This window comes from Planotetraspora mira (assembly GCF_016863275.1).
GTDB classification, from domain to species: Bacteria; Actinomycetota; Actinomycetes; order Streptosporangiales; family Streptosporangiaceae; genus Planotetraspora; species Planotetraspora mira.
The window spans coordinates 1-192,303 of sequence record NZ_BOOO01000038.1; the positions used below are offsets into that span (position 1 = coordinate 1).

The window sequence follows — 192,303 nt, forward strand, 5'->3', positions numbered from 1 at the left end:
GGCCACCAACCCCCACGACGACACCCCCGGCTCGGACACCGAGAAGCAAGGGTCGGAGACATCCGCTCCGCGGCCGGCCCCAGGCGGAGCATCGCCGTCGCCCGGTGCATCCGACCCGGAGTCGACAGGGGAGGCGCAACCCGCGTCAAAAGGCGCATCGTCGCCGGAGAAGGCCTCACCGGACGCATCGGAGGAGGCCTCACGTGACGACTGGCCGACCGCGGGCGAACTCTCAGCCCGGGTGGAAGGCAACACAGAGAACGGCAACCGGGAAAAGGCCCGCCGAGACGCCCCTGGCGCGGAAGACGGCACCTCCGAAGAACCCGACGGCGCCGAATTCGAGCAAGTGGAATCCGAGCGCGGAGAATTCAGGGGAGAAAACGGCACGGGTCCGGTCAATAGTGAATCCGATGGAGAGCGCCGCAAAGAATCCGGCTGCCGGGAGTCCAGCCCCAACACGTCGAGGGCCGAGGCGCCGTCGGACGGCCAGGACCCAGCCCGGGCCACCACCTCAGCCCACCAATCAGGGCCACAGGGCCTTTCCTCTGCCACGTTCACCATCTCCTCGAACAGATGTATGAATCATGGCATGGCCCTCAGCGAATTCGCTATTGTTTTCGAATCAGATTTTCAAGAACTTGCATCGCGATATATCCGGACATTCGACTCGGCCTATTGGCGGTTTCACACAAAGACGCCTTGCCCAACGGGCCCAATACAGGCCACTCGCGCAGACTCCGTGAATATGAATAGATCGACCATCGCCGCACATATGGCCAGCGCCGTCGACCCGACAAGAACGGGCACCCGCCAGAGCTCCGCGAGCCCCGACAGGTGCCAGTCCTCAACGCCCGCCCCCATCACCCCTACACGGGCTGCAGAGAGGCCGCTGCTCAATCAACGGTGCGCGGCACCCCTTCGGCGCAGGAGACGTTCGCCAGCGGTCGCTTGTCGAGCACGTCACGGGCCTTCTCCCTGGCCAGGTTCCACCCGTTCCAGGGATCCGGCCCAGTCAGGTCGTTGGCGGCCACCACATCGCGGAGCACGCAGCTACGGATGGGCTCCGGCAAACGATCCAGAGTCGGTACGGCTTCCGCCCCCAGATCTCCCAGATAGTCGTGATCGAGCCGGTAGACGCCCCGGACGGTCAACTGCGTCTCGGCGACCCGGACATCGGGGTTCCACACCGCGAACGCCAGCAGGCAGATCCCGGTCACCATGACGAGCGTGCGAGGCAACCATGCCGTTCCCCGGTTCGAGAGCCACACCGCTCCCGCGATCAGAACCAGCACGAACACAGCGGCGAGCCACCAGATCGTCGCCCCGACCGAGGCGCGCAGGCGGGTCCAGCCGTACGCGCCGGTGTAAAGACCGAGGCGATGCAGCGCGGAGGCGAGGATGACCAGGGTGAACGCGCACAGCAAGCCCAGCAGTACGGCGAGCAGTCGCTGGTCCTTGCGGCCCTTCGGCCCGAACAGGCCCACCGCGACCACGACGATCCCGAGCACGAAGACACTGACCGTCACGAGCTCGAAGAATCCCGACCTGGCGTACTCCGCGTACGTCAGCCCGGCCGTGGACAACACCCTGCGGTTGCCGCCGAACAACACGGTGAGCTGCACGGCCACGAAGGACGCGAACAGCAGATCGAGCCCGACCAGGGGGATGACCCAGACCGCCCGGCTGACGGATATTCGCAGGTCGGGGCCCGTCGGCTCGGCCACCGGACGCAGGGCCACCAGCACGGCCGCCGCCGCACCCACCGCGAACACGAAGAACAGGAAGATCCGGACCGGCAGGCTCGACGCCCAGTCGGGCGCCTGGAGCACCTGGCTCGCGAACGCGGAGAAGACCGCGTCGGCGGACACGAACAGCACACCGAAGACGAGGAGCAGCACCAGGGTGATTCCGATGCTCACCAGGAGCGGGACCACCCGTCTGTGCTTGACCAGCCGCTTGGCGGGCGCCTCCAGGAACCAGGGCAGCGGAAAGACCGCGAGGACGACCGACAGCCCGCCTCGAAGCGCACTCAGCCACCCTGCCCCCGCACCGGAGATGCCGAGCGCCGCGATGCAGAACGCCGCCGACAACAACGGCCATACGAGCCAGTCCGCGTCGCGGAACAGGGCTACCGACACCAACGCGTACGCCATGATCCCGAACGCCACGGTCCACGGCGTGATGCGCCGGCGACCTGTGGCGATGAGCGCCGGGAAGACGCCCGCTCCCAACGCGACGGCCGTGATCACCAGCCCCAGCCCCGTCGCCGCGTACGGCAGGGCAAGCGCGGCGACGAGGCCTACGGCGCCGGCGGCCAGGAGCAGCCACCGCGGCGCGTCAGGCAGCTGCGGCCGTGGGAACAAGGGGGGCGGCACGTAGGCGGGCGGCGGCGCGTTACGCGCGCCTCCCTGTGGCGGCGGACCGTATCCGGGCGGTGGTGGCCCGTGGTGCACTCCCCCGTGAGCGGGCGATCCATATCGGGGCGGCGGGTACGGCGCTCCTCCGTACGGATATGGCCCATACCCAGGTGACAAGTGGCGCGCGTCCTGTGCCGCCGCGGCCAGATCCGCGGCCTTGTCACCCCTCGGCTCAGCGGCACTCGGCTCGGCGGCACTCGGCACAGCGGCACTCGGCTCGGCGCGACGCAAGGCGGCGTCATGCAGGTCGGCATCCGTCGGCGCGGCGCCCCCTGACGCGTCTCTCCGCTCGGTTCCTCCCGGCCCGGCATCCCCCGACTCGCCGCCGCTCAGCTTGGCGGCACTCAGCTTGGCGTCACCCGGTTCGGTCGGCGTGGGCTCGCGGGTCCCCGCGCCGATAATCTCCGCGGTCACGCCGGTTTCCGGCTCGCCCGCCCCGGCCGTGACCGTTTCACCAACCCGGCCGGCATGCGCGCCGGCCGCCACCCCGGCCACCTCGCCGCTCTCTACGGCGGTAGCCGCGGTGGGCGCGGTGGGCACAGCTCGGCCCGTAATCCCGGTCCCCGCCCCTATCCCCGTCCCCGTCCCCGTCCCCGTCCCCGTTCTTGTCTCCGTCCCGGACCCGGTACCCCTCCCCGCCCCGGCGCCGCCCGGTAACGCGTCAGAATCGACCGCGTCGCCGTTCTCCGCGTCCTTCCCCGCGTCCTTCTCCCCGTTCTTCTCCGTCCCTTTCTCGCCGCCCGTCATCCCGGTCTTGGCCCCGCTCTCGATCTCGCCTGTCGGTGCGTCCGGCATCTCGCCCTCCATGTCTCCCCCCGCCCGTGCCTCGCGACCGGTGGCACCGGTCGCATGCGGTTCCGCCGTCCCCGTCGCGGCCCTCGCCTGAAGCCCCTCTGTCGGCACTCTCGCCGTCACACCGGTCTGCGCGACGGCCGCCACCACACGACTCCCACCCGGTGCTTGTGCCGGCCCCTCTGTCGGCACAAGCGTCGGCTCAGGCCCGGTCCCGAGCCCGGTCCCAGGTCCCGTCCCAGATCCGGGCTCAGATCTCGACTCAGATCTCGATTCGAAGCCCCACGTGGGCCTTCCCTTCGTCCCGTTCCCCCTGCCGTGGTCTCTGCCGGTGTCTCTACCGGGTTCCGGCGTCGCCGACGGCACGCCCACGAACCGGCCGGGAAGCACGACGACCATGCGACAGCCGCGCCCCCGGCGCTGCGGATCGGAAACCTGCGGATCGGAAACCTGAGAATCCGCAACCTGCGGTTCAGAGACCTGTGGACCGGAAACCGGTGAACCGGAATTCTGCGCATCAGAAACCCGCGCATCGGAAGCCGGTGAATCGGACCGCTGAGAATCGGACACCGCCCCGGCATCGCGGCCGGACTCCCCATCCGAATCCGGCTCGGCCGCGCGGATCGCGCCGCCATGAAGCTCGACGATCTCCTTGGTTATCGCGAGACCCAACCCCGCGCCTCCCGCGTCGGCCGCACGTCCGGCGTCCAGCCGGGAGAACCGCTCGAAGATCCGTGTGCGCTCCCCATCCGGGATGCCGGGCCCGCGGTCGATGACGCTGATCTCCAGATCGCTCCCCGACGACCGCGCCTCGAGCCGCACCGTCTCGCCTGGCGGGCTGTGCCGTACGGCGTTGTCGAGCAGGTTGGCCAGCACCTGGGCGAGCAGCGCGGGGTCGGCGAGGACGGCCGTTCCGTGCGGCACGTCGCTCTCGACCGTCACCCCTTCGCGCGCGAGACCGACCTCGTCCGCGGCCTGCCGGCACAACGACGCGAGGTCGAACACCTCCGCCTCCATCGGGCGGGCGCCCGAGTCGAGCCGGGAGAGATCGAGCAGTTGGGCGACCAGGCGCCCCAACCTCTGTGTCTGGGCGAGCGCCGTGCCGAGCGTGTCGATGTCAGGCTCGGACACCCCGTCGACGACGTTCTCCAGCACGGCCTGCAGCCCCGTGATCGGTGTCCGCAACTCGTGGCTGACGTTGGCCACCAGCTCACGCCGCTGCCTGTCCACCTCCCCGAGGTCGGCGGCCATCGCGTTGAACGCCCTGGCCAGCTCGCCCACCTCGTCCCGGGAGGTGGCCGACACCCGCATGCCGTACCTGCCCTTGGCGACCGTCTGCGCGGCGGCGGCCATCTCCCGCAGCGGCCTGGTCATCCCCATGGCGAGCAACTGCACCATGATCAGCGCGAGTACGGCGGCGATCGCGATGCGCACGCCGCGCGACAGCCCGGCGTTGATCCCGACCTCGTTGACGACGAAGGCCGTCACCACGGCGAGCACGATCACGATGCCGAGCTTCACCTTGATCCGGCCGAGAAAATCGAGGGGCCGCATGCCCCCACCTCCATCCCAGCGGGCGGTCATGGACGTACGAGCGCGTAGCCGACCCCGTGGACGGTACGGACGACGTCGGGGCCGAGCTTCCTCCGGAGCGCCCGGACATGGCTGTCCACGGTCCGTGTCGCGGCCCCCTCGGAGAATCCCCAGATGTCGGACAGCAGGCGCTCGCGCTCGAAGACCTGGCCCGGACGCTCCGCGAGCCGTCTGAGCAGGTCGAACTCGGTCCTGGTCAGCTGCGCCTCGACCCCTCTGACGAAGACCCTCCGTTCGGCGCTGTCGATCTCGACCTCGCCGACCCGGATGACGGCGTCCTCATGGGCGAGCATGCTGGCCCGCTCGACCCGGCGCAGCAGGGCGTCGATCCTGGCCACCAGTTCCCGCATGCTGAACGGCTTGGTCATGTAGTCGTCCGCGCCCACGCCCAGGCCGACGAGCACGTCGGTCTCCTCGCCAAGCGCGGTCAGCATGAGGACCGGCACCGGACGGGCCGCCTGCATCCGGCGGCAGACCTCCAGCCCGTTCAGCCCGGGCAGCAGCCGGTCGAGGACGACGACGTCGGGTTCCGCCTGCGCGTAGGCCGCGAGCGCCTCCTCCCCGTCGCTCGCGACGCGCACGTCGAAGCCTTCCGCGACCAACCGGATCCGTACGGCTCTCGCGATCGTCTCGTCGTCCTCGACCACGAGGACGCGACGCTGCTGGGGGATGGTCATGGCGAAAGCGTAGGACGCCACTGTGCACGAACTCCCTGCTGAAATGTGAAGATCCTGTGCAATCACTTCAGCCGACCTCTGGCGAGCCGATGGTTTCGGTCCCTAGTTACGGGTAGTCCGAATATGACCTGAAGGGGGCACGGATGGACCGCCAGACCACACCCGAGTTGATGCACGAGAACGATGTCATCGACTTGCTGATCCACCAGCACGGGCTCATCAGGAATCTGTTCGACGAGGTCGGCAGGAGTCAGGGGAAGGAGCGCCAGGAGGCGTTCAGCCGACTTGTCCGGCTGCTGGCCGTACATGAGACGGCGGAGGAGGAGATCGTTCATCCTTATGCGCGGCGCAAACTGATCGGCGGGGACACGATCGTGGACAACCGCCTGCACGAGGAGGAAGAGGCGAAGGAGATGCTCAGCCGCCTCGACGACATGGACGTGACGAAGCCGGAGTTCGCAGAGGAGCTGGAACGGCTCCGCGCGGCCGTCTTCGCACACGCGGCGGCCGAGGAGCGTTACGAGTTCTCCGAGCTCAAAGCCGCGACCACGGAGGCCGAGCGCCGGGCGATGGCCCTTGGCGTCAAGGCCGCCGAGGCCGTGGCCCCCACCCACCCGCACCCGGGCACCGAGTCGGCGATGAAGAACCTGATGCTCGGCGGGCCCGTCGCGATCATGGATCGTGTGCGAGACGTGATCCGTAAGGCGATGGGAAAGCCCGAGTCGGGCGAGAGCTGATCAGGACCGTCGGTGACCCGGCGGATACCAGGTCCGGCCCTGCGGAATCCGCAGGAACAGGTAGGAAGCGGACGTCGTGCCTGTGGAGCGGCCTGGTGCACACCGCACATGCGAGGACGGGCGCGAGCGCGGCGCCGCAGGGCCGGTGGGTGATCGTGAGCCCGGAGCCCGGCGGCGCCGTGAACTCTCGCTGGGCCCAGTGGACCAGGAACGCGAAGACCTCGAAGAAGGCCAGCCCCTTCTCGGTCAGCCGGTAGTCCCCGTCCGCCTGGCGAAGGACGCCCCGATCCACGAAACGGCGGAGCCGGTCGGTGAGCACCGACGGCGCTATCCCCAGCTCCGACTGGAACTCGACGAAGCGCCGTGTGCCGAGGAGCGCCGCCGCCAGGATCGCCGTGCTCCAGCGGTCACCGAGGATCTCCATCGATTCGGGGCGGTAGCCGAGCGTGTCGGTGCCCGAGTCCGCCCGCGACGCCCTGCGGCGCCTGCGCGGCGGCCCGATGCCGGCGAAGGTGGCGTGCGGCCCCCGCACCGTCTCGGTGTCCCGGGCGCTCATCGGCTCGCCACACTGCCCGCACGCCAGGTACGGCCTGGCCTCCCCGCCACAGGACTCATGGATCAGTGAGGGACACATCCCGCCGGTCCAGTCGCGCTCCCAGGAGTGGATCGCCATGAGCAGCGACCACGTACCGAGCCCCCGGGACGTGAGCCGGTATTCGTGCCGGGTCCGGCCCTCCCGATGGGCGACCGGCGTGAGCACGTCGTGACCGACCAGTTCCCTCAGCCGGGAGGCGAGGACGGAGTCGGCGATGGGCAGCATGTCGCGCCAGCCCGCGAACGTCCTGACACGGAGCATGAAGGCCCGCTGCAGGATCAGGAGCACCCACCGGTCGCCCAGGATCGCGAGAGCCTGCCCGATCGCGCTCCGCCCGCGCTCCGGGTCCTCTTCCACGATTCGGGTCCTCTTTCGCTCAGCGTGCCGTCCGGCTTCGCGCGCGGATTCCGCCTGGCTTGACGCCCGGCTTGATGCTCGGATTCCGTACGGCTCACGCTCGGATTCCGCGCGGCTCACGCTCGGATTCACGCTCGACGGCGTACAAGCCCCAGCCTGCCCGAGAGTGGGGCTTTCCGCGCGGGCGCCGGCCCAGCAGGCCGCTTCCCCCGTGGGTCCGGCCGGCGGCTGGAACTCGGGCGCGCTCCCGGACGTTCACGTTGCGACGAACTCCGGCAGCGGGGGGCTGCTGGACGCTCCGATAACGAAAGGCCCCACGATGTCGCCACTCGGCAAGTACTACGTTGGCGCGGGAATTGTGGCTGTGCTCGCCATCCTGCTTCCGCTGCCGTCTCTCCTGACCTGGCTGGTCGTCATCGTCGCCCTGGGCGCGCCGGTCGCGGGCTACTTCATGCTCGACGAGTCGCAGCGCGCCCGGCTGCGCAGGGTCCGCCGCCGCGGCATCGGCCGCTGACCCGGCGAACGTCGCCGAGGCGTCACAGCAAGACCGGTCGAAGCAAGACCGGTCGAAGCAAGAACAGCCACAGTTAGACCGGTCGAAGCAGGAACAGCTACAGCAAGACCCGGTCAACGCAAGAACGCCCGCGGTCCGGTGACCGCGGGCGAACAGCCGTGCTCGAGGAGACTCGACGAGTACGGCCGCGCTCTCCGCGTCAGGCGGTGGCGGTGATCAGCTTGCGGACGCGCTCGGTGACGCTGCGCTCCAGGACGAACGACAGGAACGGGATCGTCCCCGCGAGCAACACGAGCAACAGGTAGCCGATGGGCCAGCGGACCTTGAGCGCCAGGTTGAGTGCGCCCACCAGATAGATCATGTAAAGAAAGCCGTGGATCGGGCCGACGACGGCCACCATGGCGTCGTCGTCGAAGCCGTACTTGACGACCATGCCGACACAGAGCACGAGCAGCATCACGCCGACGACGTACGCCATGACACGGTAGAACTTGAGCGCGGATTCCACGTCGATCATTACCTCTGCTGGGAAACGGTCCTCACACGATATCCGTGCCCCCGGCCGGTCCGTCCGGCGGCGTGACCCGGAGCGGCCGGAAAGCCTCGGGCCTTGGTGGAATCCCCGGCATCCCCGGCATCCCCGGCATCACAGCCTGACGCCGTCACGGCCGAAAGGGGCTTACGAGCCGTCGGCCACCGGAGCGGCGGACCTGTGCCCCTCCGGCCGTCCGCTCCGTACGGCGTCCCGCACGAAGTGGAACCACATGAAGACGGCGAAGAGCGCGAAGATCCACCACTGGGCCGCGTAGGCCAGGTTGCGCCACGAGAAGCCGACGCCCTCCGTCGGCGGCGGCACCACGACCGCGCTGACACCCGCGGGCGGGGCCGGAGCGGTCGCGACGACGAATCCGTCCCGCAGACGCGTATCGGGCCAGACGTTGACGAGCTCGGCCGTCGAGACGGTCGCCACCTGGCCGTCGGGGAGCGGGCCACTGCGCTCCACCGCGTCCGTCTGCTCCGAGGGACGCAGTCGTCCTGCCACGGTCACCGGGCCCGCCGGCACGGCCGCCGCCGGATCGCCCGCCGACGGCACCCAGCCGCGGATGATCGGGATGGTCGTGCCGTCCGCCAGCCTCAGCGGCGTCAGCAGCCAGTATCCGGCGCCGCGCGCGGCCCTGCCGCCGACGGCGTCTACGTCGGGATGACGATCGGCGACGAGAAGCTGGCCACCGGCGTCGAATGTCCCCGTGGCCGTCACCCGGTGGTTCGCGACCTCGCCGGTCACGTGCCTGCCCACCTCGGCGAGCTTCGTGACGGTCACCGGCGCGGGATCGGGGGCGAGCTTGGGCGCGCCGGACGACTCGAAGACGCCGAGCTGCCATCGCCCCAGGAAGGTGAAGGAGATCAGCACCCCGATCACCAGCAGGTGCAGGGCCACCAGCCGGGGGGCGAACAGGGTACGGAGCATGACTCACACGCTATCCGCCGATGCGGGCGCCCCCGCACGTGGAGGTCCGCCGATTCCCGGCTCTGCGCCTCGATGGTGCGCCTCACTCGCATGCGAACGCAAATCCGACAATTCAGCATCCCGGACGTCCCAAGTGTCGCTAGAGTTTTCGCCATGTCAGAACCTCAGATGGACCCGGCGGGGAACACGCAGGCTTTCCGGGCCTTCGCGCAGAATCAGGACGCCGAGGCGACGCAGAAGCAGCCCTCACGCCTGCCGATCTTCATCGCCGTCGGCGTTGCGGTCGTCGTGGTGCTCGCCGTGGTGATCTACCTGGCAAGCTGACATCCCTTTTACTCGCCGCCGACGACCGCGCCCGTCGGCGGCTTGTTCATGCCCGGCTCGTTCACTGATCAGGTCTGGACCCGCCGACCCTCGGTGACTACTTTGGTCGATGAGTTCGTCAACTGGACTCAAAAGCCGCCCGTCGCCGGGGAGACCACATGCCACGTCCGGCCATCACGATCATCGGCTCGGGTTTCGCGGGCCTCTGCATGGCGATCAAGCTCAAAGAGGCCGGCTGGCACGACTTCGTGATTTTGGAGAAGGCGGACGACCTCGGCGGGACCTGGCGGGAGAACACCTATCCCGGATGCGCCTGCGACGTCCCCTCCCCCCTCTACTCCTTCTCCTTCGAACTCAACCCCGGCTGGTCGAGGCTGTTCTCCCCCCGCGAGGAGATCTGGGACTACCTCCGCACATGCGTCGACAGGTACGGCCTCGCCCCGCACATCCGGTACGGCAAGGCCGTCAGCATGCTGGAGTTCGACGACGAGCGGCAGAGGTGGCGGGTCTCGACGGCCGACGGAGAGTCCTTCGAGACCAACGCCGTCGTGTCGGGCATCGGCGCCCTGCACATCCCCTCGTTCCCCGAGATCCCCGGACGTGAGCGGTTCGCCGGTCCGGCCTTCCACTCGGCCGAGTGGGACCACTCCGTCGATCTGAACGGCAAGCGGGTGGCCGTCATCGGCACGGGCGCCTCGGCCGTCCAGTTCGTTCCGGTCGTCGCGGAGCAGGCCGCCCGGCTCCACGTCTTCCAGCGCACTCCCCCGTGGGTCCAGCCCAAGCCCGACCTCGCCGTGTCCGACCGCATGCGGCGGGCGCTGCGTGTTCCGGGGGCCGCGAGAGCCGTACGGAACTCGATCTACTGGCTGCTCGAGACCCGCGCCCTGGGCTTCACGGTGGATCCCGCCCTGATGAAGGTCCAGCAGCGGGTGGCCGAGCGGCATCTGGCCCGCCAGGTCGCCGACCCGGGGCTGCGCGCCAAGCTGACGCCCGACTACACGATCGGCTGCAAGCGCATCCTGCTGTCCAGCGACTACTATCCCGCCCTGACCAGGGACAACGTGGAGCTCGTCACCGACGGCATCAGGGAGATCAAAGAGCGGTCGGTCATCGACGCCACCGGAGCCGAGCACGAGGTGGACGTGATCGTCTACGGCACCGGGTTCAAGGTCGTCGACGCTCTCAACGACCAGCGGATCGTCGGCAGGAACGGCCTGAAGATCCAGGACGCCTGGCGGGACGGGGTCGAGGCCTACCTCGGCGTCAGCACCGCCGGTTTCCCCAACCTGTTCTTCCTCCTCGGGCCCAACACCGGTCTCGGCCACACCTCGGTCGTTTTCATGATCGAAGCCCAGGTCCGGTACGTCATGGACTGCCTGCGCCTGCTCTCCCGGACCGGAGCGAGGGCTCTGGACGTCCGGGAGGAGGCGCAGCGGACCTACAACGAACGGCTCCAGCGACGGCTCGACCGCCTCGTCTGGCACAAAGGCGGCTGCACGAGCTGGTATCTCGACGAGCACGGCAGGAACCGGGCAACCTGGCCGGGCTTCACCTTCGAGTACTGGGCGAGGACCCGGAAGGTGAAGCCCGAGGTCTACGAGCTCATCGGTCCTTCCCGGGCGAGGGGCTGAGCACCAGCGCGCTGCCCCCTCCCCGCCGCAGCGGCTCGGCCACCGCCTGGACCTTGCCGTGACCGAGGAACTCCAGACCGGTCGCCGCGCCGATCTCCCCCACCGGCGGACCGGGGACCAGGGAGAACGAGTGGCCGAGCGCGGTGAGCTGCGGGCCGTACCGGTCGATGAACGCCTGCTCGGCCTGCGTGGTCGGCGTGTTCCGCTGCGAGGCCCTGGGTGCGGCGATCGCCTGCGGCATGGTCATCCCGAAGTCGAACCGGTTGAGGAGGATCTGCAGCACGGTCGTGATGATCGTCGCTCCGCCCGGTGAGCCCACGGCCAGCAGCGGCCTGCCGTCCTTCAGCACGATCGTGGGGGCCATCGACGAGCGCGGCCGCTTGCCGGGCGCCGGAAGGTTGGGGTCGCCCGGCGCGGGGCCGAAGGTGAAGTCGGTCATCTCGTTGTTCAGCAGGATCCCGCGGCCCGGCACCACGATCCCGGCGCCGCCGGTCTGCTCGATCGTGATGTTGTAGGCGGCCACGTTCCCCCAGCGGTCGGTCACGACGAGGTGGGTCGTCTCCGGGCCTTCGGCCTTGTCCGGAGCGGCGGCGGGGCCGGTGGGCCCGGCGCCGGAGCAGCGTGCGTATGCGCCGTCGGGCGAGCCGGGCAGGGCGGGGTTCGCCATGGCCGTGGCGCCGATCAGGCAGGCCCGCTCCTTGGCGAAGGCGTCGGACAGCAGGCCGTCGAGCGGCACGTCCACGTACGCCGGGTCTCCCACGTAGGCGTTGCGGTCGGCGAAGGACAGACGCGAGGCCTCCAGGTATTCGTGCAACCCCACGCGCCGGCCGAGGCTCGGCACCGCTTCGAGGATGTTGAGCGCCTCCGCCACCGTCGAGCCGCCGGACGAGGGGGGCGCCATGCCGTACACGTCGAGGCCTCTGTAGGAGACCTTGGTGGGCCGTCGTTCGAGCGCGCGGTAGGCCTTCAGGTCGGCCAGCTCCATCAGGCCCTGCCTGACGACGCGGGTCGAGCCGGGGGTGACGGGCGGTTTCTTGACCGTCGCGACGATCTCGGCGCCGAGGCCCCCGCCGTACACCCAGGACGGGCCGCGCTTGGCCAGCTCGGTGTAGGTCCTGGCGAGGTCGGGGTTGCGGAAGACGGACCCGACCGGCGGCGGCTGTCCCCCGGGCAGGTAGAGGGCGGACGTGGTGGTGAAGTCGGCGAAACGGGCCGCGTTCTGCACGGTCTGGTCGTAGAACGTCTGGTCCACGACGAAGCCGTCCCTGGCCGTCTCGATCGCCGGGCGCAGCGCCTGGCCGAGGGACAGCGTGCCGAACCGGCGCAGCGCGAGATCCCACTGCGCGACGCTTCCGGGAACACCGACGGAAAGGCCGCTGGTGACGGCGTCCGCGAAGGGGATGCCCTCGAAGACGGACGAGGTCATCGCCTTCGGCGCGGTCTCCCTGCCGTCGATCGTGGTGACCCTCTTCGTCTTGGCGTCGTAGTAGACGATGAAGCCGCCGCCCGCGAGGCCGGCCGAGTACGGCTCGGTCACTCCGAGCGTGGCGGCCCCCGTGACGGCGGCGTCCATGGCGTTGCCGCCCTGTCTGAGCACGCCGAGCGCGGCCTTGCTGGCGTCCAGGTCCACGGTGGCGACGGCACCGCCGTACCCCTCGGCGACCGGCTTCTTGACGTCCTGCCAGGAGGTGGTCGTCTTCGGGGAGTGACGATTCCCCTCGGCCTGGGCGGGCGGCGCCACCAGGCCGATCAGCATGACCAGCCCCAGCGGGGCGACGACTGCGCTCCTCATGTGCGACCTCCACGACGTGGGCGATCACTCCAGCATGACTGACGGCGTCAGATGCTGTACGGAAATGTCCGCATCCGGACGTGGGCCCCGGCTACTCCTCCCGTCGTACGAGCCGGTGCCGCACGGGGAGGATGTGCTGGTCAACCGGATGGCCTAGCGTGCGTGATGTGTGTTCCGAGTCTCCGTGGCCCCGAAGGGTCGATCTCGCCCTGGCCGCCGTCGTCGGCGTGATCCAGGTCGGCGGGACGGCGGCCGCCCAGCACTGGCAGGTCTCGGTCGCCGATCTGGGCCGGGTCTCGCTGGACTGGCGGGGATACGCGCTGCTGCTCGTCGGTCCCCTGGCGATCACCGTCCGCCGCCGCCTCGTGGTGCCGGCGATGGTGGTCACCCTCGTCGCGACCTGCGTCTACCTCCTCTTCGACTTCTCCTACGGGCCGGTCTTCCTCAGCCCGGTCATCACCTTGTTCTCCGCGGTCGTGTCCGGGCGCCGGCGGGCCGCCTGGCTGGGAGCGGCCGCCTTCTTCCTGTTCATTGTGGTGTACGCCGGCTGGCTCATCCCGAACCCCCGCGGCTGGTTCCACGACACCGCGTTCGCGGCGTTCCTGCTGCTCACGATGACGGTCTCGGAGTTCGTCCGGATCCGGAGGGAGCGCCTCGCCGAGCGTGAGCGCGTGGCGCGGGAGGAGTCGAGGCGCCAGGCCAGCGAGGAGCGGCTGACCATGGCGCAGGAACTCCACGACGTGCTCGCGCACAACATCTCGCTGATCCACGTGCAGGCGGCCACCGCCCTGCACCTGCTCGACGAACATCCCGAGCAGGCACGCACGGCGCTCACCACGATCAAACAGGCGTCCAAGGACGTCCTCACCGAGATGCGCGGCGTCCTGAGCCTGCTCAGGGAGGGCGCGCCCCGCTCGCCGACGGCCGGGATGGATCGCCTGGACGAACTGGCCGAACGCAGCGGCCTCCCGGTCACGGTGGAGATCACCGGATCCGTCCGGCGGCTCCCCGCGGGGACCGACCGGGCCGGTTACCGGATCGTCCAGGAGTCACTGACGAACGTCTCCCGGCACGCCCCCGGCGCCAGCGTGACCGTCCGCGTCTCGTACGGTCCGGGCGAGTTCGGCATCGTCGTGGAGGACGACGGTGCTGGAGCGGCTCCCGCGATCTCCGGCCTCGGCAGCGGGAACGGCATCCCCGGCATGCGTGAGCGGGCCGCGGCGCTCGGCGGGTCGCTGAACGCCGCGCCCCTGCCCGGTGGGGGTTTCCGCGTGGAGGCCGTCCTTCCCCTGCCCGACGACCCGGCGATGGAGTCCACGTGATCAAGGTGCTGCTGGCGGACGACCAGGCTCTCGTACGGGCCGGCTTCCGTGCCCTGCTGGACGCGCAGGAGGGCATGACCGTCGTCGGTGAGGCCCCCGACGGGGCGGAGGCCGTGCGGCTGGCCCGGGAACTGCGGCCGGACGTGGTGCTGATGGACATCCGCATGCCGGGCATGGACGGTCTCACGGCGACCCGCCGCATCGGCGAGGACGCCGAGCTCGACGCCACGAAGATCATCATGTTGACCACGTTCGAGCTGGACGAGTACGTCTTCGAGGCCCTCCGAGGCGGGGCCAGCGGCTTCCTGGTCAAGGACACCGAGCCCGCCGAGCTGATCCAGGCCGTCCGGGTGGTGGCGTCGGGCGACGCGCTGCTGTCCCCCGGTGTCACCCGCCGGCTCATCGCGGAGTACGCCTCCAGGGCGAAGGAGCCCGGAGTCGGCCGCCGCCTCGACGTGCTCACCGATCGGGAGCGGGAGGTCCTGTCGCTGGTCGGCACCGGTATGACCAACGACGAGGTCGCGGGCACGCTCTTCATGTCGCCCGCCACGGCCAAGACCCACGTCAGCCGGGCGATGACCAAGCTCCACGCCCGGGACAGGGCCCAACTGGTCGTCATCGCCTACGAGTCCGGCCTGGTCAAGCCCGGCTGGCTCTGACTCGCGGGCGCCGGGGTGAGCGAAGTGTTACTGGTCGCCCTCGGACCGCCACGTTACGTTGCGGGAAAGCCCTGGTTCGAGGAGGACCGCGTGAAGTCCATCGCACGATTCTGCGGCAATTGCAGCTGTGGCTGCCCCGAGCTCTTCGTAGATCTATCGGCGCCGGCCGAGCGGCAGGTCGTGATCACCGACGACTTCGGGCAGCGGGTCGAGATGAGCCTCGACCAGTTCGGCTCGATCGTGGAGGCCGCGAAGTCAGGCACTCTCGACGACCTGGCCCTCGTCCACTGAGGGCCGTCCACGCCTGTCATCACAGGAGATGTCCAGCGGGCCCGCCGGGGCCCGTTGACAAAGGACTTCTTAATTACGCTCCGTAGCCACAACATCACGTGCCACCCTGACTCCCATGACAACACTGGGAGCTATGAAGGCAGCGGTCTCGTGGCCTGACGTCCCGGTCCCGCGCAGCCCGGAGCCCGCGGATCCCTTCGAGGCGAAGCTGCTCTCGACGGCCCGGGCGGGCGACCCGGATGCCGCGCACCGTCTCGGCCGCCTCTACGCCGAGCGCGGCGACCGGTCCGCCGCCCGGCACTGGTGGGAGCGGGCCGCCCGGATGGGCAACGTCGACAGCACGTTCAACCTGGGCCTGTGGCACCAGCGGCACGGCACGACGGAAGAGGCCGTGGGCTGGTTCGAACTGGCCGCCACGACCGGCGACGCCGAGGCCGCGATCTACCTGGCCACGCTGCTCCTGGAGCGCCGCGGCGACGTCGCGGGCGCCCGGAGCTGGTTCGAGCGGGCCGCCGCGGACGGCTCGTGCGTGGCGGCCCGGCGGCTGGCACTGCTCTGCGAGGACATGGGAGACACCCTCGGCTCACGCGACTGGCACCGCAGGGCGGCGATCGAGGGCGAGCTGGAGTCGGCCTACGACCTGGGCTTCCTCGGCTACTCGGCGGGCGACGAGAGCGAGGCCCGCCACTGGTGGGAGTACGCGGGACGTGCGGGTCACGCCGACGCGGCCTACCACCTCGGCCTGCTCCTGCACGCCGCCCGCGACCCCGAGGCCGCCGAGACGCTCTACCGGCTCGCCGCCTGGCAGAACCACCCCCGCGCGGCCTTCGCGCTCGGCGGCCTCTCGCTGGCCAAGCGCGATCTCCGTACGGCACGGGCCTGGTTCGAGCGGGCGGCGCACGCCGGTCGCGTCGACGGCCAGCGCATGGCGGGTTTCGTGTGCGTCGAGCTGGACGACCGTCCGGCGGCCGCCCACTGGTTCGCGCAGGCGGCGGCCGCGGGCGACGCGGAGGCGGCCTACAACTACGGCCTCCTGCTGGTCGCCGAGCACCAGGATCTGGACGGCGGCCGGCACTGGCTGGCCGAGGCCGCGACCGCCGGTCACCACAGGGCGGCCGCGGAGCTGCGCACGCTCCAGACCGTGACCGGCGGGCCCGACAGGCCGGATGACCGGCCGTACGAGGCGCAGGCCGCGAGCTGGGACCACCCGACGGAGCCCGAGCTGACCGCCCGGGCCGAGCTCGCGGTGGCCGCGGGCCGCCGCAGAGGCGACGCGGTGGCCGACACCGCGGATCTGATCGAGATCCTCGGCACGTGGGATCTCATCACGCGCGGGCTGGCCGAGCGGCACGACCCGGTCATGTGGCTGACCGAGACGAGTGGCCTGCACGCTCCCGCCGTCGAGCACCTCTGCTCGGTCCGGGCGACCCTGCTGAAGCCGGGCACGGCTCCGTGGCCGGCTCCGACCGAGGTCGAGCACGTCCTGATGACGGCCCGCGACCTGCGCAGGCGCCTCGGCCTGCGCTAGGTCGTGTCTGCGGGTTCAGACGGGCTCCGGCGGGTGCCGGGGCGGTTCAGGCGGCGAGGACGTCGGCGACCGGGGTGAACCCGACGCCGTGCGCGACGGCCACGGGCTCGTTCGTGAGCACACCCGCGTGGGTGTTGAGCCCGAGCTGGAGCGCGGCGTCGGCGCGCAGCGCCTCCCGCCACCCCCGGTCCGCCAGCTTGACGGCGTAGGGCAGCGTCGCGTTGGTCAGGGCGAAGGTGGAGGTGTTGGCCACCGAGCCCGGCATGTTGGCCACGCAGTAGAAGATCGAGTTGTGCACCGTGAAGGTGGGCTCGGCGTGCGTGGTCGGCCGCGAGTCCTCGAAGCAGCCGCCCTGGTCGATCGCGATGTCGACGAGCACCGAGCCCGGCTTCATGCGTGAAACCAGCTCGTTGGAGACCAGGGTCGGCGCCTTCGCGCCCGGGATGAGGACCGCGCCGATGACCAGGTCGGCCGCGAGCACGGCCTGCTCGAGGGCGTAGGCGGTGGACACGAGCGTCTTCAGGCGGCCCTGGTAGATCGCGTCGATGAACCGCAGCCGGTCGATGTTGACATCGAGGATCGTCACGTCGGCGCCCATGCCGACGGCGATCTGGGCCGCGTTGAGGCCGGAGACGCCGCCGCCGATGACGACGACCTTGGCCGGAGCCACTCCGGGGACGCCGCCCGGCAGGACACCGCGTCCGCCGTTGAAGCGCATCAGGTTGTACGCGCCGACCTGGGGCGCCAGACGGCCGGCGACCTCCGACATCGGGGCGAGGAGCGGCAGGGTGTTGCCCACCTGCACGGTCTCGTAGGCGATCGCGGTGGTCCCGGCCGACAGCAGCGCGTCGGTGCAGGGCCGCGAGGCGGCCAGGTGGAGATAGGTGAACAGCACGAGGTCGTCACGGAGCCTGCCGTACTCCTCGGCGATGGGCTCCTTGACCTTGAGCACCATCTCGGACTCGCCCCAGACCGCGTCGGCCGTGTCGAGGATCTTGGCACCGACCGCGAGGTACTCCTCGTCCGTGATGTGCGACCCGAGACCCGCGCCACGCTGAACGTGGACGTCGTGTCCGTGACGGACGAGTTCGTGTACACCCGCGGGGGTGGCGGCGACACGGTACTCGTGGTTCTTGACCTCGGCAGGCACGCCGATCTTCATGGGATGAGTCCTTTCAGCATTCTCGGTACGACCCGGCGCCGCCGGAGGCGCCGGCCCGTACCACGTGGATTGTCAGAGACGGGCCCAGGCCTCGGTGAGGACGGACCGGAGGATCGACTCGATTTCGTCGAACTCCTTGGGGCCGCAGATGAGCGGCGGCGCGAGCTGCACCACGGGGTCACCGCGGTCGTCGGCCCGGCAGTACAGACCGGCGTCGAACAGGGCCTTGGACAGGAACCCGCGGAGCAGCCGCTCACACTCCTCGTCGTTGAAGGTCTGCTTGGTCGACTTGTCCTTGACGAGCTCGATTCCGTAGAAGTAGCCCGCCCCCCGGACGTCGCCGACGATCGGCAGGTCGAGGAGCTTCTCAAGCGTGGCGCGGAACACCGGCTCGTTGGTCGTGACGTGGCCGAGCAGGTCCTCACGCTCGAAGATGTCGAGGTTGGCCAGGGCCACGGCGGAGGCCACGGGGTGGCCGCCGAAGGTGTAGCCGTGGGCGAACGTCTCGTCCCCGTGCCGGAACGGCTCGAACAGCCGCTCGGACGCGATCATCGCACCGATGGGCGCGTACCCGCTGGTCAGGCCCTTGGCGCAGGTGATGATGTCGGGAACGTAGTCGAACTTGTAACCGCCGAACATCGTGCCGAGGCGGCCGAAGGCGCAGATGACCTCGTCGGAGACGAGCAGCACGTCGTTCTCGTCGCAGATCTCACGCAGCCGCTGGAAGTATCCGGGCGGCGGGGGGAAACATCCTCCGGCGTTCTGCACCGGCTCGACGAAGACGGCGGCGACGGTGTTCGCGCCCTCCATCTCGATGGCCTTGCCGACCTGGTCGGCGGCCCAGCGGCCGAACGCCTCGGGGTCCTTGTCGAAGCCGGGGAAGCCCGAGATCTCGTCGGCGCGGTAGAGGTTGGTGTTGGGGACCTTCAACGCGCCGGGGACCAGCGGCTCGAAGGCCTCCTTGAGGCTGGGGATGCCGGTCAGGGACAGGGCTCCGTGCGGGGTGCCGTGGTAGGCGATCGAACGGCTGATCACCTTGGTCTTGAGGGGCTTGCCCTGGGTCTTGAAGTACTGCTTGGCGAGCTTCCAGGCCGACTCGACGGCCTCGCCTCCGCCGGTCGTGAAGAAGACCCGGTTCAGGTCGCCTGGGGTGAGCTCCGCGATTCTGGCCGCCAACTCGGCGGCCTTGGGATGGGCGTACGACCAGAGCGGGAAGAAGGCCAGCTCCTTGGCCTGCTTGGCGGCCGCCTCCGCGATCTCCTCGCGGCCGTGGCCCACCTGGACGACGAACAGGCCGGCGAGACCGTCGAGGTACCGCTTGCCGTGGATGTCGTAGATGTAGGCGCCCTCGCCCTTCACGATCATCGGCACTTCCGTGCCTTCATGGGAACTGTGCCGGGTGAAATGCATCCACAGGTTGTCTTGTGCGGCTTTGAGAACGTCCGGGCGCGTCATCGCAACCTTCCCTCAGGCGATAGGTGCTCTGCACAGTCTGCATGCCGTTTACGGAGTTTGCCAAGTGATTACGTGGTTGCAGTATCCAGGAAGTTCGGAATCCGCGATATCGACATGTAACCACAACGAAATCCGTGAGCCTCGATTTTCCCCGTCGCCCGGCCGCGCGGGCGGGGAGCGTCACGGGATGTGGTGCAATGGGCTCACCCAACGGCCCAGCGCGCCTCAAACCACCTACATTCGGGAGAAAACGCCGTGACACCTGCGGAGATCGAAAAGGCCGTCGAGGCGGGAATGCCGCAGGCGATCGAGGACCTCACGAAGCTCGTGTCGATCCCGTCCGTCGCGTTCCCCGGGCACCCGGAGGCCCCGGTCCACGAGGCGGCCGCGGCCGTCGCGGACCTGCTGCGCTCGGTCGGTCTCCCGCACGTCGAGTTGATCCCCGTCGAGGGCAGCTTCCCCGCCGTCTACGCCACCGCTCCCGCGCCTCCCGGCGCTCCGACCGTGCTGCTGTACGCGCACTACGACGTGCAGCCCTCCGGTGACCTCGCCCTGTGGCGGACCCCGCCGTTCGAGCCGACCCTGATCGGCGACGCGATGTACGGCAGGGGCGCCGCCGACGACAAGGGCGGCCTCATCGCCCACATCGCGGCGCTGCGCGTCTTCCAGGGCAGCTTCCCCGTCGGCCTGAAGGTCATCATCGAGGGCCAGGAGGAGTACGCCGGCGAACGGCTCGAGGCGCTCGTCGAGTCCGACCCCGAACTCGTGCGCGCCGACGCGATGGTCATCGGCGACGTCGGCAACCCGAAGGTGGGCGACCCCGCGCTGACGACCATGCTGCGCGGCATGGCCGCCTTCACGGTCGAGGTCCGGTCGCTCGGCGACGCCGTACACAGCGGATCGTTCGGCGGCGCGGCCCCGGACGCCCTGTCGGCGCTGATGCGCATGCTGACCTCGATGCACGACGACAACGGCGACGTCCGGGTACCGGGCCTGGGCCGGGGGACCTTCCCCGGCGAGAGCTCCTCCGAGAAGGAGTTCCGCGCGACGGCCGGCGTTCTCGACGGCGTCTCCCTGGTCGGCTCCGGGTCGATCGCCGACCGGGTCTGGGCGTCCTACGCCATCACCGTGACGGGGCTCGACGTGCCCAGCGTGTCCGGTGCGATCAACGCGGTGCAGGCGGTGGCCCGGGCTCGCGTCACGATCCGGATCCCCCCGTCAGGTGACTCCGCGACGGCGCTGAAGGACGTGACCGCGTTCCTCGAGGAGGTCGCCCCCTGGGGCGTCCAGGTGTCGTTCGCCGACGTGGTCACCGGCTCGGGCTTCCGCGCCGCCGAGGGCGGACCCGCTCGGGCGGCGATCGAGAAGGCGATGGAACAGGCCTTCGGCCGCCCGCCGCGCGAGGTCGGCCAGGGCGGGTCGATCCCGCTGGTCGCGAAGCTGGCCACGCTCCACCCGCAGGCGGAGATCCTGCTCTACGGGGTCGAGGACGAGGACGCCTCCATCCACGCGCCGAACGAGCGCGTGGTCCTCGACGAACTCCGCCGGATCATCACCGCCGAAGCCCTCTTCCTCGCCACCTACACCCACCCATAACCCCGCCACCCTCGGCCGTGATCATGCACAGGTTCGGCCAGAGGGTGCCCCACCTGCGCCACCTTCTGCCGTGATCATGCATGGATTCGGTAGAACAACCCCTGACCTGCGGCGACGCTTGTCGTGATCATGCACGGATTCCGGGAAACACACCCCCACCAGCGTGAACGCAGTTTGTGATCATGCACGGTTTCGTCAGGCATGCCGCTGACCAGGCGATTCACATCCCGTGATCATGCACGACTCCAGGGTCGCCGCACGCGACTCGCGCATGATCACGGCGGGCATTCGGGCCGGTGAGGGACGGCTTCCCCGAACTTGCGCATGATCACGGCTGAGGGTGCCGCAGGTGGGGCACCCTCCGGCCGAACCTGTGCATGATCACGGCGGGCGGATCAGCAGGTCGGCGGGCATCTTTCCGAACCTGTGCATGATCACGCGGAAGGGGGCGGCGCGGGTGGCGGGTCTCCGGCTCGGGTACGGCGCCGCCGAACGGATGATCGCGCGTTAGCCGGACGAGATGATCGGAAACTAACGTGGATCGCTATACGTCGGGAAAGATGCCGGCAATCTCGTTCTCCGATGCTCGTCCAGTGGAGGAAGCGTGTACCCCCCAGCGCAGAAGCGCCGCCGCGGCTTCGCTCCGTTCATCATCGCGATCATCATCGCGGGCGCCCTCATCGTCGGACTGCGCGTGCTCTTCGGAGGGACGGACGACGGCTCGGCGAGCACGCAGGGCTCATCGGGCTCGCAAGGATCGCAAGGTTCGTCGGGCGCCCAAGCGGCGGCCTGCGGCGACGACGGCGTCAAGCTGAACGTCGTGGCCTCGAGCGAGAAGGCGGAGGTCCTCCGTACGATCGCCGCTTCCTACAACGGCCGCGAGGTCGGCGGCCGCTGCGTCGACGTGGTCGTGACCTCCAAGGCGTCAGGCGACGCGATGCAGGCGCTCGCGCGCGGCTGGGACACCCGTAGGGACGGCCCGAAGCCGGACGTGTGGACTCCCGCGAGCGCGGGCTGGGTCAGCCTCCTCCAGCAGCGGATGCCCGCCGCGGCGGACAGGACCGCTCCCGTCCCCGCACAGAACCCCACCATCGCGACGTCACCCCTGGTCATCGCCATGCCAAAGCCGATGGCCCAGGCGATCGGCTGGCCGTCGAAGAAGGTCGGCTGGACGCAGATCCTCGATCTGGCCAACGACCCGAAGGGCTGGGCGAAGTACGGCCACCCCGAATGGGGTCCCTTCCGTCTCGGCAAGACGAACCCGAACTACTCCACCTCCGGGCTGAACGCCACGATCGGCGCCTATTTCGCCGCGACGGGGTTGTCGGGGGACCTGTCGAAGCAGGACGTGGCGAACGCGAAGACGCGGAAGTTCGTCAGCGGCGTGGAACGGTCGATCGTCCACTACGGCGACATCTCGCTGACGTTCCTGTCGAACCTCCAGCACGCGGACGACTCCGGTACGGCCATGTCGTACATCTCGGCCGTGACCATCGAGGAGAAGTCGGTCTGGGACTACAACCAGGGCAACCCGACGGGCGACCCGAAGACCCTCGGACGGCACGCCAAGCCCAAGGTCCCGCTCGTGGCGATCTATCCCTCGGAGGGCACGCTCTTCTCGGACCATCCGTACGCCGAACTGACCGGACTCGACCCGGCCAAGAAGGCCGCGGCGGACGACTTCCTCAAATACCTTCGTTCGGACGGCCAGCGCGAGTTCGCGAAGTACGCCTTCCGCTCGTTCGACGGGAAGGCCGGCGGCCTCATCACCGCGGCGAACGGGCTCGACCCCAAGCAGCCCGCCACCACGCTGAGCGTGCCGGCTCCCGACGTGCTGGACGGGATCCTCAAGAGCTGGGGCGAGTTGCGCAAGCCGGCCAACGTCCTGGTGGTCATCGACACGTCCGGCTCCATGGGGGCGGAGGTCCCCGGCACCGGGAAGAGCAAGCTCGACCTGGCCAAGCAGGCCGCAATCAACGCCCTCTCCCAGTTCGGGCCGAACGACAAGGTCGGCCTGTGGATGTTCTCCCTCCGCCAGGACGGCAACAAGGACTACCGCCAACTGGTCCCGGTGAAGAAGATCGCCAAAGACGAGCTGACAAGCCGTATCGGCGACCTCATCCCCAACGGCGGCACCGGCCTGTACGACACCGCGCTGGCGTCCTACCAGGACGTGATGAAGCGGCAGAGCGACGACACGATCAACGCCGTCGTCCTGCTCACCGACGGCAAGAACGAGGACAACGACTCGATCTCCCTCGACGACCTCCTCCCCGACCTGGGCACGGAGGCGGGGCAGGACACCGTCCGCCTGTTCACGATCGCGTACGGCGCGGACGCCGACCTGGACGTCCTCAAGCAGATCTCGCAGACCACCAACGCCGCGGCCTACGACTCCCGTGAACCGGGGAGCATCGATCAGGTGTTCACCGCCGTGCTCTCCAACTTCTGAGCCAGGAGCCCTCCCTTGTCCCGCTTCACTGACGAACTGCGCGACCCCTGGGGACTGCTCATGGGCGCCACCGCGGGCGGTGTGGCCTGGGCCGTCAACGTGCCCCCCGTCGCCGCCGGCGGCGTCGGCGTGGTTGTTTGGCTGGCCAAGTCGTTCGCGTCGGCGTGGCAGGCCGCCGGAGGCGAGAGCCGTACCGAGCCGGTGCAGTTGCCGGTCACCAAGGGCAGTCCAGAGGAGGCGTGGTTGCGGCGCGCCGAGCGGGCGGCGAACGGCTTCGGCGACCTGACGGCCTCGATGCGGGGCCGGCTTCTCCTCGACCGGATCGCGGCCATGCGTCCCCAGGTGGACGACACGGTCGCGACGTTGCGGCGGCTGGCCGGGCAGGCGTCGGTGACCGGCTCGGCTCTCGCCCGTTTCGACCCCGGCTTCCTGCAGGCAGAGCGCGCACGGCTCGAGCGGGCGCGCGCGTCGGCGTCTGCCGACCTGGCGGGCGACCTGGACCGGTCGATCGCGTCACTGGAGTCGCAGCAGCAGGTCCACGACCGGTTGTCGGCGACGCGGGCACAGGTGCTGGCCAGGCTCGAGTCCGGCGCGATCAACCTCGAGGGCCTGGTCGCCCGGGCGGTCGAGGTGTCGGCGATGACCGCGACGTCCTCGGCGGCCGACAGCGGAACCCGTGACCTGGACGACCTCGTCTCCGAACTGGAGCTCACCCGGCAGAGCCTGCACGAGGTCGAGCAGGCCACCCGCGAGGATCTCGGTCAGACCCCCTGACCTGGGCGTCTCAGGAGGCCAGCAGGCGGTCGAGCTCGGCGGGCCCGGCGTTGCCCCCCGTGCAGACGACGGCCACCTCGCGACCGGCGAACTCCTCGCGCACGAACAACAGGCCGGCGAGCGCGGCCGCGCCGGCCCCCTCCGCCAGCGTGTGGGCCTCGGTGAGGAGCATCCGCTGGGCGCGCCGGATGTCGTCGTCGCCGACCAGCAGGAAGTCGGCCAGTCCGTCCCGCATGACGGCCTGGGGCGTCGCGAAGGCGGAACCGGTCGCCAGGCCGTCCACCACGGTCTCGCACGGCCGGGTCACGAGCTCTTTCGACGCCCAGGAGTCGTGGGCGGCCGGCGCCGAGGCCGACTGCACGGCGATCACCCGGCAGCGGGGCGCGAGCGCGGCGGCGACCAGGCAGGCGGCGGCCGCTCCCGTGCCGCTGCCGACGGGCACGAAGACGGCGTCGAGGCGGGGCCGTGCGGACAGGACCTCGAGGTAGAGCGTGGCGACTCCCGCGATGATGTCCGGCTCGTCGGCCGGGCTGATCAGGCGTCTTCCCTGGTCATCGGCCAGCGCGCGGGCGTGGTCCGCCGCCTCGACCATGGTGGCGCCCGCGACGGTGACCGTGGCGCCGAGTGCCTGGACGGCGGCGACCTTGGCCGGGTTGGGGTTCTCCGGCATCACGATCGAGCAGGCGACGCCGTACAGCCGGGCGGCGTAGGCCACCGACTGCGCGTGGTTGCCGGTGGAGTACGCGACGACTCCCCGCGACCGGTCGGGCATCCGGGCCAGCAGGTTGATCCCTCCGCGCACCTTGAAGGCGCCGGTGGGCTGAACGTTCTCATGCTTGACGTGGACCCGTGCCCCCACGGTCGAGTCGAGGACGGGATAGGACCACATGGGCGTCTCTGGCAGGTGCCCGGCGATCAGCCGCCGGGCTTCCAGCACGTCGCGGAACTCTGTCACGTACCCCAGGGTGGCGGTCGATCGTGGCATAGGTCCAACTGAAGTCATCTCGTCCATCGATAGATGGCATTGATAGGTTTCGCGGCATGCTCGACGTCGTACGGCTACGGGTGCTGCTCGCCGTGTCGAGGACCGGTTCTGTGACCGCAGCGGCCAGGGAACTCCACTACGCCCAGCCCTCGGTCAGCCACCACCTCGCCCGGTTGGAGGCGGAGACCGGGGCGAAGCTCGTCCAGCGAGTGGGCCGCGGCATCCGGCTGACCGAGGCCGGCCGCCTGCTTGCGGAACGGGCCGCCGAGATCCTCGGACGGCTCGACTCCGCCTCGGCCGAACTCGCGGCCCATGTCGGGCTGCGCGCCGGCCGGGTGCGGCTGGCCGCCTTCCCTTCGGCACTCGGCACCTTCGTCCCCGAGGCGGCCGTACGGCTCGCCCGCGATCACCCGGGCCTGGACCTGCGGCTGGCCGAGGCCGAACCGCCTGAGGCGTTGCGCATGTTGCGGGCCGGCGACGTGGACGTGGCGGTGGTCTTCCAGTACGGCCCTGCCGGCGGGGCCGAGGGGGCCGGGCTTCGGATGACGCCCCTTCTCGACGAGCCGAGCCTGCTCGTGGCGCCCGGCTCCGGGCCGCTCGCGACGGCGCTGCGGGACCACGCGGAGTCGCGGTGGATCGCGGGCTGCGATCGGTGCCGTGCTCACCTGCTCGATCTGTGCGCCCTCGCCGGATTCGAGCCCCGCATCTCGTTCACCACGGACGACTACGTCGCGGTCCAGGCCATGGTGGCCGCAGGCCTGGGTGTGGCCGTCCTGCCGAGGCTGGCGTTGTCGGCGCACCGTCATCCAGGCGTCCAGGTGACCGAACTGCCCGGGTCGACGCGGCGGGTGTTCGCGGCGACGTACGGGGAGCCGCCCGATCCTCCCGCCGTCGCCGCTCTGCTGGCCGCCCTCACGTGAAAATCGGGATGCCGGGACCGGCGGTCACTTCGTACCATCGCGACCATGCCACCGATTACGACGCTCGCCCTGTTCGCGGCCGCGACCCTCGCTCTGCTCCTGGTACCGGGACCCGCAGTGGTCTACATCGTGACCCGCAGCGTCGCCCAAGGCCGGGCGGCAGGGCTCGTCTCGGTGCTCGGGGTCCACGCCGGCTCGGTGGTGCACGTGACCGCCGCGGCGCTCGGCATCAGCGCGCTGCTCGCCGCGTCGGCGACGGCGTTCGCGATCGTGAAATACCTGGGTGCGGCCTATCTGGTCTACCTCGGCATCCGCAAGCTGATCAAACGCTCCGCTGCGGAGGAGCCCTTCGAGATGCGGCGGGCGTCCCGGTCTCGGCTGTTCGGGGAGGGGTTCGTCGTCAACGTGCTCAACCCCAAGACGGCGATCTTCTTTCTGGCCTTCCTGCCGCAGTTCGCCGACCCGTCGCGAGGACCTCTGGCGCCGCAGATCGTGCTGCTCGGGCTCATCTGGATCGTGCTCGGGATGGCGAGCGACGGCAGTTACGCCCTCCTGTCGTCGGCTCTGGCGGGGCGGCTGCGCCGGTCGGCCCGGGCCCGGCGGCGCCTGGACGTGGGCAGCGGCGTGGTCTACCTGGGTCTGGGAGCCGTCGCCGCCCTCACCTCCGAATCCGCGTGATCATGCACAGGTTCGGCGAGACACCCTCTGACCTGCCCCTCCCTCGGGCGTGATCATGCACAGGTTCGGAGATTGCCGGCCTGACCAGCGTGAACACCGGGCGTGATCATGCATACATTCGCCGATCGGCTGGATGAGCTGGGCCGATTCGGTTCGTGATCACGCACAGGCTCGCTCAAACCCGCGCCCAACTGGCCGTACGCACTTCGTGATCATGCAATTCGGCACTGCATGATCACGAGCGGCAAAACCCCTGGTCGGCCCGCGTTTCCACGAATCCGCGCATGATCACGAACTGAGAACCCGCTGGCCAGAGACCATGCCACCGAACCCGTGCATGATCACGGCCGGTGGTCGCGCTGGCCAGCGGGCATGCGCACGAACCTGTGCATGATCACGCCGGGGTGGGGGGTGGGGTGGCGGCGGATTGGGCGATCTGCTTGGCCCATCGGTAGTCGGCCTTGCCGGCCGGCGACCGGAGCACTTCCTCCACGAACGCATACGTACGCGGCACCTTGTACCCCGACAACCTCTCCCGGCAGTGAGTGTCCAGTTCCTCCCATGCGGGAGCGGTCCCCTCGTACGGCTGGACCACGGCCGCCACACGGGAGCCCCAACGATCGTCCGGGATCCCGGTGACGACGGCGTCGAACACCGACGGATGCCCCTTCAGGACCGCCTCCACCTCCTCGGGGAAGACCTTCTCCCCGCCGGTGTTGATGCACTGCGAGCCCCGGCCGAAGATCTGGATCGTCCCGTCTTCCTCCACCATGGCCATGTCGCCCGACAGCAGCCATTTGATGCCCTCGCCGTCCGTCACGAACGTCCGCTCGGTCTTGTCCGGGTCGTTGTAGTACCCGAAGGCGATGCGCCCCGACCTCGCGACCATTCCCATGACTCCCGAGCCCGGCTCGACGGGCCTGAGCTTCTCGTCCAGTACGGCGATGCCCGCATCGGCCTTGGGCTGGTACTTCAGACCGGCCTCCGGAGTCGACCCCGCGACTCCCGACGCGGTGTAACCGGACTCCGTCGACCCGAAGCTGTCCATGATCATCGACTGCGGCAGCAACTCCTGCAGCCGCGCACGGACCGTGCCGCTGAGGATCGCCCCCGTCGAGCTCACGGCGGCGAGAGAGGACAGGTCGTACGCCCCGGTGGCGATCTCCTCGGCCAGCGGACGGGCCATCGCGTCGCCGGTGATGTTGATGCTGACGACCTTCTCGCGCTCGATCGCCCGCAACACGGCGACCGGGTCGAACTTGCGGACGTAGACCATGGTGGAGCCCATGCACCAGCACAGGAACGTCCCCATCTGCGCCGCGCCGTGCATCAGCGGCGGCGCGGCCATCATGACGATCGGGTTGGCGTTGCGCGCCTGCTCGATGACCGACTCCGGCGTCTCCAGCGGCGCGCCGTACGGGTTGCCCCCGCCGAACGCCATGAACAGGTCCTCGACCCGCCACATCACGCCCTTGGGCATGCCGGTGGTCCCGCCGGTGTAGATGATGTAAACGTCCTCGCCGGTCCGCGGCTCGAATCCTCTCGTCGCCGGCTGGCCTGCCAGCGCCTCGCCGTACGGCACGGCCTCCGAGATGGCGGAGTCGCCGCCGACGGCGATGAGGTGACGCAGCGCGGGGGCTTCGGGAGCGGCGGCGGCGACCCGGCCGTCGAACTCGACGTCGAACAGCAACGCCACGATGTCGGAGTCGCGGTAGAGGTAGACCAGTTCCGCCTCGACATAGCGGTAGTTCACGTTCACGGGCACGGCCCGGATCTTCAGCGCCGCGAGCAGCGCGGTGATGTACTCCAGCCCGTTGTAGAGCTGGATCCCGACGTGTTGCCCGCGCCGTACACCCTTGGCGGCCAGGTGATGGGCGAGGCGGTTGGCCTGTGCGTCGAGTTCGGCGTACGTCATACGGGTGTCGCCGCAGACGACGGCCACCCGGTCCCCGATCGCGTCCGCGAACCCTTCGAAAAGGTCGGCGTGATTGAACTCCATACGAGGGACCTCTCTCCCGGGGCCTGGCCGATCAGGGTTTTTGCGCTCCGACGATCCACATGGCGAAGAATTGCGCCCCTCCGCCGTAGGCGTGGCCGAGGGCCGTACGGGCGCCGTCGACCTGATGCTCACCAGCCATGCCTCTGACCTGCTGCGCCGCCTCCGCGAACCGGATCAGGCCGGAGGCGCCGATGGGGTTGGAGGACAGCACGCCGCCTGAGGCGTTCCACGGGATGTCGCCGTCGAGGGCCGTGCTGCCGGACTCGGTGAGCTTCCATCCCTCGCCTTCGGGGGCGAAGCCGAGGTTCTCCAGCCACATCGGCTCGTACCACGAGAAGGGCACGTAGACCTCGGCGACGTCGATCTCCCTGCGCGGATCGGTGATGCCGGCCTGGCGGTAGACGTCGGCCGCGCAGTCCTTGCCGGCCTGGGGGCTCACCGTGTCGCGATCGGCCCGGGCCATCGGCTCGGACCGCATGGCGGTGCCGTGCACCCAGGCGGGCGTCCCGGTCACCTTGTCCTCGGAGGCGAGCACCATCGCGCAGGCGCCGTCCGACGACGGGCAGGTCTCCAGATAGCGGATCGGCTCCCACAACATCGGGGTCGACTCGACCATCTGCCGGTTGATGCCGGGGATCCGCAGGTGGGCGTAGGGATTCTTCAGGGCGTTCTGCCGGTCCTTGACCGCGACCAGTGTGCCGATGTGGTCGGGCGCGGCCGATCTGCGCATGTACTCGCGGATGTGCGGCGCGAAGTACCCGCCCGCGCCGACGACCAGCGAGGCGTTGAACGGCAGGTGCGTGGACAGGGCCCAGGTCGCGTTCGACTCCGACTGCTTCTCGAAGGCGACGACGAGCACCCGGTCGTGCACGCCGCCCTGGATGAGCGAGGCCCCGACCAGCGCCGTCGACCCGCCGACCGATCCCGCGGTGTGCACGCGCGTCATCGGCTTGCCCGCCGCGCCCAGGGCGTCCGCGAGGTACGCCTCGGGCATCATCACGCCCTCGAACAGGTCGGGGGCCTTGCCGATCACGACGGCGTCGATGTCCTTGAACGTGAGGCCCGCGTCCTCCAGCGCGCGGAGGGCGGCCTCTCTGACCAGACCGGCGATGGAGACGTCACGCCGCTTGGTCTGGTATCGCGTCTGGCCGACGCCGATGACGGCACAGCGGTTACCCACGACAGCACCTCGATTGCATGATCACGATCGACGACTTCCCAGCTCAGGGCGTGAATTCACGAACTTGCGCATGATCACGCCAGGGGTTTTCGCAGGTGGGACGGCCTGATCACGAACCTGTGCATGATCACGGCGGAGGGTGGGGGGCTTGGGGGGCTTGGGAGGCATGGGGGGTCAGGCCTCCAGGACGGTGACGAGGTTGTGCTGGAGGCAGGGGCCCGACGTGGCGTGGGCGACGGTACGGCCCGCGCCGCCGTCGAGGATCCGCGACGCGGCCTCGCCGATGCGGATCAGACCCGTCGCCATGACGGGGTTGGCCGCCAGCGGCCCGCCCGAGGGGTTGACCACGGTCTCCGCCGGCAACTCGAGCGCCTCGCGGAGGATGAGCTCCTCGTGGCTGAACTGTGCGTGCAACTCCGCGACGTCGACCGGCCCCTTGCCGACCCCCGCCGCCCGGCCGGCGGCCTCCGCGGACGGCGACCGCGTGAGGTCACGCATGCCGAGGTAGTGGGGCTCGATCCGGTGGGCGATGCCCGTGATCCAGGCGGGGCGCTCCGCCAGTTCTCGCGCGAGGTCGCCCGCGGCCAGCACGATCGCGGCGGCGCCGTCGGTGATCGGCGCCACGTCGTACGGCCTGAGCGGCTCGACCTCGAACTCCTCCCCGGAGGGGTCGTCGAGGTCGAGGGCGCGGGGATTGTTCCGGCCGTCCGCGCGGCTGCGCCGTACGATCTCGTCGAGCTCGGCTCGGCCCGCGCCGTACGCGTTCGCCTGCAGGGCGGCGAAGGAGACCTGGTCCAGACCGAGCGGCGCCAGATAGTACGGGTCGAGCTGCAGGGTCATGATCGCCCGGAGGTCGCCCATGGACGACTTGCCGAAGCCGTAGACCAGCGCCGTGTCCACGTCCCCATGCTGGAGCCGCACCCAGGCCTCGTACAGGGCCCACGCCGCGTCCATCTCGACGTGGCTCTCCGAGATCGGCGGCCAGGCGCCGAGGGCGTCCAGCGCGGAGACGAAGGAGAACGGCGCGCCGGCCAGGTAGTCGCAGCTTCCCGAGCAGGTGAACCCGAACCTCGACAGGCCGGACCGTTCCTTGACCTCCTGGATCACCGGGTGGATCAGCTCGAAGTCGGTCAGTCCCTCGTCGTGGTCGGTGTGCTCGGTCTGGGCGAAGGCGATGACCGCCACCTCACGCATACGGCTCCTCCCCTCACAGCTCGACGTCCGGCTCGCCCGTGGGGGCGAACCAGCGGATGTTGGCCATCGACAACGTGCGTTCCTCCGGCGGCGCCCAGACGGCCTTGACGCGCATGCCCTGGCGCACCTCGTGTGCGGGCACGTCGCCCACGAGTGCGATCATCGGGACGTCCGCCCCGTCGAGCAGGATGTACGCCGACACGAACGGCACCTGGGGCGCCCGCGGGTCGGGCAGGTTGTTGATCGCGAAGGTGGTCACGGTGCCGGTGTCGGGCAGCTCGACCTCTTCGGAGATCGCCGAGCCGCACTCGGGGCACGATGTCCGGAAGGGCACGTAGACCTTGTCGCAGTGCGTGCAGCGCCCGGCCAGGAAGACGCCGTCGCGGACACCTTCCAGGAATCGGCTGAGCGACCGGCCGGGCCGGACGCGGTACTCCATGCGGATGTGCGCGACCATCGCGGTCACTTCAGGAACAAAGCACGAAATATCGGTTATGTGGCCGACGCGGTCCGCCTCCGGCTTCCAGCGGGGACGGACGCGCAACCCCGGGCGCATCGCCTTGGCGGCGTCGGCGCCGACCGCGTGGACCAGCGCCGTGTCCGCGCCGTCCAGCTTGATCAGCGCCCAGGCGAACGGCCGGTCCAGCGGATGGCCCTTCCTCGGCGACTCGACCCAGGCCCAGCTCATCACGGTTCCGGCCGGGCCGACCTCGACATAGTCGCCGGTCACCGGCTCCCCCGTCTCCGGTTCGTATTCCAGCGGCGGCACGAGCACCCGGCCCTCGGCGGTGCGCACGCCGACGATGCGGCCGTCGCGCAGCTCCGTCAGGAAGCGCCCGATCACCGGCCCCGTCGTCCGCGTGTATCCACCCGGGAACTCGAGTGCGTGCTCGGCGACCAGCGGTTCAGATGGCACGGTCACGGCCCTCCCAGTACGGGTCACGGAGTTTGCGCTTGAGGAGCTTGCCGTTCGGCTCGCGCGGCATGTCCTCGATGAAGTCGACGGTCTTGGGCCACTTCATCCGCGACAGCCGGCCTTCGAGCGTCGCGAGGATCTCCGCGGCGAGCTCGGGTCCGGGGTCGTTGCCGGGCATGGGCTCGATGACCGCCTTGATCTGCTCACCCCACTCGTCGTCGGGGATGCCGAAGACGGCGACGTCGGCGACCTTGGGATGGACCATCAGCTCGTTCTCGATCTCGGCCGGGTAGATGTTGGTGCCGCCCGAGATGATCATGTCGGCCTTGCGGTCGCACAGGAACAGGTAGCCCTCGTCGTTGAGATAGCCGATGTCCCCGACGGTGAAGTAGTCCCTGAGCCTGTTCGCGGCGGTCTTCTCGGGATCGCCCTTGTACTCGAAGCGGCCGGCGCCCATCTTCATGTAGATCGTGCCGGGGGTCCCCACGGGAACGGCCTCGTGGTCGTCGTCCACGATGAGCAGTTCACTGATCGGCCAGGACGTGCCGACCGTGCCCGGGTGCTTCTTCCAGCCGTCCGGAGTGGCGAGGGTGCCGCCGCCTTCGGTGGCCGCGTAGTACTCGTAGACGCAGTCGCCCCACCACTCGAACATCGCCCACTTGACCGGGACGGGGCAGGGCGCCGCCGCGTGGATCATCCAGCGCAACGTGGACAGGTCGTACTTCGACTTGACCTCGTCGGGCAGCGCGAGCAGTCGCTTGAAGTGGGTGGGGACCATGTGCGAGTTGGTCACGCCGTACCTGGCGCACAGCCGCAGCGTCTCCTCCGGATCCCACTTGTCCATGTAGACCAGCGTGTGGCCCATGTGCAGGGCCGATCCGCCGAACTGCGTCACGGCGGTGTGGTAGTTCGGCGAGGTGACCAGGTGCGCGTTGGGCGGACCGGGGGTGATGCCGAACAACGCCAGCAGCCCCGTCATGAGCTCCGCCGAGTCGTCCGGATCCAGCCCGGTCAGGGCCCGTCTGACCCCCTTGGGCCGGCCCGTCGTGCCCGACGTGTAGTGCATCGTGGCGCCGGCCGTGCGGTCCTCGGGGGCGGAGTCCGGCTGCCCCTCGGTGAGGTCCGCGACCGGCCTGAAGCCGTCGATCGCCCCGAAGGAGAACCGGCGCTCGGGCTCGACCTCCTCCGCGGCCCTGACGGCCTCCACGGCGTACCGCTCGTGGGCGAAGAAGGCCTTCGCCTCGCTGTCGGCCAGGATGTAGGCGATCTCCGGCCCCGTCAGGTGCCAGTTGATCGGCGTGTAGTACCAGCCCGCCTGCAACGCCGCCAGATAGAGCGTGAGCCCGTCCACACCGTTGGGCATCAGACCGCAGATCCCGTCTCCGGCCTTCAGGCCGAGCGCACGGAGGCCGTGGACGAGCCGGTTGGCCCGGGAGAGCAACTCCCCGCCCGTGTACTCGACGCCGTCGGGATCTATCGCGGCGATCCAACCAGGATCCGCCTGCGCAAGCCTCCAGAAACCCAGCGAGCCCATCGGAACTCCCTTGCCCGGTGTCGTCTGACTTCCCCCGGATCGCCGCAGTGAAGCACGTTCTTGTTCTATCGACAAGCCCTGGCATTACTGGGGGGTTACGAACAAGAATCTGTTCTAGTTCGTAGTTCGCAGACTAACCCGGCCCGACCCTGCCGAGCAATCGCTTGATCAATTTTGGAGAGTCTCCATGGAGCTCCTGTCAATCAGTACGCCGCACTGCCGCGTCGAGCGCGACGGCCACGTCGTCGTCGTCACGATGGACCGCCCGGAGGCCAGGAACGCCCTCTCCATGGACATGCTGGTCGGGCTCGCCGACGCGTGGGCCTACATCTCCGCCGAGCCGGATGTGCGCGTGGGCATCCTGACGGGTGCGAACGGGACGTTCTGCGCGGGAGCCGACCTCAAGGCCATGGGCACCCCGTCCGGTGACCCCCGGGTTCTCCAGCGCGCCCAGGAGATCCCCGACGTCCACTGGAAGGGCCTGCTGCGCGACAGCGGCGCCCTGCCCACCAAACCGATCATCTGCGCGGTGGAGGGCTATGCGGTGGCGGGCGGCACGGAGTTGCTCGTCGGCACCGACCTGCGGATCGTGGCCGAGTCGGCGACCCTCGGCCTGTTCGAGGCCCGGCGGGCGCTGTTCCCGATGGGAGGCAGCGCCGTACGGCTGCCGCGTCAGATCCCCTACGCGTTCGCGATGGACGTCCTGCTGACCGGCCGGGCCATCAGCGCGCAGGAGGCGCTGTCGATGGGGATGGTCAACCGGGTCGTGCCGGACGGCCAGGCGCTCGCGGCCGCCCGCGAGATGGCCGACCAGGTCGCGGCCTGCGGCCCGCTCGCCGTGCAGGCGATCCTCCGGACCTACCGCGAGACCCTCGGCATGGCGGAGGAGGAGGCTCTCAAGGTGTCGGACACCATCGGCTGGCCGGTCATCGGCTCGCAGGACGCCAAGGAGGGATCGCTCGCGTTCCGCGAGAAGCGCCCCGCCGTCTACCGCGGCGAGTAGGGCCGCACGGCCCGCGCCGGGTCCGCCGCCCTACCCCCGGTCCACGGCCGCGGCGAGTAGGGCGTCACGCCCTGCCCTGGATCAGCGCCCGCGTGCCCGTCGTGCGCCAGCGCTCTCCCGTCGCGTCCAGGCCGGCCGACACCTCCTGGGCGACGCCCACGAGGACGTCGGACTTGAGGGTGCGCAGGGCGACCACCGGCCCGGGAAAGTACGCGGTGACCCCCTCGAACGGGGTGTCCGACGGCCACACCCTGTCGCCGACCAGCCTGCGGTAGTTGAGGTCGCCCTTGGTGATGGTCAGCGACGCGGCGGCGAAGTCGTCCCGCAGGCTGTCCGGCATGTCGCTGTAGGGCAGCGGAGCACACGCGAAGGGGTGGGTGCGCAGAACGAGACGCCCCGACCTCAGGGCCTGCCGGAGACGCACCCCGGCCTTGCCCGCCTCGCCCGGCGCTCCGGACAGGCGCCGCAGACCGGCGAGGACGTCCGCGGGCGTGGCGTCGGACACGAAGTACGGCTGCGGCTTGACGTGCAGGACGACCTCGGTGGCCAGTCTCCGGGCGAGAAGATGGTCGATCAGGGCCAGGTCGGGCAGCAACTCGCGGCCGGCGTTGTCCGCGACGACGCAGATCGTGCCGGGAGGACCGTCGTGGACCAGCGACCACAACAACTCGCCGTCGTCCACGACGAGGTCGGCCGCCTTGTCCTCTCCGAGTTCCCCGGTGATCTGGAAGGTGAGGTCGGCGCGGTTCCCCCACAGGGACGCCAGGAGCAGCGCCGTCTCCTTCTCCCGCTGGGGCAGCGCGGCGACCCGGTCCATGCTCGCGAGTTCCTCGTCGACGATCGACCCCGTGAGCTCGGCCTGCTTGAACGGCTCGAAGGGGTCGACGCCCCGCCACGGTCCTTCCGCGAAGTAACCCGTGGCCTCGAGCAGCCTGCGGTAGAAGAAACTCTCCGCCCAGAGGAACGGCGCGTCCGTCCACCGCCCGCGAAGGTAGGCGCGCCCCCACGTCAGCCAGGTCGCGAAGTCGTGGGCCGAGGCGTCGAGGGGCTGCATCTTGTCGGCGATGGCCTCCTCGAGCAGCCGGTCGAGCGCCTCGAGCCGATCCGGTGAGTACGGCAGGGCATCCCTGACCTGCCGGACGAGAGCCGGATGCCGGTCGCGGAAGACGCCCAGTGCGTACGCCCCTGGCACGTTGCCCAGGATCGGCGGCGCGTTCACGGCCGCCCCCTGCCGGGTCCGCTCCGCGTCACCGGACGGCGCCGGTGTCCTGTCGTCCATCTCCACAGCTCCCCAGTCCGGCGCCCAACGGTCCGCCTGCATTCCATCATCACGGGAGCCGCGGGACCGGCACCGCCCTCACCGGGGGCGGCAAGCGGAGATCACGACGGCTCCACGGGGGCCGGTTCTCCTACGGCGATGGCCTTCACGCAGGTTCCTCCGGTCACCGTGAGCGGCAGTGACCGGACGGCGGAGCGCACGGGGAAGTACACGACGCCGTCCCCCCGCTTCAACGGCAGGGTCAGCCGCCGCCCGTCCACCGTCGCGCTCGCCGTCGTGTCGGCGAATGCCGCGTACCCCAGGCCGGCGACCGTCAGCGGCCCGCCGTCCGTGCTCAGCGGCAGGTCGACCACGTCGCCGATCGTGGGGAAGCACGGCAGACCGGCGGGAGGGCCGAGCAGACCACCACCCTTGATCGTCATCTTGACCAGATCGCCCTTGTCGTCGAAGACACGGGGCTCTGTGGCCGGCTTGGGGGCGCGCATGCTGTCGACGGCCCACTGCGGGGCCACGGGCGCGAGCACGCGCGAGGTGAGGTCGGTGAGGCCGGTCGCCGGGATCGGCATCTCCATCGGCACGTCCGTCGGGTAGACGGCCGTGCCGGCGGGCGCGGCCGCGAGGGCACGGGCCGCGTTGCCGATGTACGCCCGCTGTTCCGTGGTGTCGATCAGCTTGCCGAACGAGCCGGCCGACAGGATCGACAGGGCGGCCATCGCCCCCGCGAGCACGCCGGCCGTCGCCTTGACGGCGGGCCCGGACGGCGGCCTGATCAGATAGGTCCTGTTCCCGTTCCCGGGAAGGTCCCGTACGGGCAGGAACGCGAGGGCGAGACACACGGCGAGCACGGGGGCCGCGTCCGCGACGTACCGCAGCTCCCACCCGGACCACGCGGTGGCCCGGCCCAGCCAGGTGAACAGCGCGTCGGCGACCAGCAACCAGGTCAGCAGGACGAGCCAGGCCCGCCACGCCCCCCGGCGGAAGACCAGGCTCGCGGCGACCGCCAGTGCCCACACGAGCCAGGCGAAGCCGAGGAGCAGGGCCGGCGGCGCGGCGTTCGCGAAGTGGCCCGCGCCCGGCTGCCAGCCGGCGGGGCCGCCGACCGCCCCGGTGAGGAACGTCTCGCCGATCACCCGCCCGATGTACGGCAGCAGCCCGATGCCGCGCTCGACGCCCACCGGCACGTACGAGCTGGCCGTGGCGCCCGTGACGAGGTAGAACGCGCCGTATCCCGCGAGCAGGAGGCCGTGCAGGACGAGCAGGAGGCGCTGCCGCAGGAGCAGCCGGAGCGCGTCGCGGAGGCCGCGGACCCCGGGGACCACAAGAGGCGCCGCGAACAACGTCACCACGACGAGCAGCAGCGGGATGACGGCCGCCTTGATGAAGAAGAGCAGGCCGAAGGCCGTCCAGGCCACGGTCCGCAGGCCCGACCTGAGTGTCCCCTCGCGCAGGTGACGGACGTGGGCGTACAGCGCGGCGGCCACGGCGAGCTGGAGGGTGACGCTGAGCATGGCCGCCGAGTACCAGGCGACCGAGGGCACCGTCAGCGGCGAGAACAGGTAGAACGCCAGCGGCACCAGGATGGCCGGCCTGTCACCGAACAGCAGGCGCAACGTGCGCAGGACGTACACGTAGGCGCCGACCTGCATGAGGAGCACGACGGACCAGGTCAGGACCCAGTTGTATCCGGCCGCCCAGGTGAGGATCCACGTCAGGAACAGCCCTCCCGGCATGAGCTGGCCGTACACCGGCTGGGTCAGGTAGGACCAGCCGGGCGGCCCCTCCGTGGCGAGGGCGACGAAGCGGAAGTCGTCGACGCTGTACCAGGTGGCCCGCAACGCGACCACCTGGCAGACGACGGACAGGGCGATCATCGCCCAGGCCGCGCCCGCGACCTTCTTCCCGTGCCGCCACGTCGGCGGCGAGATTCTCGGTGACACCGTGCCTCAGCCTTCCGTGGCCGGCAGGGCGACGCCGACGAACCCACTCGTGACGCAGAGATCCTGCGTCGTGGTGATGCGCATCTCGGTGTCCTTCGCGCGCGTCATGAAGTACATGTTGTGGTGGCCGGGTGGAAGGGTCACCGCGACCCTCGTCGCCCCCACCAGAACGGTCGCCGGTCCGCCCGCCGCGCGGAGATAGGAGAAACCGGCGAGGGCGTAGTCGCCCTTGGTCTCGATCGGGAGCGTGAGGGTACTGCCCATCCGCGGGAAGCATTCGCCGCCGCTCGGCTGCACCTGCCCGCCGTAGGGCCTCAGCTCGGTCAGGTTCCCGTCGCGGTCCAGCACCCTGGGGTCGGCCGACGGTTGCGGGTCACGCATCATCGCGCGGACGGCGGGCGGTGCGAGGGGGCCGAGCACGTGCGAGCTGAGGTTGGCCTCCCCGAATCCGTAGAACACCACGTCGTCGGGCAGCGCCTGCGGATACAGCTGAGTGCCCGGCGGCAGGGTCGCGAGAGTCCGCTCGGCCGTCGCCAGGTAGTTCCGGTCACGATCCGCCCTCGCCTCGAAGCCCGTCGTGTAGCGCTCGACGGAGATGAACGACAGGAGCAGGCAGGCGCCCACGAACACGCCGCCGGCGGCCGCGGCCCTGCCCGCGGGGAACACCCTCCTGTACGGCTCCCGCTCACCCTGCACCGGAAGCGTGGCGAGGGCGAGACACAACGCGAGCGCGAGCGCGGCGTCGGCCAGATAACGCGGTTCGAGGGCCTGCGAGGCGTACTGCCCACGCCCCAGCACGACCGGCACGAAGTCGACGACGACCAGATAGACGATCAGCCCGGCCCACGCCCACCATGCGGACCTGCGGCACCGCAGGGTCACCACGAACAGCGCGGCGAAGGCCAGCCACGACGACAGCAGCAGCAACTCCGAGGGAGCGGCCCAGCCGCCGAACCAGTCGATCGGGCCGCCCAGGGCGAGCGTGGGGAAGACCTTGCCCAGCAGCGTCCCGGCGAAGGCCGCGGTGTCCGCGAAGGAGGGCAGCCCGACGGGCTGATCCGACGTGTCGAGTCCGAGCGCGAAGAAGACGGCGCAGGCCGCGAGGACGACGGCGTAGACCAGCCAGGCCCGCAGATGGCGGACCAGGGCCGTCCGCACGCCGCCGAAGTATCCCGCCGTCACCACGAAGGCCAGCAGGGGGAAGGCGCCGGCGGCCTTGAGGAAGAACGACCCCAGGGCCACGAGGAACCAGCAGGCGGCGGCCACGACGTGACGCGTGCGCCCGCTGCGCAGGTAGAGGACGTGCGAGGTGAGCGCGAGCGCGAGGGCGAGTTGGAGGGGGACGGCCTCGAGCCCGGCCGCCCACCACAGCAGCGCGGGCACCGTGAGCGGCGTGAAGAGGTACAGCCCGAACGGGACCAGGATCGCCGGACGCGGTCCGAACAGGACCCGGAGCAGGCGGTAGACCGCGAAGGACGCGGCGACCTGCAGGACGAGCAGCGCCGAGGCGGCGAGGACCCAGTTGTACACGTCGGCGCGGGAGACGGCCCAGACGACGGCGAACCCGACGGGAAGCAGCTTCGGGCCGTACAGCGACGTGAGGTAGTCCCAGCCGAAGGGGTGCTCCATCGCCCTGACGACGTAGGCGTAGTCGTCGCCCCAGAAGTAGCTCCGGCCGAGCAGCACGCCCTTCCACACCAGTTGGATCGCGACGAGTGTGAAAGCGACGACGCTCAGCGCGTGACGCCGGAGGAAGCCCGCGCCCATCCATGAGGGGAGCGCGAGCTCCACGACGACGTCTCCCCCGCTCGCGGCCTGCTTCGAGGTCGCCACGTGTCTCCCGCCCGTTTCACCGAATAATCGTCCAAAGACGATTTAGTCGACTTCGGCACTCGCGGGCGAGCACACGGGGATAACGTTTGGCCTCGCACGCCTCAGGGGGTGAGCCGGAGCCTTCAGTCCGTCGTCATGCGGTCGAGTCGCTCCATCGCCTCGATGTACTCCTCGACCATCTCGAAGACGACCTGCCTGGCCGGCTTGACCTGGTTCATCGCGCCGATGATCTGCCCCGCGGGGAAGGTGGCGAGCTCGGCCGCGGTGGAGTTGCCGATCCGGCGCAGCGCGGGCGACACCAGCATGTACTGCAGCGGCATCGGCAGCGTCCCCGGCGACTCGGCGGACTCCCAGGCGTCGGTCCACTCGTTCTTGAGCAGCCGTGCGGGCTTGCCCGTCCAGCTCCGCGACCGGACCGTGTCACGCGAGGTGGCCTCCAGGATGCGCTGCTTGGCCATCTCCGGAGTGTCCGCCTCCTCGACGGTGAGCCAGATGGACCCGGTCCACACGCCCTCTGCCCCGAGCGCCATCCCCGCGGCCATCTGGCGGCCGCCGCCGATGCCGCCCGCGGCCAGGACGGGCACGTCGACCGCGTCGACGACCTGGGGGATCAGCACCATCGTGGAGATCTCCCCGGTGTGGCCGCCCGCCTCGGTGCCCTGCGCCACGATGACGTCCACGCCGACCTCGACCTGCTTGATCGCGTGACGCGGAGTGGAGGCGAGCGCGGCCACCTTGACGCCCTTCGCGTGCGCGAGTTCGACCACGTCGGCCGGCGGCGGGCCGAGGGCGTTGGCCAGCAGCGCGATGGGGTGTTTCAGGGCCACCTCGACCTGCGGCCGCGCGGTCGCGTCCGTCCAGCCGAGCAGCACCTTCCCCGGGTCGCCCCCGGCCAGTTGCGGCACGTCGTGCTTGGCGAGCAGGTCCTCGACGAAGGCCCGGTGCTCCGGCGTGATCATTCCCTGCAATCGGGCGACCAGGTCGGCCGGAGAGTCGAGGCCGAGGTCGGATCCGGCGTAGGAGGCCGGCATGACCACGTCCACGCCGTACGGCCGGCCGCCGACGTGCTCGTCGATCCAGGCGAGCTCAACCTCGAGCTCTTCCGGCGTGTAGGCGAGGGCGCCGAGGACTCCCATGCCGCCGGCGCGGCTGACCGCGGCGACGACGTCCCGGCAATGACTGAAAGCGAAGATCGGTAACTCGATGCCGAACATGTCGGTGACGCGGGTCCGCATGCCTCGACTGTACGACCGGACACCACGAAACTGCAACGTGTTCTACAACGGTGATTCCTCAGAGTCCTACCACCCGGTAACCACGGGGCGAGAGCATGATGATCAGATAACAGGAACACGTTTCAAACAATGCCCCGGACCTGCGGCTCATCTCTACGCACAACCGCCTCGGCACAATGGGTAAATCCTCGACGAATATGAGTCAGATTTCGTGACATAACAGGATTGCGGCCATACCACCGGGGTCGTAGTTTCCCGGTATGGATCTGGAGCTGCGCCACCTCAAGATCGTGCGAGCGGTCGCCGAGTCCGGCAGCGTCACCAAGGCCGCCACGCGGCTCGGACTGGCCCAGCCGTCCCTGACCGCGCAACTCAAACGGATCGAGCGCACGCTCGGAGGCCCCCTGTTCGAGCGTGACCGCAACGGCGCCAGACCGACGCCGCTCGGCGAGATGGTGTTGTCGCGTGCGCGGGTCCTGCTGCCCGCCGTCCGCGAACTCCAGGAGGACGCGGTGCGGTTCGCCAACAAGTCCGAGGACATCCCCGGATATCGCATCGGGGCCACCCACGGGCCGATACTCGGCGGGCTCGTCGAGCGCCTCACCACCGCCCATCCCGCCACCCCCGTGACCACCCGCACGTCGTGGTCGGCGCAGGAGCTGACCTCGCTCGTGAGCTCGGGCAGGCTCGACTTCGCACTGGTCGGGACCTGCGGCGACAGCCCGCCGCCGCAGGCCGAGGCGATGAGCTGGAGCACGGTGGCCGCCGACCCCGTCTTCGTCCTGCTGCCCGAGGACCATCCGCTCGCGGAAGAAAAGGAACTGGAGTTGTCGCGGCTCGCCGGCGAGTGCTGGGCGGTCGCGCCGGGCGACGGGTGTTTCGCCGACTGCTTCGCCGGCGCCTGCGCGCGGGCGGGCTTCGTCCCCCTGTCCATCTACGAGACCGACGTCGCCACCTGCCTGCACCTGGTGGGCGTGGGAAAGGCCGTCGCACTGTGCCAGGCGACCTTCCAGCTGACGGCTGGTCTCGTGATGATGCCGCTGGTCGGGACACCGTTGCGCTGGCGTCATCTGCTCGGCTGGCACGACGACTCCATCGCGGCGCGAGTGTCGTCGTCCGTCGTCCACCACGCGCGGGCCGCGCACGCCGACACCGTACGGCGAAGCCACCGATACGCCGACTGGCTCGTCGCCCATCCCCAGTTCAGGGCCATTCCATAATTCGGCGGTAGGGGTCATCTGATAGATCCACACACGGCATCGGCTCGGTTACTTTGGCGGCACCCCCCAACCACCCAAGGAGAGCCAATGCTCCGCAGACGCACGGTCATCGCCGGATGCGCTCTGGTCATCGGCGCCATCACCGCGATGGCGTCACCCGCGGCCGCCGCACCTGCCCCTGGCGCCGCCCCCGGAACGTCCGCTACCGCCGTCAAACCGCCGCCCGGCATGCTCGACGCCATGAAGCGCGACCTCAACCTCAGCTCCGAGCAGGCCGAGTCCCGGCTGCTCAACGAGGCCCACGCCGGTGCGGTCGAGCCCCGGATCCGCAAGAATCTCAAGGACACGTTCGCCGGCTCGTGGGTGGCGGGAGACACCGCCTCGACGCTCGTGGTCGCCACGACGGACGCCTCCGGCGCCGCGGCCGTCACCGCGTCGGGCGCCCAGGTCAGGGTGGTCGACCACAGCCTCGACGCGCTCAACGCCGCCAAGGAGACCCTGGACCGGAACGCCGCCGCCGCGCCCAGGACCGCGCCCGTCTGGTACGTCGACGTCCGGAGCAACCGCGTCGTCGTCCTGTCCTCCCAGCCCGCGCAGGCCGACGCCTTCGTCGCCGCCAGCGGCGTGGACAAGTCGCTCGTCCGGATCGAGATGTCCAACGAGCAGCCCCGCACGTACTACAACGTGCGCGGCGGCGACGCGTACTACATCAACAGTTCCTCCCGCTGCTCCGTCGGCTTCGCCATCACCCGCGGCACCACCAACGGTTTCGTGAGCGCCGGTCACTGCGGACGCGCGGGGAACACCACGACCGGTTACAACCAGGTCGCCCAGGGCACCTTCCAGGGCTCGTCCTTCCCGGGCAACGACTACTCCTGGGTCGCCGTCAACAGCAACTGGACGCCCGTCCCCTACGTCAACAACGGCAGCGGCGGCAACGTCACGGTCAGCGGCTCCACCGTCGCCGTCGTGGGCGCCTCCATCTGCCGCTCCGGTTCCACCACCGGCTGGCACTGCGGCACCGTCCAGCAACTCAACACCAGCGTGACCTACTCCCAGGGCACCGTCTCCGGCGTCACCCGCACCAACGTCTGCGCCGAGCCCGGCGACTCCGGCGGCTCCTTCATCTCCGGCAGCCAGGCCCAAGGCGTCACCTCCGGCGGCTCGGGCAACTGCACCTCCGGCGGCACGACCTACTTCCAGCCCGTCAACGAGATCCTCTCGACCTACGGCCTGACCCTCGTGACGTCCGGCGGCGGCACCCCGCCCACAGGCGCCTGCACCGGTTACCAGTCGACCTACACCGGCAGCCTGACCAGCGGCGCCAGCGCCTACCAGCCGAACAACTCCTACTACACGACGACCGTGACCGGCGTCCATCGCGGCTGCCTCGACGGTCCCAGCGGCGTCGACTTCGACCTCTACCTGCAGAAGTGGAGCGGCACCGCATGGGTCAACGTCGCCCAGGGCACCTCGTCAGGCCCTGACGAGACCGTCACCTACACCGGCACCGCCGGCCAGTACCGCTACCGCGTCCACGCCTACAGCGGCTCCGGCACCTACTCCCTGGGTGTCACCAGGCCGTAACAGCAGGGCCGTGAACAGCAGGCCGTGAACACCGGGCCGTAACCGCCTGGTGGTGACGACTCGCGATGCACGACAGGCGCCGCCGTACATGTGTACGGCGGCGCCTCCGTGTTCCGGAGATCATCGGCAGGTAGATTCGGCACCGCTCCCCCTGACCCGTGAAACGGCGACAGACGAGGAGAGCCCATGCTCCGCAGGCGTACGGCGGCCAGAGGATCCACTCTGGCGATCGGTGTCCTGGCCATCGGCGTCCTGATCATCGCACCCGCCGTCGCGGACCCCGCGCCGGAGACGGCGGACGCCCTCCCCTCCCAGGCGATGCTCGACGCGATCCAGCACGACCTCGGCCTCAGCGCGGAGCAGGCCAGGACCCGCCTGCTCAACGAGTCGCGCGCGAGCGCGTCCGAGGTGGTCCTGCGCGGCAGGCTCGGCGACAGCTACGCCGGCTCGTGGGTCACCGGACCGGCGTCCGAGACGTTCGTCGTGGCCACGACGGACGCCTCAAAGAGCGAGACCATCACCGCGTCGGGCGCGCGGCCCGAAGTCGTCCGTCACAGCCTCGCCGAACTGACCGCGTCCGAGGAGGCTCTGAACCGGCACTCCTCGACCGCTCCCGGGAGCACTCCCATCTGGTACGTCGACGTCCGGAACAACCAGGTCGTCGTCCTGTCCTCCGAGCCCTCGGAGGCCGACGCCTTCGTCGCCAGAAGCGGCGCCGACACCTCGCTCGTCCACGTGGAACGTTCGGACGAACGACCGAGGACCTACCTGGACCTGCGCGGGGGCGACGCCTACTACATCGGCGGCTCGGCGCGCTGCTCGGTCGGCTTCTCCGTGGTCCGCGGCGGCACCAACGGTTTCGTGAGCGCCGGCCACTGCGCCGACGCGGGGAACTCGACGACCGGCTACAACCAGGCCGCCCAGGGCACCTTCCAAGGGTCGTCGTTCCCCGGTGACGACTACTCCTGGGTCGCCGTCAACGGCGACTGGACGCCACGGCCCTGGGTCCGCGACGGCGGCGGCGACATCATCGTCAAAGGGGCCGCCGCCTCCGTCGTCGGCGCCTCTGTGTGCCGTTCCGGCTCCACCACCGGCTGGCACTGCGGCACCATCGAGCAGCGCGACGCCAGCGTGACCTACTCCCAGGGCACCGTCTCCGGCGTCACCCGCACCAACGTCTGCGCCGAGCCCGGCGACTCCGGCGGCTCCTTCATCTCCGGCAGCCAGGCCCAAGGCGTCACCTCCGGCGGCTCCGGCGACTGCACCTCCGGCGGCACGACCTACTTCCAGCCCGTCAACGAGATCCTCTCGGCCTACGGCCTCTCGCTCATGACCGGCTAGCTGCATTGACCCGCGGGGGCGTCGACGCGGATGGTCAGCGCGGCAGGCGGCGCCACACCGCCTGAGGCAGCACGCGCATGACGGCGAACACCGGCCGCAGCCTTCCGGGCACCCACACCGTCCGCCGGCCGGACCTGAGCCCCTCGATCACCGCGTCCGCCACGGTGTCCACCGTCACGGACATCGGGGCCGGACTCATGCCCTCGGTCATGCGCCCGATGACGAACCCGGGCCGGACGACGACCACCCGGGCGCCGGATCCGTGGAGCGAGTCGGCGAGACCCTGGGCGAAACCGTCCAGCCCGGCCTTGGCCGAGCCGTACACGAAGTTGGCCTTGCGGACGCGCACGCCGGCGACGGACGACAAGACCACGAGCGTTCCATGCCCCTGCTCGCGTAGCCGCCGCGCGGCGGCGAGGCCGATCGAGACGTGCCCGCCGAAGTTGACCGCGACGTCCCGCGCCGCCGCCACGGGGTCGGCGTCGTACACCGCCTGGCGGCCGAGCACGCCGAAGGCGGGGATCACGACGTCGAGGTCCCCCAGTCGCGCGGCGGCGTCCTCAATCAGCGCGGCGTGCGTCTCGGGACGCGCGGCGTCGAAGTCGGCCAGGTGAACCTCGGCACCCATCTTCCGCAGCCGATCCACTGGCGCGGTGCCGCCGCGCGCGGCCAGCATGACGCGCCGCGCACCATCTCTGACCAGACGCTCGACGATCGCGAGGCCGATCTCGCTGCGTCCGCCGAGAAGCAGGACGGTGTCCACGGAACCCAGGGCGTTCTTCATGGTCTCCCCCTCACAGGCACAACCTTCTCGCGAGGTCGGAGCGGAACACGCCCTCCGGGTCGGCCCGGTCGCGGATCGCCCGCCACTCCTCCAGGCGGGGATAGGTCCCGGCCATCATGGACGCCGGCATCCGGGAGTCCTTGGCCAGGTACAGCCTGCCCCCGGCGGCGGCCACCCACTCGTCGAACACGGTGAGCATCCCGGCCAGCCCGCGCTGTCCCACCGGGATGTCGAGTGCGAGCGTCCAGCCCGGCATGGGGAAGGACAACATCCCCGGCGTCCCCGGCCCGAATCTCTTGAGCACGGTCAGGAAGGACACCACACCCGCGTTGGAGAGGCGCTCCACCACACGGCGCAGCGTTTCCTCGGCTCCGAACGGCACGACGAACTGGTACTGGACGAACCCGCGGGAGCCGTACATGCGGTTCCAGTGCGCGACCCCGTCCAGCGGGTGGAAGAACGGCGCGATCCCCTGGACGAGCCCGCGCCTGGCGGCGGGCGCCTTGCCGTACCAGGTGGCGTTGAACGCGCCCACCGTCGCCCGGTTGAGCAGGCCGCCCGGCACCCACGGCGGCGCGGCGAGCCGGGGCCGCGGCGCGAACGCGAGCGGGTCGCGCCGCATGCGGACGGGGAGTTCGTCCCTGCGAGCGTGGTCGCCCCGCGTGAGCACACTGCGGCCCATGCGGCCGCCGCGGGCGAGCAGGTCGATCCAGGCGACCGTGTAGCGGTACCGGTCGTCGGTCGCGGCCATCACCTCGAGCGTCTCGTCGAGGTCGCGGGTGCGCTCGACGTCGACCCGCATGCGTGAGGTCTCCACGGGAACGCATGCGAACGTCGCCTCGACGACGACTCCGGTCAGCCCCATGCCGCCGACCGTGGCCCAGAAGAGCTCGTCGTCCGGGGTCAGCACCCGCAGTGTCCCGTCAGCGGTGAGCAGGGTGAGCGAGCGCACGTGGGCGCCGAAGGAGGAGTCCACGTGGTGGTTCTTGCCGTGGACGTCGGCCGCGACGGCTCCGCCCACGGTGACGTGGCGCGTGCCCGGTGTCACCGGGACGAACCAGCCGCGCGGGACGAGTTCCGTCATCAGATCGTGCAGGCTCATGCCCGCCGACGCCGTCACCAGCCCGGTCGCCGGGTCGTGGTCCCACGACGGGGCGAGGGCCGTGCAGTCGAGCACCACCCCTCCCGAGTTCTGGGCGGCGTCGCCGTACGACCGGCCGAGCCCGCGCGCGACGACGCCGCGCCCGGTCGCCGCACGCACGAGAGCGGCGACCTCCTCCACCGACTGGGGGCGCGACAGGCGGGCGGGTGTGGGAGCCGTGCGCCCCCACCCCGTCAGGAGCGTCATGTCAGGAGAGTTCACGTCAGGATGGTCACGTCAGGTAGACGCCGACGGCGAGAGACAGCAGCAACAGCCCGATGAAGACCTGCAGCGGACGATCCCGCAGGGCCAGCTCCTCTGGTTCCTCACCCACTCCGCGGTCCACGAGCAGGGCGTGCCGCAGCACGACGAGGACGAACGGGACGATGCTCACGGCATAGGGCGCGCGGGCGGCGCCCTCATGCTCCTGCAAGGCCCACAGGCAGTAGGTGACGATCATCGCGCCCGACGCCATGACCCGGACGTGCCCGAGGTAGGCGACCGTGTACGTCACCAGAGTCGCCCGGGTGCCGTTCCCACCCTGGGCGCGCAGCTCGGCCTCCCTCTTGCCTGCCACGAGCAGGAGCGACCCCAGGGAGATGACGACGAGGAACCAGCTCGTCACGGGCACGGCCACCGCGACCGCGCCCGCGTAGGCCCGGATCACGTGGCAGCCGGCGACGGCGACGAGGTCGACCACCGGCTGCCGCTTGAGCCAGAGCGTGTAGGAGAACGTCAGCGCGATGTAGGCGGCGACCACGGCGGCGAGCCGCCAGCCGTCGGCCCAGCCGGCCAGGAGGCCGAGGACGATCAGGACCGTGCCGGTGACGCGCGCGAGCCGTACGGACACGGCGCCGGAGGCGATCGGCCGCAGCCGCTTGCGCGGGTGACGCCGGTCGGCGTCCGCGTCGGCGGCGTCGTTGAACATGTACGTGCCGCTCGCCGTCATGCAGAACGCGGCGAAGGCGATGAGCGAGCCGCGCAGCCCCTCACCCGTCGTGAGCACCCCCGCGGCCGCCGGGGCGGCGAAGACGAGCGCGTTCTTGAGCCACTGGCGGGGACGGCAGGCGCGGAACAGCGCGGCCGCCACCGAGTGGGTGGCGGGTCCGCTCGCCGGTGGTACGTCGTCCACCGGCGAGCGGAGTGCCGGGCCTTCCGTGCTCATGGCTGCCGTCCCGCTCGGGTCACGGCCCGTCTCAGTCCGCGCGTCCGTGTCTCACTCCGCGTCGGCCGCGGACGCCGTCGCCGGCTCGTCCTTGGAGGCCGCGGCGGAGGGAGCGCGCAGGAGCACGAATCCCGCCACGGCGAGGATGAGCCCGATGATGAGCGACAGCAACGGCGCGGTCGTCTTGATGAGCGTGATCTGGTCCATGCTGTCTCTGGCGGTGCGGACCAGTTCGCCGATGGTCTGCGGCGTGAACTGCGCGGTGGCGATCAGGGCGGGCATCCGCTCGACCCCGTCGGCCGTCTTGAGCACCTCGTGACGCTGCTGCTCCTGCTTGACCGGCGCGCCCGTCGTGGGCTCCACCCAGAACGTCACGACGCCGTCGTAGACGCGGTTGACCTGGACGTCGCCCGGGTCGGTCATGCCCAGCACCGACGCGGGCGCGGTGAGCGTCTGGGTGACCGTGGGCGGGATCTTCTGCTGGAACTTGTAGACCTTGAGCCCGTCGACGGTGTCCTCGCCGACGAACGCCGCGTCCCAGGCCTTGCGGGTGGAGGTGTCGAACACCTTGTAGGTCTTCTTCTCCACACCGAAGGGGAACAGGAAGATCTGGCCGTCCAACTGGACCGGCTGCTTGTCCACGCTCACGCCGCAGCAGTTGACCCCGGCGCCGTTGTACTTGTTGAACGCGCTGCGGAACTCCGACAGCGAGATCGACGGCCTGCTGTTGGTCACGTCGTTGACGGCGGTGAACTGGTCCCAGACGACGTGGTCGTCCTTGGACTCCGCCACGTCGCCCCGAGTCGTGACGGTGATGTCGAGGGTGCCGGTGAGGACCTTCAGATCCTGCTGGCTGAAGTACTGGGCGTTGTCCGCGGAGAGCTTCGAGACGGAGTACTGGTCGGACGGAGCCTCGATGAGCTTGCCCGCCACCTGGAATCTCAACAGCGGAGCCAGAACGACAAGGAACGCCCCGACGGCTAGCAGAACAACTCCGGTGGCGCGGCGCATTCGCTCCTCCTGGGGCATCCCGCAAAGGGGGGTGAGAGACTTTGAAATTGTGAGGTTTTGTACTGAAACATGTTTCTATTCCGCGTTATGTTAGTCGCGCACGTGACCCACGTCACCAGGGATGCGGAAAAGTGACCGAAACAGGTTCTAGCGAGATACCGGCGAGTTCCCCGCGAGCGGAGAACCCCCGCCCCGTCTCCCCCGACCTGCCGGCCACCGGTGGGCGTCAGGCGTCCCTCGACGGACTGCGCGCCATCGCCGCCTTCGGAGTGCTCCTCTTCCACGTGTCGATCGAGACCGGGACCGCGCTCCGCGAGGGTTTCCTCGGCGGCGTCCTCGCCCGCGGCGAGGTGGGAGTGCCGATCTTCTTCACCCTGTCCGGCCTGCTGCTGTACCGGCCGTGGGCGCGGGCGGTGCTGGAGGACTCCCCCGAGCCCGACACCAGGGTCTACCTCTGGAAGCGCCTGCTCCGGATCATGCCGGCGTACTGGCTGGTCGTCGTCGTGGCCCTGCTGTTGTGGGGGGGCGCCCACCGCGGCGACCTGTGGACGTGGACCGAGATGTTGTTCCTGCTGCACAACTACGACATCGACCACTGGTGGTACGGACTGGGACCGCAGGGCCTCGGCCAGATGTGGAGCCTGTCGGTCGAGGTCGCGTTCTACCTCACCCTGCCGATCATGGCCGCGGCCCTGCGCGCCTTCGCGACACGGGGCGGCGCGTCGGTCGCCACCCGCGCCAGGCGACTGCTCATCGGCCTCGCCGTGTTCGGCGGCCTGTCCTACATCTACACGATCTTCGAGTTCCACCCCGACTACCGGCCCTGGATGAACATCTGGCTGCCTCGATCGTGGACGTTCTTCGTCCCCGGCATGATGCTCGCGGTCGTCTCCGTCTGGGCGCGGACCGGAGCCGAGGCGCCACGACGCTTCGGCCGGGCCGTCCACGCCTCCACGGGCTCGTTGTGGCTGATCGCGGCCTTGGCGTACGTGATCGCGGCCACGCCGGTGACCGGCGCCCGGTTCGTCGGCATCGACGGGATGTGGACCGGCCTGTTCGAGCAGATCCTCTACACGACCGTGGCGTTCTGCCTCGTGGCCCCCGCCGCCCTCGGGCCGGAGCGGGGCGGCCTCAGCGCGTCGGTGCTGGGCGGCCGCACGATGAGCTACCTGGGCCGGGTGTCCTACAGCGTCTTCCTGTGGCAGTTCGTGGTGCTCTACCTGTGGCGGGACTTCACGGGTCAGGCGACGTGGACGGGCGACCTGATCCTCAACTTCGTGCCGGTGGCCGGGCTCACCCTCCTGATGGCCCACCTGACCTACCGGTACGTCGAGGAGCCCGCACGCCGTCTGATCCGCTACGTGGCCCCCCGGCCGCATCCGGCGAAGGAGGCCGCCCTCCAGCCGGCTCCCTAGCCGATCGGCGTCGGCCGGCGCCCCTCCAGCGGGGCGGACAGCGCGGCCCTGACCGAGCGGGTCACCTCGTCGGCCAGCACCTCCTCACGGTCATCGAGCAGCGCCCGCATGGTCTGCTCCGCGACGTCCTCCGGAGCGATCTTCGGGGCCGTCGTCCACGCACTGAGGTCGGTGTCGACGTAGCCGGAATGCACGCCGACCACCAGCGTCCCCTGCTCGGTCAGCGCGAGACGCAGCGCGTTGGTCAGCGACCACTGCGCCGACTTCGACGCCGCGTATCCGGGCGCGCCGGGCATCGCCATCCACGAGGCGACGGAGAGCATGTTGACCAGTGCTCCGCCCCCGTTGCGGGCGAGCACCGGGGCGAACGCCCGGGAGACCGCCCAGGTGCCGAGGTAGTTGACCTCCATCTCGTGCCGCGCGCCGTCGAACGATCCGTCGAGCAGTCCCGTGTCGGCGGCGACGCCCGCGTTGTTGATCACGATCCGGGCGTCGCCTGCGATCTCCGCCGCGGCCGCGACCTGGGCCGGGTCGGTGACGTCGAGCCGCATCGGGGTCAGACCCTCGTCCTTCACGGCGCCCGGGTCCCGGGATCCGGCGTAGACCTTCGCCGCACCGTGCTCGAGCAGGGCCCGGGCGAAGGCCCGGCCGATCCCGCGGTTCGCACCGGTGACCAGGGCGACTGTTCCCTCGATCTGCATGGTCGTTCTCCGTTCGTGGATTCTCAGCAGTAGACCGATCGTTCGATTCACTATAGATAGACCGAGTGGTCTATAGTCAAATCGTGGACACGACGAACACCACGAAGGCCCCCCGGAGCGAAGGCCCACGCGAGCGGCTGCTGCGCGCGGCCGACGAGCTGACCTACCGCGAGGGGATGCATGTCGGCGTCGACGCCATCCTCACCGCGGCCGACGTCGCCCGCCGCTCGCTCTACCAGCATTTCGGCGGCAAGGATGGCCTCGTCACGGAGATGCTCGCGAAGACCTCCGAACGCACCGAGCAGCTCTACGCCGACGCCCTGGCCGCCGGCGGAGACGATCCGCGCGAGCGGCTGCGGTCTCTCTTCGCCGTCCTCGAGAAGATCCCGGACGCGCCCGGATACCGAGGTTGCCCCTTCGTCAACGCCGATCTCACGCTCGCCGACCCGGCACACCCGGCACACGACGTGATCCGCGCTCACAAGCGCCGCCTGCGCGCGCTGCTGGAAGGGGAACTGCGCGCCGCCGGGCACCCCGACCCGGCCATGGCGGGCGTCCAGCTGCAATTGCTGATCGACGGCGCCGCCGCCGTCGCGGCCTCCCGTCCCGATGAACGGCCCGCCGCGGCCGCGCGGCCGCTCGTCGAACTCGTGATCTCCCAGGCGACCCCGGCGGGCTAGAACCCCGGGCTTCGTCAGGGGCCGGGGACGACCGCGCCGAACGCGACGGCCTTCAGGCACAGGCCGTCGGGCGCGGTCACCCGCATCCCCCGCCCCACGCCGGGATGGGGGAAGTACACCAGCCGGTTCTGCGCACTCGCGGGCAGGTCGACGCGCCGGGAGACGGCGCCGAGCGACACCTCGACCGTGACGGGCCGCTCGCTGGTGTACGAGAGCGCCCCTACCGCCTCGGGGCCGCCCTGCGACTCGACGGGGAACGTGACGGCCCCGTCCTTCGGCGGATAACACCCCTCCTTGAGGAAGTCGAAGTAGCCGAAGAGCTTCGCCACTCCCACGAGCCTGCCGCTGTCGTCGATGACGTACGGCTTGTCCGTCGGCCTCGGGTCGCGCATGCTCGCCCGCAGTACGTCGCCGGCGAGTGGCGCGAGCACATGCGAGGTGAGCCTCCGTTCGCCGTTCCACGGCAACACCGCGTAGTCCGGCACCGGCCGCGGATAGATCTGCGCTCCCGCGGGGGCCGACGCGAGCGAGGCCCGAGCGGTGTCCAGGTAGGCGCGGATCCGGTCGCCTACCACGAGCGTCCTGCCGTACGACGTGATGGACGCGATCGACATGCCGACGACGACGAACGTCGCGAGCGCCGCGGCCAGCGGCATGATCTCGGGGTACGGCCGGCGCAACGCGCGCTCCTCGCCCCGGAGCGGCAGGAAGGCCAGCGCGAGGCAGATCGCCACGATGAGGGCCGCGTCGGCGACGTAGCGGGTCTCCGTGCCCACCAGCGCGGTGTACCTGCCGCGTGCGAGCACGGTCGGGGCGGCGTCGGCCACGACGACGAAGGCCGCCGCGATCAGCCAGGCCCGCCAGGCGTGCCTGCGGTAGAGGCACGTGAGCGCGACCACGACGGCGATCGTGAGCCACGCCGAGACGACCATCGGCGAGGACGGGTCGGCGAGCCCGCCGGTCCCGGCCAGACCTCCCCAGTTGAGCGGCCCCCCGACGACGCCGGTGGGGAACGTCTTGCCGAGCATCCATCCCAGCAGCCCGGCCGTGACGTCCGTCTTGGGCACCCCCGCCCCCTCGTCGCCGGCCGTCCCCTGCTGTGCGAGATAGACCACGGCGTAGGCCGCCAGGAGTCCCGCGTAGGCCAGCCAGATCCGTGGGCGCGCCCGCAGTTCCCGCACCATCGACCTCACCCACCCGCCGCCGGGGCCGAGGTAGGCGGTGGTGACGGCGAACGTCACGAACGGCAGGAAGACGCCCTTGGTCGAGAAGGCCATGCCCAACACGGCCCAGGCCAGCCCCCGCCAGGCGAAGCGCATGTCCCCGGTCTGGACGTACCTCACATGGGCGGCCAGCGAGAAGACGATCGCCACCTGCAGCGGGACGGCGTTGAGCGCCGCCGACCACCAGCTCAGCGCCGGCACGGTGAGCGGAGCGAAGACGTAGACGGCCAGCGGGATCAAGATCCCCGTCCGCCCGCCGAAGAGCCGGCGCAGCAGCACCAGCATCCCGACCGACGCCGCGGCCTGCAGCGCCAACATGACCGAGCAGACCAGGAACCAGTTATAGGCCGCCGCCCGCGACACCACCCAGACCAGCAGGAGGGCGCCCGGCATGAGGTGCCCCTTGTGCACCCGCATGAGGTAGTCCCAGGTGAGGCCGTGCTCGTGGGCGTCTCCGACGAAGAGGAAGTCGTCCTCGATGAAGTAGGACCGGGACAGGACGTGGGCCTTGAAGACCAGCGACACGATGATCAGCGCGAGGGCCGCCAGCGTCGCCGGGCCGAGCCGCGGTGCGGCGAGGCGGATCCGGATCGTTCCCGGCTGACGCGCGTCCTCGATCTCGGTTTCCGTCACGGTCGTCCCTCCACCGCTTCGCGGGTGCAACGTGTTCTATATACCGTGTTAGGCTCCGCCGGATGGAGACCCACGAGGCGTTCCGCGCGGACCTCGCGCGGTCGGTCCGGCTGCTCGGCGCCTTCCGCCTGGAGCAGAGCGATCCGAGCTTCTTCTACGGCCTGCTGGCCAGGGACACGGTGGCCCAGCTGTCCACCTACACCGACCTGGACGGCGCCCTGGTGGCCGATATCGGCGGCGGGCCCGGGTATTTCGCGGAGGCGCTGCGCGCCGCCGGAGCCCGCACGGTCTGCGTGGACTGCGACGCCGGCGAGATGCGCGCGCGTGACGGCGCCATGCCGGAAGGCGCCGTCCTGGGCAGCGCGCTGGAGATCCCGCTGCGGACCGGCTCCGTCGACGTGTGCTTCTCCTCCAACGTGCTGGAGCACGTGCCCGACCCTCTGGCCATGGCCGACGAGATCGTCAGGGTGACCCGCCCCGGCGGGCTCGTCTACCTGTCGTACACGTCGTGGTTGTCGCCCTGGGGCGGCCACGAGACCTCGCCGTGGCACTACTTCGGCGGCCACCGCGCGGCCCGCCGCTACGAACGCCGGTACGGCAAGCCGCCCAAGAACGTCTACGGCGAGAGCATGTACGCCGTGTCGGTGTCGCGGATGCTGGGATGGGCCCGACGCCAGCCGAGGGCCGAGGTGCTCGACGCGATCCCTCGCTACCATCCTCGCTGGGCGCGGCATGTGCTGCTCCTACCGGGGATTCGCGAGGTCGCGACGTGGAACCTGCTGCTCGTCCTGCGCAGGCGCTGAGCCGCGGCGAGACCGACGCCGCGGCCTCGAGGCCCAGATCCCCCCGGCGATCAGCAGCACCCCGGCGCCGGCCGCGCCGATCGGCGCGATGGTGCGGAGCCACCTGCTCCACGAGGCGTACGCCGCGGCCTCGGCCTCGTTGACGGCGATCTCGTCGTCGGGGGTTCGCAGGTCGGCCGCCAGCGCGACCAGCCGCTCCACCCCGTCGGCCGTGCGGAGGGTCTCCCGCCGCTTCTCCTCGAACTTGACGGGCACACCGCTCACCGGCTCCACCCAGACCGTCCGCTCGGTCTGGGCCCACCTGGTCACGGTGAAGCTTTTGTCGCCCGGCAGTCCGAGAGACTTGCCGGGGATGCGGGTCGCGACGTCCTCGATCTTCGTCGCCGGCACGCTCTGCCTGTACCGGTAGGTGGTGACCCCCTCCACCGTCTCCTGTCCGTCGAACACCATCGGCAGGGTCCGCTTCACCTGGGGGTCGAAATACTCGTAGTCCCGCTTCTGCGCGCCGAACGGCCAGCGGAACGCGAGGCCCGCCTGGCGGACCGCGGGATCGTCGTCGACGTACTCTCCGCAGCAGTTCACGATCGCGCCCGTACGCCGGTCGAAGGCGACCCGGCGCTCGTGGTAGTCGAGGCGGTCGCCGTCCGCGGTGTCGAGAGAGCTCGACTCGAGCCAGACGGCGCGCTGGTCGTCACCCGCGCCCGTGTCCCCGTTCAACGCCCGCGTGAGGACGACGTCCCCGACGCGCGACCGCATGGCGGCGGTGTCGAAGTAGGTGGCCGCCTCGGCGTACATGTGGCTGAGCGACGAGTGCTCGAGCGGCACCCGGATGACCTTGTCGTACACGAAGCCGTGCAGCAGCGGGACGAGCGTGAGCAGGAACGCGCCCGCGCCGGCGAGGGCGAGCCCGGCGGCGCGACGCAGGGACATGCGATCCCGTGGAGAGGCCGCCTGGCCCGTGGCGGCGTTCATGACGCCGCCACGGCGTCGCCGACGGCCACGTCCCCGAAACAGATCTGCACGCTCGGGGACATGCCGGACACCAGCACCTTCGACAGGTTCGCGGGGGCGGTGAACAGCACCCGGCCCAGTCCCGGCCCGATCGACACGTCGTATCCCTTGTCACCGATGTAGAGGACGACGTGGGCGCTCACGGCCGAGGCGTAGCCGAGGCGGACTATCGAGCCCTCCCGCGTGACCGTGGGCAGCGGGATCTCCACTGCGGCTCCGGCCACCGGATGGCAGCCACCGGGTGCGAGGGCCCGCTCCCCCGAGCCCTCGGCCGGGCGAAGCCGTCCCTGATCGTCGAAGACCAGAGCGCTGGTGGACGGCGCCGGATGACGCATGCGCTCGCGTTGTGCGGGGGTCGCCAGCGGGCCGAGCACGTGGGAGGTCATGGCGTAGGCGCCGTACGACGCCGAGACCACGTCGGCCGGGGCGCGGCGGTCGAGGATGACGGCGTCGGGAGGGGCCGACCGCAGCGCGGCCGCGGCGGTGGTGAGGTAGGCGTGCGTCCTGTCGTTGCCCAGATAGCCGGAGAAGACGCTCACCGACGCGAGCGAGCCGACGAGGAAGCCGCCGACGAGCAGCCCGCCCGCGCCGGCCACCAGGTCTCTCGGCGGCCTCGCGCGATAGGGCGAGTCCTCCCCCACGAGCGGCAGGAAGGCCAACGCGGCGGCGAGCGCCAGCACGGGGGCCGCGTCGACGACGTACCGCGTCTCCATGCCCTGGAACGCGCCGAGGATGTGGACGCGCCCGTAGTACGTCGGCACCACGTCGGCGACGACCAGGTATCCGAGCAGCAGCCCCCAGGCGCGCAGGGCGCGCCGCCGGTAGACGGCGGTGACCACCAGGATGGCCGCGGCGACGAGCGCCGAGAGGGCGACGAGCAGGCCGGGAGGGCTGGCGACCGCACGGTCCGGGCCGGAGAACCACCGCCAGGGACCACCCAGCGTGGTGCCGAGGAAGGTGTCGAGCAGCAGCCTCCTGATGAACCCGAGCCCCTCGGTCAACGTCGGCCATCCGCTCAGGCCGGGCGTGTTCCGCGCCGCCACGAGATAACCGGCGACGTACGTCACGACGACGACGGCGTAGGCCGCCCACAGGCCCGCGTGCCTGCGGAGCACGCCCCGCATGCCCGTGCCGCCTGAGAAGTAGGCGAGCGTCAGCGCGAACAGCAGCACCGGCAGCGCCGCCGCCTTCAGGAACGAGCACAGCGCGACGACGATCCACGCCGTCGCGGCCACCGCGTGCACGAAGCGGCCGTCGCGCAGGTAGAGGACGTGAGCGGTGACCGCCATGGGGATCGCGAGCAGCAGCGGCGCGAGGTTGAGCGCTGCCGACCACCACGTGAGGGCGGGCACCGTGAAGGGCGCGAACAGATAGACCACGAGCGGGACCAGGATCGCCCGCCTGCGCCCGAACAGCACGACCAGCATCCGGAACACGGCGAGGCCTGAGAGCGTGAACAGGACCAGCGTGCTCCCCGCCGCCAGGCCCCAGCCGTACGGCGCGACCCGGGTGACGAACCAGGCCAGCGCGAATCCCACCGGCATGAACTGCCCGTAGTGCACGCGGGTGAGGTAGTCCCACGAAAGGGGGTTCTCCGCCGCCCGCGCGATGTACTCGAAGTCGTCCTCCTTGAAGGAGGCCAGGCTCACGACTTCGGCCCGCCACCACAACTGGAGCACGAGCAGGAGGACGGCGGCCAGAGTGACGCCGTTGCGCCGGGCGAACGCGCCCCAGGCCGAGAGTTGCGCCACCGTCTCCGAGGGGAGCGTGATGCGGATCCGCGGTGGCCCTGGCCGCGGTGTGACATCCGAGATCACCTTGGTCACGTCACTCCAGAGAGGTGGGCGTCCCTGCCTGCCGGAGGCGACGCCTGCGGTGCCTCGCCGTCCGGACCGGCGATCCGGGGCGCCGGAGCCCTGGACGGGTCGTCGGGCACGTTGGCGAACAGCCGGGCGAGGAGCGGGAGGCAGAGCAGTTGCGGCACAAGGTCGCTCAGCGGCTGTCCCCAGGCCGTGTTCTCCGCGGAGAGCAGAGCGGTCCCGGCCGCCAGACTCAGCCCGGCGAGGGCGAGCGACGCCAGCGCGGCGGGCGCGGACGAGAGCGCGCGCGACACCGCCACGACGGCGGTCCCCCGCCGGGCGTGCTCGCCCGCCGAGACCCGCCGGAACAACACGGTCGCGGCGAACAGCGCGGTCAGCACGGCGAGGCCCGTCAGGCCGCCGATCCAGAACCCGTAGACCGGCACGAACGGCCACAGCCACTTGACCCGCATCCCGCGGGGGCCGATCACGGGGTGGACGGCACGGCGCCGCGCGGGAACCACGGCGGCGGCCACCACGAGCAGCACGAGCACCACCCCGACCGCCAGGCCGGCGCGGTAGACGCCGTCCGGCCGATAGCTCATGGTCACGGTCCCGTTCGTGCCCGCGGGCAGGATCCACGCCTGACGCCAGCCGTCGAGCCGCGCCGGCGTCAGTTCGCGCCCGGCGACGGAGGCCTGCCATCCGTCGTTGAAGTTCTCGTTGACGACCAGGTAGCTGGCCGCGGTCGCGTCGACCTCGACCCGGCGCTCCCAGCCCGTCCACTCCTGGACGTCCACCGAGCGGGTCACCGTCGGCGGCGCCGCCTCGGCCCCAGGCCGGCGGATGACGGCCGTCCTGATCCGGTACGGGTCCTGCGGCGACGCGGACAGGCGCGTCTCCCCGGCCAGCACGTTGAAGGGCTCGCATGCCTCGTAGGTGAGTGGCCTTCCGGCGAGGACGTCGGCGAGCGTCCCGCCGACGATCTTGGTGTGCACCGGCGCGCCGTCGACCGACAGCGTGGGACCGAACCCGCACGGCAGCCGGAGCGGGTACCCGCTGAGCGCTCCCAGGGGCCGCACGCCGGGGATAGTGACGTCGTTCACCTCGATCGGCCGCGAACTGGACGCGGTGAACGCGATCGAGAGCTTCCCGGTCTTCATCGGCGGGAACTCGATCCAGCCGTCGCGGCCGACCCAGCCCTCACGCGTGCCGCCGTCGCCCCGCAGCGTCAGCCGTACCGGAGGGGGGCCGATGGAGGAGTCGGGGAACACGACCTTGATCCGGGAAAGGGTGACCGGACGGGCCAGCTTGACGTCGAGGGTCGGCGTCCGGTCGAGCGGGTCGGCGTACCAGACCGTCTTGGGATTCGCGTCGAAGGCGGATCTGGCGATCGTCGCCGGGTCGCCGGTGTACGTCGAGGACGAGGTGACGATCAGGGGCTCACCCGGCAGCGAGGTGACCCGCTCGATCTCGGAGCGGTCGGTGAGCACGGCCTGCCCGCTGAGGGTCCGCTCACCCGAGCCCTGGGAGATGTAGGCCCGGTTGAAGCCGTAGGCGTCCTCGCCCTGGACGGCGAGCCCGGTGGAACAGGCCCAGACGTACGAGCCGCGCATGCAGGCGGGCACGTCCCCGTTCCTGCTGAAGGAGACGACCGCCTCGCCGCGGGGATCGCCGGGCGCCTGCGGAACGACGATGGTCCGGCCGGGCGTCACTCCGGGGATCGTGAGCTCGGTGATCCCGACCCGGCTGCCCAGCTTCATCTTGGGCTCGTAGGCCAGCTTCGTGATCCGGATGCGCACGCGCGTGGTCGGCCCCGGCGGCACGGCGAGGCGTTGCGGCTCGGCGGTCGCCGTGACGGCCTGACGCCGGGTTCCCGCGTCGGTCTCGACCTCGACCTCCGAGGGCGGCGGCCCGATGTACGACTGGTCCAGGGCGAGCGTCACATAGGGGACGTCCGTGGCCTTGGTGAGCGTGACCTCGAGCCACTCGCCCAGCGGGCCGTTCCACCCGGCCGACCGCCAGCCGGTCCGCCTGTCTCCGTCGAGGGCCGCGAAGGGCTGGCGTCCGGGATCGCGCGAGCCCGGTATGGCGGTGGCGTCGGCCTCCGACGAGGACGCCCGAACACCGGCTATCTCCAGGAACCGCGCGGTCGACTGGAAGGGTTCCCAGGCGGGATCGGTGAGATCGGGTCCCGACGTGGTCTCGCCGGGTGTCAGGGTGGCGCCCGAGACCTCTCTCAGGTCGCTCAGCTGGACGTCGGTCTTCCTGAGCGTGTCGGTGACGACCGTGTCGTACGCGGGGATCGCCGAGGCGCCGGGATCGTCGCCGAGCACGACGGGCCGGTCATCGGGCAGGAGGCCCTGCTCCGCCAGGTCGAGCACGGCCTCGGGGGCTCCTCCCACGCGGAGCGCCCCCTTCACGGGCACCGTGCCGACCAGGGGGGCCGGGTCGCCGACCCGGTAGATCTCCAGGGCGCTGTAGGGCTGGTCGAGCCAGCCCGAGGCGACGCTGCCGTGCGCGTCGCCCACGCCCGGGCCGAACTGCTTGACCAGAGTGATCCCGGGTGAGTCCTCGATCGCCTGGTGGACGCGCGCGGGCCAGGCCGTGCCTATGGTGCGGCGGTCGAGGTCGTTGCGCACGACCAGATAGCCGACCCCGATCCGGCGCAGCGTGTCGGTGAGCCCGGCCGAGCCCTGCCCCGACGCGAAGCGGTCGTCTATGGCCGCCAGCAGCCGGCTGGAGCCCGCGGACCCCCAGGGGACGATGGTGTGCGTCGCCCAGCGTGCCGTGAGCAGCGGCTGCATGGGTTCGTCCAGCGGGCGCCCCCACTGGTACTCGCCGCGCTTGGAGCCGGGAACGGCCAGGACCATCTGGTCACCGGCGTTCTCGTCCAGCCACGTGGTCGCCTGCTTCCAGTAGGCGGGGATCTCCGTGAAGGATCCCGAGGGCGCGAGCCCCTCCGCGACGATCGGCACGCAGGTCGCGGCGACCATCGCGACACCCGCCGCCGCCAGCGGCAGGCGGGCGGGCGGCTTCACCAGGGCGAGCAGCCCGGCGAGCCCGAGCACCACGGGCAGCCGGATCAGCGCGTCGAACTTGTGGAGGTTGCGGAACACCGCGAGAGGCCCGTCGAGCGTCTGCACGACGGCGTCGTTCAGCGGGCCCGCGATGGCGCTCGCGTGACCGGCCGCCACGATCGCCACCCCCACGAGCAGGGTGATGACCAGGAATGCGCGCTCCGGCAGGCTCCGGAGGGCGAGACCGGCCAGCCCCAGTCCCGCGAGCAGGACGGTGACCACGATCAGCCACGGGCTGAAGGCCTGCTGGTAGGCCCCCGCCATCCACGGCTGGCCGTCCACGGACAGGAAGGCCAGCCAGCTGGAGGTGCCGCGCAGGACGTTGGTCAGCGACGTGACCCCGGTCGTCGCGGTGGCGTTCTCGATGAACGGGAGGAAGGAGAAGACGTAGCGGCCGAGGACGAGCAGCGGAACCGCCCACCAGAACGACACCGCCGCGATCAGGACGCACCACCAGGCCGTCAGGCGGCGGCGCAGCGGCCCGCGGGCCCGGGTCAGCAGATAGACGGCGGGGGCGATGAGCACGGCGATCTCCGCCGTGGCGTTGACGCCGCCGCAGAGCAGGAACGCGAGCGCCGACAACGCGGCGGCCCTGCGCGGGCCCGTCACTCCTTGCGTGCCCCGGACCAGCGGAAGCATGATCCACGGCATCATCGCGCTGGGCAGGAACTCGGAGGAGTTGATGCCGATCAGCGCCTGCGCGTGCGGAGCCAGCGCGTACGCGAGACCGGCGAGGATGCGTGTGTTCGGCGTGCCGACGCGCAGGGCACGGGCGAGTTGCACCACTCCGAGGAAGGCGGCACAGAGCACGAACGACATCCACAGCCGCTGGACGTTCCACGCGGGCATGTCGAGCTTGAGCCACAACGCGTAGAAGGGCCCCATGGGGAACAGGTAGCCGTAGGCCTGGTTCTGCAGGTGGCCGAAGTAGTCGTTGTCCCACAGGTGCAGTGCCCGGCCGAGGAAGCGCAGCGGATCGACCGCCATGTCGAGCTTGGTCTCGGCGATGATCTTCTCGGTGGCCGTGTTGAACGCGATCGCACCGAGGAGCAGGCATCCGGCGACAAGCCGCAGCCTGTGCCTGAACCGTTCGCCGTAGGAATCGGCCTCTGCGGGAGCCAGCTGGCCGATCCAGTTGGCAACCGTCACTGAGCCACTCCGCGGGAGGGGGGACCAGAGCCGCTTTTCTCTAGCTCTGTGGCAATTAGTTCCGTCATGCTAGCGCCGGTCTTCCCCCACGTGAACTCACGCGCCCACATCCGGCATGCGACCCCCATCCGCGCGCGCGTACGGGGGTCGCCGAGCTCCTTCAGCGCGAGCCGGACGACGTCGGCGAGGCTCTCCCCGTCACGGACCAGCCAGCCGGTGACGCCGTGCCGTACCGAGTCGCGCAGGCCCGCGACGTCGTAGGCCACGGTGGGCACGCCGAGCGCCGCCGCTTCGATGACCGTCAGCCCCCAGCCCTCGAACTCGGACGCGGTGACGTTGAGGCGGGCCCCGCTGAGCACGGCGTTCTTGTCCGCCTCGGAGAGGAAGCCGCGCAGGTGCACCCGTCCGGCCACGTCGGGCTCGTTCGCACGGGCCGCGAGCGGGCCGAACTCGGGACCCCGCCCGACGACGTGGACGTGCAAGCCCGGCCAGTCCCCCGCCAGGTCGGCGGCGAGCGCGACCACCCGTTCCACGCGTTTGTGCCCGACCAGCCGGCCGAGGTAGACGACGGCCGGGTCCCCCGGCACCGCGTCACGCGCGATCGGCCGGGCCACCGGGCTGCCGTTCGGGACGATCTCGATCGGCGCGAGCCAGCGCAGCCGCTCGCGCAACTCGGTGGCCGACGACTCCGACACCGTGACGGTGAGGCAGCGCCGATAGATCAGCCGGGCGACCGGCCCCTCGACGAAGCATCCGATCCGCGCGATCCGCCGGGAGAAGAACGCGTAGAACTGACGGTCGTGCACATGGTGGATGAGGGAGATGACCCGCGTCCTGCGCGACACCACTACGGGGGCGAAGAACGGGATGCCGTTCATGCAGTCGACCACCAGGTCGAACCGCCTGCGCCGCAGCAGCAGCCACAGCGGGACGAGCAGGTGGACGAGGTAGCGGTTGCCCATCCTCCGCAACTCGACGCCGTCGCGGCGCTCGGCGCGCGGCTGTCCGGGCTCCCTGCTCGTCACGAAATGCACTCGGGCGCCCTGCCCGACCAGGTGGACCGAAACCTGCCAGGCGTACTCCTCGGCGCCGCCGGCGACCGACTGGCCCGGCTCCCGGAAGTTCAGCAGGGCCACGCGCACGCCGCGCAGAGCCGGTGCGGACGCGGGTTGCCCGGCGGTCAGCTGCGGCCTGTCGCGGTCCGTGAGAGACGAGACGCGCCCGGCGGGGTTGGTGTTCGCCCTCTGTGCGACCACGACCACTCCTTCGGGTGACACCGCGCGGGGCGAGCCAGTCGCGGTCGCGGGCTGAAAGGACGCTGACAAAGGACGGGGGACCGGGACAGGACAGAGACGGGCCCGGATCCGGGCATGGCGGGATGGGGACCCGGCGTGGCCGGGCCGCCCATCGGAAATCCATCGGCCGTCCGCGCCGCTCCCGCGGCTGCGACGTCCGGTACGGCGGGCCGCCGCGCGTCAAGGAAGGCCGCTCCTCGATGAAGGAGGGCCCTCAGAGAAGGAAGGCCCGACGCCTCACCTGTCGCCGTAGTTGTAGAGAGGCTTGTTCGGCGGCGCCGGGGCAGGTGAAGCCACGTTGACCACCGCCACCGAGGCGAGGCCGGCGAGCACGGCTCCGACCACCAAAGCGGCTAGTACTTTCAACACGAGTGCTTCTCCCTCCACGTGCGGAATCCGCAGTGGGCCGAGACTAGAACGTGATCCAGGTCATAATCCATAGCATTCGTCAAACCGTGATAAAAAACGTTACTCACGGGTATAGCGCGAAAAAGCAGTGGGAAGCGGCTCACAGTCGTATCAGCAGCAGTTCAGCGTCCCGCCAGACGGGAATCGCTCCAGGTAGCCGGGACAGGAACGCGTTCTGATTTCGGCTTTCCACCAGGACATAACGCACTCCCTCATCGGCGAACGCCGCGGTGAGCGGACCGCTCCCGGAGACCAGGGCCCCGACTCTGCGGTTCAGCGGATCCTCCGAGGCCACCCGGATGCGTCCTCCGCCGGGGACGCCCACCACCAACGCGTCGTCCCACACGACCCGTCGCGCGAACGACTTGGTCGCCGGGTCGAGCACCACCCGGCCCTCGTTCCAGCCGAACGCCCGGTAGGCCCCCCAGGGCAGCGACACCAGCGCGCCCGGAGCAGGGTCGTGGTTCACGATGGCCTGGACGGCCCGCCACCCGTCCGGGTACTCGGCCGATCCGAGCCTCCCGAAGGCCCCCAGGGCGAAGGTCGGCAGGGCGAGCACGGGCACGGCGGCCGCCGCGAACGCGATCCGGCCGAAGGCGGCCCGGTCCAGCCACGTCACCGCGGCGGCGAACCCGACGGCGAGCGCCAGGGCCAGCGGGGCGATGTACAACTGGCCGTCGCGGAACGGCCCGAAACCGGCCCACACGCCCATCAGACTCTGGAGGACACGAGGGGCGAACGCTCCCGTGCACGCGATGACCAACCCGGCCGCCGCCGCTACCGCGAGACCTCGGACGTACGACTCGTCTCCCTGAAGCCGGCCGCGCAGGGCCTGCCGTACGAACCCGGTGAGGGCCACGGCGGACAGGACGAGACGCACGGCGGCCGTCCCCCAGGAGCCCTGGCCGGGGACGCCGGCCTCGGCGTTCCAGATGCCGCCGAGACAGAGCAGGCTGCCCAGCGTCCCGAACGGCCCGTCGGCCCTCGGCGCGAACGCCGCGACCCCGGCCGGGTCGGCGATCGCGTCGGAGCGCAGGGCAGGAACCAGCCAGGGCAGGCTGAGCACCGCCATCGTGGCCGCGCTCGCGACAATCCCGCGGACGCGGGCCCGCCACCCGTCCGCGGAGCGGAACGCCGCCACCGGCAGTACGGCCACAGCGGTGACGAGCATGGCCTGGAAGCCCCCCACGGCGGCCGGGAGCAGCGCGGCGGCCAGACGGAGGACTCCGCCCCGCGCCGCCGCCCGTACGGCCCAGGGCAGGCCCGCGAAGCCGAGGAGCAGCGCCCACTGCCCGAGCAGCAGACGCTGGGCGAGGTAGGCGTTCCAGGCGTAGAACGCGGCGGCCGCGAGGCGGGCGGCCGTCCTGTCCGAGGGGACCAGCGCCGCCGCTCCCGATGCGGCCAGCACGAAGATCCCCAGCAGGACGGCCTTCTGGACGATCTGCCCGGGGACGACCGCCGACAACAACGCCACGACCTGGTCGCTCGGCACGGCCCTGGGGAACCCGCCCGTGTGGGACCCCCACACGGGGTCGGGGACGAACACCATGTCGTAGCGCAGCGTGAAGCCCGGCCCGAGCGCCGGCCCCAACGCGAGCACGCCGAGGACGAGCCCCAGTGCGGCCGGTGCGAAGCGCACGAATCTGGAGGGTGGCCGCATGCGGTACAGGCTAGGGCTCATCCCCTCAGAACAGCTCATGTCGAGGTACCACGGCGGTCACGCGGCCGGAAGGGGGAAGACCTACCGCGTGACCGCCGAGACTATTTGCCGGGCTCGGGGTCGCGCGGCAGGCCCAGCATGCGTTCGCCGATGATGTTGAGCTGCACCTCGGTCGTTCCGCCGTAGATCGTCATCGCCCGGGTGGCGAGGACGGCGCGGTTCCAGTAGCCCCCGTCACCGAGCTTCCAGTCGGCCGCGACGACCGCCCCGGAGCCGAGCAGGTCCACGGCCGTCTCCGACACGTGCTGCGCGTGTGAGGTGGACAGCAGCTTGCGCACCGACGCGTCGGCGCCGGGCTCCGCGCCCGCGAGTTGCTTGAGCGTCACGCGCAGGGACAGCGCGTTGATCGAGTGCCCCTCGCACACCACGTCGGCCAGTTGCCGCCGCTCCACCGGCGTCAACTCCCGCCCGAGCCTGCCCACCAGACCGACGAGGTCGGGCACCGAGGCGCCGGTCCCGCCCGAACCGGCCGACAGCGACACGCGCTCGTTCGACAGCGTGTTGCGCGCCACCTTCCAGCCTTCGTCGACGTTGCCGACCACGAGGTCGTCGGGCACGAAGACGTCGTCGAGGAATACCTCGTTGAACAGGTTCTCCCCCGTCATCTCGGTCAGCGGCCGGACGGTGACGCCAGGCCCCTTCATGTCGACGAGGAAGTAGGTGATGCCGTCGTGCTTGGGCTTGGAACTGTCCGAGCGGGCGATGCAGATGCCCCATTCGGCCACGTGGGCGACCGACGTCCAGATCTTCTGGCCGTTGAGCTTCCAGCCGCCCTCGACCTTCTCGGCCTTCATCTGCAGCGAGGCCAGGTCGGAGCCCGCGCCCGGCTCGGAGAAGAGCTGGCACCAGATCGTCTCGCCGCTCAGCGTCTTGGGCAGGAACCGCTCCTGCTGCTCCGGCGTGCCGTAGGAGACGAGGGAGGGGACCACCCACGCACCGATGATCATCTGAGGCAGCTTGATCTTGGCCGCCCTGATCTCCTGGTGGATGAGCACCTGCTCCAGCGGCGTCGCCTCGCGGCCCCACGGCCTCGGCAGGTGCGACATGACGAACCCGGCGCCGGCCAGCGCCCGCTTCTGCTCCGCGCCCTCGAGCGCCGCGATCTCGGCCAGTTCGGCGCGGATGGAGGCCCGCTGCGACTCGGACTCCGCGGGCAGGTCGATCTCCATCTCGCGCGTCACACCGTCCAGCGCGAGTGAGGCGACGGTCTCGGCCCACTCCGCCGATGACCCGAGCAGCGCCCGGATCGTGAGCGCCCGCCGGTAGTAGAGGTGCGCCTCGTGCTCGAAGGTGTAGCCGATACCGCCGAAGATCTGGATGGCGTCCTTGGCGCACTGCACCGCCGCGTCGGGAGCCGTCACTCCGGCGATCGCCGCCGCGTAGGCGAGTTCGTCCCCGGTCGCCCTGGTGGCGTCCCAGACGGTCGCCCTCGCCTGCTCCAGCGCGACGAGCATCCGGGAGAGCTTGTGCTTGATGCCCTGGAACTGTCCGATCGGCCGGCCGAACTGCACCCGGACCTTGGCGTAGTCGGCCGCGGCCGCCACGCACCAGGCCGCGACGCCGATCGCGTCCGCGCCGAGGACGATCGCCGCGAGGTTGAGGACATCGGGGCCCTCGAGCCCGTCGAGGACCCTCTCCTCCGGTACGGCCAGTCCCTCGACCTCCACCTTCGCGACACCGCGGGTGAGGTCGAGCGGCTTCACCGGGGTGATCGTCGCCTGGTCGGCGTCGATCGCCACCCACTCCTCGCCGAGGTCCGTCGAGACCGGCAGGACGAGCACGTCGGCGAGAGCCGCGCCGAGGACGGGCTCTGCGGCACCGCTGATCGTCAGCACGCCGCCTTCGCGCACGCCCGTCAGGGAGCCTCCAAGTGCGACCGCGCCCGTCAGCGACCCGTCAGCGAGACCGGGCAGCAGCTTGGCGTGCGCCTTGCCGCTGGACGCGAGGATCGCGGCGCTCGCCAGCACGGTCGGCACCAGCGGCCCGGGGGCCACGCGCTCGGACAGTGCCTCGATCACGACGGCGGCCTCGAGCAGGCCGTAGCCGGAGCCGCCGTGCTCCTCGGGAATGTGCAGTCCGAGCAGACCCTGGTCGGCGAGACCCGACCAGAAGGCCGGCCGTTCCTCGGCGCCCGAGCCATTGAGATCTCCGACGGAACTGCGGACCACCTCGACGGGGATGTTCCGCTCGGCCCATCCCGCCACCGACTCGCGGAGCGCCTCATGCTCCTCGCTCAGCCCGATCGCCATGTGATTCCTCCACCACTAGACCCGTATAGAACCATATTCTAGAAGAAGGTTCGCGGGCTAGATCGGGCGGATGCTCTGCGCGAGAGTATTCAGGTCACGGAGCAGGGCCTTGTCGGTGTCCGGCACGGTCGCGAACAACATGGCCGGCTTCTGCTTGCCGGCTGCTCCCACCACGACCACGATCGCCCGGGACGAGTGCTTCTCGCCGTCGATCAGGTAAGTGATCTTGTAGCCCAGCAGCCAGCCGACGCCGTGTGCCGCCGGCTGCGAGGCGGTCCACACGAGCCTGCTGCCCTCCGGCTGGCGGCGCAGCGTCCACTTGGCCGCCTTCTCGGCGTAGTACCGGTAGTCGGACAGATCGTCGAGCCGCTTCGGCACAGCGCCGGGAAGGGGACTCGAGGCGATCATCGCCTGCGCCGACCCCTCGAGGCCGGACCGCTGCACGAACGAGAACGGCGCCGGGGTGGCCGTCTGCCAGGGCGGGCCGAACTTCGCGTAGCCGATGCCGGATTTCTGGTCGGCGACCGAGGACACCACCGTCGTGGCCTGCCCGGCGAAGGTCGCGAGTTCCATGCTGCTCGTCGGAAGCGTGGGCACCGCCGACGCCGGCGACTTCGGCGTCACACTCGGTTCGGCACTCTCCGACGGGCTGACCTGGGCCTTCGCCTGGTAGAGCCGGTCGACTCCGGCAGGCTCCCTGCGGAAGAAGACGAAGACGAGGAGGCTCACCACCGCCATCGTCACCACGATCGCGATGACCGCGTAGCGGCCCACCGGCTCCTCACCGGCTTCCCCGGCACTGTGGCGGCCGCCTCGGGAGGCGTTGCCGGGGCCGTGCGCGGAACCGCGACCGCCGGGCCCGTCGACGGGGCCGGTCCCGCGACCCCCCGGGGCTGCGGGGTTCCCGCCCGGGCCGGAGAGACGGCGGCCGGCGACCATGCGGTCCTGAGCGGGGCCGGACCTGCGGGAGCCTCTGGGCCGCGCACTCTGGCCGAGCCCGTCGGGCCCCACCCGCGGAATGGGCGTCGTGGGGGCGTCGTAGGAACGGACGAAGCGCTCCCCGGACCTGTCACGTCCGGCCGGGTTCGCACCATCCTCAGCCATGCAGGCAGATTACGACACAAATGATGGCCTTCGCGGGTACTCGCATCACGCTTCAGCCGCGTTCCCGATGGTCCCCGATTCCCCTCGCAATGGAACGGCCCAGGTCACCGCCACGGCGACCCCGGGCGCGTTGCGTGGATACGCGTCGCCGGCATCGATAGACAAGAAGCATGGATTTCTCACGGGGGGCCACCCGCGTCGCGGCGGCGCTGGCGATGGTCGCGATCTCCTCCTGCGGGGGTGTCACCGACAGCCTGGGAACGGCTCCCGCCGCACGGTCGACGACCGCGTCCGTGCCGCCTTCCGGCGCTCCCGAGGCGGTCGCGCTCGAGAGCGCCCTCGAGCAGGTGATCAAGAAGGTCCTCCCGTCCATCGTGCAGATCACCACGGCGCAGGGCCTCGGGTCCGGGATCGTGTACGACACGAAGGGTCACATCGTGACCAACGCCCATGTCGTCGGGACGGCCCGGGAGTTCCAGGTCACCCTCGCGGGCGGTGGCCAGCCGAGGAAGGCCACCCTCGTCAACACCTTCCGCGCCGGCGACCTGGCGATGATCAGGGTCGAGGACGCCCGCGGGCTCACCCCCGCCGCCTTCGGCCGATCGTCGCAACTCCAGGTCGGTCAGATCGTGCTCGCCATGGGCAATCCCCTGGGCTTCTCCGGCAGCGTGACCCAGGGCATCGTGTCCGCCCTCGGCCGCACGGTGTCCGGCCAAGGGCCGCACGGGACGCCCGGGGCGACGATCACCAACGCGATCCAGACGTCGGCCCCCATCAACCCGGGCAACAGTGGCGGGGCGCTCGTCGACCTGTCCGGTCAGGTCATCGGCATCCCGACGCTGTCGGCCGTCGATCCCGAGCAGGGCGCGGCGCCCGGCATCGGCTTCGCCATCCCCAGCGACACGGCCACGGACGTCGCGGGACAGATCATCCGGTACGGCCGGGTCGTCAACAGCCGCCGTGCAGCACTGGGCGTCCGCGTGGGCACGGCCGTCGACACCGAGGGGAACCCGATCGGGGCCGTGGTGGGCGCGGTCACACCGGGCAGCGGCGCGACCAAGGCGGGCATCAAGCCCGGTGACGTGATCGTCAGTATCGGCGGCATCCCCACTCCGACGTCGAACGCCCTCTCCCAGGTGCTCGCCACCCAGAAGCCGGGCAACCGGGTCAAGGTCCAGCTCTTCCATCCCAGCGGCCAGACCACCACGGTCACGGTCGCGCTCAGCGAACTGCCGTCCAGCGGCTAGCGCTACCCGGCAGGAACGGACAAAACTAACAAAATAGTGCGAGAAACGATGATTTAGCTTGGTGGCGGCCGGGATCCCCTTGTTACCGTCATGCCGTGCTCACCCCTGAAACCACCGAGTTCATCGCCGGGCTGCCCAAGGCCGAGCTCCACGTCCACCACGTCGGCGCCGCCTCCCCGCGGATCGTCGCCGAGCTGGCCGCGCGCCACGAAGGGTCGACATCCGTTCCCGCCGACCCCGCGCTGCTGGAGACGTTCTACGACTTCCGCGACTTCGCACACTTCGTCGAGATCTATGTGGCCGTCGTGGACCTCATCAGGGAGCCGGACGACCTGTGGGCCCTGATCCACGGGGTCGGCCGCGACCTGGCCGGTCAGCGGGTGCGCTACGCCGAGCTGACCGTCACGCCCTACACGCACCTGCTGCGCGGCTTCGCGGACGCCGAGTTCTGCGAGATCATCGAGGACGCGCGCCGCCGCGTCGAGGCCGACTTCGGCACGACCCTGCGCTGGTGCTTCGACATCCCCAGCGAGTACGGCGTCGCCGGCGCCGACCGGACCTTGTCCGTCGCCCTCGACCAGCGGCCCGAGGGGCTGGTCTCCTTCGGTCTCGGCGGACCGGAGATCGGCGTGCCGCGTGGCATGTTCGCCTCTCACTTCGCCGCCGCCAGGGCGGCCGGCCTGCACTCCGTGCCGCACGCCGGAGAGAGCACCGGCGCGGAGACGGTCTGGGACGCCATCCGCGACCTGGGCGCCGAGCGGATCGGCCACGGTGTGCACAGCGTGGAGGACCCCGCCCTGCTGGAGCACCTGGCGACCCACGGCATCACGCTGGAGGTCTGCCCGACCTCCAACATCCGCACCCGCGTCGTCCCCACCATGGCCGACCATCCCCTGCCCGAGCTGGTCAAGGCGGGCGTGCCCGTCACGATCAACTCCGACGATCCGCCGATGTTCGGCACGACCCTCAACCAGGAGTACGCGGTCGCCGCCGAGTTGCTCGATCTCGATCGGGACGGGATCGCCGGCCTGGCGCGGTCGGCCGTCCGGGCCTCCTTCCTCGCACCCGAGGGGAAGTCCGCCCTCCTCGCCGAGATCGACGCGTACGCGGGTTAGCGAAGGGATCAGAACTCGTCGGCGCCGGTCACCTGGACGATGGGGAAGACGTGGCGGGACGCGGCGCAGATGGTCTCCAGGACATGGATCGGCACGTCGTCGGCCGAGTAGCCGGCACGCACGATCTGCACGACCCACTCCCCCGGCTCGAGATCCAGGACGGCGGCCTCCACCTCCGTGGGAGGCCGCGCGGTCAACTGCTCCTCGGCCCGGCCGAAGCGGTGCCCCAGTGCCTCGATCCCCGCCTGCAGGCTCGGCCGTACGAAGCCCGGCTCGCAGAGCGGGGTCCCGCCGAAGACGTCCATCCGGAAGTAACTCGTCGCGACCCGGACCGGCACGTCGTCGGCCAGCATCATCTTGCGCCGAGCCAGGATCTCGGCTCCGGGTTCGACGCGCAGGGCCAGGGCGATGTGCTCGGAGGCCGGCTCCGGTCCCACGTACAACATGCGCCGGTCGGCCCGGATGCCCTGCCGCCCGGCCTCGGTCATGAACAGCGACGCCGAGCCGCGCACCGCCGGTTCGGTGGGCAGGGAACGCCGGACGACGACACGCGGTCGGTCCTTTCCCCAGTCGCCGGGAGTCGTCCCGCCTCGCACCCGTTCGTTCACAGCCGCCCGGTCTCCTTCCACCCGTTCACCACCACAGCGACTCTAACCAGCGGCAGGGGGCGGCCTCGCGCGAGGCCATGAGACCCCGGAAACGATCAAAGGGCGGCCGATCCGGCGATGTCGCCGAACCGACCGCCCTCAGGCGATCCGTACGTCCAGAAGGACGTACACGTGGAGGTGGCGGGAATCGAACCCGCGTCCTTCAACACCAAGACAAGGCTTCTCCGGGCGCAGCCTGTTGCGATTTTCTCAGCCCCGGCGATCTCACAGGCGAGTCGCCGACGGGCTCAGTCACTGTTTGTTTTCCCGCTCGACCCCGTGACCGGGTCGGTCGGTTGAGCCTCCTAGCGATGTCAGTTCCGGGCCGGAGGCCCTCCCGGGCTGACAGAGGTCACTCGCTGCTTAGGCGGCGAGAGCCAGGGAACCCTGGCTAGCCTCAGTGCGCATGTTATTGGCACTTATTGGTTTGCGGTCACAGTGTTAACGAGGTTATGTCCGCAGTCCTCGGCCCGCTTCCCTTGACTTGCAATGCCGAAGTCGAAACCGGTCACCCCCTGTTGAGTTGTCAATCCCCAGCTCAAGGAGCCAGGAATGGAACCCTACATTCTCAACGTTCGCGGCGCGAACCGAATTCCAGCCGGTACGGCGAAGCCCCCGGGAACGCGGCATAGCACGCGCCCCCGGGGGCCGACCGGCAGGGTCGAGCCGGTCCGGACGGAAGGGCTCCCCCCGAGATGGAGCCCTGATCTCATCACGGTGACCGGGACCGCAACCCCCCAAGCGGTGCCCAGTCACCTAGAAAGACGCAACGAGCACCCTCGATGGTTGCTTCTGAGGCGGAAGTTTTTTCAGGTCTGTGAATTGATCTGCGCGTTGCTCTGCATCTGCAGGTAGCGGAAGAAGTCCCCGGCGATGCCGGCGGACGTCGTCGCGTCGGCGCTGTGGGAGAGCACGGCCACGGCCACGTCGCCCTGCCAGCCGACGAACCACGACAGGTTGGTGCGCTTCTTCTTCACCACCTGGGTCACCTCGGACGCCACACCATGCACAGCTTCACCTCGGGCCGCGGCGCCGCGGGCCGTGCCACGCGTGACGCCCACCCGCATCAGGGCGCGCAGCGTCGCGACCCTGGCGGGGTCGAGCACCTGCGGCGCCGGCGGGACCGTCGGGGGCGCCTCGGCCGAGGCGTCCGGCGTGGAGGGTGAGGTGACGAGTACGGGGGGCCGCCAGGTGCCGGAGTCGACCGCCGCGGCGACCAGCGCCATCGACAGGGGGCTCACCCGGACGCTCTGGCCGGCGATCATCTTGGCCACGGCGGCATCGGTCGCCGCCTCCGGAATGGACCCGGTGAAGGTCTTGAGCGGGAGGCCCCAGTCTCCGCCGATGCCGAACTTCGACGCGCTCTCGGCGATCGCGGCCCCGTCGACCCGCCTGGCCAGGGAGGCCAGCGCGGTCACACACCCCTGGGCGAAGTCTCCCGAGAAGGTGGGGGTCTCGGCTCCGAGCAGTCCGGGCTGGGTGAACCGCGCGCCGCCGACCGTTCGGTCAGCGCTGCAGGGCAGCCGTTGCGACGGTTTGAGGCCGCCCTTGAGGAGCGCGTCGGAGGCGACGATGGAGAACGCCGTTCCTGGCGGATACTTCCCCGCGAGGGCGTCCTTCTCCTGGTTGAGCTGGTTCGTGGACACCGCGAGGACCTCGCCCGTGGTCGCGTTGACGGCGACGAGCGCGGCCGGCCTGGAGCCGGCCACTGCGCCGTCGCCGGCGTGCTGGACACGGCTGTCGATCGTGGTCCTGACGGAGTCGTTCTTCCGCCCGGGCCAGGCCTTGAGCTCCTTGACCTGCTTTGACGTGGCGCTGTCCAGGATGACGACGCGGGTCTCCGTCGAACCGGTCAGCTGGTCCTGATAGGCCTTCTGGAGCCCGTCCCTGCCCACGGTGTCGCCCGCCCGCTGCGGCCCGCCGAGCTGCTGCTCGGCCTCCGGCGTGATCGCCGCGACGCGCCCCACTATCTGGACGGGCGACTTCGGGGCGACCGGCGGGTGGTCCACCTGCATGTCGAGGTCCTTGATCGCCGCCAGCTTGGCCTGGATGCTGGCGTACTTGGTGCCGCCGAAGGTGGCGAGCGGTACGAATTCCTGCGGCGGCGAGGAGAGGATCCGGCTCAGCAGGCGGTCCTGGGCGAAGCCGGTGACCTTCGAGAGCTGGTCGCACAGCCGGCCCGGGTCCTTGACCTTCGCGGGGTAGACCCCGGCCACGTAGAGCTTCGTCTCCTCCTGCAGCGGGTTGCCCTGGTTGTCGAGGACGGGCTTACGGCCTTCGGGCACCGTCGCCACGGCGAGGCGCTGCCCCGCGTGGAGATCCGGATGGATGATGCTCGGCGACCAGCGGACCTTCCATTCGCCACCCACCAGGTGCATCGGCAGAGCGCCGTCGTACTCCCACAGGGGGTTGTTCTCCCCCAGGTCGACCTGGGCGCGGAACTCGGCCTTGGCGTCGTCGCCGGTGCGCTGGATGCCGGTCAACGAGAACCGGATCGAGGCGGCGTCGAGCTGAACCTCGAAGTTCTGCAGGGCGCTCCGCACGGTCGCCGGATCGCCGTCGACCCGCTTCGCGGCGTCGACGTAGTCGCCCGTCTGCCATCCGACCAGGAAACCCCGGACGGCCTCGTGCGGTGACGGCTCCTCGAAACATCCGGTGAGCATCGGCGCCACCAGGCCGATCGCCAGCGCGGCGCGCAGGACTCTCGCGTGCACGGACACGGCCTAGCGGCCCCCTCGGCGACGGACCGCGGTGGACATGGCGCGGGCCATGTCCCGGTTCGCCTGCTTCTCCATCAGGGTCTGCCGCTTGTCGTAGTCCTTCTTACCCCGGGCGACGCCGATCTCGATCTTGGCCTTCCCGTCCTTGAAGTACATCGCGAGCGGGATCAGGGTCAGGCCACGTTCCTTGAGCGTTGCGCTGATCTTGCTGATCTCCTTGCCGTGAAGCAGCAGCTTGCGCGTGCGTCGTGAGGCATGGTTGGTCCACGTGCCCTGGCTGTACTCCGGGATGTACACGTTGATCAGCCACGCCTCGCCGTTCTCCACCGAGGCGTAGCCGTCGGTGAGGTTGGCCTTGCCCGCGCGGAGCGATTTCACCTCGGTGCCGGTCAGGACCAGACCGGCCTCGTAGGTGTCCTCGATGAAGTACTCGTGCCGGGCACGCTTGTTCTGGGCGATCAGTTTTCGCCCGATCTCACGTGGCATACAGGGAGCCTACCGTTGACGCGGGGGGCGGAAACGACGTGCGCGTACGCTCGGGAGACCGCCCACCGGTCACACGCGCAGGTAGCGACGGAGCGTGACGAACGAGGCGAGCACACAGATCACCACGCCGACGGCCATGGTGAACGTGATCACACCCGCGACCGTGTTCCATCCGAGAGGGATGGCCATATAGGTCTGGATGCCCTCGAACAACAAGATCTTGGTGACGATCAGCAGGACCGCGGCGAACACGCCGCCGATGAGGCCCGCGATCACACCCTCCATCACGAACGGCAACTGGATGTAGATGTTCGAGGCGCCGACCAGCCGCATGATGCCGGTCTCCCGGCGTCGGTTGTACGCCGACAACCGGACCGTGTTGCCGATCAGCAGTGTCGCCGCGAACACCATCAGGATCGCCACACCCAGGGCCATGTTCCTCAGCTTGCCCAGGAACCCGAAGTAGGTGTCGAGGATCTCGCGCTGGTTGACGATGTTGGACACGCCCGCCTGTCCCGTGATGCTCTCGGTGACGGCGGTGGCGTTGTTGGGGTCCTTGAGCTTGACGCGGAAGGACTCCGGCAGGTCGTCGGGCTGAACGACCGACAGCAGCAGGCTGTTGCCCTGCTGTGCCTGGAAGTTCTTGTACGCCTGCGCCTGGTCCTCGAAGTCGACCCGCTCGACCTCGGGCATGCCCCCGATCGTCTGCTTCAGGGCCGCCTTCTGCTCGTCGGTGAGCGGGGGCTTGTTCTTGCAGGACGGGAAGACGTCGTCCTTCTTGCACAAGAAGACCGACAGCTCGACCTTGTCGGTCCAGTAGCTGGTCATGGACGAGACCTGAGAGTTGATCATCAGTCCGATGCCGAGCAGTGCCATGCCGACCGCGACGGTCACGATGACGGCGATCGTCATCGTGAGGTTACGGCGAAGGCCGATCCAGACCTCGGAGAAGATGAAGTTGGCCCGCATGCTCCCAGTTACTCCTAATACGCCTGACCGTAGACGCCACGCGACTGGTCACGGACGATCTTTCCGTCCTCCAGCTCGACCACGCGCTTGCGCATGGAGTCGACGATGGCGGCATCGTGTGTGGCCATGAGGACGGTGGTGCCGGTCCTGTTGATGCGGTCGAGCACCTTCATGATGCCGATGCTCGTCGCGGGGTCGATGTTTCCAGTGGGCTCGTCCGCCAGAAGGATCATGGGCCGGTTGACGAAGGCGCGCGCCATGGCGACACGCTGCTGCTCGCCGCCGGAGAGCTCATCAGGCATGCGATGCGCCTTGCCCTCCAGCCCGACCAGTTCGATGACCTCCGGCACCACCTTGCGGATGAACCGCCGCGGCTTGCCGATGACCTCCAGCGCGAACGCCACGTTCTCGTAGACGTTCTTGTTGGGCAGCAACCGGAAGTCCTGGAAGACACATCCGATGCGGCGCCGCAGGTGGGGAACCTTGAAGTTGGACAGCCGGGAGAGGTCCTTGCCGGCGACATGGATCGCCCCGGAGTTGGGCCGCTCCTCCTTGAGGACCAGGCGAAGGAAGGTGGACTTCCCTGATCCGGAGGGACCGACCAGGAACACGAACTCGCCTTTGTCGACGTCCACGCTCACGTGGTCGAGGGCAGGCCGGTTTTGGTTCGTGTAGACCTTGGTGACATTATCGAAATGGATCACAGGCGCATCACGGCAAGCCAGTCTAGGGGGCGGGGACATCCAGCGCGGAGGGCGACCGTAAGTTTCGATCGACGTTCCGGTTGGCCGTACCTCAGTGTAGGGGTAACACTGGCATGGAACGTCCATAACGGAAACAAAACGATTAGGCCTTGGGTCATGGGATGGTAAGGGTGCTATGAGCTGCGAACATCTGATCTGCGCGGCCTGCGCGGGCCCTGTGGTAGAGGGCCGGTGCCCTGTCTGCCGCGAAGGACGCGCCAAACTTCACCATCACGGGTTCATGGGGCTTTCGCCCGTGCTCATCGCACTGGCCATACTGCTCGCCGTCGCTCTGCTGGCCCTGTCCCACATCAGCGGGTACTAGACCGCTCAGTGCGCCTCCTGGCGGCGCATCCACCGGATCTCGCCCTCGATGAACTCGTCGAGGTCGCCGTCCAGGACGGCGGTCGGGTTCCCCGCCTCGACCCCGGAGCGCAGGTCCTTGACGATCTGGTAGGGGTGCAGCACGTAGTTGCGGATCTGAGTGCCCCAGGACGTGGTGGACTCGCCGCGCAGCTCGTTCATCGCGGCCGCCTCCTCCTGGCGTTTGCGCTCCAGCAGCTTCGCGGACAGAACGGTCATCGCGGAGGCCCTGTTCTGCAACTGGGACCGCTCGTTCTGGCAGGACACCACGATGCCGGTCGGCAGGTGGGTGATCCGGACGGCGGAGTCGGTGGTGTTCACGCCCTGGCCGCCGGGCCCTGACGACCGGTAGACGTCGATGCGCAGGTCGTCTTCGTTGATGTCGATGTGGTCGGTCTGTTCCACGACCGGGACCACGTCCACGCCGGCGAAGGAGGTCTGGCGGCGGCCCTGGTTGTCGAACGGACTGATCCGGACCAGACGGTGGGTCCCGTGCTCACCCCGGAGCGTGCCGTACGCGTAGGGCGTCTTGATCACGAATGTGGCCGACTTGATGCCGGCCTCCTCGGCGTAGGAGGTGTCGTAGACCTCGGTCGAGTATCCGTGGCGCTCGGCCCACCGCAGGTACATGCGCAGGAGCATCTGCGCCCAGTCGGCCGCGTCGACGCCGCCCGCCTGGGAGTTGATCGTGACGAGCGCCTCCCGCGAGTCGTACTCGCCCGCCAGCAGGGTACGCACCTCGAGCGCGCCGACGTCGGACTTGAGCGAGCCCAGTTCCTTCTCCGCCTCCGCGAGCGCGTCCTCGTCGCCCTCCTCGGCCGCCAGTTCGAACAGGATCGGCAGATCCTCCAGGCGGCGGGCCAGGCCCTCGACGCGATTGATCTCGCTCTGCAGATGGGACAGCTTGCTGGTCACCTTCTGCGCCTGATCGGGGTCGTTCCACAGATCAGGCGCGGCAGCCTGCGCCTCCAGGTCGGCGACCTGCTTGCGCAGGGCATCGAGGTCGAGCACGTCCTGGATGCCCCGAAGGGTGCCGGTAAGCTCGCTGATCTCTTCGGCTGGATCGATGACTGCCACGTCTCCAAAGGGTACGCGAACGGGAGACCCTGTCGGGTCTCGCACCTCGGCTAGCATGTGGATCCTTGTACTAGGAGGCAGGCGTGAACGGGGTCGTCCGGAGTGCGCTCGTCGTGGCGCTCCTCGCCGGTACGGCTGCGGCCTGCAGCGGCCCGGCGCCGGCCGCGCCGTCCGCGAGCCCTGCCGCCGCCACGTCGAGCGCTCCCGTGCCGAGTCCCAGCCACAGCCCCGAGCCTCAGGCCGTGACGGTCCCGGAGGCCGAGAAGGCGTTCAGCGGGTTCCTCGCCACCGACGAGGTCCTCAGGGCGGCGGGCGCGGACAGATGGACGCTCTCGCTCGCCCGTGACGGCCAGCGCCCCATCTCCGCGGCCCAGGTTCACTCCTACGGCGCCAAGCCGCCCCATTACACCTGGGCGCATCCCGCCGTCTTCGTGCCCCGGCAGAGCGCCGGAGCGGGCCTCCAGTGGTTCGCCGCGACGGCCGAGCGCCGGAACTCGACGGGCGACGTCCGCACGGCCGTGTTCGCCTTCACCCGGCCCAACGCGGCCTCCCGCTGGCAGAACAGCTTCGAGTCCCTGGTCTACCCCGGCGACCAGCCGCCGAAGATCTCCGTGGACGCTGAGGGCTATGCGACGTCACTCGCCTCCCGTGACCAGAGCGTCGCGATCAGTCCCAACCTGATGGGCCCCCTGCACGCCACGGTCGCCGAGGAGGGACAGGACGGTTACGCCTCGGGCCTCATCGCGCCGGGCCCGCAGACGACCGGATTCTCCGCCGTGATCAAGGCCGACAAGCAGAAGGCGTTGAAGAACGGCCTGAACTACAACTCCCTCTTCGCGATAGCGGCGACCTACCCGAGCTTCGCCCTGCGCACGGGCGACGGAGGCGCGCTGATGTTCTACACGCTGATCCGCACCTCCACGTGGACGCCGGAACTCGAGTTCGCCAAGGGGCGCCCGGTGCCCATCCCCCCGGCGGCCCGGTGGACGCTGCAGAACCCGGCCATCTGGGACGAGAGGCGGATCGAGGAGACGCAGCAGTACGTGAGCGCGGTGCCGCCCAAGACGTCCACCGCGCCCGCTCGTGTCATCGCCTACGACAGCTTCGTCACCAGGGCCTCCGCCACCTGATCTCGGGTCTCACGACTCGGCGTGTGGCAGGTTGCTCGTCGCGACCAGGGTTCGTACGGCCCGCAGCGCCACGGAAAGTGTCGCGAGGTCGAACGTGTCGCTCTCCCAGATCTCCGACAACGTCTGCCTGGCCCGCTCGACGGCCGCGTTGTTCGCCTCCGACCAGCTGGCCAGCCGTTCCTCCGGGGACAGGCCGGGCTTGCTGTGGATCAGCACGTCACGGGTGAGCGTGGCGTGTGCCGCGTACAGGTCGTCCCGCAGCGCGGACCGGGCCATCGAGTTCCACCTGCTGTCGCGCGGCAGGTGGATGACCCGCTCCCTGAGCCGCGCGAGCTGGAGCCGGTCGGCCAGGTCGAAGTAGACCTCGGCGACCTCGTTCACCGGCCTCCCGGTGAACGAGGAGATCTCCACCAGGTCGAACGTGGAGTAGGCGGGCACCATCGAGGCCACGCGCTCGGCCAGGTCGTCCGGCACGCCGCGGGCCACGAAGGAGTCCCTCCTCTCCTCGTACGCCACCAGGTCGGGCCCGGTGAGGAGCTTCGGCAGGTGGGGAAGCAGGCCGTTGGAGCCCTCGATGAACGCCTTGGCCGTGGACGCGAGGTCGAGAGGCGGCCGGCGGTTGCCGAGCAGCCACCGGGTCCCGCGCTCGGACAGCTTCCGGCTCTCGAAGAGCATCGCGAGCTGCGTGGCGGTGTCGACCTTGTTGTCCAGCGCCTCCACCTGACGGCGGAATGCGGCCAGGTCGAACACCTCGCGGGTCACCAGATACGCCCGGACGACGTCGGCCGTCGAGGCGCCGGTCTCCTCCCCGAAGCGGAACACGAAGCTGGTCCCGCCCGCGTTGACCACGTCGTTCACGACGCGGGTGGTGATGATCTCCCGGCGCAGCGGGTGGGAGTCCATGTAGGAGCGCAGGCGTTGCCGCAGGGCGGAGGGGAAGTAGGACACGAGCCACGACGCGAGGTACGGATCGTCGGGGATGTCCGAGGCGAGCAACTCGGCGTCCACCACGTGCTTGGTGTAGGCGAGCAACACCGCGAACTCCGGCGCGGTGAGCCCCAGCCCGGACTGGCGGCGCTCGGCCAGCGTCTTGTCCGACGGGAGGAACTCCAACTGCCGGTCGACCAGTCCTGCCCTCTCCAGGCGCCGCAGATAGCGGGCGTGGATGTGCAACATCGAGGACGCCTGGGCGCGCGAGGCGGCCAGCACCACGTTCTGCGCGTAGTTGTCGTCGAGCACCAGCTCGCCCACCTCGTCGGTCATCTCGAGGAAGAGCTGGTTGCGCTGCTTGTCGGTCAGCTCGCCGTCGCGCACGACCTGGTTCAGCAGGATCTTGATGTTGACCTCGTGGTCGGAGGTGTCCACCCCGGCCGAGTTGTCGATGAAGTCGGTGTTGACCAGGCCGCCGCCCAGCGCGAACTCGATCCTCGCCAGCTGGGTGAGACCGAGGTTGCCGCCCTCGCCCACGACCTTGCAGCGCAGGTCCGCGCCGTTGATCCGGAGACCGTCGTTGGCCTTGTCCCCCACGTCGGCGTGGGTCTCGGACGTGGCCTTGACGTAGGTGCCGATGCCGCCGTTCCAGAGCAGGTCCACAGGGGCCTTAAGGATGGCGCTGATGAGGTCGTTGGGGGCGAGCGCGGTGACGCCGCCCGGGATGCCGAGCGCGGCGCGCATCTGCGCCGACACGGGAATGGACTTGGCGGTCCGCGGCCACACGCCGCCGCCGGCGGAGATGAGCGCGCGGTCGTAGTCGGCCCAGGAGCTGCGCGGCAACGCGAAGAGCCGGCTGCGCTCGGCGAAGCCGCGGGCGGCGTCGGGCGAGGGGTCGACGAACACGTGCCGGTGGTCGAACGCCGCGACCAGCCTGATGTGCTCCGACAACAACATGCCGTTGCCGAAGACGTCGCCCGACATGTCGCCGATGCCGACGACCGTGAAGTCGGTCGCCTGGACGTCGACGCCGATCGTGCGGAAGTGGTATCGCACCGACTCCCAGGCGCCCTTGGCGGTGATGCCCATGGCCTTGTGGTCGTAGCCGACCGAGCCGCCGGAGGCGAACGCGTCCCCGAGCCAGAAGGCGTATTCCTTGGACACCTCGTTGGCGATGTCGGAGAACGTCGCCGTGCCCTTGTCGGCGGCGACCACCAGGTAGGTGTCGTCGCCGTCGTGCCGTACGACGTCGGGCGGGGGCACGACCTCACCGGCGACCAGGTTGTCGGTCAGGTCGAGAAGGCCGGAGATGAACTGGCGGTAGCAGGCGATGCCCTCGGCGAGCTGCTCGTCACGCCCGCCCGCCGGTGGGCGCTTCACCACGAACCCGCCCTTGGAGCCGGTGGGCACGATGACGGTGTTCTTCACGGTCTGGGCCTTGACCAGGCCGAGGACCTCCGTGCGGAAGTCCTCCATCCGGTCGGACCAGCGCAGACCGCCGCGGGCGACCTTGCCGAAGCGCAGGTGCACGCCCTCGACCCTGGGCGAGTAGACGAAGATCTCGTACTTCGGGCGCGGCAGCGGCAGCACGCTGATCGCCTGCGGGTCGAACTTCAGCGCGATGTACGGCTTGCGCCGGCCGGAGACGAAGTGGCTGCCCCCGGCTCCGGCGTCCCTGCCCTCACTGCCGGCGGCCTGGAAGATGTTGGTCCGCAGAGTGGCGGTGATCATCTCCAGGTAGGCCCGGAGGATGCGGTCCTCGTCGAGTGAGGCCACCTCGTCGAGCGAGGCGAGGATCTCCTCGGTGAGCGCGTCGCACACCTCTGTTCTGGCGTCGTCGGGCCGTCTCGGGTCGAGCCGCGCCTCGAAGAGCCTGACCAGCAGCCGTGCCAGCCGTACGTTGCCGAGCAGCACGCGTTCTATGTAGCTCTGGCTGAACATGGTGCCGGCCTGCCGGAGGTACTTGGCGTACGCCCGCAGGATCTCGGCCTGTTCCCAGGTGAGGCCGCCGGCCAGCACGAGCGCGTTGAAGCCGTCGTTCTCCACGTCGCCGCGCCACAACGCGCCGAACGCGTCCTGGAACAGCTGCTTGAAGTCGTCGCGGTCCACGTCGTCCGCCGGTGTGTACCGCAGGCCGAAGTCGTAGATCCAGGCGTCCTGGGAGTCCTTGTCGTGGTCCCTGTCCACCTCGTACGGGCGCTCGTCGACCACCTCGACGCCCATCCGCTGGAGCAGCGGCAACACGTGGGACAACGAGATGGGCGCGCCCATCCGGTAGAGCTTGAAGCGCCGCTCGCCCTCTGCCGCGCCGTACGGCTCGTAGAGGTTCATGCCGATCTCGGACGGGTCCGCGGCGAGCTGCTCCAGCCGCCGGAGGTCGGCCACGGCCGTGCGCGGCGGGAAGTCGGCCTTGTATCCCTCGGGGAAGGCCGTGCTGTAGCGGCGGATCAGCGCGGGCGCCTCCTCCTCCGAGCACAGCTCGTTGATGGCGACGGCCAGGTCGTCCTCCCAGGAGCGGGTGACGGCCGCGAGGCGCGTCTCCAGGTCCTCGACGTCGACCGGGAGATCGCCGAGGGGCTTGCCGCGCTCTCCCCGGATGACCACGTGCAGCCGGGCCAGCGCCGACTCGCCGATCATGGCGCTGTAGTCGAGCGTGGTGCCGCCGAGCGCCTTGAGCAGGAGCTGCTGCATGGCCAGCCGGACCTTGGTCGTGTAGCGGTCGCGCGGCAGGAAGATCAGGCAGGAGATGTACCGGCCGTAGTCGTCACGGCGGAGGAAGAGCTTGACCTGCTTGCGCTCGCGCAGTCGGAGCACGCCGAGCGCGATGGGCAGCAGCTCGTCCACGGAGATCTGGAAGAGCTCGGCACGCGGGTAGGTCTCCAGGATCTCGATGAGGTCCTTGCCGTCGTGGCTGTCCGGGGGGAGCCCCGCCCGGTCGAGGACCTCGCCGAGCTTGCGCCGGAGCACGGGGACCCTGGAGATCGACTCGTTGTACGCCACGTGGGTGAACAGCCCGAGGAACCGGCGCTCGCCGGTCACCTCGCCGTCCGGGGAGAAGAACTTGACGCCGATGTAGTCGAGGTACTGCGGGCGGTAGACGGTCGCGCGGCTGTTGGCCTTCGTGACGATCAGGACCTGCTTCTCCCTCGCCTTCGCCCGCATCGCGGGCGGCATGGCGGCGAAGCTGTCCGATCCGGCCTTGTCGGCCCGCAGGATGCCGAGCCCGGTGCCGGGGATGGCCCGCAGGCTCTCCCCTCCCTCGGTCTCGACCAGGCGGTACTCCCGGGTGCCGAGGAACGTGAAGTGGCCGTCGGCCAGCCAGCGGAGCAGCTCCTGGCTGTCCTCCACCCCGGCGGGGTCGAGCGGGGGCGGATCGGCCGACAGCTCGTCCGCCGTGTGCACGGCCAGCGCCCGCATCTTGGCGAAGTCCTCGACGGCGCAGCGCACGTCGAGCAGGACCCGCTGCAGGTCGCCTTCCAGCTGCTTGAGCTCGGCGGCGTCGGTCTGGCGGTCGATCTCGATGTGCATCCACGACTCGCGGAGCAGCTGGCCGGTGACCTCCTTGTGACCGGCGACGTCCTCCTGGCCGGCTCCGGCCACCAGCGCGCCGGTCACGTCACGGCGCACCTGCATCTGCGGGTGGACGATCAGATGGGTGCCGAGCTCGTGCCTGTCGATCTCACTCGTCACCGAGTCGAGGAGGAACGGCATGTCGTCGGTGACGATCTGCACCACGGAGTGGCCGGGGTCCCAGCCGTTCTCCTCCAGCGTGGGCGTGTAGACCCGGACCACCGCCCGCCCCTGCGGCCGGTGCTCGGCCAGGTGGCGGTGGGCCACTGCCGGCCCGAACACGTCCACGGGATCTCGGTCGGCAAGATCCTCGACGGCGGTATGGAGGTAGTACCGCCGGAGGAAGGCGAGCACCTCCTCGCCGTCACCCGGCGCACCGGGCGCGTGGGCGCACCTCTCAGCTGCGGTACGGAGAAGCTCGTCCAGCGCTTCCTGAGAATTTTGCGCCATATCGAGCGGCATGTCGCTACTCACCCCTTTGTGAGCTTTTAGGTTTAAAGCCAGGCCCTTAATTCCCACAGGAGGGGAAAGAACTGCATTCGTGTGCGTCCGCGGAGGTACGGCGCTCCGGACGAGCCGCCCGTACCGGATTTGGTGCCGATCTGGCGCTCGACCATCTGAACGTGGCGCATCCGCCAGTGAGCAGTGGTCTCGTCGTGCGTCAGCAGATCTTCGGCGAGTTCCCACAGATCGTCGTACGATCCGCGATCCCTCGCCACGGCCAGCAGGGAGTCCATGATCTCCTCATCGGAGACAGCGAGGCCACGCTGGGAAAGTGCGGTGAGGTAAGCATCCCACAGCGTGGGTTCGGCCAGCCGCCGCCTGAGCCTGGCGAGTTCCGCGTCGTCGGCGTCCCGGAGCCGGCCGAGATAGGCCTCGTCCTTCGCCCCGGAGAGGAACTCGAGCTCACGGAACTGGACCGACTGGAACCCGCTGGCCGGTGCGAGAACCGACCGGAACTCCAGGAAGTCCTGCGGCGTCATGGTCTCCAGCACCTGGACCTGTTCGACGAGGACCCGCTCCACCGCGTGGACCCGGCGGAACAGGTGCCTGGCGCGCCACAGCGCGCCCTCGATCATCGCGTCCCTGATGCGCTCCAACTCGTGCAGGAGCAGCTTGAACCACAGTTCGTAGACCTGGTGGATCGTGATGAAGAGCAGTTCGTCGCTCGCGCCCGACTGGGGCGCCTGCTGGGCGAGAAGATCTTTCAGGCGGAGGTAGTCGCCATAGGAGAGGCGAGCGCCCTCCTCGCCGAAACTCCGTGGAGGAGGCGAAGCGTTCGCGGCCCGGGCCTGCCTATCCGGCAACGCAGCCATGCACCACTCCTCTGGCGGCACAGCATCTCCCTGTCCCCATTGACAGAAAGCGTGGCACCACCGCACCCGATATCACCCGAAAAGGCCCCATACGTCAACTTAACGTACAGGCGACTCAGGGGCGGGTCCGCTCGGGGGACACGGAGTCAGCCTTGACCGCGTCGAGCATACCGGGAACGTCGTGGCTCTCCAGCAACTCCGACTGGCACTGAGCACAGCCGTCGAGGTGGCGCTCGAACGCCTCCACGTCGTCGTCATCGAGCACTCCAAGGGCATAGGCGGCCACATCGAAGTGTTCCGACGACGCGGACATCAGCTGGCCACCCCCCTTTCCTTCAGTGCCGAACGCAGAGCGCGCAGGGCATAGAAGAGCCTCGATTTCACGGTACCCGGCGGGATCCCCAGAATCTCCGCCGCTTCGCTTACCGTACGGTCCCGTAAGTATGTCTCTTCGATAACTTCCCGGTGCTGGGCCGACAGTCCGCGTAGTGCGTCGGCGACCACGATGGCCGCCAGTGTGCGGTCGGAACCGTCCGGGACGGCGATGGTGTCCTCTTCCGGAGCCTCCACCTCTCTGGGGCGGACGCCCCTGCGACGGCGCCCGTCGATCACGATGCGGCGGGCCACGGTCAAAAGCCAGGCCCACAGAAGGCCGGGTTCCCAGGTCAGCTTCGCGGAGTTACGCCAGGCGCGAACAAGCGTCTCCTGGACCACGTCCTCGGCCCATTGCAGATCGTTTCCGGTCGTCTTCCGCACTTGACGCAGCAGCGGACCACCGAACTCCTGGTACAGCTCCCTGATCAGATGATCGTCCCGATCAGGGTCGCCGTAGGAGTCCTGACGCACGAACCGGCTGTCGAGTTGTCGACGCACGGGCACATGTTTGCATCAGTTTTCCTCGCCCGTACTCGACTCTGCTAACTCCAGTCATTTCTGACTATTTCCTGAACCGCCTGACACACCTCCGCGTACCTCCCACCGAAGGTCACGAAAGGAGGCACGATGCGGTTCCGGTTTGGGGAACTCCTGGTGTTCGGCGTCTTCCTCTTCGCCGCGGCCATCGCCGTGGTCGTGGTCGTCCCCCGAGGTGAGGCGGCCCAGGCTGGATGGACTCAGACGCAGTGGGGGCCCCTCAGCCCGGCCGACCGCGACCTGCTGGTGCGGGTCCGGTGGGCAGGACTCTGGGAGATCCCCGCCGGCCGATGGGCCCAGGATCGCTCGAACAGCGACAAGGTCAAGGACGTCGGCATGCACCTGGTGACCGACCACACCAAGCTCGACGCCGAGGTGCGCGCCCTGGCCGACAAGCTCGGCGTCCTGTTGCCCAACGAGCCCAACCCCGATCAGCAGGGGTGGCTCGACGAGATGTCGGGAGCCAGAGGGCCCGAGTTCGACCGGATCTTCGTCGACCGGCTCAGAAACGCCCACGGCAAGGTCTTCGCGGTCGTCGCCGCCGTACGCGCGGGCACCCGCAACGACCTGATCCGCGAATTCGCCACGACGGCGAACAACGTCGTCATGAAGCACATGTCCCTACTGGAGAGCACAGGCCTCGTGGATTACTCCACGCTTCCCGCCCCCACGGTCTAGTCAGGTTCAGGAGTTATCAAACATGCGAAAACGGCTGATGCTTGCGAGTGCCGGCCTCCTACTGAGCAGCGCGCTCGTCGGGCTCGACGTGCCGGCGGCCTCCGCTCACTGCGATCCCACCGTGCAGGGACACGACGAGTGTGCGGACGTCGGCCCCTTCCTGGAGGATTTCGTCGACATCCGGAAGGTCCCCCGCGGGAACACCGGCGTCGTCGCGGGACGCGGGTCATTCGTCTCCCGCTGCGGCCGCAACGAGAACGGGCACCACAACTCGGACAACCACATCGTCGCCCCCGGCGTGTCGAACGGCGCGCACCACATCCACGACTACGTGGGCAACCTGACCACCAACGGATTCTCCACAGACGAGAGCCTCTCCGCGGGCGGCACCACCTGCCGCCTGGGTGACAAGTCCACCTACTTCTGGCCCGTTCTGCGGAGCAGGACCGGGGCGACGGCGATCAAGAGCCGCGCGGAAGCGGAGGCGGACGCCGACGCGGACGCGGATTCCGAGGCGCCGGCCTCCGAACCCCCCGCGTCCGAACCCCCCGCGTCCCAGGCGCCGGCTTCCGAGGCTCCGATTGACCCCGCGGTTTCCGAGACCCCGGCTTCCGAGGCGCCGGCTTCCGAGACTCCCGCTTCCGAGACTCCGACGGACGCGGCGACGTCGCCGGGCGCACAGGCGGATCCCGCCACCCCCGCCCCCGAGGACACGGCTCCGGCCCCCAGCGCGTCGGCTCCCGCTCCTGCGGACCCGGGGCACGGCGCGGAGGGGAACGTCGGGACGATCCTCCTGCCGAAGGTCGTGACGCTGCAGTTCCGCGGCAACCGGTTCAACCGGGTCGTGGCCATGCCCCGGTTCCTCCGGCTGATCACCGGTGACGCCAAGTCCGGCACCAACGGCCCCGCGAACGCGCGTGCCCAGTGGACCTGTTCGGGATTCACCAACCGCACCACCACCAAATACCCCATCTGCCCCAGAGGCAGCATGGTGCTGCGGATCCTGGACTTCCCGAGCTGCTGGGACGGCGCGAACATCGACAGCGCCAACCACAGGACGCACGTCACCTTCCCCGCCGCCAACGGGCGGTGCGCGGCCGGGACCAAGGCGATCCCCCAACTGCGCATGACACTCGGCTACTCGGTGCCGCGTGGCGCGTCCTTCGCCGTCGACAGCTTCCCCGAACAGCTGCACAACCCGATAACCGACCACGCCGACTTCGAGAACGTGATGCCGGCACGCCTGATGAACACGGTCGTCAACTGCATCAACCGCGGCCCCCGCTGCTGATCGCGCCGTCCCGGAGACCCAGGACGTGCCGTTCCCCGTCCGAACTCCCGCGGTCCACCCCGCGTGAGGACGGGGAGCGGCACCCTTCCGCGTCCTGAGCCTCGCACCCCCCGCGGCGATCTCCTCGCTCGCGCCGAGATCGCCGGAACACCGATCACAGTTTCATCCGACGGAGGAATCCTTGCCCCACCGACGGGCTCCACGGCACACCCGGCCAGACGAAGGTCTGGATCTCAACAGACCGGGTGTGCGCATCGGCCTAGGCGCCGCGGTCACCGTGGTGATGACCGGTGCGCTCTTCGCCGCCTACAACGGGATCGGCACGCCGCTGCTGGATGCGGCACAGACCTTTCTCACCTACTACGCGGGCGTCATCTCCCTGGTCGCCCTCACCACGACCGTCGCGCTCGGGCTCGCCGCCAGCGACCGCGTGGTGTTGCCGATCCCCCAGCGCGTCCGCGCCCAGCTCGTGCACCGGGCCGCCGCCCTGGTCGGCGTCGGCTTCCTGGTCACCCACATCGGCATGAAGATCGCCGCTGGGCTCGTTCCCGCGTACGGCTCGGTCGTGCCCACCACCTCGCTGTACGTGGGCATGGGCGCCCTGGCGTCCGACCTGATGATCGTCATCGTCGCGACGGGCGTGATGCGCGGCCGGTTCGCCCAGGCCGAGCGTCCCTGGACGTGGCGCGTCCTGCACGACCTCGCCTACCTGGCGTGGCCGCTGTCCATCCTCCACGGGCTCATGGCCGGCCGGACCCCCGCCGCCTGGGTGAGCTGGAGCTACGTGCTCTGCCTCGTCGCCGTCGGGTCGGCCCTGCTGATCCGGGTCATGGCCACCTTCCGGCCCGCCTTCGAGGCCGGCGTGGTCGACGCCGTCGACATGACGCAGACGCAGCCGATGCCGCGTGCCGTACCCAAGTCGTCCCCGGAGAGGACTCCGCAGACGATGCCGGAGCCGGTTCCCCTGCTCGGCCGCACCGGAACGGACGCGACGCCCATCGGACGGGCGGCGCGCAGATCACAGGACACCAAACTCCGGAGGATCGTGTGATTCCCTATCGCGTGTCCCAGATCAGGCGGCTCGGCCCCGCGCGGCTCACGGCCGGGCTCGACCAGCACCGCAGACTCGACCTCGACGCCCATCGCTCCATCCACGGCGAGCTCGGCACCGAGTCCGTCGACACGCTCATCTCGATGGCGGAGGACGTCGACCTGCGGGGGCGCGGCGGCGCGGCCTTCCCGTTCGCGCGCAAGCTGCGCGCGGTCGCCGCGCGGGCCCGCGACTCCGAGACCGTCGTCCTGGTCAACGGCGCCGAGGGCGAGCCCGCCAGTGTGAAGGACAAGATGCTGCTCACCCGGGCGCCTCACCTCGTCCTCGAGGGCGCACTGCTGGCGGCCGGCGCGCTCAACGCGCGGCAGGTCGTGGTCGCGGTGGCCTCGGGCGACATGGCGGAGGCCTCCATGACGGCCGCCGTCGCCGAGCGGGGCGCCGAGGACTCCGTCCGCGTCGCCGCCATCCCGGAGCGGTTCATCTCGGGCGAGGGCGGCGCCCTGGTCAAGGCCGTGAACGGTCAGGCGGGCATCCCGCCGGGGCGCAAGGCCCGCTCCTCCGACAGCGGCGTGGACGGCCTGCCGACGCTGCTGTCCAACACCGAGACCTTCGCCCAGCTCGCCGTCCTCGGGGAACTGGGCGCGGAGGTGTACGGCTCGGTGGGAACCGTACAGGAACCGGGGACCACCCTCCTGACCGTCGGCGGCTCGGCCGTCTTCCCGGCCGTCGTCGAGGTCACGCCGGGCGTGCCGCTGGCCTCCGTGCTCGACCTGTGCGAGGCGGCCGTCGGCGACGGCGTTCTGGTCGGCGGGTACCACGGGGCCTGGTTGTCGGCCGCCCAGGCCTACGGGGCGGTCGTGTCCCGCCGCGGCATCTCGCAGGCCGGTGGATCTCTGGGCGCGGGAATCGTGGTGCCGCTCGGCGGCGAGACCTGTCCCCTCGGGGAGGTGCTGCGGGTCGCCAACTACCTGGCCGCGCAGTCGTCGGGTCAGTGCGGGCCCTGCCGGCTCGGCCTGCCCGACCTGGCCCGCGCCATGGCCGAACTGTCGGGCGGTTCGTCGCACGGCATCGAGCTCGTACGGCGGGCCGCGTCAGCCGTACGAGGCCGGGGGGCGTGCTTCCACCCCGACGGCTCGGCCCGGTTCGTCATGTCGGCGCTCGAGGCGTTCGCCGACGACGTGGAGGAGCACCGGATCCACGGGACCTGTGGGCGGCCGGTGCTCGAGATGCTGCCTCTGCCGGCCTCCGAATCTCTCGAGGCCAAGTTGGTGGTCGACTGGACCCGCTGCCAGGCCCATGGGCTCTGCGCGCACGTCGCCCCCGAGCTGGTCAAGCTCGACCAGCACGGCTTCCCTGCCGTCGAGGAGGGCGGCGTCCCCCCGTGGCTGCGTGCCGAAGCCCGCCGAGCCGTGGAGATGTGCCCCGCCCTAGCCCTCCGCTTCCCCAACGCCCCTCCGGCGTGATCATGCACACATTCGTGAAATGCCCCGCCCACCTGCGCCGCTTCCAGCCGTGATCATGCACAGATTCGGAGAATGCCCCTTCCACCTGCGGATTCACTTTTCGTGATCATGCACAGGTTCGGCGCGACCGCCGACGACCTGTGCTTTTCTGCTGCGTGATCATGCACACTCGGGGCTACCACATGATCACGAAAGGCGTTTCCCCAGCTCGTACGGCACGCACCCGAATCCGTGCATGATCACGAAAACAGTCCGCACAGCTCAAGGGCCCTGATCCCGAACCTGTGCATGATCACGAAAAGGATTTGGGCAGGCCAGGAGGCCTGATCACGAACCTGTGCATGATCACGCGGGGGCTGCAGGATCACGCGGGGGGCACGGGGGGGTGGAAGTGGCGGAGGACCTCTGGGTTGGCCATGGCGTCGGGGTTGGCGGCCTGCTCGACGGGTGTGCCGAGGAGGATCTTCCGTACCGGGATCTCCAGCTTCTTGCCGGACAACGTCCGGGGGATGCCGGGGACCTCATGGATCTCGTCGGGCACGTGCCGCGGGGACAGCTCGCTTCGCAGCGCCCCCTTGAGCCGGCTCACGAGATCGTCGGAGAACGTGCCGCCCACCGCCAGCGTGACGTAAAGCAGGAGGCGGCCCTCCTGTCCGAGCCGTCCGGTGTCGATCACCAGGCTGTCGGCGATCTCCTCGAACCGCTCGACGACCCGGTAGAACTCGCTGGTGCCCATCCGGACTCCACCCCGGTTGAGGGTCGAGTCGGACCGCCCGTAGATCACGCAACTCCCATCGGAGTTGAGCTTGATCCAGTCGCCGTGCCGCCAGACTCCGGGGTAGTCGGCGAAATAGGACTCGCGGTAGCGGACACCGGACGGGTCGTTCCAGAACATGACCGGCATCGACGGCATGGGCTGCGTCACCACGAGTTCGCCCACCTCGCCGACCACGGACACGCCGGACGGGTCGAACGACTCCACCATCGCGCCGAGACACCGGCACGGGATGACCCCCGCCCTGACCGGAAGCGACGGCACCCCGCCCACGAACCCCGTGCAGACGTCCGTGCCCCCGGAGAACGACCCGAGCTGCACATCGGCCTTGACGTCGGAGTAGACCCACGCGAAGCCCTCCGGCGGCAGCGGCGATCCGGTCGAGCCGATCCCCCGCAGCCGTGAAAGGCCCGTGGGCCTCAGCCCCGCCTTCATCGAGGCGACGATGTACGGCGCGCCCGTGCCGAAGTAGGTGACCCCCTCCTCGTCCGCCACCCTCCACAGGGCGTCGGGCCCGGGATGGGCCGCGCTGCCGTCGTAGAGGACGACGGTGGCGCCCACGAGAAGGCCGCCGATGAGGTAGTTCCACATCATCCAGCCGGTCGTGGTGTACCAGAAGAACACATCCCCGTCGCCGAGGTCCTGGTGGAAGGAGAGCGACTTCAGGTGTTCGAGCACGATTCCGCCGTGCCCGTGCACGATGGGCTTGGGCAGGCCGGTCGTGCCCGAGGAGTACAGCACCCACAGCGGGTGCCCGAACGGGACCGGCTCGAACACGAGCTCGCCGGCCTCGTCGTGGAGGTCGTTCCAGCTCAGGCCGCCTTCAGACGCGGGGGCATCGGTGTCCAGGTAGGGGATCCACACGGTCGCCGCGAGGGTGGGCAGCTTGGCCGCGATCTCGCGGACGACGCCCGAGCGGTCGAAGGCCTTGCCGCCGTACCGGTATCCGTCGACCGCGATGAGCACCTTGGGCTCGATCTGGGTGAACCGGTCGATGACGCTCGGCGCGCCGAAGTCCGGCGAGCACGAGGACCAGACGGCCCCGAGCGAGGCGGTGGCCAGGAAGGCGATCAGCGCCTCGGGGATGTTGGGGACGTACGCCGCCACCCGGTCGCCACGCCCCACCCCGAGCCGGACCAGACCGGCGCGCACCCGGCCGACCTCTTCGCGCAACTGCCCGAGCGTGTACGTCTGCCGATTCCCCGCTTCATCGCGAAAAATCACAGCAAGGTGGTCGGAGTCGCCACGCAACGCGTTGGCGGCGTAATTGATCGTGGCTCCGGTGAACCATCGGACGTCCGGCATCGTCCCACTGATGACGGGCCCGTCACCACGCTCCCCCACGACGCCGAAGTAGTCCCACACCGACGTCCAGAAGTCGGCCGGATGGTCGACCGACCACTGCCAGACGTCGTCGTACGTCCCGGACCGCCCGAGCCAGTCCGCGTAGCGGGTCACCCGAGCGTCGCGGACGATCTCCGGCGTCGGTTCCCAGAGCAGAGCGCCTTCCTCAACCATGCGTCCATCCTTACGAGGCGGACGGCGTATGTCACCGTCACCGCCCACATAGAAACCACCTGTCATATGTGTGCGCGCAGGTGGTCGATCGCGACCCGCGCGGCGGATCCGATCGCGGCGTCCGCCCGGGGCTGGTTCTGGGCCGTTCCGAACGAGCGGGTGAAGACCGCGACGGCGTACCGGCCTCCGTCGGGGTGCCCGACGACACCGATCTCGCCGCGGAGTGTGGGCGGCGTCCCGGTCTCTGACCGCCACGTCGTCGAGCGGACACCCCGAAGCAAGCCGGTGCGGCCACGCTTCCCGGACGTGCTCAGCCGGCCTTGCGGTCGGCGGGGCTGGTGAGCCGCGCGACGGCGGCCACGACCTCCGAGGCGTTCGTCAGGTCGGGGAGCACGATGTCGGCGCCGGCCTCGTGCAACTCGGCCGCCATGGAACGGCCCGAGGCGACGGCGATCACCGCGGCCCCGCCGATCCTGGCCGCCTGCACGTCGCGGGTCGAGTCGCCGATCAGCACGGTGTTCTGCGCGGTGAAGGGCGCGCCGTACTTGGTCTTGGCCCTTCCCTGCGCCACCTGGAGGAGGGTCGCCTTGGGGTAGACCTCCTCGCCGTAGCCGCCCACCTCGAAGTCGACCCACTTGTTCAGGCCGAAGGCCGTCAGCTTGTGGACGGCGTTGCCCTTGATGGTCCCGGTCAGCACGGACTGGACGGCGCCGTCGAGCCGGGACACGGCGGTGAGCGCGTCCTTGGCGCCGGGCATCATCCGGCCCTCCTTCGCCAGCCGCTTGTGCTTGGCGGCGAAGCTGACGGCGAGCGCGTCGAGGAACTTGGGCAGGTGCTGATCCTCGACCACGATGCCGTTGATGGCCAGCGTCTCGAAAATGATCTCGGAGTCCGGGCGGCCCATCGCCGGAGCGAGCTTGACCAGCGGTCGGCCGGTCACCATCCGGAACGCGTCCGCGTAGGCCTCGCGGGTGACGATGGTCGCGTCGACGAGAGTGAGATCGACGTTCCAGAGGACGAGACGGTTGATAATGGCCTCCGTGGGGGGTTCGGCATGGCTCGTGCCCAAGGGTACGGCTATCACCCGGTCATGAGGACCTGTCATACCGAGGTTGTAGCCGCCCGGCCGGTTCTCACACTCCCTGGTCACGCACGAGGTCACCCTGTGAGTCACCTGGTGGGTCGCAGAGGACGGGCGAGAGCCGTCCGCGGACCGCTCCTCGGTCAGACGACCCTGCCGAGGGCGTCGGCCAGCGAGTCGACGACCGGGAAGCCCAGGGCCTCCAGCTCCGACCGTCTGGTCATGCCACCGGTGTAGAGGATCGCCTGCGCGCCGACGTGCTGGGCCGCGTGCCCGTCGTCGACGCTGTCACCGATGACCACCACGGTCTCCGGGTCGAGGCCGAGGGCCCGCAGGTGGGCGACCATGTGCTCGGCCTTGGTGCCACCCGAGGCGGAGCGCAGCCCGTCGACCCGGGCGAAGTGCCCGCCGATGCCGAACTCGCCGACCTTGGGGACCAGCCGGTCATGGGCCCACATGGACAGCAGCGACTGCGTCCGGCCGGAGCCCTCCCACTCCCGGAGGCAGGACTGCGCGTCCTTCGCCAGCTCACAGGCCAGCATGAGCTGGTGGTAGTGCTCGTGGAACGCGACGTCGAGCCGCTCCCACTCGCCCTCGTCGAGCGGACGGCCGAGCATGCGCTCGTAGGCCACCCAGATCGGCCGGGTGTAGACCTCGCGGAAGGAGTCCGCGTCGAAGGGGGCCAGCCCGTAGGGGAGGAAGACCTCGTTGGTGGCCCCGACCACCGCGTCTATGTCGTGGAACAGCGTGCCGTTCCAGTCCCAAACTATGTGTCTCATATCGCTCTAGAGCTTAAGGGCGACCTGTGACAAGTCCGTGAACGTTCCAGGTCAACTCAGCAAGTCGGGGATTTCCTGCGTGGCGTACCACATCAGTTCGTGGTCCTCCGCGCCGTCCACGGCGAACTGCGCGTCGTCGTCCCCGCCGTCGGCGGCGGGCAGCGCGGCGATGGCCGCCTCGACGTCGGCGGCGGCGGACAGGTCGTCGACGTGGATGGACGCGAGCTCGGCGATCGGGACCGACTTCAGCAGGCGCACCCGCGCGCGTTCCTCCAGGTCGGTGCCCATGTTCACGGCGCTGTCGGGAATCTCGGCGGCGACGACGACCCGCCGCGCGGCCACCTCGACGCCGTCCGCGCGATCGGCGGCGAGCATCCGCAGGGAGGCGCGGGCGGCCTCGGTCAGCGCGACGTACTCGAGTTCCTCCGTGTCACCCGAGGCGTACCACTCGACGAGTGCCGGGGTCACGGCATAGCCGGTCAGCGGGGCCGGTCCCAGCTCTCCCGCGGCGACCACCCGGGCCAGTGCGGGGAGCGTGCACGGCAGGTACACGCGCATGTGTTTGTCTACTTCCTCCCGGCTCACGCCCGGAACGGCAGGCTGAAAAGCTGCTCCATCTCGCTGATCGTCGTGACGGCCTCACGGTGATGGACGCCGACGATGCCCAGAGCACGGGCGGCCTCGATGTTGGCCTCGATGTCGTCGATGAACACGCACTGCTGCGGCTCCAGGGCGACCAACTCGAGCGCGTGGTGGAAGATGCGCGGCTCCGGCTTGCGCATGCCGACCTCACCCGAGATGACCACGGCGTCGAAAAGCTCGTCCCAGTCGTCGCGGGGATAGTCGTTGGCCCACGAGTTCGACAACAGGCAGGTGGTGAGCCCGGCCGCGCGGGCCCGCCGCACCATCTCGTTCATCTCCTCGACCGGCTGGAACCCGGCGAACATGCGGGTGAGCAGCCCGTCGGCCTCCGGGGGCACGCCGTCCAGCGTCAGCAGCCGGGCGGCCAGGTCCCGTTCGAACTCGGCGGCCGAGACCTCCCCGCGCTCCAGCGCGTGGATCGGGTTCTCCGCGCCGCCGTCCGCGCCCGTGTCGTACGCGTGCATGACGAGGTCGCGCATGACGTCGCGGTAGTGCACCGAGTCGATCCGGTCGGCCTCGAGCCAGTGGACGATGGAGTCGCCCAGGCTCGTGGTGAGGACACCACCCCAGTCGATCAGAACGCCCTTGAGCACGGCACCTCCCGTTGACACGCGTAACAGGATATGCGGGTCGCCGCCGGGAGCGAACCGTTCAGGCCGCGGACCGCGTGGCCGCCTTGAGCCGCTTGGCGACCTGGAGATGCTCGCTCGACTTCAGCGCACCGGGATCGGTCTCGATCGGGCCGAACACGCCGCGCGCCTTCTTCAGCCGAAGGATGCGCAGAACCGACTCGTCGAGCCGCTGCTCGGTGATGCGCCCTGTATCGACGGCCTTGAGCAGCGCCTTGTACGCCGTGGGGTAGTCGGGCGGCATCAGCAGCACGTCGGCGCCGGCGAGGATCGAGCGCACGGCCACCTCGGCGTCGCCGTACTTCTTCCTGACGCCCGCCATGTCGAGCGCGTCGGTGGTGACCACTCCGTCGAAGCCCAGCTTGTCGCGCAGGAGCCCGGTGAGGATCTTGTGCGAGAGGGTCGCGGGGTCTCCTGAGGGGTCGAGCTTCGGCATCACGACGTGGGCGGTCATGATCGCGTCGACGCCCTGCTTGATCGCCTCGCGGAACGGCGGCGCGTCCAGCTTCTCCCACTGCGCCATCGAGTGCTTGATCACGGGAAGCCCGGTGTGGCTGTCGACCGAGGTGTCTCCATGGCCGGGGAAGTGCTTGGCGACGGTGGCGACGCCCGCGTCGTGGAACCCGTCCACGGCCGCCCCGACCATCGCGGCCACCTTCTGCGGGTCGGACCCGTAGGCCCGGGGACCGATCACCGGATTGTGCGGATTGATGTTGACGTCGGCGACCGGCGCGAAGTCGACGGAGATGCCGAGCGCCTTGAGTTCCTCACCGGTCACCCGTGCGGAGTCGCGCGCGTTGCCGGGATCGCCGGTCGAGCCGATGGCCAGGGCTCCCGGCAGTTCGGTGATCAGCGGGGACAGCCGGGACACGATGCCGTTCTCCTGGTCGACGCCGATCATGAGTGGCGTGTCCGAGGCCTTGCGCAGCCCGGTGGTGAGCGCGGCGACCTGTTTCGCGTCGGAGACGTTGTCCGCCCAGTTGAACAAGATCACACCACCCGGGCGGTACTTCTCGACGACCTCCGCCGGGGTGTCCACGCCATACCTGGCCCGGTTCTCCTTGCGGGCGGAGTCGGCCCGCCCGCCGTATACGACGGCCACCAGCAACTGCCCGATCTTGTCCTCGTCCGTCATCGCGGCCACCGTCGCCTCGAGGTCACCCGGTGACGGCGACGGCGGGGCGCTCACGACCGGGGACCGCGTGAGTGAGGGCGAGGGCACGGCGGGAGACCCGACCGGCGCGGCGGGCGATGACGACGCGGTGGCCCCGAGTCCGGCCGAGCATCCGGTCATCAGGAGAGCCGCCAGACCAACCGCACCAGACCGCAGTTTTAGCATGTCTTTACGTTATCGGCGCTCTCCCGCCAACCGTGCGCGAACGCACATCGGTGACCCCACACGCGGTCGCGGTCGCGACGCTCAGAGCGACAGCGACCCGAGTTCCGGAAGCTCCGCCCGGGCGGCCGTCCTCGCACCTGCGGGCGACGTGGACGACCGGGCGGCCTCGGCGGCCAGCCGGCACTGCTCACGCGTGTGCCGTGCCAGCGCGGCACGCACCAACCCGAGCGCGGGCGCCGACATGGACAGCGAGGTCACCCCCATGCCCACGAGCACGCAGGCGAGGATCGGGTCGGCCGCGGCCTCTCCGCAGACCCCGCATCCCTTGCCCGCGGCCGTGGCCGCCGACGCGGCCATGCCGATGAGGTCGAGCACGGCGGGATGCCACGGATCCTGGAGCGTGGCGACCTCACTGACCTGCCGGTCAGCGGCGAGCGCGTACTGCGTGAGATCGTTCGTCCCGATCGAGAAGAAGTCGACCTCCTCGATCAGGTCGGCGGCCCTGATCGCCGCCGACGGCACCTCGATCATGATCCCCGCGTTCTCCAGCCCCGCCGTACGGCAGGCCTCGGCGAACCACGCGGCCTCCTCGACGGTCGCCACCATCGGGGCCATGATCTCCGCCTTGGCCGCGGTGCCCGCCGCCGCACGGGCGAGAGCGCCGAGCTGAACGGCCATGATGTCCGGATACCGCCGGAACAAGCGGATGCCGCGCTCGCCGAGTGCCGGGTTCGGCTCCTCGCCGGGAGGCGGCAGGAAGGCCAGCGGCTTGTCGGCACCGGCGTCGAGGGTCCTGACCACGACGCGCCCTCCGGGGAACGCGTCGAAAACGGCCCGGTAGGCCTCCTCCTGCTCCTCGGGCGTGGGCGCGGTCTCCCTGTCCAGGAAGAGGAACTCCGTGCGGTAGAGGCCCACTCCCTCGGCCCCCGCCGCCAGCGCGGCCTCGAGGTCGCGCGGGCCGCCGATGTTGGCGAGCAGGGGCACGGCATGGCCGTCCGCGGTCGCGCCGGGTCCGGAGACCGCCGAAAGGACGGCGCGCCTGGCCTCATCGGCGTTCCGCGCCGCGGTGACCTCGTCCTCGTCCGGCGAGAGCCGTACGTGCCCGGACGAGCCGTCGACGAGCACGGCCGCGCCCTGCGCGATGCTGGTCGCACCGGCGCACCCGACGACCGCCGGCACGCCCATCGAACGGGCGAGGATCGCGGTGTGGCTCGTCGGGCCGCCCTGCTCGGTCACGAACGCGGCGACGACGTCCTTGGAGAGCAGAGCCGTGTCCGCGGGGGCCAGGTCCTTGGCGACCAGCACGAACGGCACGGCGGCGCTGGTGGGGACACCGGGCATCGGCAGCCCGGTGAGCAGGGCGATCGCCCGGTCGCGGATGTCGTCGAGGTCGGCGACCCGCTCGCCGAGGTATCCGCCCGCCGCCGAGAGCAGATCCCGATATTTCCCGAAAGCTTCGAAGACGGCCCTGGGCGCGGCGACGCCCTGGTCGATCAGCTGACCCACCTCCACGGCGAGCCCCGGGTCGCGGGCCATCATGGCCTGCGCGCCGAGCACCTCCTCGGCCTCGCCGCCTGCCCGGGCGCCTCTCGACTCCAGGTCGGCGGCCACATCGTCCAGGGCCCGTTCGGCCCGATCCCGCTCAGCCGGCGCGTCACCGTCGTGCCGCGATCCTGCGGCGGGCTCGGGGATGTCTCCCACCACGAGATAGGCGGGGCCGTACCCGGAGCCCGGGCTGACGCCCGTGCCCGTGAGCAGCAGGGGAGCCTGCTCCTGGGACTCCGGGTGGGTGCTCCCGGTCTCGCGCCGGTCCATGGGGATCAGGAGGCCGCGGCGATCTCGGCGAGCCGGTCGAGCACCTCGTCGGCGCCCTCCCCCTCAGCCGAGATGACGATGGACTCGCCCTGCCTGACGTCCAGTGCCAGGACGGACAGGATGCTCTTCGCACTCACCGGCTGGCCGCCGGCCTTCGCGACGGTGACGTCGAACGGCGCCTTCGCCGCGGTCTGCACGAACGTCGCCGCCGGGCGGGCGTGCAAACCCACCTCGGACTCGACACTGACCTTGCGCTCGGCCACGATTTCCTCCTTCAAATGAACCTAATAACGCGGTCTAGACCACCTTATTCCTGTCAAGGGCCAATCAATACCCGACAGATCGCTGATTACCAGATCCGCGTGCGACAGTTCATCGAGACGGTGTGTGGTGGCCACCCCCACGCACGCCATGCCGGCCGCCCGGGCCGCGGCTATCCCCGCCAGCGAGTCCTCGAACGCGACGCACTCGTCGGGCTTGACCTCGAGCCGGGAGGCGGCCTCCAGGAAGCCGGAGGGGTCCGGCTTGCCCACCACGACGTCCTCGGCGGACACGATGGTCTGGACCAGGTCGGCGATCCCCACCTGGGCGAGCCGTTCTCGGGCCCACGCTCGGCCCGCCGACGTGACGAGTCCGATCGCCGAGCCGTGGGCGGCCACCCGGCGCACCAGTTCCGCGGCGCCGGGCACGGGAACGATGTCCGGCAGGCCCGGACGGTCGTGATAGGAGTGCACCTCGTCCAGCAGGGCGCGGACGTCTCCGTCAGGGAAGAACTCGGGGAGCACGTCGGCGCCCCTGCGGCCCATGAACCGCCGCAGCAGCGCCGGGTCGTGTTCCACACCGTGGTTGTCCAGCAACATCGCCCACATGGCGAGGCTGCGGCGCTCGGTGTCGATCAGCGTGCCGTCCAGATCGAACAGGGCCGCCCGCATCACGACCACTGGAAGAGCTCGTCGCCGACGACGATCCGCCCGGAGGCCACGTCACTGATCGACTCGGCCGAGGCGTCCAGCGCCACGACGGGGCAGATGGGAGAGCGGCCACCCGCCTCGATCTCGGCCGGGTTCCAGCCCACGACGGGCTGTCCCGCCTCGACGTGGTCGCCCTCGGCGGCGAGCAGGCGGAAGCCCTCGCCCCTGAGCTGCACCGTGTCGATGCCGAGATGGACCAGGACCCCCCTGCCGTCGGCCCCGACCACCACGTAGGCGTGCGGGTGCAGCTTGACGATCGTCCCGGTGATCGGAGCCACCGCCTGACCCGGTGCCCGCTCGGGATCGATCGCCGTCCCCGGACCCACCATGGCCTGGGAGAACACAGGGTCGGGGACGGCCGCCAGTCCAACGGCCGAGCCCGACATCGGCGCGAGAACAGTCGTCAAGGTGAAGCGCCCTTCCTCCGGCGCGCGACGGCCGGCCCGCCAAGAGCCCGATCGCCGCGACGCGGGCCCGCCCGTGCACGCGAGCCCGGGCGGCCGGCCCGAGCCCGCGTCCACGGCGAGCTCAGCCGATGATGTCCTCGATGTCGCTGGCGATGGTGTCCGCCTCGGGGCCCACCACGACCTGGACGACGTTGCCCGCGGCCATCACGCCGTGTGCGCCGGCCGCCTTGAGGGCCGCCTGGTCGACCTTCGAGGCGTCGTGCACCTCGGTGCGCAGCCGCGTGATGCACGGCTCGATCTCGATGATGTTGTCGGCGCCACCGAGTCCGGCGACGATCGCCTCGGCGTCTGCGGCCATGGGGGTTCTCCGTTCAGTCGGTCTGGGTGACCTTGTTCAGACCACGGGGTGCATCCGGGTCGATACCGAGCCTGCGCGCGAGCGCCTCGGTCAGCAACTGTCCCGGAACGATGAGTCCCAGCGGGGCCACCCACTCCGGCAGATCGGGGCCGTTCAGCGCGGCGGTGGACGCGGCGGCCAGTTCGGTGCCGCCACCGACGCCGAAGGCCGAGGCGCCCGCGCCCGTGACGCGCTGGGCGAGGGCGACCGTGCCCGCGAGCGTCGGGCCCTCGCCCGCCGCCACCAGGATCGCCGGGGTGTCCTCGTCGACGACCGCGATCGGGCCGTGCAGCAGGTCGGCGTAGGACAGGCCCATGGCGTGCAGGTAGCACGCCTCCTTGAGCTTGAGCGCGAGCTCCAACGCCGTCGAGAAGGCCAGGCCACGGCCCGAGACGACCACCCCCGGCTTGTCGGCGAGCCCGTCGACGACGGCCTGCAGATCACCGGGGTCGGAGATCAGCTTCTCCACCGCGTCGGGAACTCGCCGCAGGTCGTCCGGGTCGACGTCGGCTCCGAGGCCCAGGGCCAGCACGGCCAGTGCGGCGAGTTGGGTGGTGTAGGTCTTGGTGGCGGGAACCGCCTTCTCCTCACCCGCCAGCGTGCACAGCGCGAGGTCGGCGACCTGGGCCAGCGGCGAGTTCTCGCCGCCGTTGGTGATGGCGACGGTCTTCGCCCCGCAGGCCTTCGCCCACTCGATGGTCTCGACGATCTCCTCGGTGCGGCCGGACTGGGAAAGCCCCACGGCCAGCACGCCCTCGAGATCGAGCTTGCGGCGGTAGGTCGTGGCGATGGAGGGAGCTCCGAGCGCCGACAACCGGCCCGCCCGGGCCTCGATCAGGTACCGGCCGTAGACCGCGGCGTTGTCCGAGGTGCCGCGCGCGACGAACAACGTCTGACGGGTGTCCTGCGCCAGCGCCTGGACCTCAGCGGTGCGGGGCAGCAGGGCGTCGATCGTCGCCCGCAACGCCGCCGGCTGCTCGGCGATCTCGCTGCGCATCTTCGTCGTCATCCGGTGCTCATCCTCGTTGGCGAATGGGGCCGTTATCGATCCGACGCCGGCCCGTTCATTGACACATATTTCCGGCCTATGGTCTAGTCCGGACTAGACCAGTAAGAACCTTAACTTATTTCACATGATCAGAACGAGAGGGGAGGGATCAGTGGCGCAGATCGATCCGGACAGCCCGGTGCCGAAGTACTTCCAGCTGAGAGAGATCGTGCTCGACCTCATCGAAAGCAACGAGCTGCCGATCGGCGCGGCGATCCCCTCAGAACGAGAGCTCTGCCAGCGTTTCGGCCTGTCGCGCATGACGGTACGGCAGGCCGTCGACCACCTGGTGTCGGAGGGCCGCCTGCACCGGGTCCCCGGCAAGGGCACGTTCGTCGCACGTCCGAAGATCGAACTCGCACTCCAGCTCACCTCCTTCAGTGACGACATGCGGGCACGCGGCATGGAGCCGGGCTCCCGCGACCTGGACCGACGTGTGGTCCGGGCCAGCGCGCATCTGGCACGGGAACTCGGCATACAGCCGGGAGACTCCGTGCACTTCATCGAGCGGTTGCGCACGGCGGACGGGGAACCGCTGAGCATCGAACGCGCCCACATCCCGGTCGTGCTCGCACCCGATCTCGATGACTACGACCTGTCCGGCCGATCCCTGTACGCCCTGCTCGAGTCCCGCTACGGACTCGTGCTGGACGCCGGGGAGCTCACCATCGACGGCGGTATCGCCGATCCGAGTGACGCCGACCTGCTCAAACTGCCCCGCGGAGGGGCCGTGCTGCTTCTGCAGCGCCGGTCCTACGCCGGCGGGGTATGCGCCGAACTCGGGGTCTCCACCTACCGTGCCGACCGCTACCAGCTACGGACTCTCCTCGAGATCCCCACCCGACGCTCTTAGCGGTCTCCTCCCGCACCCCCACTCCTGGAGGAAACCATGTCATCCTCGTCCGCAGACGCGGGCCTGCCCGCCGCCCCAGCGCGCCAGTCCCCCGTGATGGCCGTCCTGTCCCGCATCGGCCGCTCGCTCATGCTCCCGATCGCGTCCCTGGCGGCCGCGTCGCTGTTCCTGCGCGCCGGTCAGGGCGACCTGCTCGGCCGTACGGACAACAAGACGCTCGACACGATCGCCGATCTGGTGGGCGGCGCGGGCGCCGCGCTCTTCGACGCGCTGCCGCTGCTGTTCGCCGTCGGTGTGGCCGTCGGCTTCGCCCGCAGGTCCGACGGCTCGACCGCGGTCGCCGCCGTGGTCGGCTACCTCGTCTGGGACCGGGTCACGCACCTGATGTTCTTCGACGTCTCCTCGGCCGACTCCGCGGTCCACGCGCAGGTGTCTCAGAAGGTCGTGGGCGCGGACGGCAACGCCACCGAAGTGATCAACCTCGCCTCGGCCAACCCCACCCGTGTACTGGGTGGCATCCTCATCGGCCTCACGGCGGCTCTCCTGTGGCAGAGGTTCTACCGCATCAAGCTGCCGGCCTGGCTCGCCTTCTTCGGCGGCCGGCGATTCGTGCCGATCATCACCGCTGCCGCCGCGCTCGTCCTCGCCGTCATCTTCGGCCTGATCTGGCAGCCCATCGGTGAGGGCCTCAGCAGCTTCGGCGACTGGCTGGCCGACAACTCCACGGCCGGCGCCGGCATCTACGGCGTGGTCAACCGGGCGCTGATCCCCTTCGGCCTGCACCACTTCGTCAACTCGATCGTCTGGTTCACCGTGCCCGATTGCACCGTGGGCGCGACCCAGGCCGCGGGCGACCTGAACTGCTACTTCGCCGGCCAGGACGGCGCGGGCGCGTTCATGGCGGGCTTCTTCCCGGTCATGATGTTCGGCCTGCCCGCTGCGGCCCTCGCCATGTGGCGCACCGCCCTCCCCCACCGCCGTGCGGCGGTCGGCTCCATCATGATCTCGGCGGCGCTGATCTCCTTCGTCACCGGCATCACCGAGCCGATCGAGTTCGCGTTCATCTTCGTCGCCCCCGTGCTGTTCGCGGCGCACGCTCTGCTCACCGGCATCTCGATGGCGGTGGTCGCGGCGCTCGACGGCAGGCTGGGCTTCGGCTTCTCGGCGGGCGCCATCGACGCCGGGTTGAACGCGTCGAAGGACAACACCCACAACTTCCTGCTGATCATGGTGATCGGCGTCATCTACTTCTTCGTCTACTACGGGGTGTTCACCTTCTTGATCAAGAAGCTGAACCTCAAGACCCCCGGCCGCGAGCCGGAGCCCGACGTGGACGCCGGAGAGACCGCCGAGACCGCTCCCAGTCGCACCTGACCCACCCTCGCAGTACCCCGCACCTCCCTCTCGGGGCACGTATCGGGGAAAGGGGCGCCCGGCGATCCTGGGCGCCCCTTCTGCGTTTCACCGTAGTTCGGGTTGGTCTCACCGTGGTTCCGGTCGCCGGTAAACGCCCGGTCCCGGGATCCGTAACGGCCGGGCACCGCCCGCCTCATCACCCAACCCGCAGGAATCTTCTCCCGTGAACGACCCCATAGCGACCTCTTGATCGGCAAAGTTGGCGGCCACTGTATCAGCGCGGCGGACCGGAATCTCTATTAGTCGTCAGGTCAGACGACGACAAGGGAGTCCCCCGATGCCCAAGCCGATCCCCCTGCCGAGGCTCGCCTCAGTCCCCCCGGCGGACCCTCCGTACGACGACGAGCGCGGCCCGTACGCGGGCCCTCCGGCCACGTACGGCTCGCTCGCCCTGGCCCGCGAGCCCCATGTGCACGGGGAGCACCCGGAGGACGGGGAGCACGGCACGGCCGGCGCACGTGGCGGGCTCATCGTCGCCCCGAGGGGATCGGCGCCGGACGAGCGGCGCCTGCGCGGCCTGGGCCAGGCGATGGCCGAGATCCTCTCCGGGCGCCGGCCGCCGGAGGCGGTCCAGAACCGGCTGTCGGAGCGGGCCTACCGCGGGCTGGTCAGAGCCGGGAAGATGATCGACACTCAGCGGCCGCCGATGGTCGGGCTGCCCCACGTGCAGCAGCCCGTCGAGGGGGTCGTCGAGATGTGCGTGCTCGTCCATTGCGGGGAGCGCAGCCGTGTGCTGGCCCTACGCCTCGAGCGCTTCGGCGTGCAGTGGCTGGTCACCGACTTCGAGACCGCCTGAAGCCCTCCCGGGAGTCGTGGAGACCGTCCGGGAACGACGAACCCCCGCCGGGACCTGCCCGGCGGGGGTTCGTCGCAGTGCGTCAGGCCTGGGCGTTCCGGGGATCGCCGTGGCAGCGCTTGAACTTCTTGCCCGAACCGCAGGGGCAGGGCGCGTTGCGCTCGACGTTGCCGTACGCCGCACGCTGCTCCGGCGTGGAGCGGACGCGGCTGACCTCCACCTCGCCGCTCTCACCCGGTGCGGAGTAGACCATCTCCGCGGGGCGGGCGGGTCCGCGCAGGGCCTGGGCGATGATGGCCCCGGCCTCGGTGACCGCCACGTCCTCCTCGGCGTTCTCCTCCACGATCGGGTTCGACCGCACCTGCACCTCGAGGTTGAACAGGAAGCCGACCGACTCCTCCTTGATGCCGTCGAGCATCGCGGAGAACATCTCGAAGCCCTCACGCTGGTACTCGATCAGCGGGTCCTTCTGGGCATAGGCGCGCATGCCGATGCCCTCCTGGAGGTAGTCCATCTCGTAGAGGTGCTCGCGCCACTTCCGGTCCAGGACGTGGAGGATGACCTGCCGCTCGAGGTCGCGAAGGGGCTCGGAGCCGATCTCCTCCTCACGCCGGCCGTAGGACGCCAGCGCGTCCTCCCGGATCTTCTCGGCGAGGAAGTCGGCGGTCAGGTCCTCGCGCTCGCCGCCCGCCTCCTGAACGAGCCCGTCGACGGTCACCGAGATCGGGTAGAGCTTCCTGAAGGCGTCCCAGAGCTTGTCGAGGTCCCACTCCTCCGCGAACCCCTCACCGGTCGCCGCCTTGACGTAGTCGTCGGTCACGTCGGTGACGAACGTGCGCATCTGGTCGTGGAGGTCTGCGCCCTCCAGCACGCGGACGCGCTCGCCGTAGATCACCTTGCGCTGGCGGTTCATCACCTCGTCGTACTTGAGGAGGTTCTTGCGGATCTCGAAGTTCTGCTGCTCGACCTGGTGCTGGGCGGAGGCGATGGCCTTCGACACGATGCCGGACTCGATCGGGACGTCGTCCGGGATGTTGAGCCGTGTCATGATCATCTCGACCCGGGCCGAGTTGAACAGGCGCATCAGGTCGTCCTCGAGGGACAGGTAGAACCGGGACTCGCCCGGGTCGCCCTGCCGGCCGGAACGGCCGCGCAACTGGTTGTCGATACGGCGCGACTCGTGCCGCTCGGTGCCCAGGACGTAGAGACCGCCGGCGGCGACGACCTCCTCGTGCTCGGCCTTGACGTCGTCCTTGGCCTTCTCCAGAGCCTCGGGCCAGGCCTTCTCGTACTCCTCGGGAGTCTCGGAGGGCGACAGGCCGCGCTGCTGCAACTCGAGGTCGGCGCGGAACTCGGGGTTGCCTCCGAGCATGATGTCGGTGCCGCGGCCCGCCATGTTGGTGGCCACCGTCACGGCGTGCTTGCGGCCCGCCTCGGCGATGATCGCGGCCTCACGCGCGTGGTTCTTCGCGTTGAGCACCTCGTGCGGCACGCCCTGGCGCTTGAGCATCCGGGAGAGCTTCTCCGACTTCTCCACGCTCGTCGTGCCGACCAGGACCGGCTGGCCGTTCTCGTACCGCTCCTTGATGTCGTCGACGCAAGCCTGGAACTTGGCGTCCTCGCTCTTGTAGACCACGTCCGCCTGGTCCTTGCGGATCATCGGCCGGTTGGTCGGGATCGGGACGACGCCCAGCTTGTACGTCTGGTGGAACTCGTTGGCCTCCGTCGCCGCCGTACCGGTCATGCCGGAGAGCTTGGAGTAGAGGCGGAAGTAGTTCTGCAGCGTGATCGTGGCGAGAGTCTGGTTCTCGTCCTTGATGTGCACGCCTTCCTTGGCCTCGATGGCCTGGTGCATGCCCTCGTTGTACCGGCGGCCGTGCAGCACGCGGCCGGTGAACTCGTCGACGATGAGCACTTCGCCGTCGACGACGATGTAGTCCTTGTCCTTCTTGAACAGTTCCTTCGCCTTGATGGCGTTGTTGAGGAACTGCACGAGATGGGTGTGCTCGGGCTTGTACAGGTTGTCGATGCCGAGGACGTCCTCGACGCGGTCGACACCGGACTCCAGGACGCCGACCGTGCGCTTCTTCTCGTCGACGACGTAGTCGCCGCTGCCCTCCTCGCCGTCCTTGCCCTCGACGCCGCGCCGCAGCCTCGGGACGATCTTGGCGAACTCGGTGTACCACTTGCCCGACTGCTCGCCGGGACCCGAGATGATCAGCGGCGTGCGCGCCTCGTCGATGAGGATCGAGTCGACCTCGTCCACGACCGCGAAGTTGTGCCCGCGCTGGACGCACTCCTCCTGCTGCTGGGCCATGTTGTCGCGGAGGTAGTCGAAGCCGAACTCGTTGTTCGTCCCGTAGGTGATGTCCGCGTTGTACTGCCTGCGCCGCTCGTCGGGCGCCATGTTGGCGAGGATCACGCCGACCTCGAGGCCCAGGAAGCGGTGGACGCGGCCCATGGTCTCCGCGTCACGCTTGGCCAGGTAGTCGTTGACCGTGATGACGTGGACGCCCTTTCCGGACAGGGCGTTGAGATAGGCGGGCAACGTACAGGTCAGGGTCTTGCCCTCACCGGTGCGCATCTCGGCGATGTTGCCGAGATGCAGGTTGGCGCCACCCATGATCTGCACGTCGAAGTGCCGCTGGCCGAGAACCCGGCGGGCGGCCTCGCGCACCGTGGCGAAGGCCTCCGGCATCAGGTCGTCGAGCGACTCCCCGTCCGCGTGACGCTGTTTGTACTCTGCCGTGAGCGCCCGCAGCTCCGCGTCCGACATACTCGTGAAGTCGTCTTCAATGGAGTTGACCTGCTCGGCGACGCGCTTGAGCTTACGCAGCGTCTTGCCTTCGCCCGCGCGAAGGATCTTGTCAAGAATTGCAGGCACTTTCGTGAGCTCCTCGCAGGTCTACCTCGGGGATCGGCCGGGGTGTGAGGACGAGATACTTCCCCGTTGCCATCGTAGGCCGTTCCATCACCAGACACAGCCACCGGCAACCGGACGGAGCGGCGCGTCATCGGTCGCTTGTTTTCAACGGAAAAACGGCATCTCAGGTTCCCCCAATGTGCGGACCGAGACGTTCATCAGGTAGAAATCGGGTATGGCAGAGAGCGCACATCAAGGCAGCCACGGCGGAAGCGCCAAGTCCTGGCTGGCGGTCACCGTGATCCTGATCGGCTTCACGGTCGGCGGGGTGGCCCTCACCATCGGTCCCGACTGGTTCCTCTTCTGGGTCGGCGTGGGAATCGTCGCGATCGGCGGGCTGCTCGCCCTGGCGTTCGACATCTTCTCCGACGTGATCGTCGACGCGCCCCGCGACATGCCGGCGCTGGAGCACCACTCGCCCTTCGAGCAACGGCACTGATCACCCGTCTCAAACGGCCGAAACCGCTGTAGGCGTTTTGTCGGTCACACCATCTAGCATCTCCAGGTGTGACCGACCTGACCGCCGACGAGGCCCGCCGCATCATCCTGCGAGCCCAGGGCTTCCTCGGCGCCGGCTCGCGGACAGGCGGGGTGCCCGCCATGCTCCGGCGGGTGGGCGCCGTCCAGCTTGACACCATCTCCGTGCTCGCCCGCTCGCACGAGCTGATCGCCTACGCGAGGCTCGGCGCCGTCGGCCGATCCGCGATCGAGCGGGCCTACTGGCACAACCCGGCGCGGGCCTTCGAATACTGGTGCCACGCCGCCTGCATCCTCCCGCTGGAGGACTGGCCCCTGTACGGCTTCCGCCGCCGGGCCTACCGTGATCGCCGGTTCCGCTGGCACGAGGTGCCGCCCATCGTCGACAAGGTCCTCGAGCAGGTCCGCGCCGACGGCCCCCTCACCACCGGCGACATCGGCGGCGCTCGGATCGACCCGCGCGCCTCGGGCGCGACGGAGCCGGCCGGGTGGTGGGACTGGTCCGACACCAAGATCGCCATTGAGTTCCTGCTGGACATCGGCGAGGTCGTCTGCACCCGGCGGGTCGGCTGGCGACGGGTCTACGACCTGGCCGAACGGGTGATCCCCGAAGAGCTTCTCGCCGACGACCTGCCCGACGCGGAGGGTGTGACGGGCCTCACCCGGATCGCCGGGCGCGCCCTCGGCGTGGCGACCCGGGCCGACCTCGTCGACTTCACCCGGGTCAAGGGCAAGTACGCCGCGCTGCTGGACGACGCCCTCCTGAGCGGGGCCGCCGGCCTCGTGCCCGTGCACGTCGCGGGGTGGCCCTTACCGCGGGCCGGGCGTGGCGCGCCGACCTCGACCGCCGTCCCGAACGCCTGGGCCGACCCCGCCGCGCTGGAGTCCGAACCGCGGGGCCGCCACCGCACGACGCTGCTGTCCCCGTTCGACTCGCTCGTCTGGGAGCGTGCGCGCGCCGAGCGGATCTTCGGGCTGAACCACCGCCTGGAGGCCTACGTGCCGAAGGACAAGCGGATCCACGGCTACTTCGCGATGCCGGTGCTCGCCGGCGGCCGGATCATCGGCCGGGTCGACCCGGCGCGGGAGGGGACCACCCTGATCGCCCGCCAGGTGGGATTCGAGCCAGGTGGCAGCCCCGCCAAGACCGTCGCCGCGATGAGCGACGCCCTCTGGGAGGCGGCGAGCTGGGTGGGGTGCACGGACGTGCGAGTCGAGCGGGTGAGCTCACCCGCTCTCGAGGCGCCCCTGCGCGCCGAGCTGGCTAGGTGATCTCCAGGAGACGCTCGCGCACGGCGTAGACGACCGCCTCCATGCGGGAGTGGAGCTGGAGCTTCTCGAGGATGTTGCGGACGTGGTTCTTCACCGTGTTCTCGGAGATGAACAGGTCCTTGGCGATCTCCCGGTTGTTCATGCCCTTGGCGACCAGCCGGAGGACCTCCATCTCCCGGTCGGTCAGCCGGGGCACCGGCAGCTGCGGCGGCCGCTCCGCCTCCTTGCGGCTCATGTTCGCGAACTCGCTGATCAGCTTGGCCGCCATCGCCGGGTTGATCAGCGACTGCCCCTCGTGCACGCCGCGAACCGCGTCGGGCACCTCGTCGATCTGGACATCCTTGAGCAGGTAACCGGTGGCGCCCGCCTTGATCGCCTCGAAGAGGTCCTCCTCCTCGTCGCTGACCGTGAGCATGATGATCCGCGTGCTCGGCACGGACTCCTTGATGCTCCGGGTCGCCCCGATCCCGTCCTGCCGCGGCATGCGGACATCCATCAGGACGACGTCAGGCAGGAGACGATCGGCCATGCCGACCGCCTCCTGCCCGTCGCTCGCCTCGCCGACCACCTCGATGTCCGGCTCCGCGGCCAGGGCCAGCTCCAGGCTGCGACGGATCAGCGCATGATCGTCAACGATCATCACGCGGATCGGCTCACGACCGGATGCTCTGGCCGCCTCGTCGGGTCGGGTCACGGAACCTCCTTGCGGGGGCCAAGGACGCTGGATCGCCATCATTACACGGGTTTCGCGCTCAGTGCTGATCTTCGTCATGCCGGATGCGCAGATCCGTGGATTCCGCACGGGTGGTCTACGGGCGACGACTAGCTCTCGATGAGCCTCAGCACGCCGTAGTCGTAGCCTCGCCGCCGGTAGACGACGCTGGGCTGGCCGCCTTCCTTGTCGCGGAACAGATAGAAGTCATGGCCGACGAGTTCCATCTCCAGGAGCGCCTGCTCGATCGTCATGGGATCGGCCTCGTGGAACTTCTCACGGACGACGAGCGGCCCGTCGCCGTCCATCTCGATGGGAACGACCGCCTCGGCGGGGCTGCGCCGCTCCTGCGCGTACTCGACTCGGGCCGGCGGCTCCGTTCGACTGAGCGCCTCGGCCGCTTCCAGTCCCCCTTCGCCCATGAAGGCCGTGATCTCGGCCAGCGACGGCGGGCAGTTCTTGCCATGGTGGATCTTGCGCCGGTCGCCGAGCCTGCGGAGGCGCTCGACCAGCTTCCCGAGCGCGATGTCCAGTGCGGCGAATCGGTCATCCGCATCCGCTTCCGCGCGGATTGCCGGACCACGCGAGTGGATGGTCAGCTCCACCCGTTCTCTTTGTCCACTGACGCGGTTGCCGGCCTCCTTGGAGACCTCGACATCCACGCGTATCAGCTTGTTGTTCAGTCGCTCGATCCTGGCCAGCTTGGTAGTCGCATGATCGCGGAATCGGTCACTCACTTGCGTGTGCCGTCCCTTGACGATGATGTCCACACAAAGCCCCCCTTCGCATATCGACTGTGGCTCTGCGGCACCCGTCCGTCCGACCTGGTCTTCGTCCCCACATCCGCCTGCTGAGGGGTTCGCAGCTCAGTTGCCACTACTGCCCTTCTCCTCTTGCGGGGGACATCTGGACCCCCGGGAAGGCAGGACTTACCTCTAAGCCGCACCGTGATCAGTCGACCAAGAGTCGCCTTACGTGGACCGTTTCGCCTGCGGCTGGCATCGGCTAGCCAGACCGATCCCCTGACGGGGAGAGGCCCGGTGCAACCACGGACCCGGACGGGTGCCATGTCTGCACGCTAGTCCCTAGCGGCCCGAATGTCAGCCAGGAGATCCGCGAAACGATCACTGCCCGTGATGTCGCTGCGCGCCGACGCACCGCCGGAGACGATCACGGGATCGTGGAATCCCCGCGCGCGGCGCGCTCCGTCATCCAGGTGAGCTGGCCGGACCTCCGGGGCGGGTCACACAGGTATGTCCTGGCGGTCAGCATGAGAATTGGCCAACCTTTACTCTCCGTTACAAAGAGAGACTTGACGGTCCCGGCGTGTCGCGGTTCGCTCCGGCCGTAAGCCGTCGGGCGGCATGTCGGACGCCATGGGGTGAACGCATGACGTCCGGCGGACGGATCAGCGTCGGGGCGCCGCCGTACGACCGGTTCCTGACGGCCGATTGGAGGTCGCCGACCGCCGGGAGGTCGCCGCGACCGTGATCGCCAGAGCGGCGGGAGCGCCGGCGGCGCTGAGCACCCGCGCGGCCTCGGCCAGCGTCGCGCCCGTCGTGACGATGTCGTCGACCAGTAGGACGCGGGCGTGCCCGAGCGGGCCGAGGCCGCCGCCCACGACGCCGAAGGCTCCCGACAGGTTCCGGGCGCGCTGGGCGGACCCGAGCCCGGCCTGGTCGGCCACCCGCCTCTCCTGCCTCAGCACCGGTGTCACGGTCGCCCGGAGGCCACTTTCACGGAGACGGGCCGCGGCCGCGGAGGCGAGCGCCCGTACAGGGTCGTGCCCGCGCCTACGTGAGGCCGCTCGCGCACTGGGGACCGGAACCAGTGCCATCGGGCCCCTCCCCCCGCCGACGGCCGCCAGGGCCGCTACGGCCACGGCGGCGAGGCTCGTCCCCAGCACCGGCGCGAGAGCCGTACGGCCGCGCTCCTTGTAGGCGAGCACCATGCGCCGGGCCGCGCCGTCGTAGCCCGTCGCCGACCAGCACGGCGGCAGACCGGGCGGCGCCGGCTCAGGAGAGCGGGCGGCGGGAGCCCTGACAAGCTCAGCGATGCACGAACGGCACGCCGTGGACCCCGCTTCGCCGCAACCGGCGCAGCGGGCGGGAAGGATCAGGTCGACGAGCGCCGCGAGCACGGGGTCACCCTGCCAGCCGCCACCGACAGACTCGGCGCGGCCCCGCGGACGGCCACGGCCACCGGCCTGGGCTCAGCCGAGGGGATAGACCGGATCGGTGGCGCCGTTCTTCGCGATGACGCCCCAGGCCTTCTTGTCGACGTTGTAGGTCCGGACCTCGCCATCGGAGCCGGCCAGCACGTGGTCAGGCGGCGCACCGACGATGGACCCGATCTCGGCCTGCGCGTCCAGCTTGATCGCGGCGTCGGGGACCTCCATGCCCTCCATGACCGACCACGTGGACAACTCCTGGCCGCCCTTCCCCTTGGAGAGCACGAGCAGGCTCGCCGCGTCCTGCCAGGCGATGTCCACGATGTCCTGGTCGGTGCGGGCATCGAGCCTCTGGACGTTGGTGATCGTGGCCTCGCCTCCGGACCTGACGATCGTCCCGATCTCGACTGCTTCGCCGTTGGCGTCCTGTGTGATCGCCGCGACGCGGGCGCCGTCGCGGGACACGCGAAGCGCCAGGACGCGGCTTTCCGCCAGTCCCTTGCCGATGACGGTGACGCGACCGGCCTGGCCCGAGATCGCCCGCCAGATCTGCGTCTCGTGGTCGCCGACCCGTTCCGCCGTCCAGACGGCGCCGTATCGGTCCCATGAGGGCGGAGTCAGATCCTCGGTCTTGCCCTCGATCCATCGTTGCCACTGACCGCCGACCGCGGTGCTGGTCACCCAGATCCCCTCGTCGCCGACGAGCGCGGCGACCTGGGGCGGGGAGTCCACGGACACCGCCGGCTTGTCGAAGCTCGCACCCTGCGCGCCCGCCGCCCCGCCCACCGGTTCGCCGCCCTTCTCCTTCGCCCGGAACAGCTTCCCGTCCTGCATGTAGTACTGCTGCGGCTGGGACGGCAGGACATTGGGGTCGAACCGCGAGTAGTCCCGGGGGTTGAACCGAAGGGGTGTTCCCCGGAAAGGCTCCCCGTCGACCCGGATCTCGACGGTCCTGCCCGTGACCAGGTCGCCCAGCGTCCACGTGAGCTGTGCCTTCATCGCCTCGATGCGGTCATCGGGGACCGACTCCACCGGGGACGTGAAGTCGACCACGACCGTGTCCCCCTCGACGGTGATCTGATTGAGATCGGTCCCGTCGGGGAAGGCGCTGGTGACGGAGTCCCTTATCGAGGCCGTCGGACCGGCGAGCAGCCTGCGGACCAGCGTCTCCGGCACGCCGGTGCCGGGGTTGATCGGCACCCACACACGGTCGACGACGAGCCCCACCGCCTGGGTGGCAGGAGGGTAGTAGAGGTCGACCTGCCGGTAGTCGCGCTTGAGGTCGTCGGTCGACAGCAGTCGGGCGTCGGGCGGCGCCTCGATCCGCCACTGCGCACCGCTCGCCCTGGCCAGGGTGAACTGCTGGGCGACCACCCCCGAGGCCGGCGTGTACCGCCCCTCGGAGTCGATGGTGGCCACCGCCGTGCCCTTGAGGGTGACCGTCGTGTCCTTGGCGTCCTTGAGGTCCTGGCCCGACAGGCCCTCCGGCACGAGCTTGGTCTCGAAGACCGTCGTCTGCCGCCAGGGGTTCCACTTCTGGGCGGCCGTTTCCGTGAGGTACTGCCGCGCGACGGCGAGCGTCGGGTCGTCGAAACTGGCCATCGCGGCCTGGAAGCCCTTGACGATGTCCTCAGGAGAGGCGTCCTTGCGGGGCGGCGTCGCGATCATGCGGACGTACGGCTGGTTGAGCGTGTCCCTGCTGTTGTCCTCTTCCGCGGCACGTGGGCTGCCGGTCGTGGGCACGACGGCGCACGCGTTGGCCGCGGCGACCACGACGAGGGCCATCGCCGCGAAGGCCGTGCCCCGGCCGCGCCGCCCTCGGGATCGGGTGCCGTCAGTCCACATCGAAACCGCCCGCGTCGGCGTTCTCGAGCGACCGCGCGCCGACCTCCGCGACCGCCGGGGACATGACCGGGGTGACATGACCGCGCCACGCGCGCCGGATCTCGACCTCGGGCGGCACCAGCGGGAGCGGGGAGCCGCGCAGGTCGGAACCCGCCAGCCGCGGCAGCGACAACCGGAACTGCGTCCCCTCCCCCGGCGACCCCCAGGCCTGGAGCCATCCGCCGTGCAACATCGCGTCCTCACGGGAGATCGCCAGACCGAGTCCGGTGCCGCCGATCGTGCGCGCACGTGACGGGTCGCCCCGCCAGAAGCGGTCGAAGACCAGGTTCTCCTCTCCCGGTTTCAGCCCGACGCCGTGATCGCGTACGGCCACGGCCACCGCGTCCCGGTCGGCTCCGAGAGTGACGACGATGTCCCTGCCCTCGCCGTGCTCGATGGCGTTGAACAGCAGGTTGCGCAGGATGCGCTCCACCCTGCGGCTGTCCACCTCGGCCATGCAGTGCTCACTGGGAAGCCTGAGCTCGAACCTGGTGGCCTGCCGCTCGGCGAGCGCCTCGGAGTCGCCGACCGCGCGCAGGACGACGTCGCGCATGTCGACGGACTCGACGTCGAGGGTGGCCGCGCCCGCGTCGTACCTGCTGATCTCGAGCAGGTCGGCGAGCATCGACTCGAAACGCTCGAGTTGGTTCTGCATGAGCTCGGCCGACCGGGCGGCCGCCGGATCGAAGTCCTCCCTGCTCTCGTAGAGCAGGTCGGCGGCCATCCGCACGGTGGTCAACGGGGTGCGCAGTTCGTGGGACACGTCGGAGACGAACTGCCGCTGGACCTGGGACAACTCCTCGAGCTGATGGATCTTCACGGCCAGGTTGGACGCCATCTCGTTGAAGGACGTGGCCAGCCGCGCGAGGTCGTCTTCTCCCCGGACCTTGAGCCGCTCCTCCAGCCGTCCGGCCGCGAGGCGCTCCGCCGCCTGGCGGGCGAGCCGTACCGGGGTGACCACCTGGCGGGTGACCAGGTAGGCGATCGCGGCGAGGAGCATGACGAGCGCGACACCCACGCCGATCAACACCCGCTGCACCGCGAGCAGCGTCGTCTCCTCCGCGCCGAGCGGGAACAGGTGGTAGATCTCGTAGGTGCCGTTGACCCTGCCCCCGATGGCGAGGCCGCTCTCGGGTGACTTCGTCCCCAGGTAGCGCAGGGTCACCGGCTGGGTGAAGAGGACGCCCTCCTCGCTCGCCTGGACCTTGGCCCGCAACCTCGCGGGGATGCTCCCGTAATCGATCTTCCCTGAGGCCCGGCCGTCGCCGATGCCGCCCTCGTTGAAGACGACCACGTCGTAGCGGCCGCCGGATCTCTCCGTGAGGGCCGAGACGGCGGCGTCGACCGGATTGGCGACCTGGCCGCCCGACCCGCCCTCCGGAGACGCGTCGGCCACCTCGGCGGACTGGGGAGCCAGGTATCCGCTCGCCGTGGCGATGTTGGCCCTCGACTCCTCCACCGCCGCCAGTTCGCGGCTCTTGAGGACAGACGTCGCGATCGACTGCATGAGGAACACGCCGAGCACCGCCACCACGGCCATCGAGATGACCAGCGTGCTCGTGACCACCCTCAACTGGAGCGAGCGTCGCCAGACGCGCCGCACCCTCCCGGCGGCACGCCGGGCGCGCCTGCGGACCCCCCGCGCTATCTGGCGCAGGGTCCTGCGGCGAGGCTTCTTCTTCGCCGGGGCCGGGGCGGGCATCGTCGGAGCCCGGGCGTCAGGCCGGTCCGGCCTTGTAGCCCACGCCGCGGACCGTCACCACGATCTCCGGGTGCTCGGGGTCCTTCTCGATCTTGGCGCGGAGCCGCTGGACGTGCACGTTGACCAGCCGGGTGTCGGCGGCGTGCCGGTAGCCCCAGACCTGCTCCAGGAGCACCTCGCGGGTGAACACCTGGCGCGGCTTGCGAGCCAGCGCGACCAGGAGGTCGAACTCGAGCGGCGTGAGGTTGATCGTCTCGTCGGCCCGCTTCACCGAGTGGCCGGCGACGTCGATGGTGATGTCGCCGATCTGGAGGATCTCGGGCGTCGGCTCGTCCGTACGGCGGAGCCGAGCGCGGACACGGGCGACGAGTTCCTTGGGCTTGAACGGCTTGACGATGTAGTCGTCGGCGCCCGACTCCAGACCGAGCACCACATCGATGGTGTCGCTCTTGGCGGTCAGCATGACGATCGGCACACCCGACTCGGCGCGGATCCTGCGGCACACGTCGATGCCGTCGGCGCCGGGCAGCATGAGGTCGAGGAGCACCAGGTCGGGCCTGGTGTCGCGGAACGCGTCAAGCGCCTTGTCGCCGTCCGCGACGAACGACGGCTCGAACCCCTCCCCGCGCAAGACGATGCCGAGCATCTCGGCGAGAGCGGCGTCGTCGTCGACGACCAGCACACGACCTTTCATGGCCCCTCATTCGTTCTGCACTACCGGGAGATTTGGGCGTTTGTCACGGGTTCATCCGAAGGTTACCGGTGGCTGCCACTTACGTGTTACACGACCATGACAAAGGATGCAGTTTAAGGGGCCGGGGAAGAACGCGCGATGATCTGACCAGATGCGGCCACAACCGCGGGGAACGCTTCAGGGATGACACGTTCCAAGTTTGCGCATGAATATGCCGTTTCTGCTATCCCCACGGCCTGCTGATCGCAGTCTGACCACGGAGTTCCGCTCGGCTGGGAGCGCTCACGCGATCACCGCGCCATTAGTCCGTACATCGTGCCAGGATTGGGACATGACAGACGGCCCTGGCCCCACCCCCGATGTGCCATCAGGCTGGGCTGCCGAGCAGCCGCCACCGTACGGACGGTCGGAGGGGGCCTGGACCGCTCCGGGAGCCTCCGGCGCACCCGATTCCCAGGGGCAGCCTCCGGCGCAGCCCGCCCCGCCTCCCCCCGGCCAGCAGTACGGGGGTCAGCCGTACGCGGGCCAGCAATACGGCGGCCAACCGTATGGCGGCCAGCCGCCCGGGCAGCAATACGGCCAGCAGTACGGCGGCCAGCAGGGTTACGGGCCGTACCCGACGGGGGCATACGGCGCCTACCCGCCTGCTCCGTACGGCTATCGCCCGCAGGCGCCCCGGCCGGGCATCATCCCGCTGCGCCCGCTCGGCCTCGGAGACATCCTCGACGGCACGATCAAGCTGATCCGGTCGAACCCCCGGACCACGCTCGGCCTGTCGGCCATCGTGGCGGCGATCACGACGATCCCGCTCGCGATCGGGCAGGCGTTCTATTTCCAGTCGATCGGTGACGTCTTCTCCGACCCTGAGTCGTTCGAGGGCGAACTCCCCCTCGGGGGCCTCGTGGCCCAGTACATCGGGACGCTCGCGTCCGCGGCCCTGGGCTTCGTCGCCACGATCATCCTCACCGGAATCCTGACGCGGGTGCTCGGGCGCGCGGTCTTCGGCGGCCGCATCACGGCGGGGGAGGCCTGGCGGTCGGTGCGCCCCCGGTTCTGGGCCCTGTTCGGGCTGGTGTTCCTGCAGGGGCTCATCCTCATCGCCCCCTTGCTGATCCTTGTCACGTTGATCGTCGTGCTGGTCGCCTCCGGCACCTTCGGCGACCTCAACAGCGACATGAACGTAGGCGGGCTGATCGGTCTCGTCCTGCTGTCCATCCTCGCCTGGGCGATCTACTTCGCGTTCTTCAACACCAAGTTCTCGCTGTCGGCTCCCGCCCTCGTGCTCGAACGGCGCGGGGTCATCGACTCCATGCGCCGCTCGTGGTGGCTGGTGAAGGGCGGCTTCTGGCGGGTCCTCGGCATCCTGCTCATCACGTCGATCCTCACCGGGCTCCTCAGCGGCATCCTGTCCGTGCCCTTCTCCCTGGGCTCCTCGCTGATCGGCATCACCGGGGCGAGCGGGGGCGCCGCGGTCCTCGCCGGCATTCTGATCTTCGCCGGGAACGTGCTGACCGCGATGATCACTTATCCGATCGCAGCGGGCGTGCACGGACTTCTCTACGCCGACAGGCGGATGCGCGCAGAGGCGTTCGACCTCGTGCTGCAGACGGCCGCCGGGCGGAACCAGGAACAGGGCTGGATCCACGAGAGCGTCGACGACTACTGGCATCCCTCCTACGCGGCGGAGTCCGGCGCCCAGTACGGCGCTCAATACGGTCAGCAGTACGGCGGCGCGCCTTACGCCGGCGTGCCGTATGGCACGGGAGCCGCGCATCCCTACGCCGCCCCGGGAACGGCGTCGTACGAGGCCCCGGGCACGACGCCCTACGGGACTCCGGGGACGGCGCCGTACGAGACTCCGGGAGCAGCGCCCTATGGGACGACGGCCACCCCTTCCTCCGGAGCTCCCGAGGCATCGCAGCAGGGGACTGCGGAGACCCCTCCACACGAGCCGCAGCCGTGACCCTCTTCCTGTCGCCGTCCCTCGCACCGCTCGGGGCCCCCGTCGACATCGGGCGTGACCAGGCGCAGCAGGAGGCGGCGCGGGAGCTGCTCAAGTCGGGCTACCAGCACGAGTCCCTGTTCGATCGGATAGGCCGTGTCGTCCAGCAGTTCCTCGACGATCTCCTGGGCGCCGGCGGAAACGCAGGCGGCAGCGCGATCTCGCTCATCCTCATCGTGGTCATCCTCGTGATCCTCGGCGCCCTGCTGGTGTGGGCCCTGCGCCGCACATCACGCGGCAGCCGTACGGGCGTCGTCGTCTTCGGCGGGAAGGAGCGGACGGCCGCGGAGCACCGGGCGGAGGCCGAACGGCTGGCGTCGGCGGGCGACTGGACCCGGGCCGTCCAGGAACGTCTCCGGGCGATCGCCCGGGGGCTCGAAGAGCGCGCCATCGTCAGCCCGCTGCCCGGCCGTACCGCCCTCGAACTGGCGCAGACCGCAGGACAGGCGCTGCCTTCGCACGCCTCCGACCTGCGGTCGGCCGCCCGGCTCTTCGACGACGTGACCTACGGCGAGGTGGCGGGGACGCCCGAGGCCTACGCCGTTCTCAAGGATCTCGACGAGCGCCTGATGGCCGCCCGCGTCGCGCTGGAGGCCTCCGCATGACGCTCCAGACGACCGAACGGTCGTACTCCGTCTCGCCCACGGCCCGAAGCATCTGGAAGCGGGGGCGCGCGATCGTCCTGGTCGCCGCCATCGTCGTGGTGGCGGCGGTCGTCCCGGTGCTGCTGCCGTCCGGGTCGACCGGTGGCGGCAGCGCGCTCGACCCCGGCGACTCCTCCCTCGCCGGCAGCAAGGCCCTGGCCCAGGTGCTGGGCGCGCACGGAGTCTCCGTCCAGCGCGTGGACGACGTCGCGACGGCGCTGGCCGGGCTCGGCACGGACGGCCAGATTCTCATCACTGAGGCGACGGACCTGACGGCGAGCGAGGCCGGCCGGATCGCCGCCGCTCCGGCCGACAGGCTGATCGTCGGGCAGGTGCCGTACCTCGACGTGCTGGCGCCCGGTCTCATCAGCGAGGTCGGCGGCACCTCCTCACGGTCGCGACCGCCGTCGTGCGGGCTGCGCGAGGCGAACGCGGCGGGCAGCGCCTACATGGGCGGCACCTCGTTCACCGGCCCGCCCGGATCGACGGGGTGCTACCCGTCGGACGGCAAGCCGACTCTCGTCCGCTACACCGCCGGCGGCCGTACGGTGACCGTCGTGGGCGACGGCCAGTTCATGACGAACCTCAGGCTGGCCGAGGACGGGAACGCCGCCCTCGCCGTCAACCTCGCGGGCACGAAGTCGCGGCTCATCTGGCTGGTGCCTCCGGCCGAACCCGACCAGATCTCCCAGTCGTCCGGCCCGGACGGGTCCGACGGTTCTGACGGGGCCGGTTCCGAGCCGAAGAGCCTCGGCGAGCTGATCCCTTCGGGAGTGGGCTGGGCGGTCGTCGAACTCGTCTTCGCGCTGGGCGTGGTCGCCCTGTGGCGTGGACGGCGGCTCGGCCCTGTCGTCGCCGAGCGCCTTCCGGTGGTCGTGCGGGCGGCCGAGACCGTGGAAGGCCGGGGACGCCTGTACCGGGCACGCCGCGCACGGGACCGGGCGGCCCTCGCGCTCCGCGCCGCCACGATCGACCGCATCACCCCGCGCCTCGGGCTTCCCCGCACGGCGACACCCGACGAGATCGTCACAGCGGTGTCCGCGCGAACCGGAGAGGATCCGGAGCAGGTACGGCCGGCTCTGTTCGGCGGCGCTCCCGCCGACGACGCCGGGCTCGTCGCCCTGGCCGGATACCTCGACACACTCGAAAGGCAGGTACAAGACTCGTGACGACACCTGGATCCGGGGCCTTCGGAGCCGGAGCCCCGCAGGCCTCCACGCCGGGGGCCGACGCGGCGCGGGAGGCGCTCGCCACGTTGCGAGCCGAGGTCGGCAAGGCCGTGGTGGGGCAGGACGCCATCGTCACCGGCCTCGTGATCGCCCTGCTGTGCCGTGGGCACGTGCTGCTCGAAGGCGTCCCCGGTGTGGCCAAGACGCTCATGGTCCGCGCCCTGTCCGCGACGCTGTCGCTCGACTTCAAGCGGGTGCAGTTCACCCCCGACCTGATGCCGGGCGACGTGACCGGCTCGCTGGTCTACGACGCCAAGTCGTCGGAGTTCGAGTTCCGCGAGGGGCCGGTCTTCACGAACCTGCTGCTCGCCGACGAGATCAATCGCACGCCGCCGAAGACCCAGGCCGCTCTGCTCGAGGCCATGGAGGAGCGCCAGATCAGCGTCGAGGGCTCGGCCCGCATGCTCCCCGACCCGTTCATCGTGGCGGCGACCCAGAACCCCATCGAGTACGAGGGCACCTACCAGCTCCCCGAAGCCCAGCTGGACCGGTTCCTGCTCAAGCTGACTGTCCCGCTGCCTCCCCGGGAGCAGGAGATAGCGGTGCTCGAACGGCACGCTCTCGGCTTCGACCCGCGCGACCTGACGCACCTCAAGCCGGTCGCCTCAGCGGCCGATCTGGAGGCCGGCCGGGAGGCCGTCAAGCAGGTGCACGTGGCTCCGGAGGTGCTCGGGTACATCGTCGACCTGGCCAGGGCGACACGTCAGTCGCCGTCGTTGCAGCTCGGCGTGTCACCTCGAGGCGCGACGGCCCTGCTGGCGGCCGCTCGGGCGTGGGGTTGGCTGTCCGGCCGTTCGTACGTCACCCCTGACGACGTGAAGGCCCTGGCCCGGCCGGCTCTGCGGCACCGCGTTCAGTTGCGCCCGGAGGCGGAGCTCGAGGGCGCCACCCCCGACGGCGTCCTGGACGGCATCCTGGCCTCGGTCCCCGTCCCCCGCTGACCCACCCCTCCGGCGTGATCATGCACAGGTTCGTGGACAGGCCGGCTGACCTGGCATTACTCCGGGCGTGATCATGCGCAAGTTCGCGATCAAGTGGGCTGACCTGGGAAGATGGAGTTCGTGATCATGCACTGTGGGGCGGGAGCCGTACGAGCGGGAGCCGTACGAGAAGGAGGGGCGGCACCATGGCGCTGACAGGACGTGCGGGGTTGCTCGCGGCCCTCGGCGCCCTTGTGGTGCTCTTCGCGCCGCGGCCGGGGCTCGCGGTGCTGGGCATCGTGCTGCTCCTCGCCTTCCTGGTCGTGGTCGACCTGATCTTCGCGGGCGGAGTGCGCCCCCTGCGCTTCAGCCGCGAGGGCGAGCGGCTCGTACGGCTCGGCCAGTCGGTCACCGTCGGCCTGATCGTGGAGAACCCCGGCACGCGCCGGGTCCGCGGGGTGTTGCGCGACGCCTGGCCGCCCTCGGCGGGAGCCACGCCGCGGCGACTCGACATCGACGTGCCGAGAGGCGAGCGCCGGCGTCTCACCGTCACACTCACGCCGACCAGGAGGGGCGACCGTGAGGCGGTCACGGTGACGGTCCGCTCGCTGGGGCCCCTCGGCCTGGCCGGGCGGCAGGGAAGGCATCGGGTTCCGTGGTCGGTGCGGGTGCTGCCGCCGTTCCTGAGCCGCAGGCATCTGCCCGCCAAGCTGGCCCGCCTGCGGGAGCTGGACGGTCAGCACCCCGCGCTGGTGCGGGGTCAGGGCACCGAGTTCGACTCGCTGCGGGAGTACGTGGTCGGCGACGATGTGCGGTCCATCGACTGGCGGGCCAGCGCGCGGCGCAACGACGTCGTCGTGCGCACCTGGCGCCCGGAACGTGACCGCCGGGTCCTCATCGTGCTCGACACCGGCCGAACCTCGGCGGGCCGGGTGGGCACGGCTCCGATCCCGTCGGCGCCTGAACAGGCCGAACCCGCCGGGGGCGACCGATCGGACCAGGGCGACGGCGGGCGGCGTCCGCCTCCCGGATGGCCCCGGCTGGACTGGTCGATGGACGCCGCGTTGCTGCTGGCCGCCCTCGCCGCCCGTGCCGGCGATCGCGTCGACTTCCTCGCCTACGACCGCGTGGTCCGTGCCTGGCTGTCGGGCGCGGCGCGTACGGAACTGCTGTCGTCCCTGGTCAACGTCATGGCGCCGATCGAGGCCGAGCTCGTCGAGGCGGACTCGCCCGGCATGGTGGCCGCCGTCCTCGCCCGGGCGAAGCGGCGTTGCCTGGTGGTGCTGCTGACCGACCTCAACGCGACCGCCATGGAAGAGGGCCTCCTGCCCCTGCTCCCGCAGTTGTCCTCGCGGCACCTGGTGCTCGTGGCCGCCGTCGCCGATCCGCGCGTCGCGGCCATGGCCTCGGGACGGGGTACGTCGGAGCAGGTCTACGACGCGGCGGCGGCCGAGCAACTGCGGGGCGAGAGGCGGCGGATCACGTCTCTGCTGCGCCGTCACGGCGTCGAGGTCGTGGACGCCCTCCCTGAGGACGTCGCCCCCGCGCTGGCGGACGCCTACCTCGCACTGAAGGCGGCGGGCCGTCTCTGACAGTCAGCCGGTGGGGGCAAGGTCCGGGGCGAGCTCGATGTCGCCCGTCTCGTCCTGCCGTACGGCCCGGCGTCCGAAGACGATCACATAGGCGAGGAAGAGGGTCTCGGCGAGCGCGCCGATGCCGATGCGCGCCCATGTGGGCAGGCCGGACGGAGTGACGCCGGCCTCGATGAGGCCGGAGACGAAGAGCACGACGACCAGGCCCAGCGCGACGCTCATCACGGCCCGCCCCTGCTCGGCCAGGGCCTCCCCGCGCCGGCGCGGCCCGGGGTCGATGACCGTCCAGCCGAGGCGCATCCCGACCCCGGCGGCGAGGAAGACGGCGGTGAGCTCCAGCAGCCCGTGCGGGAGGATCAGCCCCCAGAAGATGTCGGCCTTGCCGTTCGCCGCCATCAGACCGCCGAGGAGGCCGCCGTTCGCCGCGTTCTGGAACAGGATGTAGGGAATCGGCAGGCCCAGCAGGACCGCGGAGGCGATGACCTGCATGCTCACGTACGCGTTGTTGATCCACACCTGCCCGGCGAACGACGCGGCCGGATTCTCCGAGTAGTAGTCGGCGAAGTCGTGGTCGACCAGTTGCCTGATGTCCTCGGGGGTCCCGATCGCGGCCTGGACGTCGGGGTTCTTGGCTATCCAGACCCCGATGACCCACGCGACCACCAGCGAGGCGAGCGACGCCCCCAGCCACCACCTGCGCGCCCGGTAGGCGACCACGGGGAAGGACACCGTGAAGAACCGGACGACCTCGCGCCAGGCCGGGCTGTGCGCCCCCGTGACGGCCGAGCGGGCCCGGGCGACCAGCGTGGACAGGCGGCCGACCAGGATGGCGTCCCTGGAACCGGACCGGACGATGGACAGGTGCGTCGCGGCCCGCTGGTACAACTCGACCAGTTCGTCGACCTCCGCGCCGTTCAGCGAGCGACGCCGCCGGACCAGGTCCTCAAGCCGGTCCCAGGTCGGCTTGCTGGCCGCGACAAACGCATCGATGTCCACAGATCAAACCCTATCGACCGCCGCACAGTAGGGTGCGAGTGTGTCAGAAGTCGTGACGGGTGAGGCCGTCGTCGTCGAGGTGCGGATCGCCCAGCTGCCCAGCCGCGCAGCGGCCTTCATCATCGACTGGCTCGTGCAGGTGGCCGCCCTGATCGTGATCTCGCTGCTGCTGGCCAACGCGACCATCATCACCGATGGCGCGCTCGCCGCAGGCCTGGGCATCCTGTTCTCCGCGCTCGTCCTGGTCGGCTATCCGGTGATCTTCGAGACGGTCAGCAGAGGACGGAGTCTGGGCAAGCTCGCGCTCGGGCTCAGGGTCGTCAGCGAGGACGGCGGACCCGAGCGCTTCCGCCAGGCCCTTTTCCGCGGGCTGGCCGGTCTGGTGGAGTTCTGGGCGCTGTCCGGCGCTCCCGCGCTCATCACCTCGCTGATCAACCAGAAGGGCAAGCGACTCGGCGACGTCTTCGCGGGCACGATCGTCATCGGCGAGCGCTCGCCGCGACAGGCCCCGCCGCCCCCGATGCCGCTGCAACTCGCCGGATGGGCCTCCTCGCTGCAGCTCTCGCAACTCCAGGACGAGCTGGCCAACACCGCCCGGCAGTACCTCTCCCGCTGGCACCAGCTGTCCCCGAACGTGCAACACGACATGGGGATGCGAATCGCGGGCCAGGTGAGCGCGTGCGTCGCGCCGCCGCCCCCGCCCGGCGTCCCGCCGTACGCCTACCTCGCCGCCGTGCTCGCCGAGCGCCGCCGCCGGGAGGAACTGCGGCTCGCGCAGACCCGGGGTCCCGCCTCGCCGTACGGCCGGGCTTCTCAGTGGAATCAAGGGGCCTCGCAGCCGGCCACACCGCCGTACGACGGAGCGCCCGGGTCACCCGCGTTCCCGTACGGCACGGCGCCGGCGCACCCGTCGGACGTGGCACCTCGGAGCCCCGGCCAGGAGACTCCTGCTTCCGTCCCGAACCCGCCCGCGGAGCCGGCCGGTCCGACACCGGGAGGATTCGTCCCCCCGACATGAGGTGTAGACCCAGGCCAGAGGGGCATGGGTCCGGAATGCAGGTCATGGGGCCATGCCTGCTAATGGGGTTGAGGTGAGGCACGACCAGGTGCGGAGGAGAGGCCGCACGGGTCGTGCCCACCTTTCTTTTCAGCTCTTTTGTGCGTCTTTTCAGCTCTTTTGTGAGCTCAGGAGCCGACCCGCCAGGAGTGGAGATAGTCCTCCTGCTCGGCGGTGAGCGCGTCGATCGCGATCCCCGCCGCTCCCAGTTTCAGCCTCGCCACCTGGAAGTCGACCTCCGCCGGAACGTCGTAGACGCCGGGCGTGAGCCGTACGGCCTCCTGGGCGAGCCATGCGACGGCGAGGGCCTGGGCGGAGAAGGACATGTCCATCACGGCGGCCGGGTGCCCCTCGGCGGCGCTCAGGTTGACCAGGCGGCCCTCGGCGAGGAGGAGCAACCGCCTGCCGTTCTCCAGGACGTACTCATCAGTGTTCGGGCGGATCCCGAAATGCACGGCCTGCGCCATCTCTTCCAGGGCGCGGACGTCGATCTCGACGTCGAAATGACCGGCGTTGGCGAGAATCGCGCCGTCCTTCATGGCGGCCAGGTGCTCGGCGCGGATCACGTCGCGGTTGCCGGTGACGGTGACGAACACGTCGCCGATCTCCGCGGCCCGCCACATCGGCTGCACGTCGTATCCCTGGAGCGCCGCGTCGAGGGCCTTCACCGGGTCGATCTCGGTGACGACGACCCGTGCGCCCAGGCCCTTGGCCCGCTCCGCGACCCCCCGGCCGCAGAAACCGAAACCCGCGACGACGACCGTGCGCCCGGCCAGCAGGATGTTCGTGGCCCGCATGATGCCGTCGAGGGTGGACTGGCCGGTGCCGTACCTGTTGTCGAACATCCGCTTGGTGCGGGTGTCGTTGACCGCGACCATGGGGAACCTGAGGGCACCCTCGGCCGCCATCTGGCGCAGCCGGATGATGCCCGTCGTGGTCTCCTCGCAGCCGCCGATGACCTCGTCGAGCAGTTCGACTCGTTCGGTGTGCAGGATGTTGACCAGGTCGCAGCCGTCGTCGAGCACGATGTTCGGCGCGATGTCGAGCGCCCGATGGATGTGCCGGTAGTAGGTGTCCCTGTCCACTCCGGCCCGGGCATGTACGGCGATGCCGTACGTGGACAGCGCCGCGGCCACGTCGTCCTGGGTGGACAACGGGTTGGAGGCGGCCAGCGCGATCTCGGCGCCACCCGCCTTGAGCGCGCCCATGACCACTGCGGTCTCCGCGGTCACGTGCAGGCAGGCGGCGATGCGCAGTCCGTCCAGCGGCCTGTCCTGGGCGAACCCCGCCCCGATGGCCTCGAGGACGGGCATGGACCTGGCGGCCCAGCCGATCCGCCGCTCCCCCGCCTCCGCCATCCCGCCGTGATCATGCACAGATTCCTCGATTCCCGCCGCCACCTGCGCCAACCTCGCGCGTGATCATGCACAGGTTCGCCGTTACCCGCATCGACCTGACCCTTCGCTGAGCGTGATCATGCACAGATTCGGAAGCGACTATCCTGACCTGCGAAAATGCGTTTTGTGATCATGCACCGTACGGTCACACCTTTGCGCGCGACCGTACGGCACTGCATGATCACGAACCTCGTCGTCCCAGCTCATGCACCACTTTCACGAAGGTGTGCATGATCACGATCGACGTCGCCGCTGCTCAGCGGCCATTCGACCGAATGTGTGCATGATCACGCACAGGAGCGTCGCAGCTCAGCGAGCATGCGCACGAACCTGTGCATGATCACGCCCGTGTGGATGGGGCTCAGTAGCGGTAGTGGTCGGGCTTGTAGGGGCCCTCGACGTGCACGCCGATGTACTCGGCCTGCTTCTTCGTCAGCTTGGTCAGCTTGACTCCGAGCGCGTCGAGGTGGAGGCGGGCGACCTTCTCGTCCAGGTGCTTCGGCAGCACGTAGACGCCCACCGGGTACTCCTCGGTCTTCGTGAAGAGCTCGATCTGGGCGATCACCTGGTTGGTGAACGAGTTCGACATCACGAACGACGGGTGGCCGGTGGCGCAGCCCAGGTTCATCAGACGGCCCTCGGCCAGCACGAGGATGGAGTGCCCGTCAGGGAAGACCCACTCGTCGACCTGCGGCTTGATGTTGTTCTTCACGATGCCGGGGATGCGGCCCAGCCCGGCCATGTCGATCTCGTTGTCGAAGTGCCCGATGTTGGACACGATCGCCTGGTGCTTCATCTGCGACATGTGCTCGGCCGTGATGATGCCGAAGTTGCCGGTCGTCGTGACGAAGATGTCCGCGATGCCGACGACGTCCTCCAGGGTGGTGACCTGGAAGCCGTCCATGGCCGCCTGCAGGGCGCAGATGGGGTCGATCTCGGTCACGATCACGCGGGCGCCCTGGCCGCGCAGCGCGTCGGCGCAGCCCTTGCCCACGTCGCCGTAGCCGCAGATCACCGCGACCTTGCCGCCGATCAGCACGTCGGTGGCCCGGTTGAGACCGTCGATCACCGAGTGGCGGCAGCCGTACTTGTTGTCGAACTTGGACTTCGTCACCGAGTCGTTGACGTTGATCGCCGGGAAGAGCAGCTGGCCCGACTTGTGCATCTCATAGAGCCGGTGCACGCCGGTGGTGGTCTCCTCGGTGACGCCCTTGATCTCCTGGGCGATGGCGCTCCAGCGCTTCTCGTCCGTGACCGTACGGCGGAGCGTGTCGAGGATGATCGCCCACTCCTCCGGGTCGTCCTCGCCGGCGACCGGTACGGCCCCCGCCTTCTCGAACTCGGCGCCCTTGTGGACGAGGAGCGTGGCGTCGCCGCCGTCGTCGAGGATCATGTTCGGGCCGGAGCCGTCGGGCCACGCGAGCGCCTGCTCGGTGCACCACCAGTACTCCTCCAGCGTCTCGCCCTTCCACGCGAAGACCGGCACACCGGAGGGGTTGTCGGCGGTGCCCTCGGGCCCGACGACGACCGCGGCCGCGGCGTGGTCCTGCGTGGAGAAGATGTTGCAACTCACCCAGCGGACGTCCGCTCCGAGCGCGACCAGCGTCTCGATCAGCACGGCCGTCTGGATCGTCATGTGCAGCGAGCCCATGATCTTCGCGCCCCTGAGCGGCTGCGAGGCGGCGTACTCCCTACGGGTCGCCATCAGGCCCGGCATCTCGTGCTCGGCGAGGCGGATCTCCTTGCGGCCGAAGTCCGCAAGTGCAAGGTCGGCGACCTTGAAGTCCATTTTCGTGTCCCTCCATTGTCCGTCGCAGCGAGTCTAGGCCGCGTGTACGGCACGGCGCACGCCAGGAAGGCCGAACCTGACACGAGAATGTAAGAATCAGCCGCAAGGGGCTGCCAAAGGGCCTCCGGACTGTCTAGCGTGAGCGCAGACGAGGCGCGAAAGGGGCAGGGATGCGGATAACGGAAGCCGCGCGACGGCTGGGTGTGTCGCCGCGGATGTTGCGCTATCGCGAGTCCCTCGGTCTCCTGCCGCCCGTGCGTGACCGGGGGTCGCACCGCAGGTTCGGCCCGGACGAGCTCGCCGCCGTCAGCCAGGCCATGGATCTGGAACGCCGCTTCGACATCTCCCCCGCCGAGCTGGCGTTCGCGCTCAGGGCGATGTCCGAGCCGGCGGTGGCCCAGGCCGTACGCGACCTCGGCGTCAGGATCGGCCGCATCCAGGCGCCGCGCCGGGCCCTCGACTTCGAGAAGGAGAAGGCCCTGCGGCTTCTGCGGCCCAGATGACCTCGGTGGCACCAGTGGCCCGGGTGGCCCCTGTGGCCCCTGTGGCCCCACTCGGGTGACCCCGAGGTCGCTCTCTGGAGTGACGACACCTCAGGGAGATCGGCGGACAATCCTCGGTGTGAACCTGACGTCACGAATCGACCAGGTCGAACGGAACATCACCTCGTTCGATCTCCGCACCGCCCTGAGCTCCCCCATTGATCTCGTGATCGGCGTCACCCTGGCCGTCTTCGGGCTCCTGGGCGCAAGGTACGCATCCGGGACCTTGGACATGGCAGGCATCGTCCTGGCGACCGGACCGCAGGTCATGCGCCGCGCCTACCCGTGGCTGACCGTCGTCCTCACCTTCCTCGGCGCCGTCCTCATCGCGATGTTCCCGCAGATGCCCGCCGCCTGGGTGCTCCCCGTGGCCATATCGGCGGCGCTGTCCTTCTACACGGTCCAGCGCCACCTGAGCCGGCGGGCGGCCTGGCTCCTCGCGGGGGTCATCGGGGTGCCCCTCCTCGTCGCCGCCGGCGGCGTCCTGCTGTTGCATCCCTACCTTCTCCCGATCGCGGCCGCGGCCGTCGGCGGGGCGGTCCTGCTGGCAGGGCTGACCATGCTGGCCGACGTACGGCGGAGCCAGACAGAGGTCAAGGAGGTGCGCGCGGACAACCTGGAGACGCTGCGGGAGCAGGCGGCCATGGCCGAGCGGGCGCGGATCGCCAGGGAGATGCACGACATCGTCGCCCATTCCATCTCCATGGTCGCGGTCCAGGCCGAGACCGCGCCGTACACCATCACGAACATGAGTGACGAGGCCAAGCAGGAGTTCGCGGAGATCGCCACCGCGGCCCGCGGGACGCTGACCGAGATGCGGCGGCTGCTCGGCGTGCTCCGCGCGGACGTCCCTCCGGAGACGGCACCGCAGCCGGGGCTGGCACAGCTGCCCGAACTGCTCGAACATCACGGCGGTGACGTGGACCTCGACATCCTCGGAGAGGAGAAGGAACTCCCGCAGGCCGTGGACGTGTCGGCCTACCGGATCATCCAGGAATCCCTGACCAACGCCAGAACACACGCTCCGGGGGCCCGGGTCTCCATCGAGATCGCCTACCGGCCCACGCTGCTCGCCCTCAGGATCGCCGACGACGGCCCCGGCCCCTCAGCGCGGGAAGACGCCGCGGACGGCCCGCGCGAGACGCCTGGGCACGGGCTGATCGGCATGCGGGAACGGGCCGTGGCCCTGGGCGGCTGGTTCGTCGCCGGACCGGCCCCGGCCGGAGGCTTCCTCATCCAGGCAGGGCTTCCGCTCGAATGATCAAGGTTCTCGTGGCCGACGACCAGCCGGTGGTGCTCAGGGGGTTCACCGCCGTGCTCGCCGCGCAGCCGGACATCGCCGTCGTCGGAGCCGCCGCCGACGGCGGAGAGGCGGTACGGCTCGCGCGTGCCGAGCGCCCGGACGTCGCCCTGCTCGACATTCGCATGCCGGTCATGAACGGCATCGAGGTCGCCCGGGCCGTCACCGAACTGGGCGCCAAAGCGCTCATGATCACAACCTTCGACCTGGACGAGTACGTCTACGAAGCGCTCCTCGCAGGGGCGAGCGGCTTCCTTCTCAAGGACATCCGGGCCGACGATCTGGCGGACTCGGTGCGAGTCGTCGCGCGTGGGGACGCGCTGCTCGCACCACAGGTGACCAGGCGCCTGATCGCCGAGTTCAGCGCGCGGCGGCGGGCCGCGGCGGCGACTCTGCTCACGCCCCGGGAGTCGGAGGTCCTCCAACTGATCGCCCGCGGGTTGTCCAACTCCGAGATCGCGGCCGAACTGGTCGTGACCGAGCACACGGTGAAGACCCATGTGGCGCGCCTGTTGGCCAAACTCGGCCTCCGCGACCGAACCCAGGCCGTGATCCACGCCTACGAGACCGGGCTCGTCCGGGCCGGAGACCGCGACCCCGGCTGACCCCGGCCGCCCCCGGCGGGTCAGGGCGCGACGACCAGCCGCAGGCCCTCGGCCTGGAGGGAGTCCGCCGTGACATAGGGCTGCTCGCTCACGATGTCGGTCATGGTCAGCGGAAGGTCCAGCCTCGGCACCAGCTTCAGCGCCCTGACCAGCACATTGGGATGCTCGGCCGTGAACTCCTGGCGCAGGCCGAGGAGCGTGCCGGTCATCTTGGTCGTGTAGATGTCGACGTTCCCGACGAAGGTGAAGGTGCTCCCCGTCAGGGTGGCGCGCCCCATCGTCTGCCGCGGCCCGGACAACACGGCCCGGTCCATGGTGAACCACAACATCTTGACCATGCCGGTCGCGGTGGGAAGTTCCACGACGCCGTGGAACTTCATCCCCGTCATGGTCAGCGACGGCGCGCTCACCGACGCCGCCTCCGTCGCCGCCACCGGCGTCGCGGGAGCGCTGATCGCGCCGGTCGCCTGCGGGGCGATTCCGGACATCAGGACCAGCGGCAGTACGGCGATCGCCAGCGCCCTGCCGCCAGGGCCCGCCTTCCCGCCGGGTCCTGCACCTGAACCACCGTCATCGCCGGATGGGGGCTCCCGGCCCGGAGTCGCGGATCCCCCGACTCCGGGCGGGTCTCCGGCTGAATCACGGGCTGGATCATCGGCCGACGCGTCCTTGACCCGCCCGATCCACACGCCCGACGCGCCGCCGGCGGGCTCGTCAGGAGAGGCGGGAAGCGCGTTCGCGAGTTCGTCGCCGCTGACGACGCGCCGCCGCGTGAAGGTCAGGCCTGCCGTCGGCGGTGGGGCCGCCTGCGGGTCGGCCGGACCGGCTGCGGCGGGCTCGGGGGTCCACGCCGCCGCGAGCGCCCCTCCGACGAGGCCCAGCAGCATGCCGACGAGGAATCCGCCCAGGTTGGCGTAGACGAAGGACGCGAGCGAGACGAGCACGGCCACCACGCCCAGAAAGATCCGCTGGCCGGGCTGCCACCACAGCAGCAGGCCGACGGCGATCAGCACCAGCGCGATCAGATAGCTGGCCCCGACCGTGCCCGACTGGATGACCAGGGGCAACGCCTGCGAGGCGAACGGGATGCTCAGCAGTTCCACCCCGCCGAGGATGGTCAGCAGGCCGCCCCAGAAGGGCCGGGTCCTGCGCCACGGCGTCGGATCGCTCACGGACGCCTGCCGGGACGGCCGGACGACGACTCCCCGGGCGGAGGCGTCAGGAGCGGAGACACCCGGAAGACGGGCGCCGAGGGTGAGAACGGCGACGGCATCAGAAGCACTCGTGCTTACCGGGCTCGACGGTCAGCTTGAGGCCGGGCAACTTGAAGGTCGCCGCGTTGACGGCCCACGAGACCTGCTTGAAGCCGGTGATCGAGACGGCGCTGGCCTGCTGCCCGAACATCCCCGAGGGACCCGCCCCGCCGGAGACCGCGTCGAGGGTCCCGGCGTCCCTGCCCACCTGGATGCGCGTGAAGACGGCGTTACCCTGCAACTGGGACGCATCGACGATCATGTTCTCCGCGACCACGGGGTTCTTGCCCGTCCCCGCGGTCAGCTTGATGGTCACCGCGCCCACTGGCGAGTCGACCAGCACGGTCTGGCACATGTTCGTGAGCGTGGCGTGCCGGATGCCCGACACCGCGACCGGGATCTTCCGGCCCTTCTTGTTCTGGACCAGGCTGCCGTACTGGACGAACCCCTGCCCCTGGAGCTTGTCGGCGGAGACCTTGAACGTGTCGCCCGAGACCACGAACGACGCTCCGATCGCGCCTTCCGCGGTGGCTCCGACGAGCACCGACGCGATCGCGATCGCGGGCACGAAGACCAGCGCGAAGCGCTTCCACCGCACACGTCCCTGCTCGACCATGGGCACCTCCCGCGAGGTCAAATAGGTAAAGCCCAAGTTACCCACGAGTACAGGGAGGTAAAGGAAACACGCATCACATTTTCGTCACGCTGCACCCCGGGTCACCGCGCGACCGGCGGCCACGGCTACCGGTCTCCACCTCGAAAAATTCCGAGACATCCCGATAAATCGTGATCAGTTACGCACCCGGCGCGCCATGACAACGCAGCGAAGGAAGGCGGAACGGCGACCTGACGGGACGTCGAGGGTCGTCCCGTCAGCGCACCTGCGGCGAGGGCGCCTGCTCCGTGCGGTCGAGGTCGGGCTCCAGGTAGATGACCCGGGCGATCGGCACGGCGGCGCGGATGCGCTGCTCGGCCTCGTCGATCCCCCGGGCGATCTCGGTCGCCGTGTCGTCGTGGTCGACCGCGATCTTCGCCGCCACGAGGAGTTCCTCGGGGCCCAGGTGGAGCGTGCGGAGGTGGATGACCTTGGTGACCTCGGGGGCGTTCTCCAGGGCGGCGCAGATCTGCTCCTCGACCTCGGGCGCGGCGCTCTCCCCGATCAGCAGCGACTTGGTCTCCATCGCGAGGACGAAGGCGATGGCGGCGAGCAGCACGCCGATCATGATCGTCCCGATGCCGTCCCAGACGGCGTCACCGGTGACCACCGCCATGGTCACGCCGAACAGCGCGAAGATGAGGCCCAGCAGCGCACCGAGGTCCTCCAGCAGGACGACGGGCAACTCGGGGGCCTTGGACCTGCGGATGAACCTCACCCACGACGCGTCGCCCTTGTGGGGCAACGACTCCTTGATGGCGGTCCTGAACGAGAAGCCCTCAGCGATGATGGCGAAGATCAGCACACTGAAGGCCCAGATCGGCGACTCGACGGGGTGCGGGTCAGCGATCTTGTGCCAGCCCTCGTAGATGGAGAACAGCGCGCCGATGCTGAACAACACGAGGGCCACGACGAAGGCGTAGAAGTACCGCTCACGGCCGAACCCGAACGGGTGGGTGCGGGTCCGCGCCCGCTCCGCCCGCTTGCCGCCCAGCAGCAGCAGAGCCTGGTTCCCGGAGTCGGCCACCGAGTGGACGGACTCCGCGAGCATCGATGACGACCCCGTGAAGACGAACGCCACGAACTTCGCCACCGCGATCGCCAGGTTGGCGCTCAGCGCCGCGATGATCGCCTTGGATCCGCCACTCGCACTCACAAGAACTCCTCAGGAATCGGCCAAAAAGATCCTAGAGCGAAATTCAGGCCCTGAGTTCCGTGACGTCCGAAAACGACTCCGGGTCGATGCCGTATCCCAGCGCGGCGTAGACGGCCGCGTAGTCGCCCAGACCGATCAGCGACGCGAGCCGCTCCAGCGGCTGGACGCCCTCGGCCACGACCTCGGAGACGGGAACGCCCCTGTCCTCCGCCAGCCCGACGGCCGCCGTACGGTTCCTGACGACCTGCTCCTGCTCCTCGGCGTCACGCAGCAGGACGAGACGCAGCTTGGCGCCCTCGCCACCCGGCTCGTCGGCGAAGGGGTCGGCGAAGACGTCCCGCCCCGCGAGCGGCCCGCTGAACGCGGCGAGCTGATGCCGGCTCTCCGGGATCTCTCCCCAGATGGCCGGATATTTGGCGATCTCGTTGAGCCGGAACGCCAGCCAACGGGCCGCGGCCCCGGCCAGGGGCGAGCTGCCCCAGATCATCGGGACGCTCCCCGCCAGCTCGGTCGCGAGCGTCTTGCCGGGGTTGATGAACGACTCGCTGGACGGCCGGCATCGGTGGGCGATGTCCTCCAGCCGCACGGCCGCCGCCTCGAAAACGTCCTCGCCGGCCTCCACCAGCCCGAGCGCCGAGGCCGCGACGACCAGCGGGACTGCGAGCTCCCACAACGTCCCGCCCGACCGCGCGGCCTCGCCCTCCAGCGGCACGTACGGCCCGCCCGCCCGCGTCACCACATGCTCGAGCGGGGACCGCGCCGGTCCGACGCCCATGATCGAGGCGCCGCGCCGGGCAGCCTCCGCCGCCGGGGCGAAGGTCTCCTCCCCGTCGCCGGGACGCGAGACCGCCATGACGACGTCGGCGGCGCCGACCCAGCCCGGCAGCCGGTGGCCGCGGACGGTGACGACCGGCAACGGCGCGCCGTACCCGATGACGGCGTCGAGCACGTCGCCCGCTACGGCGGAGCCGCCCGTGCCCACCACCACGATCGCCCGGGGACGGCCGAACCGCCCGAGGGAGGCCACCTGCGCCTCGACGGCGGCCCGGTAGGCGGTGCGCACCCGAGCCGCCGAGGACGCGACGGCCCGCAGCACGCCCGAAGGATCACCCTCGGCCAGATATGCCTGGTCGTCGAGGCGATCCGGCTCGAACACCGTGCCGGGTGCCGCTCCGGCGTCGGTCATGCCTTGCGAGCCTCGTCGACCAGGAGAACCGGGATGTCGTCGCGGACCGGATAGACCAGCCCGCACTCCGAGGACGTGCAGGCGAGTTCGTCGGTGTCGCTCTCCACACGCAGGGGGGACTTGCACGCCGGACAGGCCAGAATGTCCAGCAGCCAGTCGTCGATCTTCAACTCGGTCAGCTCCTTACCACAGCGAGCACTTCGTCGCGCACGGTGGCCATCATGTTCTCGTCGGTCGCCTCGGCGTTGAGCCGCAGCAGCGGCTCTGTGTTGGACGGGCGCAGGTTGAACCACCAGCCGGGGCCGGTCACGGTGAGACCGTCCAGCTCGTCGAACCTAACACCCTCCCGTCCCGAGAATGTCGCGCGAACCCTGTCGAGCGCCGCGCCCTGGTCGGAGACCGTGCTGTTCAGCTCGCCGGACGCCGCATACCGCGCGTAGCGCGACAGCGTCTCCGACAGCGGCCTGTCCTGTTCGCCGAGCGCGGCCAGCACGTGCAGTGCGGCCAGCATCCCGGAGTCGGCGAACCAGAAGTCACGGAAGTAGTAGTGGGCCGAGTGCTCGCCCCCGAAGACGGCGCCGGTCCTGGCCATCTCGGCCTTGATGAACGAGTGCCCCACGCGCGTGCGCACCGGGAGGCCGCCGTGCTCGGCGACGATCTCCGGGACGCCCTGGGACGTGATCAGGTTGTGGATGACCGTGGCCCCCGGATGCCGGGCCAGCTCCCGGACGGCGACCAGCGAGGTGATCGTGGACGGGGAGACCGACTCGCCGTTCTCGTCGATCACCCAGCAGCGGTCGGCGTCGCCGTCGAACGCGAGGCCGATGTCGGCTCCCCTGTCGACGACCGCCTGCTGCAGGTCGCGCAGGTTCGCCGGCTCGAGCGGGTTCGCCTCGTGGTTGGGGAAGGTCCCGTCGAGCTCGAAGTAGAGCGCGGTCAGCTCGATCGGCAGTCCCTGGAAGACCGGGGGAACCGTGTATCCGCCCATGCCGTTGCCGGCGTCGACCACGACCTTGAGCGGCCGGATGCCCGACAGGTCGACCAACGATTTGAGGTGCCCGGCGTAGTCCGCCAGCAGGTCCCGCCGCGTCACCTCGCCCTTGCCCGGGACGCCGCCCAGACCTGCGGCCAGCAGTTCGGCGGCGCGGTCGCGGATCTCGGTGAGGCCCGTGTCCGCGCCCACCGGCACCGCGCCGGCCCGGCACATCTTCATGCCGTTGTACCGCGCGGGGTTGTGGCTGGCGGTGAACATGACCCCCGGCAGCCCGAGGGAGCCGCTGGCGTAATAGAGCAGGTCCGTCGAGCCGAGGCCGGTGTTCACGACGTCGGCGCCGCGCGAGGTCGCCCCGCGCGCGAAGGCCGCGGCCAGCGGGACCGAGGAGGGCCGCATGTCATAGGCCATCACCATGGCCGCGGCATCGGTCACCTCGACGAACGCCGCTCCGACGGCCTCGGCGGCCTCCTCGTCGAGCTCGTCCGGCACGACGCCACGCACGTCGTACGCCTTGAAAATCCTGCTGAGATCGGCCACGACAGTCCCCGGACTCCTTGATGTCTCGCACATGAGCCTATAGCGCCTGATCGTTTCGGACGGCGGGCGGAATCGCGGTGCCGTACGGGGAGGTCACCGCTCCCGGTTGGGCTGGGCCGACTTCAGGACCCGGAGATGCCCTCGCCTGCCGACCTCGACCGCCTGGCCGATGGGCTCCCCCGCGGCGGGGGCGGGGCGGGCGGCCTCGCGGACCGCGTTGGCGAGCGCCTCGAGATCGTCTCCGCTGGGCGAGCCGGCCTCCGACGGCAGTCGGACGACCTCCCAGCCGCGCGGCGCGGTGAGCCGTTCCGCATGCTCCGCACACAGGTCGTAACAGTGCGGCTCGACGTACGTCGCCAGGGGCCCGAGGACGGCGGTCGAGTCGGCGTAGACATACGTGAGTGTGAAGACGGCAGGCTGCCTGCAGGCGGTACGGGAACAGCTGCGGACGGGGCTCACGGAGGGACCGTATCCGGTCCGCGTGCACATTGCCACCACCCCGAAGCTCTTATCGAGCGTGTCGCCACAATTCGGACAGCGGCGATACGGCTCGCCGCGCGTCACGGGCGGCGCTTTAAGCTGACTGCGTGACAGAGCCGAGCGAGCGTGGCGACATGCCGCAGCCGAAGCGACGTGTGCGCCGACGTGATCGGCACGGGCGCGGGATGCGCGGCCCGCTGGCCCCGGCTCACGTCCCCATCTCCAAGTCCCGCGGCGAGCGGTTCGACGACCTGGTGCTCGAGGCGGTCGACCGGCTCAAGCCGCGTTGGGGCGCCCAGCTCGCCTCCGTCGAGTTCGCCGTCGAAGAGGTCCCCCCGGTGAACGAGCTGATCGACGGGCCAGCGAGGCTGTCGTCCGACCCCATCCCCTTCGGCAGGGCCGATCCGGCGAGCGGCGGGGATCCTGCCGCCGTGGTCGTCTATCGCCGCCCCCTCGAGGCGCGCGCACGAGACCGGGACCAGCTCGGCACGCTCGTCTTCGACGTCGTCGTGGAGCAGGTCGCCAGCCTCCTCGGCCAGACCCCCGAGACGATCGACCCCGGATACGACGACCGCCACTAGGGCGGCCCTGTTCACGGCAGGACGGCGCTCGGCGAGTCGGCGGTGGGCGGGACGAGCGCCCAGATGGTCGCGGGAGCGAGCGGCTGGTCCGTGATCAGCTGACCGCTGGGGGTGTCCTCGACGAGCACCCGCCCGCCGTACACGGGCCCCGACCCGGGCTGCGGCTGGATGACGACGCTGAACCCCGACTCGCCGCCGGGCGGCGCGGCCAGCTTGACCTCCTTGGTCCGGGCGGCGGGCACCTTGACCTCGACGGGCTCCGGCACGGCACCCCTCTTCGGCACCAACTGGACCTTGAGCGTGGCCGCGGCGAACGGGGCCGACAGGACCAGGCGGGACTCCTGCTTGCGGGTGACCCGGTTGTCCGCCACGACGCTGCCCAGATCGATCGGCGAGGCCCCCGCGGTGAAGGCGACGTCCTGGCTCAGGCCCGTCCCGGTGATCTTCATGCCCGCGATGATCGGGACGTCCGAGGTCAAAACGAGGGCGGCGGGCTGACCGCCGATTCCCGTGGACAGGTCGAAGGTGCTCGTCGACCCCGCCAGGACGTCGACGGTCTCCTTGTTCTTGAGCGCGTAGGAACCGTCCTTGAGCACGGCCTTCACCTGGACGACGGTGTCCTGCTCGCCCGGAGCCGTCACGTACAGCTCCCTGAGCCCGGCCATCCCCGGGATGCCGGGTACCACGACCTGGGTGGACGGAGGTGCGGCCACGGGCAGCCAGTCGACGCCCTCGGCCTTGCCGAGCACCGCCTTGATCGCCGCCGCCACGCGTCCGCCGCTCGTGCTGACCTCCACGGCCATCACCAGTGGAGAGGGCGCGAGGTCGCTCAGCTTGACCGTCCGGTGCTCGCCCGGCTGGAGGACCATGCCGCTCCCCCGGTCGCTGAGCACCGGCCCCTCACCGGCGTAGATCATGACCTCTACGTTGGCGGGAGCGGAGTCGGCGTTGGTGAGGTAGAGCGTCATGGCGGCCGCGGCGGGACCGGGCCCGACGAACCAGGCGTCCGCCCCCGGCTCGACGCAGCGCGTGGACGCCAGGCCCCGCTGGCTTCCCGCGTCCGCCCGTGCCGTCTGCGCGGCCTCGAGTCCGGCCGCCATCGACCCGGTGCCCGCGACGGCCAGCGGGGCGGTGCCGGCCTTCATGTCCTGCTGCCACAGGACGCCGGGCTGCTCGAGCGCCGCCGGCGGCTTTTCCGCCTTGTCTCCGGCGCCCTTCTTGGCGCCCTTCTTAGGAGCGTCCTTGCCTGGGGCGTCCTGGGGCGGGGCGCCCTCGTCGGGGGCCGGGGTCTCCGTGATCTCGCCCACGGTGGCGCTCCCCTGGCCTTGGGCGCCGGGGGGCGTCACCACGCTCACCCTGCTTCCGCCAGGAGACGGGCAGACGGTCGTCAGTGACTCCATGAGGGCCCGGACGGGCTTGGGCGGCGTGTGGACCACCGGGGCGGGCCGGCTCGCGTAGGCGACGCCGTAGAGGGCGCCGAGCGCCACGAGCACCAGCGCGAGCAGGCCGAAGCGGTTCTCGATCAGACTCTTCACACCGGCACCCGATCCTCACCAGCCCGGCGGCGTCCCCGGGGTTCCTCCTGTGGCACGTCGGCGTACTGCTCCTCCGCCTCGGCCGTACGGGCGCCCGGCGAGGCCAGGATCAATATGACGAGCAGGAGAGTCGCCTGAGCCCACAACCAGATCCTGTGCATGGAGCCGCCTCCTGACGGAGGAGGCGGCGCCGGAGCGGGCTGGGCCAGCCGCCACAGCCCCCCGGCCGCCGACAGGCTCATCCGCACCAGAGCCGGCTCGGAGTCCAGCGTGCGGTGCAGGGAGGCCTCGACCGGCCCCGGCACGCTGACGAACTGCACGCCGTACTGGGCGAGCGTCTGAGCGTAGGTGCCGCCGCGGCCGGAGGCGAGGCCGGCGACGGCCGTGCCGAACCGCTGGGCGGCGTCCTTCGGAGACTCGAGATCGGACTCCCCGATCAGGGGGGCGCCGCCGCGCAGGACGCTGTAGGTGACGACGCCGTCTCTCGGGCGCAGCACCAGCGTGCCCTGCCCCTTCGCCGACCCGACGGCGGCGAGCAGGGGCATGGGGTCGCGCACCCCCCGCTGGAGCGGTTCCTCCGCGCCGGACCTGACCCATACCGCCGCCGCCGCGAGAGGCGTCGCGAACGCCACGACGACGATCAGCCCGGCCGCGGCGCGGCGGAGCATTCCCGTGGCGGCGAACTCCCCGATCCAGCGGGCCGGGCGGGCGGCCGCCACGAGCAGTCCGGTGGCGGCGAAGGCCAGAGGGACTCCCGGCCAGACGGGGACGCCGTGGACGGTCAGGCGGCCGACGACGATCGCCACCAGGACACCGAAGAGCATGACTCCCCAGCCGATCGCCACGACCATCTGGTGACGGCGTACGAGCAGGGCGGCCAGCGCGACGGCGACCAGGCCCGCGGTGACCCAGACCGGCGGTGTGCCGGGGCCGCCGGGGCTCAGCATCAGCAGGTTCTCCGCCCCCAGCCGGGGATCGGTCAGCGCGATGTCGTGCAGGCCCGACTCGAGCAGGATCCGGCCGGGATCCCCGACGAGTTGGGCGAGCCACGGGAAGAGCAGGACGATCGGGGTGCCGAGACCGATCGCGAGCGCCATGCCCACGCCCTTGCGCACCCCGGCGAAGGACACCGCTGCGAGCGCGCCCAGGATGGCCACCAGCACGTAGAGGAGCGGGACGAAGGCCGTGCCGATCGCGAGGAGGAGGCCGAACCCCCATGCCGCGCGGCGCGAGCCCGCGACGATCCTGGTCGCGAGCGCCGCGTAGACGGGAAGCAGCACGAAGACGATCGCGGTGCCCAGGCGCCCGCTCGCGATCACCCCCGTCGCGACCGGCAGCAGGGCGTAGGTGGCGGCCAGCCACACCCTCGCGGGCGTGTACGAGATCATCTTCTTGGTCGCCGCGTACGCGGAGAAGCCGGCCAGCGGCACGCAGCCCAGGAGCAGGACGGAGACCGCCAGCCACGTCTTGCCCAGGAAGATCGTGGAGACCAGGGCCAGCAGCGCGACGTACGGAGGGGTCCAGGTGTCCGAGCCGAGGCCCGTCACGTGGTGGTTCTCGGTGTAGAGGCGCCAGAGGTCGGAGGCTCCGCCGGTGATCGGCACCAGTGAGCCGCCGCCGAGGAGGCCGCCGTAGAGAAGGGACCGCTCGGCCGCCACGGTGACGGCCAGGAGCGCGAGGCAGAGCAGGACGCCGGGGCTCGTGAACAGCCGCTGCATCAGGCCGGAGTCGCTGAGCAACTCCTCGCCGTCCTCCTCGTCCGTCTCCGCCGCGGCGTGGTGGCGGCCGGCCGAGTCGACGGGCCCGGCGCCCGCGATGAAGCCCTGCACCATGTCGGCGAGCCGTCTGAACGCCGCACCCGGGGGGGTGAGCAGGCGCGCGACCGACGGGTATCCCTGCTTACGCCACTGTCTGCGCCGCCTGCGCGCTCGGCTCAGCCGTCCGGGACGGCCGATGACGGAGGCCAGCGCGGCCATCTCGTCGAGGGCGTTCGCGGGTTGCTTGGCCACGAGGAACAGGACGGTCCGGAACACCGATCCGAAGATGTTCCGGAAGATCGACCGAATCAGCGCCCAGAACGGCAGGTTCGCCATGATGACCAGCAGCGCGTTGCGCCGGTCGAGTCTGCGCGGATGCTCGTTGCTCACCGAGAGCCGTCTGCGGCGGCGGGTCGCGGCCTCGGCGTGCCAGGCCACCGCCTCCGTCACGTTGACCACCCGGTGGCCCGCGGCCCGAGCCCGCCAGCACAGGTCGAGGTCGTCGCGGAACAGCGGGAGTTCCGGGTCGAGGCCGGACAACTGGTCCCAGACGTCGCGCCGGATCAGCATGCCCGCCGTGGAGACCGACAGCACGTCGCGGAGGCCCTCGCCGTCGTGCTGGCCCTGGTCGTACTCCCTCGGTTCCAGGCCCGTGTCCCGCATCCCCGATCGGCTGACGGTGACGCCGATCTCCAGCAGCGAGCGCCTGTCGAGCCAGTCGAGGAGCTTGGGCCCGAGGATCGCGGCGCCCGGATCCTGGTCGGCGGCCCACAGCAGGGCCTGCAGCGCCTGGGGGTCGGGGGCGCAGTCGTCGTGGAGCAGCCAGACCCACTCGTCGACCGGTTCGTGTCCCTGGGCGCGCGGAAGCCTGTCCAGGACTTCGTGGACGGCCTCGCCGAAGCCGGTGGACCTCGGCATGGTCAGCACGCTGCCGGCGCCGAAGGCCTCGGTCAGCATCTGCCCGCCGCCGTCGCGGCTGCCGTTGTCGACGCCGACGACGCGGTCAAGCGGCCGGGTCTGGCGCCGGATCGCCGCCAGTGTCTCCTTGAGCCAGCGTGCGCCGTCGTGAGCGACGACGATCGCGGTGACCGATTGCACGTCAGGTCCTTGGGGGTCGTACGGCTGGCTGAGCGCCGCCCACGATACGGCAACCTGGGACAGCCGATCACATGTGCGCCGAACCGTTAGATCGGAAGAGGCCTGACTCGAACCGGCTGATCACCCGTGTGAAGCACTGAGCGGGGGTCACGCGTTCCCGTTCGGAACGTGTGACCCCCGCCCAGTGTTCACAACGTGGTTCTCAAGATGGTTCAAACAGCCTGACGCTTGATCCTGCGCCGTTCCCGCTCAGAGAGCCCACCCCAGATGCCGAAGCGCTCATCATGCTCGAGCGCGTATTCCAGGCACTCCGCTCGCACTTCGCACGAACGGCACACCTTCTTGGCTTCTCTGGTGGAGCCACCCTTCTCGGGAAAGAACGCCTCGGGGTCGGTCTGAGCGCACAAAGCACGCTCCTGCCACCCAAGATCCTCACCATCGAGCGCCTGTGCCATGACCGGATCGGCCATTGCACACCTCCCTGTCGCTCGCCCGCCCACAATGGAGCCCCCCAAAACGCCTCCCCCGTACCCACCCTCGGGGAGGCGTAACAACACGTCTGTAATTACACGCGCGTGCCGCGTGTGGCGTCAAGCGGCATAACGATAACCCGGGGAAAGACGCGCTTGCCCCGGTTCGTACGCCCAGTTGTTCGGTCCTATCAGCGTTCGGAACCATACCAATGGGGGCTGGTGTCGGTTCCGTGTCCGGCCTGATCAGTGCCGGAACCTTCCTCATACTTTGCCTGGGACCGTTCGGGGGCGTAGATGGCCGTCGGGTCGAGGGGCTCTTCCCTCCTGCTGGGGCCGCTGAGAGCGTCCCCCTGGTAGGCCGGAGGGTCCAGGCGGGTGGTCTGCTGGTCCGAAGGCGCGCCGCCGGGTGTCGAGTAGGGCCCCGGCTGCTGGGGGTGGCCCAGAGGGTTGCCGAAGTAGTCCGCCGCCGGAGGCGCGGCGGGGGTGGGGGGATAGTCCGTCGGCGTCCCGAGCTGCTGGTAGCTCTGTGCCTGCTGATAGGCCTGGGCGAGCTGCTGCTCCCGGGGGTCGCCGGGGGCGGGCTGATCGTAGGCGGGCTGGGGGCCGCCGTCGAAGCCGCCCTGGGCGGGCGCGTCGCCGGCGGGCGGGAACTGGGCGCCCGAGTAACCGGAGAAGGGCGAGCCGCCCTGCTGGCCGTACTGCTGGGAGGGGTCGCCCTGCTCGTACGGCCTGGCGTCACCGGCGGCGTGGGATCCCGAGGACCCGGCCGGGGCGGGAGCGGCGTGGGAGCCGGACTGACCGAAAGAGGAATCCTGGTAGGGCCCCTGGGCGAACCCGCGCCCCTCGGTTCCGTGAGACTGCTGGAAGCCGCCGCTCTCCTGCTGGCCCCCGAAAGGCTGCTGGGCCTGGGCGTAGCCGCCGGCCTGCGGCTGCTGCGGCTGGGACTGAGGCTGCTGCTGTGACGCGTATCCGTACTGGTCGTACGCCGGGGACTGGGGGTAGCCCTCGTACGTCTGGCCGGGAGTGGTGGAGTCGGGCTGCTGGCCGTACGACGCGGCGGCGGGCGCTTCCGCGCCGAATCCCTGGTTCGAACCGTAGGCCTGCCCGCCGGGCGCCTGCTGGTAGCCGGCCGAGCCGTACTGGTCCGAGTAGTGCGCGCCCGTCTGGAAGTCCTGCGGCTGCGGCTGCGCGTCCGGGGCGGGGGAGGTCGCCTGCGGGTACGGCGTCTGGGCCGCGTAGCCGTCCCCCTGGGCGGCGGGAGCGCCATAGCCCTCCTGCGACCTGTCCGGCGCGTACAGCGACGCGTAGGGGTCCTGCGCGTACTGCTGGTCGACCGGGGCGGGCAATTGGGCGTACGGCGACGCGACGTCGGCGGCCGGCTGACCCTGCGGCGCCTGCGCGTACCCCTGGGCGTAGCCCTGAGCGGCATACGGATCCTGGGGGTAGCCGTTGCCCTCACGCTGGGCGTCGTAGAGGCCCTCACCGCCGGTCTTGGCCGGCCGGGCGGCCGCCGGGAATCCCGCGGCCGAATTGGTCACGAAGGCCAGGCCGAGGAACACCAGACCGGCTGTCGGGAGGCCGACGATCAGGCTCTCGAACTTGTCGCGGAAGGTCAGGACGTCGCCGAACAGCACACCCAGCACGGTGACGAGGCTGAACAGGAGGCACACGCCCAAAGTGCCCGCGGCGATGCGACCGACCAGTTGGGCCCGCGGCGTCCGCTCGCCGAACTTGATCACGAGCAGGACCGCGATCACGACGAGGGCGAGGAAGGTGGGCGACGCGAAGGTCTTCAGTGCGGTGGCGGAGCGCAGGCCGAAGGAGTTCGCCGACACCCCGGTTCCAACGGGGAACAGCAGCCGCATGAGGCCGGTGAGGACGTTCGTGATCGCGACCGCAAGCATGAGCAACGCGGCCGGCTCACGCAGCCGCCCGGCTTCGACCTTGAGCACAACTACCCCCATCGGTCCAAAAGGCACTCGGGCAGTTTCCCACATGCCAGACATTGGTGTCGGCTGACCCAAGAACCTCATTCTGCACGGATGCACATATAACCCCGTTTGCCGCACATGTCGGGGGGTGGGTGTTCGCAGTCCGCTGAACTGGCGGTGGAAGACTGTCGGCATGCGCATCGTGTCTCTGGCCGGAGGAATCGGCGGCGCCCGGTTCCTTCGCGGCCTCAAGGCGGCGGCCCCCGGCTCCGACATCACCGTCATCGGAAACACGGGTGACGACATCACCCTCTTCGGCCTCCGGGTCTGCCCTGACCTGGACACCGTCATGTACACCCTCGGCGGCGGGATCGACGAGGAGCAGGGCTGGGGCAGGTCCGGCGAGAGCCACGTCGTCAAGGAGGAACTGGCCGCCTACGGCGTGGAACCCCAGTGGTTCGGCCTCGGCGACCGCGACTTCGCGACCCACATCGTGCGCAGCCAGATGCTCGCGGCGGGCTACCCCCTCTCCCAGGTGACCGAGGCGTTGTGCGACCGGTGGCAGCCGGGTGTGCGACTCCTGCCGATGTCCGACGACCGCACCGAGACCCATGTGGTCATCTCGGATGAGAACGGCAGGCGGGCCGTCCACTTCCAGGAGTGGTGGGTCAGGCTGCGGGCCTCCCTGCCGGCCGAGCAGATCGGCCTGGTGGGCGCGGAGGACGCCACGCCGGCTCCCGGCGTCCTCGAGGCGATCGGCGAGGCGGACCTGGTGATCCTTCCCCCGTCGAACCCGGTCGTCAGCATCGGAACCATCCTCCAGATCCCCGGCATCCGGGCGGCGCTGGAGGACAAGACGGTCGTCGGCGTCTCCCCGATCATCGGCGGCGCGCCGGTGCGGGGCATGGCCGACGCCTGCCTGACCGCGATCGGCGTCGAGACCAGCGCGCAGGCGGTGCTCGAGTTGTACGGCTCCCGCCTCATCGACGGGTGGCTGGTGGCCGAGGAGGACAAGGGCGTCGCCCTGGACGGCGTGACCGTCGAGGCCAGGCCCCTTCTCATGGATTCCCCCGAGGCCACCAGGGACATCGCCGCCGCGGCCCTCTCCCTCGCCCACACCCTCCACGCGTGATCATGCACAGGTTCGGAGATCAGCCTTCCCACCTGCGAACACCCCGATCGTGATCATGCGCACTTTCGGCGGCGACCCCGCCCACCGGCGAAAACGCATTTCGTGATCATGCAGAGACCCGCTACCGAGAACACGCTCCGAGAGGAACCCGTGGCCATCACCATCACCGGCATCCCCGGACTGCCCGAGGTCCAGGCCGGAGACGACATCGCCCGTCTCGTGGCGAAGGCCGTCCCCGCCCTCGAGGACGGCGACGTCCTCGTCGTCACCTCGAAGATCGTCAGCAAGGCCGAGGGCCGCGTCCGCGAGGGCGACAGCCGTACGGCGGCGATCGAGGAGGAGACCGTCCGCGTCGTGGCGCGACGCGGGGACACCGTCATCGCGCAGACCAGGCATGGTTTCGTCATGGCCGCGGCGGGCGTCGACGCCTCGAACACCTCGCCGGGCACGATCCTGCTGCTGCCCGAGGACCCCGACGGCTCCGCCCGGCGGATCAGGGACGGACTGCGCGAGACACTGGGCGTCGAGGTCGGCGTGATCGTCTCCGACACCTTCGGACGCCCCTGGCGGCACGGTCTGACCGACGTGGCGATCGGCGCCGCCGGAGTGCGCCCCCTGGACGACCTCCGCGGCCGGACCGACTCCTACGGCAATCCGCTCAACGCGACCGTGACCGCGCTCGCCGACGAGATCGCCGCGGCGGGCGAACTGGTGAAGGGCAAGCTCGGCGGCGTCCCCATCGCTATCGTGCGCGGTCTCGCCGAACTGGTCACCGCCGACGACGGCCCGGGCGCCCGCGTTCTCATCCGCCCCGCCGACGAGGACATGTTCCGGTACGGCTCGGCCGACGTCGTCTTCGCCCGCCGGACGATCCGCGAGTTCTCGCGGGAAGAGGTCGACCCGGCGGCCGTACGGCGGGCGGTGGCGGCCGCCGTCGCCGCGCCCGCCCCCCACCACACGACGCCGTGGCGTTTCGTGCTGCTGGAGACCCCGGGGGCCCGTACGGAACTGCTCGACGCGATGAGGGCGGCCTGGATCGACGACCTGCGCTCCGATGGTTTCAGCGAGGAGTCGATCGCCCGGCGGGTCAAGCGGGGGGATGTGCTGAGGAACGCCCCCTACCTGGTGGTCCCCTGCCTGGTCATGGAGGGTTCGCACACCTACAGGGACGACCGGAGGAACGCCTCGGAGCGGGAGATGTTCGTGGTGGCCACGGGCGCGGGCGTGGAGAACCTGCTCGTTCAGCTCGCGGTGGAAGGCCTCGGCTCCGCATGGGTGTCGTCCACGATGTTCTGCCGGGACGTCGTGCGCAAGGTGCTCGATCTGCCGCAGAGCTGGGATCCGATGGGGGCGGTGGCCGTCGGCCACGCGGCGGGGCCGGCGCGCGAGCGGCCACATAGAGATGCGGGCGACTTCATTGTCACCCGCTGAACCATGCTAAACCATGACAAATAGAACTAAGCACGCATCAGCCCTGCGGTGACTCGCAGGTCGGATGACACAGCCGCCGGGCCAGCGCGGAGAGGAACACGTCGATGATCTGGCCCGGCTCCTGTGCGACGTAGAGTTGGCCGTTGGTCACCGAGACGATCTCGTTCAGCGCCCCCTGGTCGGCGCCCTCGCCGAACGCGACCACGATGACCTGGACGGGCCTGTCCGGATCCCACTCGTCCCGCAACTCCTCGACGAGCTTCTCGCGGGAGACGCCCTTCCCGTCGTCATGCCCGGCGGTCAGCAGGAGCAGGGAGTTGTTCATCAGCGGGTCGTAACCTTCGGACACCGAGCGGAAGCCCCGGAGGATCGCGTCGTAGAGCGAACTCGACCGGCCGGGAGAGGCCTTGATCGCCTGGACCGTCCGCAGCAGCCGGGTCCGCCGGATCTCCTGGCCGCCCGCCGGCTCCGTGATCGGGCCGAGGCTGACGAGTTCGCGCTCGTCCCGCCCGGCGGCGAGATCCCTGGCGAACTCCCACAGCCCGAGATCGGTCCCGTCCGGGAACAGTTGCAGGCCGAGCGTGGCGGCCTCGACGGCGACGTCGTGCCGCGTCCTGCCGCCCTCCTTGACGGGCTCCGCGGTCTCCTTGGACGCGTCGGCCAGGACGAGGATCCGGCTCGGCGGGGCGAGACGGCTCCAGGCGTCCAGCGCCTCGTCGATGACCTCGGGGGTGATCGACGGCCGTGGCTTCGGCTGCTCCACCGGGATGTCCGTGCCCGGCCAGTACGGAGGCTCCTTCCCGTCCGCCGTCCGGAAGCCGTCGTGCCGCATCTCCTCCTGGACGGCGGGCGTGCGCAACCACTGCGCGAAGAGCCGGGAACCCTCCGCCTTCCCCCTGTCCGATGCCGTCACGACGTACGGATAGTCGAGGTCGATCGTCCCCTCGGTGGGCTGGAGTGCGGCCACGGGTTCGACCGAGACGTCGCGGTTGTGCGACCAGACCGTCTGCTCGGGCACGATCGCCACGGGACGGGTCCACAGGCCCGTGTCGCCCACGGCGGCCAGTGTGCTCCTGTAGTCGGGGGCCGATCCGGCCTGGGCCATCCGGACGAAGGCGGTGAGGTCCTTGTCCGCCTTCTCCCCCGTCCCCACGAGGTCCCGCGCGGCGGCGACGGTCGCGATGCCCGCTCCGGACGTCGACGGGTCGGGGATCCGCACGATGTCCGGCTCGTCATCGGTCGGCTGCAACCGCCCGTGGACGGTGGCCGGGAAGACCATGTTCCAGCTCATCGCCGTACGGCCGGCCGCGAACTTCCTGGCGAGCGCCCGCGTGGTGGCGAACACCAGCGGAGATGTGGCGACGACGGCCTCTCCTGGCGCGAGGTCCTTCGCTCCCTGCTTGCGGGCGAGCCGCACCCAGGCGGTGGAGTCGGCCACCCAGCCGTCCGGCCGGCCGGGAAGGACGCCGGCGCGGTCGCCGATGAGCGTCCGCAGGACCGGCGCCGGCGGCTGTTCGGCCACCTGGACCCGCACGCAGCGGCCGTCCACCCCCGCGTTCGAGGCGTTGAACCCGTCAGCGGCCTCCATCACGGGCGCCGCGACGTCGACCGCGGATGCCACGCTGACGATGATCGGATTCCGGGCGGAGCACGCTCCCCCGGCCCTGTTCACGACGGCGAAGACCGCTCCCGCGAGGACGGCCACGACGGCGAGGCTCGACGCGCCGCCCCGCCACATGGCCTGCCGGCGGCGCCGTTCGGCGGTGAAGCCGGTGCGGTGTCGACCGGATCGCACGGTGACCATCCTTCACAACGTCGGTCAAGTTTCCTTACTCGAAGCCATGATTGTGTCAAGCACCCCCACATCCGGCGCAAGTGTCGTCAGCCGGAAACATAGAACTTGTTATAACCCACCCTGCCTAGAAGCCATGCCCAGACCGAAAAAGCCGTAGGCATCGCTATGGCGCGAGGGGCGCGGCGTCGTTCTGGACTGAGGAGTGAGGTAGCGAGGAACGAGCTTCAGAACGACGAGGGAAGGCGGCGCCTCAAAGGCGCCCCGAGCCTGTCGAGCGAAGCGAGACCAAAGGGACGACCGTACGCCGGACGCTCCCGCACACCCCGTCGCTCTGCCGGGCCGCCTCCATCCGCTCGGCGCCGGGTGTTCCGTACGACGTGGTGCGCTGCCGCAGGTTGCGCCCGGTCGGCGCGACCATGTCGGCCATCTGGCTGATCGTGCGGTACGACCCGTTCTCCGATCCCGCCATCCGGCTGATCGTCTCCTCCATCAGCGTTCCGCCGAGGTCGTTGACGCCGCCGTCCAGCACGGACCGGCACAGGTCGTCCTGCAGCTTGACCCACGAGCACTGGATGTTCGCGATCGCGCCGTGCAGCATGATCCGCGCCAGCGCGTGGACGGCCCGGTTCTCACGGGCGGTCGGCCCCGGCCGTGCGATCCCGGCGAGGTAGATCGGGGCGCTGGTGTGGACGAACGGCAGCAGGACGAACTCGCTGAAGCCCCCGGTCTCCTCCTGGATCGACCGGATCAGTCTGATGTGCCGCACCCAGTGCTCATGGGTGTCCACATGGCCGTACATCATGGTCGACGTCGTCGGGATGCCCACCTTGTGCGCGGTCGTGATGACGTCCACCCACTCCCGGGTCGGGAGCTTGCCCTTGGTGAGCACCCAGCGCACGTCGTCGTCGAGGATCTCGGCCGCGGTGCCGGGCAGGGAGTCGACTCCGGCCTCCTTCGCGGCGTGCAGCCACTCGGCGATCGACAGGTTCGTACGGCTCGCGCCGTTGATGACCTCCATCGGCGAGAACGCGTGGACGTGCATGTCGGGCGTGCGTTCCTTGACCGCCCGGGCGATGTCGAAGTAGGCGGTGCCCGGCATATCAGGATGGATGCCGCCCTGCATGCACACCTCGGTCGCGCCGGCGTCCCAGCCCTCCTGCGCCCGGTCGGCCACCTCGCTCAGCGACAGCGTGTAGGCGTCCGCGTCGGTGCGGCGCTGCGCGAACGCGCAGAACCGGCAGCCGGTGTAACAGACGTTGGTGAAGTTGATGTTGCGGTTGACGACGTAGGTCACGTCGTCTCCCACGGCCTCCCGCCGCAGGCCGTCCGCGATCCGGCACAACTCGTCCAGGCCCGCGTCGTCCGCGCCGGCTCCCGACGGATCGCCCGCCAGGTCGATCAGCGCCAGCGCCTGGTCGTCCGTCAGGCTCGCGGGGTAGCTCTCCGCCTGCCGGAGGGCCGCCCGCACGGTTCCGTCCACCCGGCCCGTACGGCCCGGGCTCGCGCTGGGGAGGCGGTCGCGCAGGGCCTCCCAGTCGCCGTAGACGTCGTCGAAGTCGTCGCGGCGGTCGTGCGTCCGCCCCTCGGAGTCGATGGCCGTGTGCAGGTCGGACCGGCCCGAGGTCCGCAGACCGCCCTGGAAGCCCCCGTCGGGCTCCTGCCACGGCCGGCCCTCCAGCACGGCGTCCGGCCGGGCGAGACCCGTCTCGGGGTCGGCCAGGGCCGTCACGTGCCCGAGCAGGCGCGGGTCCAGCCAGGGCTCACCCGCCAGCACGTACTCCGGATAGATGGTCAGGCGTTCCCGCAACTCGAACCCGGCGTCGGCGGTCCGGGCGGCGAGGTCGTCGATCTGGGGCCACGGGCGCTCGGGGTTCACATGGTCGGGCGTCAGCGGGGAGACGCCGCCCCAGTCGTCGATGCCCGCACGCAGCATCAGCGCGAACTCGTCGCCGATCAGGTTGGGCGGGGCCTGGATGCGCACCTTGGGCCCCAGCACCAGGCGCGCGACGGCGATCGTGGCGGCCAGTTCGTGCAGGTCGGCGTCCGGCATGCCGCGCATCGCCGTGTCGGGCTTGGCGCGGAAGTTCTGGACGATGACCTCCTGGACGCCGCCGTACTCCCGCGCGACCCGGCGGATCGCGAAGATCGACTCAGCCCTGTCCTCGATGGTCTCCCCGATGCCGATGAGGATGCCGGTGGTGAACGGCACGTTCGACCGCCCGGCGTCCTCGAGCACGCGGAGCCGTACGGCCGGGTCCTTGTCCGGGGAGCCGTAGTGCGCCTGGCCCTTCTCCGCGAACAGCCGCTCCGACGTGGTCTCGAGCATCATCCCCATCGAGGGGGCGACCGGCTTCAGCCGCTGGAGGTCGAGCCACGTCATCACGCCGGGGTTGAGGTGCGGAAGCAACCCCGTCTCCTCCAGCACGCGGATCGCCATCGCCCGGACGTAGGACAGCGTGTCGTCGTAGCCGTGCGCGTCGAGCCACTCGCGAGCCTGGTGCCACCGGTCCTCCGGACGGTCCCCCAGGGTGAACAGGGCCTCCTTGCAGCCCATGGCCGCACCCTGACGTGCGATCTCGAGGACCTCGTCCGGCGACATGAAGGCGCTGTCGAGCTTGTGCGGCGCGGTGGCGAACGTGCAGTAGCCGCAGCGGTCCCGGCACAACCGCGTCAGTGGGATGAACACCTTCCGGCTGTAGGTCACGATCCCCGGCCGTCCCACGGCCGACAGCCCGGCGTCCCTGACGCGCGCGGCATGGTCGAGAAGAACCTCGAGGTCCTCGCCGCGCGCCCGGAGCAGAATGGCCGCCTCGGCGACGTCGAGCGTCTTGCCGTCCCGGGCACGCGCGAGCGCGCGCCGAGTCCCGCTGTCACCGTTCATGGCCCTGTGTCCCGTCATACGCGCACACTACGACCCCCTGAGTACGCCAGGCTTACTCAGCCCCCCACCCCCGCCCCTGCTTCCGCCGTGATCATGCACAGATTCGGCGAAACATCCAGCAGCCTGCACATCTTCCAGTCGTGATCATGCACAGGTTCGGTGCGATCCCCACCGACCTGCGCCTTTCCGCTACGCGATCATGCACACGCAGCTGTCGTGCATGATCACGGAAGGCGTTTCCCCAGCTCGTACGGCAAGCAGCCGAATCCGCGCATGATCACGAAATGAGTTCGCGCAGTTCACGGCGCATACGCACGAACCTGTGCATGATCACGCCGAAGCCACGGCGCGGGGGTCAGAAGGAGCGGTAGTCGCGGGGGGCCATTCGGGGGCCGCGGGCCGGGGGGCGCAGGCCGCTGAGCTCGATCAGTTTGACGACCCGATGGCGGTGGCCCCGGAAGGGCTCGAGAAGCTCGAGCATGCCCGCGTCGTCGGTCTTCTCTCCGGTGAACGCCCAGCCGACCATGCCCGGCAGGTGGAAGTCCCCCACACTCGGCGCGTCGGGGTCGCCGTGGCTCCGCTGGCGCACCTCCGCCGACGTCCACACCCCGATGCCGGGAAGGGCCCGCAGCAGCCGGTCCGCCTCGGCGGAATCGGGGCCGTCGAGAGCCGTCGACTCCAGCTTCTCCGCATGATGGGCGGCGTTGATGATCGTCCTGGCCCGCACGGCCTCGGCCCCCGCCCGATGCCAGTCCCAGGACGGGATCGCGCGCCACACCTGAGGCGGCGGCATCACCGCCATCCCCTCCGGCGCGGGCCCGGGGGCGGGTTCGCCGTACTTGCGCATGAGCCAGCGCCACGCCCGCCAGGCCTCCCTGCCGACGACCTTCTGTTCCAGCACGGCCGGCACGAGCGCCTCGAACACGCGGAGCGTCCGCCCGATCCGCAGCCCGGGATGCCGGGCGGCCAGCCTGGCGACCAGCGTGGCGGCGGGGGCCTGCCGTGCGGCGGCCAGTGACCCGGCGAATCCCGAGACGTCGTCGTCCACGCCCAGGGCCTGCGGAAGCGTCTCCAGCAACCACTCCGCCCCGGGCCCCCAGGCCTGTCCGTGCACCTCACCGCGACGGTCCGCGACTCGCAACGTGCCGGGCCCCTCGGGTGTGCGGGACGTCCGCCAGATCGCTCCGTCAGGCGTACGGCGCCACGCGGGATCGCCTCCCCCGCGCCGATGCGGCGACAGCGTGAGCCCGACGTCGATCGACGTGGACGGGGTCCACCTTCGCTCCCTGAGCACCGGCACGGCGCCGGCTGACGGCATCGGCCTCGCCTCCCTCGTCCCAGCATGCCGCCGGGCGGCAGCGTGGGGAACCCCGTCGGTCCCGTCGCCGATCGGCATGCTCAGACGTCGCTCGAGAACCGCACCGAGCACTCGGGCAGGGACACACCCGGCCAGATGCGCAGGCCCGACGTGAGCTCGTTGCCCTCGCCGATCCGCGCGCCGTCACCGACGACCACTCCGCGCAGCACGGCCCCGGGCGCGACATGGGCCCCCGCGCCGACCACGGAGTCGACGACGACGGCCCCGCAGCCCACGACGCAGTCGTCGGCCAGGACGCTGCCGCGGACGCTGGCTCCGGCCTCGACCGTCGCGCGGGCGCCGACGACCGTGCCGCCCGTCACCTTCGCCTCGGGCGACACCACGGCCCCGTCCAGCAGGAGGGACTCGCCGGCGGCACCGGGCAGGGCCGGAGACTCGAGCCTGCCCTGGACGAGGTCGGTGGAGCCCTGCACGAAGGCCGCCGGCGTGCCGACGTCGAGCCAGTAGGACGCGTCGGCGTAACCGAGCACCATCTGGCCCGCCTCGATGAGGCCGGGGAAGGTCTCCCGCTCCACCGACACGACCTCGCCCTGGGGAATCAGGTCGATGACCGATCGCTGGAACACGTAGCAACCCGCGTTGATCCGGTTGGTCACCGGATTGGGCGTCTTCTCCAGGAACGCGGTCACCACGCCGTCCGGGGTGGTCGGCACGCAGCCGAACCGTGAGGGGTCCTCGACCTCCGTCAGGTGCAGCGTCACCGCCGCCCCCCGGGAGCGGTGGAAGTCCACCTGGGCCGAGATGTCGTGGCCCGAGAGGATGTCGCCGTTGAGAATCAGCACGGGGGCGTCCTGCGGGCAGGTGAGCGCCTCGGCGGCGTTGCGGATCGCACCGCCGGTGCCCAGTGGCGTCTCCTCCGTCATGTACACGATCTCGAGCCCGAACGCCTCCCCGTCGCCGAACGCGTCGGCGAACATCGAGGCGCGGTAGGAGGTGGCGAACACGATCCGGCGAACCCCGTGCGCCTGCGCCTTGGCGAGCATGTGCGCGAGGAAGGGGACACCGGCCGTGGGAAGCAACGGCTTGGGCGTGCGCAACGTCAATGGCCGCAGGCGGGTCCCCTGACCCCCCACGAGCAGGATCGCCTCGAGGGGCTCCGGCGACCGCAAAGAACTCTCGCTCACAGCCGCGAGGTTAGCCTAGGTCTCGATCGCCCGCTGGTATGACACGAGATGGGCATCCGCGGACAGCCGCCAGGTGAATTCTTGGGAACGGGCGACGCCCGCCGACGCCAGCGCCTCCCTGCGTTCCGGCGATTCCAGGAGCGCCCGCAACGCGTCGCCGATGTCGTCCGCCTCGGGTTCGGTGTAGGCCACGGCGTCGCCTCCGACCTCCGGCAGCGAGGTCCTGTGCGTCGTCAGCACCGGCGCCCCGCAGGCCATCGCCTCCAGCACCGGCAGCCCGAATCCCTCGCCCCTGGACGGGAACGCGACCACGAGCGCGCCACCGAGGAAGCCCGGCAGGTCGGCGAAGGGCAGGTAGCCCGGCCGGACGACCCGGATCTTGGGCGGCAGTTCCGCGACCACGGCGTCCACCTCGTCGTCCCAGTTCGGGCCACCCGCCAGCACCAGCGCGGGCGGCTCGTCCAGATGCCGTACGGCCCGGGCGAAGCCCCTGATCAGGTTCGGGACGTTCTTGCGGGGTTCGATCGCGCCGAGATAGGCGACGTACGGATGACCGTGGATGCCGAACCGGTCGGCCACCCGCTTGGTCTCGAGTTCGGTGGGCCGGTGGAACAGCGCCGGGTCCACGCCGTGGTAGGCGACGTCGATCCTCGTGGGGTCGGCCGCGAGCACCCTGACCAGCTCGTCTCTCGTGGCCTTGGAGGGCACGATCATCCGGGTCGCGTGGCGGACCGCCGTACGGGTCGCGGAGCGGAAGAAGGAGGCGTTGACGGTGCCGTGCTGCTCGGCGTCGGTGAAACAGGTGGCGTCGTGGACGGTCGCCACGGTCGGCAGGCCGGACCGGAGCGGTATCGAGTAGAAGGGGGCGTGGATCACGTCGGCGCCCAACTGGCGGGCCAGGACGGGCACGCTGGTCTGCTCCCAGACGAGACGGGCGCCGCGGTTGGTGATGGCGGGCGGCCCCGGAAGGATCCGGGCGGAGGGGGCGAGCTTGCCGTACCGCTCGGCGTCGGACCGCTGGCAGATGACCGCGAGATCGGCGCCCGCCTGGTGAAGGGCGGCGACCAGTCCGTCGACGTACCGGATCAGAGCGCCACGATCGGTGGGAACGGCCGCCGCGTCGACGACCACACGGGGTTTCAAGAAGATCGCTCCCCTCAGCGAGGCTCACGACCAGGGGTCTCCTGATCGACTTGCCTCTCAGCCGGGTGTCATCCCGGAGAGATGGGCCTGAGGGCGGAACTCCCGTCAGCCAACGGGCGCCTCCTTCCCCCGGGCCACCCTTCAGCGTTCACTCTATGGCTGGCTTCCCCGCAACCGTGAGGGATATCACACGCCTATCCGTGTCACTCTGGCGGAATCATCGGTGAATTCGCACCTAACACACGAATTGCCAGTGATGATCAGTGCTTTTCGGCAGGTTGACCCGTTTGGGGGACCGAACCTCGCGCCGCCGCACCGGCCATCGCCGCACACACCAGGTCGCCCACCGAGACGATGAGCCGGGAGCACAGGGCCGCCGCGATGGCGGAGCCGCGGTCGAGCACCGGAGCGAGCGCGGCCACCATCGCCACCTCACGGACTCCCGCTCCTGCGGGGAAGACGACCGCCAGGGTCCCCAGACACCACGCCAGCGCGAAGGCGCCGAAGCTGAGGATCACCGCGTCGGTCCCGGTGGCGCCGAGACCGTGGACGATCAGCGCGAGGTGGACGCCGTACAACGCCCAACCGGAGAGCGCCCACCCGACGGCGGCGAGGATGCCGCGGCGGGTCAGCGGCCGTTCGAGGGGCGGCCTGCGCAGCCGCCTCAGCCCGAAGCCGATCACCGTGTTCACGATCGCCGGATGGAGCGCCACGACGAGCACGGGGACCAGGAGCAGCAGCCAGGCGTAGCGCGCGACCGAATCACCGCCGATCACGGGGAGGGTGACCACCCCCACGAGCAGGCCGCTCGCCAGATAGATGGGATAGGTCAGGAAGAACGCCGCGGCGCTGCGGGATCGCGGGATGCCGTGATCGCGGCCCATCTCCATCTGGGCGAGCATGACGTGGACCGCCGAGCCGGGGATGTACTTGCCGAGCTGGCCGATGAAGAAGATCTTGGCCGCGCTGGTGAGCGACAGGGGTGAGCCGAATTCGGCGAGCAGGGAGCGCCACATCATCATCCCCGCGCCCAGCGCCCCGAGCACGGCGACGAACGCCCCTGCCAGTTCGGGCCATGACAGCCGGGCGAAGCCGTCGGAGACCGCCCCCCACTGCCCCGCGAGGCTCCAGGCGCCGAAACCGAGGGCGACGAGCAGGAACAGCCCCCGTACGGCCTTGCGGCGGCTCATCCCGCTCATGGGGTGCGGACCTGCTCGGGGGGCTGCGGGAGCGCGGCGCCGAGCGGCCGGCCCTGCGTCTTCGTCGCCACCCACAGGTAGGTGGGGACCACCGGCCGCACCGCGGTCAGCGCGGGCCGCGGCGCCCGCTCGAGCACTCCCTTGGCCGCGCGGCCCACGGCCCCGGGGAAGAGCTCTCCACCGGCGAACCGGTCCGGTGAGGCGAGCACCGGGAAGGTGTAGTCCCAGACGTGGAAGCCGGAGAGCATCCGGCGCAGACCGCCCCGCGTGCGGAAACGCTCGTAGTAGTGGTCGGCGCGCCCGAACGCCCGCACGTAGCGGTCGGCGGCGGCGGCCGGCAGGTAGGACAGGAAGGGCAGCTTGTAGTGCGGCTCCATGACGCCGAGCCGGTTGCCGAGCCCGAGATAGAGCACGCCGTCGTCCGACAGCACACGGCGCATGTCCGCGATCACCGAGTCGGGGTCCACCACGTGCTCGTAGATGTGGTTGAACACGAGCACGTCGACCGATCCGTCGGGGAACGGCAGGGCCCCGCCGTCCGCGCAGACGAACTCGACCCGCTCGCCGAACCTCTCCGAGGCCTTCCTGAGGCCGGGGACGTCGATGTCGACGCCGAAGGTCCGGCTCGCTCCCGCGCCCGCGAGCTCGTCGGCGATGAACCCGGCCGAGCAGCCGATGTCGGCCACGGTCAGCCCCGACAACACGCTGCCGGGCTCGGCCGCGTCCCTGCCCAGGTAGTGCGCGAGCACGGCGAGGATCTTCGCGGCCTTGCGGCGCCGCTTCTCCTCGTCGAGCATCGCGCCCTGGAACTCGGAGTACTCCAGCTGGGCGGCGCGTTCTCTGCTCACCGGTCGATCACCGCTACCTCCGTCCGTCAAGGTGCCCAACAGTACCGCCGACAGGCCGCGGCGCCGGTCCCCGTGACCGAGCTGGGCCTACCAGCGGGTAGCTTCCACGCCCTACCATCGGCGGATGCCGAGCCACCCCCCGGGCCCCGTGTCTTCAGCGGAGACCAGCCGTCCGCCCGCCACCCGGCTGGAACGTCTGCGGTCGAGCCGCGTGCCCAGAGTCCTGCTGGTCCTGGTCGCGCTGGGCTTCCTCGCGCACGGTCTCGCCGGGAACTGGTCGGGCACCACCGCTGCGGTCTCGCGCCTGTCCTGGTGGTCGCTGGCGGTGTGCTTCGTCTCCGTCCTCGTGGGCCTGGGATTCATGCTCCTCGCCTGGCGCGAGATCCTGAAGGGCCTCGGCTCCCCGCTGCCCCTCGGGGTGGCGTCCCGGGTGATGTTCGTCGGCCAACTCGGCAAGTACGTCCCCGGCGGGGTCTGGGCGTTCGCGGCGATGATCGAGCTGGCCCGCGACCACGGCGCCCCTCCCCGGCGCACGTTCAGCGCGACGGCCCTCGGCCTGGTGACCTCACTCGGCTGTGCGCTCGCCCTCGCCGCGGCCACGCTCTCGGGCCAGATCCTCAGAGAGGGCTGGTATCTGCTGGCCCTGATCCCTCTCATCGTGGTCGGGCTCCACCCCCGGGTGATGACCTGGGGGCTGAACCTGGCTCTGCGCGTCGCCAGGAAGGAGCCGCTCGACCAGACCCTGAGCGGGGCGGTCATGGCGAGGGCCGCCGGCTGGACCGTGATCGGCTGGCTCGTCTACGGCGTCCACCTGTGGGTCCTGGTCGGCGGCATGCGGCCAGGCGGCCTGTCCCTGTACGCGGTCGCCGCCGGGGCGTACGCGCTCGCCTGGACGACGGGCATCTTGACCGTCGTCGTGCCCGCGGGCATCGGCGTGCGCGAGGGCGCGATGGTCATAGCCCTGGCGCCGGTCCTCGACGCGCCCAGGGCCCTGGTCGTGGCCGTGGTGTCACGGGTGGCGTTCACGCTCGCCGACGTCACCTGGGCCGCCCTGGGGGTGATCGCGCACAGGCTCACGCGCGCCCCCTCCGACGTCCCCGCCGGCCAGGCGCCCGTCAGCTGACCATCAAATGACCGTCAGACGATCGCGGCGAGGAGCGTGCCGAGGTACACGGCCCAGAACGGGTCGGGATCGACCGTCTTGACGCCGCTCCGCAACCGCGCGGGCATGCCCGGCTCGTAGAACCGCTTGAGCGCCTCCGCCAGCGCGCCCGCCGAGCCCGGCTCGACGAGCAGCCCGTCGACGCCGTCGTCCACGTTGTCGGCCAGCGCCCCGACACGGGTGGCGATCACCGGAACCCCGTGCTCGTGACCCAGCCACACGTTCTGACTGGCCGTCGCGGAGCGATAGGGCAGCACGAGGGCGTCCGTCTCGGCGAACAGCCCCGGCACGTCCTGCGCCGCGACGTACCCCGGGCGCAGGTCGACGCGGTCGGCCAGCCCCAGTTCGGCGATCAGAGCCTTGGTCCCCTCCAGCCCTCCCCAGAACTCGCCCGCGACCGTCAGCCCGACTCCCGGAGTCTGCGCCAGGGCACGAAGCAGCAGGTCAAGCCCCTTGTACGGCCGGACGATGCCGAAGAACAGCAGCCTGCCGTACGGCTCGGGCCCTCCAGAGGCCCTGACGTCGCGGGAGGGCAGGTGCGGGGCGAGGCCGGCCACCCGCACGGGGGCGGAGGTCAGCCCGCGGGCCATGCCGGCCTGCTCCTCGGAGTGGACGAGGACCTCGTCCACCCTGCCGAGCAGGGCCTTCATCAGCGGCCGGTCGTACGGCTTGCGCTCGTGCGGCAGCACGTTGTGGCACAGCGCGACCACCCTGGCCCTGCGGCGCAGGCCGTACAGGATGCCGAGGTAGGCGGGCACCTGCACCGGGCTGAGCACGGCGAGGACGACGAGGTCGAAGCCCCGCAGCCGTCTCCCACAGCCGATCCACCCGTCGGGGCGGCGCCAGTCGAGCTCCCGCCGGGTGTCCGGATACGGCTCTCCCTCGGGCGCGTCGATCGTCTGCTGCCCGGGATAGAGGAAGCCCGGATACTGCGCCCTCCACGACTCGATCACGACCTCGTGGCCCTCGGCGCGCAGCCGGCGCGCCAACTCGGTCGTGTGATGGGCGCCGCCGCCCTTGTAGGGATACGTCGGACCGACGATCGCTATCTTCATCGGCCGGTCCCGCCCGCCGTCCCCGGCATCGCCTACTCGCCCCTGGACCGGACGATGAGGTCGGCCAGCAGCGCGAGCGACCCGATCAGCAGGCCGGACAGGAAGATCACAATGGTGTTGCTGGTCAGGTAGAAGCCGTAGCGCACCACGTCGTACACGCCCTTGACCAACCCGATGCCGACCAGCCAGAGCGCCGGGGGCATGAGCACCTTGAGCGGATTGAAGTACATGACCATCCGCAGGACCTGCAGGATGTAGCGGTAGGCGTCGGAGACGAAGCTGAACTTCGACTTCCCGGCCCGCTTGGCGTACTCGATCGGCACGTAGTGCACGTCGTGCTGATTCGACATGAACGCCAGCGTGATCGTCGTGACGCAGGAGAACCCGGGCGGCAGCAGTCGCAGGTACGGCTTGGCGACCGACTTGCGGAACGCCCGCAGACCCGAGTTGAGGTCGGGGATCCGCTGCCCGGCGAGCCGCTCGGCGACCTTGCGGATGAACCACTTGGCCGGCACCCGCAGGAACTTGTGCGACCCCTCCTCCGTGGTCCTCGCGCCGACGACCTGATCCACGGTGTGGTCCTTCTCGAGGATCTGGACCAGCTCGGGGATCCGCTCGTTGGGGTAGCTCATGTCCGCGTCGGTCCACACGACGATCTCGCCGCGGGCCTCCTGGGTGCCGATCCTGCGGACCGTGCCCGACCCGCCATTGCGGTGGAACGCCTTGATCCGCATGTTCGGGTAGTTCGGCGCCGCCTCCTGGAGGCGGGCGAGGGTCTGGTCGCTCGAGCAGTCGTCCACGGCCACCAGCTCATAGGTGTAGCCGCTCGCGTCCATGGCCGCGCAGATGCGCTCGACCTCGTCGACCACGTGATCCTGCTCGTTGTAGCACGGCAGGACGATCGTCACGTAAGGGTTCTCCGCGGCAGTCACAGCGCTTCCAAGGTCTCGGGCGTGGTCACGTCCGGTCAGGGTACTCTGCCCAGCCGAACGGCGACCCAACATCTCCGACTCGTCCGGCTCCGCCCCCGGGGCCGGCGACGTCAGGCCGGCATGGTCATCCAGACGTCGATGGTGAGCGACCAGGTGCCGTCGGGCGGGTCCACGAGGGAGCGCTCGTCCTGCCGGCTGCGCAGTTTCACCACCTGTGTCGGCGGCCCGTACGGCCATAGCTGGTCGGGCTCGGCGGCGAGCAGCACGGGGAGGCGGCCCGTCTGCCTGACCTTGTCCACCAGGCGCTCGATGTCGGATTGCATGGGCACGTCGCTGCCCTGGGGGTAGGCCACCCGGGCGGTCGGCACGCCGCACTCACCCCGGACGACCTGGGTGATGCGGTCGCCCGTCGCCCGCTCGACGATCAGCACGGACGCGTTCGGCGGGATCGCGGCGCACAACCCCGCCACGGCGGAGGCCTCTCCCCTGTCCACAGGGGTGAAGGCGGTGCCGATCGAGGTGATCGCGGCAGGCACGACCAGCAACACCGCCCCCGCCGCCACCAGCAGGCGTGAGCCGTACCCCCAGCGGTGCGCCCGCCGCCGGACCCAGCGCAGGCCCCACACCGCGAGCAGGATCATCCCCGGGATCACGATCGGCACCAGTCGCCGCGACGCCCACGGGTGGTCGGGCGTGATCGCGGGCCGCCAGAGCGTCGTCACCGTCGTCCAGCCGATGATCGCCAGAGGCAGGAGCCAGCCGAACTCCCTCCCCCTGGCCATCCGGCGCGCGAGCACGGCGGCGGCGAGCGTGGCGAGCACGACGACGGGGACGCCGACGTACCAGATCACCCAGTAAAGCGAGTCCTCGTAATAGAGCCGGGTGGGGTCGATCGGCAGGTGGTTGACCTGCTGCGTCTTACTGATGAAGTTCGCCGTCAGCTTGTCCTCCGGCGTCACCGCGACGCGGCGCACGGTCTGCAGCCACGGCCGTGCGGCCAGGCCCGCGACGACCAGCACGACGAGACCCGCGGCGATGTCGGGCACCCGGCGGGCGAGCCGTCCCGCGGACAGCGCGCTCACGCGTCCCGCGATCCAGGGCGCGAGCGCCGCCGCGACGACGGTGAGAACGAGCACCGCGGCGCAGATGGCGATCAGAGGCTTGAGCGAGCTGGACAGATAGCTGAGGTAGGGCCGCGCGAGGGCGTAGCAGGCGGCGAACCCCAGCCCCGCGCCGCCCAGGAGCCCCGCGAGCAGGGGCGCTCCGAGCCTCCCCTCGGGCGCGCGCTCCTTCATGGCGTCGCGGGCGCGTGACAGCCGGGCCAGGGCGATGAGCAGTCCGGCGTAGGCCAGCACCGGCAGCACGTCCCTGAGCCCGTCGATGCGCACGAGCACAGTCAGCCCGAACGCCAGGCCCGCGAACGCCGCCATCAGGCGGGCGCCGGCGGGCTGCGCCCTTCGCGCCGTCTCCGCGGGTGTGGCCGGTGCGAGGTATCCGAGACCGAGGAGCCCCGCGCGCAGCCGGAAACGGGCGTCGATCAGGAGGCTCATCGCGCCGAACACCAGGATCAGTGACGGGATCTCGCTGAACGTCGTCCGGGACGTGTAGAGGACGGGCATGCTCACGGCGAAGACCAGCGCCGCAAGGGGCGCCCAGCGCGCGCCGACGAGGCGGGCGGCGGTCCCGCCGACGGTGAGCACGGCGAGGGCCCCGAGGATCGGCGGCACGAGCACGAGCCCGGGGACGCCGCCGAGCCAGTAGCCGATCGCGTGGATCATCGGCGGGCCGGCCATGAACTGCGGGACGATCCCGCCGTCCCACGCGTAGAAGCCCATGCTCACGGACCGCAGCGCGGGGTCGGAGCCGCCGAAGTCACCCAGGGGGATCGGCAGCGAGCCGTGCCTGGCCAGCCAGATCGCGTATTGCGCGTAGGTGGCCGGATCACGCCGGACGATCAGTTGCTCACCGTGGAGGAGCCCGTTGAAGATCCCCGAGGCGGCCGCGATGCCGAGGACGGTCGCCGTGGGCCACGCCGCGGACTCCACCACCTCGGGCAGGCGGCGCAGGCCGTACCAGCAGAAGGCGACGGCCAGCGCGCCGCCGGCGATCAGCATGGGCAGCGGCCTGAACCAGCCGAGCAGCAGCAGCGGCAGCCCGGCGACCAGCCACCCGCTGAGGGCGAGCGCGGGCACGGCGGAGGCGACGGCGAGCAGCCGCCCCGCCGACGGCCATGTCGTCCGCCTATGGGCGAGATCGAAAGCGTTCTTCAGGATGAGGTGAGCGTAGCCGTCCCGTCCGGCGATCGTCCTTCGTGACGGCAAGCCGATCATGGGTCTTCCACGCGAGCGCAGGTCACGACCGGTCCCGGGAGCCGGTAGCGTACGCGGGAGATCTCCGGCAGCGGGAGTGAACGTGGCGCAGACGGGGCGAATCAGATCGTGGACCCGGCGACACGGGTGGTTTCTCACGGTGTTCGCGCTGGGCTCGGCCCTCCGGATCGTGACGATGGCGGGCTTCCGGCCCGCGCTCTGGTTCCCGGACTCCTACACCTACGTCGTGACGGCCATGCGCCCCCGGCCCGACCTGGTCCGCCCGGCCGGTTACTCGATGTTCCTGCGGCTGCTGGAGCCGCTCCACAGCTTCGCCGCGGTCACTGTCGTGCAGCACCTGCTCGGCCTGCTGGTCGGCGTCCTGATCTACGTGACCGTGCTGCGCGCCGGAGGGCGCGCCTGGCTGGCCGCGCTGGCCACGGTCCCGGCGCTGCTCGACGCCTACCAGATCCAGCTGGAGCACCTGCTGGTCTCCGACTCCCTGTTCACCCTGCTCGTCGTCGCGGCCGCCTGCCTCCTGGCGCGCGGCCCGGCCGTCTCCCCGCGTACGGCTCTCGCGCTGGGCCTGCTCCTGGCCGCAGCGACCCTGACCAGGACGATCGGCCTTCCGCTGATCGCCGTGTTCGGGCTGTACGTGGTGTGGCGCGGCGTCCGGGAGGGGGGCTGGAGACGGCTCCCCCGGACGCTCGGCGTGTTCCTCCTGGCGGGCCTGATCCCCATCGGGGCGTACGGCGGCTGGTTCTACGCCACCTACCACCGAGTGGGCCTGGTGGGGTCGAACGGGGTGTTCCTCTACTCGCGGACGATGATGTTCGCGGACTGCGCCACGATGCGGCCGCCTCCGGACCTGGCCGTCCTGTGCGATCCGAGGCCGCCGTCGGCCCGGCCGTCCCCTCCGGACTACATCTGGAACCCCGCGTCTCCCGTGGTCCGGCTTCCCGGCATCACCTTCTCCCAGGCGAACGACGCGCTGGCGAACCGGTTCGGCATGCTCGCGATCCGGAGCCAGCCGCTGGACTTCGCGGGCTCCGTGTTGACCGAGTTCGCCCGTTCCTTCACCCTTGACCGGCCCGTCTACCCGGACAAGGCGACCTACGAGTCCTACGAGTTCCCCGTCGCCGCCCCTCCCCCTCCGGACAGGGACCCTGCGATCACGGGGGCCGCTCTCGCCGAGCGGTACGAACGGGGCCCGCTCACAGTGACGATCGCCGAGCCGTACGCGGGATGGATGCGGGCCTACCAGAACGTGGCCTACCTACCGGGGGCGTTCCTGCTCGTTCTCCTGCTCGTGCCGCCGGCGGCCGTCATCCTGCGCCCGCGGGGCCGCGGGTCGCGAGGTTCCGCGGGCGGCGGCGAAGGCGGGGACGGCAGGGACGGCCTGGCCACATGGGCCGTGTGGCTGACCGCGGTGGCCCTGCTGGCGGTGCCCGCCGCCACGGCGGCCTTCGACTACCGGTACGTCCTGCCTGCGGCGCCGCTCGCCTGCCTGGCCGCCGCTCTGGCCGTCGTCCGGGCCCTCCCCCGCGCCCGTCAGGCCTCTCCTGACCCGGCCGGGACCCGTGATGATCAGGTCGTTTTGTGAAATCCCAGTAAACCTGGAGTTTGCCGCATACCCTGAAATGTCCTGGTTTTAGTATGCTCGGCCCTCGCACCATTACGGTGCGGAGCACCGCGATCAGGGCTTACGACTCACCGATCGGGGCGCCTTGTGTGCTTCCGTGACCTAATCTCGGAGCGCGGCAAAGTGATCGCCATTCAAGGAGGACACGTGTGCAGGCGAAGCAGTAGTCCCTCCCACTGTTCGCCCGCCGGTCCGATGGTCGACTCGGCGAAGGAGGCCCGGTGAGCGATCGCCGCCGCGTCTCCCCCGGCGACCCGACGCCCCCGTCTGGCGACCAGAGGGTCTGGAGCGACCCGCGCGGTGGCCGGGATCAGTTCGGCCAGGACTCGCACGGCTTCGGCGCCGACCCGTTCGGGGGCGACTCGTACGGAGGCTTCTTCGGCGACGACGCCCGCGGGGGCGATTCAGCCGGTTCGTTCGGTGCGGACTCGTTCGGGCAGCCTGCTCACGACGCCCCGCGCGGCCAGCGCTCCGGTGTCAGGGTGGGCGACGCGCCCGCCGGCAGGGACGCGTACGACGACCTCTACGAGGACGAGGCGCCCAAGCGCCGCCGCAGGCGCGGAGGCGGAGACGAAGAGGACGAACTCGCGTCCGTCGGCGCCGGCGCCCGGTCCAGTCGTGCACGCGGCCGCGGACGCGGCGGCGATTCGGCGGAGCCCGCGCTCGCGACCGGGTACGGGGCAGGCGGCGCAGGAGACTTCGAACCGCCGGACGGCAAGTCCGGCGACGGCGCGAAGCGCACCCTCGGGGTCGTGGGCTGGGTCAGCATCGTGCTCACGAGCATCCTGGTCCTCGGCACGCTGACCGCCTACAAGGTCTACCGGGACACCTTCGGACTCATCAAGCGCGGCGCCTCGACGGACGACCTCGACAAGAACCGTCCCGTCAACCAGACCGGCGCGATCAACGTGCTGCTCGTCGGATCGGACTCCCGGGCCGGCGACAACCAGAAGTACGGCAAGGGCCTCGTCAACGACGGCGAGCGCACGGACACGATCATGCTCCTGCACGTGGCCCCCAACCGCGACGGCGCGACGCTGCTCAGCTTCCCCCGCGACTCCATGGTCATGATTCCCGAGTGCCACAACACCCAGACCAAGGGCACCACGGCGGCCCACCTCGGCATGATCAACTCCGCCTTCTCCGACGGTGGCATGATCTGCACGCGGCGGACCATCGAGAAGCTCACCGGGATCCCCGTCGACCACTACTTGAAGATCGACTTCACCGGCTTCAAGAACATCGTCAACGCCCTCGGCGGCATCACGATCTGCGTGCCCCAGAACGTGGACGACGATCAGGCCAAGCTCCACTTGAAGGCCGGCAAGCACCTGGTGAAGGGCGAGACCGCGCTGGCCTACGTCAGGGCGCGGCACGGTCTCGGCGACGGCAGCGACATCTCCAGGATCAGGCGGCAGCAGGTCTTCATCTCCCAGATCGTCAGCAAGGCGACGAGCAGTTCGATGCTCACCGACGTCGGCAAGCTGAACGCGTTCATCAAGGCCACCGCCCAGTCGGTGACCATGGACGACGCGCTCAACGCGGGCGAGATCCTGCAGATCGCGCAGAGCGCGTCGAAGCTGAAGGCGAGCGGTTTCAAGGCCACCACGGTGCCGTGGGAGCCGTACACCGCCGACCCCAACCGGGTGCAGTGGAAGCAGCCGGCCGCGGACAACCTGTTCAACGCCATCAAGGGTGACACCCAGGTCGCCACGGCCACGCCCACCCCACCCGCGACCACCGGCACGACCGGCGGCACGGGCACGACCGATACGCCGACGGCCCCCGCGATCACCAGGCCGCAGCAGGTGAAGGTGGCCGTGTACAACGGCACCAACACCGGAGGCAAGGGCAAGGAGGTCGCGGACGAACTCACCGCACAGGGCTTCAAGGTCGTGAGCATCGGCAACGCCACGAAGCCGGGCGGCACCGACCAGCCGAAGACGCTGGTCCGCTACGAGGGCTCGGGCGCTGCCGCCACCAAGATCCTCACCGCCAAGCTGCTCAACGAGGTGGCCCCGGAGATCGGCAAGGTCACGGCGAACGGCCCGTCGGACAAGTACACCCCGTCCACACCTCCCCCGGGCCCGAAGGCCAAGGCGAGCGGCCCGACGATCCAGTTGGTCGTCGGCGCCGACTGGAAGGGCATCCGCATCCCGCTCAAGGTGGGCGACGACGCGGTGACGTCCAAGACCAACATCTGTTCCGGCTGAGGTGAGCTGCGGCCGGGCGGGCATGCCCGCCCGGCGAGTTCGCTTGACCACTCCAGTCAACTGATGTCAGATAGGTCACGTTCCGCCTCGTGCGCGACATCCGATCTAGGGGACGTTAAGGTAAAGAACCGGTGAACGCGCCCTGTTCACCCATTCGGCTGATCCGCGAGGGCGCCTTCGCTAATGTCCGATACGGCCGCGCCGCGGATCCCCAGGATCCGCCCCCCGCATGAGCAACCGCCGATCCCCCCGACAGATAGCAGAGCGTTTCTCTCGTGAGTGACTCCCGCCACCAATCTCCGGTTCAGCCTTCGGGATCAGGCGTCACCCCCGATGCCGAAGACGGGCCCACCGGCGTGATCAGCCGTATCTCGGGCGATCGGCCGCCGGCGCGAGGCGACAGACTCGAGGCGGGCCGGCGCGAACCCGGTCCGGCCACCGGGCCCTTCGATGTCCCCGCTCCGATCGACAAGCCTCCGCTGCCCGTACGGCAGCCGCGCAGGCGGGGAGCCGTCGCGGCGACCGGCCAGGCGGATCAGGAGACGCCGGCTCAGGGGTTCGACTACTTCGCCGCCTCCGCCTCGCCCAAGAGCGGCGATTCCGACACGCGCTCACCGGAGGCGTCGGGACCGCGGGCGCTTCAGGGCACCGGGCCGCACGCCTTCCCCGCCTCGGCCCGTGAGCCGCGGGGCCCCCGGGGCCAGCAGTGGCCGGAGGCCGGCGGGCCCGCCGGCCAGTGGGATCCGTGGAGCCGGACGGCACAGGACGCCAACGGGGGCGCCCGGCAGGCCTTCGACGGGACCGGGACCACCGACAGGCCGACCCGGGACAGGCCGATGCGGGACCGGCCCATGCGGGATCTGCCTGACGAGGACCTCTCCGTGCCGGCGTGGGCGTCGGCGCCGCCCCAGACGGCCACGGGGACGGGACCGCTTCCCCAGGAGTTCACCCAGGGGACCCGCCAGGCCGCACCGCCCGGATGGGACGGCCAGGAGCCCGCGCAGGAACCCGAGCCCGCGCCCCAGAGCAAGAAGCGGCCGCGCGAGCCTTTCCTCGACAACGTCAAGTTCGTCCTGATCGCGCTCGTCGCCACCGGCCACTCGCTCGTCCCGACCCTGGCGGCCGACTCGTCCCGCGCGGCCTACCTGTTCATCTACGTCTTCCACATGCCGCTGTTCGTCACCATCAGCGGCTACCTGTCCAGGAACTTCTGGAACTCCAGCACGAAGACCACCAAGCTCATCGACAACTTCCTGATCCCCTATGTCGTCGTCGAGATCGGCTACGCCGGACTCCGCACGGCTTTCGGGCACAAGTTCAGCATCTCGATCACCGATCCGGCCTGGCTGAACTGGTACCTGCTCGCTCTGCTGCTCTGGCGGCTTTCGACGCCCGTCTGGCAGCGCGTCCGCTTCCCGCTGGTGATCGCGGTGATCATCTACGTGGTCGCGGGGATGACGGACCTGTCCGGCGACTTCAGCGTCGACCGGTTCTTCGGGCTCCTGCCGTTCTTCGTCCTGGGGCTGGTGATCAAGCCGGGCCTGTTCGAGTTCCTCGCCCGCGCGTGGGTGCGGGTGCTGTCGGTCCTCGTGATCGCCGGCGCTGCCGCCGTGGCCGTCTACCTGGTCAAGAACTACTCCGTGAAGCTCGGCCCGATCTACTACAGCCAGAGCTACCCGGATCTCCACCTCGTCTGGTGGAAGGGCATGGTCCTGCGGATGGCGCTCCTCGGCGCCGCGCTCACGATGTCGGCCGCCGTGCTCTCGCTGATCCCCCGATCCGAGACCTGGTTCTCCGACCTCGGCACGCGCACGCTGTACTGCTACCTCCTGCACGGCGTCCCGGTGATGATCGCGAAGGAGATGGGCTGGCTGAGCGCCCCGTGGCTGTTCGGCCCGCTCGGAGTGGCGGCCATCGCGAGCGCCTGTTTCGCCCTGGCGATCGTGCTCTGCATGCCCCTCACGCGCACGTTCTTCAAGTGGCTGCTGGAGCCCCGGCTCAGCTGGCTCTACCGGAGGTCCGAGCAGCCGGCGTAGCCCCTCGGGGCCGCCGCCTGGCCGCTACAGCCGTAAATTAAGCAGCAGTTCGGCGGCCATTCACCCGGCGCATTCGGACACTTCGGACCGGACAGCAAGCCTCCCCCTATGAGGGTATGTGTCGGCACGATAGTCCATCATCCGGAGGACGCACGGATCACCCACCGGCAGATCCGTGCACTGCTCGACGCGGGTCACCAGGTCACCTTCATTGCGCCGTTCACCCACTGCAACGTGACACCGCCGCCGGAGATCCGGCCCATCGACGTCCCTCGCGCCGTGGGCCTGCACCGGAGGAAGGCCATCAGGGCCGCCCGCACGGCGTTGAAGCGGGGCGTGAAGGACGCCGACATCCTCCTCATCCACGACATCGAACTGCTGCTGGCGCTGCCCCGTAAGAGGCCGCCGACCGTCTGGGACGTCCACGAGGACACCGCGGCGGCGATGGAGGCCAAGACCTATCTCCCCGACGCCATGCGAAGCGTTCTGCCTCCGCTGATCAGAGGCATGGAGGGCCGGGCGGAGCGCCGCATGCACCTGTTCCTCGCGGAGGAGTCCTACCGGGACCGCTTCGTGGGCGACCACCCGGTGATCCCCAACCTCACCTATGTGCCGGACACCCCTCCCCAGGCCCCGGGCGACAACCGGATCGTCTACATCGGCCAACTCGCCCGGGCGCGCGGTGCGCTCGAGATGATCGAGCTCGCGCGGCGGCTCCGCGTCCACGGGATCCGGCTCGACCTGATCGGCCCGGCCGACGCCGACGTCCGGCCCCTGCTGAGGGACGCGCAGCGGGAGGGCGTCCTCGACTGGTTCGGGCACGTGCCCAACCAGCACGCGCTCAGGATGGCCGAGGGCGCGCTCGCGGGGCTCTCCCTGCTGCACGACCTGCCGAACTACCGGGGGTCGACGCCCACGAAGGTCATCGAGTACATGGCGAGAGGCATTCCGGTGATCACTACGCCGCTGACCAGGGCGGCCTCACTCGTCGGGCGAGTCGACTGCGGCACCATCGTCCCGTTCGGCGACGTGGAATCCGTGGTGAGCGCGGTGACGCAGGCCGTGCTCCGGCTCCGCGACAACCCCGAGCGCCGCAACGCGATGGGGGCGCGCGGCTATTTCGAGGCGCTGCACCATCACCACTGGCCCCTGGTGTCCGGCGAGTTCGTCGGTCACCTGGAGCGCTGGGCCGACGCGCCGGGCTCGTCACAGGCCCGGCAGCCCGACCGCGCCATCCCGGTCTGACCGCGCGAGCCGCCGAATCGACCGGGCCGCACGGCCTGACAGCATGACCTGGCAGCACGGCGGCTACCGCCGGGTCACCCGGGCTTGCTGTACTGGGAGCATGGCAAGCCATCTCATCCTGGGCCGCCGGGTCGACATCCCGCTGGAGATTCGCGACGCCACGGTGTGCAGCGCGACCTACCTCGTACGGGCCGACGCCGCCCGGGCCGTCCTCGCATACTCAGGGATGGACGTCACGGAACTCCTGCCGGGCAAGGCGGCCTGCACGCTGGTCTTCGCGCAATATCGGGACTCGGCTCTGGAGGACTACCACGAGTTCGGCGTGGCCTTCCTGGTACGGCCGCCGGAGGCACAGGCTCCGCCGCCACGCGGCCTCCTGGCGGGCGTCAGGGACATGCACAGGGCCGGCTTCGGCACCTTCATCCACTGGCTGCCCGTCGACCGGAGGCTCACGCTGGAGGCCGGCCGGGCTATATGGGGCTTTCCCAAGGAACTCGCCGACATCGAGATCCGGCTCGGCACGCCGTACAAGCGGTGCATCCTGCGCAAGGACGGACGATTGGTCATCGACCTGCTGATCCGGCCGGGCACACCGCTTCCGGGTGCGGGCTCGATCGCGATGGACGCCTACGCGCATCTCGACGGGGTCACCCGGCGCGTGCCGTGGTCGATGCGACCCCGGGGGATCCGCGCCAGGCCCGGCGGCGCGCTGATCCGGCTGGGCAACCATCCGATAGCCAAGGAGCTGAGCGAACTCGGGCTGCCCAAGCGGGCGTTGATGACGAGCTCGATCAGCCACCTGTCGATGTCGGTCGGTGAGGCCCGCCCGCTGCCGTCGTCCCGGCCGGTCGAGGCCTGAGGGATCTAGACGATCGGCGGGCGGCCGAGACGGAGCATGCGCCAGGCGGTGCGCCAGGCCATGGGGCGGCGCTCGCCCGCCGGCTGGCGCAGCCCTTCGCCGAACCCGTGGAACCACGCCTTGAGCGCGCTCGTCGCCCGGACGCGGGCGACGGTCAGCGCGATCCAGTTGAACAGATACAGGACGGCCAGCGGCCACGGCAGGTTCCGCCGGGCCAGCCAGACCCGGTTGCGGGCGTTCATCCGGTAGAACTCGGCGTGCCGGCTCGGCAACACCAGAGGGTGGTACATGACCGGCTCGGCGTCGTACTCGATGCGGTAACCCTCGCCGAGCAGCCGCCAAGCGAGGTCGGTCTCCTCATGCGCGTAGAAGAAATTCTCCGGCAAGCCGCCGACCTGCAGGTACGCCGACTTCCGGATCGCGCACGCGCCGCCGAGGAAGGTGGTGACGGGCGAGGATCGCTCCGGGTCCCCCGCGCGCAGCCGGGGAACGTGCCGCCGTTGTACCGAGCCCCCCTCCGGCTCCATGACCCGGAAGGAGATGACGGCGAGGTCGGGCTCGTGGGTGAACCTCTCGCGAACGTGCGCGGCGACCTTGGAGCTGGCGTACCAGCCGTCGTCGTCGAGGAAGAGGACGACGTCGCCCGAGCACTCCTGGACGCCTCGATTACGCCCCTCGGGTATGCCCACGTTGTACGGAAGCCGTACCGTCTTGATGGCAGCGGCGGACTCGGCTAGAGGCTGGGCGGTCAGTCCCGGCACGTCGGCGCCGTTGCCGACGATCACCACTTCGACGTCGCCGTCGGTCTGGGTCAGGGCGGACTCGACCGCCCGGTCGAGCTCGGCGACCCTGTTGCCCATGGTGAGGATGACGCACGAAAGCTTCACCGGGGTCATCGCCTCAGCATCGGGACGGCTACATACGATTTCATGATCACCGAGTCTGTATGGCCGGGCAATCCGGAATCCGCCTTATTTACTGCAAAATAAGAGTATCGGAACTCCCGGGAAACCCCTACCAAACCGCGCATGTACGGACGACCGGTTTTCCCTCGGCCGTCGGTCCGATACGTACGCGCGGAGCTGATCATGAGAGCCTCCTCGACGCGAGGATGCTCACCAGATGCAGGATGAGCTGGACGGCGGCGATGATCGCGCACGCGACGACGAGGATCCGGGTGGCGGGGAACCACAAGTCCAGGACGGCGGCCACCACGACGATGATCGACAGCTCGATGGCCTGGATGACCCGGTGGAACCGGAGCGCCCCGACCACCTTTCTGGCCAGGCCGAGACGGCCCGACGTGAACTCCCCCGCCGAGGTCTCGGTCGCCGCGACGAGGCCCGAACGGGCCCGGGCGACGTCGACGAGGTCGGTCTCCGACTTGATCAGGATCGCGCCCAGCGCCGCGGCGAAGCCGAGGATGGTGTACCAGTCGGGGACGGTCTCGGAGGCCCGGAAACCCAGGCCGATGAGCAGTGCGGCCTCGGCGAAGTAGTGGCCCACCCGGTCCAGGTAGATCCCAGTGATCGACGTCCGGCGCGTCCATCGGGCGAGCTCGCCGTCCGAACAGTCGAGCAGGAGGTAGAGCTGGATCAGCAGGGCCGCCGCCAGCGCCGCCCAGAACCCCGGCAGAGCCAGTACGGCTCCCGCCGCCACCCCGGACACGATCATCAGGCCGGTGACCTGGTTGGGCGTGATGGGCGTCTTGGCCAGCAGCCAGGTGGCGTAGATGGACAGGTGCCTCATGTAGAGCAGGCCCGCCCAGTGTTCACCACTGCGGCGGTCCATCGTGGTCTGCGGTTGGGCGACCGCACGAAGCTCAGCGACCGACGGCGTGGACATATCCCTCAACTTTCGCGCGGACCTCGGTCTCCGAAAGCCGAAGGTGCTCGAGGATGGTGTAACGGCCGGGCCGCGTGCTCGGAGCCAGCATCACCGCGGCGGTGAACTGCTCGAGGGTCAGGCCGACATCTCCCGGGACGACGGGCAGATCGTGGCTCCTGAGGCAACCGGCGACGTCGTCGAGCCGGCGGGAGTCCTCGCGGAGATAGAAGCAGAACGCCGCGCCGATCCCGGCCAGCTCGCCGTGGTTGGACGTTCCGGGGTAGAGCTGATCCACAGCATGCAGGATCTCATGATCACCGCCACTGCTGGGCCGGCTTGACCCGGCGATGACCATAGACATGCCGGACAGAATCAAAGCTTCCGCGAGGACGGTCAGGAAGGAGTCGGACTCGATCGAGTCCGACCGCCCCAGCACCGCCTCCGCCGCCGTGCGCGCCATGGAGATCGCCAGCCCGTCGATGGGCTCGCCGCGCTCGATGTTGCCGAGGTGCCAGTCCTCAATGGCCGACAGGTTGCTCACCACGTCGCCGACGCCGCTCCTGACCAGGGCGGCCGGGGCGTCGTGCACGAAGTCGAGGTCGACCATGATCGCCAGCGGCATGGGCACGCCGAACGAGCCCTTCCCGCCCTCGTGGATCAGGGAGGCCACCGGCGAGCAGATGCCGTCGTGCGAGAGGTTGGTCGCCACCGCCACCATCGGGATGCCGGCCAGCGAGGCGGCGTACTTGGTCGCGTCGATGGTCTTGCCGCCGCCGACTCCGACGACGGCCTCATAGGCGCCCTTGCGCAGGTCGGCGCCGAGCGAGACGGCCGCGTCGACGGTGCCGTCGGGCACCCGGAAGACCCGCGCCTCTCCCAGCGAGGGGGCGATGACCTCGGCGATCCTGTCGCCCTGGCTCGTGCCCACGGCGACCGCGACCCGGCCGGAGGTCGCGACCCGGCTGTCGGCCAGCAACGCGCCGAGTTGCGCTATCGCGCCCCGCCGGACCTCCATCGTGAGGGGGGCGGGGAGCATTCTTGCCAGAATCGGCATGAGAACTCCTCAGGCGGCGAGAACGTCGTGCGCGTGGGGTCGGAGAGCCGGGTGGCCCGTTGGTCCTAGTAGCGGCATGCGATCTCACGGGCCTTCGCAAGGTCGTCGTGGTTGTCCACCTCGACCCAGTCGACCTTGCCGATCGGCGCCACCGCGATCTTCTCCCCACGGGCGACCATCTCCTGGTAGCCGTCCTCGTAGTAGAGCTGCGGGTCGCGCTCGAACGTCGTCTGGAGGGCGTCGGCCAGCCGCTCCGCCGCGCCGGGCCTGATCAGCGTCGCGCCGATGTACTCGCCGTACGCCTCGGACGGCTCCATGAGCTTGGTGATCCTCTTGAGGCGGCCGTCCTCGAGGGTGACCTTCATCTCCTCGTCGCCGAGGGACTTCACGTCGTCGACCGCGAGCAGGATGTCCCCGCCGTCGTCCGCGGACAGCAGCGTCCGCTCCACGGACACCGGGTGGACGGTGTCCCCGTTGACCAGCAACGCACCCTGCCCGAAGTAGTCACGCGCGCACCACAGGGAGTACGCGTTGTTCCACTCTTCGGCCTTGTCGTTGTGGACGAGCGTCAGCGTGACCCCGTGACGGCGCTCGAGGTCGGCCTTGCGCTCGTGTACGGCCTGCGCCTGGTAGCCCACGATGACCACGACCTCGCGGAGATCGACCGCCGCGAGGTTGCGCAGGGCGATGTCGAGGATCGTGGTCTCACCGTCGACCGGCACCAGTGCCTTGGGCAGCGTGTCGGTGTACGGCCGCAGGCGGCGTCCAGCCCCTGCTGCCAGCACCATTCCGAGCAATTTCTCGCACTCCTCGAGGTCGACCGTCAGACAGTAACCTCAAAGGTTAGTTGGCTTTTGGTCCGGATTGTGTAAGCCAGAGTTGGCTTGTAGTTAACCATGTGTGCTGCACCGGTGTGTTCGCGGAATACGGCTCAGCCGGGCTCCGCGGCGCCCGCCACCTCCGCCCGGCGGGGTACGGCGAGCCAGGAGGTGAGGCTCTCCCAGAGGAACAGGCCCCACAGATAGACCGCGAGAACCCAGAAGTCCGCGGTCACCGCGCCGAACAGGCCGCCGGCGGCGATGACCAGCATGCGGCCGTCCCAGCCCAGCCCGGCTATGGGGAGCCATCGTGGCGGATAGACGTGCTGCCGCACGCGGTAGACGGTGTCGTAATGGTGGAAGGCCATGGCGCCCAGCAACGCCATGATCAGCAACGGCGGCACCGAACGGGCGAACCCGATCGAGGCGACGAAGCCGTACTCCGTGAGCCGCAGGATCGGCGGCACGAGCCAGTCGAGCCGCCCGTCATGCCGGTGCGAGCTGCCCGAGCCGGCCAGCAGCAGGGCCGCCGCCGGGGCGAACACGGCGACGTCGTCGACGCTCGCCACCCCCATGACCAGGAGGACCCCGGTCACGAAGGCCCCCACGAGCGCCGGCGGAAGCGGGGGCAACTGGCCGACGACCAGGAGACCCATGCTCCTCGCCAGCAGCCCGTCGTCGCGGTAGGCCACGACGGCGCTGCGCGGCACGGGTGTCATCTGTACGGAGATCATGAATTGCCTCGCATCATGCGAAGGACCTCGCGATCCGGCCGGCGAGCGTGTAGAGGAGCGCGCCACCGCCCCAGGTCAGCAGGGCCAGGAACGTCACCCGGGCGTCGAACAGTGCGGCCGTGACGGCTATCAGCGCCATCCGCTCCCCGATGGGCAGCACGATGATCTTCTTGAGCCAGTAGGCCGCACCCGAGTCCAGCCGTCTCGACAGTGCGAGCACGGACGCGGCCCCGGTGGTCGCGGGACGCGTCCGCTGCACGGTGTCCCACGGATCGGCGAGCGAATACTCCTGTTCCGCCGGGTCGGCGGCCTTGGCGGCATCCGCGACCGACCCCGAATAGGAGAAGTCGACCAGGTGCCTGATCGTCTGGAGGATCATCACCGCTACGGCCAGCGCCCAGATGTCGCGGGGCCCCTCCGGCGCCGCGGCGTAGCCGACGGCGAGGCCGGCGTACACGACGTTCTCCTTCACCCGGTCGGAGATCGCGTCGAGCCAGTTCCCCAGCGGAGAGAACGTGCGGGTGTAGCGGGCGAGCTGACCGTCGACGCAGTCGAGCACGAAGGACAGGTAGAGCGCGAGGGCGCCGATGATCTGGGCGAGCCGGTCGCCCTCGGAGAACCAGACCGCGGCGATGGCGGCCAGGCCGATGGAGATGCCCGTGACCGCGTTCGGCGTGAGGCTCATCCGGGCGGCCGGCCGTACGAGACGGCGCGACCACGAGCTGACGCAATAGGTCGCGAAGAAACCGTCGCCGGTCTTGATGGCCGCGTCCAGCCGGGCCGCCTGCTCGTCGACCTCGGCGAGCCGCTGAACGGCCGTGTCCGCCGCGATCTGACCGGCCACCCTCTCGCAGTGCAGCGGGCCGATGGCGGCGGCGCGTACGGGCACTCCCGCGCGCACGAGCCCGGCCAGCAGCAGGTCGGCGACCTCGGTGTCCCCCGCGCGGCCGAGCTGACGGCTCTGCGCGAGCCGGGCGAGCTCGTCGGCCACGTCGGCGAGGCTCCCGAGATGCGCCTCCCCCACCTGGAGGACTCCGCGGAAGGTGCCGTTGGCCCACTCGACCTGGTGGAAGGAGTTCCCCGCGGAGACCACCTTGCTCCACTCGGTCCTGACCGGCGGGCGGAGCGGCCCCGCCTCCCCGTTCCCGATGATGGCGCCGGTGCTCCTCGACGGATGTTCGAGCAGGGTGGCCAGCGCCTCGGTGTGGGCGACCACGTCACCCGACAGGACGGCCACCGCGCTCGTGGACGACCTGGCCACTCTCGCCACGATCCGCAGGTCCTCGGCGAGCCCGTCGCTCGCCGCGACGGTGTGCCGGAACTCGCCCGCGCCGTCCAGGCCCGCCACGTCGTCCAGACCCCGGAAGCTGTCGTCCCCGCGCGTGACCACGTGGACGTCCCTGACCGGCAGCAGGATCAGCTGACGCGTGAGCCTGCCGAGCAGGCTGCCGCCCGCGCAGGCCAGCCCGGCGAGTGGCGTGGTGGCGAAGACCACCACCACACTCCGGGCGGCCTCCGCACGGGACACGAGATTGTCCGAGACGCCGTGCCTGCTCAGATCTGCGCCCATCGCGTTCCCGCTTCCCAGCTCGACCACCCCCCCGAGAGTCACATCGCAACGTAACCGAGTGATCACGAGGTGGCAATCACCTTGCCCTTCTCCTGACGCGGGTATGGTCAGGTGGGGAGGAGATCATGATCGCGGAGTCACGCCTTCGGACGGTCGGAGTGGTGCTTGCCGGAGGTATCGGGCAGCGGATGGGCCTGAACACGCCGAAGCAGCTACTGAAGATCGCCGGCAGGACGATCATCGAGCACACGCTCGACACGTTCGACGGCCATCCGGAGATCGACGAGGTCGTGGTGCTGATGGCCCCCGGCTTCGTCGACGAGGCTGCGGAGCTGGTGCGCAGGAACGGCTACACCAAGGTGAGCAAGATCCTCGAAGGCGGCGCGAGCCGTACCGAGTCGACGTGGCGCGCCCTGCAGTCGCTGGGCGAACAGGAGTGCGACGTGCTGCTGCACGACGCCGTCCGGCCGTTCGTCGAGCCGCGGGTGATCAGCGAGTGCGTCGCCGCGCTCCGCCACCATCAGGCCGTGGACGTGGTGATCCCGTCGTCCGACACCGTCCTGGTCGCCGCCCCCGGGCCACACGGCGACATCGTCCACGAGATCCCCGACCGCTCCGTGCTCCGGCGGGGACAGACCCCTCAGTGCTTCCGGTTGTCGGTCATCCGCGAGGCCTACCGGCTGGCCTTCGACGACCCCGAGTTCGGCGCGAGGCCCGCGACCGACGACTGCGGCGTCATGTTGCGCTACCTGCCGGACGTGCCGATCCACCTGGTCGCGGGCAGCGAGCAGAACATGAAGGTCACCCATCCGATCGACGCGTTCATCGCCGACGGGCTCTTCCGGCTGCGTGGGCGGGCGGCTCCGGCGCTCACCGACGACGAGTGCCGCCGCGGTCTCGACGGCAGAACGCTGGTGGTCTTCGCCGGCGGGCACGGCCTCGGAGCCGAGCTCGCCGACCTCGCCAAGGGCTACGGCGCGACGGTCCGCTCGTTCTCCCGGAGCCGGGGCGGGGTGCGCGTGGAGGACGCCGGCGCCGTGGAGGACGCGCTCGCGCGCGTGCACGCGGAGACCGGCCGCATCGACCACGTCGTGAACGCCGCGTCGGCCCTGCACGTCGGCAGGCTCGCCGACATCGGGCAGACCGCCCTCGCCGAGATCGTGGCGGTCAACTACCTCGGCCCGGTCAACGTCGCCAGGGCCTCGCTCGGCCATCTGGCCGAGACCCGCGGGCGCCTCCTGCTCTGCACGTCGTCCTCTGACGCCCACGGGCGGGCCGGCCGCAGCCTCAACTCGTCGACGGCGGCCGCCGTCGTGAACCTCGCCGAGGCGCTCGCGGACGAATGGGCCCCCAAGGGGGTGCGGGTCAACTGCCTGAACCCCGAGCGGGCGGTCACGTCCACGCCTGTCGTACCCTCCGCGGACTCCGGCGCCGCCGGCACGATTCCGCCGGAGGCCGTCGCCCGCACCAGTCTCGACGTCCTGCTGTCCGACCTCACGGGACAGGTGGTGGACATCCGCCTCACGCGATGATCGGACGCGGCCTCCCCTGGGTAGGCAGCGGTGCATGGGGGGATCGTTCACGGGGAGAAACGCCCTGCTCATCGGGGTGCTGCTCGCCTCTTATCCGGCATTGCTCGCCGCAGCGCTGTGGCCCGCCGCGTGGGCCTTCGCGGTCGCGGCGGCTCTGTCGTACGCGGCGGAGGCCGGGCTGCGCAAGGCCGTCCGCGACCGACTCGGCAGGGTTCATCTCGGATCGATGCTCCGGTACACGGCCAGGGAACTCGCCGTCGTGGTGCTGCTCGCGCGCGTGGCGGGAACCGAGTCCCGCGGTTTCCTCCTCCTCATCGGCGGACTGTTCGCCTTCCATGGCGTGTGCGTCGCCCAGACCGCGCTGGCGACCTACCTGAACAGCTGTCACCACCTCATGCCGGTCACCGCGGCGAACCTCGACCTGACGGCGCTGCGGATCCCGCCCGCGCCCCCTGCGAGGCTCCTGGCGTGGCGTGGCACCCGGTTGCTCCCCCTCGACGCGATGCCCGTGGGGCTCGCCGCGTTCGGCGCACTCTCGGCCACCCCCTGGCCCGGCGTCGCCGGCGCGGCCGCCGCGGTCCTCGTGGTGCTCGCCGCCGTCCTCGCGCTCGTCCCGCACGTACGGCGGGCGGCCGGCCTGCGGGATCGCGCTCAGGTCGTCCGGGCGGTCGACGAGCAGGTGCGCGCGTACGCGCCCGAGGTCCTGTTCTACTTCTCCGGCTCCGTGAAGTCGGCCTACCAGGCGACCATGTGGCTGGAGACCCTGGAGCGCATCGGCCGCAGGACGGTCGTCGTCCTTCGGCAGCGCAGCCTGCCCGCCGTCCTGGGACCGACGACGCTGCCGGTGTTGTGCATCCCCTCGGCCGTCGACCTGATGAACTTCCGCGGCCTCGACTCGGCCGGCGTCGCCCTGTTCGCTGCCAACATGGGCAACAACATCCACCTGCTCAGGAAGCCGGGCGTCACCAGCGTGTTCATCGGGCACGGGGACAGCGACAAGGAGGCCTCGTTCAACCCGTTCACGAAGGTGTACGACGAGGTCTGGGTCGCGGGCCCGGCCGGGCGGGAGAGGTACCGGCGCGCCGAGGTCGGGGTCCGTGACGAGGCCGTCGTCGAGGTGGGCCGCCCCCAACTCGCCGCGGTGCTCCGCGGCAGCCCGTACGCCCGGGGGACGCTGCCGTGGCCGACGGTCCTCTACGCGCCGACGTGGGAGGGCTGGACCACCGACCTGTTCCACACCTCGATCGACGTCATGGGGCCGCGTCTGGTGCGGGCGTTGCTGAACGAGCCCGTCCGGCTGATCTACCGGCCCCACCCGCTGACCGGCCACAGGTCCGCCGCCGCGCGGGCCGCGCACCGGAAGATCATGACCCTCCTGCGGGACGCCCGCGCGGACGGCCCGCGGGAGCACGTGGCGGTGACCGGCGAGGGGCCCGGCCTCTACGAGTGCTTCAACCAGGCCGACCTGCTCATCGCGGATATATCGAGCGTCGTGTCGGACTTCGTGGCGAGCGGCAAGCCGTACGCCGTGACGAACGTCGCGGGGCTGTCCGGCGACGAGTTCCGTGCGCGCTGTCCCAGCGCGCGTGCGGCCTATCTCCTCGGCCATGACCTCGGCGAGCTTCCCGGTGTCCTCGCCTCCCTCAGGGGAGGCGAGGACGGCATGGCCGCGGCCCGCCGCGAACTGCGCGCCCACCTGCTGGGCCCCGACGAGCCGGACGCGCTCACCCGCTTCGACGAGGCGGTCGGCAGGGCGGTCGCCCGTTCACGTGCGGGGCAGGCCGCCGGGACCGGCGGAGCCTCAGTCCTCGAACAGGTCCTGCAGGCGCGCCCGCTCGGCCTCGGGCCGGGTCTTGCTGAGCCGGGACGGGCTGGTGAGGAAGCCGGTGCCCCATGACAGGTGCATCGTCGCGTAGACGAGCGGGAGTCGCAGGAGCGCGGCCGGGGACAGGCCTCGCCCGGTGAGCACCGACCCGGCGAGGATCGCCACGATGTAGGCGGCGGGAATCAGCAGTCCCGGCCAGAAGAACGGTGAGACGACCAGACCGAGGACCATGGCCAGCACCGCAGCGGGCGGGGCCAGGTAGCGCAGGTTGATCGTGCCCTTGTGGGTGCGCGAGACGACCCGCCGCCACCGGCCGTAGTGGAAGTACTGCTTCGCCAGTGCCCGGGCGTTCGGCCGGGGCCGATAGGACACCCGCATGCGCGGCTGGAACCACACCAGGCCGCCGGTCTCCCGGATGCGGTGGTTCATCTCCCAGTCCTGGGCGCGCTGGAAGTGCTCGTCGTAGCCGCCGACACGGTCCAGCGCCTCACGCCGGAACACGCCGAGATAGACGGTGTCCGCCGGTCCGGCCTCGCCGCCGGTGTGGAACCGCGCGTTGCCGACACCGATCTTGGAGGTCATCGCGCACGCCACGGCCTGCTCGAACGGGCTGACCCCTTCGGCGGCCATGATGCCGCCGACGTTGTCGGCGCCGGTCTCCTCCAGGGTCTCCACGGCTGCGCGCAGATAGTCGGACGGGAGCATCGCGTGCCCGTCGACCCGGGCGATGACGGGATTGCTCGAGGCGGCGACGGCCACGTTCAATCCGTTGGGAGTGCGGCCGGTCGGGTTGGCCACGACGACGACGCGGGAGTCCTCGGCCGCGATCGCGTCGGCGACCTCCTGCGTCCGGTCGCGGGACGGGCCCACGCTGATGACGACCTCGATGGGACCGTCGTACTTCTGGTCGAGGACCTGCATGACGGCATCGCGCAGGTGCCGTTCCTCGTTGAGCACCGGCATGATCACCGATACGGGGGGCCAGTCGCGCGTGGGGGTCTGGCCAGTTTGGCGCGAGTCGGGAAAGGGCTTCATGGCTGCGCTCACGCTACTGTACGGAGGGGTGGAGACGGCAACCGAAAGGGTGACCGCGAATGCCTGGCGACGACGATGAGATCGGCGACTCCGGGGTCCACGTAGGGGGCGACGCCTACGGGGGGATCAGGATCGCGGCCCGTCGCGCCCGCCGAAGCCGGACGAACCTCCGCTCTCTTCTCATCTCGGGCTCGTTGTCCAGCGCCGTTCTGATCGGATCCGGCGTGCTGTGGCTGATCCCCAACTACGCGGCGAGCCAGATCCAGTCCGTCGACGCGGGCACGACCGACACCCCGGCGCAGGGGGCGATGAACATCCTGCTCGTGGGCGTCGACAAGCGCGACGACCTCAGCAGGCGGCAGCAGAACCAGCTCCACCTCGGGCGCGAGGCCGGCGAGCGCAGCGACACGATGATGGTGCTCCACCTTTCCGAGGACCACAAGAGGGTCACGGTCGTCAGCCTGCCCAGGGACACCTGGACCGAGATCCCCGGCAACGGCACGCACAAGATCAACTCGGCGTACCAGTTCGGCGGGGCGAAGCTGGCGGTGAAGACGGTCGAGCAGGCCACCGGGCTGCGCATCAACCACTACGTCGAGGTCAACGTGCTCGGCTTCATCGACGTCGTGGAGTCGCTGGGCGGCGTCACCGTCTGCACGCCCATCGCCATCGACGACCCCAAGACCCGGCTCTCCCTGCGGCCGGGCACCTACAACCTCAACGGCGTCGACGCGCTCGCCTACGCGCGTACGCGGGCCACGGCCCGCGCGGACCTCGACCGCATCGACCGGCAGCAGCAGGTCATCTCGGCGCTTCTCGGCAAGGCGCTCAGCGGCGGCACCCTCGCCAACCCGGCCAAGCTCGCCGGGCTGGTCAGCTCCACGCTCAAGACGCTGACCGTGGACAAGGCCCTGTCCGAAGACCTGCTCGGGCTGGCCAACCAGCTCAAGGACGTCTCCACCGACGACGTCTCGTTCGCGACCGTGCCGCTGTCCGACGTGAACTACAAGGCGCCGACGGGCGAGTCCGCCGTGTTGTGGGACAAGCCGGCCGCGCGGGAGCTGTTCCGCCAGATCTCCGCGGACGAGTTGCAGGCCGGGCCGGTCAAACGCCGCTCCCCCGCCCCGTCCGCGTCGATCTCCGCTTCGGCTCTCCCGTCCACCTCCACGCCGCCCTCTCCCGGCGCGGCGCCTACCGCGTCCGCGGGTGCGCTGACGATTCCCCCGGGGCGGATCGCGGTCCGCGTCCTCAACGGCACCCTGATCACCGGGCTGGGCGCCAAGACCAAGGCGAGCCTGCTCGCGGCGGGCTTCATGGTCCCCTCGACTCCCGGTGACGTGCCCGAACGGAACTTCACCAACACCGTGATCCGCTATCCGGCCGGCCGCGAGGACTCGGCCCGGACGGTGGCCGCCGCGTTCCCCGGAGCAGAACTGCGGGAACGCAAGGGCATCCAGAGCATCGAGGTCGTCGTCGGCCAGAAGAACAACACGGTCAAGAAGGTGAAGCTCGCGACCGTCAAGCCGTCTTCCACTCCGGCGTCGATCCCCTCTGCCCGTACGGCCACGCAGAACATCTGCAAGAACCAGGCGAACTAGCGCGCGTCGCTCCCCCCCGGTTGGCCGGCACCGCCAATCGCATACCCCATCATCGCTATCGATCGTCATAGCTATTGTCGAGCTTGTAGTAGATGTACTACATTCCATGGCATGGATACTGTGATCAACGTCCGCGGGCTGCGGATGTCGTACGGCGAACGACAGGTCCTGCGTGGAATCGACCTGGACCTGCGCCGGGGCGAGACCGTCGCCCTGCTCGGCCCGAACGGCGCCGGAAAGACGACCACGATCGAGATCCTCCAAGGCCTGCGGACCAGGGCGGCGGGCGAGGTCCGGGTGCTCGGCGAGGACCCGGCGCGCGGCGGCGACGCCTGGCGGGCGAGGCTGGGCACGGTGCTGCAGGACTGGCGCGACCACCCCCGCTGGCACGTGCGGACCCTGCTCGACCATGTCGCCGCCCACTACCCCACCCCGTGGGACACCGGAGAGTTGCTGAAGACGCTCGGCCTCGACGGGCACGCGACCGCCAGGGTCCGGGACCTGTCCGGCGGGCAGCGCAGACGGCTCGACGTGGCGCTGGGCATCGTCGGCCGGCCCGAACTGCTCTTCCTCGACGAGCCGACCACCGGCTTCGACCCGGAGGCGCGCAGGGAGTTCCACGAGCTCATCGAGAGCCTGGACACCACGGTCCTGCTCACCACGCACGACCTGGCCGAGGCCGAGCGACTGGCCGACCGCGTCGCCGTGCTCCTCGACGGCCGGATCGCGGTCTTCGGCACTCCGCAGGAGGTGGCGGCAGCCGTACAGGCTCCCTCCCTGGTGCGGTGGCGCGACGGGACCGAGCAGACGGACGACCCGTCGGAGCTGGCCTGGCGGCTGCACCAGCGGTACGGCGGACCGGTCCCCGAACTGGAGATCCGGCGGCCGAGCCTCGAAGAGAGCTACCTCAACCTGGTGGAAAGGAGCGCGGCATGACCACGATGACGCTGGGGATCAGGCGCGGCCTGATCGAGCAGAACGCCATCCTGCGTGACCGCAAGGAACTGGGCACCAACATCGCGGGCCTGATCATGTACCTGATGCTCATCCTCTGGATCGGCCGCAACCCCGCAGGCGGCGGCGTCGGGATGACCGCGTTCATGACGGTCGGGTTCGTCGCCTTCACCGTGTTCTCCGCCGGGATCATGACGCTGCCGATGCTGATCGCGGCCGACCGCGAGGAGGGCGCGCTGCTCCGGCTGCGCATGCTTCCGCGTGGCATCCCCGTCTACATCACGGGCAGGGCGGTGTCGCTGACGCTGCACATCGCCGTGCACTCCGCGCTCATGCTGGCGATCGGCGGCGCGATCGGCGGGCTCACCCTGCCTTCGAGCCTGTACGGCTGGGCGACGCTGGTCTGGGTGCTGGTCCTGGGCGCACTCTCGGTCATCCCCCTGGGGGCGATGATCGGGGCGATGTTGCCCACCGCCAAGGCGGCCGCGGCGGCCGTCGGCCTGCCCAGCATGCTGCTGATGATCGCTTCCGGGGTGATGGTCCCCATGACGATGATGCCCACGCCCGTGCAGTGGGCCGCGCAGATCTTCCCGCTCTACTGGCAGGGACACGGACTGCGGGCGGCGTTCTTCGCCTCCCCCGGCGGCGAACTGCACGGCACGTGGGAGCTCGGCACGGCCGCGACGGTGATGGGCGCCTGGGCGGTCGCCGGTATGGTGCTGGCACCGTGGCTCCTGCGCAGGGTCACAGGCAAGTGAGGATTCCCGGTGTCCAACGAGGTCGTCTACAACAGGATCCCGATGCTCAGGGCGGAGCGTGGGATCTCCCGCAAGGATCTGGCCGCGGCTCTGGGTGTGCACTACCAGACGGTGGGCTACCTGGAGCGGGGCGAGTACAGCCCCTCGCTGTTCCTCGCACTGAAGATCGCCGAATACTTCGAGGTGCCGGTGGAGGTCATCTTCTCTCTCCATCCGTTCGCCAGGCTGGGGTCGTGATGAGCACGTGGGAGAAGCGGCGCGACCGGCTGGAGAGCCTCCCGGCGAACCGCTGGTGGGCGACCAGGCCGGCGCGGCGGCGTCTGGTGGTGGCGGGCACGGCGGCGCTGGTCGTCCTCTGGGCGGGACTGGTGGTGATCGCCCGATACGCGCCGAGCGACCTGGCGCGCAACGTCTACCTGTCGATGTTCGGCCTCAGCCTGGTGGTCGGGCTCCCGGTCGTCAGCTGGCTCCACGCGGCCACGCGCGGCGCCCTGTACCTGCCCGAGCGCTTCCTCGACGAGCGCCAGCTGATCGAGCGGCGCCGGGCCTACACGTCGGCCCACGGCGGCACCACCCTCGTCCTCGGCCTGCTGTTCGTGCTGGCGAACTTCGTGAGCTGGCAGGACGGCCCCCTCTCGATCACCATCCCGCTCGCGCTGATCGGCCCGACGGCGCTGACGCTCGTCGCGACCCACTACACGATGCCGCTGCTCATCGCGGGCTGGCGCCTGCCCGACCCGCCGCCGGACGACGACGAGGACGAGTAGGACGAGCATGACCGCGCCGGCGATCAGGCGCGGGACGTCCATTCCCCGGCGAGAAGGCCGAGGACGGCCTCATCCGCGTACGCACCCCACACCCAGGCGGAGCGCCTCAGCGTGCCCTCCCGGACGAACCCCGCTCTGATCGCGGCCGCGATCATCGGGGCGTTGTCCGCGAGGGTCTCGATCTGCAGACGCTGCAATCCGAGTACGGCGAACCCGTACTCGGACAGCGCGCCGAGGACGTCGGCGGCGAGCCCGCGGCCGCGGAACGCGGGTCGCAGGGAGATCCCCACGTGAGCCATCCTGTTGTGCGTGTCGATGCCCCAGAGCAGGGCCTCGCCGGCCAGTTCCCGCGACTCCGACTCCACCACGGAGAAGCACGCCGCGTCGTCCGACGGTGCGGCCACCGCGTACGGCGAGTGCCCCGAGGCCGGCGCGATGGGGCGCCACGGGCGGGAGTCGGCCCGCGACCGCGTCACCACGTCGTCGTACAGCTCGGATTGGAGAACGGGGACGTCACCGTCATGCCGGGCCCGCAGGATGACCCTCTCGCCGTGTATCACGGTGCATTGCTACAGGAGGGGCCGTAGACGATCAACCGGATTTGCCGCGGAGGCTAGGGGAGTATGTCGGTGTTGGTCCGCGTTCCCATGCCCATCATGCGCTGGATCTGTTCCTCGGTCGGCGGCCCCGGCAGCTCGCCGGGCACGGCCTTGGGGAAGAGATCGATGAATCCCTCGTCCGGTCCGCCGGGGGTGAACAGGAAGATCATCTTTACGGTGTGCACCCCCTTGTTCTTGAAACGGTGGCGAGTCCCCCGGGGGACGTGGACGAAGTCCCCCGCGTGCGCGGTGAACGCGTGGTCGCCGTCGAGGAACTCCAGTTCCCCGGACAGCAGGTAGAACGTCTCGTCCTGGTCGTTGTGAACGTGCGCGTCCGGCCCGCCGCCCGGCGGCACCGACGCGTCGATGAAACCGAGCAGGCCGCCGGTCTGTGTGGCCGTGGCCTTGATCGTGTACACGTCACCGGCGGCCCAGATGCTGGGGCCCTCACCGGCAGGCACATAGAGCGCGCCGCGCTTGGTGTACCGCGGGTCGTCGTCGGGGGTGGGGAATGGCAGGCTCACGCCGTACTCCTAGTCACGTGTGTGTCAGCTTGCGCGGTCGCTCGGACGACGGCTTCGCATGCACCCGCGGCGACGGAGGACAGACCCGGGATGACTGCCGGTCGATGACTGATACGTTCCGAGAACCAGACGTTAGGTTGTCGGGCCAGTCCGCCTACCTGCAAGAAGGCAGTTGGATGTGCCCTGGTACCCCGGAGGGAACCGACATGACGGGTGTCGTTGACAGTGAGGCTCGGTCGACGGCGGAGCAACCGGACCCCTGCGACCTGATCCGAAGCGTGCTGGCGCGGGTGGGCGAGAGCGTCGCGACCTGGGCCGACACGCACCTCGACACCGTCTACGCGGCCCGCGCGACCCTCAAAGGCCCCAAGAGCTGAGCACGGCGAGCCGCAATCACGGTCGCAGCCCTCACTGAAAGCTGTCGACGACGCCCGAAACCCGTGTTAACCCGAGCGTCCACCAGAACACCCAATCGCCACACGATCCCTGCCTGCCGTGTTCCAGATGGATCACTAGAACGGGCGAATGTATCGGCGGTCCCTTACACGGTCGTAAATCTCACGCAGCCACGGTTGACGAACCTCCGGCAGTCGCGCCAGCGTGTGGAGGAACACGTCCGGGTCAGGCTGGAATCGACGGAACGGCAGCAGTGGCGGGGGGTCGTCGCGGTAAACGCCATCGGGTAGCCCACCCGTCGCCGGAATGAACTGCCGATCGCGGGTGGAGGCCAGATACATCCACACGTCGGCGGCCAGCGGCACCGCTGCCCCTGCGTCGGTTGGCCATGCCTCACCAGTCTGCGGATGCCGCGGGACCAAGGCGATGTCCGCGGTCGCGGCGGACAGGCCCGGCCCGGCCAAGGCCAAGCTCTTCGCCGATGAGCCCGGCGGGAGCAGGATGTCGGTCGCCAAGCGGAACACATCGGCGACGCAGCCGTCGGGGACGACCACCCGCGCACCGCCCGATGCCGCCAGCAAGTGGGCCAGCGCCACTGAGACCGCCGCTTCCCACACCGGACTCCACATCCCGGTCGGCTGAATCGGTGAGATTTCCTGCTGTTGCTCCCGCAGTTCCTCCCAGCTGAGCACCCGACGCGCCGGCTCATCGACGCAGACAGCACGTACGGCATGCGGGTCCAGCCACACCACCTGCCACAGGGAGCAGTCGTCCACGCGGATGGCGACGGCGCGCCCGCACTGCGCACACGCCAGATTTGGGCCATCACCGCCATCCAGGCCACAGCAGTGGCCGCCGCATCGCTCTGGAATCAAAACAGTTCCACGGACATCGCCCGGAGCGACCCCAACCGCTCCCGGCGGCCCGTAAGACAAGCCATACACCGGCGCGTGCACGCCGCGGGCTGCCGCCTCCTGCGCACCGACCTCCTCCCACAGCCGCCACGGCGGCCCGGAAGGTTCCGGGTCCACCACGTAGGTCCCCGACTCCAGGAGCACGGGAAGTAGTACTCCATTGCCGTACTTCTGATGGGCATGAGCGGGAAGCGCAACCAGCGACACCGGCGCAGTCAGAACGGCCCCACAATCCGCACACGCGAACACAGCCATGCGCCCTCCGTGCTACAAATGCGCGGATCATCCTGGCTCAGATTCATTCGCGAGGGAATACTCGACGCCAATTCCTCGGCGTGACAGGAAACCTGGTGCGCCTGAGATCTGCGGAGCCTGAGGGCATCGGACTTTCGGGAGCGCTGTTGCCCTGGGAGCCGCCAGACGGATCGGCCCCTTGATCCCCTCGCTAAGAGTGAAAGGACGCTACTGATCGCCGCCGCGGCATTCAGGTCCCGGGATCAGCCGGCGAGCGTGGCCGCCGTCAGGGCGGCTTTCCAGATCATCCATCGCGGGTAGGAGCGATGTCCACGTGACGCGGGAGCCCGTCCTTTGAACGGGCTCCGCGTCCCTACTTGATTCAGCAGCCGGCGGGCCATGACTATGCGCTGGGTGGTCACGGCCTGCGTCGGGCTCGTCCTGGTCGACATAGACCGGCCCACGCCGTCAGGACTTCTCGTGATTGAGGATTCAGCCGCCCGTCCGGATCAGTTCACGCAGAGGCAGAAGGGGTGACCTGCCGGGTCGAGGAAGACCCGGAAGGAGGTGCCGGGCTGGTGCGGGTGTCTGGTCGCACCGAGATCGAGCACCGCCGCCTCGGCGGCATCCAGGTCGTCGACGACCACATCGAGGTGCATCTGCTGGGGCGACTCCTGGGATGGCCACACCGGCGGCGTGTACCCATCCACCTGCTGGAAGGAGATGCACTGACCGTACTCCGCGCGGACCTCGGCCCAGTCGGAGGAGACGTCGACCTTCCAATCCAACATCGCGCCGTAGAACTTCGCGAGCGCACCAGGATCGGGACAGTCGATGACGATGCTGGGGAAGCGAGCGATTGCCATGCCGCCATGGTAAGAGCGGTAGCGGACGATCCACTTCCGGTTTGATCATTCGATCATCAACCGAACCGCTCCGACCCTTGGGGTTGGGGGCGACGAACATCGGAACGATGCCGACCAAGCGGCGGGCCGTAGATTTCGTGCCCGCTGCTCGTGCTGTGGGGCGCCTGCTCCACTGCGGCCACCACATGTCAGAGGAGGCGCCACGAGAGCCGGCAGCCGCGCTACGGGATCCTTTAGGCGCTCCGAATCGGACATGACGAACCCCGCCGCCCACACTGGGGAAGCGAGGTTTCGCATGCCAGGGGCTACTTCAGCAGCTGACGGGCCATGACCATGCGCTGGATCTGGTTGGTGCCCTCGTAGATCTGGGTGATCTTCGCGTCGCGCATCATGCGCTCGACCGGGAAATCGCGCGTGTAACCGTACCCGCCGAGAAGCTGGACGGCGTCGGTGGTGATCTCCATCGCGGCGTCGGACGCGGCGGTCTTGGCCGCGCTCGAGAAGAACGTCAGATCCTTGACACGCGTCCCGTGCATGGCGAGCTCCGACTTCGCGGCCGCGGCGTAGGTGAGCTGACGGGCGGCCTCCAGCTTCATCGCCATGTCCGCGATCATGAACTGCAGGCCCTGGAACTCGGCGATCGCCTTGCCGAACTGCTTGCGCTCCTTCACGTACCCGACGGCGAAGTCGAGTGCGCCCTGCGCGATGCCGAGCGCCTGCGCGGCGATCGTGACACGGGTGTGGTCGAGCGTGGCCAACGCGGTCTTGAAGCCGGTGCCGGGCTCACCGATCATCCGTGACTCGGGGATGCGAACGTTCTCGAAGATCACCTGGCGGGTCGGCGACCCCTTGATGCCGAGCTTCTTCTCCTTGGGGCCGAAGCCGACCCCTTCGTCGCTCTTCTCGACGACGAAGGCGGAGATCCCCCGGGCGCCGGCCGACGGATCGGTCACCGCCATGACGGTGTAGTACTCCGAGACCCCCGCGTTGGTGATCCACATCTTGGTGCCGTTGAGCACGTAGTGGTCGCCGTCCTTGACCGCACGGGTCTTCATCGAGGCCGCGTCGGATCCTGCTTCGGCCTCGCTCAGCGCGTAGGAGAACATCGCGTCGCCGCCGGCGACGGGCGTCAGGTACCGCTGCTTGATCTCCTCGGACGCCGACAGCAGCAGGGGGACCGTCCCCAGCTTGTTGACCGCCGGGATGAGCGAGGACGACGCGCACGCGCGGGCGACCTCCTCGATCACGATGACGGTGGCGAGCGCGTCGGCGCCGGCTCCGCCGTACTCCTCGGGGATGTGAACGGCGTGCAGGTCCGCCGCGACGAGGTCCTTGTAGACCTCCCAGGGGAACTCCTCGTTCTCGTCCGCCGCGGCGGCGCGGGGAGCGATCTTTTCGTCGGCGAGGGCCCGAACCGTCTCGCGGAGCATCTCGTGCTCCTCGGCGGGCGCGTAGAGAGGGAAGCTCATAGCGCGATACTAGGACGCCCGAACAGAAGGTTACCAACCAGTAGGGCTATGCACCCCGCGTCCTCCCTGAGGGACATCGGGACACCGACTCTCCTGGCGGGGGGTGACAACGCCTTGATCGTCGGCACCCCCTACGGTTGGGGCAAGAAACTGTTTGCCCACTCGATGCCTGGGGCAGTTGACGGCCTCAGTACGATGCCAGATCACAAAGATTGGGTAAGAGGGGAGCATGCCGTGCCTTACCGTCTCACCGTGCTTGGCACCGGATATTTGGGTGCCACACATGCGGCATGCATGGCCGAACTCGGTTTTGAGGTCCTCGGTCTCGACGTCGATCAGAGCAAGATCGACATGCTGGAGCGCGGCGAACTGCCGATCCACGAACCCGGCCTAGAGGATCTCCTCCGGCGCAACCTGGAGTCGGGACGGTTGCGCTTCACGACCTCCTATGAGGAGGCCGCCGCCTTCGGCGACGTTCACTTCATCTGCGTGGGCACCCCTCAGAAGAAGGGCGAGTACGCCGCGGACGTCTCCTACCTGGACGCCGTCGTGGAGTCCCTCGCGCCGTACCTCGATCGCGAATGTCTCGTCGTCGGCAAGTCGACGGTCCCCGTCGGGACCGCTGAGCGCCTCGCCGAGAAGCTGGTACGGCTGTCGCCCGCCGGCACTCAGGCGGAACTGGCCTGGAACCCGGAGTTCCTCCGCGAGGGCTTCGCCGTGAAGGACACCCTGCACCCGGACCGGATCGTGCTGGGGGTCACCTCCGAGCGCGCCGAGAAGGTGTTGCGGGACGTGTACGCGCCGCTGGGCGAGGTTCCGGTCGTGGTGACGGACTTCCCCACCGCCGAGCTGGTCAAGTCGGCCGCCAACGCCTTCCTCGCCACCAAGATCTCCTTCATCAACGCCATGGCCGAGGTGTGTGAGGTCGCCCACGCCGACGTCAAGCAGTTGTCGCTCGCGCTGTCCTTCGACGACCGCATCGGCGGCAGGTTCCTCAACCCCGGTCTCGGCTTCGGCGGCGGCTGCCTGCCCAAGGACATCCGGGCGTTCATGGCCCGCGCGGGCGAGCTCGGAGCCGACCAGGCGCTGACGTTCCTCCGCGAAGTGGACGCCATCAACATGCGCCGCCGCGCCCGCATGGTGGACCTCGCCCGCGGACTGGTCGGCGGCTCGTTCGAGAACTGCACGGTCGGCGTGCTCGGGGCGGCCTTCAAGCCCAACTCCGACGACATCCGCGATTCTCCCGCGCTCGACGTGGCCGTCACCATCGGCCAGGAGGGCGGCACGGTCACCATCTACGACCCGGTCGCGCTGGACAACGCGCGGCGCGCACATCCGGACCTCGGATACGCCGACTCGGCTCTCGACGCCGCCCGGGGAGCCGACGTCATGCTGCTGCTCACCGAATGGCAGGAGTTCGTCGACCTCGATCCCGAGAAGCTCGGCGCCGTCGTCGCCACCCGGAACATCGTCGACGGCCGCAACGCCCTCGACGCCGAGACCTGGCGCTCCGCCGGTTGGCACTACCGCGCCCTCGGCCGCCCCTGACGCTTTTCTCCCTTACATCCTTACGTCTACGAGTTTCTTAACGCACACGGCTTTTCCATGTCGGCCATTTCCGACATCGGCGAACGGTGCGCGCCAGCCAGCCAGGACTTTCGAACAGCCGCCATTTCGGCAGCCGGGACTTCTGGCAGCCGAGATTTCTGGCAGCCGGGATTTCGAACGGCGGTCTGCGGGTGGCCAGGATTTCGGGCAGTCGGGCTTCTGGCGGTCGGGCTTCTGGCGGTCGGCACAGTGGATGCGCGCCGCCTGGGCAATAGCGGCTTCGACGACGGCCGCCCTCGGTAGGCCCCCGACCAGCGGTCCCCACGCTCGTGATCATGCACAGGTTCGGCGAAGGGCGCGCCGACGTGCGCAAACCCAGCCCGCGATCATGCGCAGGTTCGGAATCCTGCCGTTTGACCTGGCCAAACTTCGCTTGTGATCATGCACGCCGTTCCGTCGCGTTCTCCAGGTCAGCGAAGGAGGGGTGGCCCCGGAACGGGCGCCGAATCGAGACCTCAGCTGGCGGATTCCCGTTCAGCGGTTACCCCCCTCGGCCACGCCCTGGGGCAGCCCTCCCGCCGCAAGCCTGACGCGTTCGCGCGGCCGCGTTCAGTCGCCTCCCCCTCGCGAGCATGTGGCGAGCGAACGCATTCGCGGCAATTGCCTTAATCGGTAGTGCTCCGAACCACATGGCACAATTTTGGCATTTAACGCTTAGACGAATAGCGCCCAATAAGCCTCATATTTCTTATCTACTTCCTTGCCGATAAGCATTGCTCACTGTCCATTCCCATGAAATGATTCGTGCAGGTGTTCGAATCAAATCGTGGGG

158 protein-coding genes and 1 other RNA gene are annotated in these 192,303 nt (G+C 70.1%); 60 read left to right on the forward strand and 99 right to left on the reverse strand.

The genetic code is table 11. From position 1 onward, the window contains the following. Positions 1–893: 893 nt before the first annotated feature. Positions 894–4,763, reverse strand: a complete 3,870-nt coding sequence (locus Pmi06nite_RS42235) for a DUF4153 domain-containing protein (protein ID WP_239114342.1) — start codon at positions 4,761–4,763, stop codon at positions 894–896. A gap of 26 nt (positions 4,764–4,789) precedes the next feature. Further along, positions 4,790–5,479 (reverse strand): response regulator transcription factor, encoded by a 690-nt coding sequence (locus tag Pmi06nite_RS32025; protein WP_203956910.1) that lies wholly within the window; start codon positions 5,477–5,479, stop codon positions 4,790–4,792. A gap of 143 nt (positions 5,480–5,622) precedes the next feature. Between Pmi06nite_RS32025 and Pmi06nite_RS32030 the strand changes: the two genes are divergently transcribed. After that, positions 5,623–6,216 carry a hemerythrin domain-containing protein gene (locus tag Pmi06nite_RS32030; RefSeq protein WP_239114343.1) on the forward strand — a complete coding sequence of 198 codons (594 nt, stop codon included), beginning with the start codon at positions 5,623–5,625 and terminating at the stop codon, positions 6,214–6,216. On the opposite strand, the gene Pmi06nite_RS32035 is transcribed toward Pmi06nite_RS32030, so the two are convergent. Continuing rightward, positions 6,152–7,168: a winged helix-turn-helix transcriptional regulator gene (locus Pmi06nite_RS32035; protein ID WP_203956911.1), complete on the reverse strand. Its 1,017-nt coding sequence runs from the start codon at positions 7,166–7,168 to the stop codon at positions 6,152–6,154. The genes Pmi06nite_RS32030 and Pmi06nite_RS32035 overlap by 65 nt on opposite strands. A gap of 166 nt (positions 7,169–7,334) precedes the next feature. Here Pmi06nite_RS32035 and Pmi06nite_RS42240 point away from each other — a divergent pair, with 166 nt between their 5' ends. After that, on the forward strand, positions 7,335–7,682 hold the full coding sequence (locus tag Pmi06nite_RS42240; RefSeq protein ID WP_239114344.1) for a tail-anchor membrane protein: 348 nt from the start codon (positions 7,335–7,337) through the stop codon (positions 7,680–7,682). Between the two features lie 199 nt (positions 7,683–7,881). On the opposite strand, the gene Pmi06nite_RS32045 is transcribed toward Pmi06nite_RS42240, so the two are convergent. Further along, entirely contained in the window at positions 7,882–8,199 is a 318-nt protein-coding gene (locus Pmi06nite_RS32045) for a DUF3817 domain-containing protein (RefSeq protein WP_239114345.1), read from the reverse strand. A 162-nt stretch (positions 8,200–8,361) separates the two neighbouring features. Next, the gene (locus Pmi06nite_RS32050) at positions 8,362–9,150 is read right to left on the reverse strand and encodes an SURF1 family protein (RefSeq protein WP_203956912.1); all 789 of its coding nucleotides are present in this window, start codon (positions 9,148–9,150) and stop codon (positions 8,362–8,364) included. A 153-nt stretch (positions 9,151–9,303) separates the two neighbouring features. Here Pmi06nite_RS32050 and Pmi06nite_RS32055 point away from each other — a divergent pair, with 153 nt between their 5' ends. Both Pmi06nite_RS32055 and Pmi06nite_RS32060 read left to right on the forward strand, forming a co-directional pair. After that, entirely contained in the window at positions 9,304–9,474 is a 171-nt protein-coding gene (locus Pmi06nite_RS32055) for a hypothetical protein (protein ID WP_203956913.1), read from the forward strand. A gap of 158 nt (positions 9,475–9,632) precedes the next feature. Continuing rightward, the gene (locus tag Pmi06nite_RS32060) at positions 9,633–11,105 is read left to right on the forward strand and encodes a flavin-containing monooxygenase (RefSeq protein ID WP_203956914.1); all 1,473 of its coding nucleotides are present in this window, start codon (positions 9,633–9,635) and stop codon (positions 11,103–11,105) included. Here the strand turns inward: Pmi06nite_RS32060 and ggt are convergent. Then, a complete protein-coding gene (ggt, locus tag Pmi06nite_RS32065; protein WP_239114346.1) occupies positions 11,077–12,897 on the reverse strand; it encodes a gamma-glutamyltransferase in 1,821 nt (606 codons plus the stop codon). The two genes, Pmi06nite_RS32060 and ggt, sit on opposite strands and share 29 nt — an antisense overlap. Positions 12,898–13,064: 167 nt before the next feature. Here ggt and Pmi06nite_RS32070 point away from each other — a divergent pair, with 167 nt between their 5' ends. From Pmi06nite_RS32070 to Pmi06nite_RS32085, 4 genes are all read left to right on the forward strand, one after another. Next, the gene (locus Pmi06nite_RS32070) at positions 13,065–14,219 is read left to right on the forward strand and encodes a sensor histidine kinase (RefSeq protein ID WP_239114347.1); all 1,155 of its coding nucleotides are present in this window, start codon (positions 13,065–13,067) and stop codon (positions 14,217–14,219) included. Beyond that, positions 14,216–14,878, forward strand: a complete 663-nt coding sequence (locus Pmi06nite_RS32075; protein ID WP_203956916.1) for a response regulator transcription factor — start codon at positions 14,216–14,218, stop codon at positions 14,876–14,878. Before Pmi06nite_RS32070 ends, Pmi06nite_RS32075 begins: the two co-directional genes overlap by 4 nt. Before the next feature lie 90 nt (positions 14,879–14,968). Continuing rightward, positions 14,969–15,169 carry a hypothetical protein gene (locus tag Pmi06nite_RS32080; RefSeq protein ID WP_203885118.1) on the forward strand — a complete coding sequence of 67 codons (201 nt, stop codon included), beginning with the start codon at positions 14,969–14,971 and terminating at the stop codon, positions 15,167–15,169. Between the two features lie 133 nt (positions 15,170–15,302). After that, positions 15,303–16,697 carry a tetratricopeptide repeat protein gene (locus tag Pmi06nite_RS32085; RefSeq protein WP_239114348.1) on the forward strand — a complete coding sequence of 465 codons (1,395 nt, stop codon included), beginning with the start codon at positions 15,303–15,305 and terminating at the stop codon, positions 16,695–16,697. Between the two features lie 46 nt (positions 16,698–16,743). On the opposite strand, the gene ald is transcribed toward Pmi06nite_RS32085, so the two are convergent. Beyond that, positions 16,744–17,859 (reverse strand): alanine dehydrogenase, encoded by a 1,116-nt coding sequence (gene ald, locus Pmi06nite_RS32090; protein ID WP_203956918.1) that lies wholly within the window; start codon positions 17,857–17,859, stop codon positions 16,744–16,746. 72 nt (positions 17,860–17,931) lie between these two features. Next, the gene (locus Pmi06nite_RS32095; protein ID WP_203956919.1) at positions 17,932–19,314 is read right to left on the reverse strand and encodes an aspartate aminotransferase family protein; all 1,383 of its coding nucleotides are present in this window, start codon (positions 19,312–19,314) and stop codon (positions 17,932–17,934) included. Positions 19,315–19,569: 255 nt separating this feature from the next. Between Pmi06nite_RS32095 and Pmi06nite_RS32100 the strand changes: the two genes are divergently transcribed. The 3 genes from Pmi06nite_RS32100 (at position 19,570) to Pmi06nite_RS32110 (ending at position 24,136) form a co-directional block, all read left to right on the forward strand. Then, positions 19,570–20,910 (forward strand): M20/M25/M40 family metallo-hydrolase, encoded by a 1,341-nt coding sequence (locus Pmi06nite_RS32100; RefSeq protein ID WP_203956920.1) that lies wholly within the window; start codon positions 19,570–19,572, stop codon positions 20,908–20,910. A gap of 604 nt (positions 20,911–21,514) precedes the next feature. Beyond that, positions 21,515–23,362, forward strand: coding sequence for a substrate-binding and VWA domain-containing protein (locus tag Pmi06nite_RS32105; protein ID WP_203956921.1), 1,848 nt, complete (start codon positions 21,515–21,517; stop codon positions 23,360–23,362). Between the two features lie 15 nt (positions 23,363–23,377). After that, the gene (locus Pmi06nite_RS32110) at positions 23,378–24,136 is read left to right on the forward strand and encodes an efflux RND transporter periplasmic adaptor subunit (protein ID WP_203956922.1); all 759 of its coding nucleotides are present in this window, start codon (positions 23,378–23,380) and stop codon (positions 24,134–24,136) included. Positions 24,137–24,146: 10 nt separating this feature from the next. Here the strand turns inward: Pmi06nite_RS32110 and Pmi06nite_RS32115 are convergent, their stop codons facing one another. After that, a complete protein-coding gene (locus tag Pmi06nite_RS32115; RefSeq protein ID WP_239114349.1) occupies positions 24,147–25,091 on the reverse strand; it encodes a threonine ammonia-lyase in 945 nt (314 codons plus the stop codon). An 86-nt stretch (positions 25,092–25,177) separates the two neighbouring features. Between Pmi06nite_RS32115 and Pmi06nite_RS32120 the strand changes: the two genes are divergently transcribed. Both Pmi06nite_RS32120 and Pmi06nite_RS32125 read left to right on the forward strand, forming a co-directional pair. Then, positions 25,178–26,041: a LysR family transcriptional regulator gene (locus tag Pmi06nite_RS32120; RefSeq protein WP_203956924.1), complete on the forward strand. Its 864-nt coding sequence runs from the start codon at positions 25,178–25,180 to the stop codon at positions 26,039–26,041. Positions 26,042–26,086: 45 nt separating this feature from the next. Further along, positions 26,087–26,719 (forward strand): LysE family translocator, encoded by a 633-nt coding sequence (locus Pmi06nite_RS32125; RefSeq protein WP_203956925.1) that lies wholly within the window; start codon positions 26,087–26,089, stop codon positions 26,717–26,719. A 394-nt stretch (positions 26,720–27,113) separates the two neighbouring features. Here the strand turns inward: Pmi06nite_RS32125 and Pmi06nite_RS32130 are convergent, their stop codons facing one another. The 5 genes from Pmi06nite_RS32130 to Pmi06nite_RS32150 all read right to left on the reverse strand — a co-directional run bounded on the left by Pmi06nite_RS32130 (position 27,114) and on the right by Pmi06nite_RS32150 (position 33,542). Then, positions 27,114–28,718: an acyl-CoA synthetase gene (locus Pmi06nite_RS32130; protein ID WP_203956926.1), complete on the reverse strand. Its 1,605-nt coding sequence runs from the start codon at positions 28,716–28,718 to the stop codon at positions 27,114–27,116. A 31-nt stretch (positions 28,719–28,749) separates the two neighbouring features. Beyond that, positions 28,750–29,898 carry a thiolase family protein gene (locus Pmi06nite_RS32135; protein ID WP_203956927.1) on the reverse strand — a complete coding sequence of 383 codons (1,149 nt, stop codon included), beginning with the start codon at positions 29,896–29,898 and terminating at the stop codon, positions 28,750–28,752. A gap of 174 nt (positions 29,899–30,072) precedes the next feature. Beyond that, positions 30,073–31,092: a thiolase family protein gene (locus Pmi06nite_RS32140; protein ID WP_203956928.1), complete on the reverse strand. Its 1,020-nt coding sequence runs from the start codon at positions 31,090–31,092 to the stop codon at positions 30,073–30,075. Between the two features lie 13 nt (positions 31,093–31,105). After that, positions 31,106–32,008, reverse strand: a complete 903-nt coding sequence (locus Pmi06nite_RS32145; protein ID WP_373317349.1) for a Zn-ribbon domain-containing OB-fold protein — start codon at positions 32,006–32,008, stop codon at positions 31,106–31,108. Continuing rightward, positions 31,998–33,542, reverse strand: a complete 1,545-nt coding sequence (locus tag Pmi06nite_RS32150; protein ID WP_203956929.1) for an acyl-CoA synthetase — start codon at positions 33,540–33,542, stop codon at positions 31,998–32,000. The genes Pmi06nite_RS32145 and Pmi06nite_RS32150 overlap by 11 nt, the downstream gene beginning before the upstream one ends. 187 nt (positions 33,543–33,729) lie before the next feature. On the opposite strand from Pmi06nite_RS32150, the gene Pmi06nite_RS32155 reads away from it, so the two are divergent. Continuing rightward, positions 33,730–34,545 carry a crotonase/enoyl-CoA hydratase family protein gene (locus tag Pmi06nite_RS32155; RefSeq protein WP_203956930.1) on the forward strand — a complete coding sequence of 272 codons (816 nt, stop codon included), beginning with the start codon at positions 33,730–33,732 and terminating at the stop codon, positions 34,543–34,545. A 64-nt stretch (positions 34,546–34,609) separates the two neighbouring features. Here the strand turns inward: Pmi06nite_RS32155 and Pmi06nite_RS32160 are convergent, their stop codons facing one another. From Pmi06nite_RS32160 to Pmi06nite_RS32175, 4 genes are all read right to left on the reverse strand, one after another. After that, positions 34,610–35,824: a damage-control phosphatase ARMT1 family protein gene (locus Pmi06nite_RS32160; RefSeq protein WP_203956931.1), complete on the reverse strand. Its 1,215-nt coding sequence runs from the start codon at positions 35,822–35,824 to the stop codon at positions 34,610–34,612. 101 nt (positions 35,825–35,925) lie between these two features. Then, on the reverse strand, positions 35,926–37,761 hold the full coding sequence (locus tag Pmi06nite_RS32165; protein WP_203956932.1) for a hypothetical protein: 1,836 nt from the start codon (positions 37,759–37,761) through the stop codon (positions 35,926–35,928). A 6-nt stretch (positions 37,762–37,767) separates the two neighbouring features. After that, positions 37,768–39,594: a hypothetical protein gene (locus Pmi06nite_RS32170; RefSeq protein WP_203956933.1), complete on the reverse strand. Its 1,827-nt coding sequence runs from the start codon at positions 39,592–39,594 to the stop codon at positions 37,768–37,770. Positions 39,595–39,716: 122 nt separating this feature from the next. Beyond that, positions 39,717–40,829, reverse strand: coding sequence for an NAD(P)H-dependent flavin oxidoreductase (locus Pmi06nite_RS32175; protein ID WP_203956934.1), 1,113 nt, complete (start codon positions 40,827–40,829; stop codon positions 39,717–39,719). Between the two features lie 260 nt (positions 40,830–41,089). On the opposite strand from Pmi06nite_RS32175, the gene Pmi06nite_RS32180 reads away from it, so the two are divergent. The 3 genes from Pmi06nite_RS32180 to Pmi06nite_RS32190 all read left to right on the forward strand — a co-directional run bounded on the left by Pmi06nite_RS32180 (position 41,090) and on the right by Pmi06nite_RS32190 (position 44,977). Further along, entirely contained in the window at positions 41,090–42,049 is a 960-nt protein-coding gene (locus tag Pmi06nite_RS32180) for a LysR family transcriptional regulator (protein WP_203956935.1), read from the forward strand. Between the two features lie 87 nt (positions 42,050–42,136). Further along, positions 42,137–43,636, forward strand: a complete 1,500-nt coding sequence (locus tag Pmi06nite_RS32185; protein WP_203956936.1) for a S1 family peptidase — start codon at positions 42,137–42,139, stop codon at positions 43,634–43,636. A gap of 186 nt (positions 43,637–43,822) precedes the next feature. Continuing rightward, positions 43,823–44,977, forward strand: a complete 1,155-nt coding sequence (locus Pmi06nite_RS32190; protein WP_203956937.1) for a S1 family peptidase — start codon at positions 43,823–43,825, stop codon at positions 44,975–44,977. A gap of 34 nt (positions 44,978–45,011) precedes the next feature. On the opposite strand, the gene dprE2 is transcribed toward Pmi06nite_RS32190, so the two are convergent. Genes dprE2 through pgfA (Pmi06nite_RS32210) form a run of 4 tightly spaced genes read right to left on the reverse strand, consistent with a single transcriptional unit; the run spans position 45,012 to position 49,078 of the window. Beyond that, positions 45,012–45,761, reverse strand: coding sequence for a decaprenylphospho-beta-D-erythro-pentofuranosid-2-ulose 2-reductase (gene dprE2 / locus Pmi06nite_RS32195; protein WP_203956938.1), 750 nt, complete (start codon positions 45,759–45,761; stop codon positions 45,012–45,014). Between the two features lie 10 nt (positions 45,762–45,771). Further along, positions 45,772–47,109 (reverse strand): decaprenylphosphoryl-beta-D-ribose oxidase, encoded by a 1,338-nt coding sequence (dprE1, locus tag Pmi06nite_RS32200; RefSeq protein WP_203957040.1) that lies wholly within the window; start codon positions 47,107–47,109, stop codon positions 45,772–45,774. Between the two features lie 25 nt (positions 47,110–47,134). After that, a complete protein-coding gene (locus Pmi06nite_RS32205; protein ID WP_203956939.1) occupies positions 47,135–48,067 on the reverse strand; it encodes a decaprenyl-phosphate phosphoribosyltransferase in 933 nt (310 codons plus the stop codon). A 51-nt stretch (positions 48,068–48,118) separates the two neighbouring features. Beyond that, a complete protein-coding gene (pgfA, locus tag Pmi06nite_RS32210) occupies positions 48,119–49,078 on the reverse strand; it encodes a cell envelope lipid trafficking protein PgfA (RefSeq protein ID WP_203956940.1) in 960 nt (319 codons plus the stop codon). A gap of 131 nt (positions 49,079–49,209) precedes the next feature. Between pgfA (Pmi06nite_RS32210) and Pmi06nite_RS32215 the strand changes: the two genes are divergently transcribed. Further along, positions 49,210–50,493 carry an acyltransferase family protein gene (locus Pmi06nite_RS32215; protein WP_203956941.1) on the forward strand — a complete coding sequence of 428 codons (1,284 nt, stop codon included), beginning with the start codon at positions 49,210–49,212 and terminating at the stop codon, positions 50,491–50,493. On the opposite strand, the gene Pmi06nite_RS32220 is transcribed toward Pmi06nite_RS32215, so the two are convergent. Next, positions 50,490–51,194, reverse strand: coding sequence for an SDR family oxidoreductase (locus Pmi06nite_RS32220; protein WP_203956942.1), 705 nt, complete (start codon positions 51,192–51,194; stop codon positions 50,490–50,492). The genes Pmi06nite_RS32215 and Pmi06nite_RS32220 overlap by 4 nt on opposite strands. 83 nt (positions 51,195–51,277) lie before the next feature. Between Pmi06nite_RS32220 and Pmi06nite_RS32225 the strand changes: the two genes are divergently transcribed. After that, a complete protein-coding gene (locus tag Pmi06nite_RS32225) occupies positions 51,278–51,874 on the forward strand; it encodes a TetR/AcrR family transcriptional regulator (RefSeq protein ID WP_239114351.1) in 597 nt (198 codons plus the stop codon). A gap of 14 nt (positions 51,875–51,888) precedes the next feature. Here the strand turns inward: Pmi06nite_RS32225 and Pmi06nite_RS32230 are convergent, their stop codons facing one another. Then, a complete protein-coding gene (locus Pmi06nite_RS32230) occupies positions 51,889–53,730 on the reverse strand; it encodes a hypothetical protein (RefSeq protein WP_203956943.1) in 1,842 nt (613 codons plus the stop codon). A 62-nt stretch (positions 53,731–53,792) separates the two neighbouring features. Here Pmi06nite_RS32230 and Pmi06nite_RS32235 point away from each other — a divergent pair, with 62 nt between their 5' ends. Then, complete coding sequence (locus Pmi06nite_RS32235; protein ID WP_203956944.1) at positions 53,793–54,533, forward strand: class I SAM-dependent methyltransferase; 741 nt, start codon at positions 53,793–53,795, stop codon at positions 54,531–54,533. On the opposite strand, the gene pgfA (Pmi06nite_RS32240) is transcribed toward Pmi06nite_RS32235, so the two are convergent. The 8 genes from pgfA (Pmi06nite_RS32240) to Pmi06nite_RS32270 form a co-directional block, all read right to left on the reverse strand. Next, positions 54,474–55,505 (reverse strand): cell envelope lipid trafficking protein PgfA, encoded by a 1,032-nt coding sequence (gene pgfA / locus Pmi06nite_RS32240; protein WP_203956945.1) that lies wholly within the window; start codon positions 55,503–55,505, stop codon positions 54,474–54,476. The two genes, Pmi06nite_RS32235 and pgfA (Pmi06nite_RS32240), sit on opposite strands and share 60 nt — an antisense overlap. After that, positions 55,502–57,370, reverse strand: a complete 1,869-nt coding sequence (locus tag Pmi06nite_RS32245) for a hypothetical protein (RefSeq protein ID WP_203956946.1) — start codon at positions 57,368–57,370, stop codon at positions 55,502–55,504. The genes pgfA (Pmi06nite_RS32240) and Pmi06nite_RS32245 overlap by 4 nt, the downstream gene beginning before the upstream one ends. Next, complete coding sequence (locus Pmi06nite_RS32250; protein WP_203956947.1) at positions 57,367–61,572, reverse strand: alpha-(1->3)-arabinofuranosyltransferase; 4,206 nt, start codon at positions 61,570–61,572, stop codon at positions 57,367–57,369. The genes Pmi06nite_RS32245 and Pmi06nite_RS32250 overlap by 4 nt, the downstream gene beginning before the upstream one ends. After that, positions 61,569–62,828 carry a glycosyltransferase family 4 protein gene (locus Pmi06nite_RS32255; RefSeq protein WP_239114352.1) on the reverse strand — a complete coding sequence of 420 codons (1,260 nt, stop codon included), beginning with the start codon at positions 62,826–62,828 and terminating at the stop codon, positions 61,569–61,571. The genes Pmi06nite_RS32250 and Pmi06nite_RS32255 overlap by 4 nt, the downstream gene beginning before the upstream one ends. Positions 62,829–63,104: 276 nt before the next feature. Continuing rightward, on the reverse strand, positions 63,105–63,236 hold the full coding sequence (locus Pmi06nite_RS42755; RefSeq protein WP_275409625.1) for a hypothetical protein: 132 nt from the start codon (positions 63,234–63,236) through the stop codon (positions 63,105–63,107). A gap of 139 nt (positions 63,237–63,375) precedes the next feature. After that, positions 63,376–64,935, reverse strand: coding sequence for an MmpA family trehalose lipid delivery protein (locus Pmi06nite_RS32260; RefSeq protein ID WP_203956948.1), 1,560 nt, complete (start codon positions 64,933–64,935; stop codon positions 63,376–63,378). A 101-nt stretch (positions 64,936–65,036) separates the two neighbouring features. Next, positions 65,037–67,244: an acyl-CoA dehydrogenase family protein gene (locus tag Pmi06nite_RS32265; protein WP_203956949.1), complete on the reverse strand. Its 2,208-nt coding sequence runs from the start codon at positions 67,242–67,244 to the stop codon at positions 65,037–65,039. A gap of 57 nt (positions 67,245–67,301) precedes the next feature. After that, positions 67,302–68,348 carry a hypothetical protein gene (locus Pmi06nite_RS32270; RefSeq protein ID WP_203956950.1) on the reverse strand — a complete coding sequence of 349 codons (1,047 nt, stop codon included), beginning with the start codon at positions 68,346–68,348 and terminating at the stop codon, positions 67,302–67,304. 170 nt (positions 68,349–68,518) lie between these two features. Here Pmi06nite_RS32270 and Pmi06nite_RS32275 point away from each other — a divergent pair, with 170 nt between their 5' ends. Together Pmi06nite_RS32275 and Pmi06nite_RS32280 are read left to right on the forward strand one after the other, a co-directional pair. Beyond that, positions 68,519–69,595, forward strand: coding sequence for a S1C family serine protease (locus Pmi06nite_RS32275; protein ID WP_203956951.1), 1,077 nt, complete (start codon positions 68,519–68,521; stop codon positions 69,593–69,595). Positions 69,596–69,690: 95 nt separating this feature from the next. Then, positions 69,691–70,710: an adenosine deaminase gene (locus Pmi06nite_RS32280; protein WP_203956952.1), complete on the forward strand. Its 1,020-nt coding sequence runs from the start codon at positions 69,691–69,693 to the stop codon at positions 70,708–70,710. A gap of 8 nt (positions 70,711–70,718) precedes the next feature. Here the strand turns inward: Pmi06nite_RS32280 and Pmi06nite_RS32285 are convergent, their stop codons facing one another. The 6 genes from Pmi06nite_RS32285 to ftsE form a co-directional block, all read right to left on the reverse strand. Continuing rightward, positions 70,719–71,318 carry a GntR family transcriptional regulator gene (locus Pmi06nite_RS32285; RefSeq protein ID WP_239114353.1) on the reverse strand — a complete coding sequence of 200 codons (600 nt, stop codon included), beginning with the start codon at positions 71,316–71,318 and terminating at the stop codon, positions 70,719–70,721. Positions 71,319–71,487: 169 nt separating this feature from the next. Continuing rightward, positions 71,488–71,873: a transfer-messenger RNA gene (gene ssrA / locus Pmi06nite_RS32290) on the reverse strand. Positions 71,874–72,166: 293 nt separating this feature from the next. Then, positions 72,167–74,071, reverse strand: coding sequence for a penicillin-binding transpeptidase domain-containing protein (locus tag Pmi06nite_RS32295; protein WP_239114354.1), 1,905 nt, complete (start codon positions 74,069–74,071; stop codon positions 72,167–72,169). A 9-nt stretch (positions 74,072–74,080) separates the two neighbouring features. Then, entirely contained in the window at positions 74,081–74,563 is a 483-nt protein-coding gene (smpB, locus tag Pmi06nite_RS32300) for an SsrA-binding protein SmpB (RefSeq protein ID WP_203956953.1), read from the reverse strand. Positions 74,564–74,632: 69 nt separating this feature from the next. Further along, the gene (ftsX, locus tag Pmi06nite_RS32305; RefSeq protein ID WP_203956954.1) at positions 74,633–75,532 is read right to left on the reverse strand and encodes a permease-like cell division protein FtsX; all 900 of its coding nucleotides are present in this window, start codon (positions 75,530–75,532) and stop codon (positions 74,633–74,635) included. Between the two features lie 14 nt (positions 75,533–75,546). After that, a complete protein-coding gene (gene ftsE, locus Pmi06nite_RS32310; protein WP_203956955.1) occupies positions 75,547–76,236 on the reverse strand; it encodes a cell division ATP-binding protein FtsE in 690 nt (229 codons plus the stop codon). A 175-nt stretch (positions 76,237–76,411) separates the two neighbouring features. Here ftsE and Pmi06nite_RS32315 point away from each other — a divergent pair, with 175 nt between their 5' ends. Further along, the gene (locus Pmi06nite_RS32315) at positions 76,412–76,600 is read left to right on the forward strand and encodes a hypothetical protein (RefSeq protein WP_203956956.1); all 189 of its coding nucleotides are present in this window, start codon (positions 76,412–76,414) and stop codon (positions 76,598–76,600) included. Positions 76,601–76,605: 5 nt separating this feature from the next. Here the strand turns inward: Pmi06nite_RS32315 and prfB are convergent, their stop codons facing one another. Further along, positions 76,606–77,715 carry a peptide chain release factor 2 gene (prfB, locus tag Pmi06nite_RS32320; protein ID WP_203956957.1) on the reverse strand — a complete coding sequence of 370 codons (1,110 nt, stop codon included), beginning with the start codon at positions 77,713–77,715 and terminating at the stop codon, positions 76,606–76,608. 83 nt (positions 77,716–77,798) lie between these two features. Between prfB and Pmi06nite_RS32325 the strand changes: the two genes are divergently transcribed. After that, positions 77,799–78,845 carry a DUF8094 domain-containing protein gene (locus Pmi06nite_RS32325; RefSeq protein ID WP_203956958.1) on the forward strand — a complete coding sequence of 349 codons (1,047 nt, stop codon included), beginning with the start codon at positions 77,799–77,801 and terminating at the stop codon, positions 78,843–78,845. Between the two features lie 9 nt (positions 78,846–78,854). On the opposite strand, the gene Pmi06nite_RS32330 is transcribed toward Pmi06nite_RS32325, so the two are convergent. The 4 genes from Pmi06nite_RS32330 to Pmi06nite_RS32345 all read right to left on the reverse strand — a co-directional run bounded on the left by Pmi06nite_RS32330 (position 78,855) and on the right by Pmi06nite_RS32345 (position 85,534). Further along, positions 78,855–83,795: an NAD-glutamate dehydrogenase gene (locus Pmi06nite_RS32330; protein WP_373317347.1), complete on the reverse strand. Its 4,941-nt coding sequence runs from the start codon at positions 83,793–83,795 to the stop codon at positions 78,855–78,857. 44 nt (positions 83,796–83,839) lie between these two features. Beyond that, positions 83,840–84,661, reverse strand: coding sequence for a tryptophan 2,3-dioxygenase (locus Pmi06nite_RS32335; RefSeq protein ID WP_203956960.1), 822 nt, complete (start codon positions 84,659–84,661; stop codon positions 83,840–83,842). 115 nt (positions 84,662–84,776) lie between these two features. Next, on the reverse strand, positions 84,777–84,974 hold the full coding sequence (locus tag Pmi06nite_RS32340) for a zf-HC2 domain-containing protein (RefSeq protein ID WP_203956961.1): 198 nt from the start codon (positions 84,972–84,974) through the stop codon (positions 84,777–84,779). Then, positions 84,974–85,534 carry a sigma-70 family RNA polymerase sigma factor gene (locus tag Pmi06nite_RS32345; RefSeq protein WP_275409626.1) on the reverse strand — a complete coding sequence of 187 codons (561 nt, stop codon included), beginning with the start codon at positions 85,532–85,534 and terminating at the stop codon, positions 84,974–84,976. Before Pmi06nite_RS32345 ends, Pmi06nite_RS32340 begins: the two co-directional genes overlap by 1 nt. 129 nt (positions 85,535–85,663) lie before the next feature. Here Pmi06nite_RS32345 and Pmi06nite_RS32350 point away from each other — a divergent pair, with 129 nt between their 5' ends. The 4 genes from Pmi06nite_RS32350 to Pmi06nite_RS32365 all read left to right on the forward strand — a co-directional run bounded on the left by Pmi06nite_RS32350 (position 85,664) and on the right by Pmi06nite_RS32365 (position 90,056). Beyond that, positions 85,664–86,251 (forward strand): DUF4142 domain-containing protein, encoded by a 588-nt coding sequence (locus tag Pmi06nite_RS32350; protein ID WP_203956962.1) that lies wholly within the window; start codon positions 85,664–85,666, stop codon positions 86,249–86,251. Positions 86,252–86,273: 22 nt separating this feature from the next. Beyond that, positions 86,274–87,542 (forward strand): DUF1996 domain-containing protein, encoded by a 1,269-nt coding sequence (locus Pmi06nite_RS32355; RefSeq protein WP_203956963.1) that lies wholly within the window; start codon positions 86,274–86,276, stop codon positions 87,540–87,542. A gap of 247 nt (positions 87,543–87,789) precedes the next feature. Further along, positions 87,790–88,593 (forward strand): hypothetical protein, encoded by an 804-nt coding sequence (locus Pmi06nite_RS32360; RefSeq protein WP_203956964.1) that lies wholly within the window; start codon positions 87,790–87,792, stop codon positions 88,591–88,593. Continuing rightward, positions 88,590–90,056 carry an NADH-quinone oxidoreductase subunit NuoF family protein gene (locus Pmi06nite_RS32365; RefSeq protein WP_239114355.1) on the forward strand — a complete coding sequence of 489 codons (1,467 nt, stop codon included), beginning with the start codon at positions 88,590–88,592 and terminating at the stop codon, positions 90,054–90,056. The genes Pmi06nite_RS32360 and Pmi06nite_RS32365 overlap by 4 nt, the downstream gene beginning before the upstream one ends. A 364-nt stretch (positions 90,057–90,420) precedes the next feature. Here Pmi06nite_RS32365 and Pmi06nite_RS32370 read toward each other — a convergent pair whose 3' ends face one another. From Pmi06nite_RS32370 to Pmi06nite_RS32430, 13 genes are all read right to left on the reverse strand, one after another. After that, positions 90,421–92,349 carry an acetoacetate--CoA ligase gene (locus Pmi06nite_RS32370; RefSeq protein ID WP_203956965.1) on the reverse strand — a complete coding sequence of 643 codons (1,929 nt, stop codon included), beginning with the start codon at positions 92,347–92,349 and terminating at the stop codon, positions 90,421–90,423. Positions 92,350–92,411: 62 nt separating this feature from the next. After that, complete coding sequence (locus Pmi06nite_RS32375; protein WP_239114356.1) at positions 92,412–92,630, reverse strand: serine hydrolase; 219 nt, start codon at positions 92,628–92,630, stop codon at positions 92,412–92,414. Positions 92,631–92,659: 29 nt separating this feature from the next. Continuing rightward, positions 92,660–93,454 (reverse strand): HAD family hydrolase, encoded by a 795-nt coding sequence (locus Pmi06nite_RS32380; RefSeq protein ID WP_203956966.1) that lies wholly within the window; start codon positions 93,452–93,454, stop codon positions 92,660–92,662. A gap of 119 nt (positions 93,455–93,573) precedes the next feature. After that, the gene (locus tag Pmi06nite_RS32385) at positions 93,574–94,209 is read right to left on the reverse strand and encodes an HAD family hydrolase (RefSeq protein ID WP_203956967.1); all 636 of its coding nucleotides are present in this window, start codon (positions 94,207–94,209) and stop codon (positions 93,574–93,576) included. Positions 94,210–94,260: 51 nt separating this feature from the next. Beyond that, positions 94,261–94,767, reverse strand: coding sequence for a DUF6912 family protein (locus tag Pmi06nite_RS32390; RefSeq protein WP_203956968.1), 507 nt, complete (start codon positions 94,765–94,767; stop codon positions 94,261–94,263). A 23-nt stretch (positions 94,768–94,790) separates the two neighbouring features. After that, on the reverse strand, positions 94,791–95,462 hold the full coding sequence (locus Pmi06nite_RS32395) for an HAD family hydrolase (RefSeq protein ID WP_239114357.1): 672 nt from the start codon (positions 95,460–95,462) through the stop codon (positions 94,791–94,793). A gap of 40 nt (positions 95,463–95,502) precedes the next feature. Next, complete coding sequence (nagZ, locus tag Pmi06nite_RS32400) at positions 95,503–96,819, reverse strand: beta-N-acetylhexosaminidase (RefSeq protein ID WP_203956969.1); 1,317 nt, start codon at positions 96,817–96,819, stop codon at positions 95,503–95,505. 81 nt (positions 96,820–96,900) lie between these two features. Beyond that, on the reverse strand, positions 96,901–98,634 hold the full coding sequence (gene ptsP / locus Pmi06nite_RS32405; protein ID WP_203956970.1) for a phosphoenolpyruvate--protein phosphotransferase: 1,734 nt from the start codon (positions 98,632–98,634) through the stop codon (positions 96,901–96,903). A 5-nt stretch (positions 98,635–98,639) separates the two neighbouring features. After that, on the reverse strand, positions 98,640–98,897 hold the full coding sequence (locus Pmi06nite_RS32410; protein WP_203956971.1) for an HPr family phosphocarrier protein: 258 nt from the start codon (positions 98,895–98,897) through the stop codon (positions 98,640–98,642). Positions 98,898–98,918: 21 nt separating this feature from the next. After that, a complete protein-coding gene (locus Pmi06nite_RS32415) occupies positions 98,919–99,566 on the reverse strand; it encodes an HAD family hydrolase (protein WP_203957047.1) in 648 nt (215 codons plus the stop codon). Further along, positions 99,566–100,012 carry a PTS sugar transporter subunit IIA gene (locus Pmi06nite_RS32420; RefSeq protein WP_203956972.1) on the reverse strand — a complete coding sequence of 149 codons (447 nt, stop codon included), beginning with the start codon at positions 100,010–100,012 and terminating at the stop codon, positions 99,566–99,568. Before Pmi06nite_RS32420 ends, Pmi06nite_RS32415 begins: the two co-directional genes overlap by 1 nt. Before the next feature lie 121 nt (positions 100,013–100,133). After that, positions 100,134–100,370 carry a PTS sugar transporter subunit IIB gene (locus Pmi06nite_RS32425; RefSeq protein WP_203956973.1) on the reverse strand — a complete coding sequence of 79 codons (237 nt, stop codon included), beginning with the start codon at positions 100,368–100,370 and terminating at the stop codon, positions 100,134–100,136. A 13-nt stretch (positions 100,371–100,383) separates the two neighbouring features. Further along, positions 100,384–101,418 (reverse strand): SIS domain-containing protein, encoded by a 1,035-nt coding sequence (locus Pmi06nite_RS32430; RefSeq protein WP_203956974.1) that lies wholly within the window; start codon positions 101,416–101,418, stop codon positions 100,384–100,386. Between the two features lie 124 nt (positions 101,419–101,542). Here Pmi06nite_RS32430 and Pmi06nite_RS32435 point away from each other — a divergent pair, with 124 nt between their 5' ends. The 3 genes from Pmi06nite_RS32435 to Pmi06nite_RS32445 all read left to right on the forward strand — a co-directional run bounded on the left by Pmi06nite_RS32435 (position 101,543) and on the right by Pmi06nite_RS32445 (position 104,522). After that, positions 101,543–102,310 carry a GntR family transcriptional regulator gene (locus tag Pmi06nite_RS32435; protein ID WP_203956975.1) on the forward strand — a complete coding sequence of 256 codons (768 nt, stop codon included), beginning with the start codon at positions 101,543–101,545 and terminating at the stop codon, positions 102,308–102,310. 36 nt (positions 102,311–102,346) lie between these two features. Beyond that, on the forward strand, positions 102,347–103,684 hold the full coding sequence (locus tag Pmi06nite_RS32440; protein ID WP_203956976.1) for a PTS transporter subunit EIIC: 1,338 nt from the start codon (positions 102,347–102,349) through the stop codon (positions 103,682–103,684). A gap of 319 nt (positions 103,685–104,003) precedes the next feature. Then, entirely contained in the window at positions 104,004–104,522 is a 519-nt protein-coding gene (locus Pmi06nite_RS32445; protein WP_203956977.1) for an Rv3235 family protein, read from the forward strand. A gap of 82 nt (positions 104,523–104,604) precedes the next feature. On the opposite strand, the gene secA is transcribed toward Pmi06nite_RS32445, so the two are convergent. Next, positions 104,605–107,406, reverse strand: coding sequence for a preprotein translocase subunit SecA (gene secA / locus Pmi06nite_RS32450; RefSeq protein ID WP_203956978.1), 2,802 nt, complete (start codon positions 107,404–107,406; stop codon positions 104,605–104,607). 214 nt (positions 107,407–107,620) lie between these two features. Between secA and Pmi06nite_RS32455 the strand changes: the two genes are divergently transcribed. Then, positions 107,621–107,884: an HGxxPAAW family protein gene (locus Pmi06nite_RS32455; protein WP_203956979.1), complete on the forward strand. Its 264-nt coding sequence runs from the start codon at positions 107,621–107,623 to the stop codon at positions 107,882–107,884. Between the two features lie 68 nt (positions 107,885–107,952). After that, complete coding sequence (locus tag Pmi06nite_RS32460) at positions 107,953–109,194, forward strand: winged helix-turn-helix domain-containing protein (protein ID WP_239114358.1); 1,242 nt, start codon at positions 107,953–107,955, stop codon at positions 109,192–109,194. Here the strand turns inward: Pmi06nite_RS32460 and Pmi06nite_RS32465 are convergent. The 6 genes from Pmi06nite_RS32465 to mtrA all read right to left on the reverse strand — a co-directional run bounded on the left by Pmi06nite_RS32465 (position 109,187) and on the right by mtrA (position 116,356). Next, the gene (locus Pmi06nite_RS32465; RefSeq protein WP_203956980.1) at positions 109,187–109,888 is read right to left on the reverse strand and encodes a response regulator; all 702 of its coding nucleotides are present in this window, start codon (positions 109,886–109,888) and stop codon (positions 109,187–109,189) included. The two genes, Pmi06nite_RS32460 and Pmi06nite_RS32465, sit on opposite strands and share 8 nt — an antisense overlap. A 128-nt stretch (positions 109,889–110,016) precedes the next feature. Further along, positions 110,017–110,676 carry a ribosome hibernation-promoting factor, HPF/YfiA family gene (gene hpf / locus Pmi06nite_RS32470; RefSeq protein ID WP_203956981.1) on the reverse strand — a complete coding sequence of 220 codons (660 nt, stop codon included), beginning with the start codon at positions 110,674–110,676 and terminating at the stop codon, positions 110,017–110,019. A gap of 638 nt (positions 110,677–111,314) precedes the next feature. Then, complete coding sequence (locus Pmi06nite_RS32475; protein WP_203956982.1) at positions 111,315–112,046, reverse strand: ComF family protein; 732 nt, start codon at positions 112,044–112,046, stop codon at positions 111,315–111,317. 72 nt (positions 112,047–112,118) lie between these two features. Then, entirely contained in the window at positions 112,119–113,921 is a 1,803-nt protein-coding gene (locus Pmi06nite_RS32480) for an LpqB family beta-propeller domain-containing protein (RefSeq protein ID WP_203956983.1), read from the reverse strand. After that, positions 113,911–115,662 (reverse strand): MtrAB system histidine kinase MtrB, encoded by a 1,752-nt coding sequence (gene mtrB / locus Pmi06nite_RS32485; RefSeq protein ID WP_203956984.1) that lies wholly within the window; start codon positions 115,660–115,662, stop codon positions 113,911–113,913. The genes Pmi06nite_RS32480 and mtrB overlap by 11 nt, the downstream gene beginning before the upstream one ends. A 16-nt stretch (positions 115,663–115,678) precedes the next feature. Then, a complete protein-coding gene (gene mtrA / locus Pmi06nite_RS32490; RefSeq protein ID WP_203885046.1) occupies positions 115,679–116,356 on the reverse strand; it encodes an MtrAB system response regulator MtrA in 678 nt (225 codons plus the stop codon). Positions 116,357–116,687: 331 nt separating this feature from the next. On the opposite strand from mtrA, the gene Pmi06nite_RS32495 reads away from it, so the two are divergent. The 5 genes from Pmi06nite_RS32495 to Pmi06nite_RS32515 all read left to right on the forward strand — a co-directional run bounded on the left by Pmi06nite_RS32495 (position 116,688) and on the right by Pmi06nite_RS32515 (position 122,743). Continuing rightward, entirely contained in the window at positions 116,688–118,319 is a 1,632-nt protein-coding gene (locus Pmi06nite_RS32495) for a DUF7847 domain-containing protein (protein WP_203956985.1), read from the forward strand. Next, positions 118,316–118,963 (forward strand): DUF4129 domain-containing protein, encoded by a 648-nt coding sequence (locus Pmi06nite_RS32500; protein WP_239114359.1) that lies wholly within the window; start codon positions 118,316–118,318, stop codon positions 118,961–118,963. The genes Pmi06nite_RS32495 and Pmi06nite_RS32500 overlap by 4 nt, the downstream gene beginning before the upstream one ends. Further along, positions 118,960–120,171, forward strand: coding sequence for a DUF4350 domain-containing protein (locus tag Pmi06nite_RS32505; protein WP_203956986.1), 1,212 nt, complete (start codon positions 118,960–118,962; stop codon positions 120,169–120,171). The genes Pmi06nite_RS32500 and Pmi06nite_RS32505 overlap by 4 nt, the downstream gene beginning before the upstream one ends. Then, positions 120,168–121,172, forward strand: coding sequence for an AAA family ATPase (locus Pmi06nite_RS32510; RefSeq protein ID WP_203956987.1), 1,005 nt, complete (start codon positions 120,168–120,170; stop codon positions 121,170–121,172). The genes Pmi06nite_RS32505 and Pmi06nite_RS32510 overlap by 4 nt, the downstream gene beginning before the upstream one ends. Positions 121,173–121,357: 185 nt before the next feature. Then, positions 121,358–122,743, forward strand: coding sequence for a DUF58 domain-containing protein (locus Pmi06nite_RS32515; RefSeq protein ID WP_203956988.1), 1,386 nt, complete (start codon positions 121,358–121,360; stop codon positions 122,741–122,743). Between the two features lie 3 nt (positions 122,744–122,746). Here the strand turns inward: Pmi06nite_RS32515 and Pmi06nite_RS32520 are convergent, their stop codons facing one another. Continuing rightward, on the reverse strand, positions 122,747–123,739 hold the full coding sequence (locus Pmi06nite_RS32520) for a stage II sporulation protein M (protein WP_203956989.1): 993 nt from the start codon (positions 123,737–123,739) through the stop codon (positions 122,747–122,749). 40 nt (positions 123,740–123,779) lie between these two features. Here Pmi06nite_RS32520 and Pmi06nite_RS32525 point away from each other — a divergent pair, with 40 nt between their 5' ends. Beyond that, entirely contained in the window at positions 123,780–124,757 is a 978-nt protein-coding gene (locus tag Pmi06nite_RS32525; protein WP_203956990.1) for an RDD family protein, read from the forward strand. Positions 124,758–124,924: 167 nt separating this feature from the next. On the opposite strand, the gene Pmi06nite_RS32530 is transcribed toward Pmi06nite_RS32525, so the two are convergent. Next, positions 124,925–126,154, reverse strand: a complete 1,230-nt coding sequence (locus tag Pmi06nite_RS32530; RefSeq protein ID WP_203957050.1) for an adenosylhomocysteinase — start codon at positions 126,152–126,154, stop codon at positions 124,925–124,927. Positions 126,155–126,554: 400 nt separating this feature from the next. Continuing rightward, entirely contained in the window at positions 126,555–127,982 is a 1,428-nt protein-coding gene (gene ahcY / locus Pmi06nite_RS32535; RefSeq protein ID WP_203956991.1) for an adenosylhomocysteinase, read from the reverse strand. Between the two features lie 170 nt (positions 127,983–128,152). On the opposite strand from ahcY, the gene Pmi06nite_RS32540 reads away from it, so the two are divergent. The 3 genes from Pmi06nite_RS32540 (at position 128,153) to Pmi06nite_RS32550 (ending at position 130,429) form a co-directional block, all read left to right on the forward strand. Then, entirely contained in the window at positions 128,153–128,485 is a 333-nt protein-coding gene (locus Pmi06nite_RS32540) for a MerR family transcriptional regulator (RefSeq protein ID WP_203956992.1), read from the forward strand. A gap of 118 nt (positions 128,486–128,603) precedes the next feature. Next, positions 128,604–129,785, forward strand: a complete 1,182-nt coding sequence (locus Pmi06nite_RS32545; RefSeq protein WP_203956993.1) for a sensor histidine kinase — start codon at positions 128,604–128,606, stop codon at positions 129,783–129,785. Beyond that, on the forward strand, positions 129,782–130,429 hold the full coding sequence (locus tag Pmi06nite_RS32550; protein WP_203956994.1) for a response regulator: 648 nt from the start codon (positions 129,782–129,784) through the stop codon (positions 130,427–130,429). Before Pmi06nite_RS32545 ends, Pmi06nite_RS32550 begins: the two co-directional genes overlap by 4 nt. Positions 130,430–130,449: 20 nt before the next feature. On the opposite strand, the gene Pmi06nite_RS32555 is transcribed toward Pmi06nite_RS32550, so the two are convergent. The 7 genes from Pmi06nite_RS32555 to Pmi06nite_RS32585 all read right to left on the reverse strand — a co-directional run bounded on the left by Pmi06nite_RS32555 (position 130,450) and on the right by Pmi06nite_RS32585 (position 136,669). Further along, the gene (locus Pmi06nite_RS32555; protein ID WP_203956995.1) at positions 130,450–131,601 is read right to left on the reverse strand and encodes a DUF6114 domain-containing protein; all 1,152 of its coding nucleotides are present in this window, start codon (positions 131,599–131,601) and stop codon (positions 130,450–130,452) included. A 100-nt stretch (positions 131,602–131,701) separates the two neighbouring features. After that, entirely contained in the window at positions 131,702–132,298 is a 597-nt protein-coding gene (locus Pmi06nite_RS32560; RefSeq protein ID WP_203956996.1) for a DUF6230 family protein, read from the reverse strand. Positions 132,299–132,554: 256 nt separating this feature from the next. Beyond that, positions 132,555–133,493, reverse strand: coding sequence for a cation diffusion facilitator family transporter (locus Pmi06nite_RS32565; RefSeq protein WP_203956997.1), 939 nt, complete (start codon positions 133,491–133,493; stop codon positions 132,555–132,557). Positions 133,494–133,536: 43 nt separating this feature from the next. Continuing rightward, on the reverse strand, positions 133,537–134,679 hold the full coding sequence (locus Pmi06nite_RS32570) for an SIS domain-containing protein (RefSeq protein WP_203956998.1): 1,143 nt from the start codon (positions 134,677–134,679) through the stop codon (positions 133,537–133,539). Continuing rightward, positions 134,676–134,849, reverse strand: coding sequence for a Trm112 family protein (locus Pmi06nite_RS32575; RefSeq protein ID WP_203956999.1), 174 nt, complete (start codon positions 134,847–134,849; stop codon positions 134,676–134,678). The genes Pmi06nite_RS32570 and Pmi06nite_RS32575 overlap by 4 nt, the downstream gene beginning before the upstream one ends. A 5-nt stretch (positions 134,850–134,854) precedes the next feature. Then, positions 134,855–136,210: a phosphomannomutase/phosphoglucomutase gene (locus Pmi06nite_RS32580; protein ID WP_203957000.1), complete on the reverse strand. Its 1,356-nt coding sequence runs from the start codon at positions 136,208–136,210 to the stop codon at positions 134,855–134,857. 93 nt (positions 136,211–136,303) lie between these two features. Beyond that, a complete protein-coding gene (locus tag Pmi06nite_RS32585; RefSeq protein ID WP_203885029.1) occupies positions 136,304–136,669 on the reverse strand; it encodes a DUF3499 domain-containing protein in 366 nt (121 codons plus the stop codon). Positions 136,670–136,797: 128 nt separating this feature from the next. On the opposite strand from Pmi06nite_RS32585, the gene Pmi06nite_RS32590 reads away from it, so the two are divergent. Further along, entirely contained in the window at positions 136,798–137,271 is a 474-nt protein-coding gene (locus Pmi06nite_RS32590) for a metallopeptidase family protein (protein ID WP_373317348.1), read from the forward strand. 11 nt (positions 137,272–137,282) lie between these two features. Here Pmi06nite_RS32590 and Pmi06nite_RS32595 read toward each other — a convergent pair whose 3' ends face one another. The 4 genes from Pmi06nite_RS32595 to Pmi06nite_RS32610 all read right to left on the reverse strand — a co-directional run bounded on the left by Pmi06nite_RS32595 (position 137,283) and on the right by Pmi06nite_RS32610 (position 144,086). Next, complete coding sequence (locus Pmi06nite_RS32595; protein WP_203957001.1) at positions 137,283–138,806, reverse strand: DUF5719 family protein; 1,524 nt, start codon at positions 138,804–138,806, stop codon at positions 137,283–137,285. Continuing rightward, the gene (locus Pmi06nite_RS32600) at positions 138,803–141,661 is read right to left on the reverse strand and encodes a glycosyltransferase family 2 protein (protein WP_203957002.1); all 2,859 of its coding nucleotides are present in this window, start codon (positions 141,659–141,661) and stop codon (positions 138,803–138,805) included. The genes Pmi06nite_RS32595 and Pmi06nite_RS32600 overlap by 4 nt, the downstream gene beginning before the upstream one ends. 212 nt (positions 141,662–141,873) lie before the next feature. Then, entirely contained in the window at positions 141,874–142,131 is a 258-nt protein-coding gene (locus Pmi06nite_RS32605; RefSeq protein WP_203885026.1) for a WhiB family transcriptional regulator, read from the reverse strand. A gap of 191 nt (positions 142,132–142,322) precedes the next feature. Next, positions 142,323–144,086 (reverse strand): hypothetical protein, encoded by a 1,764-nt coding sequence (locus tag Pmi06nite_RS32610; protein ID WP_203957003.1) that lies wholly within the window; start codon positions 144,084–144,086, stop codon positions 142,323–142,325. A 172-nt stretch (positions 144,087–144,258) separates the two neighbouring features. Between Pmi06nite_RS32610 and cofD the strand changes: the two genes are divergently transcribed. Together cofD and Pmi06nite_RS32620 are read left to right on the forward strand one after the other, a co-directional pair. Next, a complete protein-coding gene (gene cofD / locus Pmi06nite_RS32615; RefSeq protein WP_203957004.1) occupies positions 144,259–145,197 on the forward strand; it encodes a 2-phospho-L-lactate transferase in 939 nt (312 codons plus the stop codon). A gap of 108 nt (positions 145,198–145,305) precedes the next feature. Next, entirely contained in the window at positions 145,306–146,628 is a 1,323-nt protein-coding gene (locus Pmi06nite_RS32620) for a coenzyme F420-0:L-glutamate ligase (protein ID WP_203957005.1), read from the forward strand. Between the two features lie 37 nt (positions 146,629–146,665). Here Pmi06nite_RS32620 and Pmi06nite_RS32625 read toward each other — a convergent pair whose 3' ends face one another. From Pmi06nite_RS32625 to Pmi06nite_RS32655, 7 genes are all read right to left on the reverse strand, one after another. After that, positions 146,666–148,432 (reverse strand): substrate-binding domain-containing protein, encoded by a 1,767-nt coding sequence (locus tag Pmi06nite_RS32625; RefSeq protein ID WP_203957006.1) that lies wholly within the window; start codon positions 148,430–148,432, stop codon positions 146,666–146,668. A 241-nt stretch (positions 148,433–148,673) separates the two neighbouring features. Then, complete coding sequence (locus Pmi06nite_RS32630; protein WP_239114361.1) at positions 148,674–151,322, reverse strand: bifunctional FO biosynthesis protein CofGH; 2,649 nt, start codon at positions 151,320–151,322, stop codon at positions 148,674–148,676. Between the two features lie 337 nt (positions 151,323–151,659). Further along, positions 151,660–152,622 (reverse strand): DNA-3-methyladenine glycosylase family protein, encoded by a 963-nt coding sequence (locus Pmi06nite_RS32635; protein ID WP_203957007.1) that lies wholly within the window; start codon positions 152,620–152,622, stop codon positions 151,660–151,662. Positions 152,623–152,702: 80 nt separating this feature from the next. Beyond that, positions 152,703–153,806 (reverse strand): mannose-1-phosphate guanylyltransferase, encoded by a 1,104-nt coding sequence (gene manB, locus Pmi06nite_RS32640; protein ID WP_239114362.1) that lies wholly within the window; start codon positions 153,804–153,806, stop codon positions 152,703–152,705. Positions 153,807–153,821: 15 nt separating this feature from the next. Beyond that, entirely contained in the window at positions 153,822–154,949 is a 1,128-nt protein-coding gene (locus Pmi06nite_RS32645) for a glycosyltransferase family 4 protein (RefSeq protein ID WP_239114363.1), read from the reverse strand. Between the two features lie 260 nt (positions 154,950–155,209). After that, complete coding sequence (locus tag Pmi06nite_RS32650) at positions 155,210–156,148, reverse strand: lysylphosphatidylglycerol synthase transmembrane domain-containing protein (RefSeq protein ID WP_203957008.1); 939 nt, start codon at positions 156,146–156,148, stop codon at positions 155,210–155,212. Further along, complete coding sequence (locus Pmi06nite_RS32655) at positions 156,145–156,996, reverse strand: class I SAM-dependent methyltransferase (RefSeq protein WP_203957009.1); 852 nt, start codon at positions 156,994–156,996, stop codon at positions 156,145–156,147. Before Pmi06nite_RS32655 ends, Pmi06nite_RS32650 begins: the two co-directional genes overlap by 4 nt. Positions 156,997–157,120: 124 nt before the next feature. Between Pmi06nite_RS32655 and Pmi06nite_RS32660 the strand changes: the two genes are divergently transcribed. Next, entirely contained in the window at positions 157,121–158,119 is a 999-nt protein-coding gene (locus tag Pmi06nite_RS32660; RefSeq protein WP_203957010.1) for a lysylphosphatidylglycerol synthase transmembrane domain-containing protein, read from the forward strand. A gap of 14 nt (positions 158,120–158,133) precedes the next feature. Here the strand turns inward: Pmi06nite_RS32660 and Pmi06nite_RS32665 are convergent, their stop codons facing one another. The 3 genes from Pmi06nite_RS32665 to Pmi06nite_RS32675 all read right to left on the reverse strand — a co-directional run bounded on the left by Pmi06nite_RS32665 (position 158,134) and on the right by Pmi06nite_RS32675 (position 162,475). Beyond that, positions 158,134–159,213 carry a glycosyltransferase family 4 protein gene (locus Pmi06nite_RS32665; protein ID WP_203957011.1) on the reverse strand — a complete coding sequence of 360 codons (1,080 nt, stop codon included), beginning with the start codon at positions 159,211–159,213 and terminating at the stop codon, positions 158,134–158,136. Between the two features lie 32 nt (positions 159,214–159,245). Beyond that, positions 159,246–160,145 (reverse strand): glycosyltransferase family 2 protein, encoded by a 900-nt coding sequence (locus Pmi06nite_RS32670; protein WP_203957012.1) that lies wholly within the window; start codon positions 160,143–160,145, stop codon positions 159,246–159,248. A 110-nt stretch (positions 160,146–160,255) separates the two neighbouring features. After that, positions 160,256–162,475, reverse strand: a complete 2,220-nt coding sequence (locus tag Pmi06nite_RS32675) for a hypothetical protein (protein WP_239114364.1) — start codon at positions 162,473–162,475, stop codon at positions 160,256–160,258. Between the two features lie 139 nt (positions 162,476–162,614). On the opposite strand from Pmi06nite_RS32675, the gene Pmi06nite_RS32680 reads away from it, so the two are divergent. From Pmi06nite_RS32680 to Pmi06nite_RS32700, 5 genes are all read left to right on the forward strand, one after another. Beyond that, a complete protein-coding gene (locus tag Pmi06nite_RS32680) occupies positions 162,615–164,057 on the forward strand; it encodes a phospholipid carrier-dependent glycosyltransferase (protein WP_239114365.1) in 1,443 nt (480 codons plus the stop codon). A 260-nt stretch (positions 164,058–164,317) separates the two neighbouring features. Next, positions 164,318–166,309, forward strand: coding sequence for an LCP family protein (locus Pmi06nite_RS32685; RefSeq protein ID WP_239114366.1), 1,992 nt, complete (start codon positions 164,318–164,320; stop codon positions 166,307–166,309). A gap of 275 nt (positions 166,310–166,584) precedes the next feature. Next, positions 166,585–168,345 carry an acyltransferase family protein gene (locus Pmi06nite_RS32690; RefSeq protein WP_203957014.1) on the forward strand — a complete coding sequence of 587 codons (1,761 nt, stop codon included), beginning with the start codon at positions 166,585–166,587 and terminating at the stop codon, positions 168,343–168,345. Between the two features lie 108 nt (positions 168,346–168,453). Continuing rightward, the gene (locus tag Pmi06nite_RS32695; protein ID WP_203957015.1) at positions 168,454–169,590 is read left to right on the forward strand and encodes a glycosyltransferase; all 1,137 of its coding nucleotides are present in this window, start codon (positions 168,454–168,456) and stop codon (positions 169,588–169,590) included. Positions 169,591–169,690: 100 nt separating this feature from the next. Next, positions 169,691–170,449, forward strand: coding sequence for an acetoacetate decarboxylase family protein (locus tag Pmi06nite_RS32700; protein ID WP_203957016.1), 759 nt, complete (start codon positions 169,691–169,693; stop codon positions 170,447–170,449). Positions 170,450–170,454: 5 nt separating this feature from the next. On the opposite strand, the gene Pmi06nite_RS32705 is transcribed toward Pmi06nite_RS32700, so the two are convergent. From Pmi06nite_RS32705 to Pmi06nite_RS42765, 6 genes are all read right to left on the reverse strand, one after another. Beyond that, a complete protein-coding gene (locus Pmi06nite_RS32705; protein WP_203957017.1) occupies positions 170,455–171,345 on the reverse strand; it encodes a glycosyltransferase family 2 protein in 891 nt (296 codons plus the stop codon). Positions 171,346–171,535: 190 nt separating this feature from the next. After that, complete coding sequence (locus Pmi06nite_RS32710) at positions 171,536–172,294, reverse strand: CDP-alcohol phosphatidyltransferase family protein (protein ID WP_203957018.1); 759 nt, start codon at positions 172,292–172,294, stop codon at positions 171,536–171,538. Then, on the reverse strand, positions 172,272–173,312 hold the full coding sequence (locus Pmi06nite_RS32715) for an iron-containing alcohol dehydrogenase family protein (RefSeq protein WP_203957057.1): 1,041 nt from the start codon (positions 173,310–173,312) through the stop codon (positions 172,272–172,274). Before Pmi06nite_RS32715 ends, Pmi06nite_RS32710 begins: the two co-directional genes overlap by 23 nt. Before the next feature lie 83 nt (positions 173,313–173,395). Beyond that, positions 173,396–174,127, reverse strand: a complete 732-nt coding sequence (locus tag Pmi06nite_RS32720) for a phosphocholine cytidylyltransferase family protein (protein WP_203957019.1) — start codon at positions 174,125–174,127, stop codon at positions 173,396–173,398. Positions 174,128–174,261: 134 nt separating this feature from the next. Further along, on the reverse strand, positions 174,262–174,867 hold the full coding sequence (locus Pmi06nite_RS42760) for a DUF5941 domain-containing protein (RefSeq protein WP_275409627.1): 606 nt from the start codon (positions 174,865–174,867) through the stop codon (positions 174,262–174,264). Positions 174,868–174,895: 28 nt separating this feature from the next. Then, positions 174,896–176,479: a CDP-alcohol phosphatidyltransferase family protein gene (locus tag Pmi06nite_RS42765; protein ID WP_275409628.1), complete on the reverse strand. Its 1,584-nt coding sequence runs from the start codon at positions 176,477–176,479 to the stop codon at positions 174,896–174,898. Positions 176,480–176,577: 98 nt separating this feature from the next. On the opposite strand from Pmi06nite_RS42765, the gene Pmi06nite_RS32735 reads away from it, so the two are divergent. Both Pmi06nite_RS32735 and Pmi06nite_RS32740 read left to right on the forward strand, forming a co-directional pair. Further along, a complete protein-coding gene (locus tag Pmi06nite_RS32735) occupies positions 176,578–177,984 on the forward strand; it encodes a bifunctional cytidylyltransferase/SDR family oxidoreductase (RefSeq protein ID WP_203957021.1) in 1,407 nt (468 codons plus the stop codon). A 34-nt stretch (positions 177,985–178,018) separates the two neighbouring features. Then, positions 178,019–179,881: a CDP-glycerol glycerophosphotransferase family protein gene (locus tag Pmi06nite_RS32740; protein WP_203957022.1), complete on the forward strand. Its 1,863-nt coding sequence runs from the start codon at positions 178,019–178,021 to the stop codon at positions 179,879–179,881. Here the strand turns inward: Pmi06nite_RS32740 and Pmi06nite_RS32745 are convergent. After that, on the reverse strand, positions 179,786–180,844 hold the full coding sequence (locus Pmi06nite_RS32745) for a glycosyltransferase family 2 protein (RefSeq protein ID WP_203957023.1): 1,059 nt from the start codon (positions 180,842–180,844) through the stop codon (positions 179,786–179,788). The two genes, Pmi06nite_RS32740 and Pmi06nite_RS32745, sit on opposite strands and share 96 nt — an antisense overlap. A 59-nt stretch (positions 180,845–180,903) precedes the next feature. On the opposite strand from Pmi06nite_RS32745, the gene Pmi06nite_RS32750 reads away from it, so the two are divergent. The 5 genes from Pmi06nite_RS32750 to Pmi06nite_RS32770 all read left to right on the forward strand — a co-directional run bounded on the left by Pmi06nite_RS32750 (position 180,904) and on the right by Pmi06nite_RS32770 (position 184,921). After that, positions 180,904–182,442, forward strand: coding sequence for an LCP family protein (locus tag Pmi06nite_RS32750; protein WP_203957024.1), 1,539 nt, complete (start codon positions 180,904–180,906; stop codon positions 182,440–182,442). A gap of 111 nt (positions 182,443–182,553) precedes the next feature. Continuing rightward, positions 182,554–183,378, forward strand: coding sequence for an ABC transporter ATP-binding protein (locus Pmi06nite_RS32755; RefSeq protein ID WP_203957025.1), 825 nt, complete (start codon positions 182,554–182,556; stop codon positions 183,376–183,378). Beyond that, a complete protein-coding gene (locus Pmi06nite_RS32760; protein WP_203957026.1) occupies positions 183,375–184,154 on the forward strand; it encodes an ABC transporter permease in 780 nt (259 codons plus the stop codon). Before Pmi06nite_RS32755 ends, Pmi06nite_RS32760 begins: the two co-directional genes overlap by 4 nt. 42 nt (positions 184,155–184,196) lie before the next feature. After that, positions 184,197–184,391 carry a helix-turn-helix transcriptional regulator gene (locus Pmi06nite_RS32765; protein ID WP_203957059.1) on the forward strand — a complete coding sequence of 65 codons (195 nt, stop codon included), beginning with the start codon at positions 184,197–184,199 and terminating at the stop codon, positions 184,389–184,391. After that, positions 184,391–184,921: a hypothetical protein gene (locus tag Pmi06nite_RS32770; RefSeq protein WP_203957027.1), complete on the forward strand. Its 531-nt coding sequence runs from the start codon at positions 184,391–184,393 to the stop codon at positions 184,919–184,921. Before Pmi06nite_RS32765 ends, Pmi06nite_RS32770 begins: the two co-directional genes overlap by 1 nt. Before the next feature lie 23 nt (positions 184,922–184,944). On the opposite strand, the gene Pmi06nite_RS32775 is transcribed toward Pmi06nite_RS32770, so the two are convergent. Continuing rightward, a complete protein-coding gene (locus tag Pmi06nite_RS32775) occupies positions 184,945–185,481 on the reverse strand; it encodes a GNAT family N-acetyltransferase (RefSeq protein ID WP_203957028.1) in 537 nt (178 codons plus the stop codon). Between the two features lie 53 nt (positions 185,482–185,534). Further along, positions 185,535–186,044: a cupin domain-containing protein gene (locus Pmi06nite_RS32780; protein ID WP_239114367.1), complete on the reverse strand. Its 510-nt coding sequence runs from the start codon at positions 186,042–186,044 to the stop codon at positions 185,535–185,537. 206 nt (positions 186,045–186,250) lie between these two features. Between Pmi06nite_RS32780 and Pmi06nite_RS32785 the strand changes: the two genes are divergently transcribed. Further along, positions 186,251–186,421, forward strand: coding sequence for a hypothetical protein (locus tag Pmi06nite_RS32785; RefSeq protein WP_203957029.1), 171 nt, complete (start codon positions 186,251–186,253; stop codon positions 186,419–186,421). A 135-nt stretch (positions 186,422–186,556) separates the two neighbouring features. Here the strand turns inward: Pmi06nite_RS32785 and Pmi06nite_RS32790 are convergent, their stop codons facing one another. The 3 genes from Pmi06nite_RS32790 to Pmi06nite_RS32800 form a co-directional block, all read right to left on the reverse strand. Then, entirely contained in the window at positions 186,557–187,609 is a 1,053-nt protein-coding gene (locus Pmi06nite_RS32790) for a hypothetical protein (protein ID WP_203957030.1), read from the reverse strand. A gap of 488 nt (positions 187,610–188,097) precedes the next feature. After that, positions 188,098–188,454, reverse strand: a complete 357-nt coding sequence (locus Pmi06nite_RS32795; RefSeq protein WP_203957031.1) for a VOC family protein — start codon at positions 188,452–188,454, stop codon at positions 188,098–188,100. Between the two features lie 305 nt (positions 188,455–188,759). Further along, on the reverse strand, positions 188,760–189,923 hold the full coding sequence (locus Pmi06nite_RS32800) for an acyl-CoA dehydrogenase family protein (protein WP_203957032.1): 1,164 nt from the start codon (positions 189,921–189,923) through the stop codon (positions 188,760–188,762). A 195-nt stretch (positions 189,924–190,118) separates the two neighbouring features. Between Pmi06nite_RS32800 and Pmi06nite_RS32805 the strand changes: the two genes are divergently transcribed. Continuing rightward, entirely contained in the window at positions 190,119–191,471 is a 1,353-nt protein-coding gene (locus tag Pmi06nite_RS32805; protein ID WP_275409629.1) for a UDP-glucose dehydrogenase family protein, read from the forward strand. Positions 191,472–192,303: the final 832 nt, after the last annotated feature.

What these genes read in the sequence shown, in the direction of transcription:
- dprE2 (WP_203956938.1), bottom strand. Translation starts at nt 45,761, where the DNA reads ATGAAGAACGCCCTGGGTTCCGTGGACACCGTCCTGCTTCTCGGCGGA.
- Pmi06nite_RS32800 (WP_203957032.1), bottom strand. Translation starts at nt 189,923, where the DNA reads ATGAGCTTCCCTCTCTACGCGCCCGCCGAGGAGCACGAGATGCTCCGC.
- Pmi06nite_RS32480 (WP_203956983.1), bottom strand. Translation starts at nt 113,921, where the DNA reads ATGTGGACTGACGGCACCCGATCCCGAGGGCGGCGCGGCCGGGGCACG.
- Pmi06nite_RS32530 (WP_203957050.1), bottom strand. Translation starts at nt 126,154, where the DNA reads ATGGCGGAGGCGGGGGAGCGGCGGATCGGCTGGGCCGCCAGGTCCATG.
- Pmi06nite_RS32620 (WP_203957005.1), top strand. Translation starts at nt 145,306, where the DNA reads ATGCAGAGACCCGCTACCGAGAACACGCTCCGAGAGGAACCCGTGGCC.
- Pmi06nite_RS32380 (WP_203956966.1), bottom strand. Translation starts at nt 93,454, where the DNA reads ATGACAGGTCCTCATGACCGGGTGATAGCCGTACCCTTGGGCACGAGC.
- Pmi06nite_RS32205 (WP_203956939.1), bottom strand. Translation starts at nt 48,067, where the DNA reads ATGAGCACGGAAGGCCCGGCACTCCGCTCGCCGGTGGACGACGTACCA.
- Pmi06nite_RS32515 (WP_203956988.1), top strand. Translation starts at nt 121,358, where the DNA reads ATGGCGCTGACAGGACGTGCGGGGTTGCTCGCGGCCCTCGGCGCCCTT.
- Pmi06nite_RS32750 (WP_203957024.1), top strand. Translation starts at nt 180,904, where the DNA reads ATGCCTGGCGACGACGATGAGATCGGCGACTCCGGGGTCCACGTAGGG.
- Pmi06nite_RS32330 (WP_373317347.1), bottom strand. Translation starts at nt 83,795, where the DNA reads ATGGCGCAAAATTCTCAGGAAGCGCTGGACGAGCTTCTCCGTACCGCA.
- Pmi06nite_RS32445 (WP_203956977.1), top strand. Translation starts at nt 104,004, where the DNA reads ATGCCCAAGCCGATCCCCCTGCCGAGGCTCGCCTCAGTCCCCCCGGCG.
- Pmi06nite_RS32755 (WP_203957025.1), top strand. Translation starts at nt 182,554, where the DNA reads ATGGATACTGTGATCAACGTCCGCGGGCTGCGGATGTCGTACGGCGAA.
- Pmi06nite_RS32150 (WP_203956929.1), bottom strand. Translation starts at nt 33,542, where the DNA reads ATGGGCTCGCTGGGTTTCTGGAGGCTTGCGCAGGCGGATCCTGGTTGG.
- mtrB (WP_203956984.1), bottom strand. Translation starts at nt 115,662, where the DNA reads ATGCCCGCCCCGGCCCCGGCGAAGAAGAAGCCTCGCCGCAGGACCCTG.
- cofD (WP_203957004.1), top strand. Translation starts at nt 144,259, where the DNA reads ATGCGCATCGTGTCTCTGGCCGGAGGAATCGGCGGCGCCCGGTTCCTT.
- dprE1 (WP_203957040.1), bottom strand. Translation starts at nt 47,109, where the DNA reads ATGACGCTCCTGACGGGGTGGGGGCGCACGGCTCCCACACCCGCCCGC.
- ald (WP_203956918.1), bottom strand. Translation starts at nt 17,859, where the DNA reads ATGAAGATCGGCGTGCCTGCCGAGGTCAAGAACCACGAGTACCGTGTC.
- Pmi06nite_RS32635 (WP_203957007.1), bottom strand. Translation starts at nt 152,622, where the DNA reads ATGCCGTCAGCCGGCGCCGTGCCGGTGCTCAGGGAGCGAAGGTGGACC.
- Pmi06nite_RS32265 (WP_203956949.1), bottom strand. Translation starts at nt 67,244, where the DNA reads ATGGCGATCGGGCTGAGCGAGGAGCATGAGGCGCTCCGCGAGTCGGTG.
- Pmi06nite_RS32185 (WP_203956936.1), top strand. Translation starts at nt 42,137, where the DNA reads ATGCTCCGCAGACGCACGGTCATCGCCGGATGCGCTCTGGTCATCGGC.
- Pmi06nite_RS32795 (WP_203957031.1), bottom strand. Translation starts at nt 188,454, where the DNA reads ATGGCAATCGCTCGCTTCCCCAGCATCGTCATCGACTGTCCCGATCCT.
- Pmi06nite_RS32355 (WP_203956963.1), top strand. Translation starts at nt 86,274, where the DNA reads ATGCGAAAACGGCTGATGCTTGCGAGTGCCGGCCTCCTACTGAGCAGC.
- Pmi06nite_RS32155 (WP_203956930.1), top strand. Translation starts at nt 33,730, where the DNA reads ATGGAGCTCCTGTCAATCAGTACGCCGCACTGCCGCGTCGAGCGCGAC.
- mtrA (WP_203885046.1), bottom strand. Translation starts at nt 116,356, where the DNA reads ATGAAAGGTCGTGTGCTGGTCGTCGACGACGACGCCGCTCTCGCCGAG.
- Pmi06nite_RS32190 (WP_203956937.1), top strand. Translation starts at nt 43,823, where the DNA reads ATGCTCCGCAGGCGTACGGCGGCCAGAGGATCCACTCTGGCGATCGGT.
- Pmi06nite_RS32175 (WP_203956934.1), bottom strand. Translation starts at nt 40,829, where the DNA reads ATGCGGACCCGCGTCACCGACATGTTCGGCATCGAGTTACCGATCTTC.
- Pmi06nite_RS32735 (WP_203957021.1), top strand. Translation starts at nt 176,578, where the DNA reads ATGATCGCGGAGTCACGCCTTCGGACGGTCGGAGTGGTGCTTGCCGGA.
- Pmi06nite_RS32550 (WP_203956994.1), top strand. Translation starts at nt 129,782, where the DNA reads ATGATCAAGGTTCTCGTGGCCGACGACCAGCCGGTGGTGCTCAGGGGG.
- Pmi06nite_RS32695 (WP_203957015.1), top strand. Translation starts at nt 168,454, where the DNA reads ATGAGGGTATGTGTCGGCACGATAGTCCATCATCCGGAGGACGCACGG.
- Pmi06nite_RS32625 (WP_203957006.1), bottom strand. Translation starts at nt 148,432, where the DNA reads ATGGTCACCGTGCGATCCGGTCGACACCGCACCGGCTTCACCGCCGAA.
- pgfA (WP_203956940.1), bottom strand. Translation starts at nt 49,078, where the DNA reads ATGCGCCGCGCCACCGGAGTTGTTCTGCTAGCCGTCGGGGCGTTCCTT.
- Pmi06nite_RS32270 (WP_203956950.1), bottom strand. Translation starts at nt 68,348, where the DNA reads ATGGCTGAGGATGGTGCGAACCCGGCCGGACGTGACAGGTCCGGGGAG.
- ggt (WP_239114346.1), bottom strand. Translation starts at nt 12,897, where the DNA reads ATGAGGAGCGCAGTCGTCGCCCCGCTGGGGCTGGTCATGCTGATCGGC.
- smpB (WP_203956953.1), bottom strand. Translation starts at nt 74,563, where the DNA reads ATGCCACGTGAGATCGGGCGAAAACTGATCGCCCAGAACAAGCGTGCC.
- Pmi06nite_RS32745 (WP_203957023.1), bottom strand. Translation starts at nt 180,844, where the DNA reads ATGAAGCCCTTTCCCGACTCGCGCCAAACTGGCCAGACCCCCACGCGC.
- Pmi06nite_RS32095 (WP_203956919.1), bottom strand. Translation starts at nt 19,314, where the DNA reads ATGACGCGCCCGGACGTTCTCAAAGCCGCACAAGACAACCTGTGGATG.
- Pmi06nite_RS32425 (WP_203956973.1), bottom strand. Translation starts at nt 100,370, where the DNA reads ATGGCCGCAGACGCCGAGGCGATCGTCGCCGGACTCGGTGGCGCCGAC.
- Pmi06nite_RS32085 (WP_239114348.1), top strand. Translation starts at nt 15,303, where the DNA reads ATGAAGGCAGCGGTCTCGTGGCCTGACGTCCCGGTCCCGCGCAGCCCG.
- Pmi06nite_RS32665 (WP_203957011.1), bottom strand. Translation starts at nt 159,213, where the DNA reads ATGAAGATAGCGATCGTCGGTCCGACGTATCCCTACAAGGGCGGCGGC.
- Pmi06nite_RS32715 (WP_203957057.1), bottom strand. Translation starts at nt 173,312, where the DNA reads ATGCTCCCCGCCCCCCTCACGATGGAGGTCCGGCGGGGCGCGATAGCG.
- Pmi06nite_RS32415 (WP_203957047.1), bottom strand. Translation starts at nt 99,566, where the DNA reads ATGCGGGCGGCCCTGTTCGATCTGGACGGCACGCTGATCGACACCGAG.
- Pmi06nite_RS32805 (WP_275409629.1), top strand. Translation starts at nt 190,119, where the DNA reads ATGCCAGATCACAAAGATTGGGTAAGAGGGGAGCATGCCGTGCCTTAC.
- Pmi06nite_RS32505 (WP_203956986.1), top strand. Translation starts at nt 118,960, where the DNA reads ATGACGCTCCAGACGACCGAACGGTCGTACTCCGTCTCGCCCACGGCC.
- Pmi06nite_RS32605 (WP_203885026.1), bottom strand. Translation starts at nt 142,131, where the DNA reads ATGGCCGATCCGGTCATGGCACAGGCGCTCGATGGTGAGGATCTTGGG.
- Pmi06nite_RS32120 (WP_203956924.1), top strand. Translation starts at nt 25,178, where the DNA reads ATGCTCGACGTCGTACGGCTACGGGTGCTGCTCGCCGTGTCGAGGACC.
- Pmi06nite_RS32125 (WP_203956925.1), top strand. Translation starts at nt 26,087, where the DNA reads ATGCCACCGATTACGACGCTCGCCCTGTTCGCGGCCGCGACCCTCGCT.
- Pmi06nite_RS32560 (WP_203956996.1), bottom strand. Translation starts at nt 132,298, where the DNA reads ATGGTCGAGCAGGGACGTGTGCGGTGGAAGCGCTTCGCGCTGGTCTTC.
- Pmi06nite_RS32315 (WP_203956956.1), top strand. Translation starts at nt 76,412, where the DNA reads ATGAGCTGCGAACATCTGATCTGCGCGGCCTGCGCGGGCCCTGTGGTA.
- Pmi06nite_RS32785 (WP_203957029.1), top strand. Translation starts at nt 186,251, where the DNA reads ATGACGGGTGTCGTTGACAGTGAGGCTCGGTCGACGGCGGAGCAACCG.
- Pmi06nite_RS32495 (WP_203956985.1), top strand. Translation starts at nt 116,688, where the DNA reads ATGACAGACGGCCCTGGCCCCACCCCCGATGTGCCATCAGGCTGGGCT.
- Pmi06nite_RS32220 (WP_203956942.1), bottom strand. Translation starts at nt 51,194, where the DNA reads ATGCAGATCGAGGGAACAGTCGCCCTGGTCACCGGTGCGAACCGCGGG.
- Pmi06nite_RS32570 (WP_203956998.1), bottom strand. Translation starts at nt 134,679, where the DNA reads ATGACCGACGCCGGAGCGGCACCCGGCACGGTGTTCGAGCCGGATCGC.
- Pmi06nite_RS32455 (WP_203956979.1), top strand. Translation starts at nt 107,621, where the DNA reads ATGGCAGAGAGCGCACATCAAGGCAGCCACGGCGGAAGCGCCAAGTCC.
- Pmi06nite_RS32540 (WP_203956992.1), top strand. Translation starts at nt 128,153, where the DNA reads ATGCGGATAACGGAAGCCGCGCGACGGCTGGGTGTGTCGCCGCGGATG.
- Pmi06nite_RS32390 (WP_203956968.1), bottom strand. Translation starts at nt 94,767, where the DNA reads ATGCGCGTGTACCTGCCGTGCACGCTCCCCGCACTGGCCCGGGTGGTC.
- Pmi06nite_RS32700 (WP_203957016.1), top strand. Translation starts at nt 169,691, where the DNA reads ATGGCAAGCCATCTCATCCTGGGCCGCCGGGTCGACATCCCGCTGGAG.
- Pmi06nite_RS32430 (WP_203956974.1), bottom strand. Translation starts at nt 101,418, where the DNA reads ATGACGACGAAGATGCGCAGCGAGATCGCCGAGCAGCCGGCGGCGTTG.
- Pmi06nite_RS32055 (WP_203956913.1), top strand. Translation starts at nt 9,304, where the DNA reads ATGTCAGAACCTCAGATGGACCCGGCGGGGAACACGCAGGCTTTCCGG.
- Pmi06nite_RS32710 (WP_203957018.1), bottom strand. Translation starts at nt 172,294, where the DNA reads ATGTCCACGCCGTCGGTCGCTGAGCTTCGTGCGGTCGCCCAACCGCAG.
- ptsP (WP_203956970.1), bottom strand. Translation starts at nt 98,634, where the DNA reads ATGGACCGGCGCGAGACCGGGAGCACCCACCCGGAGTCCCAGGAGCAG.
- pgfA (WP_203956945.1), bottom strand. Translation starts at nt 55,505, where the DNA reads ATGAACGCCGCCACGGGCCAGGCGGCCTCTCCACGGGATCGCATGTCC.
- Pmi06nite_RS32760 (WP_203957026.1), top strand. Translation starts at nt 183,375, where the DNA reads ATGACCACGATGACGCTGGGGATCAGGCGCGGCCTGATCGAGCAGAAC.
- Pmi06nite_RS32675 (WP_239114364.1), bottom strand. Translation starts at nt 162,475, where the DNA reads ATGATCGGCTTGCCGTCACGAAGGACGATCGCCGGACGGGACGGCTAC.
- Pmi06nite_RS32650 (WP_203957008.1), bottom strand. Translation starts at nt 156,148, where the DNA reads ATGAGCGGGATGAGCCGCCGCAAGGCCGTACGGGGGCTGTTCCTGCTC.
- Pmi06nite_RS32260 (WP_203956948.1), bottom strand. Translation starts at nt 64,935, where the DNA reads ATGCGGCCACCCTCCAGATTCGTGCGCTTCGCACCGGCCGCACTGGGG.
- Pmi06nite_RS32740 (WP_203957022.1), top strand. Translation starts at nt 178,019, where the DNA reads ATGGGGGGATCGTTCACGGGGAGAAACGCCCTGCTCATCGGGGTGCTG.
- Pmi06nite_RS42235 (WP_239114342.1), bottom strand. Translation starts at nt 4,763, where the DNA reads ATGCGGCCCCTCGATTTTCTCGGCCGGATCAAGGTGAAGCTCGGCATC.
- Pmi06nite_RS32050 (WP_203956912.1), bottom strand. Translation starts at nt 9,150, where the DNA reads ATGCTCCGTACCCTGTTCGCCCCCCGGCTGGTGGCCCTGCACCTGCTG.
- Pmi06nite_RS32705 (WP_203957017.1), bottom strand. Translation starts at nt 171,345, where the DNA reads ATGACCCCGGTGAAGCTTTCGTGCGTCATCCTCACCATGGGCAACAGG.
- Pmi06nite_RS32130 (WP_203956926.1), bottom strand. Translation starts at nt 28,718, where the DNA reads ATGGAGTTCAATCACGCCGACCTTTTCGAAGGGTTCGCGGACGCGATC.
- nagZ (WP_203956969.1), bottom strand. Translation starts at nt 96,819, where the DNA reads ATGCTAAAACTGCGGTCTGGTGCGGTTGGTCTGGCGGCTCTCCTGATG.
- Pmi06nite_RS32435 (WP_203956975.1), top strand. Translation starts at nt 101,543, where the DNA reads ATGATCAGAACGAGAGGGGAGGGATCAGTGGCGCAGATCGATCCGGAC.
- Pmi06nite_RS32045 (WP_239114345.1), bottom strand. Translation starts at nt 8,199, where the DNA reads ATGATCGACGTGGAATCCGCGCTCAAGTTCTACCGTGTCATGGCGTAC.
- Pmi06nite_RS32350 (WP_203956962.1), top strand. Translation starts at nt 85,664, where the DNA reads ATGCGGTTCCGGTTTGGGGAACTCCTGGTGTTCGGCGTCTTCCTCTTC.
- Pmi06nite_RS42760 (WP_275409627.1), bottom strand. Translation starts at nt 174,867, where the DNA reads ATGACACCCGTGCCGCGCAGCGCCGTCGTGGCCTACCGCGACGACGGG.
- Pmi06nite_RS32370 (WP_203956965.1), bottom strand. Translation starts at nt 92,349, where the DNA reads ATGGTTGAGGAAGGCGCTCTGCTCTGGGAACCGACGCCGGAGATCGTC.
- Pmi06nite_RS32025 (WP_203956910.1), bottom strand. Translation starts at nt 5,479, where the DNA reads ATGACCATCCCCCAGCAGCGTCGCGTCCTCGTGGTCGAGGACGACGAG.
- Pmi06nite_RS32235 (WP_203956944.1), top strand. Translation starts at nt 53,793, where the DNA reads ATGGAGACCCACGAGGCGTTCCGCGCGGACCTCGCGCGGTCGGTCCGG.
- Pmi06nite_RS32770 (WP_203957027.1), top strand. Translation starts at nt 184,391, where the DNA reads ATGAGCACGTGGGAGAAGCGGCGCGACCGGCTGGAGAGCCTCCCGGCG.
- Pmi06nite_RS32060 (WP_203956914.1), top strand. Translation starts at nt 9,633, where the DNA reads ATGCCACGTCCGGCCATCACGATCATCGGCTCGGGTTTCGCGGGCCTC.
- Pmi06nite_RS32275 (WP_203956951.1), top strand. Translation starts at nt 68,519, where the DNA reads ATGGATTTCTCACGGGGGGCCACCCGCGTCGCGGCGGCGCTGGCGATG.
- Pmi06nite_RS32340 (WP_203956961.1), bottom strand. Translation starts at nt 84,974, where the DNA reads ATGTCCGCGTCGTCGGAACACTTCGATGTGGCCGCCTATGCCCTTGGA.
- ahcY (WP_203956991.1), bottom strand. Translation starts at nt 127,982, where the DNA reads ATGGACTTCAAGGTCGCCGACCTTGCACTTGCGGACTTCGGCCGCAAG.
- ftsX (WP_203956954.1), bottom strand. Translation starts at nt 75,532, where the DNA reads ATGCGGGCCAACTTCATCTTCTCCGAGGTCTGGATCGGCCTTCGCCGT.
- Pmi06nite_RS32180 (WP_203956935.1), top strand. Translation starts at nt 41,090, where the DNA reads ATGGATCTGGAGCTGCGCCACCTCAAGATCGTGCGAGCGGTCGCCGAG.
- Pmi06nite_RS32160 (WP_203956931.1), bottom strand. Translation starts at nt 35,824, where the DNA reads ATGGACGACAGGACACCGGCGCCGTCCGGTGACGCGGAGCGGACCCGG.
- Pmi06nite_RS32630 (WP_239114361.1), bottom strand. Translation starts at nt 151,322, where the DNA reads ATGACGGGACACAGGGCCATGAACGGTGACAGCGGGACTCGGCGCGCG.
- Pmi06nite_RS32660 (WP_203957010.1), top strand. Translation starts at nt 157,121, where the DNA reads ATGCCGAGCCACCCCCCGGGCCCCGTGTCTTCAGCGGAGACCAGCCGT.
- Pmi06nite_RS32030 (WP_239114343.1), top strand. Translation starts at nt 5,623, where the DNA reads ATGGACCGCCAGACCACACCCGAGTTGATGCACGAGAACGATGTCATC.
- Pmi06nite_RS32765 (WP_203957059.1), top strand. Translation starts at nt 184,197, where the DNA reads ATGCTCAGGGCGGAGCGTGGGATCTCCCGCAAGGATCTGGCCGCGGCT.
- Pmi06nite_RS32385 (WP_203956967.1), bottom strand. Translation starts at nt 94,209, where the DNA reads ATGAGACACATAGTTTGGGACTGGAACGGCACGCTGTTCCACGACATA.
- Pmi06nite_RS32440 (WP_203956976.1), top strand. Translation starts at nt 102,347, where the DNA reads ATGTCATCCTCGTCCGCAGACGCGGGCCTGCCCGCCGCCCCAGCGCGC.
- Pmi06nite_RS32790 (WP_203957030.1), bottom strand. Translation starts at nt 187,609, where the DNA reads ATGGCTGTGTTCGCGTGTGCGGATTGTGGGGCCGTTCTGACTGCGCCG.
- Pmi06nite_RS32140 (WP_203956928.1), bottom strand. Translation starts at nt 31,092, where the DNA reads ATGCGTGAGGTGGCGGTCATCGCCTTCGCCCAGACCGAGCACACCGAC.
- Pmi06nite_RS32335 (WP_203956960.1), bottom strand. Translation starts at nt 84,661, where the DNA reads ATGGCTGCGTTGCCGGATAGGCAGGCCCGGGCCGCGAACGCTTCGCCT.